This is a genomic window from Streptomyces sp. NPDC091376 (assembly GCF_044757085.1).
Classification (GTDB): Bacteria; Actinomycetota; Actinomycetes; order Streptomycetales; family Streptomycetaceae; genus Streptomyces; species Streptomyces pratisoli.
Genome location: NZ_JBIVUF010000002.1, coordinates 447243 through 675212 on the forward strand (window position 1 = coordinate 447243; position 227970 = coordinate 675212).

A 227970-nucleotide genomic window follows, 5' to 3' on the forward strand; every position below is an offset into this window, starting at 1 on the left:
AGAAGTGCAGTCCCACGAAGCGGCCGGGCAGGCGCAAGGCGCCCGCGATCGCGGTGACGGACAGCGAGGAGGTGTTGGTCGCCAGCAGGCAGTCGTCCGCGACGATCTCCTCGAGCGCGCCGAAGAGCTCCTGCTTGACCGAGAGTCGTTCGACGACGGCCTCGACGACGAGCGCGCTGTCGGCGAGCTCGGCGAGGTCGGTCGCGCGCTCCAGCCGGAGTGCCGCCGCGCCGCGCGTGCTCTCGTCCAGCCGGCCCTTCTCGACCAGCCGTTCCAGGCGGGTGAGGATCGTGGCCGCCCCGGCCTCCGCCGCGCCTGCGGCGACGTCGTAGAGGCATACGCGGTGGCCGGCGAGCAGCGCGACCTGCGCGATGCCCTGCCCCATGGTCCCGGCGCCGATGACGGCGACGGTACGGCTGGGCGCGAGGGCCTCGGTGCCGCTCGGGCCACTGGCGGCATCGGTGACGGTCATGGCTGTGATCCTCCCCTACGGGTTATCCACAGGTTCCGCGGACCCCCCTTGTCCCGACCGATCGTTCGGTTACTCTAACTCTGTCCGCGTTCCCCTGCCCAGCTCATCGAGGAGTTGGTCTTTCATGCAGCTGACCGAGACCCACCGGCCGACGCTCGACCGGGCCCTCGAAGCGATTCGCTCACGGGAGTACTGGTCGCCCCACTCCGAGCACCCGAAGGCCTATGGCGAGACCGGTGCGGCCGACGGCCTCGCGGCGTACCAGGCCCTGCTCGGCACCCGCTTCGAGCTCGACCAACCCGGCACCGACGGCTGGACCGGCGGCGAGGTCTCGCCGTACGGCCCGGAGCTGGGCATCGAGTATCCGCACCCGGACATCGAGGTCCTGTTGCCCGCGATGCGCGCGGGCATGGCGGCCTGGCGCGAGGCGGGTCCCGAGACGCGCGCCCTGGTCTGCCTGGAGATCCTGGCGCGGATCAGCGCCCGCACCCATGAGTTCGCCCATGCCGTCATGCACACGAGCGGCCAGGCCTTCATGATGGCGTTCCAGGCAGGCGGCCCGCACGCCCAGGACCGCGGCCTGGAGGCGGTGGCGTATGCCTACGAAGAGCAGACGCGCACGCCGCAGAGCGCCGACTGGTCCAAGCCCCAGGGCAAGCGTGACCCCCTGGAGCTGCGGAAGGTCTTCACGGCCGCGCCGCGCGGGATCGCGCTGCTGATCGGCTGCAACACCTTCCCGACGTGGAACGGGTATCCGGGTCTGTTCGCCTCGCTGGCCACCGGCAACCCCGTCCTGGTCAAGCCGCACCCGCGCGCCGTCCTCCCGCTGGCGCTGACGGTCCGGGTCGCCCGCGAGGTGCTGAGCGAGGCGGGCTTCGACCCGAATCTGGTGGCGCTGGCCGCCGAGAGCCCGGGCGAGGGCATCGCCAAGACGCTCGCCGTCCGCCCCGAGATCAGGATCATCGACTACACCGGGTCCACCGCCTTCGGTGACTGGCTGGAGGCGAATGCCCGCCAGGCCCAGGTCTACACGGAGAAGGCCGGCGTCAACACGGTGGTGATCGACTCCACCGGCGACTACAAGGGAATGCTGTCCAATCTGGCCTTCTCCCTGTCTCTGTACAGCGGCCAGATGTGCACCACCCCGCAGAACCTCCTGATCCCGCGGGACGGAATCACCACGGACGCCGGGCCGAAGTCGTACGACGAGGTGGTCGCCGACCTCGCCGCCTCCGTGAGTGGTCTCCTCGGCGACGACGCGCGGGCCAATGCGCTGCTGGGTGCCCTGGTCAACCCCGACGTGCGGGCCAGGCTGGACGCGGCGGCCGCTCTGGGCGAGGTTGCTCTGCCCTCGCGCGAGGTCGTCAATCCGGACTTCCCGGACGCCGTGGTGCGTACGCCGGTGATCGTGAAGCTGGACGGGGCCCGAAAGTACTGGGAGGGGGCCGACGAAGAGGCGTCCTTCATGTCCGAGTGCTTCGGCCCGGTCTCGTTCGCGGTCGCGGTCGACTCGACGACCGACGCGCTGGATCTGCTGCGCCGCACGGTGCGCGAGAAGGGCGCGATGACGGTCGGTGCGTACACGACCTCGACGGAGGCCGAGCGGGCCGTCGAGGAGGTCTGTCTGGAGGAGTCGGCCCAGCTCTCGCTGAATCTGACGGGCGGGGTCTATGTGAACCAGACGGCGGCCTTCTCCGACTTCCACGGCTCGGGTGGCAATCCGGCGGCGAACGCGGCGCTGTGTGACGGCGCCTTCGTCTCGAACCGCTTCCGCATGGTGGAGATCCGCCGCCAGGCCTGACACGCGACGGACGGCGGTCCGGCCCGCTCCCCAACCGGGGGCGGGCCGGGCACCCGCCCCCGGTGGCCTTACGGCGCCGGGGGGACGTCCGCGTACCGCTGGATCCAGGCATGCATGGCGATCGCGGCGGCGGCACCCGCGTTGATCGAGCGGGTGGAGCCGAACTGGGCGATCGAGCACACCATGGCCGTGTGCTCACGCGCCTCCTCGGTGAGCCCAGGCCCCTCCTGCCCGAAGAGCAGGACGCAGCGCCGCGGCAGCACGGTCCGCTCCAGCGGTACGGCGCCCGGCAGATTGTCGATCCCGATGATCGGCAGGTCCTCGGCCGCCGCCCAGGCGGTCAGCGACTCCGTGTCCGCGTGGTGGCGCACGTGCTGGTACCGGTCGGTGACCATCGCACCGCGCCGGTTCCAGCGGCGCCGCCCCACGATATGGATCTCCTTCGCCAGGAAGGCGTTGGCGGTGCGGACCACGGAGCCGATGTTGAAGTCGTGGCCCCAGTTCTCCACGGCCACGTGGAAGTCATGACGCCGGGTGTCCAGATCGGCGACGATCGCCTCCCGCGTCCAGTACCGGTACCGGTCGACGACATTGCGCCGGTCCCCGAGGGCGAGCAGCTCGGGGTCGTACGACGCCCCTTCCGGCCAGGGGCGCGGATGGGGCCCGACACCTATCTCGGGGCCGTAGCCGTCGTCGTACTGGACGGGTTCGTGGGTCTCGGTGCTCACCCGACGAGAGTACGGGGGGCCTGCTCCTCGGGCGTACCTCGCTGCTCGGGGATCGGTACCGGTCGGGCGAGGACACGCTCCCGCGCCCGCGTCGCCCAGCCGCCGAGCCGGCGCAGGAAGGACGTCGGCAGGAAGACCGCGTCCGCGGCGATCATCGCGAGCGAGAAGAAGGGCAGACCGAGCAGCAGGGCGATCCCGGCGTGCTCCAGCATCATCGCCACCAGCAGGACGTTCTTGACCTTGCGGTTGAACAGCGTGAACGGGAACGCCACCTGGACGATGACCGTGCCGTACGTCACCAGCATCACGATCACGCCGCTGCCCGCGAGAATGTCGGAGAGCGCGGGCCAGGGCGTGAAGTAGTCGAGTTTGAGCGGGTAGTACAGGGCGCTGCCGTCCTGCCAGCGCGAACCCTGGATCTTGTACCAGCCGGCGGTGGCGTAGATCAGACAGACCTCGGCCATGATCACGACGAGCGCGGCGTTGTGGCTGAGATTGGCGAGAACGTCGAGCAGTGTGCGCGGCTCGCTGTCCGGTGCGTAGCGATTCACCGCCCACCACACCCCGTGGAAGATCCACAGCGCCCAGAACAGGAGCGGAAGCCACCATTCCCCGCCGATCCGGCCCATGACCGTGCCGACGAGGAGCAGCACGCCCAGGACCGACCAGAGGGCGGGGCCGGACCAGTTCCGGGTCCGGCTCCCCGTACGGCCGGGCTCGGCGTCGCGCCGCGCCCGCCGGGCGTCGAGGGACCACACCTGACCACAGCGGGTGAACACCAGGTAGATCGCCATCAGGTGGATCACGTTGTCGCCGCCGTCGCCCATGAAGATGGAGCGGTTCTGCAGCGACAGCACGCCGATCATGAAAAGGACCGACATGGCGCGGGTGTGCTTGCCGAGCATGAGCAGCGCGCTGGAGAGCAGGGCCAGGCCATAGACGATCTCGAACCAGACGACGCTGTCGGACCACATCAGCGCGGTGAAGGCGTGGTTGTTGGCGATCAGCTGCTGGGCCATGTCCCAGCCCCACGGCCCTTCGGGTCCGTAGAGCTCATGCCGGTGCGGGAACTCGCGCAGCAGGAAGAGCAGCCAGGTGGCGGAGAAGCCGATGCGGACGACAGCGCTCTGGTACGGGCCGAGGGCGGTGGAGGTCACACGCTGGATGGCGGTCGCCAGCCTGCGGTCGAGGGTCTGGTTCATCGGCCCGCCTCCGTGCTGCTCTCATCGGCCGTTCCTGCGTTCCGCACGTCGAGGGGCAGATCGGCCGAGGTCACCGTCCACCAGGGGAGCACGCGGTGGAACGGCCGGGTGTCCGTCCGCTCCTTGCTCCACACCGGTGCCTTGACCGAGCGGGTGGCGGACCGGAGCTGGATGCGCTCGACGTGTCCACCGAGGTCACGGTCCTCCAGCCGCATCATCACGATGCGCCGGACGTACCGCTCGGAGAGCTGGCCGCGCAGCCCGTTGGACTTGTTGTCGTCGGTGTGCGAGTTGGCGTAGAAGTCCCAGCCCCGGCGCAGCTCGTTCTGGTCGACGTGGCTCGGGAGGGGATTGCCGCGGATCGCGTCACCGTCCTCGGCCGAGAGATCGATCCAGTCGGTGGTGCTGCGGACACCGTCCGGGCCGACGATCTCGGCCCGCACCTGGACCGCGATGTTCTGCTGCAGCGGGTTGGGGGCGAAGAGCTTCCAGTTCTGCTCGAACTCGGGATAGATCCATTCGTCGACCCCCTTGCCGTGCTGCTTGGTCACGGTGTTGGAGGGCGCCACGTGCAGAAACACCATGGCCAGATGGATGCAGGCGAAGAGACCGACGAGTGCGAGGGCGACCGCGGCCACGACCTGGTAGGGGAGGGAGAGGCTCGCTATCCCGCCGCCGGCGGGCCGGCCGGGCGGCTCGCTCGCGCCGGCCGCCTCGGTACGGGGCTCGGCCTCGGCCGACCCGTCCGACCCGCCCGCTTCGCGTATCCCGCCCGGCACGGCGGGCGGAGCCGCCTCGGCGCGCGCGGCGCCTTCGCCGTCGTAGGAGTCCATCCCGCCCCGATCCCCAGAGTCCCCTGCGGTTATCCACAGGGTTGACACCATACGGGCCGCCGACTCACCATTGAAGTCATTCAACCGAACGATCGGTCGGTAGGGGGCCCGATGACGGCAGTGACTGCAGAGACGACTGCGGCTACGACGCACCAGGCGCGATTCGACGCTGCCGTGGCCGCCGACGAGCGCATCGAGCCGCGCGACTGGATGCCCGACGACTACCGTGCGTCGCTGATCCGCCAGATGGCGCAGCACGCGCACAGCGAGATCATCGGCATGCAGCCCGAGGCGAACTGGATCACCCGCGCGCCTTCCTTGCGCCGCAAGGCCATCCTGATGGCCAAGGTGCAGGACGAGGCGGGCCACGGCCTGTATCTCTACAGCGCGACGGAAACACTGGGAGCCGGCCGGGACGAGCTGCTCGACAAGCTCCACTCGGGTCGCCAGAAGTACTCGTCGATCTTCAACTACCCGACGCTGACCTGGGCCGACGTCGGCGCGATCGGCTGGCTGGTGGACGGGGCCGCGATCACCAACCAGGTGCCGCTGTGCCGCTGCTCCTACGGTCCGTACGCCCGCGCGATGGTCCGGATCTGCAAGGAGGAGTCCTTCCACCAGCGTCAGGGGTACGAGCTGCTGCTGGCGCTCTCCCAGGGCACCCCGGCCCAGCACGAGATGGCGCAGGACGCGGTGGACCGCTGGTGGTGGCCGTCCCTGATGATGTTCGGCCCTCCGGACGACGCCTCGGCCCACTCGGCCCAGTCCATGGCCTGGAAGATCAAGCGCCATTCGAACGACGAGCTGCGCCAGCGCTTCGTCGACATCTGCGTCCCGCAGGCGGAAGCCCTCGGCCTCACTCTGCCGGACCCGGACCTCCGCTGGAACGAGGAGCGGGGACACCACGACTTCGGCGCGATCGACTGGGACGAGTTCCGGCAGGTCCTGAAGGGCAACGGGCCGTGCAACGAACAGCGGATCGGCCAGCGGCGCAAGGCCCACGAGGAAGGCGCCTGGGTGCGTGAGGCGGCCGCGGCCTACGCCGCCAGGACCGCGTCGAAGAAGTCGGCGGCGTCGGACGGGTCGGGCGAGAAGCGCGACGAGGCACAGGTGGAGGCGACGGCATGAGCAGCTCGACGGACTGGCCGCTGTGGGAGGTGTTCGTGCGCTCGCGCCGCGGGCTGTCCCACACCCACGCGGGTAGCCTGCACGCGCCGGACGCCGAGATGGCGCTGCGCAACGCCCGCGATCTGTACACCCGGCGCAATGAGGGCGTCTCCATCTGGGTGGTGCCGTCCACGGCGATCACCGCCTCGTCCCCGGACGAGAAGGACCCGTTCTTCGAGCCGTCCGCGGACAAGCCCTACCGGCACCCGACCTTCTACGAGATCCCGGAAGGGGTGAAGCACCTGTGACCGCCGCACTCGCGCTGGGCGACGACGCGCTGGTGCTCTCGCACCGGCTGGGGGAGTGGGCCGGGCACGCCCCGGTCCTGGAGGAGGAGGTCGCGCTGGCCAACATCGCGCTCGACCTGCTGGGACAGGCCAGGACGCTCCTCTCCCTCGTCGGCGACGAGGACGAGCTGGCGTATCTCCGCGAGGAGCGGGCTTTCCGGAACCTTCAGCTGGTGGAGCAGCCGAACGGCGACTTCGCGCACACCATCGCCCGCCAGCTCTACTTCTCCACGTTCCAGCGGCTGCTGTTCGGACAACTGGCGACGGACGGCGGCGAGTTCGCGGGACTGGCGGCGAAGGCGGTCAAGGAAGTCGCCTACCACCAGGACCACGCCGAGCAGTGGACCCTGCGGCTGGGCGACGGTACGGCAGAGAGCCATGAGCGGATGCAGCGCGCCTGTGACGCACTGTGGCGGTTCACCGGAGAGATGTTCCAGCCGGTCGAAGGCCTGGACGTGGACTGGGAGGCGCTTTCGTCGGGCTGGCTGGAGTCGGTGACGGCGGTGCTGGAGCGCGCCACCCTGACCGTGCCGGACACGGCGGACACCGGCGCCTGGTCGGCCGGTGCCGGGCGCCAGGGGCTGCACACGGAGTCGTTCGGGCGGATGCTGGCCGAGATGCAGCATCTGCACCGGAGCCACCCGGGGGCGTCATGGTGACCGACACGGTGCTGGAGGCCGAGCTGCGCCGGCTGGCGGGATCCGTGCCCGATCCGGAGCTGCCGGTGCTGACGCTGGAGGAGCTCGGAGTGCTCCGCGGCGTGCAGATCCTCGCCCCGGGCAAGGTCGAGGTCGAGCTGACCCCCACCTACACCGGCTGCCCCGCCATCGAGGCGATGACCTCGGACATCGAGCGGGTGCTGCACGAGCACGGCATACCGGAGGTCTCGGTGGTCAAGGTGCTCTCCCCGGCCTGGTCCACGGACGACATCAGCGCCGACGGCAGACGCAAGCTCGAGGAGTTCGGGATAGCGCCACCGCGGCCGGGCGCCATGGACGGGCCGGTGCCGCTCACGCTCACCGTCCGCTGCCCGCACTGCGGCTCCACGGACACGGAGCTGCTGAGCCGGTTCTCCTCCACCGCGTGCAAGGCGCTGCGCCGCTGTGCGACCTGCCGCGAACCGTTCGACCACTTCAAGGAGTTGTAGATGTTCCATCCGCTCCGGGTCAGCGAGGTCGAACGGCTCACGGACGACTCTGTGGCCGTCACCCTCACGGTCCCCGCAGAGCTGCGGGAGGCCTTCCGCCATACGCCGGGCCAGCACATCGCGCTGCGCCGCACGGGTGCGAACGGCGAGGAGATCCGGCGTACGTACTCGATCTGCTCCCCGGCCGCCCTCACCGGTGAGGATCCCGTGCTGCGCGTGGGCATCCGACTGGTCGACGGCGGCGAGTTCTCGACGTACGCCCTCAAGGAGCTCTCGGTCGGGGACACGGTCGAGGTCATGCAGCCGATGGGCCGGTTCGTCCTGGAGCCACGCGCCGGGCATTTCGCGGCGATCGTCGGCGGCAGTGGTATCACGCCGGTGCTGTCGATCGCGGCGACCCTGCTGGCTCGGCAGCCGGAGGCCCGGTTCTGTCTGATCCGCAGCGACCGCACGGCGGCCTCGACGATGTTCCTGGAAGAGGTGGCCGACCTCAAGGACCGCTATCCGGACCGCTTTCAGCTGGTCACCGTGCTGTCCCGGGAGGAGCAGCAGGCGGGGCTTCCGTCGGGACGGCTCGACCAGGAGCGGCTGACGGCGCTGCTGCCGGCGCTGCTCCCGGTGCCCGAGGTGGACGGCTGGTTCCTGTGCGGGCCGTTCGGGCTGGTCCAGGGTGCGGAGCGGACTCTGCGCGGGCTGGGCGTCGGCCGGAGCCGCATCCATGAGGAGATCTTCCATGTCGACGAGGCCCCTGCCCCGGCTCCGGTCGCGGCACCCGAGCACAGCAGGCTGACGGCGACATTGGACGGCCGCTCCGGCTCCTGGCCGGTGCAGGAGGGCGAGTCGCTGCTGGAGACGGTGCTGCGGGCCCGCTCCGACGCGCCGTACGCCTGCAAGGGCGGGGTCTGCGGCACGTGCCGGGCGTTCCTGGTCTCGGGCGAGGTCCGGATGGACCGCAACTTCGCCCTGGAGCAGGAGGAGACCGAAGCCGGCTATGTGCTGGCCTGCCAGTCCCGTCCCATGACGTCCGACGTGGAGCTCGACTTCGACCGCTGACGGCCCGTTCCTTTTCACCGGCTCCTGCTCTATCTTGACGGTCCGTCAGATATCTGGTGCCGGGCACCGGATGACGGACGACAGGACCGTGGACCGGAACCGGTGCGTGGGAGGACTGGGCTGTGGACTTCACCTTCACCGAGGAACAGCAGGCGGCCGTCGAGGCGGCGAAGGCGGTCTTCTCGGGCGTCGCGCCCGACGGGGTGCCGAGCCCCGCGCTCACCCCGGGTGCGGTGGCCGACGACATCGACCGGGCCCTGTGGGCCAGGCTCGCCGAGGCCGATCTGCTCAGCCTCGTGATCGGCCCCGAGCACGACGGGGCGGGGCTGGATCCCATCGCGCTCTGTCTCGTGCTGCGTGAATCGGCGAAGGTGCTGGCCCGGGTTCCGCTGCTGGAGACCAGCGCCGTCGCGATGACCTTGCAGCGTCATGGCGGCGCCGAGCTGGCCTCCCGGCTCCTCCCGCGGATCGGCCGCGGCGAGTTGGTGCTGACGGCCGCCGCCAACGGCCGCACCGGCCACGACCCGGCCGAACTCGCCGTCACCGCCATCCGTGAGCCCGGTGACGCCACCGCCTGGACCCTCGACGGGGTCCAGACCGGCGTGCCATGGGCGCAGATCGCGGACGTCATCGCCGTGCCCGCGCATGCCGAGGACGGCCGCGCCGTGCTCGCTCTGGTCGCCCGAGACCGGGACGGGGTCGCCCTGGCCGAGCAGGTGTCCACCAGTGGCGAGCTGTTCGCCGAGGTCCGGCTGGACGCCGTGCGGATCGACGACAGCGAGATGATCGACGCCGAGGGCGCCTGGGAATGGCTGCGGGAACTGCTCGCGACCGGTACGTGTGCGCTCGCCCTCGGCCTCGGCGAGCGCGTGCTGGCGATGACGAGTGAATACACCGGAAAGCGCGAGCAGTTCGGCTTTCCCGTCGCCACCTTCCAGGCCGTGGCCGTACAGGCCGCCGACCGCTTCATCGATCTGCGTGCCATGGAAGCCACCCTCTGGCAGGCCGCGTGGAGGCTCACCGCCTCCGAGAAGCGGGGCGGTGCGGCGAGTGGGGCGCTGCCGCTGTCCGGCGATGTGGCGGTCGCGAAGATCTGGGCGTCCGAAGGCGTCCGCCGGGTCGTCCAGACCGCACAGCATCTGCACGGCGGTTTCGGCGCGGACACCGACTACCCACTGCACCGGTATCACGCCTGGGCCAAGCAGCTCGAACTGTCCCTCGGCCCGGCCGCGGCCCATGAGGAGGCCCTGGGCGATCTGCTCGCCACCCACCCCCTCGGCTGAAGGACCAGGTGGATCGACCTAGAGGACGAAAGCCGGGGTCCCGTTGTCCGTGGTCATCGGGCGCCCGGCGGAGTCCCAGGCCTGCATCCCGCCGTCGATGTTCACGGCGTCGATGCCCTGCTGGACCAGGTACTGGGTGACCTGGGCGGACCGGCCACCGACCCGGCACATCACATAGGCACGGCGCCCTGCGGACACGGCTTCGGTGACCTCACCGAAGCGGGCCACGAAGTCGCTCATCGGAATGTGCAGTGCGCCCTCGACATGACCGGCCGCCCACTCGTCGTCCTCCCGGACATCGAGCACCAGACCGTCGGCAGGCACGGACGCGACGTCCACCGAGGGCAGCGGGGCGAAATTCATGACTCTGGCCTTCTCTCGTACCGGCGTCTCGTGGCCTCGTGCCCGCGCCGGCGACACGGAACGGACGAGGAACCTCCTGAAAACCTACTGCACCATGGCGGCCAGCTCGGCCTCGCGCTCCGAGACCTGCGCCAGCAACTGCTCGGCGATCTCCTCCAGCAGCCGGTCCGGGTCGTCCGGCGCCATCCGCAGCATCGCGCCGATCGCGCTCTCCTCCAGATCCTGGGCGACCACCGTCAGCAGTTCCTTGCGCCGCGCGAGCCAATCGAGGCGGGCGTAGAGCTCCTCGGCCTCGCCGAGCCGTGGCTCCTCAGGCACGGGACCGGCCTCCCACTCCCGCGTCAGCTCCCGCAGCATGGACTCGTCCCCGCGCCCGTACGCGACGTTCACCCGGGTGATGAACTCCTCGCGCCGCTCCCGCTCCTCGTCGTCCTGCGCAAGATCCGGGTGGGCCTTGCGGGCCAGCTCGCGGTAGAGCTTGCGCGCCTCGTCCGTGGGCCGAACCCGCTTAGGGGGCTGCACGGCCCGATCGGTCAGCATCGCCGCGGCCTCGGGCGAGAGGCCGTCGGAGTCGATCCAGCTGTGGAAGAGCTCCTCGACGCCGGGCATCGGCATCACCATGGCCCGGGCCTCCTGCGCCTTGCGCAGATCCTCCGGGTCACCGCTCCGGGCCGCGCGCGCCTCGGCGATCTGGGCGTCCAGCTCATCGAGACGGGAGTACATCGGACCGAGCTTCTGGTGATGCAGCCGGGAGAAGTTCTCCACCTCGACCCGGAAGGTCTCGACCGCGATCTCGAACTCGATCAGTGCCTGCTCGGCCGCGCGCACGGCCTTCTCCAGCCGGTCCTCGGGCCGCTCGGCATCCGCCGCGTCCTGCCCACTCCCGGCACCCGGAGCACCCTCGGGGGCCGGCTCGTCCTCGGTGGCCGGCCCGTCCTCGTTGCCCTGCACGTTCTGCTCGTCCACGCGGTGGTCGTCCTGCTCGTCGTCGTTCGGGGCGGCCGAGCCCCCGGGAGCGTCCTGGGTCACCCGCCCAGCGTATGGCAGAGCCCCGTCCGCCCCGACGGGCGGACGGGCCCGGGATCCCGTCACACCCCCAGCTCGGCGGCTATCCGTCCGTTCCGGACCGCCGCCACCAGCTCGGCATGGTCCGCCTCCGTACGGTCCGCGTACAGCACCGCGAAGCCGGCCACGGCCTCGTCCAGCTCCTCGTTCTTGCCGCAGTAGCCGGCGACCAGCCGGGGATCGACGCTGTGAGCGTGCGCCCTGGCCAGCAGCGCGCCGGTCATGCGCGCGTAGTCGTCCACCTGGTCGGCCGCGAGGGCCGCCGGGTCCACGCTGCCCTTGCGGTTCCTGAACTGCCGCACCTGGAAGGGCCTGCCCTCGACCGTCGTCCAGCCGAGCAGGAGGTCGCTGACCACCTGCATCCGCTTCTGTCCCTGCACGACGCGCTGTCCTTCGTGCGCCACCTCGGGCACGTCGAAGCCCGCGGCCGACAGATGGGGCAGCAGAGCGGACGCGCGCGCCTCCTTCACCTGGAGCACGAGCGGCTCGCCGCGATGGTCTATCAGCAGCACCACGTACGACCGTGTCCCCACGCTTCCGGTGCCGACCACCCGGAACGCCACATCGTGGATCGCGTACCGCGCGAGCAGCGGCAGCCGGTCCTCCGAGAGCGTCTCCAGATATCCGCCCAGCGAGCCGGCCACGGAGGCGGCCTCCGCGTCGGGCACCCGTCGCAGCACCGGAGGGGCGTCCACGAAGCGCCGGCCACCGTCCGGGCCGGCCTCGGTCGACTTGGCGGCGAACCGCGCGCTCGTGTTGCTCCTGGCCTTCTCCGAGACCCGCTCCAGCGTGCCGAGCAGGTCCCGGGCGTCGGTGTGCGAGACGAGTTCCTCGTCCGCGATCGCGTTCCACGCGTCGAGGACCGGGAGCTTGGCCAGCAGCCGCATGGTCCGCCGGTACGCCCCGGCCACGTCGAAGGCCGCCTTGCGGCAGGTGTCCTCGTCGGCGCCCGCCTCCCGCCCGGCGAGCACGATCGAGGCGGCCAGCCGCTTGAGGTCCCACTCCCACGGGCCGGTCACGGTCTCGTCGAAGTCGTTCAGATCGATCACGAGACGGCCTCGGGCGTCGCCGTACAGCCCGAAGTTCGCCGCATGCGCGTCGCCGCAGATCTGGGCCGTGATGCCGGTGACCGGCGTGCCCACCAGGTCGTGGGCCATCAGCCCGGCTGCTCCGCGCAGAAAGGCGAAGGGCGTGGCGGCCATCCTTCCCACCCGGATCGGCGCGAGCTCGGGGACCCGGCCATGGCTGGACTCCTCCACGGCCCGCAGCGCGTCCGGCCTTTCGGAGGCGACCACGATCGAGTCGTGCGACGAGCGCGGCACCTGGCCCCGCAGCGCCTTGCCCGCCTGCTTCGGGGAGTCCGGCACACCACCCGGCACGCGCCGGGCGAATCCGGAGACCTCCGGCACCCGCGCCTCTCCCGGGACCGTCCGCTGGACCGGCACCACCGCTTCGGCCTCACCCATGGCGGGACCGCCTCCCCCGTCGTCGCACAACATCAACTGCCCAAGACCGTACCGGCACGCCCGCCTGCCGTCTCCCCCTGTGGATAACCCTCGGAATCGACCGCTCCGCCGAGACGGGCAAGCGAGCTGCCGCGTCAAGGAAGCTGCCGCGTCAAGGTAGCCGCCGCATCAGGCGAGCTGCCGCGTCAAGGAAGCCGCCGCGTCAGGGGAGCCGCCGGTCCATCGGAACGGGCACGACGCCGACGCGCCGCCGGAACGGGCACAGAGCCGACGCGCCCAGGCCCAGCGCGCACGAACGTGTCTCGGACCGGATCAGCAGGCGCGGCCCCCGGGCACTCCGCCCGGCAAGTGTGTCTCCGCCCACTGCCCCAGTTCCTTGAGGGCGGGTTCCAGCGCCGCACCGGCCTCCGTGAGCCGGTAGGCCACACGCAGCGGCGGCCCTTCGTCGACCTCGCGTACGACGAGTCCGGCCGCGGCGAGTTCGGTCAGCCGGTCGGAGAGCATGCGCTCGCTGATGCCCGGGATCGCCCGTCGCAGTTCGGCGAAGTAGACGGGCCGCTGCATCAGCACGGACACGATGAGCCCGGTCCAGCGCTTCCCGAACAGCTCGAAGACGCGCGTGATACCTCCGTCGACCTGTCTGCACGCGTGCTCGTCGTGGTCCGCCATGGCTCCAGACTACTGCCCACACGTGAGGGGATGAAAAAAAGTAAGCACCTGTGTTATTTGTAGTTACGAACGGAACTATCGGCAGGCAGGGGTTTCCTCCCCGCCGCCCCACGCCACCCATTTCTGGAGAGCACCATGGCCACGCTGCTGCACATCGATTCCGCCGTCTTCCCGCAGGGCTCCGCCTCGCGCGAGGTCACCAGCACCTTTGTGAAGACCTGGCTGGAGGAGCACCCGGAGGGCAAGGTCGTCTACCGGGATCTGGCCGCGAACCCGCTGCCCCACCTGGACTTCGCCGCGGTCTCCGCCGGCGCGCAGAACACGCTCCGGGCCGAGCTGGCCGGCGAGCTGGCGGCGGCCGACGCCGTGCTGATCGGCGCCCCCATGTACAACTTCACGATCCCCTCCACGCTGAAGGCATGGCTGGACCAGGTGATCATCGTGGGCCACAACGCGGGCAGCCAGGACGGGCCGGTGGCGAGCATCCCCTTCACCGTGGTCGCCAGCCGTGGTGGCTCCTACGCTCCCGGCACCCCGCGTGCGGACTTCGAGTTCGTCCAGAACTACATGGAGAAGGTGCTCGGCGGGATGTTCGGCGCCAGCGTCGACTTCATCGTTCCCGAGCTGACGCTGGCGCCCAGCAAGCCCGAGATGGCGGAGCTCGTACCCCTTGCCGAGGCCTCCCGCTCCAAGGCGTTCGAGGACGCGGTGCGGAAGGCCAAGGATCTGGCGGCGCGGCTCGCCGCGTAACGGCCCCGGTGGGCGGCTCGGCCGAGGCGGCCGAGCCGTCGCCGACCTCCGAGCCGCCGCCGACCTCCGAGCCGCGCCGGTGCTCGGACCTACAGCCCCGCGTCCCGAGCCAGCAGCGCCGCCTGCACCCGGTTCTCGCAGTCCAGCTTGGACAGGATCCGGCTCACGTACGTCTTCACGGTGGCCTCGCTCATGTGCAGCCGGCGCCCCGCGTCCGCGTTCGACAGCCCCTCACCGAGCAGCGCCAGTACGTCACGCTCCCGGGTGCTCAACGCGGCGACCCTCGCCCTGGCCTCCTCGTCGCGCACCGCGGCCCTCCCCGAGACCAGCTGGTCCACGACATGACGCGTGGCGGCCGGCGAGAGATAGGCGTTCCCGGCGGCGGCCGCCCGCACGGCCCGGATCAGCTCCGCGGGAGCGGTGTCCTTCAGCAGGAATCCCGCGCCGCCGTGCTCCAGCGCCCGCAGTACGTTCTCGCGCTCGCCGAAGGTCGTGAGCACGATCACCCGTGCCGCCGGTACCGCCCGGCGCAGTTCGGGCAGGGCGGTGAGCCCGTCCATGACCGGCATCTGGATGTCGAGCAGCACCACGTCCGCACCGTGGGAGCGGGCGAGTTCGACGGCCTCGCGGCCGTTGGCGCCCTCCGCCACCACTTCGATCTCCTGGTCGGAAGTGAGGATCATCCGGATCCCGGCCCGGATCAACGGCTCGTCGTCGGCGATCACGACCCTGATCGGCGAACCGGTCACGGTGCCCCCTCTGCTTCCCCCAGCGCCTGGACTAGCGCTTGACCTCATAGGACTTCTTCTCGACCAGCTTGCCGTCCTCGAAGCAGAACCGGAACACCGGTTCCGTCTCCCAGCTCTCCCCCAGTTCGGAGGACAGCAGCACGAGGCATCGCGACCCCTTCGGTTGCTCCGGCCCCTTGTCGTGCAGCCCCGCGGTCGCGATCGTCTCGCCGCTCGGCAGCTGATCGCGTACTTCCTTCTCCGTCATGCCGACCTCGATCGCCTCGTACTCGGCGGGCTCGATCATGCCCTTGTCCATGGACCCGACCATGAAGAACATCCCGAAGAGAGCCGCCGCCCCCAGCAGTGCGACCGCGGCCACCGCGATGCCGCACCCCACGGCGACACCACCGGCCCCGCTGCCGCGGGCACCGGCGCCCATCGCCCACTCGCGCTCGCCCTCCCGGACGCTCCAGTCCATGACAGGAAGTCCGTTCCCGGCGGGGGCACCCGGCGACCGCCGCCGGACGTCGACCGCCACGTCACCGGAGGACCTGACCTCGGCGAAGGAGGACTCCGTGTACGGCACGGCCTCCACGACGCCGTACGGCAGGACGCCGGCGACCCGGAAGCCTCCCTCGGAAGCCGCGCCGGCATGCACCATGCCGCCGACGAGCCGGGCGCGCTCGTACAGACCCGTCAGGCCCTGCCCGCCGCTGACGACCTCACCTCCGGTGCCCACGGCCGCGCCGTTGACGATCTCGACGATGAGGGAATCGGGTTCGTACCGCAGTTCCACGGTGATCGGTGCCCCGGGCGCGTGCTTGAAGGCATTGGTCAGCGCCTCCTGGGCGATGCGGTACGCCGCGTGGTCGGCTGCCGCGGCGAGTGGTCTGGCCTCTCCCGAGTGCCGCAGCTCCACCATGCTGCCGGCGGCCTTGGCCGACTCGACCAGATCCGCGATGCCCGCCGTCCCTCGCGCGGCCCGCCCCGACTCGTCCACGGACTCGGGGGCCGGCGCCTCCACGCCGTCCCTGAGGATGCCGACGACCTCCCGCAACTCATGCATCGCGCTCACCGAGGCCTCCCGCAGCACCCCGACCGCCTCCCGCTGGCGCGTGGTGAGCTCGCGGTCGACCTCCAGCGCCCCCGTGTGCACCGAAATGAGGGCCAGTTGGTGCCCGAGGCTGTCATGCATGTCCTGGGCGATCCGCTGCCGCTCCCGCAGCCGGGCCTGCCCGGCCACCATGGCGCGTTCCCGCAGCAGTTGGCCGTTGCGTTCCTGGAGGGTGCGCAGCAGCGTCCGCCGCTGCGTCCAGTAGCGACTGGCCAGACCGGGCATGACCGTCATCGCCAGGTAGAGGAGGGTGGTGAACAGCACGAGGCTCACCGAGGGCTCCGACGACCAGACCTCGACGAGCGTGAAGGCGACGCAGAGCACATACGCGCCGATGAAGGCGCCCACGGCTCGTCTCGCTCCGGTGATCCGGTGCCCTGCCGACCATCCGACGACCAGCAGCAGCGGAAGGAACCCGTTGCCCACCGGCGCCAGTGCGGCGGTCACCGTCAGCACGGTCGCCGGCAGTCGCCGTCGCATCAGCGACAGGACGGCGATCGTGACCGCCTCGCCGAGCACCAACGGCCCGGGCGCCGCCAGCAACTGGCCGAGAGCTGCTCCCATGAGCCCCAGCACCAGCGCGACGACCATCTCGCCCGCCAGCCTTCGCCGGGACCACAACTCCGGCGCGGCCACCCACTGCCAGCCCGCCCGTACTCCGGTCCGTATCCCCCATGACGCGTCCACGACCGCACCTTAGGCAGCCGGCGCTCCCGCCACTGCCCACTTTCGTCGCACGACCGCACGACAAAGGTCGCGGCCGGACGCACTCGGTCACGGCACTCGGTCGAAGATCGACCAAAGATCGGAGCCCGCATCGTGACGCATGCCACGGTGTGGGTCCTTTCACATGAAACCGCCCGAATCAGCCCTCGCCCCGGACCGTCGCAGCGCCGCGCATCGACAGCCTCACAGCGACACCAGCACAACGAGAAACGGGCCTCCACCATGACTTTCGTCTCTGGTGGAGACCCGTTTCAACGGATTTCTCCTGGTGCGCGAGGGGGGAGTTGAACCCCCACGCCCTTTCGGGCACTGGAACCTGAATCCAGCGCGTCTGCCTATTCCGCCACCCGCGCATTGGGTGTTGCCGCTGTGTCCCTCACCTGTTCGGTGCGAGCGCCTGGCGACATGCAGAAGATTAGCACGCTGCCGAGGGTGGATTCACATCCGTTGTTCCGGCCCCCGTACGACGGCTGACCACCGGGGTTCCCATGGGTTCGGCGCCCTCCCGCGCGGTTGACCCGGCACGAGATGGACGAGGAGAAGACCAGGAGCAGACCGAGAGGAGGACCAGGAGACGGACCAGGAGACGGACCAGGAGACGGACGAGACCGAGGACGAGTCCGAAGAGGATGACGAAGAGACGAGGAACCGGAGCGGAACCGGGGAAGCAGGGGAAGCAACGGAACGCGGCCGCCGGCACTCCTCCCGAGCGCACCTCCCCCCTCTTCCCCGAGGTGCACCCCGGGTGCGGGACACTGTCAGGAGGCCGCCTCTACGATCCGTGTGAGAGGTGACACTCATCGACGGGGCAGACAAGGGGAACCAGCCGATTTCCCGACGCGTGGATACGATCAGTAAGCAGTACCAGGACGACAACGACGGAGGAGGTGCCCTGTGGGAGTCCTGAAGCGTTTCGAACAGCGACTCGAAGGTCTGGTCAACGGCACCTTCGCCAAGGTCTTCAAGTCCGAGGTCCAGCCGGTCGAGATCGCGGGCGCCCTCCAGCGCGAGTGCGACAACAACGCGACCATCTGGAACCGCGACCGGACCGTCGTACCCAACGACTTCATCGTGGAGCTGAGCACGCCCGACTTCGAGCGTCTCAGCCCCTACTCGGGCCAGCTGGGCGACGAGCTCTCCGGTCTGGTCCGGGACTACGCCAAGCAGCAGCGCTACACCTTCATGGGCCCCATCAAGGTCCATCTGGAGAAGGCCGACGACCTCGACACCGGTCTGTACCGGGTGCGCAGCCGTACGCTCGCGTCGAGTACGTCACAGTCGCCCGACCGTGCTGCCGCCGCCCCGGGAGCAGGTGCGGGAGGCGGCCCCGCGGCCGCCCCGCAGGGCGCCGCTCGCGGCGGCTACGGCTACCCTCCTGTCGGTGCGCCCCCCATGCCGTCCGCCCCGCCGCCAGGCTCGGGCCGTCCCGGCCAGGGAGCGTCCGCGAGCGGCCGCCCCGCGGCTCCCGGTGCCATGCCGGGTGCCCAGGTGCGCCGCTGGATCGAGATCAACGGCACACGCCACCAGATCTCCCGCCCGACGCTGGTGCTGGGCCGCAGCACCGACGCCGACGTGCGGATCGACGACCCCGGCGTTTCGCGCCGGCACTGCGAGATCCGGACCGGAACGCCCTCGACGATCCAGGATCTCGGGTCCACCAACGGCATCGTGGTGGACGGGCAGCACACCACCCGCGCTACGCTCCGCGACGGCTCGCGGATCGTCGTGGGCAGCACCACCATCGTTTACCGGCAAGCCGAAGGGTGAAGCGGGGGCAATGTCAGAGCTGACCCTGACGGTCATGCGGCTGGGTTTCCTGGCCGTTCTGTGGCTGTTCGTCATCGTGGCCGTCCAGGTCATCCGAAGCGACCTGTTCGGTACGCGCGTCACGCAGCGCGGCTCGCGCCGCAACGCCGACGCCAGACCGCAGCAGGCCGCCCGCCAGGCCGCCGCGCCTCCTCAGCAACGCCAGCAGGCCACGCGGCAGCGCCGCGGTGCGCCGACGAAGCTGGTCGTCTCCGAGGGCTCACTCACCGGCACGACCGTCGCGCTCCAGGGCCAGACGATCACGCTGGGCCGGGCGCACGATTCCACGATCGTGCTGGACGACGACTACGCGTCGAGCCGGCATGCCAGGATCTACCCGGACCGTGACGGCCAGTGGATCGTCGAGGACCTCGGGTCCACCAATGGCACCTATCTCGACCGGACCCGACTCACCACCCCGACACCGATTCCGCTGGGCGCGCCGATCCGCATCGGCAAGACCGTCATCGAGCTGCGGAAGTAGTACGACAATGAGCGAGCGGAGCGAGCGAGCCGCGGCGGTCCGCACGGAGGACCCCGCAGCGGTCCCGGCAACGGACCGGGGCAGGCTCCCGACCGGAGGGTGGGCAGTGTGGCTCGAGACCGGCTGTACCCCGAGCCGACGGGCGAGGTGCGCATGAGTCTGTCACTGCGCTTCGCCGCCGGATCGCACAAAGGCATGATCCGGGAGGGCAACGAGGACTCCGGCTACGCCGGCCCGCGCCTTCTCGCGATCGCCGACGGCATGGGCGGCCAGGCCGCCGGTGAGGTCGCCTCCTCCGAGGTCATCTCCACGCTCGTCCAGCTCGACGACGACGTGCCCGGCTCGGACATCCTCACCTCGCTCGGCACCGCCGTGCAGCGCGCCAACGAGCAGCTGCGCGTCATGGTCGAGGAGGACCCCCAGCTCGAGGGCATGGGGACCACGCTCACCGCACTGCTCTGGACCGGTCAGCGTCTCGGCCTCGTCCACGTCGGCGACTCCCGCGCGTATCTGCTCCGCGACGGTGTGCTGACGCAGATCACCCAGGACCACACCTGGGTGCAGCGGCTCGTCGACGAGGGCCGGATCACCGAGGAAGAGGCCACCACCCACCCGCAGCGCTCCCTGCTGATGCGCGCGCTGGGCAGCGGCGACCATGTCGAGCCCGACCTGTCCATCCGTGAGGTCCGGGCCGGCGACCGCTATCTGATCTGCTCCGACGGACTGTCCGGCGTCGTCTCCCACCAGACGATGGAGGACACCCTCGCCAGCTACCAGGGCCCGCAGGAGACGGTGCAGGAGCTGATCCAGCTCGCCCTGCGCGGCGGTGGCCCCGACAACATCACCTGCATCGTCGCCGACGTCCTCGACACCGACTCGGGCGACACCCTCGCCGGGCAGCTCAGCGACATCCCCGTCGTCGTGGGCGCGGTCGCGGAGAACCAGATCCAGCTGGGCGACGGCGGAGCCATGCAGACCCCCGCAGGCCGCGCGGCCGGCCTCGGCCGGCCCGTCCAGCCGCCTCACGGAGGCGGCTTCGGCCCGCCCGGAAGCGGCGACGACGCCGGCTACGGCGGGATGCCCCCGGAGGGCGGCTTCGGCGCGTACACGGACGACGACTTCGTCAAGCCGCGCCGCGGCCGGAAGTGGCTGAAGAGATCGTTCCTCATCGTGCTGGCGCTGGGTGTCGTGGGCGGCGGTCTGTACGGCGGCTACCGCTGGACGCAGACCCAGTACTACGTCGGCGCCAACGAGAACCACATCGCGCTGTACCGGGGCATCAGCCAGGACCTGGCGTGGGTCTCGCTCTCGGACGTCGAGAAGGACCACCCCGAGATCGAACTCAAGTACCTGCCGCCCTACCAGCAGAAGCAGGTCAAGGAGACCATCACCGAGGGCAGCCTCGGTGATGCACGCGACAAGATCCAGGAACTCGCGGCGCAGGCCTCCGTCTGCAAGAAGGACGAGCAGCGCCGCGCCGCCGCGGACCGCGCGGCCGGCACGCCGCCCGGAGAGGGCCAGGCCGGAGGTACCACCGGCACGAAGCCCTCGACCCAGTCCGCCCAGACCAAGCCGACCGCAGCGACTCCCTCTCCGGGCCCCACCCTCTCGGAGGAGGAGCAGAAGCTGGCCTCGAACTGCGGCAAGCAGTAAGCACCCGTAGGGGGGCCTTTCTCCACCATGAGCGTTGTCACCAACACGACCACCATCGGCGCGATCGAAGCACCGAGCCGCCGCAACACCGAGCTGGTGCTGCTCGCGTTCGCCGTCGTCATCCCGGTGTTCGCGTACCTCAACGTGGGCCTCGCGCTCGACGGCCAGGTGCCGACCGGCATGCTCGGCTACGGGCTCGGGCTCGGCCTGCTGGCGGGCGTCGCGCATCTCGTGGTGCGGAAGTTCGCGAAGTACGCCGATCCGCTGCTGCTGCCCCTGGCGACGCTGCTCAACGGGCTGGGGCTGGTGCTGATCTGGCGCCTCGACCAGTCGCCACGGCTGAGCGCGCGCAACGACTTCGCCCCGCAGGCGACGAACCAGCTGATGTACTCCGCGCTGGGTATCGCGCTGTTCGTCGGCGTACTGCTGCTCCTGAAGGACCACCGTGTCCTCCAGCGCTTCACCTACATCTCGATGGTGGCGTCGCTGGTCCTGCTGATCCTGCCGATCGTCCCGGGCCTGGGCGCCGACGTCTTCGGCGCCAGGATCTGGATCAGGGTCGGCCCGTTCTCCATCCAGCCCGGTGAGTTCGCGAAGATCGTGATCGCGGTCTTCTTCTCCGGCTACCTCATGGTGAAACGGGACGCGCTGGCGCTGGCCAGCCGCCGGTTCATGGGGCTGTACCTGCCGCGTGGACGCGACCTCGGCCCGATCCTGACCATCTGGGCCGTCAGCCTGCTCATCCTGGTCTTCGAGAACGACCTCGGTACGTCGCTGCTGTTCTTCGGCATGTTCGTGATCATGCTGTACGTCGCCACGGAGCGGACCAGCTGGATCGTCATCGGTCTGCTGATGTCCGTCGGCGGCGCCGTCGGTGTGGCCTCCTTCGCCGGCCACGTCCAGGCTCGTGTCGCCGCCTGGCAGGACCCCTTCGGGGCCTGCTACGAGCAGGAGTCGGCCGCCTGTCAGCAGATGGCGCAGGTGCTGATGTCCTTCGGCTCCGGCGGCACCCTCGGCACGGGACTCGGCCAGGGCGACTCGGACCTGATCGGCTTCGCCGCCAACTCCGACTTCATCTTCGCCACCGTGGGTGAGGAACTGGGCCTGGCAGGTGTCATGGCCTTCCTGCTCCTCTACGGCCTGATCATCGAGCGCGGCATCCGCACGGCCCTGGCCGCCCGGGACCCGTTCGGAAAGCTGTTCGCGGTCGGCCTGTCCGGCGCGTTCGCCCTCCAGGTCTTCGTCGTCGCCGGCGGTGTGATGGGCCTCATCCCGCTGACCGGTATGACCATGCCGTTCCTCGCGGCCGGTGGCTCGTCCGTCATCGCCAACTGGGCCCTGATCGGCATCCTCATCCGTATCAGCGACACGGCACGGCGGCCCGCGCCGTCCCCCGCCCCGTCCCCCGACGCCGAGATGACCCAGGTGGTCCGACCGTGAACAAGCCTCTGCGCCGCATCGCGATCTTCTGCGGCCTTCTGGTTCTCGCGCTGATGATCCGGGACAACTGGATCCAGTACGTGCGCGCCGACGAGCTCAACGCGCACAAGTACAACCGCCGGGTCCAGATCGAGCGCTACGCCTACGAGCGGGGCAACATCATCGTCGACGGCAAGCCGGTGACCGGCTCCGTCGCGACGACGGACAGCGACTTCAAGTACAAGCGCACCTACGTGGACGGCCCCATGTGGGCCCCCGTCACCGGTTTCGCCTCGCAGGCCTTCGACGCCAACCAGATCGAGAAGCTCGAGGACGGCATCCTCACCGGCAACGACGACCGGCTCTTCTTCGACCGCACGATGGCGATGTTCACCGGCGAGAAGAAGAAGGGCGGCGACGTCGTCACCACCCTGAACGGCAAGGCGCAGGAAGCCGCGTTCAAGGGCCTCGGCGACAACAAGGGCGCCGTCGCGGCGATCGACCCGCAGACCGGGAAGATCCTCGCGCTCGCCTCCACGCCGTCGTACGATCCGTCCGGCTTCGCCGGGAACTCGCTGAAGGACTCCGAGAACCGCCAGAAGCTGCTGAACGACAAAGACAAGCCAATGGTGAACCGTGCGCTGCGCGAGACCTACCCCCCCGGCTCCACGTTCAAGGTCCTCACCGCCGCCGCCGCTCTCGAGCACGGCGTGGTCACCGACATCAACGCCGCGACGGACACTCCCGAGCCGTACTTCATCCCGCTGTCGCGCAAGCCGATGGTCAACCAGCACGGCGGATGCGAGAAGGCGAGCCTGAACCGGGCCCTGGAGGTCTCCTGCAACTCCGTCTTCGCGAACCTCGGTGACAAGGTCGGCCGGGACAAGATGGTGGAGACGGCCGAGAAGTTCGGCTTCAACAACCCTGAGATCGACACTCCGGTCCGCGCCGCGTCCTCCGTCTACGACAAGAACATGGACAAGGGCGGCAACGCCCTCTCCTCCATCGGTCAGTTCAACACCGCGACCACCCCGCTGCAGATGGCCATGGTCACCGCGGCGATCGCCAACGACGGCAAGCTGATGAAGCCGTACATGATCGACCAGCTGCGCGCGCCCAATCTGGACATCGTCCAGACGTTCGAGCCGGAGGAGATGAGCCGACCGCTCTCGCAGGAGAACGCGCAGCTCCTCCAGCAGATGATGGAGAACGTCGTCGAGAAGGGCACCGGCACGAAGGCGCAGATCAGCGACGTGACGGTCGGTGGCAAGACCGGTACGGCTCAGCACGGCGTCGGGAACAAGAAGCGCCCGTACGCGTGGTTCGTCTCGTACGCCAAGACCGACAGCGGCTCCCCGGTCGCCGTCGCCGTCGTCGTCGAGGACAGCAACGCGTCCCGTGACGAGATCAGCGGCGGCGGTCTCGCCGCGCCGATCGCCAAGAAAGTGATGCAGGCGGTACTCGACAGCAAGGAGTGACGCATGTCACTGTCCTGGCCTCGCCCCGCCTCATAACCGCACAATGCGATACCGGTCGCATATCAGGTCCCGGCCATGGGCGGATGCGACGCCGCGTGCCCGGTAGCGTATGCGCGAACAGCACACCGCCGGAGCACACGCACGGGTGCGGTCGGGACTGACGGAGAGGGCTGGAACTGTTATGGAAGAGCCGCGTCGCCTCGGCGGCCGGTACGAGCTGGGCTCGGTGCTCGGCCGTGGTGGCATGGCCGAGGTCTACCTCGCTCACGACACCCGGCTCGGCCGCACCGTCGCCGTGAAGACGCTCCGGGCCGATCTCGCCCGCGACCCGTCCTTCCAGGCCCGGTTCCGCCGTGAGGCCCAGTCGGCCGCCTCGCTGAATCACCCTGCGATCGTCGCGGTGTACGACACCGGCGAGGACTACGTCGAGGGCGTCTCCATCCCGTACATCGTGATGGAGTACGTGGACGGGTCCACGCTCAGAGAGCTGCTGCACTCGGGGCGCAAGCTGCTGCCCGAGCGCACGCTCGAGATGACCATCGGCATTCTGCAGGCGCTCGAGTACTCGCACCGCAACGGCATCGTCCACCGCGACATCAAGCCGGCGAACGTCATGCTGACGCGCACCGGCCAGGTCAAGGTCATGGACTTCGGCATCGCCCGCGCCATGGGTGACTCGGGCATGACCATGACGCAGACCGCGGCCGTGATCGGTACCGCCCAGTACCTCTCCCCGGAGCAGGCCAAGGGCGAGCAGGTCGATGCCCGCTCCGACCTGTACTCCACCGGCTGTCTGCTCTACGAGCTGCTGACGGTCCGGCCGCCGTTCGTCGGGGACTCCCCGGTGGCGGTCGCCTATCAGCACGTACGGGAAGAGCCGCAGCCGCCCAGCAACTTCGACCCCGAGATCACGCCCGAGATGGACGCGATCGTGCTGAAGGCGCTCGTCAAGGATCCCGACTACCGCTACCAGTCCGCCGACGAGATGCGGGCCGACATCGAGGCCTGCCTCGACGGCCAGCCGGTCGCGGCGACGGCGGCGATGGGCGCGGTCGGCTACGGCGGCGGATACGGCCCCCAGCACGGCGACGACCGCCCGACGACGGCGCTGCGCCAGACCGACCCTGGCGGCCAGACGTCGATGCTGCCTCCCATGAACCCGGACGACGGCGGGTACGGCGGTTATGACGACCGTCCGGACCGCCGTCGGCAGAAGAAGTCGAACACCTCGACGATCCTGCTGGTGGTCGCGGGCATCCTCGTGCTCGTCGGCGCGATCCTCATCGGCAAGTCCGTCTTCGGCGGGGGCGGCGGCACCAGCAAGATCGACGTGCCGCAGCTCGTCGGCAAGCCCTTCGACGAAGCCGTGCAGCTCGGGGAGAACGCGAAGGTCAAGGTCGTCCAGTCCGGGACCGACCGCTGCGACCAGCCGAAGAAGAGCGTCTGCAGCCAGACACCGGAGAGCGGCAAGATGGAGCAGGGCGAGACGATCCAGGTCGTCGTCTCGCAGGGCGCGCCGCTGATCGAGGTGCCGGACGTCACGGAGAAGTCCGAGGAGAACGCCACCAAGCAGCTGGAGGCCAAGGGCTTCGAGGTCGAGACCAAGTCGGTCGACTCCGACCAGGAGGCCGGCACGGTCGTCAGCCAGGACCCCGCGGGCAACACCAAGGCCGAAAAGGGCACGAAGATCACCCTGCAGATCGCCAAGCAGGCCACGACGCGGGTTCCGGACGTGGTGGGCCAGCAGTTCGACAGCGCCAACCAGCAGCTGACGACCCTCGGATTCACGGTGCAGCGGCAGGACGTCGACTCGAACGAGCCGGCCAACCAGGTCATCGCGCAGTCGCCGACCACGGGGTCCAAGGAGCCCAAGGGAACCACGGTCACCCTGCAGGTCTCGAAGGGCCCCCAGACGCCGCAGAACCAGGTGCCGGAGGTACGCAACCGGACCCTGGGCGAGGCCAAGGCCATGCTGCAGCAGGCCGGCTACACCAACATCCAGGTGCAGGGCGACCAGAACGACAACGCCAGGGTGTTCCAGCAGAACCCGCAGCCGGGGACCCAGGCGGACCCCGCCGCCACTCCGATCACCCTGTTCACGATCGCCGCCGGTGGCAACCAGGGCGGTAACAACGGAGGCGGCTTCATCGGCGGTAACGACAGCGACTAGCCGGTCGTCCGCGCGGTACAGGCGCAAGCAGCGATGAGCCCCGGCACCCATCCAGGTGCCGGGGCTCTTCGCTGTCCATGGGTGCCGGGCGCTTCCCGCGGCGCCCTGCCGCCGCCTGCCGCCCTGCCGACGGCGGATTGCGGACTGCGGACTGCCGAATGCGGCCTCTACGGCTGAGCCAGCTCCGCCGGTGGCGTACGGTCCCTGTCGACCCTTTCCGTGCGCTCCAGCTCGCCCCACACGATGTACCGGTAGTCCGAGGTGTAGACGGGCGTGCAGGTCGTCAGGGTGATGTAGCGCCCCGGCTTGGTCTTGCCGGATTCCTTCGGGACCGGCTGGAGCACGTCCACGTTGTACTTGGACGTCTCCTTCAGGTCCTTGTAGACCTTGTAGACGTACCAGGTGTCCTTGGTCTCGAAGATGATCGAGTCGCCGGCCTTGACCTTGTGGATGTTGTGGAACTTCGCGCCGTGGCCGTCCCGGTGCGCCGCGAGGGTGAAGTTGCCCTGCTTGTCGGACGGGAGGGCCGACTTGATCGGGGTGGTGTAGTAGCCCGCGACACCGTGGTTCAGGGTCTTGCTGTCGGTGCCCTTCTTGACCAGGACCTCGCCGTTGCTCATGGCGGGCACGTGGAGGAAGCCGATGCCGTCCTTGGTGTCGAGCGCGCCCGGGCCTCCGGCCCAGCGGTCGCGGACGCGGTCGCCCTGCGCGGTGGCCTCACGGTCGGCGAGGACGTTCGTCCACCACAGCGAGTAGACGACGAAAAGTGCCAGCACCAGCCCTGCGGTGATCAGCAGCTCGCCGAAGACACTGATGACGCCGGCGATCCGGCTGCGCGCACGTGCCACTGCACCTGTCCCTGTCCCTGTTTTTCTGTCGTCCTGAAGTACGTTCATCGGTCAGCCGACGAGCGCGTCCGGCTTGCCCTTGCTGCGCGGGCGTTCCTCGACCATCTTGCCCCACACGATCATTCGATACGTACTCGTGAATTCGGGGGTGCACGTGGTCAGCGTGATGTACCGGCCGGGGCCGGTGAAGCCGGCGCCGACCGGTACCGGAGCGATCACGCCGACGTTGGAAGGCGGAGTCTGCGGCAGGATGGACGCCATCTCGTACGTGTAGTAACGGTCCTGCGTCTCGACGACGATCGGGTCGCCCGGTTCGAGCTGGTTGATGTAACGGAACGGCTCACCGTGGGTGTTGCGGTGGCCGGCGACCGCGAAGTTGCCCTGCTTGTCCTCGGGCATCGCCGTCTTGAGCCCGCCCTCGGCGTAGTGGCCGACCATGCCCCGGTCCAGGACCCGGTGCTTGTCGGTGCCCTCGGCGATCGGGACGACGACGTCGAGCTTGGGGATGTGCATGATGGCGAAGCCCCGGCCGGGCTCGAACGCGCCCGGAGCGCGGCCCTGCGCCCAGTCGTCCTGGATCTGGTCCGCCGCGGCGTTGGCCTGCTGACCGGCGAGGATGTTGGTCCACCACAGCTGGTAGGTGACGAAGAGCAGCATCAGCACGCCGATGGTGATGAACAGTTCACCGAAGGCGCGGCTGGCGACCACGGCCGGGCTGTCCTTGGCCGCGCGGGCCGCCCGGCGCGCTTCCACCCGGGAGAGCGGAGCGCCGCCCTCCGAAGGCTTCGGCGGCGTGGGGGCGGCGGCACGGCGCTTCCCACGCCCCTTGGCGGCCCTGCGGCGCTCGGCACGGCCTCCTGTGGGCTGCTCGGGCGTCGCGGCGCTGGTGTCGGACGTCCGGAGCCCAACCGTCTCGTCGTCGTCGGGCGCAGGCGCGGGCGCGGGCACGAACGGGGCCGCGTACGCCGACTCCTGCACGGACTCCGGCCGGTGCCGGTGCCGGGCCTGAAGCGGGGCCTGGGCCGGCGCCTGGTGCTGGGGATACGACTCAGGCTGGGAGTAGGGCTGCTGTTGAGGCTGGGTCCGGGGCGAGGGCTGCGGCTGTGTGTAAGCCTGCTGCCCGTACCAGTCCTGCTGATAGGCCGGGGAGTATTCGTCGTAGCCCTGCCACTCCTGCGGCTCAGGCTGGTCCTGCGGCTCGCGCTGCCCGGGCACGTCCCCGGGATGGAACCACGGCGATCCCCCCTCGCCGTTCACGCCAGGGCCTTGCCCACCACCGGCGCGAGCCCTGACGAACGGCCCACCGCGCCCGTGTCACCGCACCGCACCAGCCAGTTGGCCAGCATCAGATGGCCGTGCTCCGTGAGCACCGACTCCGGGTGGAACTGCACACCCTCGACAGCCTTCTCACGATGGCGCAGCCCCATGATGATGCCGTCCTCCGTGCGCGCGGTGACCTCCAGCGCATCCGGCACGGTCGCCGGCTCGGCGGCCAGTGAGTGATACCGCGTGGCCGTGAACGGCGAGGGCAGCCCCGCGAACACGCCCTGGCCCTCGTGGAGCACGAGCGAGGTCTTGCCGTGCAGCAGCTCCGGGGCGCGGTCGACGACTCCGCCGTACGCCACCGCCATCGACTGCATGCCGAGACAGACACCGAAGACGGGCACGTCGGTCGCCGCACAGTGACGCACCATCTCGATGCAGACCCCGGCCTGTTCGGGCGCTCCGGGCCCCGGCGAGAGGAGCACGCCGTCGAAACCGTCCTGCGCGTGCGCGGTGGACACCTCGTCGTTGCGCACGACTTCGCACTCCGCGCCCAGTTGGTACAGGTACTGGACGAGGTTGAAGACGAAGCTGTCGTAGTTGTCGACGACGAGGATGCGCGCGCTCACTGGCCGTCCACCGTCACGTCGTTGAACGGAAGCAGCGGCTCCGCCCAGGGGAACACGTACTGGAACAGTCCATAGACGACCGCGAGGACCAGCACGAGCGAGATGAAAGCCCGCACCCATGCGTTGCCCGGCAGATGCCGCCAGATCCAGCCGTACATGCCGTCCCTTTCCGTTCGGTACGGGACCAGACTAAAGGGCGCCGGGGGCGCGTGGGTCAGCTGTGGAAAGCTTCCGGCTTGCCGTCGGTCACAGGCTGCGTGGCATCCAGGTGCGCCCAGACGACCAGCCGGTGGCTGCTTCCCCACTCCGGATCGCAGGTGGTGAGCGTCAGATAGCGGCCCGGCCCGTCGAATCCGGCCGCCTTCTTCTCCAGCGGCGCGGGGACGGCGTCGATGACCCCGACATCACCCGGAACGGTGCGGTACGGCTCGTTCCGTATCCGGTACGTGAACCAGGTCGTCCCGTCGTTGACGATCACCGGGTCGCCCGGCCGCAGCCGCGGGAAGTCCTTGAACGGGTCCCCGTAGGTGCGCCGGTGGCCGGCCACTGAGAAGTTCCCGGTCGCGCCGAGCCGTGCGGTGGACGCGTAGTGCCCGAGCCCCTTCTTCAGGGTCCGGGCCGCCGTGCCCTCCAGCACGGGCCAGTCCCAGCCCTCGCCGAAGCGCGGGATGTACATGACGGCGAAGGGCCGGCCGGTCTCGTACGGCTTCGCCGAAGAGGCGGGAGCCGGCGACGAGGAGGCGGGAGCCGAGGAGGCGGGAGCCGAGGACGTGGGGGCGGGATCGGGGGACGGAGCGGCGGCGGGGCCCGAAGCCTGGGGCTCCACCGGCTGCCGGGCCCACTCCTCCTGGAGCCTGACGATCTCCCCGTCCGTCGCGCCCTGGGCCTTCACTCCGGTCCAGAACAGCACGTACACCACGAACAGCACGATCACCGTGCCAACGGTGATGCAGATCTCACTGAACGTTCTGACGATCAGTCGCACCGACACCGGCCGGCCTCCCCGGGGGCTATTGCACGGGCTTCGCGTGGTGGAGATCCACTGTGCCCGAGTAGCCGGGGAGAGTCACCGCCTCGCGCTCGTCGACTTTCCAGCCCAGTCCGTACGCCGTCACATACAGCTGGTAGTTCTGGATGGCCGGGGAGGCGGTCAGCGCCCGCTTGAGCCTGTCCGGGTCGCCGACGGCCGTGACCTTGTACGGCGGCGAGTAGACGCGGCCCTGGAGGATCAGCGTGTTGCCGACGCAGCGCACGGCGCTGGTGGAGATCAGCCGCTGGTCCATGACCTGGATGCCCTGAGCCCCGCCCTGCCAGAGGGCGTTGACCACGGCCTGCAGATCCTGCTGGTGGATGACCAGGTCGTTGGCCTGCGGTTCCGGGTAGCCGGGTGCTGCCTGGGCGTTCTGGGGAGCATCATTGAGGGTGACGGAAACGGCCTGACCGCTCAGCTTCGTGGTCCCCGCGGCGGCCTCCAGCGCCCGGAGCTTCTCGTCCTCGGCCTTGGTGGAGCCGTCGTCACGGCCGGCGAGAGCGTCGACGTCCTTGCGGACCGCCGCCGTGGACTCGTCGAGCTTCGCGTTCTTGTCGCTGCGCTGCTGGATGAGATCGGAGAGCTTCAGCAGCGAGTCGTCGGTCCGGAGGTTGGTGCCCTTGGCCGTGTTGAAACTGGTGACGAAGATCAGTCCGGCGAGTGCGAAAACGGCAGCCGTCAGCAGCCGGACCGGCCGCCACGAGAAGCGACGGACCGGCCCACCGGGGGAGTCGGCGGAATTGCTCAACGTACCCTTACCCTTCAGGCGCCGTGGAAGCACTACGCTAACGGACGCCCGGGGGAGGCCCAGGTCCCCCTCGCCCCCGCCCGGCGCCAGCCACAGTTTCCCCTGCGCGGTCACGCAGCGCATCGACAGGAGAGTCCCTCGTGCCGAAGTCACGTATCCGCAAGAAGGCCGACTTCACGCCCCCGCCGTCCTCGAAGCAGGCGACCAACATCAAGCTGTCGAGCCACAGCTGGGTCGCTCCTGTGATGCTGGCGCTGTTCCTGATCGGACTGGCGTGGATCGTCATCTTCTACGTCACCGACGGCCGGCTGCCCGTCCAGTCGCTCGGCAACTGGAACATCGTGGTCGGCTTCGGCTTCATCGCCGGCGGTTTCGCCGTCTCCACACAGTGGAAGTAGCGCCGAGCTAGTCGTTGTCAAGCTCTGCCCTGAAGTTATCCACAGCGTCGTCCACAGCCGTGGGAAAAGGTCTGACGATCTGTGGATAACTCAGGGAGGGTTGACGCCGATGTGACTGCTGAGGCCATTCCAGCGACATCGGATGCCTCATCCCGCCCCTTGTCCTTACTGGGAAAGCCCAGCTCAGCGACAAGGGGCACAGTTGTTCTCCACGGCATGCACAAGATCCACCACACGCTGTGGACAACCTTGGGGAAAGCTCACGCTCAGCTGAGCAGCGACTGGGTCCTCAGGACGATGGTCGCGAGCGAGACGAGCAGCACGACCGCACAGGTCCCGGCCTGCACCAGGGTCCGGTGCTCACGCGGTGCATGGACCATGGCCAAGGCGATCAGGGTGCCGGCGACCAGGCCGCCGACGTGCGCCTCCCAGGAGATCCCTGTCCAGGTGAAGGTGAAGAGCAGATTCAGCGCGAGAAGCGCGATCACCGGGCGCATGTCGTAGTTGAGCCGGCGCATCAGCACCGCGGTGGCGCCGAGCAGGCCCCAGATCGCGCCCGAGGCACCGAGCGCACCTCGGTTCGGCTCCTCCAGCAGATACACCAGGGCGCTTCCCGCGAACCCGGAGAGCAGATACAGGGTGAGATAGCGCGCCCGGCCGAGTGCCGCCTCGAGCGGGCCGCCGAGCCACCAGAGGCCCAGCATGTTGAAGGCGATGTGCCAGATCTCCTGGTGCAGGAACATCGAGGTCACCAGGCGGTACCACTCACCGTCCGCGACACCTACGACCTGCTGGATCTGTGGGTTGAACGCGAGCCCGATCAGATCGAGCCGGTCGGCGAGAGCATGGTCGGCGAGGACGGCGATGAACACCGCCACATTGATACCGAGCAGGATCTTGGTGACGAGGCGAGGGTCACCGGAGGAGACCGCGGCGCCCGCGATCGTCCGGGGCCGGCTCGCGCTCGCGGCGTGTCCCGTGCCGGATCCGGTGCGGACGCACTCCGGGCACTGGAAGCCGACCGAGGCGCTGACCATGCACTCCGGACAGATCGGCCGCTCGCAGCGGGTACAGCTGATGCCGGTCTCCCGGCCCGGGTGCCGGTAACAGCTCGGCAGCCCCTGCGCCGCCTGGGGCTGGTCCGGGCTTCCTGGCGCCTGATCCATGACGTCCCCTCGTCTTCAGCGTCCGGCGCGTCTTGCGCGCAATGCTTCGCCCCGCTCGTCTTACGGACGAGCGGGGCGGAAAGGTTCCCGGGCCGGGAAGGCCCGGACGGGCTCAGCCCTCGCGGGTCTCGACCACGACGGACTCGATCACCACGTCGTTCAGCGGGCGGTCGGTGCGCGGGTTGGTCTGCGCCGCGGCGATGGTGTCCACGATCTTCCGGCTGGCCTCGTCGGCGACCTCACCGAAGATGGTGTGCTTGCGCGTCAGCCAGGCGGTGGGGGCCACCGTGATGAAGAACTGCGAGCCGTTGGTGCCCGGGCCGGCGTTGGCCATGGCAAGCAGGTACGGCTTGTCGAAGGCCAGGTCCGGGTGGAACTCGTCGGCGAACTCGTAGCCCGGGCCGCCGGTGCCGTTGCCCAGCGGGTCGCCGCCCTGGATCATGAAGCCGCTGATCACCCGGTGGAAGACCGTGCCGTCGTACAGCTTGTCCGTGGACTTCTTGCCGGTCGCCGGGTTCGTCCACTCACGCTCACCCTTGGCGAGCTCGACGAAGTTCTTGACCGTCTTCGGCGCGTGGTTCGGCAGAAGCCGGATGTCGATGTCGCCGTGATTGGTCTTCAGGGTGGCGTAGAGCTGCTCGGCCACGATGTGCCTTCCGTAAGTCCTCTGTGACGTCACCCGATCCTCGCACGGAACGGCCGCCCAGGAAGAAAATGACCCGGATGCCCGTCCCGCATGCCGAGGCCGACCCCAGCAGGCATGATTTCGAAAAGGGTGGAAAGGCGCACTGTGCCTTGGCTGGGTCCACAACGCCCCAGACCCCCGCGAACGCCACCGATGAGGAGGATCCCGTGACCCGCATGGACAGCGTGCGCGCCGCGACCGACACGGCGAAGGAGAGCGTGCTGCACGCCGCGGAAGTGGTGGCGCCCTACGCCGGTACGGCCAAGGACCAAGCCGCGCAATACGCGCACGAGGCTCGGGTGCGCCTTGGGCCGAAGGTGACGCGAGCCGCGCATCAGGCTCGCCGTCAGGCCCGTGTTCAGTACGACTCCCATGTCGCACCGCATGTTCCGCCGGCGGTGGACGACGCGGCACAGCGGGCCGCCGTCATGACCCGGAATGCCGCACGTCAGGCGGCGGAATACACCACGCCGCGAATCGAGCAGGCCGTCGCCGTCGCTCAGCCTGTCGGGCAGGAGGCCGTCACCCGCTCCGCCGCCGCTCTGGCCGCATTGCGTGGTTCGGTCTCGGCGGAGGACATCAGGAAGCTTGCGAGGAGGAACGAGCGCCGTGCCAAGTGCGGTCGTGCCGTGAAGGGTGCGGTCGTGCTCGGCGTCGTCGCCGCCGGGCTGTTCGCCGCGTGGAAGTGGTGGGACAAGCAGGCCAACCCGGACTGGCTGGTCGAACCTCCCGCGCCGACCGAGGTGTCGGACCGTCCGCTGTCTTCGGTGGACGGCAACGACCGTTCGGTGCTCGACCCGGAGGTTCAGGCGAAGCAGTCGGAGAACGAGACCGGTTCGGACCGCGAGGACCGTCGCTGACCGACTTTCACCACACGTCGTTCGGGGCAGCGGGCGCCGGGAGAGCCGAAAGCTTCCCGGCGCCTCATGCTGCCGCCGCGACGGGCGCGGCGTCGTCGCTCATGAACGAGGAGTCCTGAGCCTCGGCGTCCAGGGCGGGCAGGTGCCGGACGGCGGGGGAGGATCCATGGGCCTCGGCACCGATGCGCTGCTTGATGGTCGGCGGCAGCGAGCGTTCGCGGGGAGTCCTCGCGCGGACCACCTGCTGCCAGAACCCGTGCAGCTCCGCGGCAGCGGTATGCGCCGTATCCGCTCTCCGGGGGTGCTCCTGCGCGCCGGCGTTCCGCGCGCCGGGGACGGTGGGCTCCTGCTCGGCGGGGCCCTCGGGCTGCCGAGGGGCAGGCTGCTGAGCAGCCTTGGCGGAGGTGGCGAATCCCAGGGAGGCGAGCAGGGTGACGAGCAGGGAGATGAAGGCGGTCCACAACGTGGTGACCTTGACGGCGGCCATGGCCCCTCACTTTCGGATTGGGCGTTTTACATACCTTCCTCATGATGTGGACGCATCTTGGGAATCGTGGGACCTGCGCCACGGGTCGGCGGATCTTCCGATGAACACCACCCGTCCGGCGCAACTGCGGATGCGGGCCACGGCGGAGTGGTTGTAGAGGGACTTCGCCGGCCCGTGGGCGGCACTCCAGGGCCCCGGCTTTCCGGACACCTGACGGTGGCGGATCCGCCACCCACCCTCGACAGGCCTGCCACCTGCGGCGATGTCCGCACGGGCCGGGACGCTGAGCGCCGCAGGGAGCTCGTTCCCCGAGGCGTCGGAGAGAAAGATCGCGGGCGCTTGCGCCGATCGAGGTGCTCGCCCTGGCCCGCGCGCGGGGCCGGGAGGAATCCCTGACACAGCGCGTCGTCGGTGAACAGTGCGGCGACGGCGGACGGTTGCCCCGCGTCGAACGCGTCTTCCGGCGCCCGGAGGGACAGTGGGGTCGACGCGGAGCGGGCCTGCTAGAGGTCGACCACCGGCCGCCGCGGGGACCGCGTCCCGGGCGTCTGCGAGACCGACGCGACCGCCGCGACCTCGTCCGCCTGACCGGTACGGACCGTGCGTTCCGCCTCGGAGCGGCCCGCGACCAGCGACGCCTCCTCGAGCAGTCCGCGTACGCCTTCGACCGCCCGGTAGTAGATACGCGTCCCCTCCCGCCGGGACGCCACGAGACCGGCGGCCCGCAGCTTCGCCAAATGCTGGGAGGTCGCGGCGACATGGGCCCCGAGCATCGCGGCGAGCCCGCTCACCGGAAGCTCCTGCCTGCTCAGCGCCCACAGCAGCCGATAGCGCGAGGGGTCGGCCACCGCCTTGAGCACCGTCACCGCGCGGTCCGCGGCGTCCGCGTCCCACGACTCTCCTTGCACGCTCATGCAAGTAGGTTAGCGGTGCGTAACGGGAAAAGCCCCTCTGATCTGCGTTCTCGCAGATCAGAGGGGCTTTCGGGTCGTGGAGCCTAGGGGAGTCGAACCCCTGACATCTGCCATGCAAAGACAGCGCTCTACCAACTGAGCTAAGGCCCCGGAACGGAGACCAGAGTACCGGGTCACCCCCGAGATCTCACAAAAGGATTGGGGCTCCCGGTATCCGACCACGCTCCGTAAGATGCTCGTCGGGTTCGCATCAGCGAAGCCACGCCAGGGGAAGCGATGGGGAGACGCACATGGATGCTGCACAGCAGGACGCGACCGCCAGAGCCAGAGAGCTCCAGCGCAGCTGGTACGGGGAGCCGCTGGGGGCGCTCTTCCGTCGGCTCATCGATGATCTGGGCCTGAACCAGGCCCGGCTTGCGGCGGTGCTCGGGCTGTCGGCTCCGATGCTCTCCCAGCTGATGAGCGGCCAGCGCGCCAAGATCGGCAACCCGGCGGTCGTCCAGCGCGTCCAGGCCCTGCAGGAGCTGGCCAGTCAGGTCGCGGACGGAAGCATCAGCGCGGCAGAGGCCACGGCCCGCATGGACGAGATCAAGAAGTCGCAGGGCGGATCCGTGCTGACCGGGACCGGGCAGACCACGACCAGCTCGGGCGCGCCGACGGTACGCCGCGTGGTGCGCGAGATCCAGTCGCTGCTGCGCTCCGTCGCGGCGGCCGGCGACATCATCGATGCGGCGGACTCCCTCGCCCCGACCCACCCGGAACTGGCAGAGTTCCTCCGGGTGTACGGCGCCGGGCGCACGGCGGAGGCGGTCGCCCACTACGAGTCGCACCAGAGCTGAACGAACCAGGACGCCGAAGCAGGCAACGGGGAGCGGGCGCAGCGCAATGGGTGAGGTCTTCGCTGGTCGGTACGAGCTGATCGACCCGATCGGACGCGGTGGAGTCGGCGCGGTCTGGCGTGCCTGGGACCACCGGCGGCGGCGCTATGTGGCTGCCAAGGTCCTGCAGCAGAGCGATGCGCACGCGCTGCTGCGCTTCGTCCGCGAGCAGGCGCTCCGCATCGACCACCCGCATGTCCTCGCCCCGGCCAGCTGGGCCGCGGACGACGACAAGGTGCTGTTCACCATGGATCTGGTGAGCGGCGGGTCGCTGGCGCATGTCATCGGCGACTACGGGCCGCTGCCGCCGCGCTTCGTCTGCACCCTTCTCGACCAGCTCCTGTCCGGTCTCGCCGCGGTGCATGCGGAGGGGGTCGTGCACCGCGACATCAAGCCGGCGAACATCCTGCTGGAGGCCACCGGGACCGGGCGGCCGCATCTGCGGCTGTCCGATTTCGGCATCTCCATGCGCAAGGGCGAGCCCCGGCTGACCGAGACCAACTATGTGGTGGGAACGCCCGGTTACTTCGCACCCGAGCAGATGATGGGCGCGGAGCCGGACTTCCCGGCCGATCTCTTCGCGGTCGGACTCGTCGCGCTCTATCTGCTGCAGGGCCAGAAGCCCGATTCGCGGGCCCTCGTCGAGCATTTCGCGGCGCACGGCACGCCGGGCGCCCCGCAGGGCATTCCCGAGCCGCTGTGGCAGGTCCTCGCGGGTCTGCTCCAGCCCGATCCGCAGACCCGGTTCCGTACGGCCACGGGTGCGCGGAAGGCGCTGACGTCCGCGGTCGAGATGCTGCCCGAGCCCGGCATCGACGACGAGCCGGTCGAGGTCTTCGACCAACTGGGCCCTCTGCCGGTCGGCTTCGGCCCGGACGGCCCCACCGCGCACGGCAAGGCCACCACGGATGCCGACAGCGGCCAACGTGGCCAGGACGCCCTTGATGCCCAGGACACACCAGCCGCGCAGGGCACACAGGGCACACCAGCCGCACAGGGCGCTCAGGGCGCCGCCCCCGCGCCGGCCCCCTCCGAGACCGGCTCCTTCCATCTCGCCCCGCCGCCCTACCAGCCCACGCCACCGCCGCAGCCGGTCCAGCCCTCCGTTCCCGCCCATGCGGCCTCCCCCCATCACCCCGCGGCGCAGGACTTCGCCCAGGCCCGGACGGCCGCGGTTCCGTACGAACAAGCTCTCACTCGTCAGTACACCGACCAGGGCCCTCAGGTTCCCTCTCAGGCGCACTTGGCGTCGCACGCGCTCTCGCACGCGCCGTCCCACGCCCCCCTGGTCACGCGGCAGAAGCGACCGGGACCGCCCCCGAAGGTCGCGGTCCCGGTGCTGCTCGTGGCACTGATCTGTTTCGCGGTCGGCATCTGGGCCCTCACCCAGGCCTGACTCCCCGCTCGGCCGAAGGGCTCACCAGGAGGCGGGCGGCCCGTACGGCGTCGGTGTCGTACCGTCCCCGGGTCCCGCCTGCCCCTGGCCCGCAGCAGCCGATCCGGGTCCCGGCACCGCACGCCGCCGCGCCAGCAGCGTCCATGCCCCGAGCCCGAGCACCAGCACCGTCCCCGTGCCCACCCCGGCCGCGCCGACGAGCTTCATCGTGTCGCTCTTCTCGGCCTTCTCGCCCTCGGAGACTCCGAGGTCACCGAGCGGCTCGGTGTACGGCGGCGCCGCCTTCGCGTCGCCCTCGACGTCGACTCTCAGCGTCACGCCGAACGGCTTCTTGCCGAACTTGTCGGCGAGTTCGGGATTCAGGCTGACGGCCAGGTAGTACTCGCCCCCGAGCCGCATGCCCTGGACATCGTCACCACTGCCGAACCGGTTCTCGTACGCGACCGGAGGCAGCGGTTTCAGCGCGGCCTGCTTCTGCTTGCCGTCGTAGGTCGTGTAGGCGTCCTCCACCAAGCCGCGCAGCGGGTTGTACAGCCGCATCGTCAGCCCCTGGCTGACGAAGGCGTAGCTCTTGGTGTTGGTGCTCCCCAGAGAGGCGGTACCGAAGAACTGCTGGCCCCAGTCGACCTTGACCCGGAAGAAGTAGGTGCGGCCTGCCTCCATCGAGCTGGTCCACTCGCCCTCGGAGATCTCGGCGGCGTCGTTGAAGCCCGTGCCGCCGCCGGCCTTCTTCGGTCCGCCACCGGGAAGGCCCGGGGAGGCGGAGGGCCACTGGCTCGGCGCCTCCGTGGGCCCGGCCTCCTTCAGCCCGGGCTCCGTCACATGACGGATCTCCAGGTCCCAGTCCCCGGGGGTGGAGGCCTCCGCGCTGCTCCGCTCGACCAGGACGTTGTAGGCGCCGGCCTCCTGGCAGCTCGAAGCGTCCTTCTCGATGGTGCGGTGGGCGTAGGCGGCGAGCGGCTGCGCGAAAGCGCCGGATCCGACGGTGGCGGTGGCGTCGCTGCACGTTCTTCCCTGGTTGTCCTGCAGGGTCACCTTGATGCCGTCGGAGTACTCGAGCTTCGTCCCCAGCTCGGGGACGGCGACGACCGAGACGTACGCGTTCTTCCTGGCGTCCAGGTCCACGCGGAAGTTGAGCTTTCCCTCGGGCCCGATGGACGAGCGGTACGTCCGGCCCTCGTTCAGCACTTCGGCGTTCGTGGTGCTCTCCGCGCCCTTGATCGCCTGCGCGTCGGCACCGAAGACGTACGGATTCGGCTGCCCGGCGGCCTGGGCCGGAACGGCGGGCAGCGCCGCCACCGCGCACACCGCCGCCGCCCCCGCCAGCGTCACCCGGCCCTTGCTGCGCTGCCTCATCTACGCGCTTCCCCCTGTCGTCTCCGTTGCCGCCCGGCGCCACGCCCGTACCCGCACCCGTACGAAAGCGAGCCCGGTGATCAGGGCGGCCGCGCCGCCTGCCGTCGCGGCGGTCGCAGTGCCGGTCCATCCTGCCCCGCCACTCCCACCGCTGTCTTCGCGTGCGGCCGAAACACCACCCTTGTCCGGCTTCTTCACCGGCACCGGGGTATCGCGCCGGGGCCCGGGGCTGAACTCGGTGCCGCCGTAGTGCCACCGGACAAAGCCCTGGCCCGAGCCATCAGCTTTGCCCACGCAAGCTATTCGTTTGCTCAAGTGAACTCAAGAGGTCTCGGCGTCCACGGTCCCGCAGCATCGCCACGCAGGCGCGAGCAGCACGCACGCACGGGCCGTGCACACGGGCCGTACGCGTGACAGCACGGCCCGCGAACAGCGCGGAGCCCCGGCCGCTCGGCGGCCGGGGCTCCGTCACTCGGACTGTCTGCGTCTCACACACCCGAACCTGCGGGCACGGAGTCGGTCGCCTCCGTCCACAGATCCTGCTCGGCGCGATCCGCCTGGATCTGGCGGTACACGAGGAGCCCGCCGATGGCGGCCAGTGCGACCAGGAGGAGCTTCTTCACCGCGCGACCTCGTCTTTCCTTGACGTAGGGGACTTCTGCCGCCCGACTATACACACCGACCGATACCGTTCGGTGACCTGCGTACGGCCCCGCCCCCGCCCCGGATCGGACCGGCGGGCATCCATCCCGGTGTACCGGACGACCCTCAACTCGCCCCCGCCGAGCGGTCGCCGGCGCCGGGCCGTCCCGGCCACGGCTACGTCGAGCGAGGCTGCACCGTCGGGATCCTCGAGGTGAAGAACATCGCCAGGACCGCGGCGAGCGCAAGAATGGCGAGTGCGGCGCGCAGGCCGTCGAGCCGGGCCTCGGCATTCGCCTCCAGCGCGGCCTGGGTCACCTGCTCGCTCGTCCCGGCCTTGTCGAGAGCGGTCTTGAGCTGGGCGTCCGACAGGAAGGTCACACCGCTCTGAAGCTCGACGGCCGCCTGGCTCTTGACCTCGGCGGGGACCGCCGGATTCTGCTCGACGCCGGCCAGGAACGACGACGCGAGCGTGGCGATCAGGATCGAGCCGGCGAGTGCCGTACCGATCGACGAGCCGAGGTTGGTGACGGCGTTCTGGATGCCACCGACCTCCGCGCTCTGCTCGTCCGGTACCGCGGACACGGTGACCGACCCGAGCTGGGACGCCAGCGCACCCATACCGAGCCCGATCAGCAGAAGCGGGATGCTCACGATCTCCGCTCCGGCGTCCGCGTCGAGCGCGGCCATCAGGACCACCGCTCCGGCGAGCAGCGCAAGGATCCCGAGCCGCACCACCCGCCGTGGCGACACGTCCGGGAAGAGGCGAGGGATCAGGATCGCGGCCGCCAGCAGTGTCAGTGAGAGCGGCAGGAGGCGTGCGCCGGTCTCGAGTGCGGACAGGCCCAGCGCGACCGACAGGTAGAGCGGGACGACGAAGAACACGCCCATCTGCACGAGGTACTGGAAGAAGAACATGGTCAGGCCGCCGGTGAGCTGTCTGTTCTGCAGCATCGCCGGATCGATGAGCGGCTCCCTGTGCTGCTCGACGAGGCGGGCCTCCCAGCGGAGGAAGAGCCAGATCAGGAGCAGACCGGCCAGCATCAGCCACACGACCGGCGAGACACCGAGCCACGAGGGCGCGTCGGGCTTCGGCCGGAACCAGCCCCACTCGGCGGAGCGCAGCACGCCGTAGACGAAGGTCCCGAGCCCGAGGGCGGACAGCACGGTGCCGATGAGATCGATGTGCGGGCGCTCACCGCCCGGGACGTCGGCGATGCGGCGGGCGAAGACCAGGATGCCTAGCACCACCAGGACCTCGCCGGCGAAGACCCATCGCCAGGAGAAGTACGTCGTGGCGAAGCCTCCGATGAGCGGCCCGAGCGCGATCGCCACGGCGCCGGCGGCCGCGACGAGTCCGTAGGCGGCGGGACGCCGTTCAGCGGCGAAGTTGCCGGCCACGAGCGCCACGATCGCGGGCAGGATGAGGGCCGCCCCGATGCCCTCCAGAAAGGACCAGCCGAGCAGCAGCACGGGCAGGTTCGGCGCGATCGCCGTGGTGAAGGAACCGCATCCGTAGACGCAACAGCCGATCATGAACGCGCGTCTGCGGCCGATCAGCGCCCCGACCTTGCCGCCGGGGATCATGAACATCGCCATCACGAGCGTGTAGGCGGTGATCGCGCCCTGGATCCCGGTCACCGTCGTGCCCACGTCGTCGGCCACCGTCGCGATCGAGACGTTCATGACGGAGCTGTCGAGCGCCATCAGGAACTGACCCGCCGCGAGGGTCCACAGGACGAGCCTCGCCCTTGCCGAACTCTCGGCAGTGCCTGTCCCGGGTGTCATGGGCGCATCGTTCCAGCTGCCCAGGAGACCGATCCGCGACCCGCCACGGGGATCAGCCGCTTGGCGGGCGTGGAACCGACGAAGCCGAACGCGGCTGATGTCGGCCGCATACGCAGAAGACCCCCAACCGTGATCGGTTGGGGGTCTTCGAGCTGGTGGGGCTAACAGGATTTGAACCTGTGGCCTCATCCTTATCAGGGATGCGCTCTAACCAACTGAGCTATAGCCCCGCCGCGCTGCGCGCTGACTCCTGAAGGTTAGCGCACGTGGGGGGCAGTCCCAAAATCGGTTCCTACCCCCCAGGACCTTCGCCTACTCGTCCTCGGCCAACGTCAGCTCGACTCCGCCCACGAACCCGGCGGAGAGGTTGTAGATGAAGGCGCCCAGCGTCGCCAGCGCCGTGGCCAGCACGACGTCGATGACCGCGATCACCGAGGTGAAGACGAGCACCCGCGGCAGCGAGAGGAACGACTGCAGATCGAAGCCGTTGCTCTCGTTCGAGCCTGTCGCCTCGCTGATCGTGCCGCCGACCGTCGAGAAGACCCCCATGGCGTCCATGACCATCCACAGGACCGCCGCCGCGACGATCGTGCAGATGCCCAGCGCGATGGAGAGCAGGAAGCTGACCTTCATCACCGACCACGGGTCGGCCTTGGCCACCCGCAGCCGTGCCTTGCGCGTCCGGGGCTGTGTGCTCGCCCCGGTGCGTGGCCGACGGACGGTCGCGCCCGCGGCCGTCTGCTGGGCAGGGCCCTGCTGGCCGCCCTGGGTCCCTCCCTGGGGGGAGGGATACGCCTGCGGCGGATGGTACGGCTGCGTTCCCTGCTGCACCGGCTGCTCCCCACCATAGGTTTCGTAGGGGGCTTGTTGCCCCCGGCTGTCGGTCACGGTCATTGCCCTGCCCTTGGCGGGGACGCCCCCGCCCTGGGAGTCCGTGGCGGAGCCACTGGCACCGTTCGATCCAGAAGCATCGCCGGCAGCGGCCGATCCGGCGCCGGTGGCTCCACTCACGCTTTACTCCTCGTGCTCCCCGGCCGAAGGCTCCGTGCCCTCGGCGGCCTCAGCAACCTCGGAGGTCCCGACCGCGACGCCTTCCTCGGCGACCTCGGTCCCGTCGACCTCTTCGGCCTCGCGACCGGCCTCGGCGTTGCGCGCGATGCCGACGACGGCATCCCGCTTGCCCAGGTTGATCAATTGGACGCCCATGGTGTCACGGCCGGTCTCCCTGACTTCGTTGACTCGCGTACGAATCACACCACCGGACAACGTGATGGCGAGGATCTCATCGCTCTCCTCGACCACCAGCGCGCCGACCAGAGAACCACGGTCCTCCACGATCTTGGCGGCCTTGATACCGAGGCCACCGCGACCCTGGACGCGGTACTCGTCGACGTCGGTCCGCTTCGCGTAACCGCCGTCCGTGGCAGTGAACACGAAAGTACCCGGCCGCACCACATTCATCGAGAGGAGTTCATCGCCCTCACGGAAACTCATGCCCTTGACGCCCGAAGTGGCACGGCCCATCGGGCGCAGCGCCTCGTCCGTCGCGGTGAACCGGATCGACTGCGCCTTCTTGCTGATCAGCAGCAGATCGTCGTCCGCCGACACCAGCTCCGCGCCGATCAGCTCGTCGTCACGGCCGTCCTCCGTCTCCCGGAGGTTGATCGCGATGACGCCGCCCGAACGCGGGGAGTCGTAGTCCTTCAGCGGGGTCTTCTTCACCAGGCCGCCCTTGGTGGCGAGGACCAGGTAGGGCACGGCCTCGTAGTCGCGGATCGCGAGGATCTCGGCGATCTGCTCGTCCGGCTGGAAGGCCAGCAGGTTGGCCACGTGCTGGCCGCGGGCGTCCCGGCCGGCGTCCGGCAGCTCGTACGCCTTGGCCCGGTAGACCCGGCCCTTGTTCGTGAAGAACAACAGCCAGTGGTGCGTGGTCGAGACGAAGAAGTGGTCGACGATGTCGTCCTGCTTCAGCTTCGTGCCGCGCACGCCCTTGCCGCCGCGCTTCTGCGAGCGGTAGTCCTCGGTCTTGGTCCGCTTGATGTAGCCGCCACGCGTGATGGTGACGACGATGTCCTCTTCGGCGATCAGGTCCTCGATGGACATGTCACCGTCGAAGGGGACCAGCTTGGAGCGCCGGTCGTCGCCGAACTTCTCGACGATGACGGCCAGCTCCTCGCTGACGATCTGACGCTGCTTCTCGGGCGAGGCGAGGATCGCGTTGTACTCGTTGATCTTCGCCTGCAGCTCGTCGTGCTCCTGCACGATCTTCTGGCGCTCCAGGGCGGCCAGCCGGCGCAGCTGCATCTCCAGGATCGCGTTCGCCTGGATCTCGTCGATCTGCAGCAGGCCCATCAGGCCCTCGCGCGCGACCTCGACCGTGTCACTGCGCCGGATCAGCGCGATGACCTCGTCGATCGCGTCGAGCGCCTTGAGCAGACCGCGCAGGATGTGGGCCCGCTCCTCGGCCTTGCGCAGCCGGAACTTCGTCCGACGGACGATGACCTCGATCTGATGCGTCACCCAGTGGCGGATGAACGCGTCGAGGGACAGCGTGCGCGGCACACCGTCGACGAGCGCCAGCATGTTGGCGCCGAAGTTCGTCTGCAGGTCGGTGTGCTTGTAGAGGTTGTTGAGGACGACCTTGGCGACGGCGTCGCGCTTGAGCACGATGACGAGGCGCTGGCCGGTCCGGGAGGAGGTCTCGTCGCGGACGTCGGCGATGCCGCCGACCTTGCCGTCCTTGACGAGGTCGGCGATCTTCTGCGCGAGGTTGTCCGGGTTGACCTGGTACGGGAGCTCCGTGACCACCAGGCACTGGCGGTTCTGGATCTCCTCGACCTCGACGACCGCGCGCATCGTGATGGAGCCGCGGCCGGTGCGGTACGCCTCCTCGATACCCTTGCGGCCCACGACCAGCGCGCCGGTCGGGAAGTCGGGCCCCTTGATCCGCTCGATCAGCGCGTCGAGAAGCTCCTCGTGAGTGGCCTCCGGGTGCTCCAGCGCCCACTGGGCACCGGACGCGACCTCGCGCAGATTGTGCGGCGGGATGTTGGTGGCCATACCGACGGCGATACCGGCGCTGCCGTTGACCAGCAGGTTCGGGAAGCGCGCCGGCAGGACCGTCGGCTCCTGGTTGCGCCCGTCGTAGTTGTCCTGGAAGTCGACGGTCTCCTCGTCGATGTCCCGAAGCATCTCCATGGACAGCGGCATCATCTTGCACTCGGTGTACCGCATGGCCGCGGCCGGGTCGTTGCCCGGGGAACCGAAGTTGCCGTTGGAGTCCACGAGCGGCATCCGCATCGACCACGGCTGCGCGAGGCGTACGAGCGCGTCGTAGATCGAGGAGTCGCCGTGCGGGTGGTACGTACCCATGACGTCGCCGACGACGCGGGCGCACTTGTAGAAGCCCTTCTCGGGCCGGTAGCCGCCGTCGTACATCGCGTACAGCACACGGCGGTGGACGGGCTTGAGGCCGTCCCGTACGTCGGGCAGCGCGCGGGACACGATGACGGACATCGCGTAGTCGAGGTAGGAGCGCTGCATCTCGGTCTCGAGCCCGACGGGCTCGATCCGGACCTGCTGGCCTTCCTCTTCGGGCTCGGTGGTCACAGGAGTGTTCTCGTCGGCCATTGCTGGTCTTCAGTCCTTTCGTGCGGTCAGCTGAGACCGACTCAGATGTCGAGGAAGCGGACGTCCTTGGCGTTGCGCTGGATGAACGAGCGCCGTGCCTCGACGTCCTCGCCCATCAGCACCGAGAACAGGTCGTCGGCCTGCGCGGCGTCGTCCAGGGTGACCTGGCCGAGAACGCGGTGCTCGATGTCCATGGTGGTGATGCGCAGCTCCTCGGCGTTCATCTCACCGAGACCCTTGAAGCGCTGGATCGAGTCTTCCTTGATGCGCTTGCCCTGCTGCTTGCCGAGCTCGACGAGCGCGTCGCGCTCACGGTCCGAGTACGCGTACTCGAAGTCGTCCCGGCCCCACTTGATCTTGTAGAGCGGCGGGCGGGAGAGGAAGACGTGCCCGGCCTCGACCAGCGGACGCATGAAGCGGAAGAGGAACGTCAGCAGCAGCGTGTTGATGTGCTGGCCGTCGACATCGGCGTCCGCCATCAGGATGATCTTGTGATAGCGGAGCTTGGTGATGTCGAAGTCCTCGTGGACTCCGGTGCCGAAGGCCGAGATGAGGGCCTGGACCTCGGTGTTCTGCAGGATCTTGTCGATCCGCGCCTTCTCGACGTTCAGGATCTTGCCTCGGATCGGCAGGATCGCCTGGTACATCGGGTTACGGCCGGACTTGGCCGAGCCGCCGGCGGAGTCACCCTCGACGATGAAGATCTCGCACTTGGTCGGGTCGTTCGACTGGCAGTCGGACAGCTTGCCCGGCAGCGAGGCGCTCTCCAGCAGGCCCTTGCGGCGGGTCAGGTCGCGTGCCTTGCGGGCGGCGACACGGGCGGTGGCCGCCTGGATCGACTTGCGGATGATGTCCGCGGCCTCGTTGGGGTTGCGGTCGAACCAGTCGGAGAGGTGCTCGTGCACGACCTTCTGCACGAAGGTCTTCGCCTCGGTGTTGCCCAGCTTGGTCTTCGTCTGGCCCTCGAACTGCGGCTCGCCCAGCTTGACCGAGATGATCGCGGTCAGACCCTCGCGGATGTCCTCACCGGTGAGGTTGTCGTCCTTCTCGCGCAGCAGCTTCTTGTCGCGCGCGTACCTGTTCACCAGGCCGGTGAGCGCCGCGCGGAAGCCCTCCTCGTGCGTACCGCCCTCGTGCGTGTGGATCGTGTTCGCGAAGGAGTACACACCCTCGGTGTACTGGGAGTTCCACTGCATCGCGATCTCGACCGAGAGCATGCGCTCCTTGTCCTCGGCCTCCACGTCGATCACGGTCGGGTGGATCAGCTCGCCCTTGCGGGAGTTGAGGTACTTCACGAAGTCGACGATGCCGCCCTCGTAGTGGTACTTCACCGTCCTCGCCGGCTGCTCCTCGGCCGCCTCGGCGTCGGGGTCGTCGGCGTTCATCGTCGCCTTGGCCGACTCGCGCTCGTCCGTGAGCGTCAGGGTCAGGCCCTTGTTGAGGAAGGCCATCTCCTGGAAGCGGCGCGCGAGCGTCTCGAAGGAGTAGTCGGTGGTCTCGAAGACGTCCGGGTCGGCCCAGAACGTCACGGTCGTGCCGGAGTCCGCGACCTGCTCGTGCTTGGCGAGGGGGGCGGTGGGCACACCGAGCTTGTAGTCCTGCGTCCAGCGGTAGCCGTCTCGCTTGATCTCCACGGAGACCTTGGTGGACAGCGCGTTGACGACGGAGACGCCCACACCGTGCAGACCGCCGGACACGGCGTAGCCGCCGCCGCCGAACTTGCCGCCCGCGTGCAGGACGGTGAGCACGACCTCGACGGCCGGCTTCTTCTCGACAGGGTGGATGTCCACCGGGATACCCCGGCCGTTGTCGACGACGCGCACGCCGCCGTCGGCCAGGATCGTGACGTCGATCGTGTCCGCGTGACCGGCAAGTGCCTCGTCGACGGAGTTGTCGACGACCTCTTGCACAAGGTGATGAAGCCCACGCTCACCGGTCGAGCCGATGTACATGCCGGGCCGCTTGCGGACCGCGTCCAAACCCTCGAGGACGGTGATCGCGCTGGCGTCGTACGACGACGAAGAGGTCGGTGCCTCGCCGTTCCCGTCGGCAGCAGTGGAAGGAATGTTCTCGTTGGGGTTGCCGGAATCGGCCACGAAGCGCCCTTTCTGGCACAGCACAAGCCGTTCTCCGGGCAAACGGGACCGGCTGCGTCGTTCGGCAGTAATCGACGTGTCCCGCACGTCGGCGGGATTGTCCACCAGTCTACCGGTACCGCCGACACGAATGGGGGTTTGCCGGTGCCTGAGTCCGCATGTGCCGCCCTCAACGGGCGCCGACCGACTCCCCATATTCGGGAAGGGGCTCCAAGAGGCTCACACCGGCATTGAGCGCTTCGGCCTGTCAACCTCCGGCTACGGTGAGGGACGCCCCATGGGTCACAGGCGTGCCGGCGCGTGCGGGACCCCGGAGCGAGCGCCCGCGGGACGGGCGGCGGACGCGGTGCGGAGGGCGGTGCGGAGGGGTGTGCGGACGTGGCCGGGGCGCGGTGCGGGCGCGGGTTTCGGGGTGCCGTGACGCGCGACGGAGGTGCGGTGGGCGGTGCCGGCGCGGGGATGCCTGCGCCGGACCTGTAAGCGCGGCAGCCCTGACCCTGGGCCCGGCCGCCGGAGGTCCGGCGCCCGGTGAGAGATCAGCCGTATGTGTCGCCCGGTCCCTTGCTGCCCGGGGCGCGGAGCGGGCCGTACCGGTGCGCGGGGCCACCGGGGCCGAGGACCTTGAGCAGGCGGACCGTGCCCTGGCCGAGATCCTCGTTCAGCCGGGCCACGAGTCGCGGCGCGAGCAGTCGCAGCTGTGTCGCCCACGCCGTCGAGTCGCACTGCACCGTCAGCACCCGCTCGTCGGGATCCTCGTCGTACCGCAGCGGTACGCAGTGCTTCGCCAGGTCCTCGCCCACGATCTGCGGCCAGCGGCCCATCACACCGCCCACCGCCGCGGGTGTCTCCCAGCCCCGCTCGGTGATCAGCCGGTTGATCGCCGCACCCAGCGGCAGCGGATCCCGGCCGTCCGACCGCGCTCCGGACCGCAGCCCGCCGCCCCGCCTGGCCTGCCGTTTCTCCTGCGCGGCCGCTCCTCGCGCCCGGGCCTGCTCCTTGGCCGCGCGCAGCGCGACCCGTGCCAGGTCGACGCCCGACGACTCGGCCGCGACCGGTCCCGCCGCAGTCGCCGGAAGCTCGTGCTCGCTCATACGCGCTCCACCGCCCCGTCCGCGACCGCGTACCGCGCTCCCGCCAGCACCCCCGGGACGTCGTCGTCGACCGCCGCCGTCACCAGCACCTGCTCGCCCGGAGCCACCAGCTCCGCCAGGCGCTCGCGCCGCCGCGTGTCCAGCTCCGCGAAGACGTCGTCGAGCACGAGCACCGGCTCGTTGCCCTCGGCCCGCAGCAAGTCGTACGAGGCCAGTCGCAGCGCCAGCGCGTACGACCAGGACTCTCCGTGGCTCGCGTATCCCTTCGCGGGCAGCTCGCCCAGCTTGAGCAGCAGCTCGTCACGGTGCGGCCCGACCAGCGTCACCCCGCGCTCGATCTCCTGCTTGCGCACGTCGGCGAGCGCGGCGATCAGCTGCTCGTACAGCTCGTCACGCGTCTGGGCCGAGCTCTCCGCGGCGCCGCCTGGCGTACCGACTGCCGTACCGCCCGCCGGGCCTTCCGCCGAGCCGCGGTACTCCAGGGCGATCGGCCCGCCCCCCGGCGCCAGCTGCTCGTAGGCCTTGTCGGTCAGCGGCTGCAGCGTTGCGATCAGATCCAGTCGCCGCGCGAGCAGCTCCGCCCCGGCCCGTGCCAGGTGCTGGTCCCAGACGTCGAGCGTCGACAGGTCCATCGAGCGCCCGCCGTGCCGGCGCGCCATCGCCGCCGACTTCAGCAGCGTGTTGCGCTGCTTGAGCACCCGCTCGTAGTCGGAGCGCACCCCCGCCATCCGCGGTGAGCGGGCGGTGATGAGTTCGTCCAGGAAGCGCCGCCGCTCTCCCGGGTCGCCCTTCACGAGGGCCAGATCCTCCGGCGCGAACATCACGGTCCGCACAATCCCCAGCACGTCCCGGGGCTTGACCTGCGAAGACCTATTGATCCGCGCCCGGTTCGCCCGGCCCGGATTGAGCTCCAGCTCGATGAGCTGGGACCGCTCGCCCTGGGTGACCGCGGCCCTGATGACCGCCCGGTCCGCCCCCATCCGTACCAGCGGCGCATCCGACGCGACCCGGTGGCTGCCGAGCGTCGCGAGATAGCCGACGGCCTCCACCAGATTGGTCTTGCCCTGCCCGTTCGCCCCCACGAAAGCGGTGACGCCCGGCTCGAGCGGGACCTCGACCCGGGCGTACGAGCGGAAGTCGACCAGCGACAGATGCGTGACATGCATGGTGGACGCCGACCTCCCCCGGCTTACCTCTTACCGCTCACAGGCTCTGCCAACAGCCTGTGGATTACTTCTTGCTCTCGACCGCGTGCCCGCCGAACTGGTTGCGCAGGGCGGCGATCATCTTCATCTGCGGGGAGTCGTCCTGCCGGGACGCGAACCGCGCGAACAGCGACGCGGTGATCGCCGGCAGCGGCACCGCGTTGTCGATCGCGGCCTCCACGGTCCACCGGCCCTCGCCGGAGTCCTGTGCATAACCGCGCAGCTGCTCCAGGTGCTCGTCCTCGTCCAGCGCGTTGACCGCGAGGTCGAGCAGCCAGGAACGGATGACCGTGCCCTCCTGCCACGAGCGGAAGACCTCGCGCACGTCCGTCACCGAGTCGACCTTCTCCAGCAGCTCCCAGCCCTCGGCGTAGGCCTGCATCATGGCGTACTCGATGCCGTTGTGGACCATCTTCGCGAAGTGCCCGGCACCGACCTTGCCCGCGTGCACCGAGCCGAAGTCGCCCTCGGGCTTCAGCGCGTCGAAGACGGGCTGCACCTTGGCGACATGCTCCTCGGAGCCGCCGTACATCAGCGCGTAGCCGTTCTCCAGGCCCCAGACACCGCCCGACACACCGCAGTCGACGAAGCCGATGCCCTTGATGCCCAGCTCGACGGCGTGCCTCTCGTCGTCGGTCCAGCGGGAGTTGCCGCCGTCCACGACGATGTCGCCGGGCGACAGCAGCGCGGCCAGCTCGTCGATGGTGGCCTGGGTCGCGGCACCCGCCGGGACCATCACCCACACCACACGCGGTCCCTTGAGCTTGTCCACAAGCTCCTGAAGGCTGTGGACATCGGCGAGGTCCGGGTTGCGGTCGTAACCGATGACGGTGTGGCCTGCGCGGCGAATGCGCTCGCGCATGTTGCCGCCCATCTTGCCGAGGCCGACGAGACCGAGCTCCATCAGACAGATTCCTTACGGTGTGGCGTTTCGTACCCGCGTCCGAGCCTACGCCGGGACACGGGCACACACCTGTGGGGTCGGCCGCTCAGAAGTGGGGCCGCGCAGGGGCTCAGCCGCTCAGCCGCACCGGCATGATCAGGTACTTGTACGCCTCGTCCGCTTCCGCGTCGACCGCCGGCGTACCGCTCAGCAGCGCGGGCTTCGTGGAGGTGGTGAAGGACAGCTGGGCCACCGGGGAGTCGATGGCGCTCAGCCCGTCGAGCAGGAACGTCGGGTTGAAGGCGATCGAGATGTCGTCGCCCTCCAGCTGCGCGTCCACCCGCTCCACAGCCTGTGCGTCGTCGCTGGAGCCGGCTTCCAGGATCAGCACACCCTGCTCGAAGCTGAGCCGGACCGGAGTGTTCCGCTCGGCGACCAGGGCGACTCGCTTGACGGCCTCGACGAACGGCGCGGTCTCGATCACCGCGACCGAGTTGAACTCGGTGGGGAAGAGCGTCCGGTACTTCGGCAGGTCACCCTCGAGAAGGCGGGTGGTCGTACGGCGACCGGCACCCTCGAAACCGATCAGTCCCTCGCCGGCGCCCGAACCGGAGAGCGCGAGCGTGACCGTGTCACCGCTGGTCAGCGCCTTGGCGGTGTCCAGGAGCGTCTTCGCGGGCACCAGGGCGACCGCGGAGGCGTCGGGGGACTCGGGCTTCCAGAGGAACTCGCGGACCGCGAAGCGGTAGCGGTCGGTGGAGGCCAGGGTGACGGTGTCGCCCTCGATCTCGATCCGTACGCCGGTGAGGACGGGCAGTGTGTCGTCCCGGCCCGCGGCGATGGCGACCTGGGCAGCGGCCGAGGCGAAGACCTCACCAGGGACCGTGCCGGTCGCGGTCGGCATCTGCGGCAGCGCCGGGTACTCCTCCACAGGGAGCGTGTGGAGGGTGAAGCGGGAGGAGCCGCAGACCACGGTGGCCCGTACACCGTCTGTGGAAATCTCCACCGGGCGGTTGGGGAGGGCACGGCAGATGTCGGCGAGAAGGCGGCCGGAGACGAGCACCGTCCCGTCCTCCTCGACCTCCGCCTCGACCGAGACCTTCGCCGAGACCTCGTAGTCGAAGCTGGAGAAGCTGAGGGCTCCGTCCTCGGCCTTCAGAAGAAGGCCCGCGAGAACGGGCGCCGGCGGACGTGCCGGGAGGCTCCGGGCCACCCACGCCACCGCCTCCGCGAGTACATCGCGCTCCACCCGGATCTTCACCGGAACCGCCTCCTGCTGTTGCTCGCTCGCCCTGCTGGCCTTCGTGTCGGCAGGGGCTCCCCGACGGATGGCGGGGCCCGATGCCGGAGACCAGTCTGACGCACCGCACCGACACTCGGTGCGGCTCGGGGTCAAGTCGAGACAAGAGGCAGCCGAGGCTCCGGTGGCGAGTTGTGCACAGGCCCCTCTTCGAAGCGGATTCCCAGGTAACTCAGAGTGGGAGTAGTAGTAGGGGCTGTGGAAACCGTGGATAACCCCGTCTGCGCAGGTCAGACCTGATTTTTTGTCCACGGGCCCTGTGGGCGGCGGCGGTGGACAACCGGGTCGATCTGTGGACGGCGGAAAGTTCTGCACACCCGATGCACAGGACGCAGGGACTTCTCCCCAGTGCCGTCCCCAGCTTTACCCACGTTCCCCACAGGCCAACCCAGCACCTTGGTGTGACGCCTTTCACTCGGTCCGGTGAGCCCGGGTGTTTCGTTGCCGAACAGTGGACAGGGGTGTGGAGAAGCTGTGGGCAACGGAGCCGCGCCTGTGGGCCGGGTGGGGACAACCCCGGATCACGCCTTGTGGACAAGCTGGGCGTCCACAGTCTGTGGAGCGGGGTTGGACACAATTCCACAACCGGCTGACCTGGAGTGATCATGTCTCGGCACCCACGCCTGTGGACACAATCTGGACAACTTCCCAGTCCCCAGGCTGTGGACGGAAGATCTTCCGGATCTCTGTGGAGAACGGGCCGTCGGCGACAGCTATTCGAACACCGCGATGACCCGCTGATGGCGGCGCAGTTGCGCGGGGGCGTCCCGGAAGCCGCGAAGGGCGCCCCGGAATCCGTCCCGGGGCGCCCTTCGGAGCCGAGTGCACAGCCTGTACGGAGCTCTGTGGAAGCTCGTGTCAGCCGTTCTTGATGCGGTTCGTGAGTTCGGTGACCTGGTTGTAGATGGACCGCCGCTCGGCCATCAGCGCGCGGATCTTCCGGTCCGCGTGCATCACCGTCGTATGGTCGCGGCCGCCGAACTGCGCACCGATCTTCGGCAGCGACAGATCGGTGAGCTCCCGGCACAGGTACATCGCGATCTGCCGGGCGGTGACCAGCACCCGGCTGCGCGAGGACCCGCAGAGGTCCTCCACGGTCAGCCCGAAGTAGTCGGCGGTCGCCGCCATGATGGCGCTCGCCGTGATCTCCGGAGCGGAGTCCTCGCCGCCCGGGATGAGGTCCTTGAGGACGATCTCGGTGAGCCCGAGATCGACCGGCTGCCGGTTGAGGCTCGCGAAGGCCGTGACCCGGATCAGCGCACCCTCCAGCTCACGGATGTTGCGTGAGATCCGGGAGGCGATGAACTCCAGTACTTCCGGCGGGGCGTTGAGCTGCTCCTGCACCGCCTTCTTGCGGAGGATCGCGATCCGCGTCTCCAGCTCGGGCGGCTGCACATCGGTGGTCAGACCCCACTCGAAGCGGTTCCGCAGCCGGTCCTCCAGCGTCATCAGCTGCTTGGGCGGCCGGTCGGAGGACAGCACGATCTGCTTGTTCGCGTTGTGGAGCGTGTTGAAGGTGTGGAAGAACTCCTCCTGCGTCGACTCCTTGCTCGCGAGGAACTGGATGTCGTCGACCAACAGGATGTCCACATCGCGGTAGCGCTTGCGGAACGTGTCGCCCTTGCCGTCGCGGATCGAGTTGATGAACTCGTTGGTGAACTCCTCGGAGCTCACGTACCGCACGCGGGTGCCCGGGTAGAGGCTCCGTGCGTAGTGCCCGATGGCATGCAGCAGATGCGTCTTGCCGAGGCCCGACTCCCCGTAGATGAAAAGGGGGTTGTACGCCTTCGCCGGCGCCTCCGCCACCGCGACGGCAGCGGCGTGGGCGAACCTGTTGGACGCGCCGATGACGAAGGTGTCGAAGAGGTACTTGGGGTTGAGCCGGGCGTGCGGCTCACCGGGGCCCGGAGCCGGTGCGGGCTGTGCGCCGAGAGGACCGGGGACGCCACCGCCGCCCGAGTGGCCGCCGTGACCACCGTGGCGCGGGCCCTGCGACTCCGGCATGTCGTGCCGGTCGGGGCGCTGGTCGTACTGCCCGCGGTCGGGCATCGGCGAGCGGTAGTCGTGCTGCGGCTGCTGGGGGCGGGCCGTCGCGTAGGGGTCACGCTCCTGGAAACCGCCGAGTCGCGGCTGCTGCCAGGACAGCTCTTCCTGGGTGCGCGGCCACGCTCCGGGCTCGGGGCGGTGCTGCTGGTACTCGGGATAGGCGGGGCGGACGGTCGGCAGCCCGTCGTCGTTCGCGGGGCGGTGACCGTATCCCTCGTAGGTGTCGTTCTGGCGCGGCTCGTCGTGCTGCGGTCCCTGGTAGCGGGAGGACTGCTGCGCGGAGGGCGCCGGCGGGGGCGCGGGCTCGCCGGCGGTGTCGTCGACGGTGATCGCGATCCGGATCGGCCGACCGCACTCGCGGCTGAGGGTTTCGCTGATCAGCGGGGCGAGCCGGCCTTCGAGGACACGCTTGCCCCACTCATTGGGGACGGCGAGGAGTGCGGTGTCGGCCACCAGCGCGAGGGGCTGGCACCGCTCGATCCACTGCTTGTCCTTGGGCTCGATGCCTTGCTGGCCTTCTCCGAGGAGCTGTTCCAGCACTCGTGGCCACACTGCGGCAAGATCGGCAGGTACGTCAGCCACAAGGCACGCTCTCTCACAGGTCCCACGAATGTGTGGTTCTCGGGACGGGTCGGTCAGGCCCGGCAGGCGGGTAGGAAAGGAATTCGAGTCCAGTCACGGTAGTCAGGGCGACCCGCGTGGTTCAAGTTGTTGTCCACAGCCTGTGCACAGACGGCGCCACGGTGACCCTGGTTTGACCGGATGGCGTAGCCGCGCGTACCGTAACCAGGTCGAGTTGTCGATGGCTGCTGCCGCCTGCCTCCGATGGGCAAAGATCACGATCAGTGATCGTGAAGCGGTGCACTCGGGCGTATTGCGAGCTACTCGTGGGCGCACGGTGACAGCCAGGCGATGCCCCGCCGCCACACGAATCATTACTGGAGCCCCCGAGTGAGCAAGCGCACCTTCCAGCCGAACAACCGTCGTCGCGCGAAGACCCACGGTTTCCGCCTGCGCATGCGTACCCGTGCCGGCCGCGCCATTCTGGCGAACCGCCGCAGCAAGGGTCGCGCCAACCTGTCCGCCTGACCGCAGTACAGGTCATGACGTGCTGCCTACCGAGAATCGGCTGAGGCGGCGCGAGGACTTCGCGATCGCGGTACGCCGAGGACGCCGGGCCGGACGCCCGCTTCTCGTCGTCCATCTACGCAGCGGTGCAACGGACCCGCACGCGCCTGGGGAGAGCGCTCCCCCGACGCGTGCGGGTTTCGTCGTGAGCAAGGCGGTGGGTGGCGCGGTCACACGGAACCAGGTGAAGCGGAGACTGCGCCACCTGATACGCGAACGACTGTCCGAGCTGCCCCCCGGTAGCCTGGTGGTCGTACGGGCGCTGCCCGGTGCGGGTGACGCCGATCATGCACACCTGGCCCGAGACCTGGACGCCGCTCTTCAGCGGCTGCTGGGAGGGGGCACGCGATGAAGTACCCGCTGCTGGCTCTGATCAAGCTGTACCAGTGGACGATCAGCCCGCTGCTGGGGCCCGTCTGCCGGTACTACCCGTCGTGTTCTCACTACGGGTACACCGCCATCGACCGGCATGGCGCGGTGAAGGGCACGGCGCTGACCGCCTGGCGCATTCTGCGGTGCAATCCGTGGTCGCCCGGCGGTGTGGACCACGTCCCTCCCCGTAAACGACCTCGTTGGCACGAGCTGCTGCGCGACTACCTGCGTGGCGGCAAGGGCGGGCAACCCCCTGAGACCAGCCCGGCCGCAGAGACCTCGCCCAATGCTCAAGGAGCCTGATTAGTGGACACGATTGCCAGTCTCTTCAGCTTTATCACCACACCCGTCTCCTGGATCATCGTCCAGTTCCACTCGTTGTACGGGGCGCTCTTCGGCCCCGACACGGGCTGGGCCTGGGGACTGTCCATCGTGTCCCTGGTGGTGTTGATCCGTATCTGTCTGATCCCGCTCTTTGTGAAGCAGATCAAGTCGATGCGGAACATGCAGGCGCTCCAGCCGAAGATGAAGGCGATCCAGGAGCGCTACAAGAACGACCGACAGCGTCAGTCCGAAGAGATGATGAAGCTGTACAAGGACACGGGCACCAACCCGCTGTCCTCGTGTCTGCCCATCCTCGCGCAGTCGCCGTTCTTCTTCGCGCTCTACCACGTGCTGAGCAACATCGCCAACGGCAAGACGATCGGCGTGCTCAACCAGACCCTGGTGGACAGCGCGCGTGAAGCCCAGATCTTCGGCGCTCCGATCGCCGCGAAGTTCACGGACACCTCGGAGAAGGTCGCAGCGCTCAACGCCTCCCTGACCGATGTCCGCGTCATCACCGCCATCATGATCGTCCTGATGTCGGCGTCGCAGTTCTACACGCAGCGCCAGCTGATGCAGAAGAACGTCGACCTGTCGGTCAAGACGCCGTACATGCAGCAGCAGAAGATGCTGATGTACATCTTCCCGATCATCTTCGCCGTCATGGGCATCAACTTCCCGGTCGGTGTCCTCGTCTACTGGCTGACCACCAACGTGTGGACCATGGGCCAGCAGATGTACGTGATCAACCAGAACCCGACGCCGGGTTCCAAGGCGCAGGACAGCTACCTGCAGCGTCTGCTGAAGGGTGTCTCGGCCCACGGTGAGGTGCGCGGCCGCCGCAGGCGCAATATCGTCCAGGCCATCGTTGCCAAGGGCTCGGACCGCAACGACAACGAGCGCAAGTTCATCGCCGGCCTGGCCAAGGCGGGCTACGCCGCTCAGGCGGACGGCACCGTGATCAAGAGCGACACCGTCACCGCCGACGCCGATGCCGGCGCCGCCGCGCGGCGGCAGCCCAAGCGCCAGAGCAAGTCTCAGCGCCAGTCCGGTGGTGTCCAGCAGACCGGTGAGGACAAGCTGTCGCTGCAGAAGCAGGACGAGCCGCAGGACACCACGCCGAAGCCTGCGGGCAAGACTGCCCCTGGTAACGCCCGCCAAGCCAAGTCTGGACAGCGCAAGGGCCAGCAGCGGCCCAAGCACCCGTCGTCCAAGAAGTAAGAAGGAGTCCATCCGTGACGGAAGGCACCACCTCCGCCGCCGAGGGTGGCGACACCCTGACCCGCCTGGAGCAGGAAGGGGAGATCGCCGCTGACTACCTCGAGGGCCTGCTCGACATCGCCGATCTCGACGGCGACATCGACATGGACGTCGAGGCGGACCGGGCCGCGGTCTCGATCATCAGCGAAGCGAGCAGCCGGGATCTCCAGAAGCTTGTGGGCCGCGACGGCGAGGTGCTGGAGGCGCTCCAGGAGCTGACGCGACTCGCGGTGCACCGGGAGACCGGCGATCGCAGCCGACTGATGCTCGACATCGCCGGCTACCGCGCTCAGAAGCGTGCCGAGCTCGCAGAGATCGGCGCCAAGGCCGCGGACGAGGTCAAGAACAGCGGTGAGCCCGTGAAGCTGAAGCCGATGACCCCGTTCGAGCGCAAGGTTGTGCACGACGCGGTCGCGGCCGCCGGTCTGCGCAGCGAGTCCGAGGGCGAGGAGCCGCAGCGCTTCGTCGTCGTGCTCCCGGCCTGACCTTCGTCGTTCTGTCGGCCCCGTCTGTTCGCAGGCGGGGCCGAATTTTGTCAGCCTGTTAATCAGCCACCACAGCGCGGTAGTGCGGTACGGAAGGACGGTTCCGGTGACGGAGGCAGCAGAGCTTCCCCAGGCGCCAGAAGAAGCTCGGACGGTGTTCGGTGAGTTCTTCCCCGAGGCTGTCAGGTACGCGGAGCTGCTCGCGGATGCGGGAGTCAAGCGTGGTCTGATCGGCCCTCGTGAAGTGCCGCGACTGTGGGAGCGGCACCTGCTGAACTGTGCGGTGCTCTCCGAGGTGGTTCCGGAAGGCGTCACGGTGTGCGATGTCGGCTCCGGTGCCGGCCTGCCCGGGATTCCACTGGCTCTCGTTCGCCCGGATCTCAAGATCACGCTGCTTGAGCCGTTGCTGCGACGGACGAACTTCCTCCAGGAGGTCGTCGAGCTGCTGGGGCTGGACCATGTCACGGTGGTACGCGGACGGGCCGAGGAAATGCTCGACAAGCTGCCGCCCGTACATGTCGTCACGGCACGTGCGGTGGCGCCGCTGGACCGGCTGGCAGGGTGGGGCGTTCCGCTGCTGCGCCCTTACGGGGAGATGCTGGCCCTCAAGGGCGACACCGCACAGGAAGAGCTCCATGGTGCCCGTGCGGCCCTGAGCAAGCTCGGGGTCGTGGAGACCTCCGTGGTCCAGGTCGGTCAGGGGATCGTCGATCCGTTGTCCACAGTGGTGCGGGTCGAGGTCGGGGAGAGCCCTGGTGGTGTGCGGTTCGCGGCCAAGCGGGCCAAGGCCGCGAGGGCGGGGCGCACTCGCCGCCGTCGTTGATCCCGGCGCATTCCCTTGCCTGCCGGCTGTCGGCCTGCGTCCCCGTACGTACGCATTTCGGAGTGTCGTAACGATGTGACCGTGCGGCGTGTGCATCGTGTTTCACGTGAAACGTCGCTCACTGCTGCAGGGAATCATCAGCCGCGGCCGTGCGGCCGCTACGCCGCGCGACCGCAAGCCCCTCTCAAGGGTCACGGAGTTGTCCACAGAGGTGGAATTCTCCACAGAACCACCGGCCTCGCTGGTTCACGACCCCGAAAGCATGGCAGGCTCTGTTCATCGCGAGCCTGAAGTCGAGGAGAGTGAATCCTTGCGGTCCGACGCCAACATCGCGGGACCGATGACCGATCCGGTCCCTGGTCCCCGTACCGAGTCCACGGGGGAGGATGTTTCACGTGAAACACCTCCGCCGATGGATGACACTCCCATTGGTCGTGCTGCCCAACTGGCGGTGGAGGCTCTGGGTCGTGCCGGTGAGGGCCTCCCCCGACCTGAGCAGACCCGCGTCATCGTCGTCGCCAACCAGAAGGGTGGAGTGGGCAAGACCACCACAACGGTCAATCTTGCCGCTTCGCTCGCGCTGCACGGCGCGCGCGTTCTGGTGATCGACCTCGATCCCCAGGGCAATGCCTCCACGGCCTTGGGGATCGACCACCACGCCGAAGTGCCATCCATCTACGACGTCCTCGTGGAGAGCAAGCCGCTCTCTGAAGTGGTCCAGCCGGTTCCTGACGTCGAAGGCCTCTTCTGTGCCCCAGCCACCATCGATCTCGCCGGTGCGGAGATCGAGCTGGTGTCCCTGGTGGCACGGGAGAGCCGGCTGCAGAGAGCGATCCAGGCGTATGAGCAGCCGCTGGACTACATCCTCATCGACTGTCCGCCGTCGCTGGGTCTGCTGACCGTCAATGCACTCGTCGCCGGTGCCGAGGTGCTGATCCCGATCCAGTGCGAGTACTACGCGCTGGAGGGTCTCGGCCAGCTCCTGCGGAACGTCGACCTGGTGCGCGGTCACCTCAACCCCACGCTGCATGTGTCGACGATCCTGCTCACCATGTATGACGGTCGCACCAGGCTCGCCTCACAGGTCGCCGACGAGGTGCGCAGCCACTTCGGGGATGAGGTCCTGCGGACCAGCATTCCGCGGTCCGTGCGTATCTCCGAGGCGCCGAGCTACGGGCAGACGGTGCTCACATACGACCCGGGCTCCAGTGGCTCGCTGTCGTATCTTGAGGCTGCCCGTGAGATCGCTCTGCGCGGTGTCGGGGTTCACTACGAGGCCCGGCCCGCGCATGTGGCCGGCCAGAACAGTCAGCAGAGTATGCCGAAGGGGATCCAGTGAGCGAGCGACGTAGAGGTCTGGGGCGTGGGCTCGGTGCACTGATCCCAGCCGCTCCGCAGGAGAGGCCGGGGCCTTCCGAAGGGGCAGGTTCGTCCTCCTCGGGTGCGGCTCCGGTTCTGACGACGGAACGAGGCGTGGCGGCGGCGAAGCTTGCCACGCTTCCCTCGGCGCCCATGGCTCCCGAGCAGCGTGCGGCCGAACCGGACACGGAAGACTTCACCGAGCCCGTGTCGCCTGCCGGTGCGCACTTCGCCGAGGTGCCGCTGGACTCGATCACCCCGAACCCTCGCCAGCCGCGTGAGGTGTTCGACGAGGACGCGCTCGCCGAGCTGGTCACCTCCATCAAGGAGGTCGGGCTCCTCCAGCCTGTCGTTGTACGGCAACTGGCGCCTGAGCGGTACGAGCTCATCATGGGCGAGCGTCGCTGGCGTGCTTGCCGTGAGGCGGGCCTGGAGCGCATCCCGGCGATTGTGCGTGCTACGGACGACGAGAAGCTTCTGCTGGACGCCCTTCTGGAGAACCTCCACCGGGCCCAGCTGAATCCACTGGAAGAGGCGGCCGCCTACGACCAGTTGCTCAAGGACTTCAAGTGCACACATGACCAGTTGGCCGACCGCATCGGACGCTCACGTCCGCAGGTCTCCAACACGCTGCGTCTGCTGCGCCTCTCGCCTCCAGTTCAGCGCCGGGTCGCCGCGGGCGTGCTGTCCGCGGGGCATGCCAGGGCGCTGCTCTCTGTGGAGGACTCGGAGGAGCAGGACCGGCTGGCACACCGGATCGTCGCCGAGGGACTCTCGGTGCGAGCCGTCGAAGAGATCGTGACTCTGATGGGTTCGCGGCCCACGAACGCGCCCAGGGCGAAGGGCCCACGGGCGGGCGCCCGGCTGTCGCCGGCACTCACCGATCTTGCGTCGCGGCTCTCCGACCGGTTCGAGACCCGGGTGAAGGTCGACCTGGGTCAGAAGAAGGGCAAGATCGTTGTCGAGTTCGCCTCGATAGAGGATCTCGACCGCATTCTCGGCAGTCTCGCTCCGGGTGAGGGGCGAGTCATGGAGAAGGCGCTCTCCGAAGAAGGCGCGGAGGACGACGAGGCCTGAGGTCTCGCGCACTCATCAGGGCGGATCGTGTCCGGCAGACGGCGGACACGCTCCGCCCTTTGCCGTCTCACGGTAGGCGTGTCCTCGCTGGGTGGATACGATGCGTTCTGGTATGGCGCATCCACCTTGACCCATCTCAGAGGAAGGCGAGCCATGCGACCGGTGAGCCGCGGCCACCTACTTACAGCCGGCCTGAGCATTGGCGCAGTCGGCGGATTCATCGGCAGCCTGCTTCGGGAACGGAGCGCGCTGTCCGCTGCTCTTGGCGCGGCAGTCGAAGGAAGCGAGGAACAGCCTTCATGGGCCGTCGGCTCGTACCGCTCACACTGGACAACCTTTCAGACCTCCCTAAGCGCTGCCGAGCCTGTGTCTTCTGGGAGCTTGATCCAGTCAGCGGAGAAGCAGCAGTAAAGGCGGGAAGACCCGAGCTGGAGAAGGAGGCCTGGATCTCCGCCGTCCTGCTCGAGTGGGGATCGTGTGGCCGCGTCGTCTATGTCGACGAAGTCCCGGTCGGATTCGTGCTCTACGCCCCGCCCGCGTATGTACCGCGCTCCACGGCCTTTCCGACGAGCCCTGTCTCACCGGATGCCGTGCAGCTGATGACTGCCTGGATCACACCGGGGTACCAGGGGCAGGGACTGGGACGCGTCATGGTGCAGACCGTCGCCAAGGACTTGCTTCGGCGCGGCTTCAAGGCGATCGAGGCGTTCGGAGACGCCCGCTGGTCCGAGCCGGCCTGCGTCCTTCCTGCAGACCATCTCCTGGCGGTCGGCTTCAAGACGGTCCGCCCGCATCCCACGCATCCCAGGCTGCGGCTGGAACTACGCACCACGCTCTCCTGGAAGGAAGACGTGGAGCTGGCGCTGGACCGGCTTCTGGGAGCCGTACAGAAGGAACCCGCGCTTCGGCCTCTCTGATCGATCCCAGTTAACGGCGTCCAGAGACACCGAATGGGCCGACCCCAAGGGGTCGGCCCATTCATGTTTCACGTGAAACGAGGTGCTTCAGGCCTTGGCGACCTCATCGCCGATGAAGGCGTCGAGCTCGCGGACGAGCATGGCCTTCGGCTTGGCGCCGACGATGGTCTGGGCGACCTCGCCGTCCTGGTAGACGTTCAGCGTCGGGATGGACATGACGCCGTACTTGGCAGCCGTGGCGGGGTTCTCGTCGATGTTGAGCTTGACGACCTCGAGCTTGTCGCCGTGCTCCGCAGCGATGGCCTCCAGCGACGGGGCGATCTGGCGGCACGGACCGCACCACTCGGCCCAGAAGTCCACGAGCACAGGCTTGTCGCTCTTCAGGACGTCCTCTTCGAAGGTCGCGTCGGTCACTGTCTTGAGGGCCACGGTGGCCTCCTTCACTTGTGGGGTGTGGGGTGATGGGTCTGGGTGAGTCAGACGGTCGCCGCCGCGGCCTTCTCCTCGTCGGCGAGAGCCGCCAGGAAGCGCTCGGCGTCCAGAGCGGCGGAGCAGCCGGTGCCGGCCGCGGTGATGGCCTGCCGGTAGGTGTGGTCGACCACGTCACCGGCGCCGAAAACGCCCGTGAGGTTCGTGCGCGTGGACGGAGCGTCCACTTGCAGGTAACCCTCCCCGTCGAGCTCCAGCTGTCCCTTGAAGAGCTCGGTGCGCGGGTCGTGGCCGACGGCGATGAACAGGCCGGTCGCGGGCAGCTCGGAGGTTGCACCGGTCTTCGTGTTGCGCAGAGTCAGCCCGGAGAGCTTCTGGTCGCCGTGGATCTCTGCGACCTCGCTGTCCCAGGCGAACTTGATCTTCGGGTCGGCGAAGGCGCGCTCCTGCATCGCCTTGGAGGCGCGGAGGCTGTCGCGGCGGTGGACGATCGTGACGGACTTGGCGAAGCGGGAGAGGAAAGTCGCCTCTTCCATCGCGGTGTCGCCGCCGCCGACAACGGCGATGTCCTGGTCCTTGAAGAAGAAGCCGTCACAGGTGGCGCACCAGGAAACTCCGCGCCCGGAGAGGGTGTCCTCGTTCGGAAGGCCGAGCTTCCGGTGCTGGGAGCCCGTCGTGACGATCACGGCCTTGGCGTGGTGCACGGTACCGGCGGTGTCCGTGACGGTCTTGATGTCACCGGTCAGATCCACGGCGATGACATCGTCCGGGACGAGCTCGGCGCCGAAGCGCTCGGCCTGCGCCCGCATGTTGTCCATCAGGTCCGGCCCCATGATGCCGTCACGGAAACCGGGGAAGTTCTCCACCTCGGTGGTGTTCATCAGTGCACCGCCGGCGGTGACGGCGCCTTCGAACACCAGCGGCTGCAGCGACGCACGCGCGGTGTACAGCGCAGCGGTGTAGCCGGCCGGCCCGGAGCCGATGATGATCACATTACGGACGTCGCTCACGGGTTTCTTCCTCGTCTCTGCGGACTGCCTACTGCCTACTGGGGCGTCAACGTCTCTCACCCCACCCAACGGATCCTACGGGGCATGCATTCCCGTGGTGTCCGAGCGGCACGGAGGCGGTTTCAGCGGCGAGAATAGGTCCGCGTGAGCAACAGCTCGCCCTTGCCTGCCGGTGCCGTGTCGACGCAGGTGGCAGCCACGACGTAGGCCTGGACCTGAGAGGCGTCGCGGGTGTGCGGCAACACGATGAGATAGGCCCGAGTGCCGTCGTATGTTCCTTGCTCGACAGCCAGCGCCGGGTCGACGCGGCCGGTGCCTGCCTGGACACACGCCGGCACTGCAGCGTCCGACGAGCGCAGGGGGGTGTTCGGAGTGGACTCGGTTCCGACGGAGGAGTCCTTCTCCAGACGAGGGGCGGGCTTCGTTCCGCCCGGCGAGGTGTCCTTCTCCGTCGCTCGGGTACCCAGGAGCGACTGCACCTGTGCCTGAAGCGTGTCCTGCGAGAAGTCGGAGGACGCATTTGCCGCGCTGACGTCACCGGCGGTCTTCTCAGCGCTGCTGCCTCCGGTGCCCATGGACTGGAACAGCAGAACGCTCAGTCCGACGGCCGCAGTGCCGAAGGCGGCAGTCAGCACAGTGACGCGGCGACGCCTACGGGCCGAATGGCTGCGCCCTGGGCCGGTGGTCGCACGGGGACGTCCTGCGGGGCGATCGGCGGGCACGGTCTCGGGGCGCTTCGGCGAAGACGCTGTTTCACGTGAAACATCCGCCGGAGTGTCATCCGGGACAGTGGCGTTCAGCAAGGCCTCGGCGGCCAGCGCCGCGTCGATGCGGCCGGCGATGTCGGCCGGCATCCGCTGAGGGCCGGGCAGGGTGCCGAGCAGACCCCGGATTTCCTCCAGCGAGGCACGGACATCGGCGCACAGCTCGCAGCCGTCGAGATGCCGCCTCACGGCCGCCTGTCGAGTGGGTGAGAGGAGTCCCTCGGTGAGATCAGCGATCTCGGAAACGTCCGGGTGCTGAGCCGTGCCGGTCGTGGAGGTCACGCGCGCCCACCTCCGCCCTTCACAGCAGCAGGATCACTCGGTCCTGCATCCTTTAGTCCCGTCGCCGGTGGGACGGATGTCCCTGGCGTCCGGTTCCTTCCCCTCGCGAGGCCTCCGTTATCCCTGGTGTCACCGCGCTTCCCGGTGTCTCCGCGCAGATGTGTGAGCAGCGGAAGCAATCGGGCCCGGCCACGTGCGCAGCGGCTCTTCACGGTTCCCGTGGGGATGTCGAGCACACGAGCAGCCTCGGCCACCGGATAGCCCTGCATATCGACCAGCACCAGGGCCGCCCGTTGATCGGCGGGCAATGTCGCCAGTGCGGCCAGAAGCTCTCGGTGGAGGTCCTGGCGCTCCGCGGGCGCCTCGGCGGATTCATGGGGCTCGAGGAGTTGCTCCAGCCGCTCGGTGTCGTCGACGGGTGAGGTCTTGCGGGAAGCCGCCTTGCGGGCACGGTCGAGACAGGCATTGACCGTGATGCGGTGGAGCCAGGTCGTCACGGCGGACTGGCCCCGGAAGGTGTGGGCGGCCCGGAAAGCAGAGACCAGTGCGTCCTGCACCGCGTCCGCGGCCTCCTCCCGGTCCCCCAGCGTGCGCAGCGCCACGGCCCAGAGCCGATCGCGGTGGCGCCGCACGAGCTCACCGAAGGCATCCGGGTCCCCGGCGACATGGCGATCCAGGAGTTCCTGGTCGCTCGCGTCGCCAAGTGTGGCGTTGTCCAACGGTGAGCCCCCTCCCCACTTCTCGCTGATGTCAGCCGGTGAACTTCACGTCCGTGATGCCCTGCTTGTAGCCCTCGGAGCTGAAGTCGTCCTGCGGTGCGTGCGGTACGGCGGTCATCCACAGCAGGACGTACCGGCTCTTCACCGGCTCCTTGGCCGTGAGCTTCAGTGCTGTGCCGCTGGTCTGACCAGTGGTGATCTTCTTCATGGAATCGACAGGACCGGACGGTGCCAGCGAATCCACCGCGTAGAGCGTGACGGTGGTGTGGTCGCCTCCATAGCGGAGCCCTATCGAAGCAGCGGTGACGTCCCGCTCGCCACCGAGGTCGTAGACGATTCCGACGCCCTGCTTGTACGGGGCGAGCTCGGGTCCCTCGAAGTACTTCTTGGTGCGCCAGTACGAGGAGCCGTCGTTGTCGTGGGTATTGCCGACGTTCTCCGGGCTCTGCGGCTTGCCGTCCGGGGCGTACTCCTGAGCCCCCTGGACGGTCAGAGGCAGCGGTGCCTTCGACTTGTCGTCCTGGTCCTCGTCCGTCGTCCGGCTGTTCCCGGGATCAACAGCGGGCGGGTCACGGTCGAGGAGCTTGTCGGCGATCTGCCAGCTGCCGAGCCCCAGCGCGGCGATGAGGAGAGCGGACACCGTCCATTTGAGGAGCCTCCCGGTGCGGCTCTCCAGCGGCGCCGGCGGGGACGCCACGGGCTGGGTGGCGGGCCCGCCGGGGTGAGCCGAGGGGCGGCCGTAGGTCCCCTGCTGGTACGTGGTGCGCTGATACTCCGGCGGAGCGGTGAAAGCCGGCTCCGGCGGTCGGATCCGGGGCATGGCCGCGACTGCCTTGGCCAGCTCGTCCGGGGTGGTGCAGGGAAGTTCCTGCCGGGATGCCGTGGCCCCGTCGTTGACCAGGGCGCGCATGGCGAGCTCGGACAGCCCGCGGTGGACTCCTGCCCGCACCTGGTCGGGGGCGATGAGTCCGACGCCCTTGGGGAGTCCGGAGAGGCCGTACGCGTCGTTCTCGTACGGCCAGCGGTGAGTCAGCGCGGCGTACAGCAGGGCGCCGATCGCCTCGGTGTCCGTGCGCTGTGGACGGTCGGCACTGATGCCCCGCAGTGCGGCGTTCACTGCGAGCCCGCGGATCCGGTACTGCCCGGTGGAGCTGCGGAGCACGGAGCTCGGCGTGAGCCGCAGATGGGCGAGGCCTTCCCGATGCGCCGCGGCCATGGCCTGGGAGATCTGGCTGACGAGCTGGTAGGCGTCGTGAGCCTCCATCGGCCCTGCGGCGAGCAGTGCCGTGAGTTCGGTGGCGTCCGGCAGCCACTCGTGGACGACGTAGACGAATTCGTCCTCCTCGACGGCGTCCAGGACCTGCACGAAGCGGGGGTCGCCGAGGAGAGCCGCGGATCGGGCCGCGGCGAGTACGGATCGTGCTCTGGGATGGTCGCCGGGCAGGATATGAACGCCGACCGCCCGGCGCAGTTTCTCGTCGACAGCACGCCAACTGCTGAACCCGTCCAAACGGGTGACGCACTCCTCGAGTCGGTAGCGTCTGGCGAGCTTGTGCCCGCTGTGCAGTTCGGGCGTGATGATGGTGGGCTGCTCACGGCTCTTCCGTTCGCCGCCCTTGTCCTGAGCGTTCTTCTCCGCCGTGTCGTCGTCGGCTTGCGCCACCCCGTCGGTCGCGGCCTTGTCCGCCTCGGCGGCCAGCGGGTCATCGCCGCTGTTGTCGGCCACGTCGACGGCAGCCGTGCTACGTTCCGCCACCGTCGTTCCCTGCCTCCCCATCCGTTGCGCCATATCCAACAGCCATGCCAATTGTGCCCACAGTCCGCTGCTATGCACGACACACGGTGGCGGACGATGGTTGTGCGGGGCCGGGCGTCTCTAGCGTCCGAGCCGGCCGCGCACCATGCCGACCAGGGCGTTGAGTTCCTCGATTCTCATCTTCCTCGCCGCGACGAAGAAGACTCCGAGCAGTACCACCCCGCCCGCCAGAAGCGCGACGAGTGAACCGAGTGCGCCCTCGCCGAGGGTCTTCAGCAAGAAGTAGCCCACCGCACCGCCCGCCACGGCCGCCGGGACGGACGCGAGGCACAGCCGGGCGTAGGTGCGGATCACATGGGAGCCGTCGAGATCCCCGCCCAGCCGGTTCCGCAGCCTGCGCCAGGCGACGCCGACGCCGACGGCGTAGGCGAGGCCGTACGAGGCGGCCATGCCGACCACTGCCCACTGGGCGGGCAGGAGGACGTAGCAGGCGGCTGAGGCGGCGGCATTCACGGCGGCCACGATGACCGTGTTGTAGAACGGCGTACGCGTGTCCTCGTAGGCGTAGAAGCCACGGAGGACGACGTACTGCACCGAGTAGGGGATCAGGCCGAGGCCGAACGCCATGAGGATGAAGCCCATGGACCGGGCGGCCTCGGTGCCGGCGGACGCGTACAGCAGGGTGCACATCGGCACGCCCAGCGCCAGGAAGGTGAAGGCGACCGGGACGATCGCGACCGCTGAGTTGCGAAGTCCCTGGGAGATGTCGTCGCGGACCGCTCCGGGGTCGTCGTCGTGTGCGGCACGGGAGATGCGCGGCAGCAGAGCGGCCATGACCGACACCGTGATGATGGCCTGCGGCATGCCCCAGATGAGCTGTGCGTTGGAGTACGCGAGGAAGCCGGCCCCGTCCTTGCCCGACGCCGCACCGGCGGCGGTCGAGAGCTGGGTGACCACGATCACGCCGGCCTGGTTGGCCAGTACGAACAGCACGGTCCACTTGGCGAGCCTGACGGTCTTGCCGAGCCCTTGGCCCTTCCAGTCGAAACGGGGGCGGAATCGGAAGCCCGTCTCACGGAGGTAGGGGATCATCGCCAGGGCCTGGACGACCAGGCCCAGCAACGTACCGATGGCCAGCAGCCGCACGCCCTCCGGCGGGATGGTCTGCACGGTCATCTGGGAGTCCGCGGAGGTGCCGTAGACCCAGATGAAGAGCCCGAAGGTGAAGATGATGACGATGTTGTTGAGGACCGGGGTCCACATCATCGCGCCGAACTTGCCGCGGGCGTTGAGGATCTGGCCCATGACCACATGCACGCCCATGAAGAAGATCGTGGGAAGGCAGTAGCGGGCGAAGGTGACGGCGACGTTGTTCGCCGACGGGTTGTCGGCGATCGTCGGTGACATCGCCTCGATCAGCAGGGGTGCCCCGAAGACGGCGAGGACGACGATCGCGCCGAGCGCGACCATGACGAGGGTCAGCAGCCGGTTGGCATAGGCCTCGCCGCCGTCCTCGTCGTTCTTCATGGCGCGGACGAGCTGCGGTACGAAGACCGAGTTCAGGCCGCCGCCCACCGTGAGGATGTAGATCATCGTCGGCAGGGTGAGGGCGATGGTGTAGGCGTCACCGAGCAGGGCGGCACCGAGCGCACCGGTGATCACCAGGCTGCGGACGAAGCCGGTGAGACGCGACACCAGCGTTCCGGCGGCCATTATGGCGCTGGACTTCAGCAGCCCCGAAGCCCGGCCGCCCGCCTTCTTGGGCGCACTCGCGGGCGCGGGTGCGGGCGACGGTGCGGGTACCCGTGCCGACGCCGGATCGGGCTCCGGCGCCGACCCCGTCACGGGCCGCCCCGGGGCCTGCTGGTCCCGGTAGAGGTGGGCGAACGCGTCCGGCTCCGGATTGTCGTCGCCTGCCCTGGTCATCAGATCGTCGACACCGGTGAACTGCACCGTCCCGGCGTCGTCCCCGTACGGCAGACGGCGCGAGGGACCGTCCGGCTCGGGAGGCGGGGTCTGGGCCCAGATCCGGGGGTCCGGGGCGTGCTGCTGGACGGGCGGCTGCTGATAGAGCGGCTGTGGCCGCTGGTAGCTGCCCGGCGGCGGCGGAGGATGCGCGGCACGGTCGTAGAGCGCCTCCGACACCGGATCCTGCGCAGAGAGGTCCTGCGACCGGTAGGGATCGTGGTCGAAGGCGTCCTGCATGTACGGGTCAGCGGCAGCCTCGGGCAGTGGAGCCCGCACCTGGCCGGCGGCCGGTGGCTCCGTCTGCTGTGGGCGGTGCGAGGGGTACGGAGCGCCCGGGGAGGGCGCGGTGTCGTCCGCGCCCTGCCCTCGGTCACCGTCGTACGGCGCGTTCATGGTTACCCCACCTCATCGTCCGGCCGGCCGGCCACGACATCGCTCAACGGTCCACTTTCTCACCAGCACCCGACGGCTCGGCGCTTTCCGGTCCGGTGTCCGGTGTCGGGTCACTCGGCTGCTCCGGAGCATCTTGCACCAGACTGTCGTCGCTCTCATCAGCCGCTTCATCGCCCGCGGCCGCCATGCGGGCCGCCGCGCGCTTGCGCTGGGTATACATCCTGATGCCTGCGAGGACGAGCAGCAGTACGCCCCCGGCAATGACAAGCATCACGGTCGGGGTGATCTCGGAAGCCTTGACCGTGAAGGTCATCGGGCCGCCGTAGAGCTTGCCGTCCTCCGTGTAGAGCTGCGCCGTCACCTGGACCGGACCGTTGGCATTGGCCGCGGCCGAGAACTTCACCGACTGGCTGTGCCCACCGGCGATCTTGATCGGCTGTTCCGCGATCACACTGCCGTCGTCCAGCTTGAGGCGAGTGGGGTTCGAGGACTTCAGCCGGAGGACGAGATTGTCGACCTCCTGGACCAGCTTGTTCTGCACCGTGACCGGGATCGTGGCACTGCGGCCCGACAGGGTCAGGGCCGACTTCTGGATCAGCCGAACTTCGGTGGTGAGGCCTTCCAGATAACTCTGCACACCGTCGCGGTACCGGGCGGCCGGAGCCGCCTTGCCGCGCCAGGACGTGGACATCTCCCGGTTGATCGCATTGCCGAACGGCGTCACGACCCGGTCCGGGGACGTGAGGATGACCTTGAAGTTGTCGAGGGACTCCTGAGTGGACTTGATGTCCTCGAAGGTCCCCACGGGCAGCTCGCGGGCCCTGAGCTTCTTCGGGTACTGGGCGGAAGACGGCACCCGGGTCGTGGCGTCGGGGTCGGGCTTGGCCGACGCGGCCGCGATCAGGTCCAGCGGCTGGGTCCAGCGCTGGCCGGAGAGCCCGTCCAGTGCCTTCGCCATCGACTGGGCCTGGCCCGCCGTCGGCATCCGCTGGGGAGCGACCACGATGCTGCGCTGCGCGTCCGGTGCCTGAAGCGTGAGGGCCAGCGACTGGGCCAGGAACTTCTGGACCGCGAGCGTCGAGGTGCCCGCCTTGCTCATGTCCCCGTAGAAGGCCGTGGAGAGCCGGTCGTCCGCGACGACAGCCGTCGTACCGCCGCCGATCGGGCGCGCGGCGGACGGCGTGTACGAGACGGCTCCGGTCTCCCGGAGACTGTCGCTACGAGCGATGATCTTGTGAGCGCCGGCGGAGGTGGCCACATCGACGATCGACGGGTCGATCGCGCCGTCCACGGGCCAGGCGAAGTCGACGGACGGCGTCACATGAAGGATGGTCTCTACCGTCGTCTCGGCCACCGCCGTAGCGGGCTGCAGATGGCTGAGGGAGCCGGAGACGTCCTTGCCGCGGTGTGCGAGCGAGGCCAGATCGGGGTCCGCGAACGGCAGGGCGACGACCTTACGGTCCTGGACGGCCTTCTCGAGAGTGCTCAGCCACTTCTTGGCCACGGCCTGGTTCCGGCCCGGTGTCGTGCCGCCCTGGTCGTTCCTGATCCGGTAGTTCCGGCTCATCGCGTCGACCGTGGCGAGCAGGTCCGGGTCGATGACCCAGGTCACGGGCAGCTGACTGCCGAGGGCGACGAGCTGCTCCAGCCGACCGCCCGGTGCGAGCTCCGCGGCGAGGGCGTCGTCCTCGAAGACCGGTGTCTGCTGCTCGTCCGAGCCGGTCTCCGCGGACAGATGCGTCGTGGAGATCAGCGGCCAGAGGAAGGTGAGCTGGGTCTTCTTGCCGGCCGCTTCCGGCTGCCACGGCAGGAACGTGCGCTCGATGCCCAGTACCCGGTCGTACGGCTTGCTCGCGGTCTCCCCGGAGAGGGACACCCCGAGCTGGTAGACGCCTGCCTTGTCGAGATCGAGCTTGTTGACCGGGACGGTCAGGGTGAAGTCCGTGCTGATGCCGGACGCCAGCCGGTCGATCTTGACGCTGTACGGGTCGCCGAGCTCCTCGGGGTCACTCCCCGGCGTATGGCCGGTGCGTTTGGCGGCCTCGTCGATCTCCGGGCGTCCCGACAGTCGCGGCCCGACCCGCAGATCGACCTCTGCGTCCGTGACGGCTTCCTTGCCCTTGTTCGTCACGGTGCCCGAGATGGTGAGCGTGTCGTCTTTCACAGGGGCGCTGGGCGACAGGCCGTTCAGCGACACGTCGACGGTGCGGGAGCCGTCGGCGGCCGCCGCGGCATGCGCGGGCTGCGCCGCCGGTACAAAGAGGAGACCGGCGAGCAATGGCGTTCCCGCAAGGAGGGCGGCTGTGCGCCGCAGCCACCGGCGGGCAGGAGAATGACCCATCCCCTGAAATTGTGCCGCCTCGGCCACGTGCTCGTCCGTCCCTCGTCGTCTGTTGCCGTTGGTGGGTGTCGCTAGGTGTGTCCCCGCATGGTAACGAGGCGCGCTGTGACGAAGTGCTGGGGACTGCTCCACATGATCGGAAGCACGGCGAGGATCCGGGGAAAACGGGGAAGCTCCGGTCCCTGCGGCCACGTACCCTTTTCTGTTGTGCCGAACGCCAACGAAGACAACCTCACCGAACTGAGCCAGGTGCAGCGCCGCGCCGTGAGCGAGCTGCTGCGCGTGTCCCCGGTCGCCGACGATCTCGCTCGCCGATTCCAGCAGGCCGGGTTCAGCCTCGCGCTGGTCGGGGGCTCGGTAAGGGACGCATTGCTCGGTCGGCTCGGTAATGATCTCGATTTCACCACCGATGCCCGCCCCGAGGACGTTCTGAAGATCGTCCGGCCGTGGGCTGATTCCGTATGGGACGTCGGGATCGCGTTCGGTACGGTCGGCTGCCAGAAGGACGGCCGCGTCGGAGACGCTGTTCAGCGCTTTGAGATCGAGATCACGACGTATCGGTCCGAGGCCTATGACCGGACTTCTCGCAAGCCCGAGGTGTCCTACGGCGACTCGATCGAGGAAGACCTCGTCCGCCGTGACTTCACCGTGAACGCGATGGCTGTCGCGCTGCCGGAGAAGGAGTTCATCGACCCGCACGGAGGCCTCGAGGACCTTGCGGCACGGGTGCTGCGTACTCCTGGCACTCCTGAGGACTCGTTCTCCGACGATCCGCTGCGCATGCTGCGGGCTGCGCGTTTCGCCGCTCAGCTCGACTTCGAGGTCGCTCCTGAGGTCATCGGCGCGATGAAGGACATGGCCGACCGGATCGAGATCGTGTCGGCGGAGCGGATCCGTGACGAGTTCAACAAGCTGATCCTCTCCCCGCATCCGCGGAAGGGGCTGGCCCTGCTCGTCGACACCGGTCTTGCCGCACATTTCGTCCCCGAACTGCCGGCGCTCCGTCTGGAGAGCGATGAGCATCACCGGCACAAGGATGTGTACGAGCACTCACTGACCGTGCTGGAGCAGGCCATGGATCTGGAGGAGAACGGGCCGGACCTCGTACTGCGTCTCGCTGCACTCCTCCATGACATCGGCAAGCCGAGGACGAGGCGTTTCGAGACGGATGGCCGTGTCTCGTTCCATCATCACGAGGTGGTGGGCGCCAAGATGACCAAGAAGCGGCTGACGGCGCTCAAGTACTCGAATGACATGGTCAAGGACATCGCGCGGCTCGTGGAACTGCATCTGCGCTTCCATGGCTACGGGACCGGCGAGTGGACCGATTCCGCCGTCCGGCGCTATGTGCGGGACGCGGGCCCTCTGTTGGAACGGCTGCACAAGCTGACTCGCTCGGACTGCACCACCCGCAACAAGCGGAAGGCGAGTGCCTTGTCGCGCGCCTACGACGGTCTCGAGGAACGCATCGCCCAGCTCAAGGAGCAGGAGGAGCTGGACTCGATCCGCCCGGACCTGGACGGAAACCAGATCATGGAGATCCTGGGGGTGGGTCCTGGTCCGGTGGTCGGCAAGGCGTACGGATTCCTGCTGGAGCTGCGCCTGGAGAACGGTCCGATGGGTCACGACGACGCAGCCTCTGCCCTCAAGGAGTGGTGGGCGGCTCAGGGCTGAATCGAGAAACGGGGTCATGTTTCACGTGAAACATGACCCCGTTCCCATGAGCGGTGACGATGAATGTGCGGCGATGTTTCACGTGAAACATCGCCGACGTCAGGGGCTGACTCCCCTGCGCCGCCAATGGAGAAGGGCCGAAGCGGCGAGCCCGTACAGCACGGCGATCATGAGGACCAGCGGAGCGGAGCGTCCGTCCGCGGGCAGCATCAGTGCGGTGACGCCTGCGGCGCCGACGAAGGCGACGTTGAAGAGCATGTCGTACAGGGAGAACACCCGGCCCCGGAACGCGTCGTCAATGGATGTCTGCACGACCGTGTCCGTGGTGATCTTGGCTCCCTGTGTGATGAAGCCCAGGATGAACGCGGCGATGAGGATCGGAACCGCGGCGAAGGACAGCCCCAGGACGGGTTCGAGAACGGCTGCCACTCCGGCGCAGGTGGCCATCCAGCCGTACTGGCCGAGCCTTCCGACCGCCCAGGGAGTGACGACGGCCGCGGCGAAGAACCCCGCCCCGGATACGCCCACCGCCAGACCGAGGAGCCTCAGGCCTTCCGCCTCCGTGTCCGACCAGGCGTACCGGCAGAGCATCAGGACCATCACCGTCAGCCCGCCGTAGCAGAAGCGCAGCATCGTCATCGCGCCAAGTGCCTGGATGGCGGTGCGCCGTTCTGTCAGATGGCGCAGTCCATCCACGAGCCCGTGAGCCGTCGAGGCCAGTGCCGCGATCAGCCGTGGCTGCACCAGCTCCGGATCGGGGCCGAGCAGCTCCCGCCCCATGCTGAGCGAGGACAGAGCGGCACACAGATAGAGCGTGGCACCCAGCAGGACCACCACTGCATCCGAATCCGGGCCGACCAGTCGTACGGCGAAGGCGAGTCCGCCTCCCGCCGTGGCGGCGAGCGTGCCCGCCGTCGGGGAGAGGGAGTTGGCCATGACGAGCCGCTCATCGTCGACGACGCGAGGAAGCGCGGCGGAGAGGCCCGCGAGGATGAAGCGATTGACGGCCATGACGCACAACGCGGAGGCGTAGAAGAGCCAGTCCGGTGCCGAGCCGAGGATCAGTACGGCGGTGCCACAGGCGAGAACGGCCCGCAGTAGATTCCCGTAGAGGAAGACCTGGCGGCGTCGCCAGCGGTCCAGGAGGACGCCGGCAAAAGGGCCGATGAGTGAGTAGGGCAGAAGCAGCACCGCCATCGCGGCGGCGATCGCGCCGGGGGAGGTCTGGTTCTCCGGGGAGAAGACGACGTACGTGGCAAGTGCGACCTGGTACACCCCGTCCGCCGACTGTGAGAGCAGCCGTACGGTGAGCAGGCGGCGGAAGTTCGTCAGGCGCAGGAGTACGCGCAGATCACGTACGACAGGCATGTGCGCAAGCGTCACACACGATGAGGGTCCCCGGGCAGATGCCACGGGGACCCTCATCAGTCAGGAGCGCGCGGAACGCGCTGCCCTGTGCCGAGTCAGCGCTCGACCTCGCCCTTGATGAACTTCTCGACGTTCTCGCGGGCCTCGTCGTCGAAGTACTGGACCGGCGGGGACTTCATGAAGTAGGAGGACGCGGAGAGGATCGGGCCGCCGATGCCGCGGTCCTTGGCGATCTTCGCGGCGCGCACCGCGTCGATGATGACACCCGCGGAGTTCGGGGAGTCCCAGACCTCGAGCTTGTACTCCAGGTTCAGCGGGACGTCACCGAAGGCGCGGCCCTCCAGGCGGACGTACGCCCACTTGCGGTCGTCCAGCCAAGCCACGTAGTCGGACGGGCCGATGTGGACGTTCTTCTCGCCGAGCTCCCGGTCGGGGATCTGGGAGGTGACGGCCTGCGTCTTGGAGATCTTCTTGGACTCCAGGCGCTCGCGCTCGAGCATGTTCTTGAAGTCCATGTTGCCGCCGACGTTCAGCTGCATCGTACGGTCCAGGATGACGCCCCGGTCCTCGAACAGCTTGGCCATCACACGGTGCGTGATGGTGGCGCCGACCTGCGACTTGATGTCGTCACCGACGATCGGGACACCGGCCTCCGTGAACTTGTCGGCCCACTCCTTGGTGCCGGCGATGAACACCGGAAGGGCGTTGACGAAGGCGACCTTGGCGTCGATGGCGCACTGCGCGTAGAACTTCGCGGCGGCCTCGGAGCCCACCGGCAGGTAGCAGACGAGGACGTCGACCTGCTTGTCCTTGAGGGTCTGGACGATGTCGACCGGAGCCTCGGCGGACTCCTCGATGGTCTCGCGGTAGTACTTACCGAGGCCGTCGAGGGTGTGGCCCCGCTGGACCTTCACGTCCGTGGACGGCACGTCGCAGATCTTGATGGTGTTGTTCTCGCTGGCACCGATGGCGTCCGCGAGGTCGAGGCCGACCTTCTTCGCGTCCACATCGAAGGCGGCGACGAACTCGACGTCACGGACGTGGTAGTCGCCGAACTGGACGTGCATCAGACCCGGCACCTTGGCGGCCGGGTCGGCGTCCTTGTAGTACTCGACGCCCTGCACCAGCGAGGCGGCGCAGTTGCCCACGCCGACGATGGCTACGCGAACCGAACCCATTCCGGTTGCTCCCTGTGTGTTCTCGAGACCCTGCATGGACGCGGAGCCTCAGTTGGTGGTGTCTTCGGACGGATCCGGCGGATTGGGGCGCCCGGAAGCGCTCCCCTCGGGGGGCACTGCGCCCCGGTGCCGGGGCAGGCCGCCCGTCTCTCCAGATGTGTTGTCCTGCCGAGCGGCTTCCCCGGGTGCGGAGGATCGTCGCTGATCCCGCCCCGCCCGCTCGCTCTCGATGAGCTCGTTCAGCCAGCGCACCTCGCGCTCCACGGACTCCATTCCGTGCCGCTGCAGCTCAAGCGTGTAGTCGTCGAGGCGCTCACGTGTCCGGGCGAGGGAGGCGCGCATTTTCTCCAGGCGCTCCTCCAGCCGGCTGCGCCGGCCTTCCAGCACCCGCATCCGCACCTCGCGCTCCGTCTGTCCGAAGAAGGCGAAGCGGGCCGCGAAGTGCTCGTCCTCCCAGGTGTCGGGGCCGGTGTGGGACAGGAGCTCCTCGAAGTGCTCCTTACCTTCCGCCGTCAACCGGTACACGATCTTGGCCCGGCGCCCCGCGAGCGAGGCGGCAAGAGCGTCCTCGGGAGCGCTGCCCGGCTCCTCGATCAACCAGCCGTTGGCGACCAGCGTCTTGAGGCAGGGGTAGAGGGTCCCGTAACTGAAGGCTCGGAAGATCCCCAACGAGGTATTGAGCCGCTTGCGCAGCTCGTAGCCGTGCATCGGGGCCTCACGGAGCAGGCCGAGAACGGCGAACTCGAGGATGCCGGAACGCCGGCTCATCGGTTGCCTCCTCTGCCTTCTCTGACTCTTATGCCGTGCTGATGTATCGACTCGATACATCCAGACGATAGAACGACACTTCTGCCGCGACAAGGGGAGTCATAGTGACCGGCGTCACATCGCCAATTCGCAGTAATCAAGTTGCCTGATTTGGGGTGAATTCTTCCCCTGGGTGGTTTTTGGCCGTGCGTAGTCTGTGCGGCATGCAGACCACCGGGAACCGTGTGACACCAGGGAGCGTCCTCGTCCTGGATGCATCACGGATGAGCCCTTCGCGGGGCTGGTCCGTATTCATTTCGGGGGGACCGGATCTCAGCTGCCGCTTCCAGGCGTTCGCGCCTGCCCGAGGAGTAGTCGTTCGATGAGCGAGCACCGTCGCAAACCGCCGCAGCCCCAGGGCGGCGGACGTGCCGCGGCCCGACGCGCCGCCCAGCAGCCTTCACCTGGCCGCCGTGGCGCCCGGGGCGCAAGCACCGGCTCTCCCTCCGCCGCGTACGGGGAGGAGCGAGAGTATGGAGGTCGGGCCGAGGCCCGGCGAGCCGCCCAGCGTGGCGGTGGTCGTAGAAGGGCCGCCGAAGGAGCCGGCGCGGGCCATGGCGGCCACGGCGGCCACGGTGGTGGCCGGCGCGGTGGCGGCGGACCTGGAGGTCCGGGCCGCGGCCGGGGTGGCAACCCCGGCAAGAAGCGCCTGATCGACTATCCCCGGCACGACAAGTACGGGTGGCGGCGCTGGGTGCCGTCCTGGAAACTCGCGACCGGGCTGTGTCTCGCCTTCCTCGGCAGTCTCATGACCGCAGGGACCATCGCGTACGCGATGGTGGGGATCCCGGAGCAGGACAAGGCGGCCGCGGCCCAGAACAACGTCTACTACTACGAGGACGGGTCCCAGCTGGCCGCCACCGGTGGTGAGGTCAACCGTCAGATCATCTCGATCGGCAGCATCCCCGCCGACATGCAGAACGCGGTGATCTCGGCCGAGAACAAGACCTTCCAGAACGACAAGGGCATCGACCCGATGGGCATCGGCCGGGCCCTCTTCAACATGGCCATGGGCGAGCAGACCCAGGGCGGCTCGACCATCACGCAGCAGTACGTGAAGAACGCCATGCTGGGCGACCAGTCCCAGACCTTGAGCCGTAAGTTCAAGGAACTGTTCATCTCCATGAAGGTCGGCACGGAGATGGAGAAGCCCGAGATCATGGAGGGCTACCTCAACACCTCCTACTACGGGCGGGGCGCCTACGGGATCCAGGCCGCGGCCCGTACGTACTACGGAGTGGACGCGAAGAAGCTCAGCGCCAGCCAGTGCGCGTTCCTCGCCTCGCTCCTCAAGGGTGCGACGTACTACGACCCGGCCGGTGCGGCGGACATCGACCCCAAGGCCAACGCCACGGCCAACACGGAGCGCGCCACCAAGCGCTGGAAGTGGATCCTCGGCGAGATGCTCAAGGACGGCCACCTCGACGCCGCGGAGCACGCGGAGGCCGTCAAGAACTTCCCGATGCCCCTCAAGCCGAAGAAGAACGCGCAGCTCGGCGGCCAGACGGGTTACCTGGTCGACCTCGCCAAGGCCTACTTCATCTCCAACAACGACGGGGGCGTCACCGCCGAGGAGCTTGCCAAGGGCGGCTACGAGATCCACACGACCTTCAACAAGGCCAAGATCAAGCAGCTCGAGGATGCGGTCAAGAAGGTCCGCAAGGAGAACATCGACCCGAAGAAGCGCCCGGAGGAGGACACCCACGTCCAGTTCGGCGGCGCCTCGGTGGAGCCGAAGACGGGGAAGATCGTCGCCATCTACGGCGGCGAGGACGCGACCAAGCACTTCACCAACAACGCGAACCAGACCGGTGCCCAGGTCGGATCGACCTTCAAGCCCTTCGTCCTGGCCGCCGCGATGGAGACCGGTGTCCGGGATCCGTCACTGGGACCGGACCAGGGGCCGGACAGCCGCACCCGCGTGGATCCCAACAAGAGCAAGTACAACGGCGCCAACAAGCTCAAGATCAAGGACTACGACGGAACCACCTGGCGGAACGAGAAGGGCGAGGAGTGGCTCCAGACCAATGACGGTGGGGTGTCGTACAAGGACATCACGCTGCGCGAGGCCATGGTGGAGTCGGCCAACTCGCCCTTCGCCCAGCTGGGCATGGACGTCGGCATCGCGAACGTGCGGACGGCGGCGATGAGGGCCGGCCTGTTGAAGGACAGTCTGGTCGAGGCCGACGTCCCGTCGTTCTCGCTCGGTATCTCCGACCCCAGCGCCATCCGCATGGCGGGGGCGTACGGGACGTTCGCCGCGGAAGGCAAGCAGAACGATCCCTACTCCGTCATCAAGGTCGAGAAGGGGGGGAAGGTCATCTATGAGCACGAAGCCGCCACGGAGCAGGCCTTCTCGTCCGCCATCGCGAGCAATGTGACGGACGTGCTGGTGGATGTCGTTGAGGACGGCACCGGCAAGAACGCCAGGCTGCCCGGCCGCAAGGTCGCGGGCAAGACCGGTACCACCGACGGCAACAAGTCCGCCTGGTTCGTGGGCTACACGCCGCAGCTGTCGACCGCCATCGACATGTACCGCCTGGACGACGACGAGGGGAACAAGGACCGCAAGTTCCTGGAGATGTTCGGGACGGGTGGTCAGGAAAAGATCCACGGTGCGTCGTTCCCGTCGGAGATCTTCAAGGCCTACATGACGGCGGCACTCGAGGGCGAGGAAGCGGTTCCGTTCCCCGAGCCCGAGCCCTTGGACGCCGGGACGGTCTTCGGAGGCGGTCTGGCCACCCCGGCCCCCACGCCCTCCGACACGCCCTCTCCGACGCCGTCCCAGACGCCGTCCCAGACGCCGTCGCCGACCCCGTCCCAGTCGCCCGATCCCAGCCAGTCCTGTGACCGGTTCGACTGGACCTGTGACCCGACGGCCGGCCAGGACGTCGGCGGCGCCAATGCCGGCACCGACGCGGGCACCACCGACGGAGGGGCCACGGACGGCGGCGCCACCAACAGTCCGTCACCATCCGCGGGAGCCAACGGCACCCAAGGCAACGGCAACGACGGCGGCGGCTGGCTGGGAGGCGCCGACAGCTGACGGCTCCCCTCCTGGCAGGCCGTGACGAGGGCCGCGGTACCGGAAGACGATTCCGGCGCCGCGGCCCTCGTCGTTGTCCACAGGCCGTTGTCCACAGGACGCACGCGTCCACAGCCGCGTACGGCAGGATGTGGTCCATGCCGAGCCCAGAGAAGACGATCGTGCAGCAGGACCAGCCGCTGGTGAGTCCCACTCAGCGGGACGAGGTCGCGGCGGCCGGCAGCGAGCTGATCGGCGGCCCCATGGGCCGCTGGGCGTGGGTCGGCAGCAGCTGGCTCACGCCGGTGCGGGTGATCTCCCTGGTGGCGATCGGGATGTTCGCGCTCGGCATGGTGCAGAAGATCCCCTGCTACGACTGGGCCTGGTTCCGTGGCACCAGTTCGCAGTACACCCACGCCTGCTATTCCGACATTCCGCATCTGTTCCTGGGACGGGGCTTCGCCGACGGTCTGGTGCCGTACTTCGACCGGCTGAGCGGCGACATGGAGTACCTCGAGTACCCCGTGCTGACCGGGCTGTTCATGCAGGTGGCGGCCTGGTTGACACCGGGTGACGGCTCGATCCAGCACCGTGAGCAGATCTACTGGATGGTCAACGCGGGCATGCTGATGATCTGCACCGCGATCATCGCCGTCTGTGTCGCGCGGACGCATCGCCGCAGGCCCTGGGACGCGCTGCTGGTGGCCCTCGCGCCCGCGTTCGCCCTCACCGCCACGATCAACTGGGATCTGCTGGCGATCGCCCTCACAGCGGCGGCCATGCTGATGTGGTCGCGTGGGCGCGCTCTCGCCTTCGGCATCCTCATCGGGCTTGCCACGGCCGCCAAGCTGTATCCGGTGCTGCTGCTCGGACCACTGCTGGTGCTGTGCTGGCGGGCGGGCAGGTACCGAGAGTACGGGGCGGCCTTCCTGGGTGCGGCGGCCTCCTGGCTGATCGTGAACCTGCCGGTGATGCTGCTGGCGCCCGAGGGATGGAAGAAGTTCTACACCTTCAGCCAGGAGCGGCAGGTCGACTTCGGTTCGTTCTGGCTGATCATCACGCAGCGCACGGGCGAGTCGATCGACGTCGACACGGTCAACACCTACGCGACGCTGCTGATGCTCCTCTCGTGCGCCGGCATCGCGGCGCTCGCCCTGACCGCGCCACGCCGGCCCCGGTTCGCACAGCTCGCCTTTCTGGTCGTGGCGGCGTTCATCCTCACCAACAAGGTCTACTCGCCGCAGTACGTGCTGTGGCTGATCCCCCTCGCCGCGCTCGCCAGGCCGCGCTGGCGGGACTTCCTGATCTGGCAGGCCTGCGAGGTCATGTACTTCCTGGGCATCTGGATGTACCTCGCATACACCACGAGCGGGGACAAGCACCAGGGTCTGCCGCCGGAGGGCTACCAGCTGGCGATCGCACTGCATCTGCTGGGGACGCTCTACCTGTGCGCGGTGGTCGTCCGGGACATCCTGATGCCGGAGCGGGACCCCGTACGACAGGACGGGTCGGACGACCCCTCCGGTGGGGTCCTGGACAGGGCGCAGGACGTCTTCGTATTCGGCCAGGCGGCCCGCCCACCGCGGCACGCGGCGCACGCGGTGGAAGGGCCGAGGGTGGAGTGGGGGATGACCGGCTCAGCAGGCCACTAGACAGGCCCGGGAGCGGCCCTGGCGCGGCTGTACGGGTTCCGGCGCGATATCCCGGGCCCTCCGGGGACGGACGGTCCTAGCGGTCGACCAGGCGGTCGAACTGCGTGGTCGTGTGGCGCAGGTGCGCCACCAGCTCGTCGCCGACCTTCGGCTCCTGCGAGTCCGAGGGAACGAAGAGGATCGAGACCTGCATGTGCGGCGGCTCGGCGAACCAGCGCTGCTTGCCGGCCCAGACGAACGGGGAAAGGTTGCGGTTGACGGTGGCCAGTCCCGCGCGAGCGACGCCCTTGGCGCGCGGCATGACGCCGTGCAGAGCCTTCGGCGCCTCCAGACCGACTCCGTGGGAGGTACCGCCGGCGACGACCACCAGCCAGCCGTCCGAGGCGGCCTTCTGCTGGCGGTAGCCGAAGCGGTCGCCCTTCGCGACGCGGGTGACATCGAGGACCGAGCCGCGGTACTCGGTCGCCTCGTGGTCGCCGAGCCACAGCCGCGTTCCGATCCGCGCGCGGAAGCGGGTCTGCGGGAACTGCTGCTGCAGGCGGGCGAGTTCCTCGGCCCGCAGATGGCTCACAAACATGGTGTGCAGCGGCAGCCGGGCGGCGCGCAGGCGGTCCATCCAGCCGATGACCTCCTCGACCGCGTCGGAGCCGTCCGTACGGTCCAGGGGCAGATGGAGGGCAAAGCCTTCGAGCCGCACGTCCTCGATCGCCGCGTGCAGTTGGCCCAGGTCCTGCTCGGAGATGCCGTGCCGCTTCATGGAGCTCATGCACTCGATCACGACCCGGGCGCCGACCAGGGCGTGCACCCCGTCGACCGACGAGACCGAGCGGATGACTCTGTCCGGCAGCGGAACCGGCTCCTCACCCCTGCGGAACGGGGTGAGGACAAGAAGGTCGCCGCTGAACCAGTCCTTGATCCGGGCGGCTTCGTAGGTCGTGCCGACCGCGAGCATGTCCGAGCCGAAACGGATCGTTTCCTCGGCGAGCCGCTCATGGCCGAAGCCGTAGCCATTGCCCTTGCAGACCGGAACCAGGCCCGGGAACTGGTCGAGCACGGACTTCTGATGCGCCCGCCAGCGTGCGGTGTCGACGTAGAGGGAGAGCGCCATGGCCGTGACCCGGAACCTTTCTGGTGGCAGCGGTGTATCAGAGATATGAGCGAGGTTACGGAAAGATCAGCGCCGCGACATGTAGATGTCGAGAGCCTTGTGCAGCAGCTTGTTGAGCGGGAAGTCCCACTCGCCGACGTACTCGACGGCTTCACCGCCGGTGCCCACCTTGAACTGGATCAGGCCGAAGAGGTGGTCGGTCTCGTCGAGCGAGTCGCTGATGCCGCGCAGGTCGTAGACCGTGGCGCCCATGGCGTAGGCGTCGCGCAGCATCCGCCACTGCATCGCGTTCGAGGGCCGGACTTCGCGTCCGATGTTGTCGGAGGCGCCGTACGAGTACCAGACGTGGCCACCGACGACGAGCATGGTCGCCGCCGACAGGTTCACCCCGTTGTGCCGCGCGAAGTACAGGCGCATGCGGTTCGGGTCCTCGCTGTTCAGCACCGTCCACATGCGCTGGAAGTACGAGAGCGGGCGGGGCCGGAAGCGGTCGCGTTCGGCCGTGATCTCGTACAGCCGCTGCCACTCGGCGAGGTCGTCGTAGCCGCCCTGGACGACCTCGACGCCGGCTTTCTCGGCCTTCTTGATGTTCCGCCGCCACAGCTGGTTGAAGCCCTTGAGGACATCGTCGAGCGATCGGTTGGCCAGGGGCACCTGGTAGACGTACCGGGGCTGCACGTCACCGAAGCCGGCGCCGCCGTCCTCACCCTGCTGCCAGCCCATCTTGCGCAGCCGGTCCGCCACCTCGAAGGCGCGCGGCTCGATGTGGGTGGCTTCAACGTCGCGCAGACGCTTCACGTCCGGGTCCTGGATACCGGCCTTGATCGCCGGGGCGTCCCAGCGGCGGATCACGACGGGCGGGCCCATCTTCACGGAGAAGGCACCCTGGTGCTTCAGGTGGGCCAGCATCGGCTGCAGCCAGTCGTCCAGGTTCGGGGCGTACCAGTTGATCACCGGGCCCTCGGGCAGATACGCCAGGTAACGCTTGATCTTGGGCAGCTGGCGGTAGAGGACGAGCCCGACTCCGACGAGTTCACCGCTCTTGTCGAACCAGCCGAGGCTCTCGGAGCGCCACTCGGTCTTGACGTCCGCCCATGCCGGGACCTGGCAGTGACTCGCCGCGGGCAGGGTCTGGATGTATGCCAGATGCTGCTCTCGGCTGATGGTCCTCAGGGTCAGGCTCATGCGGGGCGCTCCTCGGCTGGTGTGTCCCCATGGGTCAGGGGCTCCGGCTCTCGCGCCGAAGCCTACTGGGCCTGGGCACCACCTTCTGGAGGGATGCCCCAGACCTCAGGCCCCGCATGGCCGTCGAAGAGCGGGCTAGTAGCCGATCAGGCCACCGAAGAGTCCGCCGTGCGCCATTCCGAGGAAGAAACCGAAGGCCGAGGCGCCGAGTCCGATGATCAGAAGGAAGCGTTCGCGGGTCGTGGCCGAGATGAACTGGCCGTACGCGCCCGTGCCGATCCCGATCAGTCCGGACCAGGAGCTGAGCAGATGGAGGTTGTCGAACTGAGCGGTCACGAAGGCCACCGCACCCAGGACCAGAGTCACGACCATCAGAGTGTCCTGGAGCGGATGCGGCTTGCCGTCCGTGGCGAGGAGAGAGCCGGTGGGGTTCGGTTGCGTCTGTGCCATGAAGAGCCTCCCTGGCATTCCCGGAAGGCGGCGCACTGTGACGCCGCCCACACCCGATGTGTACAGGGTGAGGGCACCGGAGGCCGGATTTCAACCGGAAGCGGGTCTGCGGGTAGTCTGTACGGTCTGCACCGGTGTCTGCCCAGGCCAGCAGTCGGGTCCTCGCTCGTCGAGGCCGATTGTCAGTGGCGCCTGATTTACTCGTAGACATCGATGCTCACGCATCACGACCCTCCTGCCACGGAACGACCGTGGCCGCTGAGTCCAAAGGAGGTGGGTTCCACATGCGTCACTACGAGGTGATGGTCATCCTCGACCCCGATCTCGAGGAGCGCGCTGTCTCCCCGCTGATCGAGAACTTCCTCTCCGTCGTCCGTGAGGGCAACGGAAAGGTGGAGAAGGTCGACACCTGGGGCCGTCGTCGTCTCGCTTACGAGATCAAGAAGAAGCCCGAGGGCATCTACTCGGTCATCGACCTGCAGGCCGAGCCTGCGGTCGTCAAGGAGCTCGACCGCCAGATGAACCTGAACGAGTCGGTCCTCCGGACCAAGGTCCTCCGTCCCGAGACCCACTGAGCGCCTAGCTCAGAGGTCATCGGGTTCGAGTAGCAGCAAGCAGCCAGAAGCAATCCCCGCCGAGAGGTTCACCCATGGCAGGCGAGACCGTCATCACGGTCGTCGGCAATCTCGTCGACGACCCCGAGCTGCGCTTCACCCCGTCCGGTGCGGCGGTCGCGAAGTTCCGTGTCGCGTCCACCCCCCGCACCTTCGATCGTCAGACCAATGAGTGGAAGGACGGCGAGAGCCTCTTCCTCACCTGCTCGGTCTGGCGTCAGGCGGCGGAGAACGTCGCCGAGTCGCTCCAGCGAGGCATGCGCGTCGTCGTGCAGGGCCGGCTGAAGCAGCGGTCCTACGAGGACCGCGAGGGCGTCAAGCGCACGGTCTACGAGCTGGACGTCGAGGAAGTCGGCCCCAGCCTCAAGAACGCCACGGCCAAGGTCACCAAGACCACGGGTCGCGGTGGCCAGGGCGGCTATGGCGGCGGCCAGCAGGGCGGCGGCAACTGGGGCGGCGGTCCCGGTGGTGGCCAGCAGGGTGGCGGCGGTGCTCCCGCCGACGACCCCTGGGCCACCAGCGCGCCGGCCGGCGGTCAGCAGCAGCAGAGCGGCGGCAGCGGTGGCAGCTGGGGCGGAAGCTCCGGCGGCGGCTACTCGGACGAGCCCCCCTTCTAGGGACAGGTCCCACAGGGATCCGTTCTCAGGGGCAGCTCGTACCCCCACTTCTTGATCACACAGGAGATACACCATGGCGAAGCCGCCTGTGCGCAAGCCGAAGAAGAAGGTCTGCGCATTCTGCAAGGACAAGACCGTGTACGTGGACTACAAGGACACGAACATGCTGCGGAAGTTCATTTCCGACCGCGGCAAGATCCGTGCCCGTCGCGTGACCGGCAACTGCACGCAGCACCAGCGTGACGTCGCCACGGCCGTCAAGAACAGCCGTGAGATGGCGCTGCTGCCCTACACGTCCACCGCGCGCTAAGAGAGGGTGACCGAAACATGAAGATCATCCTCACTCACGAGGTGTCCGGCCTCGGCGCTGCCGGCGACGTCGTCGACGTCAAGGACGGCTACGCTCGCAACTACCTGGTCCCGCGCGGTTTCGCGATCCGCTGGACCAAGGGTGGCGAGAAGGACGTCGAGCAGATTCGTCGTGCCCGCAAGATCCACGAGATCGCGACCATCGAGCAGGCCAACGAGATCAAGGCCAAGCTCGAGGGCGTGAAGGTGCGTCTGGCTGTTCGCTCCGGCGACGCCGGCCGCCTCTTCGGCTCCGTCACCCCGGGCGACATCGCTTCGGCGATCAAGTCCGCCGGTGGTCCGGAGGTCGACAAGCGCCGCGTTGAGCTCGGTTCGCCGATCAAGACCCTGGGCTCGCACCAGGTGTCCGTGCGTCTGCACCCCGAGGTCGCCGCGAAGCTCGGCGTCGAGGTCATCGCCGCCTGAGCGAGCGTTCGCAGAGCAGTATGAGAGGGCCGCACCCCGCCGGGTGCGGCCCTCTCGCTGTTTCACGTGAAACGGGTAGGGAGGACCAAGCTGCTGTTTCACGTGAAACGGCGGCTTGTCAGCGGGTCGCTCCCGTGACGATCCAACGGCCGGAACGGGTACGAAGCCACAGGGTCGCCATGCGGACGCTCATCATCAGTGCCATCGCCCACCACAGGGCGGTGAGCCCGCCGCCGAGGATGGGCACGAGCAGTGCGACTGGAGCGAACACCGCGAGGGTCACCAGCATGGCGCCGGCCAGATAGGGCCCGTCGCCGGCGCCCATCAACACGCCGTCCAGAACAAAGACCACGCCGGCGACCGGCTGGGAGAGCGCCACGACCAGGAGGGCTGGAAGCAGCGTGTCCTTCACCGCTGGGTCAGCGGTGAAGAGAGGAATGAAGAGCGGACGGGCGACCACGATCAGAGCTCCGAGCACGATGCCCGAGACGATGCCCCACTGCACCATGCGGCGGCAGGCGTCCCTCGCCCCCTCGGCATCGTCCGCGCCCAGGTAGCGTCCGATGATCGCCTGACCGGCGATGGCGATCGCGTCCAGCGCGAAGGCCATCAAACTCCAGAGGGCGAGGATGATCTGGTGGGCGGCGATATCGGTGTCGCCCATGCGGGCAGCAACGGCGGTGGCGATCAACAGAACGGCGCGCAGGGAGAGCGTACGAACCAGGAGTGGGACGCCTGCCTGAGCACTGGTCCGTATGCCCACGGCGTCCGGGCGCAAGGAGGCGCCGTGGCGACGCGCTCCGCGGACGACCACCACGAGATAGGCGGCGGCCATACCGCACTGTGCGATGACGGTGCCCCAGGCGGAGCCTGCGATGCCGAGGCCGAGGCCATAGACGAGCCCGGCGTTGAGCGCAGCGTTGGCGGTGAAGCCTCCGATGGCGACGTACAGGGGAGTGCGGGTGTTCTGGAGACCGCGCAGTACGCCGGTGGCGGCCATGACGATGAGCATCGCGGGGATGCCGAGGCTGGAGATGCGCAGATAGGTCGTCGCGTACGGGGCTGCAGTATCGGAGGCTCCGAAGACGTCGACCAGCCACGGTGCTGTGGGCATGGTGACCGCCACGACCGCCACGCCGAGCAGCAGGGCGAGCCAGATGCCGTCCATGCCCTGGCGGATGGCGGCGCCCAGATCGCCGGCTCCCACGCGGCGGGCGACTGCGGCGGTGGTCGCATAGGCGAGAAAGACGAAGACGCTGACGGCCGTCATCAGCAGGGCGGCAGCGACCCCCAGTCCAGCGAGTTGGGGAGTGCCAAGATGGCCGACAATCGCGCTGTCGACCATCACGAAGAGTGGCTCGGCCACGAGGGCTCCGAAGGCGGGGACGGCGAGCGTGATGATCTCGCGATCGTGTCGTCGTCGGCTGGTCCTGGGTGCCGCGGGGGCCTGTGTCATGCGCTCAATCTAATCTTCCACAGGTAAGAGATGCAATGAGTCACTGATCCTTACCCGATGGTGGGGCGGGGCTTCTGGTGTGCGCCGTTTGTTCTGATCTTGATCCGGTCGGGAAAGTTTTTCTCCCCCACAGCCGGTGGATGGAAAAGGTGCAGGTCAGGATAGGTGCGGGAGGTCGTCTATGACTTTGTCCACAATGCTGTCCCCCGGTCCGTGCACAGGTTCCGCCGGGTTCTCCACAGCATCTGGTCCGTCGTCCACACGGCCTGTGGATAACCAGATTGGCTGAAGGTGCCGACGGGCCTACCGTGGACCGGCGCCCGATGTGCCGTGAAGCGGAGTCGGGCCTCTCGTTTTGTCAGTGCCGTGTCGTAAAAAGAGTGCCACGGAGAGGTCCGCGGAGCGGACGGGAGGAGGTGGCCGGTGAGCATCCCCGAGCCCCTGGACGATCCCTGGGCCGACATCGGTCCGGGCGACCGTCTGCCCGTCTCCCGCCCCCGCCGTGGAGAAGGCCGCGGCCGTGGCCGCGAGGAGCAGCACGAGCGCGGCAGGGAAAGCGGCCCCTGGGACGACTCCTCCCCCGGCTTCGAGCGGGTGCCCCCGCAGGACCTCGACGCCGAGCAGTCCGTCCTCGGCGGCATGCTGCTGTCCAAGGACGCCATCGCTGATGTCGTCGAGATCATCAAGGGTCATGACTTCTACCGGCCCGCGCACGAGACCGTCTTCCAGGCGATTCTCGATCTCTATGCCAAGGGCGAGCCCGCCGACCCCATCACGGTGGCCGCCGAGCTGACCAAGCGCGGCGAGATCACCCGCGTCGGCGGTGCCTCGTATCTGCACACGCTCGTCCAGTCGGTCCCCACGGCGGCGAACGCCTCCTACTACGCGGAGATCGTTCACGAGCGCGCCGTGCTGCGCCGCCTCGTGGAGGCCGGTACGCGCATCACGCAGATGGGATACGCGGCGGACGGCGACGTCGACGAGATCGTGAACTCCGCGCAGGCCGAGATCTATGCCGTCACCGAGCAGCGCACCAGCGAGGACTATCTGCCGCTCGGCGACATCATGGAGGGCGCGCTCGACGAGATCGAGGCGATCGGCTCACGCAGCGGAGAGATGACCGGTGTACCCACCGGGTTCACCGATTTCGACTCGCTCACCAACGGTCTGCATCCCGGCCAGATGATCGTCATCGCGGCCCGTCCCGCGATGGGTAAGTCGACGCTGGCGCTGGACTTCGCCCGCGCCGCCTCGATCAAGAACAACCTGCCGAGCGTCATCTTCTCCCTCGAAATGGGCCGCAACGAGATCGCGATGCGTCTGCTGTCCGCCGAGGCACGCGTGGCGCTGCACCACATGCGCTCCGGAACGATGACGGACGAGGACTGGACCCGGCTCGCCCGCCGGATGCCCGATGTCTCCCAGGCCCCGCTGTACATCGACGACTCCCCGAACCTGTCGATGATGGAGATCCGTGCGAAGTGCCGCCGGCTCAAGCAGCGGAATGATCTGAAGCTGGTCGTCATCGACTATCTGCAGCTGATGCAGTCCGGTGGCTCCAAGCGTGCCGAGAGCCGCCAGCAGGAGGTCTCGGACATGTCCCGTAACCTCAAGCTGCTCGCCAAGGAGCTTGAGCTCCCGGTGATCGCGCTCTCCCAGCTGAACCGTGGCCCCGAGCAGCGCACCGACAAGAAGCCGATGGTCTCCGACCTCCGTGAATCCGGCTCCATCGAGCAGGACGCCGACATGGTCATCCTGCTGCACCGCGAGGACGCGTACGAGAAGGAGTCACCGCGCGCGGGCGAGGCGGACCTGATCGTGGCCAAGCACCGTAACGGCCCGACGGCGACGATCACGGTCGCCTTCCAGGGCCACTACTCCCGCTTCGTGGACATGGCTCAGACCTGATCCCCGGTCGACCCGGGCCGGACCGGTCCGATAGATCTGGACCATGACCTCACCTTTCGAAGCGCTGCTGCCCAGTACGGAACGTGCCTTGCTGCACCGGGTGGCCACTGCACAGTCCGAGGGCCGCGCTCCCTCCGTTGTCGGCGCGGTGGCCAGGGACGGGCACCAGGTGTGGAGTGGCGCGCGCAGTTGCGTCGAGGGGCACGCGCCCGACGCCGAGACCCAGTACCGCATCGGCTCGCTCACCAAGACCTTCACCGCCGTGCTGGTCCTGCGGCTGCGAGACGCAGGGTTGCTGGATCTGGGTGATCCGCTGGAGAAGCACCTCCCCGATACCGGCGTGGGGGAGGCCACCATCGCCCAACTCCTGTCCCACAGCGCGGGCTTGGCTGCCGAGAGCCCCGCGCCCTGGTGGGAGCGCACGCCGGGGTCGCTGCGGCCCGAACTGGGCGATGTGCTCGGTGACGAACCCCTGCTGCACCCCATGGGCCGTCGTCACCACTACTCCAACACCGGCTACACGCTTCTTGGTTCGCTGATCGAGGCGGTACGCGGAGAGCCCTGGGAGGAGGTGCTGCGGCGCGAGATCCTGGAACCGCTGGGCATGAGCCGTACGAGCACCGGACCCCAGGCGCCCCACGCGGGCGGGTGGGCAGTGCATCCATGGGCCGATGTGATGATGCCCGAACCGGTCGAGGATCTGGGACTGATGGCCCCGGCCGGGCAGCTCTGGTCGACCGCATCCGACCTCTGCCGGTTCGCCGGCTTTCTCGCCGATGGCGACGACCGTGTGCTGAGTGCCGACTCCGTACAGGAGATGCGTACGCCTGCCGCGCCGACGGAGGCCGGGGAGTGGGACAGCACGTACGGTCTCGGTCTTCAGGTCGTACGGAGGCAAGGACGCACCCTCGTCGGCCACACGGGCTCATTGCCGGGGTTCCTCGCCTGTCTGTGGGTAGATGTGGACGAGGGCGTGGCCGCGGTGGTCCTGGCCAATGCCACCTCGGGACCGTCCACCGCTGTGGCCGCCGCTGAGCTCGCATGCATCGTCGCCGAGGCGGAGCCGCGGTTCCCCGAGCCCTGGCGCCCGATGCCGGAGGCGGACGAGGCGCTGCTGGAGCTGACCGGGTCCTGGTACTGGGGCACCTCCGCCTTCGGGCTGAAGCTGGTCGCGGACCGGGCCATGGAGCTGTACCCACTCTGGGGGAACGGCCGCGGATCGCGGTTCCGCGCGTGCCCCGACGGGACGTGGACGGGGCTCGACGGGTACTACACGGGCGAGTCCCTGCGCGTGGTGCGGCGGCCCGATGGTGCGGTGAGCCATCTCGACCTGGGCTCGTTCGTCTTCACGCGGAGGCCGTACGACCCGGCCGCCGCGGTGCCCGGTGGGGTGGACGAAGGCGGCTGGCGCGGTCTGTCCACCTGAGGCACGGCCCCTCAGCCGCGTTTCACGTGAAACACGGCTTCCGTCGGCTCAGGAGGTGAGTTCCCGCTCCAGCGGAGTACGAAAGCGCGGGGTGATCCGGGTCTCGCCGACCCACTCCGACAGTCGGGAGGCCTCCGTCTCGATCGCGGTCGAGGCCTCCCGCCCGGCGTTGGACAGCAGCCGCCAGACGATCTCACCGTCTCCGCGCTGTGCCCAGCCTCCGACGATCTCGCCGTTCCACCACACCGTGGGACCCACGTTCCCGGCGGAGTCGAAGAGGGCGGGCCGATGCTCGGCAGCGAGATGGAAGCTGCGGTCGGCCCAGCCCATGGCGCTCGGATCGAGTCCGGGAAGCAGCGCCGCCCAGGGCTCGGCTCGGTCACCGGCTCCGGCTCGGTGTCACCGGGCGCCACATGACCCACGATGCCGTCATCGAGCCGGACCTCCTCCGCGCCCACGGCCGCCAGCGCCTTGCGGACATGGCCGAGCGTCCAGCCGGTCCACCACTTGAGGTCCGCCTCGGTGGCCGGCCCGTACCGGAGCAGCCAGCGCCGGGCCAGTTCGGCCTGGGCCTCGGCGGCGGGAAGAGCGGGCCAGGGCTCGCTCGGGGTCCACGTGAACTGGCTGGAGATCCAGGAGCCGCGAGGACGGTCGCGGCGGATGTGTCCCTCAGCGGCGAGCAGCCGGATGACGCGGGTGGCGACCCCCTGCACGGTCTCCTGTTTCGTGCCACGGAAGACGGTGATCTTCGTGCGCAGCGCGGGGACGGTCGCGGACAGCCGGCTGCCGGTCGAGGAACCCAGTTCGCTAATGGCCCCGAGAACCGCTTCCTCGGCGTCGGCGAGCCACCGCTCGTCCAGTCCGTTTCCGTCCTCCAGCAGATGCTTGAGCAGCGTCCTGCGCTCCTTGAGAGCGATGACGTGCCCGGTCGAAGCGGCGACACAGGGGGCGAGTTCCTCGGAGACGGCGAAGAGCGTACGGCGCATGGAGAGCAGCCGGACCAGCGAGACATCCTCGTACAGCGAACGCTCCACCTCGGCCACATCGGGGTTGCTGAGACGTGCGCATGCCGAGAGGTACAGGGTGGCGGCGTCCGTCGCGTGGAGCGCGACCACCGCGTCCGCGGCCTCGACCGTGGTCGAGGCCCGGCCAGAGGGGGCGAGGAGATGGCGACGGCCGAGGCGGGTACGCCGTTCCGCCGTGCCGATCCGGCGTGGTGTGCTGCTCATGGCCGGATCGTAGGCAAGGAAGAGGAAGGAAGAGGTCAGTCCGAGGCCTGATTCGGGGCAGTGACGGGCCCTGGCCGTCAGAGGGTGCGCTTGAAGCCCACATGAGACGCCTCGAAGCCGAGACGCTCGTAGAAGCGATGGGCATCGGTGCGCGACACATCGGACGTCAGCTGGACCAACTGGCAGTCCCGGCGCCGGGATTCATCGACCGCCCACTCGATGAGCCGGCCGCCCAGGCCGCCGCCGCGCTCATCGGCGTGGATCCTCACACCCTCGATGACCGCGCGGGTGGCGCCACGTCGGGAGAGCCCGGGGATGACGGTGAGCTGCAGCGTGCCGACGATGCGGCCCTCGCGTTCAGCGACCATCAGATGCTGGTTCGGATCCTCCGCGAGTCGCTCGAACGCCGCGGTGTACGGGGTGAGATCGTCCGGCGACTCTCGTCTGGCGCCCAGCGGGTCGTCGGCGAGCATCGCCACGATCGCGGGGATGTCGGCGGGGGACGCGGGGCGTATCTGCAGATCGCTCATGATCCGCAGCCTAGGCCGATCCTTACGTGGGCACGCCCGCGGGCGTGGGGATCGAGGCCTCCGGCATCTTCAGTTCCTCGACCGCCTTGACCAGAGGAGCCAGCTCGGGGTTCTTCGCGGCCTCGTCGAGCGCCTCGCGCAGCGCACGGTCGTTGGTCGGCCGGGCCTCCGAGAGCAACTTCAGGCCGTCCTCGGTGACATCCGTGTAGATACCGCGGCGGTCGGTGTCACAGAGGTAGCGGCTGAGCAGCGCGCGGTCCTCGAGCCGGGTGACGAGCCGGGTCGTGGCGCTCTGGCTGAGCACGACGGCGTCGGCGACCTGCTTCATCTGGAGATGGCCCCCGGGGCCGTTGTGCTGGCGGCTGAGGACGTCGAGGAGCGAGTACTCGCGCACGCTCAGGTCGTGCTTGGCCTGAAGCGCCCGCTCGATGTGGGCCTCGATCCTGCTGTGCAGCAGGGAGAGGGCGCACCAGCTCTGAGCGAGCGCGGTGAGTGCCGGGTCCATCGCTGTCATCGATCTCTCCTCCGTCCAAGAGCGCCGTGCGGACGCGGTCGGGCATCCAGGCAGCGGCACCGGAGTGGCTGGCATCCAGAATAGCCGACCTATGCAATAGCCCGCGTTTGCAATTAACGGCTCCTGCAATTATTGTCGACGCTTGTTAGGCGCAGACGCAATCCGCTAGGAAGGTGCAATCCCCATGCAGCTCGCGCTCCTCGCCCTCGCCATCGGGGCATTCGGTATCGGAACCACCGAGTTCGTGATCATGGGCCTGCTGCCGGAGGTCGCCGGCGACTTCCAGGTCACCATCCCCACCGCCGGCTACCTGGTCACCGGGTACGCCCTCGGGGTCGTCATCGGCGCACCGCTGATGACCGTCCTCGGGACCAAGGTGTCCCGCAAGCGGATGCTGATGGTGCTGATGGGCCTGTTCATCGCCGGCAATGTGCTCTCCGCCGTCGCCCCGGTCTTCGGCGTGATGCTCATGGGCCGTGTGGTGGCCTCGCTCGCGCACGGCGCCTTCTTCGGCATCGGCTCGGTGGTCGCTGCCGACCTGGTCGCCCCGGCGAAGAAGGCCGGCGCGATCGCCATGATGTTCACCGGACTGACCGTCGCGAACGTCGTCGGTGTGCCGATGGGCACGTTCATCGGCCAGAGCATCGGCTGGCGCACCACGTTCCTCCTCGTGGCGGGGCTCGGTGTGCTGGGGCTCGCCGGAGTCGCGAAGCTGGTGCCGGAGCAGCCCAGGCCGGAAGGCGTACGGCTGCGCCATGAGCTCGCCGCGTTCCGCAATGTCCAGGTTCTGCTTGCCATGGCGATGACCGTGCTCGGCTTCGGCGGCGTCTTCGCCGCCATCACCTACATCACGCCGATGATGACCGAGGTCGCCGGTTTCGCCGACTCCTCCGTCACCTGGCTGCTCGTGCTCTTCGGCCTGGGCATGGTCGGCGGCAATCTGGCCGGCGGGAAGCTCGCGGACCGTTCCCTGATGCCGCTGCTGTACGTCTCGCTCGGCGCCCTCGCCCTGGTACTGGCGCTGTTCACGTTCACCGCCCACAACAAGGTCGCGGCAGCCGTCTCGATCGTGCTGGTCGGTGCGCTGGGCTTCGCCACCGTGCCGCCATTGCAGAAGCGGGTCCTCGACCAGGCTTCCGGTGCCCCGACGCTGGCATCGGCCGTCAATATCGGCGCCTTCAACCTCGGTAACGCGCTCGCCGCATGGCTCGGCGGCATCGTCATCGCGGCCGGCTTCGGACTCACGGCCCCGAACTGGGTCGGCGCGGTTCTCGCCGCCTCGGCGCTCGTGCTGGCGGTCCTGTCCAGCGCGCTGGAGCGCCGCGACAGCCGCCGCGACAGCCGGATCGTCGCCGCCTCGGCGGTGGCGGAGCCGGCCTCGGTCGCCGGGATCAGGCACTGACCCCTGCACGGCCAAGAACCCCTGCACGGCCAAGAACCCCTGCACGCCCAGGAAACGTACCAAGGAGATCACCATGACCATCACCGCCGCCGCTGCTGCCGGTACCGCCGTCGCCCCACTGACCATCCAGGACGCCGAGGCCCTCGTGTCGGCGGCCCGCCAGGCCGCCGAAGCCGCGGGCGTGACCGTCGCGGTCACCGTTCTCGATGCGGGCGGCCATCTGCTGGCCTTCCGCCGCGACGACCGGGCCGTGCTCATCGCGGGCGAGACCAGCACGCGGAAGGCCTATACCGCGCTTCAGCTGAACGCCCCCACGGCGGATCTCGTCGACGCGGTCCAGCCCGGCGGTCCCTTCCACACCCTTCCCACCGCCCTGGACCGCCCGCTCCTCTTCATCGCCGGGGGAGTCCCGGTCCACCGCGAGGGTCGACTGATCGGTGCGATCGGCGTCGGCGGGGGTGCGCCGGAACAGGACCACGGCTTTGCGGCGGCGGCGCTGGGGGCCCTGGACAACTGACCCTGCGGCAAGGCCTGCTCGGCTCAGGCCGCGGCGACCGTCAGGGGCGCGAAGCGGCGGGTCCAGTCACCGGGCAGAACGGGCGCGCCGTGCATCATCACGGCGTTGAAGGCGATCGGCTCCAAGCCGTTCGCCTTCAGCCATGCGAGCAGTTCCTCGTGGCGCACGTCGATGTCCGTACGCAGAGGGCGGTCCGTCTGCGCGGCGAGCGAGGCGATCAGCGACTTGGCCGTGTCCGTGTCGCGGGCGATCAAGGGGCCGACGACATGGGTCTCCATGTTCGGCCAGACGGCCGCAAACCCGGTGAGGGCACCGTCGGCCTCCGCGACCCTCAACTGGTCGGCGAAGGCCGGGAGCCGCGTGATGATGTGCGTACGGTCCAGGCCGAAGACCTCGGCGTCGAGGCGCAGGATCGCGGGCAGGTCCTCCGCGGTCGCCGGGCGGGTCGTGGCCCGGGGCGCTGGACCGGAGGGGCGGAAGCGGCCCCGGACCATCTCGGCGCGGCCGACATGGCTGAACCCCAGATCTTCGTAGAGCGGTTGTCCGTACGGCGTGGCATGCAGGGTGAGCGGAGTGCCACCGGCCTCGGTGAGTACGTGCTTCATCAGGCGCCGTCCGACCCCCTGCCGGGCGTACCGCTCGGCCACGAGCACCATGCCGATCGCGGAGAGCCCCGGACCGTACGAGGTCACCACGCACCCTGCGACCAGCCCCTTGCCGGCCGGATCGTCAATGCCGTATCCCCTTCCCGCCGCGAGCAGGAGGCCCCATTTATGCTCCTCGCGCGGCCAGCCGCGGTCCTCGGACAGATCGGCGCAGGAGCTCAGGTCTGCAGTGGTCAGACGCCGGACGGGGAGCTCGGTGAGCGGTGTTGACATGAGGTCAGGCTGTCGGACGCAGTGATCGTTCGTCCACCGTTTTCGACGAAGTGGCCAAGACCCGCAGTCGTCGACCGCGACGGGTCATGCCCCATGGCTTGAGGACCGAGATCGCGGTCATGAAGAGGTACGTGGACAGCGAGACGATCGGAGCGGCCAGCAGGCCGGACGTGTCCGCCACCGCGATCCCCGCGGCGGCCTGATCGGCGGCTGCGTTCACCCCGGGCCGGAGCGAGAACGCCGTGAGCCCGGTCGTGAGCAGCGTGAGCCAGAACTTGGTCCAGACCCAGCGGTAGCGGGCAAGGCCCCAGGGCGTGCCCAAGGACAGGACCAGACCGCTGGCGAGGGTGAGCAGAGCGACAGGGATCATCAGCCAGTTCGCGAAGACGGCCATCGAGCGGTACGAGGCCTCGGCGGCGGCCGGGGATCCGGAGGCGACCGCGGCGACACTCAGCCCGAGCAGACCGAGCGAGAGCCCCAGCCAACCCGCGGATGCGGAGACATGGACGACGAGGATGGCCCGCCGAGCGGGACGTTTGAGTGGTTTCACGTGAAACACGGTGCCGTGCAGCCGGCCTTCTTCGCGTCTGACGGCGGGAGTAACCACGTGTACTGGTCTCGGCGTACATGGCGGGCCCGATTTCTTCACCGAGAGTTCTCGGCATAGGGCCTGCGCGCCGTCCCCGGTTGATGTAGACCCAGATTCCGTTGCCGCGGCAGTGAAGATCACGAACCGGCTCTGTGTGGAGTTCGGGATGAGGGCCGGACATCGCATCCTCGACAGTGATGCGACGGCCGATGCGCAGATCTTCGTCGCGGTGACCGTTGCGGTGGCGGTGAATGCGGACCATCATCTGTCCGGGCTCGCCGCACACACCTGGACGGGGAGCGATCTGCCGGAGGCCTACAACTGGGGCGATTCCAACGTGAGTTTCGGGTACGGGGCATACCACCGGGACCCGAGTCCTGGCCGCGCATACGGACATGAGGGCAATGCAGCCTAACGGGAAAGCGGGTACGGATACCCGGACTTTCCGCTCTTTGTCCGCTGCCGAGGGGCAACCTGGCATGCTGCGACGAAGAGCGCTGCGGGCAACGTCACAATCCGGTCCCACTCGTCCCGAACCTCAAATCGCGCGAAGGCTAATGTGGGCGGGCAGGAGTCCTGAGGCAGAGCGGGGAATTGAGGCACGTTCCGGACCAGCGGAAGTGCGCAGACCGACCGAGAGATGTTCGAGGCGAGGCACACAATGGACGCTCCGACCACCACGTCGGCCGACAACGGCACCTCCGACGAGAACGGTGCGACCGGCGGGGGAGGCTGGTTCAGCCCCCGAAAGCGGACTACCGCAGGCCGGCCGGCGCCTGCGGCCGAGGGCACTGCCCCAGCGGGCACCGGCACGTCCGGCGAGGGACGAATAACCACTCCCAGCCGGCCCGTTGCCTCCATACGTCCCGTGGGCACCGGCGCGGAGCGGGCATCCGCCACGCCGCCCCGCGGAGCCACCGTTCCCCAGGCTCGTACGGCCCCTGAGGCCCCCGCGGCCCCCGCGGCACCGGCGGCGCCGTACGGGGCCACAGCGCCGCACGAAGCGCCGTCCCCGCAGGCGCACTCCCCACAGGCAGCGCACTCGCCGTACGGCGGGCATTCTCCGTACGGAGCCCCTGCCCCTTCCTCCTACGAGACCGCCGCCGCGCCCCAGCACGAGCACCCCACTGCCGCCGCCGAGACAGCAGGGGCCGCCGCCGGTCCGTTCGCCGGTGTCTCGGACGAGAACGCGTCACCCGACGCGATCCTCATCCGTCGGACGATGACCGAGATCGCCCCCGTCGCCGACAAGGTCACCTCGTACTTCTACGCGCTGCTCTTCGTCCGCCACCCCGATCTGCGGCCCCTCTTCCCCGCCGCCATGGACACCCAGCGCGACCGCCTGCTCAAGGCACTGCTCACCGCCGCCGAGCACATGGACAACACCGCCGTGCTCGTCGATTACCTCCAGCACCTGGGCCGCGGCCATCGCAAGTACGGCACCCAGCCCGCGCATTATCCGGCGGTGGGCGAGGCCCTCATCGGTGCGCTGACCCGGTACGCCACGACGACCTGGGACGAGGAGACCGAGGCCGCGTGGATCCGTACGTACACGACGATCTCCCAGATCATGATCGACTCCGCTGCGGAGAACGAGCGGCACGCGCCGGCCTGGTGGCACGCGGAGGTGGTCTCGCACGACCTCAGAACCCCGGACATCGCGGTCGTCACCGTCCGCCCGGACCAGCCCTACCCCTTCCTGGCCGGGCAGTACACGAGCCTGGAGACCCCCTGGTGGCCGCGGATCTGGCGGCACTACTCGTTCGCGGGCGCACCGCGCTCCGACGGGCTGCTGTCGTTCCACGTCAAGGCCGTCCCCGCGGGCTGGGTCTCCAACGCGCTGGTCCACCACGCCCGCCCCGGCGACGTGCTGAGGCTGGGTCCGCCCGCCGGATCGATGGTGGTCGACCACACCACCGACAACGGTCTGCTGTGCCTGGGCGGCGGGACCGGCATCGCCCCGATCAAGGCGCTGGTCGAGGATGTCGCCGAGCACGGTGAGCGTCGGCCGGTGGAGGTGTTCTACGGGGCACGCAGCAACCACGACCTCTATGACATCGACACGATGCTGCGGCTCCAGCAGAGCCATCCATGGCTCCAGGTGCGGCCCGTCGTGGACGGCAGGGCACAGTTGCCCGACGCGGTGCGGGAGTACGGGCCGTGGAACGAGTTCGACGCGTATCTCTCCGGGCCGGTCGGGATGATCCGCAGCGGAGTGGACGCGCTCAGAGGCGTCGGCATCCCGTTCGAGCGGATCCGCCACGACTCGCTCGAAGAGCTCGTGGCGGCCGCCGACTAGACGCGATCAGCCCAGATCGGGAGCGTGCATCGCCCGCACGCCCTCGATGTTGCCGTCCAGGTAGTGCCGCAGGGACAGCGGGACGAGATGGACGGCGGCGATCCCGACGCGGCTGAAGGGCACCCGGACGATCTCGTACTCGCCGCAGGGGTCCTCCACCTCCGGGCCGTGGCGCAGCGATGCGTCCATGGCCGCCAGGCGGCAGACGAAGAAGTGCTGCACCTTCACGCCCGAGACACCGCCGTCCACGATGTGTTCCACGGTGTCGACGAAACAGGGCACCACATCGACGATCTTGGCGCCCAGCTCCTCGTCGACCTCACGGTGGAGGGCTTCGACGACGGTCGCGTCGTCGGGCTCGACCCCACCGCCCGGAGTGACCCAGTACGGATCCACGCCCGGCTTCGTTCGCTTGATCAGGACGAGATCGTCGCCGTCGAGCAGGATGGCGCGTGCGGTGCGCTTGACCACTGGCCGTTCGGTCATGGTCAGAGAGTGGCCCACGACACCCGTTCTGAAACTCCCGTCCACCTTGCGGTCGCCTGTCGTCACCAGTCGGCCGCGGCGCGCAACAGTCCCTCGTGTGCCCGCGCGATGTGCGGGAGTGCGAGCGTGCCGGTACGGACGACGAGGAAGTAGGTGCGCAGCGGCGGTACGGGAGGGTCGAGCAGCGCCACGATCTCCCCGCTCTCCAGGGCGCTCCGGCACAGATAGCGCGGCAGCACGGCCAGTCCCGCGCCGGAGGCCGCGCACTCCAGCACCGCCCGCAGATCGGGGGCGATGACCGTGCCGGCGGCGGGCGGGCGACTGTCGAAGACCGCGGCCCAGTAACGGGAGACGAACGGCAGGGACTCGTGGACCTCGACCACCGGCAGCTGCTCCAGCACGACCGCGCCCTTGTGCAGCAGCACCCCGGAACCGAGCCGGGCCGCCCAGCGCGGTGAGGCCACCAGGACGTGCTCCTCGTCGCAGAGCGGGGTGGAGCCGAGCAGTCCGCCGCGCGGGCGGGCCGTGGCGATGGCCAGGTCATGGTGTCCGGCCGCCAGCCCCTCCAGGGCCTCCTGGGCGTTCCCCACGAACGACGCCCGCAGCGCCAGGCCCTGGGAGATCAACGGGGTCAGCGCGGGCAGCGCCCGTAAGGAAGTGAACTCGGGCGGTCCGGCGAGATGGAGCGTGCGGACGCCCGACTCCTCGTCCAGCCCCGCCTCCGCGATCTCGACGAGGGCGTCCAGGTGCGGGGCTGCCCGGTGGGCGAGTTCGTCGCCGAACGTCGTGGGGGTGACACCGCGCGCCTGACGCAGGAAGAGCGGCCGGTCCAGCTGCCGCTCCAGAGTCCGGATCTGGCTGGTCACCGCGGGCTGGGAGAGACCGAGCAGCGCCGCGGCGCGGGTGAAGGAACCAGCTCGGTGCACGGTGACGAATGTGCGCAACAGGGCCAGATCCATCGTCCAACTATAAATAAGTCGATAGGTCGGTGTCGCCTGTGTGATTGGACACTGACGCAGAGTCAACTAGCCTTGTGCGAGCGGTAATCCGCCGGGGGAACCGGGGCGGTCCGAGCCACGAGGGGGGAGGCTCGGACCGCCCCATTGCCATGCGGTCATCCGGTCATCCGGCCGCCGCGTCCAGCGCCCGGAGCACGTCCGCCACCAGATCGTCCGGGTCCTCCGCGCCCGCGGAGAAGCGGATGAAGCCCTCCGCCACGGCGTCGCCGCCCCATCGGCCCCGGCGCTCGGCGCTGGAGCGGACACTGCCGAAGCTGGTCGCGTCGTCGACGAGACGTACCTCGGCCAGGAACCGCTCGGCGTGCGCGCGGTCGGGCAACTCGAAGGACACCACCGCACCGAAGCGGCGCATCTGGGCCACGGCGAGCTTGTGCGAGGGGTCCTCGGGCAGACCCGGGTACCGCAGCCCGGTCACCTCTGCGCGTCCCGCCAGCTCCCGCGCGAGGGCGAGGGCGTTCGCGCACTGGCGGTCGGAACGCAACTGCAGCGTGGCCAGCGAGCGGTGCGCCAGCCAGGCCTCCATCGGGCCGGGGATCGCGCCCACGACCTTGCGCCACTTCCGTACCCGCTCGGCGAGCGCGGCGTCCCGGCACACCACATAGCCGAGCAGCAGATCGCCGTGTCCGGTCAGCCCCTTGGTGCCGCTGGCCACGGCGAAGTCCGCGCCCAGGTCCAGCGGGCGCTGGCCGAGCGGGGTCGCCAGGGTGTTGTCGACGGCGACCAGCGTGCCGCCGGCGTGCGCGGCGTCCGCGAGCCGTCGTACGTCGCACACGTCGAGCCCCGGATTGGACGGCGTCTCGATCCACAGCAGCTTCGCCCCGTCGAGCACGGCCAGCTGCGCATCGCCCCCCGTCGGCGCGGTCCGCACCTCGACTCCGTACTCCTCCAGCTGCTGCCGGACCAGCGGCAGGGCCTGATAGCCGTCGTCGGGGAGGACGACGACGTCGCCCGCCCGGACCTGGGACAGCAGGACGGCGGAGACGGCGGCCATCCCGGAGGCGAAGACGACGGTCTCCACCCCGTGGCCGCCCGGGGCCTCCAGTTCCCCGATGGCCTGCTCCAGCAGCGTCCAGGTCGGGTTGGAGTCACGTCCATAGGTGTACGGGCCGGTGGGCTCGCCGGGCAGGTGGTAGTGCGCCGCGAAGACCGGTCCCGGCAGCGTCGGTTCGTACTTCCGCGCCTCGGGCAGCCCGGCCCGTACGGCTCTCGTTCCTTCGCCCATGGTCATGCCGCTTGCTCCTCAACAACCTTGCGTACGGCGGCGAGCAGTCCCTCGCTCGCCGCCTCCACCATTTCCAGGCACTCCTCGAAACCGTCCATACCGCCGTAATACGGGTCCGGGACGTCGAGTTCGGCACCGGCGGCCGGGTCGTACGTACGCAGCAGCCGCACCTTCGCGGCGTCCGCGTCCGTCGGCGCCAGCCGCCGCAGCTCGCGCAGATGTCCCTGGTCGAGTGCTATCACCAGGTCCAGTCCGGCGAACCAGGACGAGCGGAACTGCCGTGCGACATGGCCGGACCCGTAGCCGCTCGCCCGCAGGACGGTGACCGTACGGGGGTCGGCGCCGTCGCCCTCGTGCCAGCCTCCCGTACCCGCGCTGTCCACCTCGACGAGGCCACCGAGCCCGGCTTCCTCGACCCGGGCCCGGAACACGGACTCGGCCATCGGCGAACGGCAGATGTTCCCGGTGCAGACGAAACAGACGGAGAAGGACATCCGGTGCTCAGTCCTTGCTGTCGGGGAGCACGATGTTCAGCGCCCACGACACGATCGAGACGATCAGACCACCGAGCACCGCCGTCCAGAAGCCGTCGACGTGGAAGTCCAGATCCAGTACGCCGGCGAGCCACGAGGTCAGCATCAGCATCAGGGCGTTGACCACCAGCGTGATCAGCCCGAGCGTGAGGACGAACAGTGGCAGCGTCAGCAGCTTCACGACCGGCTTCACCAGGAAGTTCACCAGGCCGAAGAGCAACGCCACGATGATCAGCGTCACGGTCTTCTTCCCGGTGTTGTCACCGGTGAGCGTGATGTCCTGGAGCAGCCAGATCGCCACGAGCAGTGCCGCGGCGTTGGCGATCGTCTTGACTACAAAATTCTTCATGTGTCTGATCGTGGCAGACATGATCGGACCAATGGCAGGGGCGGACGCACGATGAAAGCATTCCGACTGGACGATCTGGAGGCGGAGCGCGTCGTCAACGACGGCGCATATCTGCAGTTCCTGCGCGAGCGGAACATGTCGGTCGGGCTGTACGCACTGGACGCCGGCGCGCTCGACCCGCAGCAGCCGCACGGACAGGACGAGGTCTACTTCATCGTCAGCGGCCGGGCCTCGATCACCGTCGGCATGGAGACGACCCAGGTGGCGCGGGGCAGCGTGGTCTACGTCCCCGCCGGGGCGCCCCACAAGTTCCACCACATCACCGAGGACCTGCGGGTGTTGGTGATCTTCTCTCCGCCGGAGAGCTGACCCGTCGGCCCCGGTTTCCCTAGGGGACGGCTCAGGGGTCTTCAAGGGACGCCGACGCCCCGCAGACTGCACTCGCACCTCTAGCATCGAAACCAGGACAACTCACAGAATCGAGGTAGGACGATGGCGGTGCAGGAGATATTGCGGGGGATGCCCTGGTGGGTGAAGTGGGTCGCCATCCCCTTGATCGCCATTGTCGTCTTCGGCGGCATGATCGCGAGTTTCATCGGCATTCTGGTCTGGCTGCTCTTCAAGGTCCTGCTCTTCGTGGCGATCGTCGGTGGGCTGATCTACGTCGTACGGAAGTTCATGACCACGTCGTCGTCCTCGTCCGACAAGAGCGACTGGTAGGCACCCGTGCCGACAGGCATACGAGCCGCTGGAGATACGAAAGGTTCGTACGCCTGTTACCTCGCGCGGGGGAACGGCGCAGGTGATGCCCGCGGCCGGCCGGAGGCTGCCATTAGAGTGGCAAGCCTCTGCCGCCCCTGAGAGGCCCGGGTCGACGACCGCCGTTGAACAGCGGTCTGTACGACAGAGGTGAGTACGACTTCCTGGGAAGTTCCCGACGTTGATCTCAGGAGCACCCCGGACCATCAGGGAGCACGGCGGGCGCGCGGGGGCGGCCCCCGCGCGCGGGCGGACCGCCCGTCACCATGCCTGGGGGTGACCTTTGGCCACGGCCATGGCTACCAGTTCCGCGCCCACCTCGACCGCTCCACCCACTCTGATCGGCTCGGTACAACGGGCCTTGAGACTCCTGGAGGCCGTGGCCTCCCACACCGACGGAGCCCCCGCCAAGCAGCTCGCCCGTGAGGCAGGACTGCCTCTTCCCACCGCCTACCACCTGCTGCGGACCCTCGTGCACGAGGGCTATCTCCGGCGTGAGAGGGGCGTGTTCGTCTTCGGCGAGGCAGCGGTACGTCTCGCGATGAGCAAGGCGATGCAGAATCGTCGCACCAAGATCGAGGAATCCCTGGCGCACTGGCGGGACGCGATCGGCGTACCCGTCTATTTCGCCGTGTACCAGGAGGACGAGATCGAACTCGTCGCCGTCGCCGACACCCCGTACGCACCCGCTGTCGACGAATGGGCCGACTTCCGCGAGACGGGGCACGCGCACGCACTGGGTCAGTGCCTGCTGGGCCAGCTCGACGAACGGGCCAGAAAAGATCATCTCGACCGTCATCCCGTCGAGAGGATCACTCCCTATACGGTGCGCGACCGGGGGACTTTGCTGGAACGGATCGGCGGTACGGGCCGGATGCAACCGGTGATCGAGCGACAAGAATATGCCTTGGGAACGGTCTGTGCGGCTATTCCGATCACGGTCGGAAGCACAGCCGCCGCCATGGCGATTTCCCTCCCCCTCCAGCAGGAAGATCGATTGCTGCCCGCAGTCGAACAACTACGCAGTGGTATCGGACGTCTGCTCAGTCCGTTCGCTTTCTCTATCAGTATCTGAAAAATTACTCCTTGTGATCTCCTGGTGACGTACAGCACCATGTCGTCACGAGGGCCATGGGGGATCATTCCTGGCCGTTTTCACGAGTGCTTCATCCACTGCGGGGTAACACGATGCGCGAGTCGGTTCAGGCCGAGGTCCTGATGAGCTTCCTGGTCTCCGAGGAGCTCTCCTTCCGGATCCCTGTGGAGCTCACGTACGAGACGAGAGATCCCTATGCGGTGCGGATGACCTTTCACCTGCCCGGCGATGCGCCTGTGACCTGGGCGTTCGGCCGGGAGCTGCTGCTCGACGGGATCAACGGGCCCAGCGGCGACGGTGATGTGCACATCGCGCCGACGGAGCCCGAAGGGCTGTCCGACGTGCACATCCGGCTGCAGGTCGGCCTCGACCGGGCACTGTTCCGGGCCGGCGCCGCGCCCCTCGTGGCGTTCCTCGACCGGACCGACAAGCTGGTCCCGCTGGGGCAGGAGCGCACGCTCGGCGACTTCGAGGGCAACCTGGAGGCCGCCCTGGGGCGCATTCTGGCCGAGGAGGCCGCCGGCTGACGGCAGCCGAACGCCGCGCGGCACAGCGCCGGTTCGGAGAGGGCGCTACTTCGCGCGCCGACGGCGGCCCTTGCTCCGTACCGCGCCGGTCATCGCGCCCGTCACGGTGCCCCCCGGCCGGTCGGCGGAGACGACCAGCGCCGCCAGCGCCGTGGTCACCGGTACCGAGGCGACCAGGCCGATCGAACCGATCAGGGTCCGGACGATCTCCTCGGCCACCAGCTCGCTGGTCGCCACCGTGCCCACACTCGACTCCGCGATCGAGAACAGCAGGAGCAGGGGCAACGAAGCGCCCGCATAGGCGAGTACGAGCGTGTTGACGACCGAGGCGATGTGGTCCCGGCCGATCCGGATCCCCGCCTTGTACAGACCTCGTGGTCCCATTCCCGGATCCGCCTGGTGCAGCTCCCAGACCGCAGAGGTCTGGGTCACCGTCACATCGTCGAGCACACCGAGCGAGCCGATGATGACGCCCGCCAGGAGCAGACCGGACATGTCGATGTTCGGATAAAGGCCGTGAATCAGTCCCGTGTTGTCATCGGTGTTCCCGGACAGCGACGCCCAGCCGATGAAGAGCGAGCCGAGCAGCCCGATCAGCAGCAGCGAGATGAGCGTGCCGAGCACCGCGACCGAGGTACGGGCGGTCAGACCGTGGCACATGTACAACGCCATCAGCATGATCGCGCTCGCCCCGACCACGGCGACGACCAGCGGATTCGATCCCTGCAGAATCGCCGGCAGGATGAACAGGGTCAGGACGGCGAAGCTCAGCGCGAGCGCGATCAGCGCCATCACCCCACGCATCCGCCCCACGAGGACCACGACGAGCGCGAAGATCCCGGCGAGCAGCGCCATCGGGAACTCGCGGTTCACATCGCTCACGGAGTACTGCAGATCGCGCGGGGCGTCGGGCGCGTACGCGACGATCACTTCCTGGCCCTGCTTCAGCTGACGTGACGCGTCCGGCTGGACGACCTCGATGAACGTACGGCCCTTGTCCTTACCGGTCGTGACCTCGACGGTCGCCTTCTTGCACACCTCCTGCCGGGAGTTGACCGCTGCACGCCCTCCGGGTGTCGAGGTGTCGCCGGTCGGCGGGACCTGTCCCGCGTTCACGTCCTTGCAGTCGACCTGCTCGACCCTGACCACCCGGGCCTCCTCGGTCTGCCGGTCGAAGCCGACACCGGTGCGCTCGTGCGCCGGTGCGCCGCCGGGCCAGAGGGCGACCAGGCCGACCACCACCGCCGCGGCGAACGGAATCAGTACCGCGGCGATGACCCGCCGCAGATGCCGTGAGACGGGCGCGGCAGGCGTGTGCCCGTGACCGTGCGCGTGACCGTGACCGTGTGCGTGGACAGGGGGGTGGTCAGGGGCATGGCCGACCTCCGGACCGTCCGTTCGGCGACCGGGTTGGGGCGTCTGCTGGGAGGAAGTCACCGACAGATCATCGCAAGAACGGAAGGGGTCCACTGTTCAGCACGCCCGACGGGGCGCTAGCGTGGTGGCACCTTTGCACACGCGGGAGCTCGGAGCACCGGGCTGAGAGGGCGCTGACCACCGTACTTCGTACGGACCAGCTGCGCCGACCGCCGAACCTGTTACCGGGTAATGCCGGCGTAGGGAGTAGGTCTCATGACCACATCGGACACGCGCACGCCTGCCTCCGGCACGGAGAGCACGACGGAGGCCGGGAAGTCCATCGGCTGGCACAAGGGATACGTCGAGGGCTCACGCCCCGACATCCGGGTGCCCGTCCGGCAGGTGCACCTCACCAACGGCAAGGACGTGACCCTGTACGACACGTCCGGCCCTTACACCGATCCGAACGTCGAGACGGATGTGCGGCGGGGTCTGCCGCCGCTCCGGGAGAACTGGATCATCGGCCGCGGTGACACCGAGGAGTACGCGGGCCGTCCCGTCCGCCCCGAGGACGACGGGATCAAGCACACGTCTCCGCGCGGTGGACTCCGCAACCTGGACGCGGTCTTCCCCGGCCGCCCGCGCCAGCCCCGCCGTGGGCGCGACGGGCAGGCGGTGACGCAGCTCGCGTACGCCCGCCGCGGCGAGATCACGCCGGAGATGGAGTACGTGGCGATCCGGGAGAACGTGTCCCCGGACGTCGTGCGCGACGAGATCGCCGCGGGCCGCGCGGTGCTGCCGGCGAACGTCAACCACCCGGAGATCGAGCCGATGATCATCGGCAAGCGGTTCCTGGTGAAGGTCAACGCCAACATCGGCAACTCCGCGGTGACCTCCTCGATCGAGGAGGAGGTGGAGAAGATGACCTGGGCGACCCGCTGGGGCGCAGACACGGTCATGGACCTCTCCACCGGCCGCAACATCCACACCACCCGTGAATGGGTGCTGCGCAACTCCCCCGTGCCGATCGGCACCGTCCCGCTCTATCAGGCGCTGGAGAAGGTCGACGGGCGCGCCGAGGAGCTGACCTGGGACATCTACAAGGACACCGTCATCGAGCAGGCCGAACAGGGCGTCGACTACATGACGGTCCACGCGGGCGTGCTGCTGCGGTACGTGCCGCTGACCGCCCGCCGCAAGACCGGCATCGTCTCGCGCGGCGGCTCGATCATGGCCGCGTGGTGCCTCGCGCACCACAAGGAGTCGTTCCTGTACGAGAACTTCGAGGAGCTCTGCGAGATCCTCGCGGCGTACGACGTGACGTACTCGCTCGGCGACGGTCTGCGGCCCGGTTCGATCGCGGACGCCAACGACGACGCGCAGTTCGCCGAGTTGAGGACGCTCGGGGAACTCAACACGATCGCCAAGCGTCACAACGTACAGACGATGATCGAGGGCCCGGGACATGTCCCGATGCACAAGATCAAGGAGAACATCGACCTTCAGCAGGAGATCTGCGAAGAGGCGCCCTTCTACACCCTGGGGCCCCTGACGACCGATGTGGCGCCCGCGTACGACCACATCACGTCCGGCATCGGTGCCGCGATGATCGCCTGGTGGGGCACGGCGATGCTCTGCTACGTCACGCCCAAGGAGCACCTGGGCCTGCCGAACCGGGATGACGTCAAGACCGGCGTCATCACCTACAAGATCGCGGCTCATGCCGCCGATCTCGCCAAGGGACACCCGGGCGCGCAGGAGTGGGACGACGCCCTCTCCGACGCGCGCTTCGAGTTCCGCTGGGAGGACCAGTTCAATCTGGCCCTGGACCCGGACACGGCACGGGAGTTCCACGACGAGACGCTGCCCGCCGAGCCGGCGAAGACCGCGCACTTCTGCTCGATGTGCGGTCCGAAGTTCTGCTCGATGAAGATCTCCCAGGACATCCGCCGTGAGCACGGTGGTGATCTCAGGACGGACGAGATCGAGGCGGGTATGGCGGAGAAGTCCGCCGAGTTCGCCGCGGCGGGCAATCGCGTGTACCTGCCCCTTGCGGACTGACCTGCTCGGACATGGCCCGGTCGACGGCGCACGGCAGAGCGTCGTCGACCGGTCGCCTTCGCTAGGCCGACCGCGTCTGGTCGCCGGCTCCCAGGTAAAGCCTTCCCAGACGAGGCAGTCGCCGACGCATCTCGTCCGCGTCGTCGAAGTCGAAGTCCTCACCCATGTCCACTGACTCGCTGTCCTGCTCGTCAGCCGAGCTGTACTCGGCCCAGGCTTCGTAGAAGGCATCCGGGTTTCCGGTGAGGGATTCGAAGGCGCCGCTCGCGGCGTAGTTCACGTCCTCGTAGAACAATGCCTCGTCGCGATGGGCGCCGGCGGCTTCCATGACGCCGGGGTGGCCGGCGAGGCTGTCCGGATCGAGGGCCGTGCGCTCGTACCAGTCTCGCCCCAGCGCGATCACTCCCGCCCGGAAGTCCATGAAACTGTCGTCGGAGCAGCCGCCGCCGATGAGGTAGGCAGCCGCCCAGACGTCCCAGCGGTACAGAGCGTCGTGCACCTCGTCGAACCGCTCCGCGTACTCGAGGATCTCCTGCGGCGGGCAGCCGGTGAGGAGGTCCACCAGGGCTTCGTCGAAGAGCGTGCCGGAAGCAGCGGCGGAGGAACGTGCGGATTCGATGACGTGCCAGAACCGGTCGATGTTCATGACGGAGCACTGTGCCATCGCGGTATGACAACAAGCCGAGGTGCAGTAGCCCGCGGCTACTCGGGCTGGTGTTCCGGGGGGCCGAAGTCCGGGCTGGTGAAGTCCGGGCTGGTGAACGTCGGGCGGGAGCCGGTCGATGAGCCCTCGTTCGGGCTGGAGAACTCCGGGCCGCTGTATCCGATCTTGGGGATCCGGTTCACCCTGCGCGGTGGCGTCGGGGAGGCGGGATCGACGCTGGGGTCGGCCAGGGCGGCCCGGAGGAACGGGAGAATGCCGCGTTCCAGCAGCGCGTGCCGCCAGGCTTCCCTGGCGCGTGCCACCTCGTCGGGCAGTTCGCCGCCCGCGTCCTCGGCGGGAACCTGGGTCGCGCCGTTGCGCAGTGCCGTGATCAGCAGACCGATCGCGGCGGCGAGTATTCCGGCGGCCGTGAGCGCCCCGAAGAACCAGCCCGCCGTCAACAGGGTGTCCGCGAAGGCGGGCTCGGGGCTGACCAGCTTCAGGATGTAGCCGAAGAGCAGGAAGATCAGCGCGGCGGTGCCGGCCAGGACCGGCGCCAGGACGGTGAGCACAGCGCCGAAACCGGCACCCGCCTCGGATGCCTCGCCCATCGCGGGGCCGAGTACCGAGCGGCTGACGGACGAGGCCGCGGACGTGCGCGTCTCCTCGCGGACCTTGACGAAGTGCTCGTACTCCGCGGCGGCGGCACCGGTGATCAGCGCGGTGGCGTTGAGGGCCATCGTGCGCAGCTGTTCGGCGTTGAGCCGCTCACCGATGCCGTCGACACCCGGACGGTCGTGCGCGTTGCGCAGTGCGTCGTCGAGGATGCGCTCGTAATCGGCGCGATCCTCGGTCAGCAGGTGCGGAGCGCTGTTCATGTGCATCCCCCGATGCTCCGTAGGGCCGGATTGCCCCTGCTTTCAGGGCGGTTGGGCGGAAACGGAGGAGAGCCTGCTACGGATAAGCCGATGGTAGAGCGGTTACGGCACGGGGTGACAGGGGGTTTCCGGAAATCGCCTGTCCCGGATTGCCTCAGCCGGGCAGCGGGAGCCGGGCGACCAGCATCTTTCCGGCCATGGTCACTCCGCCGTCCATGGCGATGGCGAGACCGTCCGCGTACACGTGGGGGCCTTCGACCACCGGGCGCGAAGCTTCCTCCCCGTCTCCGGCGTCCTCGGTTCCGACCTCGCCCAGCAGGTACGGAATGGGGCTGTGACCATGGACGACACGCTCGCCGCCGTAGGTGGCGAGCAGTTTGCGCACGGCCTGCGGGCCGTCTTCGTCGCGGAACGCGAAGCGCTTGGTGAACTTGCGGAAGAGGTCCCAGCACTCGTCGGCATCGTTGCGGTTGAGGATCTCGTGGACGTTGTCGTTGACGTCCTCGAGCGTGGTGCCGTAATCGAGATAGGCCGTCGTGTCGGAGTGCATCAGCAGATGCCCGTCCTCCTCGACCACCGCGTCCAGCCGGGCCATCCACTGCAGATGGACGTCCTGGAGACGGTCCATGTCGCTCTTCTGGCCGCCGTTGAGCAGCCAGGCCGCCTGGAAGGTGGCGGTGCCCGCGCCCGAGTTGACGGGCTTGTCACCGAACCGCTTGGCGCCGATCAGCAGCAGCTCGTGATTGCCCATCAGGGCCTTGCAGTAGCCGCCGGCCGCCGCCGCCTCGGCCGAGAGCCGCATGACGAGATCGATGACGCCGATCCCGTCGGGGCCGCGGTCGGTGAAGTCGCCGAGGAACCACAGTCGGGTGTTGCCCGCCGACCAGTGGCCTTCCGGATCGATGAGGCCCTGCTCGGCGAGCGCGGCGACGAGCTCGTCCAGGTAGCCGTGGACATCTCCGACGACGAAGAGCGGACCGAGGCAGTCCTGGGCGGTGGCCGGTGCCTCGACGGGCGCCACGGTCACCTGCAGGGTGTCCCCGCGGTTGATGACCGGAAGATCGCGTTCGGTGGGGGTGTAGCCCTCGGGGGGCTCGTCGTCCGGGAGGACGTTGCCCGGGTGGGCCGGCGCGGCCGACATGGCGTGCGGGACCTCGTCTTCGGGGCGTGCGAGGTCCTCGGGGCGCACGGCGGCGTCGGGACGCGCGAGGTCCTCGGGATGTGTGAGTACGTACTCATGGGACAGCGACTGCGACTGCACCGGGACCTGCGCGTACGGGGGCACACGGAAGTCACGCAACGTCGCCGTCCGCACCACAGGTCCCTGACCGGCCCCCTGAGTCATCGACCCCTCCACCACCGTCGCGCCACCCTGCACCGTCGGACCGGCCTGGTCGGGGACGAACCGCGGTGTCGTGCGCCCATCATAGGAATGCGGATCGTGCTGTGTGATGCACCAGGGGTGCTGAATCCGGGTACACCCCCGGTTCATCGACTGTTTCGCCCCAATTGCGTTGGTCTAGTCCTGAGAAGAAGCCCGTGGGGCACTCACGGTCGTCCGTGGTGAACGCCGCTGTGACGACGTCCGGACGATGAGTTCGGTCGGTATCACCTGCTCGACCGGACGGTTGTCGCCGATTCCCTCGATCGCGTCGATCAGTAACTGGACGACGGCGGTGCCGATGCGCCGCGGCTTCAGCGAAAGGGTGGTGATCGGCGGTTCCGTGTTGGCGTACATCGTGGACTCGCTGCAGCAGACCAGCAGCAGATCCTCGGGGACGCGCAGTCCGTACCGCCGGGCGGCGGCGAGCAGATCGGTGCCGTTGGGGTCGAAGAGCCCGTAGACGGCGTCGGGCCGGTCGGGCCGGGCGAGGAGCCGGTCGGCGGCGACGGCCCCGGCGCACGGATCGTGCGCGGGGTACGCCTCGTAGACCGGATCCTGGCCGACCCGCTCGCACCAGCTCAGATACGCCGTGGTCGAGAGCCGGGTGTAGGTGTCCGTGGTGGTCCCGGTGAGCAGACCGATCCGGCGGGCCCCGCCGGCGGCGAGGTGGTCGAGCAGATCGAGGACGGCGGCCTCGTGGTCGTTGTCGACCCAGGCGGTGACCGGGAGCGTGCCGGCGGGGCGGCCGTCGGAGACGACGGGCAGACCCTGGCGGACCAGTTCGGTGACCACCGGATCGTGGTCGGACGGGTCGATGACGACGGTGCCGTCGAGCGCGACGTTCGACCAGACGTCGTGGCGCGAGGTGGCGGGGAGGATGACGAGGGCGTATCCGCGGGCGAGGGCGGCGGAGGTCGCGGCTCTCGCCATCTCCGCGAAGTACGCGAACTCGGTGAAGGTGAAAGGTTCATCCCCGTACGTGGTCACCGTCAGGCCGATGAGCCCGGACTTGCCGGTACGGAGTGTGCGGGCTGCGGCCGACGGGCGGTAGCCCAGCCGGTCTGCGACCTCGCGGACGTGTCGGCGGGTGGCGTCCGGGAGCCGGCCCTTTCCGTTCAGTGCGTCTGAGACAGTCGTGATGGAGACACCGGCTGCGGCGGCTACGTCCCGGATACCCGCCCGGCCTGGCCGGCTGCCCCGGCGTGATGTCTCCGTCCGGCTCACCTGGTGCTTCCCTGCTGCTGTCATGGCAGGCCGATAGTAGGGCGATGGCGGACGGTTGAGCCGCCAGCATATGCAGTCGTTGACAGGCACGTTTCTGCATGGCTTGATGCGGTCAATTACCTTTGAAACAAAGGGAGTTGGAAGGTCCAACGCTGGTCTCACGGTTGTCGACCGGCATGGGCCTGCCGAATGGTCGAGGTCTCGAAGAGGTCTCAACTCACTACTACGAGGGATGCGCGCCACGGCGTGAGCCACCGGCGCGCGGTTGATCGGAGAGCGCTCCCCCCGGCTCCGGCATTCCCGGCGTTCCGGGCTCACCCATTCGCAGCGGCCAGGAATCCTCATAGGGTGAGCAGTATTGGTGAGCATGTATGACGGTCGAGGAGGACCTGCGGTGAGCGAGACGAGCCCCAAGCTGCGCGCCGAGCTGGACGGCATCCCCACGTACAAGCCGGGCAAGCCCGCCGCTGCCGGCGGCCCGGTCGCGTTCAAGCTCTCCTCCAACGAGAACCCCTACCCCCCGCTGCCCGGCGTGATGGAGACCGCGATCGCGGCCGCGGGCACCTTCAACCGGTACCCGGACATGGCCTGCACCGGCCTGATGAACGAGCTCGCGGACCGCTTCGGGGTGCCCGTCTCGCATCTGGCGACCGGCACGGGATCGGTGGGTGTCGCCCAGCAGCTGCTGCAGGCCACCTCGGGCCCGGGCGACGAGGTGATCTTCGCCTGGCGGTCCTTCGAGGCGTACCCGATCATCACGCAGATCAGCGGTGCCACAGCGGTGCCGGTGCCGTTGACCTCGGGTGACGTGCACGATCTGGACGCGATGGCGGACGCCGTCACCGACCGTACCCGGCTGATCTTCGTCTGCAACCCGAACAACCCCACCGGCACGGTGGTGCACCGGGAGGAGCTGGAGCGGTTCCTCGACCGGGTCCCGTCCGACGTGCTGGTGGTCCTGGACGAGGCGTACCGCGAGTTCATCCGGGACGCCGCCGTTCCCGACGGCATCGAGATCTACCGCGAGCGGCCGAATGTCGCCGTGCTGCGCACCTTCTCCAAGGCGTACGGCCTGGCCGGGCTGCGGGTCGGTTTCGCGGTCGCCCATGAGCCGGTGGCGGCCGCGCTGCGGAAGACGGCGGTGCCCTTCGGCGTGAGCCAGCTCGCCCAGGACGCGGCGGTCGCCTCGCTGCAGGCGGAGGACGAGCTGCTGGGGCGGGTCGGCTCGCTGGTGGCGGAGCGGACGCGGGTGTACGACGGGCTGGTGGATCAGGGCTGGACCGTGCCGCCGACGCAGGCGAACTTCGTCTGGCTGCGGCTCGGGGAGCGCACGGTCGACTTCGCGGCGGCGTGCGAGCGTGCTGGCGTCGTGGTGCGGCCGTTCGCGGGCGAGGGTGTGCGGGTCACCATCGGCGAGTGCGAGGCGAACGACGTGTTCCTGCAGACGGCGGAGGCGTTCCGCAAGGAGATGTAGCCGCCGGTTGTGACCGGACGCCCGCACACCCGATCCCCGGGGTGCGGGCGTCGGTCTGTCGGGAGCCGGACGGCATCCCGACGGGTGGTGGCGTCGGGTTGATGGCGGTCAGGGGACCCCCCTTGACGGTGCGGATTTCGTATGGGTCATAATTGCTTGTGAATGTGAACGCGTTCACAAGCGCGCCCTGAACCTCACGGAATGAGGTGAATTACAGGGCAAGCTGTCGGGGCACACGCTGTGACCACGCGGTGACGACGCCGACGTAAGGAGAGACGACGTGGACCTAGCTCTGGCGCCAGAGACGCTGGCGCGCTGGCAGTTCGGCATTACCACCGTCTACCACTTCCTCTTCGTGCCGCTGACCATCTCGCTCGCCGCGCTGACGGCCGGCCTGCAGACGGCCTGGGTGCGGACCGAGAACGAGAAGTACCTGAGGGCGACCAAGTTCTGGGGCAAGCTCTTCCTGATCAACATCGCGATGGGCGTGGTCACCGGCATCGTGCAGGAGTTCCAGTTCGGCATGAACTGGTCCGACTACTCGCGCTTCGTCGGCGATGTCTTCGGAGCCCCGCTCGCGTTCGAGGCGCTGATCGCCTTCTTCTTCGAGTCCACCTTCATCGGGCTGTGGATCTTCGGCTGGGACAAGCTGCCGAAGAAGATCCATCTCGCCTGCATCTGGATGGTCTCCATCGGCACGATCCTCTCCGCGTACTTCATCCTGGCGGCCAACTCCTGGATGCAGCACCCGGTCGGCTACCGGATCAACAAGGAGAACGGACGGGCGGAGCTCACCGACTTCTGGCTGGTGCTGACCCAGAACACCACGCTCACCCAGGTCTTCCACACCCTGTCCGCGGCCTTCCTCGTGGGTGGCGCGTTCATGGTCGGCATCGCCGCCTTCCACCTGCTGCGCAAGAAGCACATCCCGGTGATGAAGAGCTCGCTGCGGCTCGGCCTGGTCACCATCGCCGTCTCGGGTCTGCTCACCGCCATCAGCGGCGACTTCCTGGGCAAGGTCATGTACGAGCAGCAACCGATGAAGATGGCCGCGGCAGAGGCCCTCTGGGAGGGCGAGCAGCCGGCACCGTTCTCCGTCTTCGCCTACGGGGACGTGGACAAGGGGCACAACAAGGTCGCCATAGAGATTCCGGGCCTGCTGTCCTTCCTGGCCCACAGCGACTTCACGTCGCACGTGCCCGGGATCAACGACACCAACAAGGCCTTGCAGGAGAAGTTCGGGCCGGGCGACTACCGGCCCAACATCGCCGTGGCGTACTGGGGCTTCCGCTGGATGATCGGCTTCGGCATGACGTCCTTCGCGATCGGGCTCGCCGGACTCTGGCTGACCCGGAAGAAGTTCATGCTGCCGCCGGCACTGCGGGTGGGCGAGGACGAGGTGCCGCATGTGGTGCTCTTCAAGAAGCCGCTCGGGCCGAAGCTCACCAAGCTGTACTGGCTGGCCGCGCTCTGGACGCTCGGCTTCCCGCTGATCGCCAGCTCCTGGGGCTGGATCTTCACCGAGATGGGGCGGCAGCCCTGGGTCGTGTACGGCGTGCTCCGCACCCGGGACGCGGTCTCCCCCGGTGTGTCCCAGGGTGAGGTGCTCACCTCCATGATCGTCTTCACGGCGCTCTACGCCGTGCTCGCCGTGATCGAGGTCAAGCTGCTGGTGAAGTACGTCAAGGCAGGACCTCCGGAGCTCAACGAATCCGACCTCAACCCGCCCACCAGGATCGGCGGCGACGACCGTGACGCCGACCGGCCTATGGCCTTCTCGTACTGAGACCGAAGGACTGGGAGCTGAGGCATGGAACTCCACGACGTCTGGTTCGTACTCATCGCCGTTCTCTGGACCGGCTACTTCTTCCTCGAAGGCTTTGACTTCGGGGTCGGCATTCTGACCAAGCTGCTCGCCCGGAACCGGGTCGAGAAGCGCGTCCTCATCAACACCATCGGTCCCGTCTGGGACGGAAACGAGGTGTGGCTGCTGACGGCGGGCGGTGCGACGTTCGCGGCCTTCCCGGAGTGGTACGCCACGCTCTTCTCCGGCTTCTATCTGCCGCTGCTGATCATCCTGGTCTGTCTGATCGTGCGCGGAGTCGCCTTCGAGTACCGGGCGAAGCGGCCGGAGGAGCGGTGGCAGCGCAACTGGGAGCAGGCGATCTTCTGGACCTCGCTGGTTCCGGCGGTGCTGTGGGGTGTGGCCTTCGGGAACATCGTGCGCGGCGTGAAGATCGACCAGGAGATGGAGTACGTCGGCACCTTCGGCGACCTGCTGAATCCGTACACCCTTCTCGGCGGACTGGTGACCCTGACCCTGTTCACCTTCCATGGCACGGTGTTCGTCGCGCTGAAGACCGTCGGGGACATCAGGGAGCGGGCCAGGAAGCTGGCGCGGAAGCTGGGTCTGATCACGGCCGTGCTGGCGTTGGGCTTTCTGGGCTGGACACAGGCCGACAAGGGCGACGGGATCAGCCTGGTCGCGATGATCATCGCCGTGGTCGCGCTGGTCGGGGCGGTCGGCGCGAATCAGGCAGGGCGCGAAGGATGGTCGTTCGCACTGTCGGGTCTCACGATCGTGGCCGCAGTGGCGATGCTGTTCCTGACGCTCTTCCCGAACGTCATGCCGTCGTCGCTCAACGAGGAGTGGAGCCTGACGGTGACCAACGCCTCGTCCAGCCCGTACACGCTGAAGATCATGACGTGGTGTGCGGGGATCGCGACGCCCGTGGTCCTGCTGTACCAGGGCTGGACCTACTGGGTGTTCCGGAAGCGGATCGGCACACAGCACATCGCGGATCCGCACTGAGTTCCGCGTTCCGCAGGGGCCGCCCGGCCCCCTGCCGGCCCCTGAGTGAGGGATGTTTCACGTGAAACCCATCGACCCGCGTCTGCTCCGGTACGCCCGGGCCACCCGCCTCTTCATGGCGGCCGTGGTGGCCCTCGGCCTTGCCGGGGCGGCGCTGGTCGTCGCCCAGGCGATGCTCATCGCCGAGGTGGTGGTCGGAGCCTTCCAGCAGGGGCTGGACGTCTCCGAACTGTGGAATCCGCTGGTGCTGCTTGCGGCGGTCGCGGCGGGGCGCGGACTGGTTGCCTGGCTGACGGAGCTGGCCGCCCACCGAGCGAGCGCGGCGGTCAAGTCCGAGCTGCGGATGCGGTTGCTGGAGCGGGCCGCAGCGCTGGGGCCGGGCTCTCTGAGTGGGCAGCGAAGCGGTTCGCTGGCGGCCCTCGCCACCCGAGGGGTGGACGCACTCGACGACTACTTCTCCCGCTATCTGCCGCAGTTGGGGCTCGCGGTGGTGGTCCCGGTCGCGGTGCTTGCCCGGATCGTCACCGAGGACTGGGTCTCTGCGGCGGTCATCGTGGTGACCCTGCCGCTGATTCCGATCTTCATGGTGCTCATCGGCTGGGCCACGGAAGCCCGGATGAACCGTCAGTGGAAGCTGCTGTCACGGCTGTCCGGGCACTTCCTGGATGTGGTCGCGGGGCTGCCGACGCTGAAGGTCTTCGGACGGGCCAAGGCGCAGGCCGAGTCGATCCGGACGATCACTTCCGAGTACCGGCGGGCGACGCTGAAGACGCTGCGGATCGCGTTTCTGTCGTCGTTCGCGCTGGAACTGCTGTCGACCCTGTCGGTGGCACTGGTGGCGGTCGGTATCGGGATGCGGCTCGTGCACGGCGACCTGGATCTCTACACCGGCCTTGTCGTGCTGATCCTCGCGCCCGAGGCGTATCTGCCGCTGCGGCAGGTCGGGGCGCAGTATCACGCGGCGGCGGAGGGGCTCTCGGCGGCGGAGGAGATCTTCGAGGTGCTGGAGACCCCGGTCCCGGCGGGTGGTACGGCTCCGGTGCCGGGTGCGAGGGGCGTACGGCTGGGGCTGGACTCCGTGACCGTACGGCACAAGGGGCGGTCCGCTCCTTCGCTGGACGCGGCGTCGCTGGTGGTGGAGGACGGCGAGATCGTCGCGCTGGTCGGACCGAGCGGGGTCGGGAAGTCGACTCTGCTGGACGTGGTGCTCGGGTTCGTGCAGCCGGACGAGGGGACGGTCCGGGTCGGCGGCGCGGGGGAGGCACCGGTCGATCTGGCGTCCGTGGACCGCGGGGCCTGGCACGGAAAGATCGCATGGGTGCCTCAGCGGCCCTATCTCTTCGCGGGAACGGTCGCGGAGAATGTGCGGCTGGCACGGCCCGGCGCGAACGACGCGGCGGTCATGGCCGCGCTGCGGGACGCGGGTGCGTACGACTTCGTGGCCGGGCTGCCGCAGGGGATGGAGACCGTCCTCGGCGAGGACGGCGCGGGCCTGTCGGCCGGTCAGCGCCAGCGCCTCGCTCTGGCCCGGGCCTTCCTGGCGGACCGGCCGCTGCTGCTGCTCGACGAGCCGACCGCGGCGCTGGACGGGGAGACCGAGGCGGGCGTCGTGGACGCGGTGCGGAGGCTGGCGCGGGGGCGGACGGTGCTGCTGGTCGTCCACCGGCCGGCGTTGCTGTCGCTGGCGGACCGGGTGGTCGAACTGCGCCCCGCCGAGACCTTCGTCGATGCGGGGTCCCAGGTGTCCCCCGCCCAGGCGGTCCTCGAAGGGGTGGACCAGGGATCCCCCGGCGCTTCCCGTGTTCCGCGGCCGTCGGGCTCGCCGGAGAGCACGGGCCGGGAGGACGGTCCCGCCCGCGTGCACGAGTCCGGCGGGGCCGGCGGCGGGACCTTGGCGCGGGTGCGGGGCTCGGCCGGGGAGTTGCGGGGGCGGCTCGTGGCCGGGCTGCTGATCGGCAGCCTGGCCCTCGGGTCGGCCGTCGGGCTCATGGCGGTGTCCGGGTGGCTCATTTCGCGTGCCTCGGAGCAGCCGCCCGTGCTGTACCTGATGGTGGCCGTCACGGCGACGCGGGCCTTCGGGATCGGGCGGGCCGTGTTCCGGTACACGGAGCGGCTCGTGTCGCACGACGCCGTGCTGAGGATGCTCGCGGATGTCCGGGTCAACGTGTACCGGCGGCTGGAGCGGATCGCGCCCGCCGGGCTGCGGCGTACCCGAAGCGGCGATCTGCTGTCCCGGCTCGTCGCAGATGTCGACGCGCTCCAGGACTACTGGCTGCGCTGGCTGCTGCCCGCGGGGGTGGCGGTCGTCGTCGGAACCGCCTCGGTCGGGTTCACGGCGTGGCTGCTGCCCGAGGCAGGTGCCGTCCTGGCCGTCGGGCTGCTGGTCGCCGGCGTGGCCGTGCCGATGGTCAGCGGGGCGTCGGCCCGGCGGGCCGAACGCCGGCTCGCTCCCGCTCGCGGGGTGCTGGCCTCCCGGGTCGTCGATCTGCTCAGGGGCACGGCCGAGCTGACGGTCACCGGAGCGCTCAAGCGCCGCATGAGCGCGGTGCGGGAGGCCGACCACGCGCTCACACGGATCGCCTCGCGCGCCGCGAGCGCCACCGCGCTCGGTGGCGGTCTGTCCGCGGTGGCCTGCGGCCTGACCGTCGCCTTCGCCGCGTACGCGGGTGTCGCCGCGGTGCACTCGGGCCGCATCGAAGGCGTCGAACTCGCCGTCGTCGTGCTGACCCCGCTCGCCGCGTTCGAGGCCGTCGCAGGGCTTCCGCTCGCCGTGCAATACCGGCAGCGGGTGAAGCGCAGCGCCGAGCGGGTCTTCGAGGTGCTCGACGCCCCGGCGCCGGTGCACGAACCCCTGGAGCCGGCCCCCGCGCCCGCGTCCGCGTTCCCGCTGGAGTTGCGTGGTCTCACCGCGCGCCACGCCGACCAGCAACAGGACGCGCTCAGCGGCCTCGATCTGACGCTCACGGCCGGACAGCGGATCGCCGTCGTCGGGGTCTCCGGCTCCGGCAAGACCACTCTCGCCCAGGTGCTGCTGCGCTTCCTGGACGGGCGGGCGGGTACGTACAGGATCGGCGGGACGGACGCGGCCGCGCTCGACGGGGACACCGTCCGCCGCTTCGTCGGACTCTGCGCCCAGGACGCCCATCTCTTCGACAGCTCCATCCGCGAGAACCTCCGGCTCGCCCGTACCGGCGCCTCCGAGGACGAACTGCGCGCGGCACTCGCCGCCGCGCGGCTGCTGGACTGGGCCGACGCTCTCCCCGACGGACTCGACACCCTCGTCGGCGAGCACGGTGCCCGGCTCTCGGGAGGCCAGCGCCAGCGCCTCGCGCTGGCACGTGCGCTGCTCGCGGACTTCCCCGTACTGCTTCTCGACGAGCCGGCCGAGCATCTGGACCTCGCCACGGCGGACGCCCTGACCGCGGATCTGCTGGCCGCGACCGAGGGACGGACGACGGTGCTGATCACCCATCGGCTCCGGGGCCTCGACGCTGTCGACGAAGTGCTGGTGCTGGACGAGGGCCGGACCGTACAGCGCGGACCGTACGCGGAGCTCGCCGACGCCGACGGCCCTCTGCGCCGCCTGCTGGAGCGCGAGCGCGCCGCTGATCTGCTCGGCGAGCGGTTCAGAGAGCCGACTTTCCACGTGAAATAGGACTAACTACTCTCGTGGGCATGGCAGCGCCCGACCCGAGAGATCCCGTGGGCCCGAGAGATCCCGTGGACCCGAGCGACCCCGTGGACCCGAGAGACCCTGTGGAGCCGAGAGATCCGGAGGATCCGAAGGATCACCTCGAGGCCGCCACCCAGGCGACCCGGAGCCTCCAGGGTCTTGTCCCCGAACTCACCGCACGCCTGCCGCAGCTGCTCGAAGCCATGCGCTCCGTCGGCACCGGCCTGGAGTTGCACTCCACCCTCGACCGGATCTGCGAGACCGCCGCAGAGCTCGCCGGCGCCCGCTACGCCGCCATCGGCGTCGTCGGCGAGGGGGGCGAGGGCTTGTCGGACTTCGTGACGTACGGCGTGAGCGACGCGGTGAGCCAGGAGATCGGGCACCGGCCCGACGGGCGCAAGGGCCTGCTCGGCGCGCTGATCCACGATCCCGCCTCGATGCGGCTCGCCGATCTGACGTCGGACCCGCGCTCCTGCGGGTTCCCGCCCGGCCATCCGCCGATGCGGACCTTCCTCGGTGTCCCGATCAGGGTCCAGGGCGAGATCTTCGGCAATCTGTATCTGACGGAGAAGCGCGGCGGGGCCGAGTTCAACGACCACGACCTGCACATGGTCCGCGTCCTCGCGACCGAGGCGGGCATCGCGATCGGCAACGCCCGGCTGTACGAAGCGGCGCGGCAGCGCGAACGCTGGATCGACGGCTCGGTCGCCGTCACCACCGCGCTGCTGTCCGGCGGTGACGCGGAGGACGCCCTCGTCGTCGTCGCGGAACAGGCCCGCCGCCTCGCCGACTCGGCCGCCGGGGTCGTGCTGCTGCCGGCCGACGACGGCGAGCTCGAGGTCGTCGCCGTCTCGTCCCCGGTGCCGGACGTACCGCTGGGGGTGATCGTTCCCGCCGAGAGCCTGGTCGTCGAATCGCTGCTTGCGGGTGAGGCGGTCTTCGTCTCCGACGCTTCCACCGATCCGCGCATGGTCACCACGCTGGCGAGCCGGTTCGGTCCGTGCATGCTGCTTCCTCTGCAGAGCGGTGGCCGGGTGCTCGGTGCGCTGGTGACACCACGGGCTCGTGGGGCACGGCAGTTCACCGAGGCCGAACGGACTCTTGCCACCCAGTTCGCCTCCCAGGCGGCGCTCGCGCTGATGATGGCCGAGGCCCAGCGGGACCGTGAGCGGCTCGCCGTGTACGAGGACCGGGACCGGATCGCCCGCGACCTCCACGATCTGGTGATTCAGCGGCTGTTCGCCACCGGGATGATGCTGGAGAGCGCTTCGCGCAGGTCGGTCGCGTCCGCGGTCCAAGAAGGGGTCGGCAAGGCGGTCGACGAACTGGACGTCACCATCCAGGAGATCCGCACCGCCATCTTCGCGCTCCAGCAGGGACCCGCTGAAGCTCCGTCAGGGCTGCGCACCCGGGTCCTGCGGGAGATCAACATGGCGGCCGTGCCGCTCGGCTTCAAGCCCTCGCACCGCTTTCTGGGACCGGTCGACTCGGTGGTCGGTGAACTCACCGGGAAGAACCTCATCGCCGCCCTGCGCGAGGCGCTCTCCAACGCCTTCCGGCACGCCGACGCCTCCCGTATCGAGGTCGTCGTGGATGCGACGCTACGGCTCGGCGGCAGGGATGACGAGGAGGGCGGGGCCGAGCGTGAGGCGGCGGACGGGGTGCGGCTGTCGGTCGCGGACGACGGTGTCGGCATCCCGGAGGGCGGACGGCGCAGTGGGCTCCGCAATCTCCAGCGACGCGCCGAATCGCTCGGCGGGTCGAGCTGGTGCGCACCGGGGATCGCCGAGGGCGGCGGCGGTACGACGGTGATCTGGCAGGCTCCGCTCCAGGCGCAGGCCGCACCCGCGGCGCCGCCCGCGCCGCCTGACGCCCCTTCCGCGGAGGAACGGCCGGAGGTCTGACGGCCCGGAGTCCCCGGCCCGGAGTCCGCGTACGGGAGGTCACCGGCGGGATTCCGAGCCGAGGTCCCGGTCGGCCTGTCCGGCGGGAGGTCCCCGGCGGTCGTCTCCGGTGGGACTGTCCGGTCGAGGCCGCCGGTCGGAGTCATCGCCGGGGACCGAGCGGGACTCGGGCCCGATGTCCGATGCCTCGTCAGGACCGGGCTCGACACTCCGTCAGGACCGGGCTCGACACCTCGTCAGGAACCGGTGCGGAGGCCGGTCGGGAGCTCCGCGCGGCTGGGCCGGTTGGCCGTACGAACCAGGCAAAATGTGGCAAACCCCCCGGATCCGATGTGACGATCCGAGCATGGGACACCAACAACGCGACTGGCGCCGAAGGCTTTTCACGCCATTGCTGTGTGCGCTGCTGTCCTCGATCGCCCTGCTCCCCGCGCCGCCCGCGTCCGCCAGCGACGGGCCGAGCGTCAGTGTCGAGGTGGCCCAGCTGCTCGATGAGGTGGGCAAGGCCAGTGCCTCGTACGAGCGGGGACTGAGCGCGTCCGTCGCCGAGCGCGCCCGCGTCGATCAGCTGCAGTGGCAGCTGGCCGACCGGCGGCGCGAGCTCAGGAAGCTGCACGACAAGCTCGGCGCCGTGGCCCGGGCCCAGTACCGCAGCGGCGGCGACCTGGCGCCCACGATGGAGCTGATGTTCGCCGACGACCCCGACGAGCTGCTGCGTGGCCAGCGGTTGTTCGAGAAGGCCCAGCTCACCATGGACCGGCTTCTCGACGGGGCCAAGGAGGCCGAGGAGCTCACCGCGGTGGCGGAGGAGAAGGCCCGTGAGGCCTGGTACCGCCTGGACGCGCGCACGGCGGAGCTGGCGAAGATCAAACGAGGCATCGAGAGCAAGCTGGAGTCGGCGCGCTGGTCACTGCAGGCGCAGGCGGACCGCAGCGCGGCCGCCGGTCAGTGCGCGGGCGCGGTCCGGCTGCCGCAGTCGGAGCTGCCGGAGGGGTCGGCGTGGGTGACGCCGGTCGAGCACTACTCGCTGTCGGCCGGATTCGACAGCGCGGGTCAACGCTGGGCGCACCGCCACACCGGGCAGGACTTCGCCGTCGGTATCGGCAGCGCGGTGCGGGCGATCGGCGCGGGCCGGGTGGTCTCCGTCTCCTGCGGCGGAGGTTTCGGCATGGAGGTGGTCGTCCAGCACAACGACGGCTGGTACACGCAGTACGCGCACCTCGCCGCGGTCACGGTCGACCAGGGTGACCGGGTCCGTACCGGGGAGTGGGTCGGTCAGGCCGGCACCACGGGCAACTCGACGGGGCCGCACCTGCACTTCGAAGTGCGGCTCACTCCCTACTTCGGATCCGCGGTGGACCCGGTGGCCTGGCTGCGGAAACGGGGAGTCTGGCTCTAGCCGTACGGCGGGCTCCGCCGCACGGCTTCTGCCGGTGGCTCGGCGGGCCGGCTGGGCGCGCGGCCTGGCCGGCCGTCGGCCGCCTAGGACTGCGGTCGGGCTAGCACCGCGGTCGCGGCTAGGACTGCGGCCGGGCTCCGCTCGCGGCCAGTATCCGTTCGATGACGACCGCCACGCCGTCCTCGTTGTTCGCGACGGTCCGGCCTGAGGCGGCGGCTATGACGTCGGGGTGGGCATTGCCCATCGCGAACGACGTGCCCGCCCAGGTCAGCATCTCGACATCGTTCGGCATGTCCCCGAACGCGACGACCTCGTCCGAGGAGATCCCGCGCTCCGCACAGCACAGCGCGAGTGTGGACGCCTTGGACACGCCGGGACCGCTCACCTCCAGCAGTGCGCTCGGGCTGGAGCGGGTGATGGTGGCGAGGTCCCCTGCGGCCGTACGGGCCAGGGTGAGGAAGCCGTCGGGCGTCAGCTCCCCGTGGCGTGCGAGCAGTTTGAGCACCGGAGCGGCGGAACCGGGCTCGTCCTCGTGGAGCAGCTTCTCGACGGGGGCGACCGTGGCGGCCGGGTCGAGGTGGAACGGGGGGTACTCCGGCTCGTAGTGGATACCCGTGGCCGTCTCGACCGCGAACGAGGTGCCGGGTGCGGAGTCGCGCAACCGCTGTACGACGTCGAGCGCGATGGCGCGGTCCAGCGGGCGGACCTCCAGCAGCTCCCCGCCGGCGTGGAGATCCACCACCGCCGCGCCGTTGGCGCAGATCGCCAGCCCATGACCGTGTACGTGGTCGCTGACGACATCCATCCAGCGCGCCGGACGACCGGTGACGAAGAAGACCTCGATCCCCGCATCCTCCGCGGCGGCGAGGGCGGCGATGGTGCGCTCGGAGACGGACTTGTCGTCGCGCAGCAGGGTGCCGTCGAGGTCGGTGGCGATCAGCCGGACGGTGGCGGGCAGCGGGAGAGGATCGGTAGCTGAGGTCACCCACGCATTCTCCCGTACCAGGCGCACTACCGTGCAGGGGGGCGCACATGTGAGTACACGCCCCCTGGCGGGGAGTAACCGTGCTGCTTCCCGGGGTCTCCCGGATCAGCACAGCTGTCCCAGGGCCTCCGTGGCGATTCGCTCGAAGACTGCCTGGTCAGCGGCGAAGACCGAGTCCGCGATGGGCCAGTGGACGACGATCTTGGTGAAGCCGAGTTCGGCGTGCCGGCCGGCGAAGTCCACGAACGCGTCCAGGGGAGTCCAGCGGACGGCCCCGCCGGGGCGCGGCGAGGGCCGGGTTGAAGTCGGGGGTGAAGCCGGTGAGCAGGATCTCGTCGAGTTCGGCTGCGTCCCGCCAAGTCTTGAAAGAACCGGAAATTCCAGACGAATGTCAAGAAGCGCGGCTGGACGATCGACTACGACATTCTCAAACAGAGCGCAGAAGGAGCACTTGTGGACATTGTTCTGGACCCGCCTCGCGGCGCCGGGCCCGTACGGCTGGGAATGTCCCTCGACGAAGCGGTCGCGGCGGTGTCCCCGTGGGGGCACCACGAGATCGAGCAGGACGAGGACGAGAAGACGATCTACACCTCCTGCGGCAACGTGCGCGTCAACGTCCTGCTGGAGGAGTCGGGCAAGGCAGTCACCGCAGTCGAGTTGTGGTGGCCGGGTGAGGGTCGGGAGGCGGACGTGCGGGTCCTTCTCGACGGCGACGACGTCTTCGCCACCCCCGCCGAGGACCTGTTCCGTCGGGCGGCCGAGCGCGGCTGGACCGTCGACACGTCCGAGGCCGAGTACCCCTTCGTTCCCGGTGTCTCCCTCGGCTTCACCCGGCAGACGACCCAGGAGGTGCCCCGCACAGCACAAGGGCTTCCGGTTTACGTCACCTCGGTCCTGGTCGGGGGCGAGCACTACTACGACTTCCGCCTGGTTGATCACTGACCTGAACGATGCGTGTACTGCGGGAGACGGGCCGGTTCGCGACAGGGTGGGTCCGGTTGTCACTCCGACCAAAGTCGTATCTCCCTGATCAGCGGAAACGGGATGCGGTGCACGGTGCGGCACCTCACCGTGTGGGCTTGCCGGCCTCGTGGGAAACACTGCTGGGTCCGACGTAGGCTCGGTGCAATGAGCCTGCGCCTGAGCACCGTGATCCTGCCTGTCGACCCCTGGCACGAGGGAGGCCGCGCCAAGTGGCAGCGAGCCGAAGAACTCGGCTTCCACGCCGCCTACACCTACGACCACCTGTCCTGGCGGACCTTCCGCGACGGCCCCTGGTTCGGCGCCCTGCCCACCCTCACCGCCGCCGCCACGGCCACCGAGCGGCTTCACCTGGGCACCCTCGTTACGTCACCCAATTTCAGGCACCCCGTGACGCTCGCCAAGGAGCTGATCACGCTGGACGACGTCTCGGGTGGCCGGGTCACGCTCGGCATCGGGGCGGGCGGCAACGGCTTCGACGCCACCGTGCTCGGCCAGGAGGCGTGGACGCCGAAGGAGCGGGCGGACCGGTTCGAGGAGTTCCTGCCGCTGCTCGACCGACTGCTCACAGAGGGTGCGGTGACGGAGCGGGGCACGTTCTACTCGGCCGACGAGGCCCGCAACATCCCCGGCTGCGTGCAGCGCCCGCGGCTGCCGTTCGCGGTGGCGGCGACCGGCCCGCGCGGACTGAAGCTCGCGGCCCGCCACGGGCAGGCGTGGGTGACGACCGGCGACCCGAAGCTGTACGAGGAGGGGACCCCGGAGCAGTCGCTGGAGGCGCTGCGCGGCCAAGTCGAGAAGCTCGGCAAGGCGTGCGTGGAGATCGGCCGAGACGTGGCGGAGCTGGAGAACGTCCTGCTGACCGGCTTCACCCCGGACCGCAACCGCCCCCTGGAGTCCGTGGACGCCTTCGTCGACTTCGCCGGCCGCCACCGCGAGCTCGGCTTCACCGAGATCGTGCTCCACTGGCCTATTGCGGACTCCGATTTCGCGGCTGACCAGGCTGTCTTCGAGAAGATTGCCACCGACGCCGTCGCCCAGCTCGGCTGAACCGACATCGGCGCGTAGCAGCCTCTGGACCTGCCCGCTCCGGCCATCTCTGAGGCTGTCCCCGGTTCGACGTTGGCGCTACCCGCCAACGGGTGACTGCGGGAAGCCGTCGTGGGCGGGCTATCGGCGTCTCGGGCCGGGGGCGCACCAGCAGATAACGCTAAGTCACAGGTCAGGCTGCGGTAGGTGAACGAAGCTTGACTGAGGTCAAGAGCGTGCCGAGGCGAAGTCTGTCGGTGGCCGCCGCGGCGGCGGTCAGCGTGGGCACGGCGCCGTACCAGGGTCCGTCGCGAAAGATTCGCCACGCCAGGTGGTCATAGGTGTACGCGGCGTGGAAACCGAGCTTCTCGGCGCGCTGCCACAGTGCCCGGCCCCTCCTCGTTCCAGCGGTGCACGGGAAGGATCACGGTGCTGAGGCGCAGAGGAGACGTCATGCGCTCCAATGCACGTCGGTCCTGTCGTGGCCCCGCTCTGCACAGGGCGGCGGCGGACAGGGGGTGAGGGTCAGCCCGGGAAGCGCAGGAACTCCGGCGGAACCGCGTCCGTGAGCCAGACGCCGTTGGCGCTGACATGGAAAGAGTGCCCGGCGCGGTGCATCGCGCCCGCGTCCACGGAGAGCACGACGGGCTTCCCCCGGCGGGCGCCGACCCGCGTGGCCGTCTCGCGGTCGGGGGACAGGTGGACATGGTGGCGCGCCATCGGGCGCAGCCCTTCGGCCCGGATCGCGTCCAGACTGCGTCCGACCGTGCCGTGGTAGAGGTACGCGGGCGGCTCGGCGACGGGCAGGTCCAGATCGACCTGCACCGTGTGGCCCTGATTGGCACGGATCCGGGCGCCCTCGATCATGAAGCGCCGTTTGTCGTTGGCCGCGACGACGTGGTCGAGCTCGTCCCGGGTGATGCGGAAGCCGTGCGCGGCGGCAGCCCGCAGCAGCTCGTCGATCTCGACCCAGCCGTTCGGATCCAGGGTGAGCCCGATCCGCTCCGGTTGATGCCGCAGATGCTTCGAGAGGTACTTCGACACCTTGATGGTGCGTTGTTCGTCCATGTCTTCAGAGTGCCGTCGGATGTCGACGCACCGCCACGCGATTTTCATCCGGACGATGGTGATCGAAATGTTTGTTCCACAGCCAAGTCAGGTTATCCACAAGGGAATTGACGACTCTGTGGACAACGAGCCTTTGGTTCACAGGGTTTGATCAACAGTGGTGTCTTTGTGGTGGTTTGCCGTAAGTGCGTCCAATGTCCGTGTGTGTACCTCCCGTTCAGCGGCAGCGGCGATGAACGCCGTCGCATTCCCCGGGCCAACCAGCCGATGAACGGCCCGAATCGTGTCCGCGGGCAGTATCACGGTCTGCTGTTCATCCTCCTGCGTCAACGGCGTCTCCGCCCCCAGATGATGCTGAAGGTGCCGGGTCGCGAACAGGCGCATCGCGCGGGCCAGTTCGGCATCGACGGTCTGCTGGGCGAGCGGCCGCAGCCGGCGAACCATCGACGCCGCCTCCGCCGCATCGGCATCCGTCGGCGGCCGGTGCCCGAGGTACCGGGCGAAGACATGCTCCGTGGTGAACTCCAGGAAACGGGAGGCGATGTGCTCCACCTGACCGCGAAGTTCCCGCAGATGTCCGGAGATTGCGGACAGCGGAACCCCCGCCGCGAACAACTCGGCGGCGACCGCCAGCTCTTGAGGGCTCGGCACCAGGAACTCGTCGTCCCGTCCGGGGACGCGCTCCAGCACGCCGAGCTCCACCGCCTCGGTGATCGCCTCCTCGTCCGGCTTCCCCCCGAAGGTCTCGTACAGCTCGGCGCGCGTGATCCGGTCCGCCTCCTCGTCCGTCCAGGGGCCGTGGACCTCCGCGACCAGTCCGAGCACCCCGCCCAGACCGCGCCCCGCGTCCCAGGCCTCCAGCAACTCCTTGATCGAGGCCAGGGTGTATCCCCGGTCGAGGAGATCGGCGATCTGCCGCAGCCGGACCAGATGCGAGTCCCCGTACACATTGGCCCGGCCCCGCCGCACCGGCTTGGGCAGCAGTCCGCGGTCCTGGTAGGCGCGGATCGTCCGGACCGTCGCACCGCTGTGATGCGCGAGGTCCTCGATCCGGTACTCCGCTGCATGCTCCCCGGACACGGCTACTCCTCACTGCCCCATGACACCCTGCTTCGCGACGGCTCCGCCCGGCGGGCAGAGCCTTCGCGGCGAGACCACATCATGGCCGCTCACAGCGGGGGCTCCAACCTGGCTATCGCCCGCAACGCCCCGGGGTGCAAACGGGACAGAAGACGGGCACCACGGGCCTCCGGGGTCACCGGCATCACCGCCCGGTTGTCCACCACCGCGCGCAGGACCGCCTCGGCGACCCTCTCCGGCGGATAGTTGCGCAGCCCGTACAGCCGGGAGGTCTTCCTCTGCCGGCGCTGCTGCTCCTCCTCCGAGACCCCCGCGAAGCGCGCGGTCGCGGTGATGTTCGTCTTCACGATGCCCGGGCAGATCGCCGAGACGCCGATGCCCTGTCCGGCCAGCTCCGCCCGCAGACACTCGCTGAGCATCAGCACCGCCGCCTTCGACGTCGCGTACGCGGGCAGGGCCTTGGAGGGCTGATAGGCCGCCGCCGAGGCCGTGTTCACGATGTGGCCGCCCTGGCCTCGCTCCGCCATCTGCCTGCCGAAGACGCGGCAGCCGTGGATCACGCCCCACAGGTTGACGTCGAGGACCTTGCGCCAGTCCTCGCTCGTCGTGTCGAAGAACGAACCGGAGAGACCGATCCCGGCATTGTTGACCAGCACATCCACGACGCCGTACTCGGCGGCGACCTTTCCGGCGAGCTTCTCCATCGCCGCCTCGTCGGCGACGTCCACCGTCTCCGGCCATGCCGCCGGCGCGCCGATCAGTCGGCACATCTCGGCGGTCCTGGCGGCGCCCTCGCCGTCCCGGTCGACGGCGACGACCCGCGCGCCCGCCTCGGCGAAGGCGAATGCCGTGGCCCGCCCGATGCCGCTGGCCGCGCCCGTCACGAGCACCAACTGGCCGCCGAACCGCTCCACATACCGACCGGACGCCGTGATCGCGGGAGCCTGCCAGGCCGGCCCGCCCTCCTCGTGGGCCGTCACGAACTCGGTGATCCACGAAGCCAGCTGGTCCGGCCGCGTGCGCGGAACCCAGTGCTTGGCAGGCAGCGTCCGGCGCACCAACTTCGGGGCCCACACGGCCAGATCGTCGTAGAGCCGCTCGGAAAGGAAAGCGTCACCGGTGGGTGTGATCAGCTGGACCGGGACGTGCGCGTACGCGTCGGTGCGGGGCCGCCGCAGCCGGGCCCGGACATTGTCCCGGTAGAGCCAGGCGCCGTGCGCCGCGTCGGACGGCAGCGACGCCGTCGGATAGTCGCCACCCGGTACCTTCTCGATGCGCTGCAGGATCTTCGGCCACTGCCTGCCGAGCGGCCCGCGCCACGCCAGCTCCGGCAGCACCGGCGTATGCAGCATGTACACGTACCAGGACTTGGCGCCCTGGCCGAGGAGCTGGCCCACCCGGCGCGGGGTGGGCCGGGTCATGCGCTGCTTGATCCAGTGCCCGAAGTGGTCCAGCGACGGCCCGGACATCGAGGTGAACGAGGCGATCCGCCCCTCCGTCCGCTTCACCGTCACGAACTCCCAGGACTGCACCGAGCCCCAGTCGTGCCCCACCAGATGCACCGGACGATCCGGGCTGACCGCGTCCGCGACCGCCAGGAAGTCGTCCGTCAGCTTCTCCAGCGTGAAACCGCCGCGCAGCGGCACCGGAGCCGTCGAGCGACCGTGCCCGCGAACGTCGTACAGCACCACATGGAAACGCTTCGCCAGTGTGGACGCGACCTCGGACCACACCTCCTTGCTGTCCGGATAGCCGTGCACCAGCAACACCGTCGGCTGGGTCTCGTCACCGAGCTCGGCGACGCACAGCTCGATCCCGCCCGTACGCACCCGACGCTCGCGCGCGCCCTCGATCCCCACGCTCACGATTCCCTCCTGCTGCTTGCTCCGCCCGCTCGGTGCGTCGCCGACGCGGCCTCCTCCTCGGCCCAGCGCCGCACGTGCGGCAGATCGTCGTCCAGCCAGAACGCGCTCTGCTCCGGGTCCCTCGAGTCCGTGACCACCAGGATCTCCTCGAACTTCGCGCCCGTCCCCCGGAAGCCGAGATGCGGCTCCACCGCCCAGAGCCCCGGCCGCGGCGGATGGTCGGAGAACCGGTACGGCGACCACAGCGGTGACCAGCCGTCCCGGTGGCCGTGCAGCGCGTCGCTCGCGAGACCCTTCAGCGACTGGGTGCCGAAACCGAACAGCGTCGGCGACCACCGGCGCTCCCCGACCCGGTCGACCTTGTGGGCGATGACCCCGAACGGATACGCCCGATGCCGATTGGCGTACCCCTGCCGGACCATCAGCCGGTCCACGTCCTCGTAGATCTCGCGAAGGGACCGGCGCTCGCGCACCTCGCGCAGGATCAGCTCGCGGTGCGCCCGGAGATCGGCGAGGAGCCTGTCGTGCAGGGGGTGCGGTCCAAGGCAGCCCGAATAGCCGACGTCTGCCGTGAAGCCCTTGAAGACCGGCGCCATGTCGAGGATGAAGGGCATGCCCGCCTCCAGCCTCCGGCTGGTGGGGAAGAACTGCAGCGGTATCCGGAAGCCGGCGAACGCCGTACGGTCGCCGAACCAGGCGAAGGGCAGATGGAACCAGTCCCGCACACCCCGCTCGCGAAGCCACTCACGCTGCATCCGGGCCGCCTCGCGCTCGGTCACCCCGGGCTTGAGCTGCGCCGCGACCGCCTCCGCGCACTCATAGGCCAGGCGCTGCACTTCCCGGAACCCGCGCAGCTCCGCGGTTCGTTCCCTCGTCACTGCTGAGGTCATGCCACCCGTCCCGTCCCGTTTTCGTGTGCGGTACGTGCTCGTAACTTGACACTGATGAATGTGACAATGCCCGGCGGCTGCGTCAAGAGCCCTCGCACCGACCTGTGGACAACCCCGACGCCGGGCCCGTGGCAGGGCTTCGCACGTCCTCCTCCGGAGTTGCCCCCTACGGGTCCGTACGCCTGGAGTCGGATGCGGAACCAGCCGCCAGGGTTGACGCCCCCTGTGGTGTGCGCCACTACCTTCGAAGCGTGACTGTGATCGTGACCGAAAGCCTGAGCAAGCGGTTCCCCCGGGTGACCGCGCTTGACCGGCTCTCCCTGGACATCGGGCCCGGTGTGACCGGACTCGTGGGCGCCAACGGAGCCGGCAAGTCCACACTGATCAAGATCCTGCTGGGTCTGTCCCCCGCCACGGAAGGCCGTGCCGAAGTGCTCGGCCTCGACGTCACCACCTCCGGTGCCGTCATCCGTGAGCGCGTCGGATACATGCCCGAGCACGACTGCCTGCCGCCCGACGTCTCGGCCACCGAGTTCGTCGTCCACATGGCGCGCATGTCCGGACTGCCGCCGACCGCGGCGCGCGAGCGCACCGCCGACACCCTGCGCCACGTCGGCCTCTACGAGGAGCGGTACCGCCCCATCGGCGGCTACTCGACCGGCATGAAGCAGCGCGTCAAACTCGCGCAGGCCCTCGTCCACGACCCCCAGCTGGTCCTCCTCGACGAACCGACCAACGGTCTCGACCCGGTCGGCCGCGACGAGATGCTCGGCCTGATCCGCCGCGTGTACACGGACTTCGGCATCTCGGTCCTGGTCACGTCCCATCTGCTCGGCGAGCTGGAACGCACCTGCGACCACGTCGTGGTCGTCGACGGCGGCCGGCTGCTGCGCTCCAGCTCCACCAGCGACTTCACCCAGATCACGACCACCCTCGCGGTCGAGGTCACCGACTCCGACACCCACCCCGACGGGACCGCCGCGCTCCGCGAGGCCCTGACGGCCGCGGGCGTCACCCTGCACGCCGGGGTCGAGGAAGGTCTGCCCGGAGCGGGTCACATCCTGCTGCTGGAGGCGACCGGCGAGGAGACGTACGACACCGTCCGCGACACCGTCGCCGCCCTCGGCCTCGGACTCGTACGGATGGAACAGCGCCGCCACCACATCGCGGAGGTCTTCCGCCCGGAGGCAGCGGCCCAGCCCATGGAGGTGCCGGTCCGATGACCACCGAGACGACCCGTATCCACAACATCGGATACCGCAACTACGAGGGCGCCCGGCTCGGCCGTGCCTACGCGCGGCGCTCGCTCTACACGCAGTCGCTGCGCGGCGCCTACGGACTCGGCCGCTCCGCCAGGTCCAAGGTGCTGCCGATGATCCTCTTCGCGGTGATGTGCGTGCCGGCGGCGATCGTCGTCGCCGTCGCGGTGGCCACGAAGATGAAGGAACTGCCGCTCGACTACACGCGCTACGCGATCGTCACTCAGGCGGTCATCGGCCTGTTCCTCGCCGCCCAGGCCCCCCAGTCCGTGTCCCGGGACCTGCGCTTCAAGACCGTGCCCCTGTACTTCTCGCGGCCCATCGAACGCGTCGACTACGTCCTCGCCAAGCTCGGCGCGATGGCCTCGGCGCTGTTCGTCCTCACCGCCTCCCCGCTGGTGATCCTCTACATCGGCTCGCTGCTGGCGAAGATGGACTTCGCCGAGCAGAGCAAGGGATTCGCACAGGGACTGGTCTCCGTGGCACTTCTCTCGCTCTTCTTCGGCGGCCTCGGCCTCGTCATGGCCGCGCTCACGCCACGAAGGGGCTTCGGCGTCGCCGCCGTCATCGCCACCCTGACCATCACCTACGGCGCGGTCTCCACGCTCCAGGCCATCGCCTACGAGACCGGGTCCGAGGGTGTCGTGGAGTGGCTGGGCCTCTTCTCACCCATCACCCTCATCGACGGAGTGCAGACCGCCTTCCTCGGCGCGACCACCTCCTACCCGGGCGGGCAGGGGCCGGGCACGGGGGCCGGCGTGGTCTATCTGCTGGTCGTCCTCGCGCTCATCGCCGGCTCCTACGGCGTCCTGATGCGCCGCTACCGAAAGGTCGGGCTGTGACAACGATCAACATCGACCACGCGTCGCGCTGGTTCGGCAACGTGGTCGCCGTCAACGACGTGACCATGACCATCGGACCGGGCGTCACCGGGCTCCTCGGACCCAACGGAGCCGGGAAGTCCACGCTCATCAACATGATGGGTGGCTTCCTCGCCCCCTCCACAGGCACGGTCACTCTCGACGGGCAGACGATCTGGCGCAACGAGACGGTGTACCGGCAGATCGGCGTCGTGCCCGAGCGCGAGGCGATGTACGACTTCCTGACGGGGCGGGAATTCGTCGTCGCCAACGCCGAACTGCACGGACTGGGCGCGAAGGAAGCCCAGCACGCGCTGGCCACGGTGGAGATGGAGCCCGCGCAGGACCGCAAGATCGCGACGTACAGCAAGGGCATGCGCCAGCGCGTGAAGATGGCGTCCGCGCTGGTGCACGACCCGAGCGTGCTGCTCCTCGACGAGCCCTTCAACGGCATGGACCCGCGCCAGCGCATGCAGCTCATGGACCTGCTCCGGCGGATGGGTGCCGAGGGCCGCACGGTCCTGTTCTCGTCCCACATCCTGGAGGAGGTCGAGCAGCTCGCCTCGCACATCGAGGTGATCGTCGCGGGACGGCACGCGGCGAGCGGCGACTTCCGCAAGATCCGCCGGCTGATGACCGACCGGCCGCACCGTTATCTGGTCCGCTCCAGCGACGACCGCGCACTCGCCGCCGCGCTGATCGCCGACCCGTCGACGGCCGGCATCGAAGTGGATCTCCAGGAGGGCGCGTTGCGGATCCAGGCGGTCGACTTCGGGCGGTTCACGGAACTGCTGCCGAAGGTCGCCCGTGAGCACTCCATCCGGCTGCTGACGGTCTCGCCCTCGGACGAGTCCCTCGAGTCGGTCTTCTCCTACCTCGTTGCCGCCTAGGCCTGAAAGGAGCCTTCGACATGTACAACCCGACAGTCGCCCGGCTCACCTACCGGGCCCTTCTCGGCCGTCGCCGTGCTGCGGTCCTCTTCATCCTCCCGGGACTGCTGCTGCTCATCGCCGCCGCGGTCCGGGCCTTCAACGGGGTGGACGACCAGATCGCCGCCGACGTGCTGGGCGGATTCGCCATCGCCACGATGGTGCCGCTGATCGGTGTGATCGCCGGCACGGGAGCGATCGGCCCCGAGATCGATGACGGCTCGATCGTCTATCTGCTGGCCAAGCCGGTGAAGCGGCCGACGATCATCATCACCAAGCTGATCGTGGCGATCGCCGTGACGATGGCGTTCTCCGCGATCCCCACCTTCATCGCCGGATACATCCTCAACGGCAACGGACAGCAGATCGCGGTGGCCTACACCGTCGCGGCGCTGGTCGCGTCGATCGCGTACGCCGCGTTGTTCCTGCTGCTCGGCACGATCAGCCGGCACGCGGTCGTCATCGGTCTGGTCTACGCGCTGGTGTGGGAGACCCTCTTCGGCAGCCTGGTCCCGGGTGCGCGGACACTCAGCGTCCAGCAGTGGTCGCTGGCCCTCGCCGAGAAGATCGGCGGCGAAGGGATGATCACCTCCGATGTGGGGCTGCCGCTCGCGGTGGCGCTGCTCGTGGGCGTCACGCTGCTGGCCACGGGATACGCCGGGCAGAAGCTGCGGACGCTGACGCTGGCGGGCGAGGAGTAGGAACAGCAGGCGGGGGCGGCCCCCGGGAAGGTCCCGAGGGGCCTTCCCGGGGGCGTTCTCGTTCTCACACGCGTTTGACGCGTGCGTGAGGACACTGGGGGAGAGGAGGAATCGCCATGTCCGACGAGCCGAAGCCGGGACAGGGAGAGGGACCGGACCCGGGACAGGAGCCGGGACACGGGCCGGGCCCGGATCCGGAGTCCGGGGGCGATGCCCGGGACGACGCCCGGGACGACGCCTGGGACAAGGCCGTCCTCGACGAGGACTTCGTACGGGGCGCGGAGACCGCCGAGCCGTCCGCCCGGGCCCGGATGCTCGCCGCGCGGTGGCGGGGCTCGGCACCCGAGCCGCAGCCGTGGCGGTCCGACGAGCCACCGGCGGGCTGGTTCTTCAGCCGGGCGCGCAGACGGCGCCGAGGGCTGTGGCGGCGGCGCAAGGACAAGGACTGAGGCCGGATATTGGGTGGCACGGAACTGCCGTGGCGGGGCACAGTGGTTCTGGCACTCGCGCACATGTGCGACGAGGCCGTTTCGAGACCGGGGAGGGGCGCGGCGATGACCGAGAGTACGAGTCCGTCGAGCTCCCAGCAGGGCAGCGCACGGCAGGCTTCGGAGTAATCATCGGACTCCGTAGAGCCGCCGACCGCATGCTGCCCGGGCGGCCGCTTCGAGCGCGCATCCGCGCGGGCCGCCCTCCCGGAGGATTGGCCGAGTGGTAAGGCAGCGGCTTGCTAAGCCGTCGTCGGGGTCAACCCCGCGCGCGTTCGATCCGCGCATCCTCCGCGTATCGCCTCCGGCAGGAGGCCGGAACCTCATGGGTTTCGCGGTCGGGCCCGCACCACGGGCGCGCCGGCCTCAGGGCCGGCCGATCCCAGGGCCCGCCGCGCTCCCGACGGGCCTGACCCTGAAGTCATCCCCGAGTGCCGTGTCCACGGTGCGGAGCGCCGCGATCCCGGTGGAACGGCCGCTCACGACCGGCGCATGAGCTCTTCCAGGACCACGGCGATGCCGTCGTGCTCGTTCGACGCCGTGATCTCGTGGGCCACGGCCTTGAGTTCGTCGTGGGCGTTGGCCATGGCCACGCCGTGCGCCGCCCAGCCGAACATGGGTATGTCGTTGGGCATGTCGCCGAACGCGATGGTCTGCGTGGACTTCACGCCCAGGCGGCGCGCCGCCAGGGAGAGCCCGGTGGCCTTGCTGAGACCGAGCGGGAGGATCTCGACGATCCCGGCGCCCGCCATCACCACGTCCACCAGGCCGCCGACCGTCTGCCGGGCGACGCGGGTCAACGTGTCGTCGTCGAGGCCCGGGTGCTGGATGTAGAGCTTGTTCAGCGGCGCGGACCACAGCTCGGCCGGGTCGTCGAACGGGACGACCGGCAGCGGGCCTTCCTGGAGCCGATAGCCGGGGCTGACGATCACGTTCCCGTCGAGGCCGTCGCGGCTGGCCGCGACGGCCAGCGGGCCGACCTCCGCCTCCAGCTTCGAGAGCGCGAGCCCCGCGAGCTGCCGGTCCAGGGTCACCGAGGTCAGCAGCTTGTGCTCGCCCGCGTGGTACACCTGCGCGCCCTGACCACAGACCGCGAGGCCTTGATAGCCCAGGTCGTCCAGGATGTGCCGGGTCCACGGGACGGCCCGCCCCGTGACGACGATGTGCGCGGCGCCCGCCGCCGTGGCGGCGGCGAGCGCGTCGCGCGTGCGCTCCGAGATCGTTTCGTCGGAGCGCAGCAGCGTCCCGTCGAGATCCGTGGCGATCAGGCGGTACGGAAAGCTCACTTGGTGATCGGCTCCAGGACCTCACGGCCACCGAGGTACGGCCGGAGCACCTCGGGCACCCGCACCGAGCCGTCCGCCAGCTGGTGGTTCTCCAGGATCGCCACGATCGTGCGCGGCACGGCGCACAGCGTGCCGTTCAGCGTCGCGAGCGGCTTGACCTTCTTCCCGTCACGCATCCGCACCGACAGCCGACGTGCCTGGAACCCGTCGCAGTTGGAGGCCGACGTCAGCTCGCGGTACTTGCCCTGGGTCGGGATCCACGCCTCGCAGTCGAACTTCCGCGACGCCGACGCACCCAGATCGCCCGACGCGACGTCGATCACCTGGAACGGCAGCTCCAGGGCGGTCAGCCACTGCTTCTCCCAGTCCAGCAGCCGCTTGTGCTCGTTCTCGGCGTCGTCCGGGTCGATGTACGAGAACATCTCGACCTTGTCGAACTGGTGGACGCGGAAGATTCCGCGCGTGTCCTTGCCGTACGTACCGGCCTCGCGGCGGTAGCACGGCGAGAAGCCCGCGTACCGCAGCGGCAGCTTGTCGGCGTCGAGGATCTCGTCCATGTGGTACGCCGCGAGCGGGACCTCGGAGGTGCCGACCAGGTAGTAGTCGTCCTTCTCCAGGTGGTAGACGTTCTCCGCGGCCTGGCCCAGGAAGCCGGTGCCCTCCATGGCGCGCGGCCGGACCAGTGCCGGGGTCAGCATCGGGATGAAGCCGGCCTCCGTCGCCTGCGCGATCGCCGCGTTGACGAGGGCGAGCTCCAGGAGCGCGCCGACACCCGTCAGGTAGTAGAAGCGCGAGCCCGACACCTTCGCCCCGCGCTCGACGTCGATGGCGCCGAGCGCCTCGCCGAGCTCCAGGTGGTCCTTGGGCTCGAAGCCCTCGGCGCCGAAGTCGCGGATCGTGCCGTGCGTCTCCAGGACGACGAAGTCCTCCTCGCCGCCGACGGGGACGTCCGGGTGGATCAGATTGCCCAGCCGGAGCAGCAGCCGTCGGGTCTCCTCGTCGGCCTCGTTCTGCTCGGCCTCGGCGGCCTTGACGTCGGTCTTGAGCTGTTCGGCCTTCTTCAGCAGCTCGGTGCGCTCGTCCGGAGATGCCTTGGGGATGAGCTTGCCGAGCGACTTCTGCTCGGAGCGGAGTTCGTCGAAGCGGACGCCGGACGACCTGCGCCGCTCATCGGCGGAGAGCAGGGCGTCGACGAGCTCGACGTCCTCTCCACGGGCGCGCTGGGAGGCGCGAACACGGTCGGGGTCCTCACGGAGCAGGCGAAGGTCAATCACCCCACCAGGCTACCGGTGCGGACTCCCGCCACCCCAGTTGATATTGATCGTGTGGCGCTTTGCCCGAATTGCCGGAATTGAGGAAAGGTGCGGTGAATCCGGGCCGACATCCGTCAATGAACGGGATACCGGTCGCCGAAATGGGGCAAGTCCCGCCCCTCATTGACCCATGGGTGCCCTGGAGTGCGGAACCCGAGGGCTGTTGTCCACAGGGGAGGGCGCCTCCGGCAAGTTATCCACAGGGTGTGGGGGCGGCCTGTGGACTACGGAATTGATCATTCCGAATGCATCGAGGAGATCGGGTGGATTCCCTCGCCAAACATGGCCCACGCACTCGTTCGAGTGGGAATTCCTCGCACTTCCTCGCTCCAAAGAGTTGATCAAAGGAATTGGGCTGACAGGGGCTGACCGGCCGTGCTGTGGACGGATGTGTGGCGACTGGAGCGATTTGTCGACTGTGCCTGGTTACGTTGTCGACTTGTCCCCAGATAGAGAAGCCGCCCTGTGGATAACTCTGTGGGTAACGAAAAGTAGGAAGAGAATCCGGACAGCGCCGGACGAAGCAAACGCAGGGTTACGCGCGGCCGTCCTGGCAGCGCGCCAGCCAGTCGGCCGCGGCCACGAACTCCGCGTCCGACGTCCCGGGCCGCGGCGTGCGCCCCGTGCTCCCGGACGCGGACACACCCGCCTGCGGATACGACCCCAGGAACCGCACCTGGGGACAGATGCGCTTCAGCCCCATCAGCGCCTCGCCGACACGGCGGTCCGAGACATGGCCCTCGGCGTCGATCGCGAAGCAGTAGTTCCCGATGCCCGCGCCCGTGGGGCGTGACTGGAGCAGCATCAGGTTGACCCCGCGCACCGCGAACTCCTGGAGCAGCTCAAGCAGTGCGCCCGGGTGGTCGTCGCGCTGCCAGATGACCACCGACGTCTTGTCCGCGCCGGTCGGGGCCGCGGGCCGGGCCGGACGGCCCACCAGCACGAAGCGCGTCTCCGCGTTCTGCGCGTCGTGGATCTCGGTGACCAGGGCCTCGAGCCCGTACGTCGCCGCCGCGAACTCACCCGCGAAGGCCGCGTCGAACCGGCCCTCCTGGACCAGCCGGGCACCGTCCGCGTTCGACGCCGCCGACTCCCACAGCGCGTCGGGCAGATGGGCGCGCAGCCAGTTGCGCACCTGAGGCTGGGCGACGGGGTGACCGGTCACCGTCTTCACGTCCGACAGCTTCGTGCCCGGCCGTACGAGCAGGGCGAAGGTGATCGGCAGCAGCACCTCGCGGTAGATCATCAGCGGTTCGCCCGAGGCCAGTTCGTCGAGGGTCGCGGTGACGCCGCCCTCCACCGAGTTCTCGATCGGCACGAGCGCGGCCGCGGCCTCACCGTTGCGCACCGCGTCGAGGGCGGCCGGTACGGACACCATCGGGACGAGTTCCCGGGTCGCGGCTTCCGGGAGGGTGCGCAGGGCGGCCTCCGTGAAGGTGCCCTCGGGGCCGAGATAGGTGTAGCGCGTGGCGGACATACTCGTCACCCTAGTGCGCTCCGCCCTTGGGCCGCTCGCGTCACGATTCCAGCAGCCGCTGGCCGACGTACTCGCCGCTGCCCGGCCCACCGGGCACGGCGAAGAGGCCGCTCGCCTCGTGGCGGATGAACGGGGACAGGGCGTCACCACGGTCGAGCTTGCGCTGGACCGGAACGAAGCCCCTGAGCGGGTCCGCCTGCCAGCAGACGAAGAGCAGCCCGGCGTCGGGTGTGCCGTCCGCCGCGATGCCGTCGTGGTACGAGTACGGCCTGCGCAGCATGGCCGCGCCGGCGTTCTGCTCCGGTGCGGAGATCCGGGCGTGGGCGTTGGCCGGGATGACCAGGGTGCCGTCGGGACCGGTCCTGTCGAGATCGAGCTCGGTCGTCTCGCTTCCGCCGGTCAGGGGCGCGCCGTCCGACTTGCGGCGGCCGATCACCTGCTCCTGTTCCTTCAGGGCCAGCTTCTCCCAGTCGTCGAGCAGCATGCGGATGCGGCGTACGACGGCGTACGAGCCGCCCGCCATCCATGCGTACGGCCCCTGGGCGCCGGCGGACGGGACGAAGATCCGGCGGTCGAAGTCCGCCTCGGACGGCTTCGGATTGCGGGTGCCGTCGACCTGGCCCATCAGATTGCGTGCGGTCATCGGTTCCGCGGTCGCGCCGGGCGACCGGTTGAAGCCGTTCATCTGCCAGCGCACCCGCGCCGCCTCGCCCGCGTCCTTCTGCACGGCGCGCAGTGCGTGGAAGGCGACGAGCGCGTCGTCGGCGCCGATCTGCACCCACAGATCGCCGTCGGAGCGGCGCGGATCGAGCTGGTCGCTGGAGAACGCGGGCAGCGGATCGAGTGCGACGGGGCGCCGTGCGCTCAGCCCGGTGCGGTCGAAGAAGGTCCGGCCGAAGCCGAAGGTGAGGGTGAGCGAGGAGGGTCCGGCGTCGAGCGCGACACCGGTGTCGCCGGCGTCGGCCGGTTCGCCCGCCATCAGCCGGGCCGCGGTGGCCGACCACCGGCGCATCAGGGCGACCGCTTCCCCCCGGCCCGCACCCGGCGCCAGGTCGAAGGCGATCAGATGGCCGCGGGACTGCAGGGGGGTGGTGATGCCCGCCTGGTGCTCGCCGTGGAAGGCCTCGCTGGCGGAACCGACCGTCGCCAGAGCGGTCGCCGGGTCGCCTGCGGCCGCCACGTATCCGGCGGCGCCGCTGACGGCGCCCAGGGCGATGCCGGTCGCGCCTGCGGCGCCCACGGTGCCGAGGAGCCTGCGTCGCGAGATCTCGATGTCGCTCATGCCGTTCCCACTGCTCATGCCGTTTCCACTGCTCGCGCTGTTCCCGCTGCTCGTGCTGCTTCCGCTGGTCACGTCAGCCGATCTTCACGTTCTTCTCGACGGTCGACTGGTCGATGTCCGACGTCCGCACGGTGATCTGGACCCGCCACTCGCCCGGCAGCGGGATCTGGAGATTGCTCGCACTCCAGTGGCCGGTCGCGACGCGGTCGGGGACGACCGGCAGCGGGCCGATCTTCTCGGCGGTCAGGGTGAAGGCGACCTTGACCTCGGGCGCGTCCAGGGGACGGCCGTTGGGGCGGTTGACCCAGAGATGCAGCTCGTTGGCGCCCGAGCGGCCCGGGGAGAGGGTCAGCCGGGCGGTGCCCTTGCCGTCCGTGCCGCCGGTGTCGAAGGGCAGGGTGATGTCGACGGGCCGGTCCGGTACGGCGGTGGAGGCCTGTGAGCCGCCCGCCCGGGCGGCCTGTTCCTCCGTACGGCCGGGCTCGGTCGACGTCAGGACGGTCGTCACGGCGAGGAGCACGACGGCGACACCGGCTTCGGTCAGTACGGAGCGGCGCAGTCCGGCACGCTCCGGGTCGGCGTCCTTGACCCGCTTGCGCTTCGCCGTCGCCACCGCGGCCTGCTGACGGGCCAGTTGGGCGGCGCGTACGGGATCGTCGGACGCCTGTGCGGAATCGGTCGTCGCGGCGTCGGCATCCGCGTCCCCGACGGCTTCCGTGTCCGCCGTCGCTTCCGTGTCCGCGATCGCTTCCGCTTCGGTATCGGTGTCGGCATGGGCGTCCGTGCCCGTCTCCGACAGCCGTGCCGTCCAGCGCCGCGAGATCCATGCGACGCCTATCAGGACGCCGACCAGCCCGATCTTGAGCAGCAGCAGCCGTCCGTACGACGTGCCGGTGAGTGCCGACCAGGAGCCGACCTGCCGCCAGGACTGGTACAGCCCGGTGGCGGCGAGGACCACGACGGACCAGAACGCCACCCGGGAGAAGCGCAGTACGGCCGAGCGATCGAGGGCGGGAGTGCGGTGGAGCGCGACGAGCAGGGCGACCAGTCCGCCGAGCCAGGCGGCGACGGCCAGCAGGTGCAGCACGTCCACCGGCATCGCGACGCCCGGCTGGATGCCGGTCGAGGCGTGCTCGGAGAGAGCCCAGGTGGCGGCGATGCCGGTCGCGACGACCGTTCCGCCGATGGCCAGCCCGAAGCTGAGGTCCTTCTGCTCCTTGGCCCGCTCCTGCGCGTCTGCGCCCGTGCCCGTGGTCGCGCCCGTGGTCGTCCCCGCGTCCGATTCGGCGTCGTCGTCCGCGTCCGTGATCCGCTTCGCGTACGCCCCGAACAGCACCGCGATGAACAGCGCCGCCGCACCGAGCAGCAGCAGCCGTGACACCAGCGCGGCCCCGGTCTTGGTCGCGAGTACGGCCTGCAGTCCGGCGAGGTCGAAGGCGTCGCCCACTTCGCCGGAGCCGGTGTAGGGATTGCGCAGCAGCAGCATGGCGAGCGTGGCCGCGGTGAGCGTCACCCAGCCCTGCACGACCAGTCGCTGCACCGGCCGTGCGTTCGCACCGCGCGGCCAGCAGGCCAGGACGAACGCCGCGCAGCCGACGAGGACGACGAACCCCGCGTACGCGGCGTACCGCGCGATCCCGTAGAGCGCTCCGACGAGCCCGCCGCCCGCCTCCTGCTTCGGGAGCTCCACGGCCGTCTTCGAGGGCGCGCCGATGGAGAAGGTGAACGCGCCGGCGATGGGGTGACTGTCGGCGGAGACGGCCTGCCAGGCGACGGTGTACGTGCCGTCCGGCAGGCCGGCGTGCAGCGTGACGCCGTACTTGATGATGTCCCCGCTGCACAGGTTGTTCAGCTCGCCGGTGTCGACCCGCTTGCTCTTCGGGTCGAGGACGCGGATCGAGTCGTTCCCCAGGGCGACCTGCTCGGAGAAGGTGAGCGTGACGTCCTTGGGGGCGGTGGCCAGCACCGCCCCGTCCTTCGGGTTGCTCCCGGTCAGCGCGGCGTGCGCGCTCGCCGTGCCGGTGAGCACGGTGCCGAGCAGCGCCGCGGTGATCAGTAGCAGCCGCAGAAGTGGTGCGGTTCCGAAGCGCGGGGCGGTGATGGTCATGGTGTGTCGTCAGTCCCTCGAGTGGCTGAGTGCTTCGTCAGATGGCTCAGTGCTTCGTCGGGTTGTGGGTCTGCGCCTCGACGGGCAGCTGGACCTTGATCGGGTCCGCCTTCTCGAAGTGCAGCTCGATGTCGACCTTCTCCCCCTGCTTCGGCTGCTTCTTGATGCCCATGAACATGATGTGGCTGCCGCCGCGTTCGAGGTCGAGCTCCCCGCCCGCGGGGATGTCGAAGGACTTCACCTGCTGCATCTTCTGGTTCTTCGTCTCATGGATCTGGACGTCGTCGGAGAGGCTGCTGGTGACGGAGGTGAGCTTGTCCGCCGTGTCGCCGCTGTTCGTAACGGTGAGGAAGCCGCCCGCCATGTCGCTCACCGGCTGCGGCATGAACGCCCCGCTGACCTTGAGCTCGGGCCCGGAACCGGAGGAGCAGCCCGCGAGGGCCAGGCCCAGGCCCATGGCTATGGCGGAGGCCAGGGTGGAGGTCGTGCGGCGGTTCACGGGTTCTCCCCCTTGATGATCTTCGGCAGGTCCTTGGCGTAGTCGTCGGGCGTGGTGTCCTCCCCGTACAGGACATAGCCCTGGTCGGTCTTGGGGGAGAACGCGACGACCTGCGCTCCGTGCATGGAGACGACCTTGCCGTTCTTGTCCTTCGTGGCGGGATCGATGCCGATGCCGAGCTGACGTGCGCCCGCCTGGATGGTCGGGAAGTCGCCGGTGAGGCCGACGAAGGACGGATCGCCCGCGGAGGGAAGCCACTTGGCGAGCTCTGCCGACGTGTCCCGTTCGGGGTCGGTGGTGACGAAGACGACCTGGAGCTTGTCCTGGTCCGCCTCGGGGAGCTGCTTCCTGGCGACGGCGATGTTGCTCATGGTGAGCGGGCAGACGTCGGGGCAGTGGGTGTAGCCGAAGTAGATCAGCGTCGGCTTCCCTTTGGTCTGCTCGCGGAAGTCGTACTTCTTGCCCTTGGAGTCCGTCAGGACCAGGTCGGGCTTCTCGAAGGGCCGGTCGAGGACGGTCGCGGCCTTGCCCTTGGGCTGGGCGGAGACGTCGGCGACGGGGCCGTCCGCCGCGTCGGCCCCGCCGTCGGGGCCGCAGGCGGAGAGGGTCAGTACGGCCGCCACCGCCAGGGCGGCGGCCGTCACGGTCTTGTAGCGCATGAGGAAATGTCCCGGAAGTGAAGTGCGTGGGGGGAGGTCAGGCAGCGCGACGGCGGCCGGCCAGCACGCCGAAGGCGACACCGGCGGCACCGACGAGGATGCCGACGACGGCGAGTACCCGGGCCGTGGTGTCGCTGGCGGAGGCGGCCGTGGTCTTCTCGTCCGCCGCGTGGTGCTTCTTGTCCTGGGCGGCGGCGTTCTTGTCGTCGCTCGCGGCGCCGCCGCCGTGGTGGTCACCGGTCGCGGCGGACAGCGCGAGCACAGGGGCGGGGTGCTCGGGTTCCGCCGCACCCTCCTTCGGCTCCTCGATCCAGCGCACGACCTCCTTGTTGTCGTACGTCTGGAGAGCCTTGAAGACGAGCTGGTCGGCGTCCTCGGGCAGGCGCCCCAGCGACACGGGGAACTGCTGGAACTGGCCCGGCTCGATCTTGCCGCCGGCCGCGATCCAGGTGACCTTCGAGACGGCCTCGGTGATCTGCTTGCCGTGCACCGTCAGCGGCTTGGCGAGCTTGGTCTTGGTGACCTCGGCCTTCCAGCCCGGGACCGGCTGCGGCATCACGGACGACAGCGGGTGCTCGGCGGGGACGGTGACCTCCACCTTCACGGTCGAGGCGTTGTCGCGCTCGTTCGGCACCTTGAAGTTGACGGTGGCGTAGCCGCCCTTGGCGGCCTCTCCCTGGGGCTGCACGCTGACGTGCGCGAAGGCGGTGCCGGAGAGCAGCAGCACCGAGGAAGCGGCGACACCGGAGGCGACGGCGAGACGAGAGATCTTGTTCATGGCAGAGAACACTCCACGTGAGCAGGAAGGTGATCGGTCCGCGCGCGGGTGCGCGGGGACGCCGCGGCACCACCGCGCTCAGGACTCCCTCCGGGACTCCCGTCGAGTGGGCCGCGTCAGGCTGCGAGGACGCAGGACGCGAGGGCGCGGTGCGCGGGCGGGCCCCGCCTGATCACGGTGTGCTGGAGTGCCCCCGCCACCGGTGGCGCGGGGTGGTCGCGGCCGGTGCGGACGGGGCGCGGACGGGCACCGGGCGCCCCGGGCAGTCCGGCGAGCAGTTCCCGTACGAGAACGAGCGCGGCGCGCAGGGCACGAACGAGCGCCGCTTCGGCCACCGCCTCACCCGCGTCGTGCGCACCCTGTGCGGACAGCTCGGCCAGCCGCGACAGCGCGAGGTCGCCGTGCCGCAGCAGCCAGCCCGCGGCCAGTGCGGCCAGCAGATGGCCGAGCACCATGGGAACGCCGGGCAGCAGCCCGGCGGACTCGAGGGCCGTGGCGGGCGCGGCGGCGTGTCCGGCGTGCCCCGCGTGCGTGGCCTGCACGGCGGTCGCCGGGTCGATGCCGGCGCCGGCGACGATCCGGTGGGCGTCGGCGGGGCTCAGCGCGTTGCCGCCGGCGCCGCAGACGAGCTTGGCGGCCATCCTGATCAGCGCGTCGTCGGCGCTCGGTGACACGGCCAGCGGGCGCTGGCCGAGGCCGAAAAGGGTGTGCAGGACGAGCTGTCCGCCGGCCAGCGCGGCGACGACGGCGGTCAGCGAGCGCGATCGTCCGGCGAGCGGCGCCGCCACGGCGAGGACGATCAGGAACCCGGCGAGCAGCGTCCACCACGGGACGGTCGCGCAGGCGGCCAGCACATGCCCCAGTGCGGACAGCACGACGCAGACCGCGGCGAACACCGCGGCCCTCAGCAGCCGGCAACCGGCTCCGGCGGGTGCGTCGTCGGTTGCGACCGACGGTTGGGCAGACATGGCCGGGACATCATCGCACCGAGCCCATCGCGTTCGTGCGGCAGGTCCGGAAGGTCACGTTTGGGAACGCTCCGGCGATGTGGCGTGGGCATACACCGGCATGGGCGATTCACGCATCCGCCGAATGAGGGCAATCACGTCAACTCCACGCTTACGAACGTGCCCACCCGGCAATACGTAACGGTATGTCGAGCCGCAGCCAGGAGGCTGGAGCATGAGCATCTGGTGGTCTCTCCATTTGCGGCGCGAGGCTGCGAGCGTTCCGCTCGCTCGACGTCTTCTGCTCGGTGCCATGGACACCGCGGGTGTCGATCCCGACATCTCCTACGATCTCTCGGTCGCACTGAGCGAGGCGTGTGCCAACGCCGTCGAACACGGCGGGAGTGCCGCGGCCGGTTCGTCTTCCGACGCGTACCGGGTGACGGCGTATCTGGACGGCGAGAAGTGCCGTATCGAAGTCGTCGACGGCGGGCCGGGTTTCCCGGACTGTTCGCACGTCGCGGTCCCCGGCCTCTCGGCGGAGGGCGGCCGCGGGCTCTGTCTCATCGAGCAGCTCGCCGATCACGTCTATCTGCGGAACCGGCCGGGCCGGGGCGCGGTGGTGAGCTTCGACAAGGTGCTGAAATGGCGGGAGGACGCCCTGCTCAGAGTGGTCTGAGCGGAGCGCCCTCCTCCTGCTTCGTGCGGCCGGGGATCAGCCCTTGAGGCCGGCCATCCAGGCCTCGACCTCGTCGGACCTGCGCGGCAGCGCGGCCGACAGGTTCCGGTTGCCGTCCTCGGTGACGAGGATGTCGTCCTCGATCCGGACGCCGATGCCGCGGTACTCCTCGGGCACGGTCAGATCGTCGGCCTGGAAGTACAGACCCGGCTCGACCGTGAGGCACATGCCGGGCTCCAGCGTGGCCCCCACATACGTCTCACGGCGCGCGGCCGCGCAGTCGTGGACGTCCATGCCGAGCATGTGGCCCGTGCCGTGCAGGGTCCAGCGGCGCTGCAGACCCAGCTCCAGGACCTTCTCCACGTCGAGGTCGCCGAGCAGGCCCCACTCCACGAGCCGGGCGGCGAGCACGCGCTGCGCCGCGTCGTGGAAGTCGCGGTAGGCCGCGCCGGGGCGCACCGCGGCGATACCGGCCTCCTGGGCCTCGTACACCGCGTCGTAGATCTTGCGCTGCAGCTCGTTGAAGCGGCCGTTGATCGGCAGCGTGCGCGTCACATCGGCGGTGTAGAGCTCGGTGGTCTCCACACCGGCGTCGAGCAGCAGCAGCTCGCCGGAGCGTACGGCTCCGTCGTTGCGCACCCAGTGCAGGGTGGTCGCGTGCGGGCCGGCCGCGCAGATCGAGCCGTAGCCGATGTCGTTGCCCTCGACGCGGGCGCGCAGGAAGAACGTTCCCTCGATGTAGCGCTCGCTGGTGGCCTCGGCCTTGTCCAGGACCTTGACGACGTCCTCGAAGCCGCGGGCCGTGGCGTCGCACGCCTTCTGAAGCTCCGCGATCTCGAACTCGTCCTTCACGAGGCGGGCCTCGGAGAGGAAGACGCGCAGCTCCTCGTCGCGCTCCGCGGTGACCTTGTCGGTCAGGGCGGCCTCGATGCCGGCGTCGTGGCCGCGGACGGTACGAACCTGGCCGGTCGCCTCGCGCAGCTGCTGCGGCAGTTCGCGCACGTCCTTGGCCGGGATGCCGAGCAGCTGTCCCGCCTCGGCCAGCGAGTGGCGACGGCCGACCCACAGCTCGCCCTGGGCGTCGAGCCAGAACTCGCCGTTCTCCCGGTCGGAGCGCGGCAGCAGGTAGACGGTGGCCTCGTGTCCGTCGCCCACGGGCTCCAGCACCAGGACGCCGTCGTGGCTCTGGTCACCGGTGAGGTAGGCGTACTCGGTCGAGGCGCGGAAGGCGTACTCGGTGTCGTTCGAGCGGGTCCTCAGATTGCCCGCCGGGACCACGAGACGCTCGCCCGGGAAGCGGGCGGAGAGGGCGGCACGGCGGCGTGCGGTGTGCGCGGCCTGCGCGATCGGCTCCAGACCGTGCAGCTCGGTGTCGGCCCAGCCGGACTTCATGCTCTCCGCGAGCTCGTCGGAGACCTCCGGGTACAGGCCGTTCTTGCGCTGCTTGATCGGCTCTTCACTCGACTCGTCCGGGGTCTCCGGGGTGAGCTCCTCTGCCACGGGTCTGCCTCCTTGTTGGTACGACGCTGAACCCCCACCCATCGTACGGTCGTGCGTCAGCGGCCCGGGGCCGTGCGCCCCATGGCCTGCGTCACCGGGGCATCACCGGAGCATCACTCGAACCAGGCGGCCAGTATCACCACGTCCTCACCGTCGTCCCCGGCACCGAGACCGTCGGGCAGCACCGTGCGCAGGACGTGGTCGGCGATCGCTCCCGGATCGTCTCGGGCCGCCTTCGGCACGCTCGCCGCGGCCGCGTGCAGCCGTGCGAACGCCCGGTCCATGGGATCGCCGGTGCGCCGCAGCAGCCCGTCGGTGTAGAGGAGCACCGTTTCTCCGTGGGCGGGGGAGAACTCCACGCTCGGCGCCTCCCAGCAGGCCAGCATCCCCAGCGGCGCCGACAGCGAGGTCTCCACGAACTCGGTGCGGTGCTGTCCCACGATCAGCGGCGGGGTGTGTCCGGCGCCGGCGAGCACGATCCTGCTCTCGTGGCCTTCGGGGTGCGGGGCGGCGGCCGGTTCGCAGTACGCGAACAGCGCGGTCGCCGAGCGGGCCGGTTCCGTCAGCCTCAGCAGCAGCTCCAGGTCGGACAGTACGGCGACGGGGTCCTCGCCCTCCATCACCGCGTACGCCCGCAGGCTCGCCCGGAGCCTGCCCATCGCGGCCAGCGCGCTCGGTCCGGAACCGGAGACGGAGCCGACGGCGAGCCCCAGCGCGCCCTCCGGCAGCGGCAGTGCGTCGTACCACTCGCCGCCGCCGCGCGGTCCGCTGAGATGACGGGCCGCGAGCCGCACCCCGGGCACCCGGGGCAGCCGGCTGGGCAGCAGCTCGTCGGCGATGGTGGCCATCTGCCGGCGGGCCCGGTCCAGCTCCAGCAGCCGGGCGAGATGCTCGGTGGCGTACCGCCCGTAGAGACCGACGAGATGACGCTGGCGGTCCACCGGCTCGGCGGGCTCGTCGTAGAACCAGACGGCGACGCCCAGTCTTCCCGCGTCGTCGGTGGCGAGCGGCAGGGCGTAGCTGGCGGCATAGCCGAGGCGGGCGGCGACCTCGCGGTGGCGCGGGTCGAGCGACTCGTCGTGGAAGAGGTCGGCCTGGGCGACGGGTCCGGGGATCCCGGTCGTCCGGGCGTCGAGGATCCGGCCGTACGCGGTGGCGCTGCGCGGGACGGTCTCGATGTGGCCGAGGTCGGCGTGGGCGAGACCGAGGCCGACCGTGCTGGAGGGGCCTCGGCCGTCGGCCGGTTCGAGGACGACCATGCCACGGCGGGCGCCGACCAGGGCGGCGCCCGCGCGCAGGAGTTCATGGAGTGCTTCGTCCAGCGTTCCGGTTCTGGCGAGGCGTTCGGTGAGTTCGTGCAGGGTGGTGAGGTCCGAGACCCAGCCGGCCAGCCGGTCCTGGATCATCGCGCCGGGCGCGGTGGCAGCGGCGGCGGAGGACGTCAGGGACGCGGCAGTGTGCGGAGGGGCCGGAACCGCTGAGTCGATTCCAGCCACTTTCGGCAGGTGCGGGGCGCTCATGATCGCCGGCCTTCCGGCTGGTGCGTTTTGCCCAATAGCATCGCAAACCCCCATGTCAATCTGCGCCGCTATCACTGCATCCACATCTACACGCAGACAAAGGGGGATGTCCAGCATCGTCCTCCTGGGATTACTGGTGTCCGAGGGGGCGTGAACTTGGCCAAAAAATGCCCCCCGTGGTCGCTATTTGCGGTCGACTAGGGCCGTTCGACATGGGGATCCCACCCAGGGTGAAGTCCGAGGCGAAGCCCCAGGGGGGAGTCATCCCGAGCGTGATGGGTACGTAAACGGTGATGGCCAGGGGCAGTTGGGACAGTCCCGGAACCTGGCGGGGAGCCCGGGCGTCTTAATCGCCGTGGGCCGCCGCCCCATCCCGTGCGGCGGGACGAGTACAGCGGGACAGCAAGCGCCAGGCGCGCGCCACCCCTCGCCATGCGTTTAATGGACACAGCCCATGGGATCGCCCGTGCCTACGGCAAGGGCGGCGAGACGCCGCCTGTACGCGCAGTGACGTTATGCACACATGGAGTGATATGGACCTCGGCGTTCAACGGAAAGGAACGAGCGCTCATGCGCGAGATCCTCGGAAGGCGACGCAGGCTCCGGTTCCGGCGCAAGGGGAGGCCTGCTCCTCAGCTCGACGCGGCGCTCACCTGCGCCACCGCATGGGAATGGCCCGTGCTTCCCGGTGTGGGACTCAAGGCGGCCGGCGGTCGGACCGACCGCGGGCGCGGCTGTGCCTGCCCCGACCCCGAGTGCGTGGTACCCGGCGCGCACCCCTTCGACCCCGGGATCCTGGCGGCGACCACCGATGAGCGCATGGTGCGCTGGTGGTGGACGCAGCGACCCACGGCTCCGATCGTGCTCGCCACGGGGGGCCGTGCGCCCTGTGCCGTGAGCCTGCCGGCGGTCGCCGGAGCACGGGCTCTCTCCGTGCTCGACCACATGGGCATGCGGCTCGGCCCTGTCGTCGCCACGCCGACGCGGTGGTCGCTGCTCGTGGCCCCGTACTCGATGGAGCAGCTCGGCGAGCTGCTCCACGCCAAGGACTGGGTGCCGAGTTCGCTCCGCTTCCACGGCGAGGGCGGCTATCTGATGCTTCCGCCCTCCGAAACCGGCACGGGACAGGTCCGCTGGGAGCGCGCGCCGCTGCCCGGTTCGGCCGCGCCCTGGCTGCCGGACGTCGAAGCGGTCGTCGACGCTCTCGTGGAGGCGAGCGTCAGCGCGCCCTCGGGCGGGGTGACACCTCCGGAGACCGGGGAGGGATCCCGGCTCACGTACTGACGGCCGGCTTCCTCCGCTCGCGCAACGGCCGGGGGTGCTTGCGTACCGACCGCGGTGACGGCTCGCGTAGCGGCCGGCCGGCGGTGACGGCGCACGTACCGACCGGCCGGAGGACCGGCGACTCGCGCGGTGATGTGCCGCGTGAGGGCTCGCGTACGGACCGTGCGGGCCCGGTGACTCACTCGTACGGGTAGGAGCCGGGCCCTCTTGTACGGGAATTGGGCGCGCGACGCCGCGGGCGCCCGTCGACCGTCGGTATCTTCGGCCCACCATGAATCAGCGCCTGACCGGGCTCACGCTCGCCGCCGTCTGTGCCGCACTGCTCCCACTCGCCGCCTCCGCCGGACCGGCGGACCCGCCCGAGCCGGGAACGCCGGATGGCAAGAGGGCGGGCACGCCGGCAATTCTGGCCGGAATGCATGTGCCCGACGACCCGGAAAAGGCTCCCGACGCGGCCGTGGAAGCGATCCTCGGACGACGCACAAGCGAACACTGCGGCCCGGAAGTCACCTCACCGGCGGGCGTCGAGGCCCAGACCTGCGTGCTGACGGAGGGCCCGGACGTGTGGGCGCGAACGTACTTCCGCAACGGGACCGGCGATGAGCTGATGTCCGTACTGAGCCTCATGGGTCCCGGCGACAGGACCGTACGGACACATTGTGCGATCGAGGCGGGAGATGAGCCCGCGGCCTGTGAAACACCGCGTGAGAAGGCTCTTGGTGAAGCGGATGCGTATTCCGCGGTCGCGGAGTTCGCTCGTTCCGTAGGCGATGCCGACAGTCCGCTGCTGCTGCGCTCCGGGAGCAACTCTCCTGATGCCGGGGGAAGTTGACGCCCGGCTGAGCGGCGAGGGGATTGCGGGAAATAGCAACGCCCGGTCGCTGGCGACGGGGGATGCACCAGCGACCGGGCTTCTAGAACGGTAACAAGAGATCTGCTGTTCGCAAATTCGATCTCGGGTATTCGGACAGCGAATTACCTGCCCGTACGGGCAGTTGTGACAGGGATCACCCGCCGCGCGACAGAAATCGTCACGGCGTGCGCGGGCGACGACCGAAGCCGTCGTCCCGGCACCCTTCGCAGCCCGTGCGCCGCCGCCCGCCCGGCGTCGCCGTGCGGCCCGTCAGCTGCTCAGCTGAGGGTCACCTGGCGGTTGGTGAGCCCGCCGCGCGCACGGCGCTCGTCGCCCGTCAGCGGCGTGTCCGCCGCGAGCGCCGCGGTCAGCCGCTCCGCGAACTCCGCCGCCGGCTTCTCGCACTCCTCGGCGCCCATGCCGCTCGGCAGGTCCCACACCGGGACCATCAGACCGTGCGCCCGGAACGAGCCGACGAGGCGGGTGCCCTCGCCGAGGCTCGACGTGCCCGCGGCCTGCAGCCGGGCGAGAGCGTCCAGCAGCTCTTCCTCGGCGTGCGGCATGACCCAGCGCAGGTGGTTCTTCTCCGGCGTCTCGCACCAGTACGCGGCGTCCACCCCGGCCAGCTTCACGGTCGGGATCGCGGCGGCGTTGGCACGCTCCAGAGAAGCGGTCACCTCCGCGCTCGTGGTCTCGACCGACTCCGGGATCCAGAACTCGAAGCCGCTGTGGACGACGGGCTCGAACGGCGCGTCCGCGTCGATCAGGTCCTGCAGCCGGGGGCCGTCCGCCGGCGCCCGCCGCGGAGGCACCGCGTTGCCGGGCTTCGTCGTCAGCGCGCGCTGCAGCGTGTCGGCGAGATCGCGGCTGAGGTCGCCGGAGGACGTGTCGTTCTGCAGGGCGAGGAGTACGGAGCCGTCCTCGCGACGCAGCGCGGGCCAGGCCATGGGAAGGACGGTCGCGAGCATGAGCGACGGAACGTCCTCGGGCAGACCGTCCTTCAGGGTCAGTTCGGCGGTCGCGGCGGGCACCAGCTCGCGGAGGGCGACCCAGTCGCACTCGGCGGGCAGCCCCTCGAAGGGGCGCTGGACCAGCTCGGTCACGGCGTGCGCGGCGGCCCGGCCGTGGCAGGCCTTGTAGCGACGGCCCGAGCCGCAGGGGCAGGGCTCGCGGGCGCCGACCACAGGAATCTCGCCGTTGGCGATCTGTGGCTTGGCGGCGGCCTTCGTCTGGGGGCGCTTCTTGGCCATGATGTGGCTTTCTCCCGATGACGGCGTGCTTGTCTCGGGCGCGAGCCTAGCCGCTGTGACCGTGGCAACGGTCACAGCGGCGCTCCACGGCGCGGGCGCCGCCGCGGAGGCCGCCTCGATCGAGGCTCAGTCCATGTCGTCGTAGGCGTCCGCGAAATCGAACCCGGGGGCAGTGACGCGCGTAGCGAAATCGTCGCGACGATGCCCTTCGGTGACGAGAACCCACACCGTGACCTCGCCGGACGCGCTGTCCCGTACGCCCCAGTCCTGGGCGAGCGAGCTGATGATGTTGAGCCCGCGGCCGCCGTGCGCCGTTACCGAGGGCGTGGACGGAATCGGGCGGGTCGGGCCGCCTCCGTCCGTCACCTCGACCGTCAGGCCGCCCGCCTGGTCGACGCGCCACGCGGCGCGGATGTCGCCGTCCCCGATCTCCGCGTGCCCGAGCGGTCTGCCGTGCCGGCAGGCATTGCTCAGCAGTTCGGAAAGGATCAGAACAGCATCGTCGACGACCGATTCGGACAGTCCGTTGCGTCGCAGCTGCTCACGCATCCGGTGCCTTGCCTCACCCACGCCCGCAGGGCCATGGGGTACGGCCATGCTCGACGACGTGGGCACCTCCTGTGCCACCACCAACGCCACCCCCGAGACCTCCTTCGCCCCACGCCACGGTGTGGATGCCCCACTGAACTGGACCGGAAACCGGCCAATCCGTGTCTGGTGACGCACTCGTAACGATCGAATACGGATCGAACGCGCCGGTGCACTCCCTGTAGCGGGCACGTCGCGGACAGGAAGGGCACCGCGAGCGCCTGCGAGGGCCCGCAAAGGGCCTGCGTCAGTGGCGGCCGAGCTGGGCCAGCACCTGCTTCGGACGGTTGGTGATGATCGCCTCGACGCCGAGGCCGACGCAGAGGTCGACGTCCTCCGGCTCGTTCACGGTCCAGACGTGCACCTGATGGCCCGCCGCGTGCAGCCGTTCCACATAGGAGGGGTGATTGCGTACGAGCCGGATGCCGGGCCCGGCGATCCGGGCACCCGCGGGCAGCCGCGCCTCACGCGAGCGCAGCGGGAGGAACTGCATCAGATACACGGTCGGGATCACCGGCGCCGCGGCCTCGATCCGGTGCAGCGAGCGCGCCGAGAAGCTCATGATGCGTACGGGCGACTCGGCGGGCGCCGCCGGGGCGTCCAGGCCGAAGCGCTTCAGCAGCTGGAGCAGCCGTTCCTCGACCTGGCCCGCCCAGCGGGTGGGGTGCTTGGTCTCGATGGCCAGCTCGATGCGCCGACCGGCGTCGGCGGTCAGTTCGAGCAGCCGCTCCAGCGTCAGCACGGACGTGAACTCGTGGTCCTTCCAGTCCGGGCTCTCCTCGCTGTCCTTCCAGGAGCCGAAGTCGAGCGCGGCGAGTTCCGCGAGTTCCAGGGCGGAGACGGCGCCGCGGCCGTTGGAGGTGCGGTTCACCCGGCGGTCGTGGACACAGACGAGATGGCCGTCCGCCGTCAGGCGTACGTCACACTCGAGGGCGTCCGCCCCGTCCTCTATGGCCTTCACATAGGCGGCCAGGGTGTGTTCGGGAGCGTCCTCCGAGGCGCCTCGATGGGCGACGACCTGGATCCGGTGTTGGGTCACCGCGTCATGGTGTCATCGTCTGAAAGCGGACGCTGCGGCCGCGTCCGTAATGTCCGGGATAAGGGATGGCGCACATACGCACAGGTCCTGCTTACAGTGGCCTGACAGGCTGTGGGAAAAGCTGACCGCAGCACATCGGTGCGGAGTCGCGGAGCTACGGAGCCGCGGCAGCGGACCGTGGAACGGCAGAACCGTGGGACCTCAGGGTCCTGACTGAGGGGCCCAGGGGTCCTGAAGGAACCGAGTGGACCCCGTGGAACCCCGTGGGAATCGTGGATCGTGGATCTGAGGAGAGGAAGCTGTGAGCACTGAGAACGAGGGCACCCCGGCTCACGCCGGCCCGTCCGTACCTCCTGTGCCGGCGGCCGCTCCCGAAAGCGCTGCCGCGCACGATCATGAGCATCAGGCCGCCGGCGAGGACGCGCCGACGCAGCCGAACCGGCCGGTGCCGCCGGCGCCGCCCACCGCCCCGGTGCCTCCCCCCGGCACCCAGGCCCCCTCCCCCGCCGACACGGCGGCCTTCCCCGCGACTGCCCAGTACCCGCAGGGAGCGTGGCCGCCCCCGCCCCCGCCGCCCGTCTCGCCCTGGGGCGCGGCCGCGCACGCGCCGGGCCCGCAGTCCCCGCGTAAGCGATCGGGCGGACTGATCGCGTCCGTACTCGCCGCCGCGCTCGTCGCGGGCGGCGTCGGCGGCGGAATCGGCTACTGGGCCGCCGAAAGCAACGACGACGCCAACATCTCGACGACCGTCGCCTCCGGCGACGCCCCCGTCGACCTCAAGCGCGAGCCGGGCACGGTCGCCGCCGTGGCGGGCAAGGCACTGCCGAGCGTCGTCACGATCGAGGCGCAGTCCGGAGGCAGCGCCGAGGGCGAGGCCGAGGGCGGCACGGGCACCGGCTTCGTGTACGACAAGGAAGGCCACATCCTCACCAACAACCACGTGGTGGCCTCCGCGGCCGACGGCGGCACGCTCTCCGCGATCTTCTCCGACGGCAAGAAGTACGACGCCGAGGTCGTCGGCCGCGCGCAGGGCTACGACGTCGCCGTGCTGAAGCTGAAGAACGCTCCCTCCGGGCTGACCCCGCTGCCGCTGGGCGACTCCGAGCGGGTCGCGGTCGGCGACTCGACGATCGCGATCGGCGCGCCCTTCGGCCTCTCCAACACGGTCACGACGGGCATCATCAGCGCGAAGAACCGCCCGGTGGCCTCGGGCGACGGCACGAGCAACAAGAACTCGTACATGAGCGCGCTGCAGACCGACGCGTCGATCAACCCGGGCAACTCCGGCGGCCCGCTCCTCGACGCGCGCGGCGCGGTGATCGGCATCAACTCGGCCATCCAGTCCGCCGGCGGCAACGGCTTCGGCCAGCAGTCCCAGGCGGGTTCCATCGGTCTCGGCTTCGCCATCCCGATCAACCAGGCCAAGAACGTGGCGGAGCAGCTCATCAAGACGGGCCGGCCCGTCTACCCCGTCATCGGCGCGACGGTGAGCATGGCGGAGAAGGGCGCCGGCGCCACGATCGCCGATCAGGGCTCGGGCGGCACGCCCGCGATCACCCCGAACGGACCGGCGGCCAAGGCGGGGCTCAAGCCCGGCGACGTCATCACCAAGTTCAACGGCAAGCCGATCGACAGCGGCCCGACGCTGATCAGCGAGATCTGGAACCACAAGCCGGGCGACAAGGTCAAGCTCACCTTCGAACGTGACGGCCGCGAGGTCACGGCGACGGTCACCCTGGGCGAGCGCAAGGGCGACGGCTGACGGCCGGTGCCGCGATGACGGCGCCGAAGAGGCGCCGAAGAGGCGCCGGGAGCGTGAGAGCCGAGGGCGTGGGAAGGGGCTGCCGAACGATTCGGCAGCCCCTTCGTGCTCTTCGTGTCCTTCGTGTTCCTCTTCGTGCTCTTCGTGTTCCTCTGGAGATTTCCGCGCTCGTGACTGCTACGGATGCAGCACGACCTTGGTGTAGCCCTCGATCCGCTTGTCGAACTTGTCGTACGCCGACGGCGCCTGGTCCAGGGGCAGTTCGTGCGAGACGACGAAGCTTGGCGTCGCCCGCCCCTCGATGATCATGTCGCGCAGGTACCGGTTGTAGCGCTTCACGTTGCACTGCCCCGTACCCATCTTCAGGCCCTTCTCGAAGAGCTTGCCGATGGAGACGAGGAGCATGCCGCGCTTCGACTGCTCGTCGGGGCCGCCGGGGTCGGCCGGTACGTACAGGCCGGGTACGCCGAGCATGCCGGTGGCCCGGACCGTGCCGACGAGCGAGTTCAGTACGGTCGCCGGCTCCTCGCGGTCGGTGCCGTGTCCCATCGCCTGGTAACCGACGGCGTCCACACCCTTGTCGGTGCCGACTCCCTCGGTCTGCTCCTTGATCTGCTCCACCGGGTCGCCCTCGGCGAAGTTGATCGGCACCGCGCCGATCTCCCGTGCCTTCTCCAGCCGCTCGGGAACCCGGTCCACGACGAAGACCTTCTTCGCTCCGCGCAGCAGGGCCGAGTACGCGGCCATGAGCCCGACGGGCCCTCCGCCGTACACCGCGACGCTCTCGCCCGGGCGGACCTGGGCGAGTTCACAGCCGTGATAGCCGGTGGGGAAGATGTCGGCGAGCAGCATGAAGTCGGTCTCGTGCTCCTTGCCCGGCGGCAGCTTCAGACAGTTGAAGTCGGCATAGGGAACGCGCAGATACTCCGCCTGCCCGCCCGGCCAGGGCCCCATGGCGACGTAGCCGTAGGCGCCACCGGCGAAACCGGGATTGACGGTCTGGCAGAACCCGGTGAATCCCTCTACACAGTTGGTGCAGAACCCGCAGGCGACATTGAAGGGCATGACCACGCGGTCGCCCTCCTTGAGCGAGGTGACGCCCTGGCCGAGTTCCTCGATGATCCCCATGTTCTCGTGGCCGAAGACGATGCCGGGCTCCGCGGCCGTACGGCCTTCGTACATGTGCAGGTCGGACCCGCATATCGCGGTGGAGGTCACTCGTACGATCACATCGTTCGGATGCTGGATCGTGGGCTTGTCGACGTCCTCGATCGCCACGCTGAACGGTTCCTTGTACACGACGGCTTTCATGCTGCGACCTCCGCTCGCGATGCACATCTGGTTGCCGCCCCCGTCCCGCCCCCGCCCCGCCCCTCCTTTCCATATGACCCATCTCTCATGATTCTCCGCCCCACAGGATCGGACAACCCGGTAATCTCGGGAGGAATCTTCCCGGTGTGCCGCTGACGCCGCACCGACCGATGAATCAAGAAGGAGGGCGAGAAGTGGCAGCACATCGGCTTGGGACCCTGCTCGTCCCCGTGCCCGGCCTGTCCGGCGCCACCTACCCGGCAGGTACGACGGTGACCGTCCGCGGTCGCGGCGCCACGGTCGATGCCTTCGTCGACGGCGACTGGCTCCCCCTGTCATGGTGGGAGTTCTCCGACGGCCTCCGCGAGGACATCGCCGACCGCTGACCCGGGCGGCCACTCTGGCCGTACTCCCACCATCCCGCATCGCGCGAGATCCGCAGCCGGTAGGCTGTAGCCCGCTCCGCAGCAGGTGAGGCGGGGCACTGGTGGGTTGCCCGAGCGGCCTAAGGGAACGGTCTTGAAAACCGTCGTGGCGGCGACGTCACCGTGGGTTCAAATCCCACACCCACCGCAGCAGGTCAGAGACTTGCAGATCAGAAGGGGTGCCACTCTCCGGAGCGGCACCCCTTCTGCATGCACCCTGACTCGCCGGTTTCCCGCCTGCCTCCACGTCGACCGCTGCCGGACGGGGCGTGTCCCGCCGCGTTTCACCCCACCGAGTGACGCGTCACGGCATGCGCAAGAAATCGAACACGTGCTCTAATCAGGTCATGGCGAGAAACGGCTTCCCCGAGGATCTGGTGCAGGCCCAGCGCGACTGGCTACGCACGTACGAGGCACTGGCTCGCTGTTCCCCCGGGGTCGGCACGACTGCGCTACGACGACGCCTGATCGTGGAGTCGTGCCGGATTGCCAGACACCCGTTCTGGACCGAGGCGGGCCGCTCGCCGGCCATGTGGGGGGAGCTGCGGCACGTTGCCCGTGCGGATGACTGGAGGGATGCCGCATGAACGAGATCAGCGAGAGACAGCGCCGGATTCTGCGCTGCATCCGCGAGTGGATCGCCGAACACGGTGAGGCGCCGACGGTCTCGGAGATCAGCCGGCAGGTTGGTCTTGCCACTTGCTGTCGGCGAGCCAGCGCAGGGCGCTGAGGCTCGGGAGGAAGAAGTACTCGCCGCCGCGAGTGGTGACGAAGCGCTCGACGCCGTGCAGGCGTCGTCGTACGGGGTGGTGCGGGATCGTGAAGATGCCACCGCCGTCGTTGTCGCCCGTCAGCAGATCCTTCTCCTCGTCGAGGCCGGTGAAGTTGCCGTCGTTGAACCACTGCGACTTCACGAACTCGAACTGACGGTTGAGATGTGCGTTGAGGGCGATGAACACGATGCCCCGGTCGGCGCCGTCGTCGTCCAGGACGCCGGCCGGCAGCGGCGGCCCGTAGCTGGTGCTCCGCCGAATCAGCCGGTGGAGGTCGACGTCGCCGATGATCTCCGAGTCACGCGGATTGGCGCGCCTGGCGTGTGCGCCGTGGGGGCAGACCAAGCCCCGCGGATCGGACGCGTAGACAAAGTCGTTGTTGCGCTGCTCGTCCGCCCCCAGGTCCGGATCGTCGTGCTCGGGCGCCAGGATCAAGGGGGCACCGCTCGGCCAGCGGCCCACGATCTTCGCGGCGAGCAGCGACTCCTCCTCCGGACTGGTGGCGTTGTCGCGCAGATAGCGCCGGAAGGCGGCGACGTGCGTGTGCAGCTTCCGCCAGACCACGAACGTGCCGTTTCGGCCAAGCACGTCCGGCGCCGGCATCGGCGGCAGGTTTCCCGTCTCGTCGGGATAGCCCAGCACGAACTCGCCCGCCTTGAGGGCGGGACCGCCACCCGGCGGGTACGCCGCGCCGCTTCCCTCCACGATGGGGTTGCTGATGCCGTCCTTGTAGCCGAAGCTGGTCCGCCCCGAGGCCAGTTGGTACAACTCCTGCCGATGCACCACCTGGAGACCGGGAAGCTGCGCGCGCGCCTGACGTGCCCGTTCGAGGACGACGGCCAGTGACTCCTGATCGGCGGCGACGAGGGACAGCACGACGTGCACCTGGCCGGTACCGAACGGCGGCTCCCAGCTCGCGGGCGCACTGTCCCCGGTGTCACCGATGAAGTCGGCCCGTGCCGCCATGCCCTGCCGGAACTCCTCGGGGAAGGTGTTCAGGGATGCCGGTGGGACCTGGAGCGCTTCGAGGCCCCGGAACGTCAGGCCGACGTTGAGGAGCGCCGGCAGGGGCGGCTGCCACCAGTTGGCCGCGGAGTCGACCAGTTCAGCCAAGCGTCCCATCAGCTCACGCCCGGCGCCGGGATCGTCCACCCGCAGCAGGATGTACGTGCCGACGTACGGCGACGGCCGGGTGCGCAGCACGATGCCCTGAATCTCGTCCAGCTCGAGCGGTAGGGCTTCCGTCGCTGTCATGGCGTCCTTCCCGTCCGATATCAGTCGATTCGTATCAATTGCCATTACGGTCGGCACTGTCCGACACGGCACATCGCGCGATTGACGAGTGAGTAGGCGCGTGGAGTCGCTCGAAGGGCGAGGTTCTGCCGCGCGAGCCGAAGCGCTCGCTGAGGATCGCCGCCGACGGTCAGCCAGAACTCCGCCGCATGATCGGCGTACGCCTCGGGATGGCGCGCCATCAACTCCTCGTAGCGCGCGCCGGCGTGGGCACGCCAGAACCGGGCCTCCGCCGACACCGCAGACGTGCCCAGGAGGTGGGCGAGCCGGGTCGCGTAGTCGGGATCGTCGCTGACGTGGGCCAGCCGGCGCAGGCGCTCGATCGCCACTGCCGTCCTGCCTTCGATGGCGTCGGTCTCAGCGAGGCGGCCTTGAGCCGGCACGTAGGAGGGCAGTCGGGAAGCGGCCGACTCCAGCCAGCTGCGCGCGTTCACCGGGCCGCCCTGGGCCAGCCACATCTGCCCGCACTGGAACTCGAGAACCGCCAGGGGAAATGGACTGACCCCGCGGTAGGCGCGTCTGGCCGCCAGAAACCACGTCTCGGCCTCGTCCGTCTCGCCGTTCTCGGCATGACAGCGGGCCATGGCGCCGAGGGTCCTGAAATCCTGGCGCCTCGAGAACCCCTGGCGAAGCAGCGCAAGGGCCTCGTCGTATCGCCCGACCGCCTGGCAGACGGCTGCTCGCTCCTCGTCCGCGCTTCGCCGATCGAGCCCCAGCGCGGCCGCCGTGTCCAGATCGTCCAGCGCCGCCGCGAACCGGTGGAAGAGGCCCGCCAGCCTGGCGCGTGCCAAATGGGACCGAGGATCGCTCGGTGCCTGGTCGACGAACGTCTCGGCCAGCGATGCCGCACGCTCGGCCTCGTCGATGCGGCCCCGTACATGCCCGCGCAGGGCGGTCAGCTCCACCAGCTCGCCCCAGCCGTCAGTGGTGAGTCGTCCCCGTGCCGCCTGCGACGTCAGACCTTCGATGCGCGCGTCGAGGTTGCCCATGGCGATGACGCCGGCGGTCGTGGGCGGCCCGCCCGTAAGGTCGGGCCCTTTCCCGCTGCCGGTATGAGTGGCGGCCGTGGAACCGCTCATCAGCTCGCGGCAGCCGTCGGGATGGCGGCCACCCGCTCGGGCGGGTCGGGGTTGGGCGGTGCCAGGTACGGGAATTCGCGCGAAGCCGGCACCGTCCCGTCGACGCCGTCGCTCACGCGCGGGCCATGGCCCGCGTTGACGATGAGCGTGTAGAGCGTGTCGATGACATCGTCGTTCAGCGACCGGCCGCCAGAGGTCACATGCTTCCGTCCCTCCAGCAGGGCCCGCTCGATCTCGAAGTAGCTGTCCTCGGCGTACGGCTTGGCAACGTCCGTGATCAGGAAGTCCGCGAGCAGCAGCTCCGTCAGCGGATGCGTCCCGTCCGGCTGCGTCGTCCAGTCCGCCTTGCCGTCGAGGCCGTCGAAGAAGACCAGATTGGCGTTGAGCCGTGCGCGATAGGCGTCCATGTAGCTCGGACCCAGCCGGAACGGGTCTTCCTCGTTGTAGAGATCACGCAGGTCCACGACCTTGTTGGCGGTGTCGACGCCGTTGTCCGACATGAGGATGTTCTTGACCTCGGGGCGGCCGAGGCGTTCGAGGCGCACGGGATACGGCCCGGCCGTGACGGTTTCCGCCGCGACAGCGAAGACGCCGCCCGAGGCCGCCCCGAACACCCTGGCGACGTCAAGCTCCGCCACGATGGTCAGGACGTCGGTGCCCTCCAGGAAGTTGGTGCCCTTCGGCACGAAGGCGAGCCGCCGACTCGCCCGCGTCTCCACCTCCTTGACCACGTCCATGAAGAAGGGATCCAGCCGCAGGCCGGCGTAGAGGCGCACGCCGTGGCCCTCGCCACCCTCGTCGTTCACGAGCAACGAAACGGATTCCCCGTTCGGCAGCACGCACGTTCCCCGCTGCGCCAACTCCCCTTTTCCATCCGGTCCGACCGGAGTCGAGAAGGTGCAAGTAAGCGCGAATTCGTCGGTGCCGACATCGAAGAGCGCGCCGGGTTCTCCCATGGGCACGGATGCCGGACGGACGCGGAAGCGATAGCTGGCAGCATTGGAGAACAGGGCTCCCGGCCGCGCATTGGGAAAGACGTTCATGATGAGGACGAGCCGACCTGCCTGGGTGGGGCTGGGAAAGGCATAGAGGTCGGTCAGGTCTATGGCCGGATCGGCCAGGGCACGGGTGCCGGAAAGGTGGTCGGACATGATGCTGCGACCTCCGCTGTGGGGCCCGGTCCGACGACCGCGCGCCGCTGCCGGGCCGCTTGGTGGTGCCCAGGCGCCATGGCCACGGCCACAGCACCTGGACGCGAGACAAGTGCTAGGCGGATGCAGTATCGAGCAACGCGTTGAACGCCTCCGTGACCTTTTGCGCCTTGGCAGTGTCCTGGACCGTCATGGTGGGATTGGAGGCGTACCACATGTCGGCCTCCACGATCTTCGGCGCCAGCCAGTCGAAGACGCCGGGATCGCTTGCGCCGGGATAGCCCTCGATGACACCGTCGAACATCTCGTCGAACCACGGTCCCGCTTTGCTGAAGATGTCAGCTATGTATGTCTTGAAGTCCCCGTCATACGTGACCGCGCCTATGACCTGAGTGTCATTGTTGATGAAGGCGACGCGGAAGTCGTGGACAGTGCCGACGATCTTTTCGTAGTACCAGGCTTCGTTCTGGATCTTGGCGGCGTTCTGGCGGAACCTCTCTGCCCCGCCGGGCTTGACATCGAAGAGAACGGTGATTTCCGCTACGTCCCCGACCCGCATGCCGAGACCGTCGGGCTGCCTGGCCACGGTCGGAGTCGCGTCCCCCGGACTGGCCGACCGCGCGGAGCTCTGTGTCGTCATGACGCCCTCTCCCTTTGATCGTTTATGGGCTGATCTGCGGGCTCTCCTCCGTTCTGGGCGCGTTCCGGACTGCCCACACAGCCAGCTTTGTCGTACTCCAGGGCGTCGGCAAGACGATCACGGCCCATAGGTCGAAGGCGACGGCGTTCAGCGCGACTTCAAGGGTTACTTGGTCTTGGTGGCGACGGACGGGGCGAGCCCGGCCCGTAGCGGCCACATGATCCGCCGGACAGGCCCGAGTCCCGGCGCGGTCCTGTGGCCATCCTCCGGCCAGGCGGGTAACCGCGGTGGCCCGGAGTGAGGAGCAGGCCACAGGGGGTAGACGGTTCGCATACTCGCCGGTCCCGTCAGGTGGGGGACGCCGGGGGCGCGAAGACCTTAAGGGTGTGGCTGACAATGATCAGGTTGGGCGGCTCTTCTCTGTGTACGCGGACGGCCTGACGGCAGGATCATGCGTCAGTCGGCCACGCTCGACCCGGACCGGCTACGAGCCCGAGGAGCAGCCGTGACCGACTTCAGGACCGCCGGCACCGCCGCCGTGCACGCGACCCTGACCGTCGTCCGCGACTGGCAATGGGCCTGGTCAGCCGACGAGATCCCCGCGCTCATGGCGCACCTCGGCTGGACCGCCGTCGACTCGGTCCCGGACGGTCCGATCATCGCCAGGGCGACGTGGGACCTCGGAAAGCCGCTGCAGACGATCAACATCTCCCGCGGGCAGGTCCGCAACCTCGACATCCGGTTCTCGGGGATCAGCCACTGGCCGGCCGTCGACGAGGACGCCGCCCCGATCAACGACAGCTTCGTCGAGGTGCTTACCGCAGCCGAGGCGGTGTTCGGCCCCGCAGAGGAGTCGCACCCGGGCAAGACGCCCTCGCAGGTATGGCGCCTGCCCGACTGCGTCGTGCGGATCACCCGCACCACCGCGGGGGTCGTCGCCCACTGGGCCGAGCGCAAGTACTTCGAAGAGCGGCACGACCTGGACATGAGCGCCCTGTGAACGACTGGAACGACTTCTCCGGCCGACTGCGCCGCGACCTGGCGGACCTCGCCGACGAAGACATCGTGATCCTGCTGTGCGGCGACCGCGGAGTGCAGTTCGCGCAGACCCCACGGATGCTGCTGACCGAGGCGATCACCGGCCCAGGACCGATCCCCGCGCAGCCGTTGCCGGAACAGGAGCACGCGGCGCTGGTCGCGCTCGGCTGGATCCCGCCTGACGTGCCCCACTTCACGAACTGGCACCTCGAACTGCCCTGGCCCGCCACCGCGGCGCAGTACGACGCCGCGACGTCCAGGTTGGTGCAGACGCTGCGCGACGTGCTGGGCGTGCCGAGCCCGTCGGACCTGACGATCAAAGCGTGGAGCGACAAGACCCGCGAGCCGTTGGGCCTTTTCATCACAGCTTGAGCGGTTCTCGGTGACGGGCGTCAGCGCTGAGTGGCGCTCCGTCGCCCGTGAGCGCGGGCATACCCGGCAGGGTGCCGTTGCATCGAGCGATCGACTCGCCGGCCAACCGAGGGACTTGGCTTGGCGCCGCTACGGCGACGTAACGCGCTTCCTGAGCCGGGAGAACCGTCGCCAGGCCACCAACAAGTTGGTCAAGAACAGAGCTGATCCCGCGATGGGCCAGCCTACGGATCCACCGTCGCGGTAGGTCTCGATACCTACGGACAGCATCAGTGCACCGACGATGGGGCCGACCACCAGGTCGAAGAAGATGTCCAACTGCCGCGCGATCCTTGGGAGGAGGATGTCCATCCGCGCCGCGATTCTTGTGAGGAGGACGTCCGTCCGCCTCGCGATCCTTGCAAGGGTGACCACGGCTTGATCGTGACAGGTGGCCGCCCTCGCTGCCAGGGGCTAGATCGTCGCCACGACCTGGCTTTGGACACGCGATCGGCGGAACGACACTGCTGCTCGATCGAGAGCGGCGGATCGGTGCTCAGTCGACAGAACCGGCTCAGGCACCGGATCGCCCAGCCGAGGTCCACGGTGTCTTCCTCAGGCGGATCCCGGTCCGGGATGCCGTCTGACGACTTCGCGGCAGCTGCACGGCACCGAGCCACGTACTGAGGTGTCACCCGTGCAAGTTGCTGTGTCAGTGTGCGGAGAGCTCGATGACGACGTGAAGGCGCCACCCTCCCCGAGCATGAGGTGAGGGTGGCGCCGTCGCATGTATGGCTGCCGAAGCAGCGGTGCTCCCGCGCGGTCTTTGTCAGCTGACGAGGCCGGCGGATGCCATGCCGCCGCCGACGGCCACCGCCCAGGCGATGCCCTGCTGCCAGCGGGCGACCGAGCCGGGACGGCCTCGTGTGGCCAGCACCATGACGGAGTTGGCGGCGAAGGCCGGAAGGAGAATGCCGAACAAGGCGAACGTGCCGACGGCCGACAGCGTCAGCTCGACGCGAGTCGTCACCGCGCCAATCGCTACGGCCACGGCAGCGAGCGCATACAACACCACAGGGACGTGCGTGATGTCGTCCTTCTTCAGCGGGGCGGGGCCGCCACGCTTGTGGTGGATCCAGTGACGCCGCTCGGTGCCGAAGCGTGCCAGCACCATGATCGTCACCTCCACCACCAGGGCGACCACAGCCACATGCTCAATCGTCATGACGTCTTCCTTACCGGCTGCATGCTGCGGCGATGGCGGAAATGCCGATGAACGCCTTCACGGCCTCGCGCTCCGCCGAGCCGACCCTCTTGCCGTTCACGAAACGCCAGATGATGTTCGCCGTCTTCTTCGCGCCGTAGCGCTTGAACAGCGCGACGGCCCGCACCACCTTGATGCTGGAACCGGCCGGTGCGAAGGAGATCAGCACAGCGGCGATGGCGGCGCTGCACTTGACGATGAACTTCGTCTCGTCCCACCAGTCGGCGGCGGCCATCTTGTGGTTCTTCTTCCCGCCGGCGATCTGCGCCAGGAGGGTGTGGCGCACCTCTTCGTTGGCGAACAGAGGCGACAGCGCGGACTGTGCTGCGCTGTCGTTCGGGTACGCCGCCTCCACGATCTGCTGCGCGGTCGGCTCGGCAGGCAGGGCAGCCAGACGGGACTGCATGGCTCCGGAGTCGGGAGTCGGCCGGGAAAGGACGACCTCAAGGGCGGATGCGAACTGGTCCTCGCTCACGCCGAGTTCGGCTATGCCCTTCGCGATCACCGCACCCTGAGCCTGCTCTGCGGGCGTGAACCCCGATTCGTCCGCCGCCGCTGCGACGCTGACGTTGCTCTGGTGCGCGGAGGACTCTGCCGCGTTGGCGCCGGCAACGGTTGCGAAGAGGGCGCCGGCGGTCACGGCGGCGACGAACATCGTGCTGGTGCCGCGGAACGCTCGACGCGGCTGCTTGGTGGAGATGGCACTGGTCATGTGCGGAATGCTCCGTATCTAGTTGTTCGGGCACGGATTTCCCCCGCCCCAGGTCGACTGCCCAGGGGGTCTGCGCCCGCTTGGTCCTTGCCAATCCGATCATGAGGCAATCGCGACCAATGTGAGGGAGGCCATGATTCCGCCTCAGAAGTTGCTCAAGGTTTCGGCCTACGGCCTCACCCCGACCGGCGAGACCCCGGTCGCCGGCAAGCCGGAGGGCCCGGCTCCTGTCCGGAGCCGTGCCCTCTGTGGTCGTCAGATGTCTCACCCGACGACCTACGACGCCAGGATCTGTCCCGCCGCGAGTGCCGAAGCCACCACGCCTCCGGCCACGACCGCCGAGGCGGCGAGGAGGGGGATCCTCGGGGTCCAGGTGTGCAGGAGCGAGGAACGCGATACGCGGTCGAGCAGCGCGTCGCGGCCGCGTAGCACGATCAGGCCGACGCCCGTCAGGGTGAGGGCCATGCCGGCGCCGAAGGCGGCAACCATCGCGAGGGCGTTGCCGACCTTGCCCGTCAGCAGCCCGGTGAGCAGGACCAGGAACGCGGACGGAGAGGGCAACAGGCCGCCGGATGCGCCCAGGAGGACCAGACCTCGCCAGGTGAGGAGCGAGTGGGCGTCCGGGATGTGGTGGGTGTGGCCGTGCCCGTGCCCGTGGTCGTGGTCGCGACCATGCTCGTGGCCGTGACGATGTTCGTGCCCGTGCCCGTGCCCGCGGTGCCGCAGATGCCGTCGCACCAGACTTACGCCCACCCCCGCCACCACCAGCGCGGCGGCCAGTTGCAGCCATCCCGTCAGTGCCTTCATGTCCGGTGCGTTCTTCGCCGCCAGCCACCAGGCGACCGCGAGGGCGGCGACAGAGAGCGTGTGCATGACGGCGACGATGCCCCCGAGCCATACCGCGTCCCGCGGTCTGCCCCGGCCGCCCACCAGGTACCCGGCGGCCAGCGACTTGCCGTGACCGGGAGCGCAGGCGTGCAGCGCGCCCACGGCCGCCGCCACGAGCAGCGCTGTCGGAAGGGCCGCCCCGCGGTCGAGGAGTGAGGTCAGATCGCCGGTCCAACTCCCCTCCTGGGACGACGAGTCGCCCGGCGACGCGGCGGACCTCAGCGCGAGTGCGCGCGTCGGTTCCTTCGCCGTATGCAGCCCTCCGTCGCCCAGGTCGGTCACCGACAGCGTCCGGTATGCGGGGTTGATGTCCGTGAGCGCGGTGACCGTCAGCGTGATCCGGTCCACCGGGCGTGGGCAGACGAAGTGGAGCGTCATGCCGTCGGCCCGGTCGGCCCGGCAGGGGCCGCCGTCCTGGCGTACGACGATGTGCGCGCGCAGATAGCCCGTCACATCGCCGCGGGAACGCTTCTGCAGGATGGCGACGTCGTCCTGCTGCGCGGACCAGGTCGTGTCCACGGCGGAGGAGCCCGCCGCCTTGACCGACACGACGGGAGGTGTGCCGAAGGGGTGCGCCTGCGCCGTCCCCGCGCTGCCGAACAGCAGCGCGGGGACGGCGGCCAGGAAGAGCAGCACCCCGGTGCGGAGTGATCGCACGGTGGTGCTTCCCCTCAGTCCCGGCGCGCGGCCAGCGCGTGGACCGTGCCGTCGTCCGTGAGGGCGAAGAGCCAGTCACCGCTGACGGAGAGGGCGGAGGCGACGCCCGCGCCGAGGTTGTACGCGGCGAGCTGCCGGCCGTCGGCTCGGTCCAGGACGAGGAGTCGCCCGTCCCACGTTCCCACGTACACGTACTTCTCGGTCACCAGGGGATGCGTCGTCGGCGAGCCGTCGCCTTCCGAACACCCCATGGCGACACGCCATTTGTCGTCCCGCGGGCTCTCCCCGGCCAGATAGCCGGACTTCGCCTCCCACACCGGCGTCGAGGGGTCGGCCGCGCTCGTGTCGTAGGCGCGTACGACGCCGTCGCGTCCCGCGACATAGGCGATGTCCCCCCGGGTGGCCGGGCTGGTGAGCGGGGCCCGCCCCGGCTCGCAGGTGCTGCCGCCGCCCAGCTTCGACTCCCAGGTCACCGCGCCCGTCGTCGCGTCGTGTCCGCGGACTCCGTAGGCGGTGAAGGTGACGAGCTTCGCCGGGCCCGACGCGGGGTCGGTGAGCACGGGCGACGAGTGGCTGTCGATGTCACCCGCGGTGTCCTTCGACCACAGCTGCTTGCAGCTCGTCAGGTCCATGGCGATGACCGTGTTGCTCGACGAGGAGTGCAGATAGGCGGTGTCGGAGCCGGGCTCGCGCACCACGGTGCTGTGGGACTGGCCCCAGGAGGCGGCGGCGCCGAAGCCGCCGGGCAGCAGGGCGCCGGTGCTCGCGTCACGGCAGCGGACGGTGTTCCAGTCCTGGTAGACGGCCACCGTGCGGTCCTGTCCGTCGAGTGCGAAGACACTGACCGGTCCGCCCGCCCGGCCGTAGCGGCGCACCGTGTCGCCGTGCTGCTCCTCACGGTCGATCGACTCCCAGGCGACATGGCCGTCCCGGACGTCCAGTGCGTAGATCCGTCCGACGCCGGTCGTCAGGTAGACGCGTCCGTCGTGGAGCGTCGGCGCCGATTCGGCGTCGCCGTCCAGGTAGGTGCGCCAGATCTCGCGCCCGGACCTGATGTCGTAGGCGAGCATCATGCTGTACGGCGAGTCGAAGGCGCGGGACGAGACGATGACCTTGCCGTCCGCGACGACCGAGCCGTTCAGGTTGAACTGCTCGCCGCTGTGCCGGGCCCATCGCAGGTCGAGCCGAGAGCCCGGCTCGTCGGCGCTCGAGGACCGCCCGGCCTCGTCGCCGCCCTGCCGCAGCCAGTTCTGCCCGGTCCTCGGCCGGGAAAGTTCGGTCTCCCGTACGACGTCGAAGGTGCTCTCCAGCGCGGGAAGCCCGGGGAACGCCCTGCCCCGTGTGTCGTACACGGTCGTCCTGGCGGTGTACGTGCCGGGCCGCAGCCCGTGCAGCATGCCGCTCGCCCGGGTCCAGGCCCCGCGTGCGTCGGGGCATGGTTCGGGCCTGCCGCCCGGCGGGGTGTAGCAGTTCTCGATGCCGGGCCGCCCGGTTTCCCGGCCGAAGCCCAGGCTGGTCCGCTTCACCACGTGCCCGCGGTCGTCCCGTACGGTCAGCGAGGCTCTGGCGGGGGTGCGGCCGTCGTCCTCGGCGTACACCTCGACGGGGACTCCGCCGGCCGAGCCGTGCACGCTGCGCCGCGCGGGGCTGACCAGCGCGCTGTCGTCGTCGATGTCGAACTGGCGGTGGATGCCGGTCACATGGCCGGTGTCCTCGTTGCGCCGGGTGCGCGGATCGTCCGTGATGCCGCTGAAGTCGAGGACCTTGTAGTCGGGGCGGGCGCCGTCGATTCCGTAGGTGCCCTGGTTGTTGATCTCCACGGACCGCTTGAAGGCACCGCGGCGGAACTCGGCCTGCTGGTTGTGGCCCGCGGCGACCATCCGGACGTCGTACTTGGCCAGCTCGTCGATCGTCGGCTGCATGCCGGCGCCGGGGCCCCACTGGGTGAACAGCGAGCGATGCGCGAAGACGAGAACCTGCTTGCCGACCGCGTGCCGGGCCAGGTCCCTGCGCAGCCACTCCAGCTGCGGCTTCAGCCCGCTCGCGTCGTAGTTGTCCTCGAGCACGACGATGTGGCGGCCGTTGCGGTCGAAGCTGTACCACTCGGGGCCGAGGTTGCGGCGGTAGTACTCCATGCTGCCGGCGTAGCCCTGGGAGACCGCCGTGCCGCCGAAGTCGTGGTTGCCCATGACCGGGTAGAAGGGATGGCCGAGCCGCCCCTGCTCCAGGCCCTTGCTGAAGAGGTCGTACCCGCCCTGCCTGCGGGGCTCCTGCGCGTAGTCCGTGACCGTCAGGTCGCCGGTCGCGATCTGCATCGTGGCACCGTCGACCTCGGACATCGCCTGGACCTGGCCCGTCCACTGGGGCAGCACTTTGCCCGCCTCGGCCTCGGTCCGGTTGCCGACCTCGGGGTCGGAGTTCATGACCCAGGTCTCGGTCGGGTCCGAGGCGTTGCGGTCCGGTACGAGCGCGAAGTCGACGCCGCCGCCGCCGGTCTCCGGGACCTTGTGGAAGAACCAGGGAACGTAGTCCTTGCGCAGAGCGGGTGTGTAGCCGTCGGGCGAGACGATGCTGACGATGTCGGTCTCGCGTCGGGCCGGATCGATGGCGAGGGAGTACGAGCCGTCCGCGCCGGTCGTGGTCCACACGGCGCCGTCGGTGACGTCGATGCCGGGCATGGCCCGCTCACCCTTGTCCCGCTCGCCGTTGCCGTTGCCGTCCTTGAAGACGGTGCCCTCGACGGTGGCGGTGGCCGGTGCCGTGTCGTCGGCGAGGGCCGTCTGGGGAGCGAGGAAGGACAGGGCGACGGCACCCGCGGTGGCGAGCCGGAACCGACGGCCCGTCCGCAATGACCGCGGCAGGGCGGGCAGTCGCAGTGCGGCGAGTACGAGCAGGGTGACCGCGGCCGCCGCGAGCGCGACGATGGGCCACGGGAAGCCGGGCAGGGCGTGCGCGCCCTTGGCGTCGACGAGCGGTGCGGCGGCGGACGCGTCGACCGCCGTGCCGTCGAACTCGACGACGACCTGCGTCAGCCCGCCCTTCCGGAGCAGCGGGCTCAGGTCGAGCGCGTCGACGTGGCAGCTCCACGCCAGCTCGATCACGACCCCGCCGGGGACCCCTCCGTCGTCGCCGGGAACGCCGGAGCCGGTGGCCGGGCAGCCGGCCGGCAGCAGCCCGGTCGCCCATGCCCCGGCGTGCTCCGGCGACACGAGGTCGCGGTGGACGATGAGACGTCCGCTGGTGACGTTGTCCGCGGTGGAGACGACGAGTTCAGCGTGCTGGCGCGAAACATGCGCGAGCGCGGGCTGGGCGCCGATGCCCAGCACGAGGAACAGCAGCGTGAGACCGAGCCCCGCTGCTGTGCGTATATGTTTCATGCGAGCGGACGCTAGTCATTATCTGCTCGTTTTCGGCCAGTATCGAGCAGCTTTCATCAAGCCGTCCACGAGAGTTAAGTTGTGAAGCGTGGCCGTCCAGAAGCAGGCCGACGCCTCGCGGGACCGCGCGCGAGGCGTCGGGCCGCGGGTCTCAGGTGCCGGGCTTGCGGCCGTAGACGAAGACGTCGTCGCCGTTGCGGAGCAGGCTCCAGTACTTGGCGGCGTCGGTCTTGGTCATGTTGACGCAGCCGTGGGAGCCGGGCGGGGCCCAGACGCTGATGCCGACGGAGTGGAAGGCCTGGCCGCCGTCGAAGAACTGGCTGTACGGCATCGGCACGTTGTACAGACTGGACACGTGGTCGATGTGGCGCCAGGAGATCTTCTTCAGACCGGTGCGGGTCTCGTTCCCGTCGCGCCCGGTGCGTACCGCGACCGGTCCGTGGACCAGCTTGCTGCCGTCCTGGATCCAGCTGAGCTGGAGCGTCAGGTCGACGCAGGCGATCCGGCCCTTGTTCGTCGGGCACTTGCCGGCCTTGTTCGGGTTCTTCCCGACCGCCTTCTGCTTGTTCATGAGATCCATGACGCCCCAGGTGATCGGACCCGCCAGCCCGGCGTTCGGGCTGATCGAGTGCTTCGTCTGGAATGCCTGGATCGCCTTGCAGTCGGCTGCCGACTGCTTTCCGTCCACCGGGCGGCCGAGGAACTTCTCGACCTGCTTCTGGTACGCCCCGGTCTGCGTCGTGCACGAAGCGGCCTGGGCGGGCGTGGTCCCGATGGCCAGAGTGAGCGGGGCCACCAGGGCGGTGGTCCCGAGTGCGACGACTATTCGTCGGCGAATGTCCCCCACGGCTGTCGACTCCTTCTGCGCGAGGTGCGAGTTCCGCCTGGTAGACGGCGCAGGGGAGGAGGGAGTTGCACGCGGGGAGACGACGGTTCCGTAACGGCGGCCGTTTCCCGTCGGCCCTGCCCGGCGGATCGGGCGACGGCGGAGCGCATGCCGTCCCTTTTCCGGTCAGGACGTTCGCGAACGGCTGCCGAGGGGTTAGTGATGGCTGTGGAAGCGGTGAAGCCCGTCGGAACAGCCCGAGGAGAGGGTCATGACCACACCAGGTGAAACCCCGGAAGCGGTGCCGGTGGTCCGGCGCGGACCGGATCCGGCCGACAGCGTCGTCTGGGAGCCCACTGACCGCTGGGTGCGAGGGACGAAGGGCGACGTCACCGTCGTCGACAGCCACCGCGCCGTTCTGCTGTGGGAGCCGGGACGTCCCGTGCCGCTGTACGCCTTCCCGGCCGAGGACGTACGGATGGACCTGCTGCGGAGGTTCGAACGCCCCGCCTCGCGGCGTCACGGAGGAGCGACGGTCTACTACGACCTCGTGATCGGCGACGAGATCGTCCGGACGGCCGCCTGGGAATGTCCCGGCGAGGAGCTGGCCGGATACGTGTGCTTCGCCTGGTTCGGACACGAGGTGCTCGACCACTGGTACGAGGAGGACGAGGAGGTCTTCGTGCATCCTCGTGATCCCCACAAGCGCGTGGACGCGCTGCCCAGCTCCCGCCACGTCCAGGTCGAGATCGAGGGCACGGTCGTCGCGGACACGCGGACGCCGGTGCTGCTGTTCGAGACGGGCCTTCCGGTCCGCTACTACTTTCCGCGCGAGGACGTACGCCTCGATCTCTTCACCCCGACCGATACGCGCACCCGCTGCCCGTACAAGGGTGTGGCCACCGAGTACTGGTCATGGGCGGGCGGCGGCGATGTTCGGCCCGGCATCGCCTGGAGCTACCCGGATCCGCTGCCGGCCGTCGGCGTCATCAAGGACCTGGTGGCCTTCTATGACGAGTTCGTCGACGTCATCGTCGACGGGGAACGGCAGACGCGGCCCGTCACCGTCTTCGGCCACCAGTAGGCGCCCGTCGCCGTCTTCGGCCACCCGCAGGCGACATCTGTCCGGTGCGTCCGTCCGGTGAAGGCCGGGATCGTTCGACGGTCGACGGGCCGCCGCGCCGCAGGACGGGAGAAGGGGGCCCCCCCCCCCCGGGGCGGCCCCCCCCCCCCCCCGCGGGGGGGGGGGGGGGGGGGGGCGGCGCCCCGGGGGCCCCCACACCCAGCCCCCGCCCCCGCGGGGCGGGGGCCGCGGCGGGGGAGGGAGATGCGCCGTCTTGGTTGGGGGGTGGGGGGGGGGGGGGGGGGCCCCCGGCCCGGGGGGGGGGGGGCCCCCCCCCCGGGGGGGGGGCCCCCCCCTTCCCCACGCCGATGGCGTGTGCGTAGGTCAGGAAGCGGATCCCGGGGTACCCACAGAGCCTGCCGAAGCCACGGCGGGCGTCTGCCGGCGGCGTACGAGGAAGACCGCGCCGGCGCCGAGAGCCACTGCCGCGCCTGCCGCTCCGGCCAGCTGAGGCAGGGCCGAGGAGGAGCCGGTGCTGGCGAGGGTGCCGGTCGTGGTGCTCAGCGGCTGGGTGGAGGCGGTCTGCGTCTGCGTTCCCGTGCCGCCCGCCGTGCCCGTGCCGGACGGGGCGGGGCTGCTGCCGGCGGCGGCGACCTCGAAGTCGTACGCGTCCACGTCGGGGGAACCGCCGCAGGAGCCGTCGTTGTTGAGGTAGTCGGCCGCGATGAAGGCCACGCCGGCGGCGGCGGGCGCCTCGGCGTCGACCTTCAGGCGCAGCTTGATCTCCGCGTGGTCACCGGCCTTCAGGGAGGTGACGACACCGGCGGTGTAGTCCTCGCCCGCGTCCGTCCAGTCCTGTACGGCAGAGGACCACTGCAGGTGCATGTAGTCGTCGATGGGCTCGTAGCCGCCCTTTTCGACTCCGTGGAAGTAGACGTACGGCCAGACCTCGTCCAGGGTCCGGTCGGTGCCGTTGGTCACGCGAAGCTTGAGGTCGACGGTCGAACCGGCGACGACCTCGGCGGGCAGGCCGGTGAGGGTCGTGGTGAGCCTGTTCTCGGCGTCGCAGGGGACGGGCTCCACCTCCAGGGCGTCGGCGAGCGCCTTGTCCGCCGCCTCCTTCGCCTTCTTCGCGTCCTTCAGCGCCTGGTTGGCCTTGGACCACTCCTGCACCGAGGAGAGGCGGGCGTCGTTCAGGGCCGTTACGGCCTTCGCCGCCTTCTCGTCCGCGGCGATCTTGGCGGCGGCGGCGGCCTCGGCGGCGGTCTCGGCGTCCGCCACCGCCTTCTCCGCGGCGGCCCGCTCCTCGGCGGTGGCGGTCTCGGGCAGCGCGGCTAGTGCGGCCTCGGCGTCCGCGAGGGTCTTGTCGGCGTTCGTCCTGGCGATGGCGGCGTCGGCCGCCTCCTTCGCGGCGGTCCTCTCCGCGACGGCGAGGGGCGAGTCCTTCGAGAGGGCGGCTTCCATGGCCTCGCGCGCGGCGTTCTCGTCGGCCACGGCGGCGTCGTACGCCTTCTGCGCCTGTGCGGCGGCCTTCTCCAGCTCCTCGATGGAGGGCGTGCCGGCCCGCTGCTCGCCGGCGTCCCGGCCCGAACGCACCTTGTCCGCCCGTGTGTCTGCCCGCAGCTTGTCGGCGTGCGGCCGCCCGGCCTCGGCGGTGGCCGAGGAGGCCGAGGTGGCGGGCTTGGCGTCGGCGAGCGCGGGGGTGGCGCAGAGCAGGACGGCAGGCGTGGTCACGGCAGCGGCGACGGCCGTTGCCAGAATGCGGCGGATAGTCACGAGCACCTTTTCCGGGGTCCGAGGCCTGAGTTCGAGGACTCGATTCCGAGGTCTCGATTTCGAGGTTCGAGGGTTCGACGGGTTCGAGTTCTGAGGCCTGAAAGCACAGGACAGCCGCCGCGGTTCCCTCACGCAGCGCGACTGGTGGAGGTGATCGTATGACCGCTCCCTGCGGGAAGGAAGCAAGGTGTCCGGTGCGCGGGGCGGGTGACGTCGGCTCACAGGGTGGGTGAAAGTGCCCAAGCCGGGCAGTTGCCCTCGATTCCTGTGATTCTTCTGTGAGGCATGTCACCGGGGTGCCAGGGCTGGAGAGAAGGCTGGAGAGGGGGCGGGAGAGAGCTCACCACCTCGTACAACCGCTCGATGCGTACCTGGCGTCTACAGGGCATGGGAAAGATCTACGAGGGGGTACGCCAGCTCGTCCGCTTCGGGTTGCTGCAGGCACGATGCTGCGCCTTCGCGGTCGCGCTGGTCGGCGGGATCGCGGTGTCGGGCCTGCTGCCGGAGCTGCCCATCGCGCGCTACGACCTGGTGCTGCTGTACGGGGTCGGGCTGGCCGTCGTCGCGCGGTGGGTGGGCTGGGACAGTGCGCGGGACACCGTGGTGATCGCGGGGTGCCATCTCGTCGGTCTGCTCTTCGAGCTGGTCAAGGTGCGGCTCGGGTCGTGGAGTTACCCGGAGGACGCCGTGACGAAGGTCGCGGGCGTCCCGTTGTACGGCGGGTTTCTCTACGCGGCGGTGGGGAGTTACGTCTGTCGTTCCTGGGAACTGCTCGATCTGCGGCTGAGCGGCTACCGGCCGTCCGTGATGGCCTGGCTCGCCGGTGCGGTCTACGTCAACTTCTTCAGCCATCACTGGCTGCCGGACGCCCGGTGGGTGCTCGCGGTGGCGATGCTGGGCGCGACCGCCGGGACGTGGGTCCGCTACACCGTCGGCGAGCGCCGTTACCGCATGCCGCTCGCGCTCGCCTTCGTCCTGATCGGGTTCTTCCTCTGGGTCGCCGAGAACGCGGCGACGTACGCCGGCGCGTGGAGCTATCCGGACCAGCTGGACGGCTGGCAGCCGGTGTCGGTCGCGAAGTTCGGGGCCTGGGCGCTGCTGATCAGCGTGACGTTCGTGATGGCCGAGCGCGTGAGGGGGCGGGGAGCGCGGGGCCTCGGGCGAGGGCTGGGACTGGGGCGGCGGGGTGCGGTCGGCCCGTGAAGGCCCTCACCGTCCCGTGAAGACCCTCATCGTCCCGTGAGCCGCGCCGCTGACGCGATCGTTGCGCGTGCCTCGCGTTCGGTCAGGCCGGTGCGTACGGCGGCGTCCGTCAGGGCGTCGGCGAGGGCTTCGCCGATGCCGTTCTCGTAGGCCCGGCAGGCCGCCCAGAACAACCGTGTGTTGCGCTGCCCTTCATGGGCGGCGAGCACGAACTGGACCAGGCCCTGGCCGCGCGGGGCTCTGGTGGGTGTGGGGTGGTGGGGGCGTGCGGGGGGCGCGATCAGTCGCAGCAGGGCGCTGGGACACGGCGCGGGTGCGAGTTCCGCCGAGCCGGGTGCGAGCCGGTACGCGCCTTGTGCCGAGACCGACCCCGGTCCGACGAGGTAACCGCCCGCTCCCCGGACGTCGATCCCGGGGGCCAGACGGCTGGCCGAGTTCGGTACGACGACGTCCGGCGGGCCGGCCAGCCACAGGTGGCGGCCGCCGCTCGGCGTGATCACGGTGACCGTCTCGGGGACCGTGAACAGATGCTGGAGTGCCAGCTGCCGCAGGGCCGCGACCGAGTCCGTGCCGCCCGTCGCGGCGGTCTTGGTGTCGAGATCGATGCCGATCAGATGGTGGGGTGGCCGGCCGCAGGCGATGCCGTACCCGGTGGCCCAGGGCGCGGCGGCGAAGAGCGCGCGTACGGCGACGGGGTCGGATGCGGCGTCGTACACGCCGTGCCCGAGGAGCCCGCACTCGCCGCGGCAGTGGGCCGGCTCCGGGTCGTGGCGGTGGGGTGAGGGCAGGGCGGGGAGCTTCGTGGGGGACAGGGGGATCACGGGGAGCCCGCGCTCGGCGGCGGAGAGAGCGTGGGCGAGGGCCAGGGTGGCGCTGTGCCGGTCGGTGGTGGCCATGGCTCTATGTTCGTACGTTTGTTCGAGTAAGGGAAGAGGGAGGGATTGGCCGAAAATGTGCCGGAACGCTTTTCCTCTTGGGGGGCGGGGGTTTCGCGGTCGTACGGCGGCTGAGCTGCGGAGCTGAGGGTGGGAAGGGGGTTTATCGACATGTCCTCACGCTTGAGAGGGAATCGACATCTCCGGGGTGGTTCGCCAGGGATTCGGTGGGCAACTCTGGACTCGCGACGTCGTGAGGAGCGATCGAGGTGGTCGGCCAACCGCCCCGATTTCAGCCGTAGTTCCGAACTTCCCGGTGCGCCTTTGTCCGGTGCACCTCCGGTGTACTCGCCATTCCTGGAGGAATTGACATGGCAAGCATCCGTACCGCCCGCACTCTGGCCGCCGTTGCCGCGCTGCCCCTCGCCGCCGCCCTCTTCACCGGTGTGGCGCACGCCGACAACGGAGCCTTCGCGGGCGACGGATCGAACGCGTCCGTGGCCACGATCAGCGGCAGCGGCGTGGGCGGCCACAACCTCGGCAACTCGACGACCACCCAGCAGGTGGCCACCGGCGCCGGGGCGTCCAACCAGAACAACACCGCCAATGTGAACGGATCGGCGTTCACGGCGATCGACCAGTCGAACGAGAACATCGCGATCACCTTCCTTCCGCTCTGGTGAGGGCGCGGGCCCTTCGGGGGTCCTGGGTGACGTGAGGGGCGAACAACGGCCTGCGTGGAGGTGCTCCGGCACCGGTCGCGCAGGCCGTTCCCGTTTCCCCGCCGCCCCGGTTGCGCCTTCCCCGGGCCGGTTCCGCCTCTCCTGGGTCGGTTCCGCCTTTCCCGGTGCGCGGGTGCGCTCATGACCTTGACAGGGGTGTCGTATCTGACGGACAGTCAGAAATCCTCACCCCTGTGCCGTTCCGGGAGGCCGCCGCCGTGCACCTCGCCCCGACGGCGCGCCAGCAGCGACTGCGCGCCGAACTCCGTTCGTACTTCCGTGACCTGATGCCTTACGGACCACCGGCCGCCGAGGACGCCGCGGGGCAGCGCACCCTGCTGCGGCGCATCGGCGCCGACGGGATGCTCGGCCTCGGCTGGCCCGTCGAGTACGGAGGCCAGGGGCGCGGCGCGGACGAGCAGTTCGTCTTCTTCGACGAGGCGTACCGCGCCGGCGCGCCCGTTTCCATGGTCACGCTGAACACGGTCGGCCCGACCCTGATGAGGTACGGGACCGATGACCAGAAGTCCTTCTTCCTGCCGCGGATACTGAGCGGCGAGGCCGTCTTCGCGATCGGGTACAGCGAGCCCGAGGCCGGTACCGATCTCGCCTCGCTCCGTACGAAGGCGGTGCGGGACGGCGCCGACTGGCTCGTCGACGGGCAGAAGGTCTTCACCTCCAACGCCCAGAACGCCGACTGGATATGGCTCGCCTGCCGTACGGATCCGCAGGCGCCCAAGCACCAGGGCATCTCGATCATCCTCGTGCCGAGCGACGCGCCCGGCTTCTCGTGGACGCCGATCGAGACGGTCGGCGGGCTGACGACGACCGCGACCTACTACGACGGGATACGGGTCCCCGGGTCGCATCTGGTCGGCGAGGAGAACGGTGGCTGGGGGCTGATCACCAGCCAGCTCAACCATGAGCGGGTCGCGCTCGCCGCGATCGGCATGCAGGCCGAGGACTTCGCGGCGGCGGCGCTGGAGCGGGCTCGCACCCCCGATCCGGTGACGGGTGCGCGTCCGGTTGACGAGCCGTGGGTGCGATCGAGGATCGCCGAAGTGCATGCCAGGCTCGCGGCAACGCGCCTGCTCAACTGGCGTTTGGTGGGCGATGTGGGGGCCGGCCGGCTGGCCCCGGGCGACGCGAGCGGCGTGAAGTTCATGGGAACCGAATCGGCCGTCGAGGTGTATCGAATGTGCCAGGAAATCACGGGAGAGGCAGGGCTGGTGAGGGCCGGTTCGCCGGGTGCCGTGGGGGACGGCGAGCTGGAGCGGATGAACCGTGCGGCACAGATCAACACCTTCGGGGGCGGTGTGAGCGAGGTGCAGCGGGAGATCGTCGCGACGATGCGACTCGGCATGAGGAGGGGGAAGCGGTGAGCGCGGAGGCGTCGGGTGCCGGAGCGGCGAGCGCGGACGAGCTGTATGAGCTGCTCAGGGCGTATGAAGGGGTGCGGGTGGCGGACATCGCCGGCACCGGCAAGGACCTCGTCAACGAGCCGATGATCAGGCACTGGTGCGAGGCGATGGGGGATGCGAACCCGGCATACCGGGGGCCGGACGTCATCGCCCCGCCGACGATGCTCCAGGCGTGGACGATGGGCGGCCTCTCGGGGCACTCCGATCGCTCGGGAGCGTACGACGAACTGTCCGCCCTGCTCGACGGCGCCGGGTTCACCTCGGTGGTGGCGACCGACTGTGAGCAGGAGTATCTGCGTCCGCTGCGCCCGGGCGACCGGATCACCTACGACTCGGTGATCGAATCGGTGTCGCCGCGCAAGACGACCAAGCTGGGCACGGGGCACTTCGTCACGACGAGGATGGACATCCTGGCGGACGGCGAGCTCGCGGGCACCCATCGCTTCCGCATCCTCAAGTACGCACCGGCTGCTGCGCGGAAGCCGCGGCCGCGGCGGCCCCGTCCGGTGATCAACCGCGACAACGCGGGATTCTGGGACGGGGTCGCCGAGCACAGGCTGCTGATCCAGCGCTGTGCGGGCTGTGGAGAGCTGCGGCTGCCCTGGCTGCCGGGGTGCGTGGCGTGCGGTTCGCCGGAGTGGGACACGGTCGAGGCGGGTGGCGAGGGAAGCGTCTACTCGTATGTGGTGATGCATCACCCGTCCTTCCCCGCCTTCGCCTCGTCCGATGGGCCCGCTGATGCCGCCGGGCCCTACGCGGTGGGGCTGATCGAGCTCGCCGAGGGTGTGCGGATGGTCAGCAATGTCGTCGGGGTTCCGTACGACAAGGTGCGGATCGGGATGCCCGTCCGGCTGGAGTTCCTGCGGGTCGACGAGGAGCTGGAGCTGCCGGTGTTCCGGGCCGTGGAGGAGCCGGTGTTCCGGGCGGCGGAAGAGGCCGAGGAAGAGGGCGTGGGCTGACATGGACTTCACGCCCACGGAAGGACAGGCGGCGGCCCGTGACCTCGCCGCGCGGATCTTCGGTGATCTGTCCACGCATGAGCGCCTGGCCGCCGCGGGGACCGGGACGGACGCCGAGTTGTGGAAGGCGCTGTGCGCGGCGGGGCTGACCGGAGCGCTGGAGGAGATCGGGCTCCTCGGTCTGGTGCTGCTGCTGGAGGAGCAGGGCCGTACGACCGCGCAGGTGCCGCTCGCGGTGAGCTGTGTGTACGGGCTGCTGGCGGTGGACCGGCACGGCACGAAGGAGCAGCGGGCCCGGCTGCTGCCGGCCCTGCGGGACGGTACGGCCGTGGTGACCGGCGCGTTCCCGGGTCATGGGTCGATACGTGCCGACGGCGCCGGCCGGCTGAGCGGAACGGCCGGGTGGGTGCCCTGGCTGCGGGACGCCACCCACGTCCTGGTGCCGGACGCCGAGCGGAATCTCTGGCTGGTGAGGGCGGCGCAGGCGCAGGCCGTCCCCGTGGAGACCACGGCCCCGTGGGCGGCGGGCCGGCTCGTCCTGGACGGCACGCGGGGGGAGCGGCTCGGCGACAGGGGCGCCACGGACGGGCGGAGTGCGGCCGGGTCCGTCGACGGCACGGCAGCTACTGAGTCCACTTCTGAGAGGGCCACTACCGCGAGCGCGGCTGCTGACAGGGCCGTTGCGGGCGGAGCTTATGAGGATGTGCTCGTGGCCGCCCGCATCGCCTTCGCCGGATTGCAGGCCGGGGTGTGCGCGGGGGCGCTCGCCAGGGCCGTCGCCCACACATCGGTGCGGGAGCAGTTCGGACGGCCCCTCTCCACCCGGCAGGCCGTCCAACTGCGCGCGGCCGACGCCCATATGGACACCGAGGCGATCCGGGTCACCGTGTACGAGGCAGCATGGCGCTTCGACGAAGGGCTGCCATGCGCGACGCATGCGCTGACCGCCGGGTGGTGGGCGTCCGAGGCGGGCAGAAGGGTCGTCCACACCGGCCAGCATCTGCACGGCGGCATCGGCGCCGACCTGGAGCACCCGGTCCACCGGCACTTCCTGTGGGGCCGCCAGCTCGACGCGTATCTGGGCAGCGGCGCCCAACTGCTCGACGAACTCGGATCCTTGCTCGCTGAGGAGGCGGCATGAAGGCAGGCGACGAGCTGCGCCCGCTCACCATCCCCATCACCCGCACCCTGATCGTCGCCGGGGCCATCGCCTCACGGGACTACCAGGACGTGCACCACGATGCCGAGCTCGCGAAGGAGAAGGGCTCCCCGGACATCTTCATGAACATCCTCACGACGAACGGTCTGGTCGGGCGGTTCATCACCGACCACTTCGGCCCGACGGCCGTGCTCCGCAAGGTCGCGATACGGCTGGGTGCCCCCAACCACCCGGGCGACACCATGACGTTGACGGGCACGATCACCGAGGTCGAGGGCAACACCGCCCTGGTCCGCGTCATCGGGGCCAACGGCCTGGGGAACCACGTGACCGGCACGGTGACGGTGAGCCTGCCCCAGGAGGCGGGATCATGAGTGTGCGCAGGGCGGACGCGCTGGGTGGCCGGGCCGCGGTCGTCGGCATCGGGGCCACCGAGTTCTCCAAGGACTCCGGGCGCAGCGAGCTGAAGCTGGCCGTGGAAGCGGTCCGGGCCGCCCTCGACGACGCGGGTCTCTCCCCCGCCGACGTGGACGGCATGGTCACCTTCACCATGGACACCAGTCCCGAGATCACCGTCGCCCAGGCGGCCGGCATGGGCGAGCTGTCGTTCTTCTCCCGTATCCACTACGGCGGCGGCGCGGCCTGTGCCACGGTGCAGCAGGCCGCTCTCGCGGTGGCCACCGGAGTCGCCGAAGTCGTCGTCTGCTATCGCGCGTTCAACGAACGGTCGGGGCGCAGATTCGGCTCGGGCGTTCAGCAGCGGGAGCCGTCGGCGGAGGGTGCGGCGCTCGGCTGGAACCTTCCCTTCGGGCTGCTGACCCCCGCCTCCTGGGTGGCCATGGCGGCCCAGCGCTATCTCCACACCTACGGGCTCACCCCCGAGGCGTTCGGACATGTCGCCGTGACGGACCGGCGCCATGCCGCCCGTAACCCCGCGGCGTACTTCCACGGGAAGCCGATCACCCTCGCCGATCACGCCGCCTCGCGGTGGATCGTCGAGCCGCTGCGCCTGCTCGACTGCTGCCAGGAGACCGATGGTGGCCAGGCCCTCGTCGTGACCTCCGTCGAGCGGGCCCGGGACCTGCCGCGACCACCCGCCGTGATCGTCGCCGCGGCCCAGGGCGCGGGCCGGGCGCAGGAGCAGATGACCAGCTACTACCGGGACGACCTCACCGGACTGCCCGAGATGGGCGTGGTCGCGCGGCAGCTCTGGCGGACCTCCGGACTGACTCCCGGCGACATCGACGTGGGCATCCTCTATGACCACTTCACACCTTTTGTGCTGATGCAGCTGGAGGAGTTCGGCTTCTGCGGGCCGGGCGAGGCGGCGGACTTCGTGGCCGCGGACGCGCTCCCCCTCAACACCCATGGAGGCCAGCTGGGAGAGGCGTATCTGCACGGGATGAACGGCATCGCGGAAGCGGTCAGACAGGTGCGCGGCACCTCCGTGAACCAGATATCCGGCGCCGCCCGGACCCTGGTCACAGCCGGCACGGGCGTTCCGACCTCGGCCCTGATCCTCGGCGCGGACGGCTGAGGAGCCGGCGCGGACGGTCGGGGAGCGCGGCGCGGACGGTCGAGGCGTAGCGGCGCGGACGACGTTGCACACGGGCGTGAGGGCGGTCGCCGACCCTGAGGCGGAGCTGATGCGTCCTCCACCCAAAGGAGGTCGGGCCTGCTTCACCCCTACAACCTGAGGCGGATCCGCTTTCGGGACCTGGGGCCGATCCCCGTGGCGGGCCCCGCTCCTAGCGTGGAGCCATGACCACGCCAGTCTGCACGACCGCCTCCACGGCCGCCGTGCCGCCGACCTCCTACCCGTCGTTCTCGTCGTATGTACGGGCGCGGGGGCCCGTGCTGCTGCGCACCGCCCGCTCCCTCACCGCCAACCCGAACGACGCCGAGGACCTGCTGCAGACCGCGCTCACCAAGACCTATGTCGCCTGGGAGCGCATCGAGGACCACCGTGCCCTCGACGGTTACGTCCGCCGCGCGCTGCTCAACACCCGTACGTCGCAGTGGCGCAAACGCAAGGTGGACGAGTTCGCGTGCGAGGACCTGCCCGAGCCCTCCGGGGTTCCCCAGCCCGACCCGGCCGAGCAGCAGGTGCTGCACGATGCGATGTGGCGTGCCGTGATGAAACTCCCGGACCGGCAGCGGGCGATGGTCGTCCTGAGGTACTACGAGGACCTCAGCGAGGCCCAGACCGCCGAGGTGCTTGGGGTCTCCGTCGGCACGGTCAAGAGCGCGGTGTCCCGGGCGCTCGGCAAGCTCCGGGAGGACCCGGAACTCTCACCGGTGCGCTGAGCTTTCTTACCCGGGGGTAGTGACATACCGCGCGGTACGTGCGCAGAATCGGCACACCCTTAAGAGCTGCGCGCCCACCGGGAGGACGCCGTGCTGAGCACCATGCAGGACGTACCACTGACCGTGACCCGCATCCTGAAGCACGGGATGACGATCCACGGGAGTTCACAGGTCACCACATGGACCGGCGAAAGCGAGCCTCAGCGCCGCAGCTACCGGGAGATCGGCGAGCGCACGGCCCAGTTGGCGCACGCCCTGCGCGACGACCTCGGAGTCACCGGGGACGAGCGGGTCGCCACCCTGATGTGGAACAACGCCGAGCACGTCGAGGCGTACTTCGCGATCCCCTGTATGGGCGCGGTCCTGCACACGCTCAATCTGCGACTGCCCGTCGAGCAGCTGGTGTTCATCGTCAACCACGCCGCCGACCGCGTCGTGATCGTCAACGGCTCGCTGCTTCCGCTGCTCGCGCCGCTGCTCCCGCATCTGCCGACGGTCGAGCACGTCGTGGTCTCGGGCCCCGGCGACCGGTCGGTGCTTCAGGGCGCGCGGGCCCAGGTCCACGAGTACGAGGAACTGCTCGCCGGGAAGCCGGCCACGTACGACTGGCCGGAGCTGGACGAGCGTACGGCCGCCTCCATGTGCTACACCTCCGGGACCACCGGCGACCCCAAGGGCGTCGTCTACTCGCACCGCTCGATCTATCTGCACTCCATGCAGGTCAACATGGCGCAGTCGATGGGTCTGACGGACGCCGACACCAGCCTCGTCGTCGTCCCGCAGTTCCATGTGAACGCCTGGGGCCTGCCCCACGCGGTGCTCATGAGCGGTGTGAACATGCTGATGCCGGACCGTTTCCTCCAGCCGGCCCCGCTCGCCAAGATGATCGAGAGCGAGCGGCCGACGCATGCGGCGGCCGTCCCCACCATCTGGCAGGGCCTCCTTGCCGAGCTGATGACCAAGCCGCGCGATGTGAGTTCGCTCACGCAGGTCACCATCGGTGGCTCGGCCTGCCCACCGTCGCTCATGGAGGCGTTCGACTCGCTGGGCATGCGCGTCTGCCACGCCTGGGGCATGACCGAGACCTCGCCGCTGGGCACGGTGGCCCGGCCGCCGGCCCATGCGGTGGGCACGGAGGCGGAGTTCGCGTACCGGCTCACCCAGGGCCGATTCCCGGCCGGTGTCGAGGCCAGGCTGCGCGGACCCGGTGGAGAGTTCCTGCCGTGGGACGGCGAGTCCGCCGGCGAGCTGGAGGTGCGTGGCCCGTGGATCGCCGGCGCGTACTACGGCGGCGCGGTGGGCGAGCCCCTCAAGCCGGAGGACAAGTTCAGCGAGGACGGCTGGCTGAAGACGGGTGACGTCGGCGTCATCGGATCCGACGGTTTCCTCACGCTCACCGACCGGGCCAAGGACGTGATCAAGTCCGGCGGCGAGTGGATCTCCTCCGTCGAGCTGGAGAACGCGCTGATGGCGCACCCGGAGGTGGCCGAGGCCGCCGTCGTCGCCGTACCGGACGACAAGTGGGGCGAGCGACCGCTGGCGACGGTGGTGCTGAGGGACGGCTCGACCGCGGACTACGCGTCGCTGAAGGACTTCCTCGCCGGGAAGATCGCGAAGTGGCAGCTGCCGGAGCGCTGGGCGATCATCCCGTCGGTGCCGAAGACGAGCGTCGGGAAGTTCGACAAGAAGGTGATCCGCCGGCAGTACGCGGACGGTGAGCTGGAGGTCACCGAAGTCCGCTAGCGGCGGGCGGCGTTACGGACCCACGGTGTTCCGATCCGGCGGTGTTCTGAACCGGCTGTGTTCGGGCGGCGGTGTTCCGGGCCCGGTGCGCGTGACGCGTACCGGGCCGTTCCGTGCCGCCCGTCGAGCCCGGTTAGTTCGTGCCGATCTTCGCGAGCAGATCCACGATCCGGTCCTGCACCTCGGCGTTCGTGGAGCGCTCCGCCAGGAAGAGGACGGTCTCGCCCGACGACAGCTTGGGCAGTTCCGCCTGGTCGAGGCCGGCCGATGTGTAGACGACGAGCGGGGTGCGGTTCAACTGCCCGTTCGCCCGCAGCCAGTCGATGATCCCGGCACGCCGGCGGCGTACCTGCATCAGGTCCATCACCACCAGGTTCGGCCGCATCTGCTGGGCGAGGGTCACGGCTTCCGCGTCGGCCGCGGCCCGTGCGACCTGCATCCCGCGCCGCTCCAGCGTCGCCCGCAGCGCGGCCGCGATGTCGTCGTGCTCCTCGATCAGCAGCACCCGGGACGGGTGCTGCTCGCTGTCGCGCGGCGCCAGGGCCTTCAGCAGGACGGCGGGGTCGGCACCGTACGCCGCCTCGCGCGTCGCCTGCCCCAGACCGGCGGCGAGCAGCACCGGGACCTCGGCCGCCACCGCGGCCTGACGGAGCGACTGCAGCGCGGTACGGGTGATGGGCCCGGTCAGCGGGTCGACGAAGAGCGCGGCCGGGAACGCGGCGATCTGCGCGTCCACCTCCTCGCGCGAGTGCACGATCACCGGCCGGTAGCCGCGGTCGCTCAGCGCCTGCTGCGTGGCGACGTCCGGCGCGGGCCAGACGAGCAGCCGGCGCGGATTGTCCAGCGGCTCCGGGGGCAGTTCGTCGTCCATGGGCAGATGCGCGGGCCGGTTCGCCACCTCCACGGCGCCACCGGGGCCGTCGAGCGGCTCGGGCCCCTCCGCGCCCTCGTCCGGGGCGCCGATCGCGTACGAACGACCCTCGGTGGGAGCGGCGAGCCGCTGGTGCGGCTGCGCGGGGGCAGGGGCGGGCGCGGGCTGCGGATGCGGCCGTGCTGCCGTTTCCGGCACCTGAAGCTCGCCGCGCTCGCTCGCCGGGGGAGTTCCCAGCTTGCGGCGGCGGCCGGAGCCGAGGGTCTGGTTCTGTGCCGCCGGCTGACGGTTCTGCTGCTGCGCGATCTGCTGCGCGAACGGCACGCCCTGGCCGAGCGTGCGCACGCTGAACGCCTTGCCCTGTGACGCGTCGGGGTCGACGGCGTCCGGTGCCGGTGCGGGGGGCGCTGCCGGTGCCTCGGCCGGAAGGGGTTGCGCGGGCGGAAGCGGCTGCGCGGCCCGGCGGGGTTCGGCCTGCGCCGCCGCGGGGACGGCGGGCGGCAGCGGCACGGACCCGGTGTCGCCGGCCTCGGGCGCGACCGGTGCGACCGGGGCCGGGGCCGGGGCAGGAGTCGCGGGGGCCATCGTGCCGAGAGCCTGCCCGGAGGTCTCGCCCGCGGCCGGGCGGGCACGCCGGCGCCCGGTCGCCACGGGATGGGGCTGCGGCGGGGTGTGGTCGGCGTCCGGTTCGGCGTGAACGGCGTCGTGGCGGCCGTCGTCACCCTCGATCGCGGCCGGGACCGGAGCGGGGGCGGCCGGAGCAGGGGCAGCGGCCGGAGCCGGAACCGGGGCGGGCGCCGGGACGCGGTCGGCCTCGGCGGGCGGCAGCGCGAAGGCGCTCCGCGCCTCCTCGGCGGGCCTGAGCCGTTCCTGGGTGGTCGAGAGCGCGCGCCGCGCCCGCCGCCCACTCTGCTGCGCACCGGTACCGGCGGGCTCCAGCGCCGCGGCGCCCACATCACCGCCCTGCCCGGTGCGCCGGCCGGCGGAGCCGGATCCGTTCCCGGACGCGTCGGTCACCGCAGCGGCAGGAGCGGTCGGGGTGGCCGTCGGTGCCGGGGCGGCCGGAGGCAGCGCGGGAAGCGCCGCCTGACCGCGGCGGGCGCGGCGGCCGGTGCCCGGCTGATCGTCCGCTTCCGGGCCGACTCCCTGCGGCGGGACCGTGTCGCCCAGCGCCGGACGGCCCGCCCCGGCCTCCGCGGCGGTGACGACCGAACCACCCTGCGCAGGCAGAGCGGGCATCTCCGCCTCCGCGGGGCTCGGACGGCCACGACGACGGCCCGTGCCACCGCTGCCGGCGCCGGTGCCGGCGCTGGTGCCCCCGTCGGTGCCGCTGCCCGTGTTCGCGGGAGCCTGTGCGTCCGTGTCCGTGTCCGCATTCGTACGGGCGCGGCGCCGGCCGGAGGGCTCGCCGGACGGCTGCTCCGGTTCGACGGGGCTCTCCAGGAACGCGTCCGTGGAGGCCCGCCGCGCCCGCCGCCGTCCGCCGCCGGACGTGGCCTGCGCGGGGGCGGTCTCCGGCTCCGCCGGGATCGCCGGAGGCGTCACCGTTCCCGCCCCGTCGCCGAGCGGCACCTCCAGCACGTACGCGCTGCCGCTCATCCCCGGCACCTCGTGCGTCTGCAGCACGCCGCCGTGGGCGGTCACGATCCCGCGGACGATCGGCTCGTGCACCGGGTCGCCCCCGGCGTACGGCCCGCGTACCTCGATCCGCACGACGTCGCCGCGCTGTGCCGCCGCGACCACGATCGTCGAGTCGACGTATCCGGCGCCCGGCACGACCCGGGCCTTGCCCGTCGAGTCGACGCCCGCGACGTCCGCGATCAGATGGGCCAGGGCCGTCGCCAGCCGGCCACCGTCGACCTCCGCCTCTATCGGCGGGGCGTGCACCGCGAACTGGGCCCGGCCGGGACCGATCAGCTCGACCGCGCCCTCGACACCGGCCGCCACGACCGAGTCGAGCAGGACGACGCCCTTGCGCAGCTCCTCCGCGCCGGAGTCCAGCCGCTGGAAGCCGAGGACGTTGTCGACCAGTGTGGTCATCCGGGCATAGCCCGCGGCCAGGTGGTGCAGGATCTGGTTGGCCTCCGGCCACAGCTGACCGGCCGGGTCGGCGGCCAGCTTGCCCAGCTCACCACGCAGCTCGTCCAGCGGTCCGCGCAGCGAGTCGCCGAGCACGGCGGCCAGCTGGGTGTGCCGGGCCGCCAGGGCGGACTCCCGCTCGTCCCGCTCCTCGATCTCCGCCGCGTGGCGCTCCGTCCTGTCCGCGATCTCCACGGCGTGCCGCTCGTCGCGTTCCGCCAGGTCGGTGGCGTACTTCTCGTCCCGCGCGGCCATGTCCGTCGCGTACTTCTCGTCACGCTCGGCGATGTCGGTGGCGTACTTCTCGTCCCGCTCGGAGATCTCCGCGGCGTGCCGCTCCGCCATGTCCTCGTACGGCCGCCGGTCGGTGAAGGTCATCACCGCTCCGACCAGCTGTTCCCCGTCCCGCACCGGCGCGGTCGTCAGATCGACCGGCACTTCCTTGCCGTTCTTCGCCCACAGCACCTGCCCGCGGACCCGGTGCTTGCGCCCGGACCTGAGCGTGTCGGCGAGCGGCGACTCGTCGTACGGGAACGGCTCGCCGTCCGCACGCGAGTGCAGGATCAGCGGGTGCAGCTCCTTGCCGCCGAGGTCGCTGGCGCGGAACCCGAGGATCTGCGCGGCGGCCGGGTTGACGAGGACGACGCGCCCGTCGGTGTCCGTACCGACGACACCTTCGGCGGCGGCGCGCAGGATCATCTCGGTCTGCCGCTGGGAGCGGGCGAGTTCGGCCTCGGTGTCCACCGTGCCGGACAGATCGCGCACGACGAGCATGAGCAGTTCGTCGCCGGTGTAGCTGCTTCCGGCGCCGCTGCCGCCGCTGTACGAGTCGTACGCCTCGCGGCCGTCCTCCAGGCTGGCGCTGGTCACCTCGACGGGGAACTCGCTGCCGTCGGTGCGCCGCGCGACCATCCGGGTCGGCTTGGTACGGCCCTGCTCGTCGGCGGCGTCGGGCCGCCGCATCGAGCCGGGGATGAGTTTCGAGTCGAAGGACGGCAGCAGATCGAGCAGCCCGCGCCCGACGAGTGCCGTGCCGGGGGTCTCGAACATCTCGAGGGAGATGGTGTTGGCGTTGACGACCGTGCCGTTGCAGTTGACAAGGACGAGCCCGTCAGGCAGCGCGTCGAGTATGGCTGCGAGGCGAGCAGCGCCTCGGGATGGCCTGCTGCTCACGACGACGCTTCCTCCCTGACCTACAGCATCTTTCGGACGGCCGGCCCCATCTTGCCCCTCGGGCCGCAGCCTGTCACTGGAGGGAGTCTAAAGGCAGGGGACGGGCCGGCGGCGGCGGATGAGGGGGAGCTCTCACCAAGGTTCTGTGTACACGGAGCAGCTCCGTGTCCCCTGAAACACCCGCTGACCTGGGTGCGGTCCGGAATCCGGTCCCGGCCGCGGCCCGTGCGGCCCGGTCCGGCCGGGCCGCAGAGTCACTTTCAGGCCGTGTCCGGATCCTCATTGCGGGCGGTCGGCAGGACCGGTTCCAGCGTCTCCCAGCGCTTGATCTCGCAGCCGTTGGTGCGGTCGAAGGTGGCGTCGATGCTCCGCCCCTGCCAGGTGCCCGTCACCCGGGCCGTGGCCGGGCCGCCGTGCTGCATCGTGCACATGCGGTCCTGGTCGACGGGCGTGAACGGGTCCTCCTCCGCGGAGGCGAACTCCGCCAGCTTGTCGCAGGCGGCCTGCGCCTCGGGGTGCGTACCGCCGGCCGGCCCGCACTTCAGCTCGTAGGTCCCGTTGGCCTCCGGGTTCCCGGTGTCCGAGGTGATCACGGTGAGCTGGTCCCCGGGTTCGGACTCCAGCAGCGGCAGCGGGATCGGAGCGGAGATCGGTGCGGAGGGGGCCGCCCCCGCGGTGGGAACGGCGACGGTCAGCGCGGCGACGGAGGCCGTGGCGGTCGCGGCGACGATGAGGACGAAGCGGCGCAGCATGCGTACTCCTGGAGAGCGAAGGATCTTGGGGCGGCGCCCCGGCATCTCTAACGCTCCGCGCGCCCGTCCGTTGCGCAACCGGGGTGGGCCGACCGGGGCGAACGAGGGACGGGAGGCTCTTTGCCCAGGAGCCCGGGCGCCTAGTACCGTGGGGAGCGATTGGTGACAGCCCACCTGGCTGTGTCATCATCTGCACGCACCACTCGCGCCCGCGCGGGTGTGCTGGAGGCGTCGCCTAGTCCGGTCTATGGCGCCGCACTGCTAATGCGGTTTGGGTCTTAAAGCCCATCGAGGGTTCAAATCCCTCCGCCTCCGCGCGATCACCGAAGCCCCGGCCCGACGGCCGGGGCTTCGGTCGTTCCCACCCCACGCCTGCCGCCCCAGCGCCGCCGCTCCTTGGCACTTCGCCAGCGCCGGGCGCTCATACGGCCGTACGGGCATTTGCGCAGGTCGGAAGGGGTGCGGGTAATGGATTTCGCCTGGCGGCGCGGGTCATGTAATGTTGTTCCCGCAACGCCGACCGGGCAGAAAAGCCCGGAACGCCAAGCACTCGTAGCTTAACGGATAGAGCATCTGACTACGGATCAGAAGGTTGCAGGTTCGAATCCTGCCGAGTGCACACAGCTGAGAGGCCCCCGGAGATGATCCGGGGGCCTCTTGCGTTGGACGCGCTTGAGGAGTACGCGGCATGAGCGGCGACCGGTGGCAGTGCCGGGGGATGAGGTGGGTCCAGGGGGCTCCCGTGCTCCGGTGGGCGCGGGGGGCGGAGCTGCGGGAGAGCCGGCTCGGGTACGGGCAGGAGATCGGGTTCCGGGCCGTCGGGGAGCGGCGGTGCGGTGGGGCGCGGGGAAACGTGTGTCCGGTCGGCGCCGTGGTGTCCGGGCGCAGCACCGGTGGGCTGTGTGCCGAGTGCGCGCGGCTGGACCGGGCGCACTCGGTGGCCGCCGACACCGTGGCCGACGATCCGCGGACGTACCGCGTGTATCTCGCCTGGTTCGGGCCCGGGATGGTGAAGGTCGGGATCACCGCCGAGGAACGGGGCACGGCGCGGCTCCTGGAGCAGGGGGCGGTGGTGTTCGGCTGGCTGGGGCGCGGGCCGCTGATGGCGGCGCGGCGTACGGAGGAGTTGCTGCGGGCCGCGCTGGGGGTGCCGGACCGCATCCCGTACGCGCGCAAGCGGGCGGTACGTGCCGTGCTGGCGGATCGTGCGGACGAGCGGGCGGCGGAGGTCACGGAACTGTACGCGCGGGCCGTGGCGCTCACGGGGTGGCCGGAGGCGCTGGAGCGGATCGCGTTCGAGGCGGTCGACCACGCAGGAGTGTTCGGGCTGGACCGGCCGGCGGTGCTGCCGGCCGCCTCGCGTGTGGTGCGGGAGCTGGTGGACGGCGGGACCGTCGCCGGGCGGCTGGTCGCCGCGGCCGGGCCCGATCTGCATCTGCGCACCGGTGACGGGCGGGTGACGGTGGTGGACACCCGACTGCTTTCCGGCTGGGAGCTCGTCGCCGCGGATCCGCGCTCCCCGCTGACCGTCCCGGCCGAAGAACTCCCGGCGGGGGTCCAGGACGGGCTCTTCTGAGTCCGGGTTCAGGACGGGCTCTTCCCGGCCCGGGTTCAGGACGGGCTCTTCCGAGTCCGGGTTGCCGCCCCTCGGGGCCTGGACAGCTGATCGGTGCACGTCGGAGGCTGTCCGGCATGAGCGATCACCCCGTGGCGGAACCGAACCGCCCCGCCGCCCCCTCGCGTTCGGCCTCCGCGTACGGCACCGAGGCCCGGGAGGTGCGGGCGTTCTGGGAGCGGCTCGGGCTCCCGGGACTCGTCGACGTCCATACGCACTTCATGCCGGAGCGGGTCCTCGACAAGGTGTGGGCGTACTTCGACGCCGTCGGGCCGCTGACCGGCACGAAGTGGCCGATCACCTACCGCGAGGAGGAGGACCGGCGGGTCGCGCTGCTCCGGGAGTTCGGGGTACGGAACTTCACCTCGATGCTGTACCCGCACAAGGCGGGCATGGCCGAGTGGCTCAACGGCTGGTCCGCGGACTTCGCCGCTCGTACGCCCGACTGTCTGCACACGGCGACGCTCTTCCCCGAGGAGGGTGTGGAGCACTATGTCCGCCGGGCCGTCGAGAGCGGCGCGCGCGTCGTCAAGTCGCACGTGCAGGTCGGGGCGTACGACCCCAACGACACGCTGCTCGATCCGGTGTGGGGGCTGCTCGCCGAGGCGGGCGTCCCGGTGGTGATGCACTGCGGCTCGGGACCGGCGCCCGGCAAGTACACCGGGCCGGACCCGGTCGGCCGGCTCCTCGCGCGCCATCCGCGGCTGCGGCTGGTCGTGGCGCACATGGGGATGCCGGAGTACACGGACTTCCTGGACCTCGCGGAACGGTACGAGGAGGTGCGGCTGGACACGACGATGGCGTTCACGGACTTCAGCGAGCGGCTCAGCCCGTTCCCGGTGGAGGAACGAGCGCGGCTGGCCGGGCTCGGGGACCGGGTGCTGTTCGGGACGGACTTCCCGAACATTCCGTATCCGTATCTGCACCAGCTGCGGGCGCTGGAGCGACTGGAGCTGGGGGACGACTGGCTGCGCGCGGTCTGTCACGGGAACGCGGCCCGGCTCTTCTCGCTGACCTCCTGAGACGGTTCTCAGGGAATTCACAGGTAAGGGAAAGGTGGCTCTCACCGCACGGTCCCAGGGTGGGCACCATGACGACGATCTCAGCCCAGGGACGTACCGAGCTCCGGCGCCCGGACGGCGGCCCCGTCCGGGTACTCGTCGTGGACGACGAGACCTCCCTGACCGAGCTGCTCTCGATGGCGCTGCGCTATGAAGGGTGGGAGGTGCGCAGCGCGGGCGACGGCGCGGGCGCCGTGCGCGCGGCGCGCGCCTTCCGGCCCGACGCCGTGATCCTCGATGTGATGCTGCCCGACATGGACGGGCTGGCGGTGCTCGGCAGGCTGCGCCGTGAACTGCCCGACGTACCCGTGCTGTTCCTGACGGCGAAGGACGCCGTGGAGGACCGGATCGCCGGGCTGACGGCGGGCGGCGACGACTACGTCACCAAGCCGTTCAGCCTGGAGGAGGTCGTGGCGCGGCTGCGCGGCCTGATCCGCCGGTCCGGTACGGCGGCCGCCGCACGCGGCGAATCGGTGCTCGCCGTCGGCGATCTGACCCTGGACGAGGACAGCCACGAGGTGACCCGGGGCGGTGCGTCGATCCACCTCACGGCCACCGAGTTCGAGCTGCTGCGCTATCTGATGCGCAATCCGCGGCGGGTGCTGAGCAAGGCGCAGATCCTCGACCGGGTCTGGTCGTACGACTTCGGCGGGCAAGCCAATGTCGTCGAGCTCTACATCTCCTATCTGCGGCGGAAGATCGACGCGGGCCGCTCGCCGATGATCCACACCAGGCGCGGCGCGGGATACCTGATCAAGCCCGGTGAATGAGCGGCATGGGCCTGCCGAGAAGGCGGAGAAGGTGGTCGCTGCGGACCCGGCTGGTCGTCTCCGCGGTCGCGCTGATCGCGGTGGTCGCGGCGGTGATCGGCACGGTGACCACACTGGCGCTGCGCACCTATCTGTACGGGCAGAAGGACGATCAGCTGCACGGCATCGCGCTGCGGGCGGCGGGTCCGCCACCGGGCGCCCCGCGCGATGCGCGGTCGCAGGTGGAGCCGCTGCGGTTCGTCACCGGCGGCGGCGCACCGCTCGGCACGGTCGGGGTGGAGGTGGCGGCCGACGGCTCCCTGGGGGACGGGCTCGTCTCCGCCCAGCAGGAAACGACGGACGAGGGGCCGCGGGTCACCGACCGGGCCCTGTCGGAGGCGGAGAAGGCGGCGCTCGACGCCGTGCCGCGCGACGACCGGGCGCACAGTGTGGAGCTGCCCGGGCTCGGTGACTACCGCGTCGAGTACACGGCAGGCGGCAACGGTGCGTTCCTCGTCGGCGTACCGCTCGCCGAGGTGCACAGCACCATCGGCACCCTCGTGGTCGTCGAGATCTGTGTGACCGCCGCCGGGCTGATCGCCGCCGCACTGGCGGGCGGGACGCTCGTCGGGGTCGCCCTGCGGCCGCTGCGGCGCGTCGCCGCGACGGCCACCCGGGTCTCCGAACTCCCCCTGCACAGCGGTGAGGTGGCGCTGCACGAGCGGGTACCGGACGCCGAGGCGGATCCGCGCAACGAGGTCGGGCAGGTCGGCGCGGCGCTCAACCGGATGCTCGACCACGTCCATTCCGCTCTGGACGCGCGTCAGGAGAGCGAGACGCGGGTACGGCGGTTCGTCGCGGACGCCAGCCACGAACTGCGTACGCCACTGGCCTCCATCCGCGGCTACGCCGAGCTGACGCGCCGGGGCCGGGAGCGGACCGGCCCCGACACCCGGCACGCACTCGGCCGGATCGAGGCGGAGGCGACCCGGATGACGGGGCTGGTGGAGGACCTGCTGCTGCTGGCCCGGCTCGACGCCGGCCGGCCGCTGTCGTACGAGAGCACCGATCTGTCCCCCCTGGTCGTGGACGCCGTGAGCGACGCCCGGGCCGCGGGACCCGACCACGCCTGGCGCCTGGAACTGCCGGACGAGCCCGCGACGGTACGGGCCGACCCGGCGCGGCTCCAGCAGGTCCTGGTCAACCTGCTGGCCAACGCCCGTACGCACACGCCGCCCGGAACCACGGTGACCGCGTGCGTCCGGCCGCTCGACCGGCGCGGTGCCGTCACGATCGAGATCCGCGACGACGGGCCCGGCATCCCGGCCGCGCTGCTCCCGCGTGTCTTCGAACGCTTCGCGCGAGGCGACGCCTCACGCTCACGGCACGCCGGAAGCACCGGACTCGGGCTCGCGATCGTGCAGGCGGTCGTCGCCGCGCACGGCGGGACGGTGGGTGTCGAGAGCGCCCCGGGACGCACGGTCTTCTCCGTACGGCTGCCTCTGGCCCACCCGGCGCAGGACTCACAGCCGGCGCAGGACTCACAGCCGGCGCGCGACCCACGGCCGGCGCGCGACCCACAGCGGGCGCACGACCCACTGCCGGCAGTCGATTCGGACCCGGCACACGACTCACAGCCGTCGCACAGGCTCACCACAATGCCGTGACAGCGGCCCTGGCGAGAGTCAGGGCCATGCGAACCGACATTGCACCGGGCACCTTGCCGGCGCGGGAGCATCTGCCCGTGCGGCCGGGAGGCACGCCCGTACTCGACGTGGTCATTCCCGTCTACAACGAGGAGAAGGACCTGGAGCCGTGCGTCATGCGGCTCCACAGCCACCTTGCACGCACCTTCCCGTACGGCTTCCGGATCACCATCGCGGACAACGCGAGCACCGACCGTACGCCCCAGGTGGCGGCCGGGCTGGAGGCGTCGGTCCCCGGGGTACGGGCGTACCGGCTGGAGCAGAAGGGGCGCGGCCGGGCGCTGCGGGCCGTGTGGGCGGCGTCCGACGCGCCCGTCCTCGCCTACATGGACGTCGACCTGTCCACCGACCTCAACGCGCTGCTGCCGCTGGTCGCCCCGTTGATCTCCGGGCACTCGGACCTCGCGATCGGCTCGCGGCTCGCGCGGTCGTCGCGAGTGGTGCGGGGCGCGAAGCGGGAGTTCGTCTCGCGTACGTACAACCTGATCCTGCGGGGCTCGCTCGCGGCGCGGTTCTCCGACGCCCAGTGCGGGTTCAAGGCGATACGGCGTGATGTGGCCGAGCGGCTGCTGCCGATGGTCGAGGACACCGGCTGGTTCTTCGACACCGAGCTGCTGGTGCTGGCCGAGCGGGCCGGGCTGCGGATCCACGAGGTCCCGGTGGACTGGGTCGACGACGCCGACTCCACCGTCCACCTCGTGCGGACGGCCGTCGACGACCTGAAGGGCGTCTGGCGGGTGGGGCGTGCGCTGGCGGTCGGCGCGCTGCCGCTGGACCGGCTCGCCCGGCCGTTCGGCGACGACCCGAGGGACCGGGGCCTCAGCGGTGTGCCGGGCGGGCTGACCAGGCAGTTGGTCGGCTTCTGCGTCGTCGGCGTGCTGTCGACGCTCTGCTATCTGCTGCTGTACTCCCTCTTCCGCACCGGGGCCGGTCCGCAGTCGGCGAACGCGGCCGCGCTGCTGGTCTCGGCCGTCGCCAACACGGCGGCGAACCGGCGGCTCACCTTCGGCGTACGCGGCCGTGAGCGCGCGATGCGCCACCAGGCCCAGGGGCTGGTGGTCTTCGCGATCGGCCTCGCCCTGACGAGCGGTTCGCTGGCCGCGCTCGACGCGGCGGCCGGCAGTCCGTCCCACGGCACGGAGCTGGCGGTCCTGATCGTCGCCAACCTCGCCGCGACGGTGCTCCGCTTCCTGCTCTTCCGTGCGTGGGTCTTCCCGGACCGCCGCGGCGACACCTTCACGGCACCGCACGGCCCGGCCGCTTCAGCCGCCGGCCCTGCGTACGGCGACGGCACCAGCACTTCGACCACGGGGACCCGACGATGACGACGACACCGCACGACCAGTACGACGGCGAGCTGCGCAACGACGGAAAGCTGCGGAACGACCGAGGGCCGCGGAACGGCAGGGAGCTGCCCGCTTCCGGGGCGGTGCCCGCCGGGGCGGCACCCGCCACCACCGGTGTCCCGCCGCGCGGGGCGGTCACCCGTCTGTGGCGGGGCCGGGCCGAGGACCCCGCGTGGGCGCGTCCCGCCCTGCTCGCGCTGCTCCTGCTCACCGCGGTGCTGTACCTGTACAACCTCAGCTCCTCCGGCTACGCCAACTCCTTCTACTCCGCCGCCGTTCAAGCCGGCAGCGAGAGCTGGAAGGCCTTCTTCTTCGGCTCGTCCGACGCCGCGAACTCCATCACCGTCGACAAGCCGCCCGCCGCGCTCTGGCCCATGGCGCTGTCAGTGCGGCTGTTCGGACTCGGCTCGTGGCAGATCCTGCTGCCCGAGGTCCTGATGGGCGTGGCGGCGGTCGGCGTCGTGTACGCGGCGGTGCGCAGGCGATTCAGCGCGGCCGCCGGGCTGATCGCGGGTGCGGTGCTGGCACTCACTCCGGTCGCCGCGCTGATGTTCCGGTTCAACAATCCGGACGCACTGCTCGCGCTGCTGATGACCGTCACGGTCCACTGTGTCCTCCGCGCCCTCGAAGACGCGCGTACGAAGTGGCTCGTGTGGGCCGGTGTCGCGGTCGGGTTCGCGTTCCTCACCAAGACCCTGCAGGCGTTTCTGATCCTGCCGCCGCTCGCGCTCGTGTACGCGGTGTGCGCCCCCACGACCCTGCGGCGCCGGCTCGGACAACTCGCCCTCGCGGGATCGGCGTTGATCGTGTCCGGCGGCTGGTGGGTCGCGATCGTCGAGCTGTGGCCCGCGTCCTCGCGCCCGTACATCGGCGGCTCGCAGAACAACAGCTTCCTCGAGCTCACCTTCGGCTACAACGGTCTCGGCCGCATCAACGGCAACGAGACCGGGAGCGTGGGAGGCGGCGGCGGCGGTGGTGGCCGCGGCGGCGGCTGGGGCGAGACCGGCATCGGGCGGATGTTCAACGACGGCATCGGCGGGCAGATCTCGTGGCTGCTGCCGGCCGCGCTGATCCTGCTGGTCGCGGGCCTCGTCGTGACCTGGCGCAGCGGGAGGAGCGACACCGCGAGGGCCGCGTTCCTCGTCTGGGGCGGTTCGCTGCTGACGACCCTCGCGGTCTTCAGCTTCATGGCCGGCATCTTCCACGAGTACTACACGGTCGCGCTGGCCCCGTACATCGCGGCACTCGTCGGGATGGGCACCACCGTGCTGTGGGAGGAGCGCGCGCAGTTCGCGGCGCGCGCCGCACTGGCGGGTACGGCGGCGGTGACGGTGGTCTGGGCGTACGAACTGATCGGCCGCACCGAGGACTTCGTGCCGTGGTTGCGTACGGCGGTGCTCGTCGGCGGGCTGGTGGCCGCGGTGGCGATGCTGTTCGCGGGGTGGTTCGGGCGGCGGCTGTCGCTGGCGGCGGCGGGTCTCGGTCTCGCGGCGTCGCTCGCCGGTCCGACGGCGTACACGCTGTCCACGCTGGACACCGGCCATCAGGGCTCGATCGTGACGGCGGGGCCCGCCTCGATGCGCGGCGGTCCCGGTGGCGGCGGCCCGGGCGGTTCCGGTGGCCGGGGTGGTGACGGTGGCGGGACACGGATGACACCGCCCGGAACGACCGTCGGCCAGGGCCAGGGCCAGGGCCAGGGGCAAGGCCAGGGCCAGGGGCGAGGACAGGGCCAGGGCCAGGGGCAAGGACAGGGCCAGGGCCAGGGCCAGGCTCAGGGCCGGATCCCTGGTCAGGGCCAGGGCGGGCAGCCACCCGCCATGGGCCAGGCTCAGGGCCGGCCGGCCCAGGGTGAACGGCCCGGAGGTGCCGGCATGGGCGGCCTCCTCAACGGCGCGGACGTCAGCTCCGCCATCAAGGCCAAGCTGAGGCAGAACGCCTCCGACCACACCTGGGCCGCCGCGGCCGTCGGCTCCCAGAACGCGGCCGGTTACCAGCTCGCCACCGAGCTGCCGGTCATGGCGATCGGCGGCTTCAACGGCAGCGACCCGTCCCCGACCCTCGATCGGTTCAAGCAGTACGTCGCCACCGGGAAGATCCACTACCTCATCGCGAGCGGTGGCCAGGGCGGTGGCCCCGGCGGTGGCACCAGCAGCGAGATCTCCACATGGGTCGAGGAGAACTTCACGAAGGTCACCGTGGACGGCACCACGCTCTACGACCTCACCGCGGCGAAATAGCCGTACCGCGTACGAGGCGACGGTGGCCATCCGCGGAGCCGGCTCGGCGGCATAGCATCTGAACCGGGCGGACCGCCCTGAAACGGGCGGGCCGCCCGGCAGAACGAGGAGGGTACGCCATGGTGTCGGCAGCCGACCGCGCGGAGCGACGGGCGGTGGCGAGCGTCTGGCTGGAGGGCAGGGCCGCCCGCGGTCGCAAGGCCGAGCAGCCCTCGGGGCTCGACCGGGACAGGATCGTCGCGGTGACGGTACGGCTGCTCGACGCGGAGGGTCTGGCGAAGTTCTCGATGCGCCGCCTCGCCGCGGAGATGGGTGTCACGGCGATGTCCGTCTACTGGTACGTCGACACCAAGGACGACCTGCTGGAGCTGGCCCTCGACTCCGTCTACGGCGAGATCCGGCTGCCCGACCCGGCGCGGGAGGGCGCGGACTGGCGCGAGCAGATCCGCGAACTCGCCGCCTCCTACCGGAAGTTGCTGGTCACCCACCCCTGGGTCTCCGCGCTCATCGGCACGTATCTGAACATCGGCCCGAACTCGCTGGCCTTCGTGCGGACCGTGCAGCGGCTCATCGTCGGGACGGGACTGCCGCTGAACCGGCAGGCGGCCGGGATGGCCGCGGTCTTCCAGTTCGTGTACGGCCTCGCCACCGTCGAGGGCCACTTCAAGAGGCGCTGCGCCGAGGCCGGGATGACGCTGGACGAGTTCTACGCGGAAGCCATGGGCGTGACAGCGAGCATGCCGAAGCTCTCGGACATGCTCGAGGACGCGGAGAAGGTCATCGAGGCGCGTGGCGGGGACACGGTCGAGGAGAGGCTCGACCGGGACTTCGAGTACGCGCTGGAGCTGGTGATCGCGGGCATCGAAACGATGGTGTCGAGGGCGTAGGGGCGTTCAGGGGAAAGGCCGGGAGGTCCCACGCTTCCGGAGTCTCCCGCTTCCGGAATCCCACGCGTCGGGAGGTCCCCCGCTTCCGGAGTCCCACGCGTCGGGAGGTCCCCCGCTTCCGGAGTCCCACGCGTCGGGATGCCCCACGCCCAAGGACGTCTCACGCTTCGGGAGCCGACCGTGCCGGGAAGCCGCCCGTCGCCACCGGCCCCCACCGCACCGGGGTGACGCGGATGATGGACTTGCCCTGCTTGATCATCGCCTGGCGGTACTCGTCCCAGTCCGGATGCTCACCCGCGATGTTGCGGTAGTACTCCACGAGCGGCTCCACCGACTCCGGTGCGTCGATGACCTCCGCCGTGCCGTCGATCTGCACCCACGGCCCGTTCCATTCGTCGCTCAGCACGATGAGGGCGACCCGTTCGTCCCGCTTGGCGTTCCGCGTCTTCGCGCGCTCGGGGTAGGTCGAGACGACGATCCGGCCCGAGTCGTCGACGCCGCAGGTCAGGGGGGAGCCCTGCGGCGTCCCGTCGGCGCGGCGGGTCAGCAGGACGGCGCGGTGACGGGGGCGTACGAACTCCAGCAACTGGTCCAGGTCCACACGGGTGTTGCTCGCGATGTCGGCAGCCATACCCGCACCCTAGGGCAGGGTCTCGCTCCTGACCGCCTGGATGTCGAGCTCCACCTTCAGTGTCGTCCCGATGGCCGAGATCCCCGCCTGTACCACCTGGTTGTACGTCATCGCGAAGTCCTCGCGGCGCAGCTCGGCGGTGGCGTGGAAGGCCGCACGGAGTCCGCCCCATGGGTCCGGGCCGGTGCCGAGGTACGACAGCGACAGGTCCACCTCGCGCTCGACGCCGTGCAGCGACAGCAGCCCGTGCACGGTCCAGCGGTCCTGGCCGGGGGCCGCCGACAGCCCGTGGCTGCGATAGGTGATCTCCGGGAAGCGTTCCACGTCGAGGAAGTCCGGGGACCTGAGGTGTTTGTCCCGCGTCCCGTTGCCCGTGTCGATCGACGCCGCGCCGATCACCGCGTCCACCCGGGAGCGGGAGACGTCCTCGGCGATCGTGATCCGGCCGCCGAACTCCGTGAACCGCCCGTGCACGCTGGAGATCCCCAGATGCCGGGCGACGGCGCCCACCGAGGAGTGCGCGGGGTCCAGCGACCAGTCGCCCGGCGAGGGAAGGTCGGTCCCGCCCTGCCGGGTCAGCGTCACCGTGCCGACCTCGGCCCGGCCGCTCGCCGTGACCAGCGCGGTCGAAGCCTGCGGGGCGTAGCCGAGCGCCGTGACGATCACCGTGTGCGGGCCGGGCGCCAGCGTCGTGTCGGCGCGTACGGCCCCGTCGGCGTCGGCCTCGGTCCGCAGCACCTGCGTACCGGCCATGTCCGTCACGGTCACCACCGCGTGCCGGACCGCCCAGCCGTCCCGTGTCCGTACCTGTGCGTGCAGTCCCATCCCGTTTCACGTCTCCTTGCCGGAAGGTCGCCGGGGCGGCAGGCCGTCCCCTGCCTGCCGCCCCGGCCCCGGGCGGCGCCTCCGCTCGAGAACGCCGCCCGGGGGTCGAAATCACTCGCCCGCGTGGGCGAGTTCGATGTCGTGGCCGTCCACTCCGCGACCGGCCACCGAGAGCGTGCCGGCCACCGGCGGATAGCCGGTCGCGATGACCGTGTAGTCGCCCGCGTTCAGATCGGCGAAGGCGTACGCGCCGTCCTCGCCGGTCGTCGCGGTGGCGACCACGTTGCCCGCCGCGTCGATCAGGGTCACCCGCGCGTCGATCAGTGGCCGTCGTGCGGCACCGGCACGCACGGTGCCCTGGACCACGGCCCCGGCCTGCAGGGCCGCCTCGATCCGGGTCGCACCCTGGCCGCCGATCTCCACGGGAAGGGCCAGCGGGCGGAATCCGGTCGCGTTCACCGCGACGGTCACGGCGCCCGGCACCAGCTCGGTGAAGGCGAAGCCGCCGTCGGGCCCGGACTTCCCGGCCGCCAGCACGTCGCCGCGGACGTCGGTGACGATGACCATCGCGCCGTCGACGGGGGCGCCGCCGTCGGCCGCGACCACGGAGCCGGTCAGCCCGCTCGTCCCGGCGAGGAGGATGTCGTACGTCACCGGCTCGTCGCCGACGACGACCGTGCACGCCTGCGGCTGGAAGCCGTCGGCGGAGGCGATCAGTACGTACGAACCCGCGCCCGGCGCGTCCAGTGTGTACGAGCCGTCCGGCTGGGCCACGGCACGGCCCAGCTGGCGCCCGGCCGGCGAGATCAGCGTGACGGCGGCCCGTCCGACAGGCGCGCCCTCGGAGCTGTGGACCACACCGCGTACGGCGATGCCGGTGGTGTCACCGGCTTCCCCGGCCCCGGATTCCTCCGCTCGGGACTCCTCCGACCCGGCGTCCACGGACCTGGCGTCGACAGACCGGGCTTCGGACTCGCGGCCCTCGGCGGAGGCGGCATCCGGAGCCGCCGACGAAGCGCTCTTCAGCGCCACCTCCTTGATGAACAGCGTCACCAGGAAGGCCAGCAGCGCGAACGGCGCGGAGTAGAGGAACACATCGGCGACGCCGTGTCCGTACGCGCTCTCGATGACCGTGCGGACCGGCGCGGGCAGCGCGTCCAGGTCGGGGATGCCGCCACCGCCCGTACCGCCGTGGCCCATCGCCGCGCCCCGCGGTCCGAGTTCGGCGAGCCCGTCCTCGACGTAGTGGGTGACGCGCTTGCCGAGTACGGCGCCGAGCGCCGAGACGCCGATCGCACCGCCCAGCGACCGGAAGAAGGTCACGATCGACGAGGCGGAGCCCAGGTCCCGCGGGGCCACCTGGTTCTGCGTGCACAGCACGAGGTTCTGCATCATCATGCCGAGGCCGAGACCCAGGACGGCCATGAAGACGGCGATGCGCCAGTACTCGGTGTCGTAGCGGATCATGCCCAGCAGACCGAGGCCGCCGGTGACCAGGACGCCACCGCTGACCAGCCAGGCCTTCCACTTGCCGGTCTTGGTGATGACCATGCCGCTGACCGTCGAGGAGACGAAGAGGCCACCGATCATCGGGATGGTCATGACGCCGGACATCGTCGGCGACTCGCCCCTGGCCAGCTGGAAGTACTGGCTGAAGAAGACCGTGCCGGCGAACATCGCGACGCCCACGAAGAGCGAGGCAAGCGAGGCGAGGGTGATGGTGCGGTTGCGGAACAGCCGCAGCGGGATGATCGGCTCGCTCGCCTTGGCCTCGATGATCAGGAAGATCACGCCCAGGGCGAGGGCGCCACCCGTCATGGCGTACGTCTGCCAGGACACCCAGGCGTACTTGTCGCCGGCGAAGGTCACCCAGAGCAGCAGCAGCGAGACGGCGGCGCTGATGAAGAGGGCGCCCGCCCAGTCGATCCTGACCTGCCGCTTCACGACCGGGAGCTTCAGCGTCTTCTGCAGCACGAGCAGCGCGATGAGGGCGAACGGCACGCCGACGTAGAAGCACCAGCGCCAGCCGAGCCATTCGGTGTCGGTGATGACACCGCCGAGCAGGGGACCGCCGACCGTTGCGACGGCGAACGTCGCGCCGAGATAGCCGCTGTACCGGCCGCGCTCCCGCGGCGCGATCATCGCGGCCATGATGACCTGCGCGAGGGCGGTGAGACCGCCGACGCCGATGCCCTGAACGACTCGGCAGGCGATGAGCATGCCGGTGTTCTGGGCCAGTCCGGCGACCACGGAGCCCGCCACGTAGATGACCAGGGCTATCTGGACGAGCAGCTTCTTGCTGAAGAGGTCGGCGAGCTTGCCCCACAGCGGGGTGGTCGCGGTCATCGACAGCAGGGCGGCCGTGACCACCCAGGTGTAGGCGGACTGGCCGCCGCCGAGGTCGGAGATGATCTCCGGCAGGGCGTTGGAGACGATCGTCGAGGACAGGATGGCGACGAACATGCCGAGCAGCAGCCCGGACAGCGCCTCCATGATCTGCCGGTGCGTCATCGGCGCGCCGCTTTCGGAGGCTGTGGTCCCCCCATGCTTGGCGTGGCCGCCCCGCACACCGGTCGGTGTGGTCGTAGCCATGTACTTCCTTGTCTTTTACGGGTAGGTGCGGGCGGTCCGGCAGTCTCCGACGGAGTCGCGGAGGCGGGCCAGCAGCGCGTTCAGCTGTCCGACGTCGTCGTCGGTCCAGTCCTTCAGGTAGTGGGCGAACATGTCGGTGACGCGCAGGCCGAGCTCGTCGACCTGCGCCTCACCCGTGGGGGTGAGGCGCAGGATGCGGGAGCGCCGGTCGTCCGGGTCGGGTGACCGTTCGATCCAGCCGCGGTCGGCGACGTGCGCCACATGCCGGCTGGTGACGGACATGTCGACGGCGAGGAGCTCGGCGAGCCTGCTCATCCGCATGTCTCCGTACCTGTGGAGGAGTGAGAGCACGGCCGCCGATCCGGACGGGCACTCGGCGGGGAGCAGGCGTGAGACGCCCCGTTTGACGACGCCCATCGCGCTGATCTGCCGGGCCAGCTCCTCGTACTGGCTTCGCTCGGCCATGGACGTACCCCCATCTTGTTGCTTAGGGCAACCATAGAAGCGGTTGGTTGCTGCAGGCAAACTAAAACGGGGCCATGGGGGTAAAGGAAGGCAAAAGGATTTGCATATGCGAGGTCATGGTGCGGATATGTTGCGGGCATGTCGCGATCGCATCGGACCAGGGGTTGGGCGGGTCACCCGGGTTCGCTAGGGTCCTGCTCCATGGCACACAACCCCCAAGCCCCCCAAGGTCCCGAGGGCAGCTACGACCCCGCGGGCAGCACCCAGATGTTCCGCGCCTTCGTCGACGAGGGTGGTCCGCAGCAAGGAAGCCGCGTTGCTGCGGCGCCCGCGCAGTCCGGGCCGCGGGTCGGACTGATCGTCGGAATCGTGGCGGCCCTCGCGATCGTCGGCGCGGTCGTCTGGCTCGCGCTCGGCTGAGGCCGGACCCTCAGGACGTGCCGTAGGACGAATCCCTAGGACGGATGCTCCGCGCGGACGTCCTGGGTCTCGATGCGCATGCCCAGGGGCACGCGCCAGGAGTCCACGCACACCGTGTACGTCGTCGTCCTCGCCGCTCCGGCGGCGATGGGCACGGGCAGCGGCTGGGCGGAGTCGATCGTCGCCCAGTCGATCCCGAGTGCGCCGATGATGTGCGTGCCGAAGGCGACGGTTCCGGAACGCACCGATGAGCCACCGGTGTTGCGGAACTCCACCGTGACGTTCTCGCACCACCGCTTGTCCGCGGGCGCGCGCCGCACTTCCGCGACCACCAGCACGGCCGGTCCTGGCGGCGGCGTGGCCGTCGGCGGGGCCGGGGCCGGGGGTGCGGGCTCGCTCCCACCCGGCGTCGGCGGTACGGGATCGTGAGTACCCGGTGTCCCCGGTGGCGCCGGGGAAGCACCCGGCGCGGCCGGTGCGGCCGGCGTCCCCGCACCCGAGCCCGTGCTTGTGTCCGTACCCGCGCCGCCACCCGTGTTCGCGCCCGCGTCCGTGCTTGCGCTCGGCCCCGTCGTCGCGCCGGTGCCGGTGCCGGTTGCCGCCTCGTCGAGCGGTACGAGCACGACCTTCCCGGACGGCGGCACGACCCCTTCAGGCCGGCCCTCACCGCCCGCCGCACCGACCGCGGCGTAACCGTCACCCTGGCCGTCGCCACCGCCGGCGGCGAGCACCCCGCCGAGGCAGAGCGCGACCCCCGCAAGCCCGTACCCGACCCGTCGACGTCGCATCGCGCCAGTGTCCCTGACACTCCGTCAATGAGGAACCCCCCCCCGCCGACGACGTGTCAGGCACCCCGTCGGTGGGGGAGTGAGGGCGTCGGCCCTCACCGGAAGTCGCGGTCGCTCAGTCCGCGATGAGGCCCTCGCGCAGCTGCGCCAGCGTGCGCGTCAGCAGGCGGGAGACGTGCATCTGGGAGATGCCGACCTCCTCGCCGATCTGCGACTGCGTCATGTTCGCGAAGAACCGCAGCATGATGATCTGGCGCTCGCGCGGCGGGAGCTTGGCCAGGAGCGGCTTGAGGGACTCGCGGTACTCGACGCCCTCCAGCGCGCTGTCCTCGTATCCGAGGCGGTCCGCGAGCGAACCCTCGCCGCCGTCGTCCTCGGGGGAGGGCGAGTCCAGCGAGGACGCGGTGTACGCGTTGCCGACGGCGAGGCCGTCGACCACGTCCTCCTCCGACACGCCCAGGACCGCCGCGAGTTCGGGCACCGTCGGCGAGCGGTCCAGCTTCTGGGCCAGCTCGTCGCTCGCCTTCGTCAGCGCGAGGCGCAGCTCCTGCAGCCGGCGCGGCACCCGCACCGACCAGCTCGTGTCACGGAAGAAGCGCTTGATCTCGCCGACGACGGTCGGCATGGCGAACGTCGGGAACTCCACGCCGCGTTCGCAGTCGAAGCGGTCGATCGCCTTGATGAGGCCGATCGTGCCGACCTGGACGATGTCCTCCATCGGCTCGTTGCGGCTGCGGAAGCGGGCCGCCGCGTACCGCACCAGCGGCAGGTTGAGCTCGATCAGGGTGTCGCGTACATACGTACGCTCCGGGCTGTCCTCGTCGAGGGCGGCCAGTCGCAGGAAGAGCGAGCGCGAGAGCGTGCGGGTGTCGATGGCTCCCGGCGCGTCCACCGGCATGGGTGCGTCCATGGCCACGGGTGCGTCCATGGCGGCGGGCGCCGGCTCCGGCGCGGACATCGGCTCGGGCGCCGGGGGCGCGTCGGGCGAGGGAGCGCTCTGCGTGAGCGTGAGCACCTTCGAGCTGCCCTGTTCTGCGGACATGCCACCCCCTGGAGGTCGCGGACGGTCGCGTGGGCCGCGACCATCGGTGGAACGCAGCCTCCACCTGAATACCGGAGGCAGGCCCGCGGCAAACGCGGTTCCCGCAGAATGTCACATGTCGGCAACACGCTGTAGTGACAAGTCGACAACGGAGCGTCAGATCGCCGCAGGAAAAAGGGGGTTTGCGGCTTTCGTGTGCCTCGAAATGGGCCGAAAGGGGTCTACCCGTTTCGGTTACGCCTCGATCCTGTTTGCGGATCTCAATCGTGCGAAGCTACGGGCGAGGAGCCTTGACACATGCATCTGTGACACCCCGAGCTCCGCGCTGATCTGGGACTGCGTCAGATTGCTGTAGTAGCGCAGCAGAAGGATCCGCTGCTCGCGTTCGGGCAGCTGTACGAGGAGATGGCGTACGAGGTCGCGGTGCTCGACTCCGGCCAGCGCCGGGTCCTCGTAGCCGAGCCGGTCGAGCAGGCCGGGCAGCCCGTCACCCTCCTGTGCGGCCTCCAGTGAGGTCGCGTGGTACGACCGCCCCGCCTCGATGCAGGCGAGGACCTCCTCCTCGGAGATCTTCAGCCGTTCCGCGATCTCCGCGGTGGTGGGGGACCGGCCGTGCGCCGTGGTCAGGTCCTCGGTCGCGCCGTTGACCTGCACCCACAGCTCGTGCAGTCGGCGGGGTACGTGCACGGTCCGTACGTTGTCCCGGAAGTAACGTTTGATCTCGCCGACCACGGTCGGCATGGCGAACGTCGGGAACTGCACCCCGCGCTCCGGGTCGAAGCGGTCGATCGCATTGATCAGGCCGATCGTGCCGACCTGGACCACGTCCTCCATCGGCTCGTTGCGGCTGCGGAAGCGCGCCGCCGCGTACCGCACCAGCGGCAGGTTGGCCTCGATCAGCGCGGCCCGCACCCGGGTGTGCTCGGGGGTGCCCGGCTCCAGGTCCTTGAGCTGGGCGAACAGCACCTGGGTCAGCGCCCTGGTGTCCGCGCCCCGGCTCTGGGGTTTGGCCCTGCCCTCGCTCTCGTTCTGGGGCGGCACTTGAGGCGCAGTACTGGCCGGCACGGTCACGCCACCCCTTCGCGGTCGAACAGCGGTCAACGTCGGCGGTCGAACGTCAGTGGTCAACGTCAGTGGTCAACGTCAGTGGTCAACGACGGGTCAACTCATCCATCAAAAAGCGGTCATAGCATCACAAGACATGTCCGCTGTGTTCAAGCACCCCATAACGCCGTGTTGAGGGCAAGTTGGTGCAGAAGTAACAAAAGGCCCCACACCTTTACGGTGGGAGCCCGGGAAGCCGGGGGTGAGCCGGCGGTTCGGTTGTCGTAGTCGGTGGTCGTCCGGCCGGCGATCTCACGCCACTGCCCGGCGGCCGTCCGAGGGTCGCGGGGTGTCGCGGCCGGCCCGGAGGGGTGGCGGTCTAGTTGATGAGCTCGGTCATGAACTCGCCGACACCCTGCGCGGCGCTCGATATGCCCTCGAAGCCCACCTGGACGAGGTCGGCTGCCCGGGCCGGGGACGTGATGATCGTGTACAGCACGAAGACGACGACCACATAGAGAGCGATCTTCTTCGTTTGCACCATCAGTCCTGCCTCCCGTGCGACCCCTGTGCGGACGCGTGAGTCTAGCTGAGCGTTTAAGGACCAAGGACCCTGAGATCGGGGTCCTTCGCCTGGCCGTACCAGCCTTCCCCACCAGCAGTATTGAGGGTGAACCCGGAGGATCTGGCAGGAATCCGATGGGTGAGGAACCGTGCCCCACTGCGGGGTTCCGCGCCGTGTGCTTCCCTCCCCGGAACGGCGCTGGACTTGTGGGCCGGCCTCATCGGGGGAAGCGGCGAGTCCCCCCGAATGCCGCTTCCCCCGACCAGAGCGGAAGCCCCGGCCCGATCCCCCGAACGGCCGGGGCCTCCTCATGCGTGCGCCACACCCGCGGCCGGATGCGACCGCGTCCGGACGCGCCCGCGCGCGGGGGCGCACGCGTACATGATGAAGGACCCCGGGCTTGAGTCAGCGCCGGGGCCCTTCATGAGAGCGGTAGCGGAGGGATTTGAACCCTCGGTGACTTGCGCCACACTCGCTTTCGAGGCGAGCTCCTTCGGCCGCTCGGACACGCTACCGGGAGAGAGCTTAGCCCAAGGTGGGCCGTGCTCTGAAATCGGTATCGATCAGCGGTCCGCGAGGCCGTCCCGCGGGTCGTCCACGGCACCGTCACGGGGGCCGCGGAAGAACGCGGTCAGCTGCTCCGCGCACTCCGCCTCCAGCACCCCGTGGATCACTTCCGGCCGGTGGTTGAGCCGCCGGTCGCGCACGACGTCCCAGAGCGAGCCGGCGGCACCCGCCTTCTCGTCCCGCGCGCCGTAGACCACCCGGTCCACCCGGGACAGCACCAGCGCGCCCGCGCACATCGTGCACGGCTCCAGCGTGACGACGAGCGTGCAGCCGGTCAGCCGCCAGCTGCCACGCTCGGCGGCCGCCCGGCGCAGTGCGAGCACCTCCGCGTGCGCGGTCGGGTCACCCGTCAGCTCGCGTTCGTTGTGACCGGTCGCCAGGACCGTGCCGTCCCCGGCCAGCACGACGGCGCCGACCGGGACGTCCCCGGCCAGCGGCGCACGCGCGGCCTCGTCGAGCGCGAGCCGCATGGACGCCTCCCACGGCGCCCGCACCGGGTCCTGTGGGTCGTGCGGGTCCTTCGGGTCCGTCACTAGCGGACGGCCTCCAGGATCTCGGAGGCGCCGAGCGTGTCGGCGATCTCGGTCAGCGCGTCCGTACTGAGCGCGCTCAGCTGCCTCGCGGACATCCCGAGGTCCGCGAGCAGATCGGTGTCTCCGAGCGGCCCCGCCGGGACCGCGTCCGACTCCTCGGCCGAGTCGTCCTCGGACTCGGGCTCGCCGTCCTCCGTGCCGTCGAGGTTGAGTGAGTCCAGTTCGTCGTCCTCCTCCTCGTCCTTGCCGATCAGCTCATCCGTGAGCATCGCTCCGTAGGAGGAGCGGGCTGCCGAGGCGGCGTCCGAGACCCAGATGCGAGGATCTTCCTCGCCGTCCACCCGGACGATGCCGAACCATGCGTCTTCCTGCTCGATGAAGGCGAGCACCGTGTCCTCGCTCACCGAGGCCTCGCGGGCCAAGTCGGTCAGATCCGACAGGGTCTCCACATCGTCGAGCTCTGTGTCGCTCGCTTCCCACCCGTCTTCGGTGCGCGCGAGCAGTGCGGCGAAGTACACCGTGACTCTCCCACTGATCAGAGTTGTGACGACCGGCGGTGCGCTGCTCGTGCCCCGCCCACTCGGAATCGTGGCAGAAACAGCGGCGTCGCGAGAGGTCTTCCGGCGTTGCGTCGTGCACGCGTTCAGTGAGAGGGCTCACCGAATGCGCCGTGCGGGTCCATCGGGGGCACACCGAGGCTCACCAGCGAAAGGAACGCATACGCATCACCTGGCGCATCCGTGCCGCACGGGCCCGGCGGGGCTGGACGCGGTCACGCAGGGCCTTCGCCTCGTGCAGTTCGCGGAGGAACTGGGCGCGCCGGCGCCTGCGCTCCGCGTCGCTCACCGGATCCTCCTCCGGTTCCCGCCGCTGCTCCTGGTCCTGCTGTTCCCGCTCGGGCATCGGCACACCACCTATGCGCTGGAAGGCTATGTCCCACCTTCCCTCCCCGGGGCGTTCCGATGCCGGCCCCGGCTACTGTTGGGTCCATGCGGATCCACGTCGTCGACCACCCTCTGGTGGCGCACAAGCTCACCACCCTGCGCGACCAGCGCACCGATTCCCCCACCTTCCGGCGTCTCGCCGACGAACTGGTGACGCTGCTCGCGTACGAGGCCACGCGCGACGTGCGCACCGAGCAGATCGACATCCAGACGCCGGTGGCGCGGACCACGGGCGTCAAGCTCTCCCGGCCGCGCCCCCTCGTCGTGCCGATCCTGCGGGCCGGGCTCGGCATGCTCGACGGCATGGTGCGGCTGCTGCCGACCGCCGAGGTGGGCTTCCTCGGCATGATCCGCAACGAGGAGACCCTGGAGGCGTCGACGTACGCGACGCGCATGCCGGAGGACCTCTCGGGCCGCCAGGTGTACGTCCTCGACCCGATGCTCGCCACGGGCGGCACGCTGGTCGCGGCGATCCAGGAGCTGATCAAGCGCGGCGCGGACGACGTGACCGCGGTGGTGCTGCTGGCGGCGCCGGAGGGTGTCGAGCTGATGGAGCGCGAGCTCGCGGGCACGCCGGTGACGGTCGTGACGGCCTCGGTCGACGAGCGGCTCAACGAGCAGGGCTACATCGTCCCGGGCCTGGGAGACGCGGGCGACCGGATGTACGGCTCGGCGGAGTAGCCGCGCTCGGCAGGCGCGCTCGGTGGGTGCCTGCCGGGCCGCACCGGCTCAGCACTTCCCCGGGACCGTCGCGGGCTTCGTCAGGGCGACCAGTGCCTTGTCGGCGACCGGCTTGGTGTTGAGGGTCTTGAAGGCGGTGCCGATGATCAGGTCGACGTCCGTGGTCGTCCGGGCGTCGGCCTTCGGCTGAGCCCCGGCCAGCTGCGTACCGAGCACCCGGAAGGGCCCGTCGTACGCGGTCGGCGCTCCCAGCAGCAGTGCGGCGCCGGGGACCTTCTTGTCGTAGGCCGCCGGGGCGTTGCCCACCTTGCCGATGGTGAAGCCGCGTTTCTGCAGCTCGTCGGCGGTGGCCTTGGCGAGGCCGCTGCGGGGGGTGGCGTTGTAGACGTTCACCGTGATCTGGCCGGGCTTCGGCGGCGCCGGCGCGGCGGACGGTGCGGGCTGTGGCCGGCAGGCGGCCGTGGCGCGGCTCTTCGCCGTGGTCTTCGTGCCGTCGCCCGAGAAGACGTCGATGAGCTGCAGCGTTCCCCAGCCACCGACGCCGAGGACGGCCACGGCGGCGACGACTGCGAGCACGATCCTGCGGCGGCGACGAGGGCGGCGCATGCGCGGATAGGCATTGCCCGTAATGCGGTACTTTCCGCCCATGCCGGGGGGAGTGAGCATGCTCATGGGCGCAGCGTAATGCGGTCCCGGGGCTATGCCTACTTAACGATCATCTCGCTGCGTCCGTATGGACCGGAAGCTCCGCCGTACGGGTCGTGAAACGGCACCCCACGGCGGCAGGCTCGATCCTCAGTCCATTTCGAGCACCCGCGCGTGCAGCACCTGGCGCTGCTGGAGCGCGGCGCGCACGGCGCGGTGCAGTCCGTCCTCGAGATACAGATCGCCCTGCCACTTCACGACATGCGCGAAGAGGTCGCCGTAGAACGTGGAGTCCTCGGCGAGCAGGGTCTCGAGATCCAGCTGGCCCTTGGTGGTCACGAGCTGATCGAGGCGGACCGGGCGCGGCGCGACATCCGCCCACTGCCGGGTGCTTTCCCGGCCGTGGTCGGGATACGGCCGCCCGTTACCGATGCGCTTGAAGATCACACGGAAAGCCTACCGGGCAAGCGGCGGTCGGCGCAGCCAGGCGGCGCCGGTGCGATGCTGGTCAAAACCCCGCGAAAGCCGAGCAAACCGGGAAGTAGGGGCCGTGTCATGACTGAGCCCGACCAGCCGCCGCCGTCCGCCGGCCAGTCCGGGGCCGGAGCACTGTCCCCCGAGGCCGGGGAGATCGCCGCCGGCTACGCCTTCCCCGGACCCGCCCTCGACCTGGGCGCCCTGCTCTGGGACGGACAGTGCCTCCCGCAGGCGCAGATCAGGATCCCGCTCGGCATGCTCAACCGCCACGGTCTGGTCGCCGGAGCGACCGGCACCGGCAAGACCAAGACGCTCCAGCTGATCGCGGAGCAGCTGTCGGCGAACGGCGTTCCCGTCTTCCTCGCCGACATCAAGGGCGATGTCTCGGGCATCTCCGCGCCCGGCCAGGGCGGGGAGAAGACCACCGCGCGGGCCGGGCAGGTGGGCCAGCGGTGGCAGGCGGCGGGCTTTCCCTGCGAGTTCTACGCGCTGGGCGGCATCGGGCACGGCATCCCGGTCCGGGCCACCGTCACCGACTTCGGCCCCGTGCTGCTGTCCAAGGTGCTGGAGCTCAACCAGACGCAGGAGCAGTCGCTGGGCCTGATCTTCCACTACGCCGACGCCAAGGGCCTGGAGCTGGTGGATCTGAAGGACCTGCGGGCCGTGGTCGCGTTCCTCGTCTCCGACACCGGGAAGCCGGAGCTGAAGGGCATCGGCGGGTTGTCGACGGCGACGGCCGGAGTGATCCTGCGGGCGATCACGGCGTTCGAACAGCAGGGCGCGGGGGACTTCTTCGGGGAGCCCGAGTACGACACCGGGGAGCTGTTGCGGACGGCGCCGGACGGGCGAGGGCTCGTGTCGGTGCTGGAACTCCCGGCCGTGCAGGACAAGCCGCAGCTCTTCTCCACCTTCCTGATGTGGCTGCTCGCGGATCTGTACGGCGGGCTGCCGGAGGTCGGCGACCTCGACAGGCCCAAGCTGGTGTTCTTCTTCGACGAGGCGCATCTGCTGTTCAGCGGGGCGTCGAAGGCGTTCCTGGAGTCGATCACCCAGACGGTGCGGCTGATTCGCTCGAAGGGGGTGGGGGTCTTCTTCGTGACGCAGACGCCGAAGGACGTGCCGGGCGATGTGCTGGCGCAGCTCGGCAACCGGGTGCAGCACGCGCTGCGGGCGTTCACACCGGACGACGAGAAGGCGCTGAAGGCGACGGTGCGGACGTTCCCGAAGTCGGCGTACGACCTGGAGGAGGTCCTCACCTCGCTGGGCACCGGAGAGGCGGTCGTCACCGTGCTGAGCGAGACGGGCGTGCCGACGCCGGTCGCGGCGACGCGGCTGCGGGCTCCGGAGTCGCTGATGGGTCCGGTCGACGCGGCCGCGCTGGACACGGCGGTGAAGTCCTCGGTGCTGTACGCGCGCTACGCACAGGCTGTGGACCGGGAGTCGGCGTACGAGAAGCTGACGGCGGAGCAGCAGGCGGCGGAGGCGGCGGCGCTGAGGGCCGCGCAGGAGGCCGAGGCGGCGAAGGAGACGGCCCGTGAGGCACGCGCCCCCCGCGCCGCGCGGGACGAGTCGCTCGTCGGCCAGGTGATGGGCAGTGGTCTCTTCAAGTCGCTCGCCCGCTCGGTCGGCACCCAACTGGGCCGCGAGATCTCGCGCTCGCTCTTCGGGACGGCGTCACGCCGGCGGCGGTGAGGGCCGGGACGGACCGGTGATGGCCGGGACGGCCGGTGAGTGCCGTCCGGGAAGCGGAGTGCCCTAACGGAAAGCGCCGGTGGGGCTTCGGGGGAAGCCCCACCGGCGTTCGTGGTGAGGGTTCCCCGTGCCCGGAGGCGCGGGGAACGGTCCGGGGCGGAGCCCCGGTCACTCGGTCACCCGGTTACTCGGTGACCTCGTGGTCGTGGCCGTCGTGGAGACCGCCACCGCTGCCCGCGTCACCGTCCGTCGGGACGGTGGTCACCGGCTTGCGCAGCGAGCTCAGGTCCTGCGAGTAGGTGCCGACCGCGTTGGCGATGACGTCCACGTTGGCGTCGAACGCCTTCATGTTGATGTTCTTGATGTCGTCGCACTTGGCGTGGTAGCACGCGTCGTACGCGACACCGGCCGTGCCGCCGAACTTCGCGGCCTGCGCGGCGGTCTTGATGCCCTCCGCGCCGGTGAAGGTGCCGCCGGACGGGATGCCGGCCTCGACGAACGGGCCGTAGTCGGAGCGGCCGGTGAAGTCCGTGCCCTCGTGCGGCATGCCCTGCTTGTCCATGAACTCGTTGATGTCGCGCTCCAGCTGGGCGGAGCCTGCCGGTCCGGCGGGCGCGCCGACGCCGTCCGAGTCGTCGCCGTCGTACACGAACAGGCCGTAGTTCGGCGACGCGATCATGTCGAAGTTCAGGTAGAGCTTGATTTCCTTCTTGCCCAGGGCGCTGAGGTTCGCGACGTAGTGCTCCGAGCCGAGGAGACCGTTCTCCTCCGCGCCCCACCAGGCGAACCGCACCTTGTTGGCGGGCCGCTTGTGGGACTCGGCGAGCTCCAGGGCGACTTCGAGCAGACCGGCCGAGCCGGAGCCGTTGTCGTTGATGCCGGGGCCGGCCGTCACGGAGTCGAGGTGGGCGCCGAGCATCACCGTGTTGGCGGCGTTCCCGTGCCGGGTCTCCGCGATGACGTTGCGGGTGGTGCGCTTCTCCTGGAGCTGGCGCACCTCGAAGGCGATGTTCACCGGGCCCTTGGCCAGGTCTGCGGCGAGCTTGACGCCCTCGGCCTGGGTGATGCCGCCGGTGGGTATCTTTCCGGCCGCCGGGTCGCCGAGCGTCCCGGACAGCGCGCCCTCGGTGTTGTTGTAGATGATCGCGCCGACCGCGCCCGCGGCCGCCGCGTTCTCCTGCTTGATGGCGAACGTGCAGCCACCGCGCTGGACCAGCGCGACCTTGCCGGTGAAGGTCCCGGACGCGAAGTCACCGGGCTCACAGCCCGTGGTGCCGTCGGCGTCGACGGGCACGGCGGCCAGATCGGCCTTGATGCCGCCCACGGGCGTCGACTTGGTGTACGTCATCGCCGATATCGCGATGTCGCGGGGCGCGGGCGAGACCACCGACAGCTTCTCTGCCTGGGTCTCGGTGTAGATGAACTCGAAGTTCTGGTACGAGACGTCGTACCCGGCCTTCTTCAGCTGCTGGTAGACGTACGCGGCAGAGGCGTCGTGGCCCAGCGATCCGGCGGCGCGGTGGCCACCGGTGCTGTCGGCTATCTGCTGCAGCTTCTGCAGGTGCTTGAAAGCGTCCTTGGCGGACGACTCGCGGACCAGCTTCTTGGAGAGCTTGGCCGCTTCCTTCGCCGCTTCCTTGGCAGGGTCGTGCCGGTGAGCGGTGGCGGGCGAGGCTGATGCCAGCAGGAGCGGGGTCGCGAGTGCGGCTGCGGCCACGGTGGCCACTGCTCTGCGATGGGTTGCCTTCACAGAGGTCCTTCCCGGTGCGAACGAGGTTGATGGGAAGTTAGCGATCTCTGAGTGTTCTGTGAACAGATGTGCCGCAACTCACGTGATATTCAGCAGCATCGTCATCAACTGGTACGTCTTCGGGCGTACTTGTGAGTCATTTGGCTGACTTCGCCGCCCGCTTCACCTCCTGCTTGTGCGCACGGACCTTGGCCAGTGACTCCGGACCGGTGATGTCGGCCGCCGAACGGTACGAGCCGGCCTCGCCGTACGCCCCTGCCGCCTCCCTCCAGCCCTGCGGGGTGACACCGAACTGCTTGCCCAGCAGGGCCAGGAAGATCTGGGACTTCTGCTTGCCGAACCCGGGCAGCGCGTTCAGACGCGCGAGCAGCTCCTTGCCGGTCGCCACGTCCTTCCACAGCGCGGTCGGGTCGCCGCCGTACTCGTCCACCAGGTACTGGCACAGCTGCTGGATCCGCTTGGCCATGGACCCCGGATAGCGGTGCACGGCCGGCTTCTCGGACAGCAGCGCGACGAAGGCCTCCGGGTCCCGGGCGGCGATGTCGTGCGCGTCGAGGTCCTCGGTGCCCATGCGCTGGGCGATCGTGTACGGGCCCGCGAAGGCCCACTCCATCGGGACCTGCTGGTCCAGCAGCATGCCGACGAGCGCGGCGAGCGGACTGCGTCCGAGCAGCTCGTCGGCGTCGGCCTGCTGGGCGAGATGAATGGTGGGGTTCATTCCCTGATGATCCCTCCCGCGCGGGCGCGACGCACGTCCGGCGTCAGGCGCGTTCGCGGGCCGGTTCGCGGGCCGGTTCGCCGGCCGGTTTACGGGCCTCGATCAGGAAGCGGGTGGTTCGGGCGACGAACGGGCCCTCCGCCTCGATCCGGTCGTGCAGCTCCCCGAGCTGGTCGCGGTGGTGGGCCACGGTGAAGCCCGGCACCATCCACACCACCTTCCGCAGGAAGTAGATCACCGCGCCGATGTCGAAGAACTCGGTGCGCAGCGACTCGGACCGCAGGTCGGTGATCTCCAGCCCCGCGGCCTCGGCGGCGGTGCGCGCGTCGTCGGGATGACGGGCGCGGCGCGCCTCCTCCGGCTGGGGCCCGAGGAAGTACTCGACCAGTTCGAAGACGCTGGCGGGTCCGACCTGCTGGGAGAGATACGTCCCGCCGGGCCGCAGTACGCGCGCGATCTCGTCCCACCAGACGGTCACCGGGTGCCGGCTGACGACCAGGTCGAAGGCCTCGTCGCCGAACGGCAGCGGCGGCTCGTCCGGGTCCACGACGACGACGGCGCCCAGCGGGTGGAGCAGCCGGGTGGCCTTCTCCACGTTCGGCGGCCAGGCCTCGGTGGCGACCGTCAGCGGCGGCAGCTTCGGGGCTCCGGCGAGGACCTCGCCGCCGCCGGTCTGGATGTCGAGGGCGGCGGAGGCCTGCGCCAGCCGCTCGCTCATGAGCCGCTGGTAGCCCCAGGAGGGGCGCTGCTCGGTGGCGCGCCCGTCCAGCCAGGAGAAGTCCCATCCGGCCACCGACACGGACTCGGCCTCGGCGACCAGATGGTCAAACGTGCGTGTCATGCTCCGATCGTGCCGCCGGGACGAAGGGACCGCCAGCCCCGGGGCCGAGGCCGGGCGGAGGGGCGGTCTGCCCTCGTGATGCGGTCGGGCGGAGGGAACGCCGGCATCCGGGGATGCCGGCGCTCCGGAGAGGCGGCCTGCCCCAGGGATGCTGTCGGGCCGGAGGGAAAGCCGTCCCCGGGGTGACGCCGGTGAGCGGCGCCACCCCGCCGTCGGACGGTATATGCCGGTGGTCGTGCCGTGCGTGCTGCTACCGCGCGGCCGAGGGGCTCGTCCAGTCGGCCGGCACATGGCCGAGCCGTACCCGCTGCGGATGGTCCCCGACCGGCACGGACGCCACTTTCCGGCCGGTCGCGAAGTCGATCGCGGTGACCGAGTCGGCGCCGCTCTCGGAGACGACGCAGGACTTCCCGTCCCCGCTCACCGTGGCCCAGTAGGGCTTCGAGGCCGGGACCAGCGGCCCTTCCTGGAGGGTGGCCCGGTCGACGACCGTCGCGTAGTCGTCCATCGTCCCGGCGATGCAGATCTTGTCGCCCGCCGGGCTCATCGACATGCCGTGGTGGCGCGAGTCGTTGACCCAGGTCGTGCGGTCCTCGCTGGTGGCAGGGTTCCTCGGGAGCGTCTTCTGCCGGGTGATCCGGTCGGTCGCCACGTCGTACTCCAGGAAGCCGTTGAAGAACGACACCTGGAAGTACAGCTTCGACTCGTCGGGCGAGAAGGCCACCGGCCGTACCGCGTCGGACAGATCGCCGCGGCCGAAGGCGTCCAGCCGCTGCCGCATGTCGATGACCTTGACGGTTTCGTAGGTGTTCGCGTCGACGACCGTGATCTTCCGGTCGCCCTTCGTCCAGTCCCAGAACGGGTCGTCGAGCGCGGTGTTGACCTCGCCGATGGCCATGTTCCAGATGCGCTTGCCGTCCTTGCTGAAGACGTTCTCGTGCGGCTTGTCGCCGGTTCTGAACGAGCCGGTCTGGCGGCCGGTGCCGATGTCGAGTACATGGACGGTGTTGGACGTCGAGGCGGACACGGCGACGCGCGTGCCGTCCGGGGAGACGGCCATGTGGTCGGCGCGGTAACCGGACACGGGGAAGCGCCAGTTGACCCTGCCCGTGGCGACATCGATCGACACGACGTCGGCGAAGCTGGGGCGGGAGACCACGACGGCGGACCCGTCGGGGGTCGAGTACATGTCGTCCACGAACTGGTCGTGGCCCTCGCCCACCGTCGTCCGTATCCCCAGGAAGTAGGCCAGTTTCACAGGGTTGAGGTAGATCTCCAGCAGCCGCTCGTCCTTGTCGGGGACGACGTTGATCCGGCCGACTTTCGTCAGCGCTCCGGACGATTCCAGTACGTCGGCGGTGCCTTCCCAGTTGTTCCCGACGAACAGCACCTCGCGGAGTCCGGCGGCCTCGGCCGTGGACGTGACCGGTGAGGTCGCGGAGGCCGGGGCGGCGGATGCCGCGGTGAGGGCCAGTGCTGCGGCGAGGGCGGCGACGGCAGGGGGCAGTGCTGTCTTCACGGCGCACTCCTGAAGGGCGTGGGGCAGGAGAAGGACAGAGAGTTACCGGCGGTAAGCTACTGGCGGGTCGGGTGAATGGCCAGAGTCCGGTCAGGACTTCCTTCCCGCCTCACTCCCCGCCGCGGTCCTGCCGCAGCCGGGCGGCACGCATCTGGAGATAGCGGGTCTCGGGCGCGCTGAGCGTCCGCTCGGCAGCTCGCTGGTAGGCCGCGTGGGCGCCCTCCCGGTCCCCGGCCCTCTCCAGCAGATGGGCGCGTACGGCGTCCAGCCGGTGATGGCCCGCCAACCGGTCCTCCAGCGCGGCCACTTCGGCCAGTCCCGCCTCGGGCCCCTCCACCATGGCGAGCGCCACCGCCCTGCCCAGTCGGGCCATCGGCTCGGGCGCACGGCGCACGAGCACGTCGTACAGGGCGAGGATCTGCGGCCAGTCGGTGTCCTCCGCCCGCGCCGCCTCGTCGTGCAGGGCGGCGATCGCCGCCTGCAGCTGGTATGCGCCGGCCGGGCCCTCCGAGAGGGCTTCCTCCACCAGCGCCGTGCCCTCGGCGATCGCGTCGCGGTTCCACCGCGTGCGGTCCTGTTCGTCGAGCGGGATCAGCTCGCCGTGCGGCCCGGTGCGCGCCGCGCTGCGGGCGTCGGTGAGCAGCATGAGGGCCAGCAGCCCGGTGACCTGACCCTGCCTGGGCAGCAGCCGGCGCACGGCCCGGGTCAGCCGGATCGCCTCCTGGGCGAGGTCCGCGCGGTGCAGAGTGGCCCCGGACGTGGCCGTATAGCCCTCGTTGAAGATCAGATACAGCACCTGGAGGACGGCGGCCAGCCGCTCGTCGCGGTCCTCGGGACCCGGCCGGCGGAACGGCACGCCCTTGATCTTCGCCTTGGCCCGGCTGATCCGCTGCGCCGTCGTCGCCTCGGGGACGAGGAGCGCGCGGGCGATCTCGGCCGTCGTCAGACCACCGACCGCGCGCAGTGTCAGCGCGATCTGCGCGGCGGGTGTGAGCACCGGGTGGCAGCACAGGAACAGCAGCGTGAGCGTGTCGTCCTCGGACGGGGCCCGGCCCTCACCGGGCGGCGGCGCCGTGAACGCGTCGCGCGGCGTGAGCTGCGCCGCCGTCTCCTCCCGCCGCCGCCGTGCCTCGTCGCTGCGCAGCTGATCGGTCAGCCGGCGCGAGGCGACCCTGATCAGCCAGCCACGCGGATTGTCCGGCACGCCGGTCTCCGGCCACTGCTGCGCTGCGGCGAGCAGCGCCTCCTGTACGGCGTCCTCGGCGGGCCCGAAGTGTCCGTAACGGCGTACGAGCGCGCCGAGGACCTGCGGAGCGTGCAGCCGCAGCAGGTCCTCGACCTCGGTCGTACGTCTCACGCGCGCCTCACGGAGGGCCTCGGGCCGGACCCGCCGGGACCCGGTCGCGTCAGCACAGATCGCCCGCGGCGTCCTGGATGGGCCGGATCACCACCGGGTATTCGGGCGCGCCCTCGGGGACCGGGCAGCGGGCGACCCGGGCGGCGATCTCCGTGACCCGCTCCAGGCTCGCGCAGTCCAGCACCCAGTATCCGGCGAGCAGCTCCTTCGTCTCCCCGTACGGACCGTCCGAGATCACCGGGCGCCCCTCGCCGTCCACGCTCACGAATCGGGTCTTCGCGGGCTCGACCAGGCCCTGCGCGTCCACCAGCTCACCGGACTCGGCCAGGTCGTTGTTGATCCCCTCCATGAAGGAGAACATCGCCTGCAGATCCTTCTCGCTCCAGAGCGGGCTGTGCTGCGACGGCCGTCCGCGCATCGCCTCGTAGTCGGCCTGCGTGCCCTGGACCATCACCAGATACTTCATGACTTCGCTCCCTCGGATGCGCCGTCACCCGTCGTGGGCAACTCTCACAGGGGACGTCGGAGCCGGTGCGCGCTTCTCGACACCTCGCGGAAGATTCTTCCGAATCACTCCAGGAATCACTCCCGTGCGGGGTGGGCGACGCCACGGCGAAGGGCCCCGACCGTCGCGGTCGGGGCCCTTCGCCGTTCGTACGTCGCCAGGTGACGGCGGGGCGGCTATCGTGCCGTGCCGAAGTCCTGGGTCCAGTAGTTGTCGGGCTGCGCGAGGGCGACGCCGATCTCCTTGAACTCGCAGTTCAGGATGTTGCGCTTGTGGCCCGGGCTGGACATCCAGCCCGCCATGACCTGCTCGGGGGTGTCGTAGCCGTAGGCGACGTTCTCGCCGTACGTGCTCCAGCTGTAGCCGGCGCGCGTGATCCGGTCGCCCGGGTTCGAGCCGTCGGAGCCGTCGTGGGACATGTTGCGGTGAGCCGCCATGTCCTTGCTGTGGTCCTGGGCGGCCTTGGTCAGCTTGGCGTTCACCGTCACCGGGCTGCACCCGGCCTTGCTGCGCTCGCTGTTGACGAGTTGCACGACGCGGGCGACGGCACCGGAGGCGGGAGCGGCGGCCGCGGGCTTGCTCGGGGACGCGGCGGGCTTCGGGGCGCTCGGGGAAGCGGGAGCCTGGGGAGCCGACGTGGTCGGTGCGCTCGGTGCGGTGGGCGCGCTCGGTGCGGTGGGCTGAGCACCGGCCTCTTCCGAGCCACCCTGCTCGCCGCCGGACTTCTTCTTCCAGTCCCAGCCGCCGTGCTGCCACCGCTGTCCGTGCTGTCCCTGCTGTCCCTGCTTGTCGGCTGAGGCGTTCTGCCAGTCGCCCCAGGACTTGCCGCCCCGGCTCTGCTGGCTTCCCTGGGTCTCCTGGCTTCCGGGAGTTTCCTGCGGATCCATACAGGCCATGGCTACGGAAGGCACGGCCACAGCGCTCAAGGCGACGGCGGCGATGGTTATCTTCCGGTAATGCGTCTTCCTGCGGTGCTTCCTCATGCCTGACCTCACTCGGTATTCGCGGAGCGCCCCCGGAACGGTTCGGCTCAGCACTGGTCCTGCGCTGAGCTGCGGAGACGCCTTTGCGGCCGCCATTGTTAAGAGCGCCGCGCGCACAGGGCAATGAGCCTCGGTACTACTTCGGCTCGTAGGGCCTGACGCCTCTTGAAATGAGCGCACAGGCATGCTGGACCGGCTTCCGGAATGATCGGCTCCATCTGTCGGGTCGTCAGAATCCTCTGAGAGTTCGACAAACGGGCGGATCCGGCGAGCGGGTCGAATGCCCCCACATCCCCTGCGGGACATGTCTCTTTCAAGACGGACAAGTCTCATATGTCCATATGGAGGCTCTCTACTATTCGGCAGACCTAGTGCCGAATTCGGCGTGACGGATGTCACGAAATAGCCCAGGTGATCCTGGAACCGCGCCGGATCTTCGGTGCCCGCGCGACGCGGCTCTCCGCGGGGCCGCGACCGGTCCATGGGTGTCGCCGGCGCCTGTCAAGCCCCGAAAACCAGCGGCATGACGCCGCCTGTGCGGCCGGGGCCTACTGAGGTGCGGGCGCATTTCGAGAGCGCCCTCCGCGCCCTCATGATCCACATCTCTCGGGTGCGGCGACCATAATGGCCAGAAGGAGGGCAAATGAGGGTAAACATCATTTTCCCGATGTCTCTGTTCTCGGGGAGAGAGCCGTGAGTTCCGCGCCTCCTCCCTCCGAGCGCCCCACCGACCCCAAGTCCGGATCGCCGTCCGGCCCCCCGTCCGGTCCCCTGTCCGGCCGGCCGACGGACGAGCTGCGCCCGCCCCCTCCTCCTGGGCCTCCTGAGCCTCCGCCCCCTCCGGGACCTCCCGGCCCACCGACCGTCGGTGACCACCCAGGCCAACCCGACGAGCCCGGCCGCGGCCGGGGCCGAGGAGGACCCGCGTCGTGGTGGCGGACACGGCTCACCCTGGTGAGCGCCGGCACCGCTGTCGTCGTGGCGATGGCGGTGATCCTCGCGCTCACGCTCATGGGCGGGACCAAGGCCGGCGGAGAGATCTTCCTCCAGACCGCCTCGGCCGCCGGCCGCGATCCGTTCACCCCGTCGGCAGCGACCGACTCCACGGGCACCGAAGTCCCGTCCGGCTCGGGCACATCAAGAATCGGCGCACGCGCCGTCGCGGTCAGCGGCGCGCACCCGGGGCTTTACGGGGGCACGCAGAACGTCGCGAGCTGCGACGTGGAGAAGCAGATCACGTTCCTCGTCCAGGACGACACCAAAGGGAAGGCCTTCGCCGGTGCTCTGGGCATCCAGCAGCCTGAAATCCCCACGTATCTGCGGTCGCTGACACCTGCGCGGCTGAGCTGGGACACCCGGGTCACCAACCACGGCTACAGGAACGGCGCGGCCACGAGCTATCAAGCGATCCTGCAGTCCGGCACGGCCGTCCTCGTCGACAACCGCGGCGTACCGCGCGTTCGCTGCGCCTGCGGCAACCCCCTGGCCCCGGCCGTCGCCGTCAAGGGCGATCAACAGCTCACGGGCGAGAAGTGGTCGTCGTTCCAGCCCGCCAACATCGTCGCGGTCGTTCCCGCGGCCAAGCCGATGAAGACGGTGACGATGTTCGACCAGGACACCAAGGGATGGTTCGAGCGCCCGAGCGGAGACACGCAGGGCAAGAGCGACCACCGCGTTCCTCCCCCGAAGGGCCAACCCCCAGGTACGTCGGTCCCGGTCCTGCCGGAGCCGGCCACCGAGACTCCGGAGGAGTCCTCGGGCGAGGACGAGGACGAGAAGAAGAGCGAGGACGAGAAGAAGGACGAGGACGAGAAGAAGAGCGAGGACGAGAAGAAGGACGAGGACGAGAAGAAGAGCGAGGACGAGAAGAAGGACGAGGACGAGAAGAAGGACGAGGACGAGAAGAAGGACGAGGACGAGAAGAAGGACGAGGACGAGAAGAAGGACGAGGACAAGGAGAAGGGCAAGGACGAGAAGAAGAGCGAGGACGAGAAGAAGGGCAAGGACGAGAAGAAGGACGAGGGGCCCTCGAAGCAGCCGGAGAAGCCGGTTGAGCCCGAGAAGCCGGTTGAGCCGGACAAGCCGCAACAGCCCGAGCAGCCCGTCGAGCCCGAGAAGCCAGTGCAGCCCGAGCAGCCCGTCGAGCCGGAGCAGCCTCAGCAGCCGGTCGAGCCGGAAGAGCCGCAACAGCCGGAGGAACCAAAGCAATCGGAGCAGCAGCTCCCGGAGCGCCCGGCGCAGCCGGAGGAGCCGCAGCAACCCCCGGAGGAGCCCCAGCAGCCTGAGCAGCCGGTTGAGCCCGAGCAGCCGCAACAGCAGGAGGAGCCGCAATAGCAGCCGCAGCAGGACGAGAAGCCGAGCACCATGCCGGAACGATCCGCCTCAACGGCAGAGACAGTCGAAGTCCACGCCTTCGCCCTCGTCTCCGTGGTCGAACTCAGCCGTCCCCACGAACGCGGCCGCTGTCGTGCTGCGCATCGGTCCCTCGCGCCACATAGTGGTGGTAGGGCATGCTGGACGACATGCCGAACCGGTACGAGCGTTCCCTCGAGCCGCAGTCGGTCAACCGCTCGCAGGTCCCGTCGTCGGACCCTGTCCGCGGCGCCGGGCCCGGCCTGTCGCACGCGGCCGTCGTGCCCCGGTCCCGCACGGGGCGCCGGGTCGGCCTTCGGGCGACGTACGGCCATCCAAGCCTTCGACGTGGAGCCCCGTCATGACCACACCGTGGGACCTGTTGATCGTCACCATGGACGTCGCGTCCGACCGTCCTGTCGAGCAGGGCGAGCTGTCGCTCGCCCTCGCAGGAGCCGAACTGCTCGACCTCATCGACAGCCAGGCCGTCACGGTGGACGGCGAGCGCATCGTGCCCGGCCTTCAGCCGCAGATCGAAGATCGTCTGTTGCAGGAGGCGGCGTCGTCGCTCGCCCGAGAGACGCCGTACGAGTCCGTCGACGACTGGCTGTGGCGTCGGGGCCGCGGTCTTTCCTCGGCCTATCTCGCCGCCCTGGAGGCCGAAGGACAGGTCACCCGGCAGCGCCACCGCTGGATCCCGCTCCGGTCCGACCGAATCACCCTGGTCGACTCACCGGCCCGCCGTCGCGCGGACGACCGCTGGACGTCGGGCGAGCCCGTCCTCGCCGTCCTCGGGGCCGCCGCCGGACTCCGCGACGAGCCGGCCGAAGACCTCGACCACCTCGCCGACGACGCGACCGTGACCGTTCTGGCCGCCGTCAACGACGCGGTCAGGGAACTGGAAGCGGTCCGTCAGCGCCGCGGCATCGAGGACGCCGCCTTCGACAACGTCTGGCGCGGCGAGTGACGAGGCGTGAACCGCTGGTGTCGCGCAGCGCCGCGGATCTGCTGCGTAACAACGGGAAGGGTGCGGGCCGTTCGGCTCCACGGTGAAGACCAGTACGTGCCGGCAGGGCTGCGAGGGCCTCTTCTGACGCCGAGGACCTCTGACGGCCATGACGGCCATGACGGCCATGACGGCACGGCTGCGGCCCCGACCATGATCGGTCGGGGCCTTCGCCGTGGGCTGCTCATGCGGCCTCGCCGGCTGCGGGAGAAAGCCGGCAGGACCGGTCAGGAATCGAGAAGCGCCGGCCCCCGGGCCGCGCCTAGCGTGGCTGCCATGAGCGTCAGCATTCACGCGAGCTTTCTCCCGCACACCGACCCGGACGCCTCCCTGGCCTTCTACCGCGACACTCTCGGCTTCGAGGTCCGCAACGACGTCGGGTACGACGGGATGCGCTGGATCACGGTCGGCCCCGCCGACCAGCCCGGCACGTCCCTGGTCCTGGAGCCGCCGGTCGCCGACCCCGGCGTCACCGACCACGAGCGCCGCACCGTCGTCGAGATGATGGCCAAGGGCACCTACGCCCGCGTCCTCCTGGCCACCGCCGATCTCGACGGCGCCTTCGCGCGGCTGCAGGCCGACGACGCCGAGATCATCCAGGAACCGACCGAGCAGCCGTACGGTGTCCGCGACTGCGCCGTCCGCGATCCCGCCGGCAACCTGATCCGCATCCAGGAGCTGCGCTGAACGGTGCGCCGATCGCAGCGACCGGTGACGACGTACGACAACCAGACATACTGCTCGAGGCTGGTCGGATCGAGCCAGGCGACGCCGACGGAGACCGCGAGAAGCGGCCCCGCCCGACAGATGGAGAAACGATAAGCATGGCCAAGAGGACGGACACGCAGTCGCCTGCGCTGCATGCTGCCGACAGCCACGATCTGATCCGCGTGCACGGCGCGCGCGAGAACAACCTCAAGGACGTCAGTATCGAGATCCCGAAGCGCCGGCTGACGGTGTTCACCGGCGTCTCCGGCTCGGGCAAGAGCTCGCTGGTGTTCGACACGATCGCCGCGGAGTCGCAGCGGCTGATCAACGAGACGTACAGCGCCTTCGTCCAGGGCTTCATGCCGACGCTCGCGCGACCCGAGGTCGACGTCCTCGACGGACTGACCACCGCGATCTCCGTCGACCAGCAGCGCATGGGCGCCGACCCGCGCTCCACGGTCGGCACCGCCACCGATGCCAACGCCATGCTGCGCATCCTCTTCAGCCGGCTCGGCAAGCCGCACATCGGCCCGCCCAGCGCGTACTCCTTCAACACCGCGTCGGTCCGGGCGAGCGGCGCGATCACCGTGCAGCGCGGCGCCAAGACCAAGGCAGAGAAGGCGACCTTCGAGCGCACCGGCGGCATGTGCACCCGCTGCGAGGGCCGCGGCACGGTCTCCGACATCGACCTGACCCAGCTCTACGACGACTCCAAGTCGATCGCCGAGGGCGCGTTCACCATCCCCGGCTGGAAGTCGGACAACGTGTGGACCGTGGGGATCTACGCCGAGTCGGGCTTCCTCGACCCGAACAAGCCGATCCGCAGGTTCACCAAGAAGGAGATGCACGACTTCCTCTACCGTGAGCCGACCAAGGTGAAGGTCAACGGCGTCAACCTCACCTACGAGGGGCTGATCCCCAAGATCCAGAAGTCGTTCCTGTCCAAGGACAAGGAGGCGATGCAGCCGCACATCCGGGCGTTCGTGGAGCGGGCGGTCACCTTCACCGTCTGTCCCGAGTGCGACGGCACCCGGCTCAGCGAAGGCGCCAGGTCGTCGAAGATCGACAAGATCAGCATCGCCGACGCCTGCGCGATGGAGATCAGGGACCTCGCCGAGTGGGTCCGCGGATTGAAGGAACCGTCGGTGGCGCCGCTGCTCACCGCGCTGCAGCAGACCCTCGACTCTTTCGTGGAGATCGGGCTCGGCTACCTCTCGCTCAACCGGCCGGCGGGCTCGTTGTCCGGCGGCGAGGCGCAGCGCGTCAAGATGATCCGTCACCTCGGCTCCTCCATCACCGATGTCACGTACGTCTTCGACGAGCCCACCATCGGCCTGCACCCGCACGACATCAAGCGGATGAACGACCTGCTGCTGCGGCTGCGGGACAAGGGCAACACGGTGCTCGTCGTGGAGCACAAGCCGGAGGTGATCGCGATCGCCGACCACGTCGTCGACCTCGGCCCCGGCGCCGGTACGGAGGGCGGCACCGTCTGCTTCGAGGGCACCGTCGAGGGGCTGCGGGCCGGCGGCACCGTCACCGGCCGCCATCTCGACGACCGGGCCGCCGTCAAGGAGACGGTGCGCAAGCCCACCGGCGCGCTGGAGATCCGCGGCGCGACGGCGAACAACTTGCAGGGCGTCGACGTCGACGTCCCGCTCGGCGTGCTCGCCGTCGTCACCGGCGTAGCCGGCTCCGGCAAGAGCTCGCTCGTGCACGGCTCGATCCCCGCCGGCGAGGGTGTGGTCTCGGTCGACCAGAGCCCGATCAAGGGTTCGCGGCGGAGCAACCCGGCGACGTACACGGGACTGCTCGAGCCGATCCGCAAGGCGTTCGCGAAGGTCAACGGCGTGAAGCCGGCGCTGTTCAGCGCCAACTCCGAAGGCGCCTGCCCCACCTGCAACGGCGCCGGCGTCATCTACACCGACCTGGCGATGATGGCCGGCGTCTCCACCCCCTGCGAGGACTGCGAGGGGAAGCGGTTCCAGGCGTCGGTGCTGGAGTACCACCTCGGCGGCCGCGACATCAGCGAGGTGCTGGCGATGTCGGTGACCGAGGCCGAGGAGTTCTTCGGCGCGGGCGAGGCACACACGCCGGCAGCGCACCGCATCCTGGTCCGGCTCGCCGACGTCGGGCTCGGTTACCTCAGCCTCGGCCAGCCGCTGACCACACTGTCGGGCGGCGAGCGGCAGCGGCTCAAGCTGGCGACCCACATGGCGGAGAAGGGCGGCGTCTACGTGCTCGACGAGCCGACCGCCGGCCTCCACCTCGCCGACGTCGAGCAGCTCCTCGGCCTGCTGGACCGGCTCGTCGACTCCGGCAAGTCGGTGATCGTCGTGGAGCACCACCAGGCGGTCATGGCGCATGCCGACTGGATCATCGACCTCGGCCCCGGAGCCGGCCACGACGGGGGCCGGATCGTCTTCGAGGGCACGCCGGCCGATCTGGTCGCCGCTCGCTCCACCCTCACCGGCGAGCATCTCGCGGAGTACGTCGGCGCCTGACCGACGCTGTCACGGACACCGTCGCCGGAACGGAGGCGGAGTCGCGTGACGACGGATCCCGACCGGCGCCGCGCGGGCCGGCTGCGACCGAGCGTTGCAGCCGGCCGGTGCGCGGTGCGAGCGCGTCAGCCGGCGGGCTCCGGTCCGAGCGCGTCAGCCGGCGCGCGGTCCGAGCGTGTGAGCCGGCCGGTTCTGTCCGGTTCTATCCGGCGTGCTGACGGCGCACCATCTCGGCGATCCAGGCGGGAGCGAACGGGGACGTGCAGTTCGGGGGAGTCGGGTAGTCCTTGAGCACTTCCAGGCGCTCGCCGATGTCGATCGCGCGGGCGCGGTACTCGGCGTGCTCGATGCCGATCTGGGCCAGGCAGTGGTTCATCGCCCACTGCAGACGGTCCGGGGCGTCCTTCATCTCCGCCTCGATGACATCGAGCAGTCCCGCGAGGTCGAGGCCTCCGGGCTTCTTCGCCACCCGCTCGGTGGTCAGGGCCCAGCCGGCACTCGCGACCACCGGATCCGGATCCGCGGACCAGGCGAGGCGCAGCTCTTCGGAGTGCGGGTTCTTCTTCACCACGTAGTTCACGAGCCAGTCGTGGACCTTGGGGGCGCGCGAGTCCCGCAACATGGTGTCCAGCTCGTCCCGTTCGAATGCCTTCGGACGACAGATCAGGATCGACAGGAGCCTCGCCGCGGTGTCATCCGTCTTCCAGAGTTCGCGCGCGAGATCCTGCTGCGTCTTGAGCTGCTTCGCGAGCGC

203 protein-coding genes, 8 tRNA genes, 5 pseudogenes and 1 riboswitch (2 of these 217 running past the window's edge) are annotated in these 227970 nt (G+C 69.7%); of the genes and pseudogenes, 95 read left to right on the plus strand and 121 right to left on the minus strand.

Annotation, left to right across the window (positions count from 1 at the left end; all coding sequences use genetic code 11):
- Positions 1–472, minus strand: the beginning of a protein-coding gene (locus ACIQMR_RS06345; RefSeq protein ID WP_401383546.1) for a 3-hydroxyacyl-CoA dehydrogenase. Its footprint begins 1073 nt before the window's first position; only the first 472 of its 1545 coding nucleotides appear in the window; its start codon is at positions 470–472; its stop codon lies off the left edge, out of view.
- Between the two features lie 124 nt (positions 473–596).
- On the opposite strand from ACIQMR_RS06345, the gene paaN reads away from it, so the two are divergent.
- Positions 597–2273, plus strand: coding sequence for a phenylacetic acid degradation protein PaaN (gene paaN / locus ACIQMR_RS06350; RefSeq protein ID WP_401383549.1), 1677 nt, complete (start codon positions 597–599; stop codon positions 2271–2273).
- Positions 2274–2341: 68 nt separating this feature from the next.
- On the opposite strand, the gene ACIQMR_RS06355 is transcribed toward paaN, so the two are convergent.
- The 3 genes from ACIQMR_RS06355 to ACIQMR_RS06365 are packed head-to-tail and all read right to left on the minus strand — an operon-like array spanning position 2342 to position 5036.
- Entirely contained in the window at positions 2342–3001 is a 660-nt protein-coding gene (locus ACIQMR_RS06355; protein ID WP_401383552.1) for a TrmH family RNA methyltransferase, read from the minus strand.
- Positions 2998–4203, minus strand: a complete 1206-nt coding sequence (locus ACIQMR_RS06360; protein WP_401383555.1) for an HTTM domain-containing protein — start codon at positions 4201–4203, stop codon at positions 2998–3000. The genes ACIQMR_RS06355 and ACIQMR_RS06360 overlap by 4 nt, the downstream gene beginning before the upstream one ends.
- Positions 4200–5036 (minus strand): DUF5819 family protein, encoded by an 837-nt coding sequence (locus tag ACIQMR_RS06365; protein WP_401383558.1) that lies wholly within the window; start codon positions 5034–5036, stop codon positions 4200–4202. The genes ACIQMR_RS06360 and ACIQMR_RS06365 overlap by 4 nt, the downstream gene beginning before the upstream one ends.
- A 111-nt stretch (positions 5037–5147) precedes the next feature.
- Between ACIQMR_RS06365 and paaA the strand changes: the two genes are divergently transcribed.
- From paaA to ACIQMR_RS06395, 6 genes are all read left to right on the plus strand, one after another.
- On the plus strand, positions 5148–6164 hold the full coding sequence (paaA, locus tag ACIQMR_RS06370; protein ID WP_401383561.1) for a 1,2-phenylacetyl-CoA epoxidase subunit PaaA: 1017 nt from the start codon (positions 5148–5150) through the stop codon (positions 6162–6164).
- Positions 6161–6451, plus strand: a complete 291-nt coding sequence (gene paaB / locus ACIQMR_RS06375) for a 1,2-phenylacetyl-CoA epoxidase subunit PaaB (RefSeq protein ID WP_266380441.1) — start codon at positions 6161–6163, stop codon at positions 6449–6451. The genes paaA and paaB overlap by 4 nt, the downstream gene beginning before the upstream one ends.
- Complete coding sequence (paaC, locus tag ACIQMR_RS06380) at positions 6448–7149, plus strand: 1,2-phenylacetyl-CoA epoxidase subunit PaaC (RefSeq protein ID WP_401383564.1); 702 nt, start codon at positions 6448–6450, stop codon at positions 7147–7149. Before paaB ends, paaC begins: the two co-directional genes overlap by 4 nt.
- Positions 7143–7637, plus strand: a complete 495-nt coding sequence (paaD, locus tag ACIQMR_RS06385; RefSeq protein ID WP_401383567.1) for a 1,2-phenylacetyl-CoA epoxidase subunit PaaD — start codon at positions 7143–7145, stop codon at positions 7635–7637. Before paaC ends, paaD begins: the two co-directional genes overlap by 7 nt.
- Positions 7638–8690 (plus strand): 2Fe-2S iron-sulfur cluster-binding protein, encoded by a 1053-nt coding sequence (locus ACIQMR_RS06390; protein WP_401383569.1) that lies wholly within the window; start codon positions 7638–7640, stop codon positions 8688–8690. It begins immediately after the preceding gene.
- 122 nt (positions 8691–8812) lie between these two features.
- Positions 8813–9973 carry an acyl-CoA dehydrogenase family protein gene (locus tag ACIQMR_RS06395; RefSeq protein ID WP_401383571.1) on the plus strand — a complete coding sequence of 387 codons (1161 nt, stop codon included), beginning with the start codon at positions 8813–8815 and terminating at the stop codon, positions 9971–9973.
- Positions 9974–9991: 18 nt separating this feature from the next.
- Here the strand turns inward: ACIQMR_RS06395 and ACIQMR_RS06400 are convergent, their stop codons facing one another.
- From ACIQMR_RS06400 to ACIQMR_RS06415, 4 genes are all read right to left on the minus strand, one after another.
- Entirely contained in the window at positions 9992–10336 is a 345-nt protein-coding gene (locus tag ACIQMR_RS06400; RefSeq protein ID WP_401383574.1) for a rhodanese-like domain-containing protein, read from the minus strand.
- A gap of 84 nt (positions 10337–10420) precedes the next feature.
- Positions 10421–11365 (minus strand): hypothetical protein, encoded by a 945-nt coding sequence (locus ACIQMR_RS06405; RefSeq protein WP_401383577.1) that lies wholly within the window; start codon positions 11363–11365, stop codon positions 10421–10423.
- A gap of 59 nt (positions 11366–11424) precedes the next feature.
- Positions 11425–12867, minus strand: coding sequence for a DUF2252 domain-containing protein (locus ACIQMR_RS06410; RefSeq protein WP_401383579.1), 1443 nt, complete (start codon positions 12865–12867; stop codon positions 11425–11427).
- Between the two features lie 312 nt (positions 12868–13179).
- The gene (locus ACIQMR_RS06415) at positions 13180–13536 is read right to left on the minus strand and encodes a helix-turn-helix domain-containing protein (protein WP_266380410.1); all 357 of its coding nucleotides are present in this window, start codon (positions 13534–13536) and stop codon (positions 13180–13182) included.
- A gap of 135 nt (positions 13537–13671) precedes the next feature.
- Here ACIQMR_RS06415 and ACIQMR_RS06420 point away from each other — a divergent pair, with 135 nt between their 5' ends.
- Positions 13672–14286, plus strand: a complete 615-nt coding sequence (locus ACIQMR_RS06420) for an FMN-dependent NADH-azoreductase (RefSeq protein ID WP_401383583.1) — start codon at positions 13672–13674, stop codon at positions 14284–14286.
- An 89-nt stretch (positions 14287–14375) separates the two neighbouring features.
- Here the strand turns inward: ACIQMR_RS06420 and ACIQMR_RS06425 are convergent, their stop codons facing one another.
- From ACIQMR_RS06425 to ACIQMR_RS06435, 3 genes are all read right to left on the minus strand, one after another.
- A complete protein-coding gene (locus tag ACIQMR_RS06425) occupies positions 14376–15035 on the minus strand; it encodes a response regulator (RefSeq protein ID WP_401383586.1) in 660 nt (219 codons plus the stop codon).
- A 31-nt stretch (positions 15036–15066) separates the two neighbouring features.
- The gene (locus tag ACIQMR_RS06430; protein ID WP_401383589.1) at positions 15067–16818 is read right to left on the minus strand and encodes a histidine kinase; all 1752 of its coding nucleotides are present in this window, start codon (positions 16816–16818) and stop codon (positions 15067–15069) included.
- Between the two features lie 305 nt (positions 16819–17123).
- Positions 17124–17210, minus strand: a tRNA-Leu gene (locus tag ACIQMR_RS06435).
- 541 nt (positions 17211–17751) lie between these two features.
- Here ACIQMR_RS06435 and ACIQMR_RS06440 point away from each other — a divergent pair.
- The 6 genes from ACIQMR_RS06440 (at position 17752) to pknB (ending at position 25867) form a co-directional block, all read left to right on the plus strand.
- Entirely contained in the window at positions 17752–18624 is an 873-nt protein-coding gene (locus ACIQMR_RS06440) for an FhaA domain-containing protein (protein WP_401383591.1), read from the plus strand.
- 10 nt (positions 18625–18634) lie between these two features.
- Positions 18635–19147: an FHA domain-containing protein gene (locus ACIQMR_RS06445; protein ID WP_266380397.1), complete on the plus strand. Its 513-nt coding sequence runs from the start codon at positions 18635–18637 to the stop codon at positions 19145–19147.
- A 153-nt stretch (positions 19148–19300) separates the two neighbouring features.
- A complete protein-coding gene (locus ACIQMR_RS06450) occupies positions 19301–20800 on the plus strand; it encodes a Stp1/IreP family PP2C-type Ser/Thr phosphatase (RefSeq protein ID WP_401383595.1) in 1500 nt (499 codons plus the stop codon).
- 27 nt (positions 20801–20827) lie between these two features.
- Entirely contained in the window at positions 20828–22240 is a 1413-nt protein-coding gene (locus ACIQMR_RS06455) for an FtsW/RodA/SpoVE family cell cycle protein (protein ID WP_401383598.1), read from the plus strand.
- Positions 22237–23697 carry a peptidoglycan D,D-transpeptidase FtsI family protein gene (locus ACIQMR_RS06460; protein WP_401383601.1) on the plus strand — a complete coding sequence of 487 codons (1461 nt, stop codon included), beginning with the start codon at positions 22237–22239 and terminating at the stop codon, positions 23695–23697. The genes ACIQMR_RS06455 and ACIQMR_RS06460 overlap by 4 nt, the downstream gene beginning before the upstream one ends.
- Positions 23698–23878: 181 nt before the next feature.
- Positions 23879–25867, plus strand: coding sequence for a Stk1 family PASTA domain-containing Ser/Thr kinase (gene pknB / locus ACIQMR_RS06465; protein WP_401383604.1), 1989 nt, complete (start codon positions 23879–23881; stop codon positions 25865–25867).
- A gap of 167 nt (positions 25868–26034) precedes the next feature.
- On the opposite strand, the gene ACIQMR_RS06470 is transcribed toward pknB, so the two are convergent.
- The 6 genes from ACIQMR_RS06470 to ACIQMR_RS06495 are packed head-to-tail and all read right to left on the minus strand — an operon-like array spanning position 26035 to position 30385.
- Positions 26035–26715, minus strand: coding sequence for a class E sortase (locus tag ACIQMR_RS06470; RefSeq protein WP_401383606.1), 681 nt, complete (start codon positions 26713–26715; stop codon positions 26035–26037).
- A gap of 51 nt (positions 26716–26766) precedes the next feature.
- Positions 26767–27972 carry a class E sortase gene (locus ACIQMR_RS06475; RefSeq protein ID WP_401383608.1) on the minus strand — a complete coding sequence of 402 codons (1206 nt, stop codon included), beginning with the start codon at positions 27970–27972 and terminating at the stop codon, positions 26767–26769.
- A complete protein-coding gene (locus ACIQMR_RS06480; protein WP_401383610.1) occupies positions 27969–28607 on the minus strand; it encodes an aminodeoxychorismate/anthranilate synthase component II in 639 nt (212 codons plus the stop codon). Before ACIQMR_RS06480 ends, ACIQMR_RS06475 begins: the two co-directional genes overlap by 4 nt.
- Positions 28604–28765, minus strand: coding sequence for a hypothetical protein (locus ACIQMR_RS06485; protein WP_401383611.1), 162 nt, complete (start codon positions 28763–28765; stop codon positions 28604–28606). Before ACIQMR_RS06485 ends, ACIQMR_RS06480 begins: the two co-directional genes overlap by 4 nt.
- Positions 28766–28821: 56 nt before the next feature.
- A complete protein-coding gene (locus tag ACIQMR_RS06490) occupies positions 28822–29598 on the minus strand; it encodes a class E sortase (protein WP_401383614.1) in 777 nt (258 codons plus the stop codon).
- Positions 29599–29617: 19 nt separating this feature from the next.
- A complete protein-coding gene (locus tag ACIQMR_RS06495; RefSeq protein WP_401383617.1) occupies positions 29618–30385 on the minus strand; it encodes a DUF881 domain-containing protein in 768 nt (255 codons plus the stop codon).
- A 140-nt stretch (positions 30386–30525) separates the two neighbouring features.
- On the opposite strand from ACIQMR_RS06495, the gene crgA reads away from it, so the two are divergent.
- On the plus strand, positions 30526–30783 hold the full coding sequence (crgA, locus tag ACIQMR_RS06500) for a cell division protein CrgA (RefSeq protein WP_401383619.1): 258 nt from the start codon (positions 30526–30528) through the stop codon (positions 30781–30783).
- A gap of 266 nt (positions 30784–31049) precedes the next feature.
- Here the strand turns inward: crgA and ACIQMR_RS06505 are convergent, their stop codons facing one another.
- The gene (locus ACIQMR_RS06505; protein WP_401383622.1) at positions 31050–31949 is read right to left on the minus strand and encodes a rhomboid family intramembrane serine protease; all 900 of its coding nucleotides are present in this window, start codon (positions 31947–31949) and stop codon (positions 31050–31052) included.
- A 112-nt stretch (positions 31950–32061) separates the two neighbouring features.
- The gene (locus ACIQMR_RS06510; protein WP_401383625.1) at positions 32062–32595 is read right to left on the minus strand and encodes a peptidylprolyl isomerase; all 534 of its coding nucleotides are present in this window, start codon (positions 32593–32595) and stop codon (positions 32062–32064) included.
- 206 nt (positions 32596–32801) lie between these two features.
- Between ACIQMR_RS06510 and ACIQMR_RS06515 the strand changes: the two genes are divergently transcribed.
- Entirely contained in the window at positions 32802–33494 is a 693-nt protein-coding gene (locus tag ACIQMR_RS06515; protein WP_401384099.1) for a DUF5324 family protein, read from the plus strand.
- Between the two features lie 64 nt (positions 33495–33558).
- On the opposite strand, the gene ACIQMR_RS06520 is transcribed toward ACIQMR_RS06515, so the two are convergent.
- The 3 genes from ACIQMR_RS06520 to ACIQMR_RS06530 all read right to left on the minus strand — a co-directional run bounded on the left by ACIQMR_RS06520 (position 33559) and on the right by ACIQMR_RS06530 (position 35045).
- The gene (locus tag ACIQMR_RS06520; protein ID WP_401383628.1) at positions 33559–33981 is read right to left on the minus strand and encodes a DUF6344 domain-containing protein; all 423 of its coding nucleotides are present in this window, start codon (positions 33979–33981) and stop codon (positions 33559–33561) included.
- 503 nt (positions 33982–34484) lie between these two features.
- Positions 34485–34895 (minus strand): ArsR/SmtB family transcription factor, encoded by a 411-nt coding sequence (locus tag ACIQMR_RS06525; protein ID WP_401383630.1) that lies wholly within the window; start codon positions 34893–34895, stop codon positions 34485–34487.
- Positions 34896–34972: 77 nt separating this feature from the next.
- A tRNA-Ala gene (locus ACIQMR_RS06530) sits at positions 34973–35045 on the minus strand.
- Between the two features lie 140 nt (positions 35046–35185).
- Between ACIQMR_RS06530 and ACIQMR_RS06535 the strand changes: the two genes are divergently transcribed.
- Positions 35186–35734: a helix-turn-helix domain-containing protein gene (locus tag ACIQMR_RS06535; protein ID WP_401383633.1), complete on the plus strand. Its 549-nt coding sequence runs from the start codon at positions 35186–35188 to the stop codon at positions 35732–35734.
- Positions 35735–35780: 46 nt separating this feature from the next.
- Positions 35781–37169, plus strand: a complete 1389-nt coding sequence (locus ACIQMR_RS06540; RefSeq protein WP_401383636.1) for a serine/threonine-protein kinase — start codon at positions 35781–35783, stop codon at positions 37167–37169.
- Between the two features lie 21 nt (positions 37170–37190).
- Here the strand turns inward: ACIQMR_RS06540 and ACIQMR_RS06545 are convergent, their stop codons facing one another.
- From ACIQMR_RS06545 to dnaA, 12 genes are all read right to left on the minus strand, one after another.
- Positions 37191–38525, minus strand: a complete 1335-nt coding sequence (locus ACIQMR_RS06545) for a hypothetical protein (protein ID WP_401383638.1) — start codon at positions 38523–38525, stop codon at positions 37191–37193.
- Between the two features lie 488 nt (positions 38526–39013).
- Positions 39014–39148 carry a DLW-39 family protein gene (locus tag ACIQMR_RS06550; RefSeq protein WP_003958712.1) on the minus strand — a complete coding sequence of 45 codons (135 nt, stop codon included), beginning with the start codon at positions 39146–39148 and terminating at the stop codon, positions 39014–39016.
- A gap of 196 nt (positions 39149–39344) precedes the next feature.
- Positions 39345–40955: an MFS transporter gene (locus ACIQMR_RS06555; RefSeq protein WP_401383641.1), complete on the minus strand. Its 1611-nt coding sequence runs from the start codon at positions 40953–40955 to the stop codon at positions 39345–39347.
- A gap of 153 nt (positions 40956–41108) precedes the next feature.
- Positions 41109–41185, minus strand: a tRNA-Ile gene (locus ACIQMR_RS06560).
- An 82-nt stretch (positions 41186–41267) separates the two neighbouring features.
- Positions 41268–41843, minus strand: a complete 576-nt coding sequence (locus ACIQMR_RS06565; RefSeq protein WP_401384101.1) for a DUF3566 domain-containing protein — start codon at positions 41841–41843, stop codon at positions 41268–41270.
- 126 nt (positions 41844–41969) lie between these two features.
- The gene (gyrA, locus tag ACIQMR_RS06570) at positions 41970–44585 is read right to left on the minus strand and encodes a DNA gyrase subunit A (protein WP_401383644.1); all 2616 of its coding nucleotides are present in this window, start codon (positions 44583–44585) and stop codon (positions 41970–41972) included.
- Between the two features lie 41 nt (positions 44586–44626).
- Positions 44627–46705, minus strand: coding sequence for a DNA topoisomerase (ATP-hydrolyzing) subunit B (gene gyrB, locus ACIQMR_RS06575; RefSeq protein ID WP_323137292.1), 2079 nt, complete (start codon positions 46703–46705; stop codon positions 44627–44629).
- Between the two features lie 512 nt (positions 46706–47217).
- Positions 47218–47772, minus strand: coding sequence for a DUF721 domain-containing protein (locus ACIQMR_RS06580; RefSeq protein ID WP_401383647.1), 555 nt, complete (start codon positions 47770–47772; stop codon positions 47218–47220).
- Positions 47769–48938 carry a DNA replication/repair protein RecF gene (gene recF, locus ACIQMR_RS06585; protein ID WP_401383649.1) on the minus strand — a complete coding sequence of 390 codons (1170 nt, stop codon included), beginning with the start codon at positions 48936–48938 and terminating at the stop codon, positions 47769–47771. Before recF ends, ACIQMR_RS06580 begins: the two co-directional genes overlap by 4 nt.
- A 64-nt stretch (positions 48939–49002) precedes the next feature.
- Complete coding sequence (gnd, locus tag ACIQMR_RS06590) at positions 49003–49881, minus strand: phosphogluconate dehydrogenase (NAD(+)-dependent, decarboxylating) (RefSeq protein ID WP_266380328.1); 879 nt, start codon at positions 49879–49881, stop codon at positions 49003–49005.
- Between the two features lie 109 nt (positions 49882–49990).
- Positions 49991–51121 carry a DNA polymerase III subunit beta gene (dnaN, locus tag ACIQMR_RS06595; RefSeq protein ID WP_401383652.1) on the minus strand — a complete coding sequence of 377 codons (1131 nt, stop codon included), beginning with the start codon at positions 51119–51121 and terminating at the stop codon, positions 49991–49993.
- An 897-nt stretch (positions 51122–52018) separates the two neighbouring features.
- Positions 52019–53788 carry a chromosomal replication initiator protein DnaA gene (dnaA, locus tag ACIQMR_RS06600; protein WP_401383655.1) on the minus strand — a complete coding sequence of 590 codons (1770 nt, stop codon included), beginning with the start codon at positions 53786–53788 and terminating at the stop codon, positions 52019–52021.
- Between the two features lie 369 nt (positions 53789–54157).
- Between dnaA and rpmH the strand changes: the two genes are divergently transcribed.
- From rpmH to ACIQMR_RS06645, 9 genes are all read left to right on the plus strand, one after another.
- Entirely contained in the window at positions 54158–54295 is a 138-nt protein-coding gene (rpmH, locus tag ACIQMR_RS06605) for a 50S ribosomal protein L34 (RefSeq protein WP_018846094.1), read from the plus strand.
- A 19-nt stretch (positions 54296–54314) separates the two neighbouring features.
- A complete protein-coding gene (gene rnpA, locus ACIQMR_RS06610; RefSeq protein ID WP_401383658.1) occupies positions 54315–54686 on the plus strand; it encodes a ribonuclease P protein component in 372 nt (123 codons plus the stop codon).
- Complete coding sequence (yidD, locus tag ACIQMR_RS06615; RefSeq protein WP_266380318.1) at positions 54683–55009, plus strand: membrane protein insertion efficiency factor YidD; 327 nt, start codon at positions 54683–54685, stop codon at positions 55007–55009. The genes rnpA and yidD overlap by 4 nt, the downstream gene beginning before the upstream one ends.
- Positions 55010–55012: 3 nt before the next feature.
- The gene (gene yidC / locus ACIQMR_RS06620) at positions 55013–56251 is read left to right on the plus strand and encodes a membrane protein insertase YidC (protein WP_401383661.1); all 1239 of its coding nucleotides are present in this window, start codon (positions 55013–55015) and stop codon (positions 56249–56251) included.
- Positions 56252–56265: 14 nt separating this feature from the next.
- Positions 56266–56775 carry a protein jag gene (locus tag ACIQMR_RS06625; RefSeq protein ID WP_401383663.1) on the plus strand — a complete coding sequence of 170 codons (510 nt, stop codon included), beginning with the start codon at positions 56266–56268 and terminating at the stop codon, positions 56773–56775.
- A 106-nt stretch (positions 56776–56881) separates the two neighbouring features.
- Entirely contained in the window at positions 56882–57598 is a 717-nt protein-coding gene (gene rsmG / locus ACIQMR_RS06630; protein WP_401383666.1) for a 16S rRNA (guanine(527)-N(7))-methyltransferase RsmG, read from the plus strand.
- A 262-nt stretch (positions 57599–57860) separates the two neighbouring features.
- Entirely contained in the window at positions 57861–58937 is a 1077-nt protein-coding gene (locus tag ACIQMR_RS06635) for a ParA family protein (RefSeq protein ID WP_401384103.1), read from the plus strand.
- The gene (locus ACIQMR_RS06640; protein ID WP_401383668.1) at positions 58934–60034 is read left to right on the plus strand and encodes a ParB/RepB/Spo0J family partition protein; all 1101 of its coding nucleotides are present in this window, start codon (positions 58934–58936) and stop codon (positions 60032–60034) included. The genes ACIQMR_RS06635 and ACIQMR_RS06640 overlap by 4 nt, the downstream gene beginning before the upstream one ends.
- 299 nt (positions 60035–60333) lie before the next feature.
- Entirely contained in the window at positions 60334–60951 is a 618-nt protein-coding gene (locus ACIQMR_RS06645; protein WP_401383669.1) for a GNAT family N-acetyltransferase, read from the plus strand.
- An 87-nt stretch (positions 60952–61038) separates the two neighbouring features.
- Here ACIQMR_RS06645 and trxA read toward each other — a convergent pair whose 3' ends face one another.
- The 7 genes from trxA to ACIQMR_RS06680 form a co-directional block, all read right to left on the minus strand.
- Positions 61039–61380: a thioredoxin gene (gene trxA / locus ACIQMR_RS06650; protein WP_266380297.1), complete on the minus strand. Its 342-nt coding sequence runs from the start codon at positions 61378–61380 to the stop codon at positions 61039–61041.
- A 47-nt stretch (positions 61381–61427) separates the two neighbouring features.
- Complete coding sequence (trxB, locus tag ACIQMR_RS06655) at positions 61428–62390, minus strand: thioredoxin-disulfide reductase (RefSeq protein ID WP_401383672.1); 963 nt, start codon at positions 62388–62390, stop codon at positions 61428–61430.
- 122 nt (positions 62391–62512) lie between these two features.
- Entirely contained in the window at positions 62513–63244 is a 732-nt protein-coding gene (locus tag ACIQMR_RS06660) for a hypothetical protein (protein WP_401383675.1), read from the minus strand.
- 188 nt (positions 63245–63432) lie between these two features.
- Positions 63433–64155 (minus strand): RNA polymerase sigma factor SigM, encoded by a 723-nt coding sequence (gene sigM / locus ACIQMR_RS06665; RefSeq protein WP_401383678.1) that lies wholly within the window; start codon positions 64153–64155, stop codon positions 63433–63435.
- Between the two features lie 31 nt (positions 64156–64186).
- Positions 64187–65911 carry a protein kinase family protein gene (locus ACIQMR_RS06670; protein WP_401383680.1) on the minus strand — a complete coding sequence of 575 codons (1725 nt, stop codon included), beginning with the start codon at positions 65909–65911 and terminating at the stop codon, positions 64187–64189.
- 120 nt (positions 65912–66031) lie between these two features.
- Complete coding sequence (gene murJ / locus ACIQMR_RS06675) at positions 66032–68272, minus strand: murein biosynthesis integral membrane protein MurJ (RefSeq protein ID WP_401383682.1); 2241 nt, start codon at positions 68270–68272, stop codon at positions 66032–66034.
- A 43-nt stretch (positions 68273–68315) separates the two neighbouring features.
- Positions 68316–70640, minus strand: coding sequence for a DUF6049 family protein (locus tag ACIQMR_RS06680; RefSeq protein WP_401383683.1), 2325 nt, complete (start codon positions 70638–70640; stop codon positions 68316–68318).
- 180 nt (positions 70641–70820) lie between these two features.
- On the opposite strand from ACIQMR_RS06680, the gene ACIQMR_RS06685 reads away from it, so the two are divergent.
- The gene (locus ACIQMR_RS06685; RefSeq protein WP_401383685.1) at positions 70821–72287 is read left to right on the plus strand and encodes a CCA tRNA nucleotidyltransferase; all 1467 of its coding nucleotides are present in this window, start codon (positions 70821–70823) and stop codon (positions 72285–72287) included.
- A gap of 99 nt (positions 72288–72386) precedes the next feature.
- Here the strand turns inward: ACIQMR_RS06685 and ACIQMR_RS06690 are convergent, their stop codons facing one another.
- The 3 genes from ACIQMR_RS06690 to ACIQMR_RS06700 form a co-directional block, all read right to left on the minus strand.
- Positions 72387–73655 (minus strand): MFS transporter, encoded by a 1269-nt coding sequence (locus tag ACIQMR_RS06690; protein ID WP_401383686.1) that lies wholly within the window; start codon positions 73653–73655, stop codon positions 72387–72389.
- A gap of 95 nt (positions 73656–73750) precedes the next feature.
- Positions 73751–74833, minus strand: coding sequence for an inositol-3-phosphate synthase (locus ACIQMR_RS06695; RefSeq protein ID WP_401383689.1), 1083 nt, complete (start codon positions 74831–74833; stop codon positions 73751–73753).
- A gap of 48 nt (positions 74834–74881) precedes the next feature.
- Positions 74882–75601, minus strand: a complete 720-nt coding sequence (locus ACIQMR_RS06700; RefSeq protein ID WP_401383691.1) for a helix-turn-helix transcriptional regulator — start codon at positions 75599–75601, stop codon at positions 74882–74884.
- A 512-nt stretch (positions 75602–76113) separates the two neighbouring features.
- On the opposite strand from ACIQMR_RS06700, the gene ACIQMR_RS06705 reads away from it, so the two are divergent.
- The 3 genes from ACIQMR_RS06705 to ACIQMR_RS06715 all read left to right on the plus strand — a co-directional run bounded on the left by ACIQMR_RS06705 (position 76114) and on the right by ACIQMR_RS06715 (position 80317).
- Entirely contained in the window at positions 76114–76293 is a 180-nt protein-coding gene (locus tag ACIQMR_RS06705; protein ID WP_401384130.1) for a hypothetical protein, read from the plus strand.
- Entirely contained in the window at positions 76290–78686 is a 2397-nt protein-coding gene (locus ACIQMR_RS06710) for a transglycosylase domain-containing protein (protein ID WP_401384104.1), read from the plus strand. The genes ACIQMR_RS06705 and ACIQMR_RS06710 overlap by 4 nt, the downstream gene beginning before the upstream one ends.
- 137 nt (positions 78687–78823) lie before the next feature.
- Positions 78824–80317: a glycosyltransferase family 87 protein gene (locus tag ACIQMR_RS06715; protein WP_401383693.1), complete on the plus strand. Its 1494-nt coding sequence runs from the start codon at positions 78824–78826 to the stop codon at positions 80315–80317.
- Positions 80318–80393: 76 nt separating this feature from the next.
- On the opposite strand, the gene ACIQMR_RS06720 is transcribed toward ACIQMR_RS06715, so the two are convergent.
- The 3 genes from ACIQMR_RS06720 to ACIQMR_RS06730 all read right to left on the minus strand — a co-directional run bounded on the left by ACIQMR_RS06720 (position 80394) and on the right by ACIQMR_RS06730 (position 83060).
- Complete coding sequence (locus tag ACIQMR_RS06720; protein ID WP_266380258.1) at positions 80394–81425, minus strand: alanine racemase; 1032 nt, start codon at positions 81423–81425, stop codon at positions 80394–80396.
- A 66-nt stretch (positions 81426–81491) separates the two neighbouring features.
- A complete protein-coding gene (locus ACIQMR_RS06725; protein ID WP_358665168.1) occupies positions 81492–82610 on the minus strand; it encodes a peptidoglycan bridge formation glycyltransferase FemA/FemB family protein in 1119 nt (372 codons plus the stop codon).
- A gap of 135 nt (positions 82611–82745) precedes the next feature.
- On the minus strand, positions 82746–83060 hold the full coding sequence (locus tag ACIQMR_RS06730; RefSeq protein ID WP_358665170.1) for a hypothetical protein: 315 nt from the start codon (positions 83058–83060) through the stop codon (positions 82746–82748).
- 284 nt (positions 83061–83344) lie between these two features.
- Here ACIQMR_RS06730 and rpsF point away from each other — a divergent pair, with 284 nt between their 5' ends.
- The 4 genes from rpsF (at position 83345) to rplI (ending at position 85065) form a co-directional block, all read left to right on the plus strand.
- Positions 83345–83635 carry a 30S ribosomal protein S6 gene (gene rpsF, locus ACIQMR_RS06735; RefSeq protein ID WP_004950685.1) on the plus strand — a complete coding sequence of 97 codons (291 nt, stop codon included), beginning with the start codon at positions 83345–83347 and terminating at the stop codon, positions 83633–83635.
- A 74-nt stretch (positions 83636–83709) separates the two neighbouring features.
- The gene (locus ACIQMR_RS06740; RefSeq protein WP_401383698.1) at positions 83710–84291 is read left to right on the plus strand and encodes a single-stranded DNA-binding protein; all 582 of its coding nucleotides are present in this window, start codon (positions 83710–83712) and stop codon (positions 84289–84291) included.
- Between the two features lie 73 nt (positions 84292–84364).
- Entirely contained in the window at positions 84365–84601 is a 237-nt protein-coding gene (rpsR, locus tag ACIQMR_RS06745) for a 30S ribosomal protein S18 (RefSeq protein ID WP_003956534.1), read from the plus strand.
- A 17-nt stretch (positions 84602–84618) separates the two neighbouring features.
- Positions 84619–85065 (plus strand): 50S ribosomal protein L9, encoded by a 447-nt coding sequence (rplI, locus tag ACIQMR_RS06750; RefSeq protein ID WP_266380249.1) that lies wholly within the window; start codon positions 84619–84621, stop codon positions 85063–85065.
- A 118-nt stretch (positions 85066–85183) separates the two neighbouring features.
- Here rplI and ACIQMR_RS06755 read toward each other — a convergent pair whose 3' ends face one another.
- On the minus strand, positions 85184–86521 hold the full coding sequence (locus tag ACIQMR_RS06755; RefSeq protein ID WP_401383702.1) for an MATE family efflux transporter: 1338 nt from the start codon (positions 86519–86521) through the stop codon (positions 85184–85186).
- A gap of 423 nt (positions 86522–86944) precedes the next feature.
- Between ACIQMR_RS06755 and dnaB the strand changes: the two genes are divergently transcribed.
- Both dnaB and ACIQMR_RS06765 read left to right on the plus strand, forming a co-directional pair.
- Complete coding sequence (gene dnaB / locus ACIQMR_RS06760; protein ID WP_266380245.1) at positions 86945–88429, plus strand: replicative DNA helicase; 1485 nt, start codon at positions 86945–86947, stop codon at positions 88427–88429.
- A 43-nt stretch (positions 88430–88472) separates the two neighbouring features.
- On the plus strand, positions 88473–89855 hold the full coding sequence (locus ACIQMR_RS06765) for a serine hydrolase domain-containing protein (RefSeq protein WP_401383704.1): 1383 nt from the start codon (positions 88473–88475) through the stop codon (positions 89853–89855).
- Positions 89856–89903: 48 nt separating this feature from the next.
- Here ACIQMR_RS06765 and ACIQMR_RS06770 read toward each other — a convergent pair.
- The 3 genes and pseudogenes from ACIQMR_RS06770 to ACIQMR_RS06780 form a co-directional block, all read right to left on the minus strand.
- Positions 89904–91084, minus strand: a pseudogene (locus ACIQMR_RS06770) (winged helix DNA-binding domain-containing protein).
- A gap of 77 nt (positions 91085–91161) precedes the next feature.
- Positions 91162–91614: a GNAT family N-acetyltransferase gene (locus tag ACIQMR_RS06775; protein WP_401383707.1), complete on the minus strand. Its 453-nt coding sequence runs from the start codon at positions 91612–91614 to the stop codon at positions 91162–91164.
- A 22-nt stretch (positions 91615–91636) separates the two neighbouring features.
- Positions 91637–92128, minus strand: a complete 492-nt coding sequence (locus ACIQMR_RS06780) for a MarR family winged helix-turn-helix transcriptional regulator (protein WP_401383709.1) — start codon at positions 92126–92128, stop codon at positions 91637–91639.
- A 184-nt stretch (positions 92129–92312) separates the two neighbouring features.
- On the opposite strand from ACIQMR_RS06780, the gene ACIQMR_RS06785 reads away from it, so the two are divergent.
- On the plus strand, positions 92313–93530 hold the full coding sequence (locus ACIQMR_RS06785; protein ID WP_401383710.1) for an MFS transporter: 1218 nt from the start codon (positions 92313–92315) through the stop codon (positions 93528–93530).
- Between the two features lie 73 nt (positions 93531–93603).
- Positions 93604–94047, plus strand: a complete 444-nt coding sequence (locus tag ACIQMR_RS06790; protein ID WP_401383713.1) for a heme-binding protein — start codon at positions 93604–93606, stop codon at positions 94045–94047.
- A 23-nt stretch (positions 94048–94070) separates the two neighbouring features.
- On the opposite strand, the gene ACIQMR_RS06795 is transcribed toward ACIQMR_RS06790, so the two are convergent.
- Both ACIQMR_RS06795 and ACIQMR_RS06800 read right to left on the minus strand, forming a co-directional pair.
- Positions 94071–94925 carry a GNAT family N-acetyltransferase gene (locus ACIQMR_RS06795; RefSeq protein ID WP_401383716.1) on the minus strand — a complete coding sequence of 285 codons (855 nt, stop codon included), beginning with the start codon at positions 94923–94925 and terminating at the stop codon, positions 94071–94073.
- 4 nt (positions 94926–94929) lie between these two features.
- Positions 94930–95475 carry a DUF2269 domain-containing protein gene (locus ACIQMR_RS06800; RefSeq protein ID WP_401383718.1) on the minus strand — a complete coding sequence of 182 codons (546 nt, stop codon included), beginning with the start codon at positions 95473–95475 and terminating at the stop codon, positions 94930–94932.
- A gap of 169 nt (positions 95476–95644) precedes the next feature.
- On the opposite strand from ACIQMR_RS06800, the gene ACIQMR_RS06805 reads away from it, so the two are divergent.
- Positions 95645–95929, plus strand: a complete 285-nt coding sequence (locus ACIQMR_RS06805) for a hypothetical protein (protein ID WP_401383721.1) — start codon at positions 95645–95647, stop codon at positions 95927–95929.
- Positions 95930–96175: 246 nt separating this feature from the next.
- Complete coding sequence (locus tag ACIQMR_RS06810) at positions 96176–97813, plus strand: globin domain-containing protein (RefSeq protein ID WP_401383723.1); 1638 nt, start codon at positions 96176–96178, stop codon at positions 97811–97813.
- A 6-nt stretch (positions 97814–97819) separates the two neighbouring features.
- Here the strand turns inward: ACIQMR_RS06810 and ACIQMR_RS06815 are convergent, their stop codons facing one another.
- The 5 genes from ACIQMR_RS06815 to ACIQMR_RS06835 all read right to left on the minus strand — a co-directional run bounded on the left by ACIQMR_RS06815 (position 97820) and on the right by ACIQMR_RS06835 (position 101422).
- Entirely contained in the window at positions 97820–98299 is a 480-nt protein-coding gene (locus ACIQMR_RS06815; protein WP_266380219.1) for an NUDIX domain-containing protein, read from the minus strand.
- A gap of 62 nt (positions 98300–98361) precedes the next feature.
- A complete protein-coding gene (locus ACIQMR_RS06820; RefSeq protein WP_401383726.1) occupies positions 98362–99258 on the minus strand; it encodes a LysR family transcriptional regulator in 897 nt (298 codons plus the stop codon).
- 163 nt (positions 99259–99421) lie between these two features.
- The gene (locus ACIQMR_RS06825; protein WP_401383729.1) at positions 99422–100546 is read right to left on the minus strand and encodes a cystathionine gamma-lyase; all 1125 of its coding nucleotides are present in this window, start codon (positions 100544–100546) and stop codon (positions 99422–99424) included.
- Positions 100543–101034, minus strand: a complete 492-nt coding sequence (locus tag ACIQMR_RS06830; RefSeq protein ID WP_401383732.1) for a low molecular weight protein-tyrosine-phosphatase — start codon at positions 101032–101034, stop codon at positions 100543–100545. The genes ACIQMR_RS06825 and ACIQMR_RS06830 overlap by 4 nt, the downstream gene beginning before the upstream one ends.
- Before the next feature lie 7 nt (positions 101035–101041).
- Entirely contained in the window at positions 101042–101422 is a 381-nt protein-coding gene (locus ACIQMR_RS06835; RefSeq protein WP_401383735.1) for a phage holin family protein, read from the minus strand.
- A 51-nt stretch (positions 101423–101473) separates the two neighbouring features.
- On the opposite strand from ACIQMR_RS06835, the gene ACIQMR_RS06840 reads away from it, so the two are divergent.
- From ACIQMR_RS06840 to ACIQMR_RS06855, 4 genes are all read left to right on the plus strand, one after another.
- Positions 101474–101791 (plus strand): cupin domain-containing protein, encoded by a 318-nt coding sequence (locus ACIQMR_RS06840; protein WP_266380207.1) that lies wholly within the window; start codon positions 101474–101476, stop codon positions 101789–101791.
- Positions 101792–101920: 129 nt separating this feature from the next.
- A complete protein-coding gene (locus ACIQMR_RS06845; RefSeq protein ID WP_328727489.1) occupies positions 101921–102142 on the plus strand; it encodes a DUF5326 family protein in 222 nt (73 codons plus the stop codon).
- 334 nt (positions 102143–102476) lie between these two features.
- The gene (locus tag ACIQMR_RS06850) at positions 102477–103256 is read left to right on the plus strand and encodes an IclR family transcriptional regulator (RefSeq protein WP_401383737.1); all 780 of its coding nucleotides are present in this window, start codon (positions 102477–102479) and stop codon (positions 103254–103256) included.
- A gap of 113 nt (positions 103257–103369) precedes the next feature.
- Positions 103370–103804, plus strand: coding sequence for an SsgA family sporulation/cell division regulator (locus ACIQMR_RS06855; RefSeq protein WP_401383740.1), 435 nt, complete (start codon positions 103370–103372; stop codon positions 103802–103804).
- Positions 103805–103849: 45 nt separating this feature from the next.
- Here the strand turns inward: ACIQMR_RS06855 and ACIQMR_RS06860 are convergent, their stop codons facing one another.
- A complete protein-coding gene (locus ACIQMR_RS06860; RefSeq protein WP_401383741.1) occupies positions 103850–105241 on the minus strand; it encodes a YibE/F family protein in 1392 nt (463 codons plus the stop codon).
- 71 nt (positions 105242–105312) lie between these two features.
- A riboswitch (TPP riboswitch) is annotated at positions 105313–105444 on the plus strand.
- On the opposite strand from ACIQMR_RS06860, the gene thiC reads away from it, so the two are divergent.
- A complete protein-coding gene (gene thiC, locus ACIQMR_RS06865) occupies positions 105437–107224 on the plus strand; it encodes a phosphomethylpyrimidine synthase ThiC (protein WP_401383744.1) in 1788 nt (595 codons plus the stop codon). (Overlaps the previous riboswitch by 8 nt.)
- 61 nt (positions 107225–107285) lie before the next feature.
- On the opposite strand, the gene ACIQMR_RS06870 is transcribed toward thiC, so the two are convergent.
- The 4 genes from ACIQMR_RS06870 to ACIQMR_RS06885 form a co-directional block, all read right to left on the minus strand.
- A complete protein-coding gene (locus tag ACIQMR_RS06870; protein WP_401383746.1) occupies positions 107286–107870 on the minus strand; it encodes a DUF4240 domain-containing protein in 585 nt (194 codons plus the stop codon).
- Between the two features lie 56 nt (positions 107871–107926).
- Positions 107927–108751, minus strand: a complete 825-nt coding sequence (locus tag ACIQMR_RS06875) for a hypothetical protein (RefSeq protein WP_401383747.1) — start codon at positions 108749–108751, stop codon at positions 107927–107929.
- A gap of 148 nt (positions 108752–108899) precedes the next feature.
- Positions 108900–110090, minus strand: a complete 1191-nt coding sequence (locus ACIQMR_RS06880) for a metallophosphoesterase (protein ID WP_401383749.1) — start codon at positions 110088–110090, stop codon at positions 108900–108902.
- A gap of 174 nt (positions 110091–110264) precedes the next feature.
- Positions 110265–111377, minus strand: coding sequence for a LacI family DNA-binding transcriptional regulator (locus ACIQMR_RS06885; RefSeq protein WP_358665213.1), 1113 nt, complete (start codon positions 111375–111377; stop codon positions 110265–110267).
- Between the two features lie 370 nt (positions 111378–111747).
- Here ACIQMR_RS06885 and hisC point away from each other — a divergent pair, with 370 nt between their 5' ends.
- The 6 genes and pseudogenes from hisC (at position 111748) to ACIQMR_RS06915 (ending at position 122615) form a co-directional block, all read left to right on the plus strand.
- Positions 111748–112827, plus strand: coding sequence for a histidinol-phosphate transaminase (hisC, locus tag ACIQMR_RS06890; RefSeq protein WP_401383753.1), 1080 nt, complete (start codon positions 111748–111750; stop codon positions 112825–112827).
- Positions 112828–113107: 280 nt separating this feature from the next.
- Complete coding sequence (locus ACIQMR_RS06895; protein WP_401383756.1) at positions 113108–114613, plus strand: cytochrome ubiquinol oxidase subunit I; 1506 nt, start codon at positions 113108–113110, stop codon at positions 114611–114613.
- A gap of 24 nt (positions 114614–114637) precedes the next feature.
- Positions 114638–115639: a cytochrome d ubiquinol oxidase subunit II gene (gene cydB / locus ACIQMR_RS06900; RefSeq protein ID WP_401383759.1), complete on the plus strand. Its 1002-nt coding sequence runs from the start codon at positions 114638–114640 to the stop codon at positions 115637–115639.
- A 61-nt stretch (positions 115640–115700) separates the two neighbouring features.
- On the plus strand, positions 115701–119294 hold the full coding sequence (gene cydD / locus ACIQMR_RS06905) for a thiol reductant ABC exporter subunit CydD (RefSeq protein ID WP_401383760.1): 3594 nt from the start codon (positions 115701–115703) through the stop codon (positions 119292–119294).
- Positions 119295–119314: 20 nt separating this feature from the next.
- A pseudogene (locus ACIQMR_RS06910) lies at positions 119315–121141 on the plus strand (GAF domain-containing protein); the annotation flags it as partial.
- A 421-nt stretch (positions 121142–121562) separates the two neighbouring features.
- On the plus strand, positions 121563–122615 hold the full coding sequence (locus tag ACIQMR_RS06915; RefSeq protein WP_401383762.1) for a M23 family metallopeptidase: 1053 nt from the start codon (positions 121563–121565) through the stop codon (positions 122613–122615).
- 118 nt (positions 122616–122733) lie between these two features.
- On the opposite strand, the gene ACIQMR_RS06920 is transcribed toward ACIQMR_RS06915, so the two are convergent.
- Both ACIQMR_RS06920 and ACIQMR_RS06925 read right to left on the minus strand, forming a co-directional pair.
- The gene (locus ACIQMR_RS06920) at positions 122734–123600 is read right to left on the minus strand and encodes an HAD family hydrolase (protein ID WP_401383764.1); all 867 of its coding nucleotides are present in this window, start codon (positions 123598–123600) and stop codon (positions 122734–122736) included.
- A 105-nt stretch (positions 123601–123705) separates the two neighbouring features.
- Positions 123706–123955: pseudogene (locus tag ACIQMR_RS06925) on the minus strand (LLM class flavin-dependent oxidoreductase); the annotation flags it as partial.
- Between the two features lie 98 nt (positions 123956–124053).
- Between ACIQMR_RS06925 and ACIQMR_RS06930 the strand changes: the two are divergent.
- Positions 124054–124542 carry a hypothetical protein gene (locus ACIQMR_RS06930; protein WP_401383767.1) on the plus strand — a complete coding sequence of 163 codons (489 nt, stop codon included), beginning with the start codon at positions 124054–124056 and terminating at the stop codon, positions 124540–124542.
- A gap of 186 nt (positions 124543–124728) precedes the next feature.
- Positions 124729–125631 carry an LLM class flavin-dependent oxidoreductase gene (locus tag ACIQMR_RS06935; RefSeq protein WP_401383770.1) on the plus strand — a complete coding sequence of 301 codons (903 nt, stop codon included), beginning with the start codon at positions 124729–124731 and terminating at the stop codon, positions 125629–125631.
- Between the two features lie 184 nt (positions 125632–125815).
- Here the strand turns inward: ACIQMR_RS06935 and ACIQMR_RS06940 are convergent.
- The 5 genes and pseudogenes from ACIQMR_RS06940 to ACIQMR_RS06960 all read right to left on the minus strand — a co-directional run.
- A pseudogene (locus tag ACIQMR_RS06940) lies at positions 125816–126065 on the minus strand (LLM class flavin-dependent oxidoreductase); the annotation flags it as partial.
- Positions 126066–126135: 70 nt separating this feature from the next.
- On the minus strand, positions 126136–126678 hold the full coding sequence (locus ACIQMR_RS06945; RefSeq protein ID WP_401383772.1) for an RNA 2'-phosphotransferase: 543 nt from the start codon (positions 126676–126678) through the stop codon (positions 126136–126138).
- Between the two features lie 138 nt (positions 126679–126816).
- Positions 126817–127758: a MerR family transcriptional regulator gene (locus ACIQMR_RS06950; RefSeq protein WP_401383774.1), complete on the minus strand. Its 942-nt coding sequence runs from the start codon at positions 127756–127758 to the stop codon at positions 126817–126819.
- An 89-nt stretch (positions 127759–127847) separates the two neighbouring features.
- Positions 127848–129617 (minus strand): SDR family oxidoreductase, encoded by a 1770-nt coding sequence (locus ACIQMR_RS06955; RefSeq protein ID WP_401384106.1) that lies wholly within the window; start codon positions 129615–129617, stop codon positions 127848–127850.
- A 2-nt stretch (positions 129618–129619) separates the two neighbouring features.
- Positions 129620–130513, minus strand: coding sequence for a M24 family metallopeptidase (locus ACIQMR_RS06960; protein WP_401383776.1), 894 nt, complete (start codon positions 130511–130513; stop codon positions 129620–129622).
- Positions 130514–130770: 257 nt separating this feature from the next.
- On the opposite strand from ACIQMR_RS06960, the gene ACIQMR_RS06965 reads away from it, so the two are divergent.
- The 6 genes and pseudogenes from ACIQMR_RS06965 to ACIQMR_RS06990 all read left to right on the plus strand — a co-directional run bounded on the left by ACIQMR_RS06965 (position 130771) and on the right by ACIQMR_RS06990 (position 135044).
- The gene (locus tag ACIQMR_RS06965; RefSeq protein ID WP_266384216.1) at positions 130771–131736 is read left to right on the plus strand and encodes an ABC transporter ATP-binding protein; all 966 of its coding nucleotides are present in this window, start codon (positions 130771–130773) and stop codon (positions 131734–131736) included.
- Entirely contained in the window at positions 131733–132614 is an 882-nt protein-coding gene (locus tag ACIQMR_RS06970; RefSeq protein WP_401383779.1) for an ABC transporter permease, read from the plus strand. The genes ACIQMR_RS06965 and ACIQMR_RS06970 overlap by 4 nt, the downstream gene beginning before the upstream one ends.
- Positions 132611–133522, plus strand: coding sequence for an ABC transporter ATP-binding protein (locus ACIQMR_RS06975; RefSeq protein WP_266380144.1), 912 nt, complete (start codon positions 132611–132613; stop codon positions 133520–133522). Before ACIQMR_RS06970 ends, ACIQMR_RS06975 begins: the two co-directional genes overlap by 4 nt.
- 20 nt (positions 133523–133542) lie before the next feature.
- Positions 133543–134262 (plus strand): ABC transporter permease subunit, encoded by a 720-nt coding sequence (locus ACIQMR_RS06980; RefSeq protein ID WP_358665232.1) that lies wholly within the window; start codon positions 133543–133545, stop codon positions 134260–134262.
- A gap of 230 nt (positions 134263–134492) precedes the next feature.
- Positions 134493–134711 (plus strand): annotated as a pseudogene (locus ACIQMR_RS06985) (hypothetical protein); the annotation flags it as partial.
- Positions 134712–134959: 248 nt separating this feature from the next.
- Positions 134960–135044, plus strand: a tRNA-Ser gene (locus ACIQMR_RS06990).
- A 185-nt stretch (positions 135045–135229) separates the two neighbouring features.
- On the opposite strand, the gene ACIQMR_RS06995 is transcribed toward ACIQMR_RS06990, so the two are convergent.
- From ACIQMR_RS06995 to ACIQMR_RS07035, 9 genes are all read right to left on the minus strand, one after another.
- The gene (locus tag ACIQMR_RS06995; protein WP_401383783.1) at positions 135230–136036 is read right to left on the minus strand and encodes an HAD family hydrolase; all 807 of its coding nucleotides are present in this window, start codon (positions 136034–136036) and stop codon (positions 135230–135232) included.
- On the minus strand, positions 136033–137310 hold the full coding sequence (serS, locus tag ACIQMR_RS07000; RefSeq protein WP_401383786.1) for a serine--tRNA ligase: 1278 nt from the start codon (positions 137308–137310) through the stop codon (positions 136033–136035). The genes ACIQMR_RS06995 and serS overlap by 4 nt, the downstream gene beginning before the upstream one ends.
- A 574-nt stretch (positions 137311–137884) precedes the next feature.
- Entirely contained in the window at positions 137885–138826 is a 942-nt protein-coding gene (pheA, locus tag ACIQMR_RS07005; protein ID WP_266380129.1) for a prephenate dehydratase, read from the minus strand.
- Between the two features lie 40 nt (positions 138827–138866).
- Positions 138867–140126 carry an iron uptake transporter deferrochelatase/peroxidase subunit gene (gene efeB / locus ACIQMR_RS07010; protein ID WP_401383788.1) on the minus strand — a complete coding sequence of 420 codons (1260 nt, stop codon included), beginning with the start codon at positions 140124–140126 and terminating at the stop codon, positions 138867–138869.
- 55 nt (positions 140127–140181) lie between these two features.
- Positions 140182–142215 carry a copper resistance CopC/CopD family protein gene (locus tag ACIQMR_RS07015; protein WP_401383790.1) on the minus strand — a complete coding sequence of 678 codons (2034 nt, stop codon included), beginning with the start codon at positions 142213–142215 and terminating at the stop codon, positions 140182–140184.
- Positions 142216–142261: 46 nt separating this feature from the next.
- Positions 142262–142714: a copper chaperone PCu(A)C gene (locus ACIQMR_RS07020; RefSeq protein WP_401383793.1), complete on the minus strand. Its 453-nt coding sequence runs from the start codon at positions 142712–142714 to the stop codon at positions 142262–142264.
- The gene (locus ACIQMR_RS07025) at positions 142711–143373 is read right to left on the minus strand and encodes an SCO family protein (RefSeq protein ID WP_401383794.1); all 663 of its coding nucleotides are present in this window, start codon (positions 143371–143373) and stop codon (positions 142711–142713) included. Before ACIQMR_RS07025 ends, ACIQMR_RS07020 begins: the two co-directional genes overlap by 4 nt.
- A gap of 37 nt (positions 143374–143410) precedes the next feature.
- The gene (locus ACIQMR_RS07030; protein WP_401383796.1) at positions 143411–144151 is read right to left on the minus strand and encodes a YcnI family protein; all 741 of its coding nucleotides are present in this window, start codon (positions 144149–144151) and stop codon (positions 143411–143413) included.
- A 116-nt stretch (positions 144152–144267) separates the two neighbouring features.
- Entirely contained in the window at positions 144268–145119 is an 852-nt protein-coding gene (locus tag ACIQMR_RS07035; protein ID WP_401383798.1) for a hypothetical protein, read from the minus strand.
- A gap of 214 nt (positions 145120–145333) precedes the next feature.
- On the opposite strand from ACIQMR_RS07035, the gene ACIQMR_RS07040 reads away from it, so the two are divergent.
- A complete protein-coding gene (locus ACIQMR_RS07040; RefSeq protein WP_266380108.1) occupies positions 145334–145777 on the plus strand; it encodes an ATP-binding protein in 444 nt (147 codons plus the stop codon).
- Positions 145778–145813: 36 nt separating this feature from the next.
- Here ACIQMR_RS07040 and ACIQMR_RS07045 read toward each other — a convergent pair whose 3' ends face one another.
- Together ACIQMR_RS07045 and ACIQMR_RS07050 are read right to left on the minus strand one after the other, a co-directional pair.
- Positions 145814–147277, minus strand: coding sequence for an aminopeptidase P family protein (locus ACIQMR_RS07045; RefSeq protein ID WP_401383800.1), 1464 nt, complete (start codon positions 147275–147277; stop codon positions 145814–145816).
- 113 nt (positions 147278–147390) lie between these two features.
- Positions 147391–148914, minus strand: a complete 1524-nt coding sequence (locus ACIQMR_RS07050; RefSeq protein WP_401383803.1) for a PP2C family protein-serine/threonine phosphatase — start codon at positions 148912–148914, stop codon at positions 147391–147393.
- A gap of 453 nt (positions 148915–149367) precedes the next feature.
- Between ACIQMR_RS07050 and ACIQMR_RS07055 the strand changes: the two genes are divergently transcribed.
- Positions 149368–150081: a bifunctional DNA primase/polymerase gene (locus tag ACIQMR_RS07055; RefSeq protein WP_266380099.1), complete on the plus strand. Its 714-nt coding sequence runs from the start codon at positions 149368–149370 to the stop codon at positions 150079–150081.
- Between the two features lie 415 nt (positions 150082–150496).
- A complete protein-coding gene (locus ACIQMR_RS07060; RefSeq protein WP_401383805.1) occupies positions 150497–150913 on the plus strand; it encodes a hypothetical protein in 417 nt (138 codons plus the stop codon).
- 299 nt (positions 150914–151212) lie between these two features.
- On the opposite strand, the gene ACIQMR_RS07065 is transcribed toward ACIQMR_RS07060, so the two are convergent.
- The 3 genes from ACIQMR_RS07065 to ACIQMR_RS07075 all read right to left on the minus strand — a co-directional run bounded on the left by ACIQMR_RS07065 (position 151213) and on the right by ACIQMR_RS07075 (position 153811).
- Complete coding sequence (locus tag ACIQMR_RS07065; RefSeq protein WP_401383807.1) at positions 151213–152184, minus strand: DUF5926 family protein; 972 nt, start codon at positions 152182–152184, stop codon at positions 151213–151215.
- A gap of 126 nt (positions 152185–152310) precedes the next feature.
- Entirely contained in the window at positions 152311–152910 is a 600-nt protein-coding gene (locus ACIQMR_RS07070) for an ATP-binding protein (protein ID WP_266380090.1), read from the minus strand.
- Positions 152911–153019: 109 nt separating this feature from the next.
- Complete coding sequence (locus ACIQMR_RS07075) at positions 153020–153811, minus strand: glycerophosphodiester phosphodiesterase (protein ID WP_401383810.1); 792 nt, start codon at positions 153809–153811, stop codon at positions 153020–153022.
- Between the two features lie 301 nt (positions 153812–154112).
- Between ACIQMR_RS07075 and ACIQMR_RS07080 the strand changes: the two genes are divergently transcribed.
- Positions 154113–155573 carry a S1C family serine protease gene (locus ACIQMR_RS07080; RefSeq protein ID WP_401383812.1) on the plus strand — a complete coding sequence of 487 codons (1461 nt, stop codon included), beginning with the start codon at positions 154113–154115 and terminating at the stop codon, positions 155571–155573.
- A 177-nt stretch (positions 155574–155750) separates the two neighbouring features.
- Here the strand turns inward: ACIQMR_RS07080 and ACIQMR_RS07085 are convergent, their stop codons facing one another.
- Positions 155751–156884 carry a glutathione-independent formaldehyde dehydrogenase gene (locus tag ACIQMR_RS07085; RefSeq protein WP_401383814.1) on the minus strand — a complete coding sequence of 378 codons (1134 nt, stop codon included), beginning with the start codon at positions 156882–156884 and terminating at the stop codon, positions 155751–155753.
- Between the two features lie 194 nt (positions 156885–157078).
- Here ACIQMR_RS07085 and ACIQMR_RS07090 point away from each other — a divergent pair, with 194 nt between their 5' ends.
- The 3 genes from ACIQMR_RS07090 to ACIQMR_RS07100 all read left to right on the plus strand — a co-directional run bounded on the left by ACIQMR_RS07090 (position 157079) and on the right by ACIQMR_RS07100 (position 158039).
- Complete coding sequence (locus ACIQMR_RS07090; RefSeq protein ID WP_266380080.1) at positions 157079–157270, plus strand: hypothetical protein; 192 nt, start codon at positions 157079–157081, stop codon at positions 157268–157270.
- A 100-nt stretch (positions 157271–157370) separates the two neighbouring features.
- Positions 157371–157457: transfer RNA gene (locus ACIQMR_RS07095), tRNA-Ser, on the plus strand.
- Between the two features lie 435 nt (positions 157458–157892).
- A complete protein-coding gene (locus ACIQMR_RS07100) occupies positions 157893–158039 on the plus strand; it encodes a LexA family protein (RefSeq protein ID WP_401383816.1) in 147 nt (48 codons plus the stop codon).
- Here the strand turns inward: ACIQMR_RS07100 and ACIQMR_RS07105 are convergent.
- The 4 genes from ACIQMR_RS07105 to ACIQMR_RS07120 all read right to left on the minus strand — a co-directional run bounded on the left by ACIQMR_RS07105 (position 157984) and on the right by ACIQMR_RS07120 (position 162245).
- Entirely contained in the window at positions 157984–159336 is a 1353-nt protein-coding gene (locus ACIQMR_RS07105) for a Dyp-type peroxidase (RefSeq protein ID WP_401383819.1), read from the minus strand. The genes ACIQMR_RS07100 and ACIQMR_RS07105 overlap by 56 nt on opposite strands.
- A gap of 44 nt (positions 159337–159380) precedes the next feature.
- Positions 159381–160364 (minus strand): tetratricopeptide repeat protein, encoded by a 984-nt coding sequence (locus ACIQMR_RS07110; RefSeq protein ID WP_401383821.1) that lies wholly within the window; start codon positions 160362–160364, stop codon positions 159381–159383.
- Between the two features lie 89 nt (positions 160365–160453).
- Positions 160454–161605, minus strand: a complete 1152-nt coding sequence (locus ACIQMR_RS07115) for a DUF4331 family protein (RefSeq protein WP_401383823.1) — start codon at positions 161603–161605, stop codon at positions 160454–160456.
- 115 nt (positions 161606–161720) lie between these two features.
- Complete coding sequence (locus tag ACIQMR_RS07120) at positions 161721–162245, minus strand: hypothetical protein (RefSeq protein ID WP_401383826.1); 525 nt, start codon at positions 162243–162245, stop codon at positions 161721–161723.
- Between the two features lie 505 nt (positions 162246–162750).
- On the opposite strand from ACIQMR_RS07120, the gene ACIQMR_RS07125 reads away from it, so the two are divergent.
- The gene (locus tag ACIQMR_RS07125; RefSeq protein ID WP_401383828.1) at positions 162751–163245 is read left to right on the plus strand and encodes a DUF6301 family protein; all 495 of its coding nucleotides are present in this window, start codon (positions 162751–162753) and stop codon (positions 163243–163245) included.
- Positions 163242–163655 carry a TY-Chap domain-containing protein gene (locus ACIQMR_RS07130; RefSeq protein WP_401383831.1) on the plus strand — a complete coding sequence of 138 codons (414 nt, stop codon included), beginning with the start codon at positions 163242–163244 and terminating at the stop codon, positions 163653–163655. Before ACIQMR_RS07125 ends, ACIQMR_RS07130 begins: the two co-directional genes overlap by 4 nt.
- Positions 163656–163784: 129 nt before the next feature.
- Here ACIQMR_RS07130 and ACIQMR_RS07135 read toward each other — a convergent pair whose 3' ends face one another.
- From ACIQMR_RS07135 to ACIQMR_RS07160, 6 genes are all read right to left on the minus strand, one after another.
- Positions 163785–164069 carry a hypothetical protein gene (locus ACIQMR_RS07135; protein ID WP_401383834.1) on the minus strand — a complete coding sequence of 95 codons (285 nt, stop codon included), beginning with the start codon at positions 164067–164069 and terminating at the stop codon, positions 163785–163787.
- Positions 164070–164463: 394 nt separating this feature from the next.
- Positions 164464–164859, minus strand: coding sequence for a hypothetical protein (locus ACIQMR_RS07140; RefSeq protein ID WP_401383836.1), 396 nt, complete (start codon positions 164857–164859; stop codon positions 164464–164466).
- Between the two features lie 10 nt (positions 164860–164869).
- Entirely contained in the window at positions 164870–165553 is a 684-nt protein-coding gene (locus ACIQMR_RS07145; protein ID WP_401383837.1) for a hypothetical protein, read from the minus strand.
- Positions 165554–165886: 333 nt separating this feature from the next.
- Entirely contained in the window at positions 165887–167155 is a 1269-nt protein-coding gene (locus tag ACIQMR_RS07150) for a hypothetical protein (protein WP_401383840.1), read from the minus strand.
- A gap of 14 nt (positions 167156–167169) precedes the next feature.
- On the minus strand, positions 167170–170532 hold the full coding sequence (locus ACIQMR_RS07155; RefSeq protein ID WP_401383842.1) for a PQQ-binding-like beta-propeller repeat protein: 3363 nt from the start codon (positions 170530–170532) through the stop codon (positions 167170–167172).
- A 151-nt stretch (positions 170533–170683) separates the two neighbouring features.
- A complete protein-coding gene (locus ACIQMR_RS07160) occupies positions 170684–171379 on the minus strand; it encodes a L,D-transpeptidase (protein ID WP_401383845.1) in 696 nt (231 codons plus the stop codon).
- 250 nt (positions 171380–171629) lie between these two features.
- Between ACIQMR_RS07160 and ACIQMR_RS07165 the strand changes: the two genes are divergently transcribed.
- Complete coding sequence (locus tag ACIQMR_RS07165) at positions 171630–172442, plus strand: DUF427 domain-containing protein (RefSeq protein WP_401383847.1); 813 nt, start codon at positions 171630–171632, stop codon at positions 172440–172442.
- 363 nt (positions 172443–172805) lie between these two features.
- On the opposite strand, the gene ACIQMR_RS07170 is transcribed toward ACIQMR_RS07165, so the two are convergent.
- Positions 172806–174197 carry an LAETG motif-containing sortase-dependent surface protein gene (locus tag ACIQMR_RS07170; protein WP_401383849.1) on the minus strand — a complete coding sequence of 464 codons (1392 nt, stop codon included), beginning with the start codon at positions 174195–174197 and terminating at the stop codon, positions 172806–172808.
- A gap of 363 nt (positions 174198–174560) precedes the next feature.
- Here ACIQMR_RS07170 and ACIQMR_RS07175 point away from each other — a divergent pair, with 363 nt between their 5' ends.
- Positions 174561–175400, plus strand: a complete 840-nt coding sequence (locus ACIQMR_RS07175) for a DUF817 domain-containing protein (protein ID WP_401383852.1) — start codon at positions 174561–174563, stop codon at positions 175398–175400.
- Between the two features lie 26 nt (positions 175401–175426).
- Here ACIQMR_RS07175 and ACIQMR_RS07180 read toward each other — a convergent pair whose 3' ends face one another.
- On the minus strand, positions 175427–176296 hold the full coding sequence (locus tag ACIQMR_RS07180) for a bifunctional DNA primase/polymerase (RefSeq protein ID WP_401383854.1): 870 nt from the start codon (positions 176294–176296) through the stop codon (positions 175427–175429).
- A 350-nt stretch (positions 176297–176646) separates the two neighbouring features.
- Here ACIQMR_RS07180 and ACIQMR_RS07185 point away from each other — a divergent pair, with 350 nt between their 5' ends.
- The 8 genes from ACIQMR_RS07185 (at position 176647) to ACIQMR_RS07220 (ending at position 184586) form a co-directional block, all read left to right on the plus strand.
- Positions 176647–176958, plus strand: a complete 312-nt coding sequence (locus ACIQMR_RS07185; protein WP_358668442.1) for a hypothetical protein — start codon at positions 176647–176649, stop codon at positions 176956–176958.
- Positions 176959–177215: 257 nt separating this feature from the next.
- Entirely contained in the window at positions 177216–178379 is a 1164-nt protein-coding gene (locus ACIQMR_RS07190) for an acyl-CoA dehydrogenase family protein (protein WP_401384109.1), read from the plus strand.
- The gene (locus ACIQMR_RS07195) at positions 178376–179377 is read left to right on the plus strand and encodes a bifunctional MaoC family dehydratase N-terminal/OB-fold nucleic acid binding domain-containing protein (protein WP_401383856.1); all 1002 of its coding nucleotides are present in this window, start codon (positions 178376–178378) and stop codon (positions 179375–179377) included. Before ACIQMR_RS07190 ends, ACIQMR_RS07195 begins: the two co-directional genes overlap by 4 nt.
- A gap of 1 nt (position 179378) precedes the next feature.
- On the plus strand, positions 179379–180518 hold the full coding sequence (locus ACIQMR_RS07200) for an acyl-CoA dehydrogenase family protein (RefSeq protein ID WP_401383858.1): 1140 nt from the start codon (positions 179379–179381) through the stop codon (positions 180516–180518).
- Entirely contained in the window at positions 180515–180910 is a 396-nt protein-coding gene (locus ACIQMR_RS07205) for a MaoC family dehydratase (protein ID WP_401383860.1), read from the plus strand. The genes ACIQMR_RS07200 and ACIQMR_RS07205 overlap by 4 nt, the downstream gene beginning before the upstream one ends.
- Entirely contained in the window at positions 180907–182073 is a 1167-nt protein-coding gene (locus ACIQMR_RS07210) for a lipid-transfer protein (RefSeq protein WP_401383862.1), read from the plus strand. The genes ACIQMR_RS07205 and ACIQMR_RS07210 overlap by 4 nt, the downstream gene beginning before the upstream one ends.
- 224 nt (positions 182074–182297) lie before the next feature.
- A complete protein-coding gene (locus ACIQMR_RS07215) occupies positions 182298–182843 on the plus strand; it encodes a SigE family RNA polymerase sigma factor (protein WP_266380028.1) in 546 nt (181 codons plus the stop codon).
- Positions 182844–182933: 90 nt separating this feature from the next.
- A complete protein-coding gene (locus ACIQMR_RS07220) occupies positions 182934–184586 on the plus strand; it encodes a long-chain fatty acid--CoA ligase (RefSeq protein ID WP_401383864.1) in 1653 nt (550 codons plus the stop codon).
- A 133-nt stretch (positions 184587–184719) separates the two neighbouring features.
- On the opposite strand, the gene ACIQMR_RS07225 is transcribed toward ACIQMR_RS07220, so the two are convergent.
- Both ACIQMR_RS07225 and ACIQMR_RS07230 read right to left on the minus strand, forming a co-directional pair.
- Positions 184720–188709 (minus strand): PAS domain-containing protein, encoded by a 3990-nt coding sequence (locus tag ACIQMR_RS07225; protein ID WP_401383866.1) that lies wholly within the window; start codon positions 188707–188709, stop codon positions 184720–184722.
- A 260-nt stretch (positions 188710–188969) separates the two neighbouring features.
- Positions 188970–189461 (minus strand): SSI family serine proteinase inhibitor, encoded by a 492-nt coding sequence (locus ACIQMR_RS07230; protein WP_401383869.1) that lies wholly within the window; start codon positions 189459–189461, stop codon positions 188970–188972.
- Between the two features lie 224 nt (positions 189462–189685).
- Here ACIQMR_RS07230 and ACIQMR_RS07235 point away from each other — a divergent pair.
- The 9 genes from ACIQMR_RS07235 (at position 189686) to ACIQMR_RS07275 (ending at position 199062) form a co-directional block, all read left to right on the plus strand.
- Positions 189686–189776: transfer RNA gene (locus ACIQMR_RS07235), tRNA-Ser, on the plus strand.
- A 231-nt stretch (positions 189777–190007) separates the two neighbouring features.
- A tRNA-Arg gene (locus ACIQMR_RS07240) sits at positions 190008–190080 on the plus strand.
- 69 nt (positions 190081–190149) lie between these two features.
- Entirely contained in the window at positions 190150–191037 is an 888-nt protein-coding gene (locus ACIQMR_RS07245; RefSeq protein WP_401383871.1) for a DUF2797 domain-containing protein, read from the plus strand.
- A gap of 116 nt (positions 191038–191153) precedes the next feature.
- Entirely contained in the window at positions 191154–192098 is a 945-nt protein-coding gene (locus ACIQMR_RS07250; protein ID WP_401383873.1) for an amidohydrolase family protein, read from the plus strand.
- A gap of 68 nt (positions 192099–192166) precedes the next feature.
- Positions 192167–192907: a response regulator transcription factor gene (locus ACIQMR_RS07255; RefSeq protein WP_401383876.1), complete on the plus strand. Its 741-nt coding sequence runs from the start codon at positions 192167–192169 to the stop codon at positions 192905–192907.
- Positions 192904–194553, plus strand: a complete 1650-nt coding sequence (locus ACIQMR_RS07260) for a sensor histidine kinase (RefSeq protein ID WP_401383878.1) — start codon at positions 192904–192906, stop codon at positions 194551–194553. The genes ACIQMR_RS07255 and ACIQMR_RS07260 overlap by 4 nt, the downstream gene beginning before the upstream one ends.
- Positions 194554–194579: 26 nt before the next feature.
- Positions 194580–195917 carry a glycosyltransferase gene (locus ACIQMR_RS07265; RefSeq protein ID WP_401383880.1) on the plus strand — a complete coding sequence of 446 codons (1338 nt, stop codon included), beginning with the start codon at positions 194580–194582 and terminating at the stop codon, positions 195915–195917.
- Entirely contained in the window at positions 195914–198175 is a 2262-nt protein-coding gene (locus ACIQMR_RS07270; protein WP_401383883.1) for an ArnT family glycosyltransferase, read from the plus strand. Before ACIQMR_RS07265 ends, ACIQMR_RS07270 begins: the two co-directional genes overlap by 4 nt.
- Positions 198176–198294: 119 nt before the next feature.
- Positions 198295–199062 (plus strand): TetR/AcrR family transcriptional regulator, encoded by a 768-nt coding sequence (locus tag ACIQMR_RS07275; RefSeq protein ID WP_401383885.1) that lies wholly within the window; start codon positions 198295–198297, stop codon positions 199060–199062.
- Between the two features lie 160 nt (positions 199063–199222).
- Here the strand turns inward: ACIQMR_RS07275 and ACIQMR_RS07280 are convergent, their stop codons facing one another.
- The 4 genes from ACIQMR_RS07280 to ACIQMR_RS07295 form a co-directional block, all read right to left on the minus strand.
- Complete coding sequence (locus tag ACIQMR_RS07280) at positions 199223–199693, minus strand: PPOX class F420-dependent oxidoreductase (protein ID WP_401383887.1); 471 nt, start codon at positions 199691–199693, stop codon at positions 199223–199225.
- A 9-nt stretch (positions 199694–199702) separates the two neighbouring features.
- Entirely contained in the window at positions 199703–200518 is an 816-nt protein-coding gene (locus ACIQMR_RS07285; RefSeq protein ID WP_401383888.1) for a YceI family protein, read from the minus strand.
- Positions 200519–200629: 111 nt separating this feature from the next.
- Entirely contained in the window at positions 200630–203110 is a 2481-nt protein-coding gene (locus ACIQMR_RS07290; RefSeq protein ID WP_401383890.1) for an MFS transporter, read from the minus strand.
- A 15-nt stretch (positions 203111–203125) separates the two neighbouring features.
- Positions 203126–203575 carry a MarR family winged helix-turn-helix transcriptional regulator gene (locus tag ACIQMR_RS07295; RefSeq protein WP_401383893.1) on the minus strand — a complete coding sequence of 150 codons (450 nt, stop codon included), beginning with the start codon at positions 203573–203575 and terminating at the stop codon, positions 203126–203128.
- 201 nt (positions 203576–203776) lie between these two features.
- On the opposite strand from ACIQMR_RS07295, the gene ACIQMR_RS07300 reads away from it, so the two are divergent.
- The gene (locus ACIQMR_RS07300; RefSeq protein ID WP_401383895.1) at positions 203777–203995 is read left to right on the plus strand and encodes a hypothetical protein; all 219 of its coding nucleotides are present in this window, start codon (positions 203777–203779) and stop codon (positions 203993–203995) included.
- A gap of 35 nt (positions 203996–204030) precedes the next feature.
- Here the strand turns inward: ACIQMR_RS07300 and ACIQMR_RS07305 are convergent, their stop codons facing one another.
- The 8 genes from ACIQMR_RS07305 to ACIQMR_RS07340 form a co-directional block, all read right to left on the minus strand.
- The gene (locus ACIQMR_RS07305; protein WP_401383898.1) at positions 204031–204783 is read right to left on the minus strand and encodes a hypothetical protein; all 753 of its coding nucleotides are present in this window, start codon (positions 204781–204783) and stop codon (positions 204031–204033) included.
- Between the two features lie 115 nt (positions 204784–204898).
- Positions 204899–205825 (minus strand): RNA polymerase sigma factor SigF, encoded by a 927-nt coding sequence (locus ACIQMR_RS07310; protein WP_266379983.1) that lies wholly within the window; start codon positions 205823–205825, stop codon positions 204899–204901.
- A gap of 234 nt (positions 205826–206059) precedes the next feature.
- Positions 206060–206866: an RNA polymerase sigma factor SigF gene (locus ACIQMR_RS07315; RefSeq protein WP_401383901.1), complete on the minus strand. Its 807-nt coding sequence runs from the start codon at positions 206864–206866 to the stop codon at positions 206060–206062.
- Positions 206867–207248: 382 nt separating this feature from the next.
- Positions 207249–207413 carry a hypothetical protein gene (locus tag ACIQMR_RS07320; RefSeq protein ID WP_266379977.1) on the minus strand — a complete coding sequence of 55 codons (165 nt, stop codon included), beginning with the start codon at positions 207411–207413 and terminating at the stop codon, positions 207249–207251.
- A gap of 451 nt (positions 207414–207864) precedes the next feature.
- Positions 207865–207949 (minus strand) — tRNA-Ser (locus tag ACIQMR_RS07325).
- 48 nt (positions 207950–207997) lie between these two features.
- On the minus strand, positions 207998–208471 hold the full coding sequence (tadA, locus tag ACIQMR_RS07330; protein ID WP_401384111.1) for a tRNA adenosine(34) deaminase TadA: 474 nt from the start codon (positions 208469–208471) through the stop codon (positions 207998–208000).
- Between the two features lie 62 nt (positions 208472–208533).
- Positions 208534–209052 (minus strand): hypothetical protein, encoded by a 519-nt coding sequence (locus tag ACIQMR_RS07335; protein ID WP_401383903.1) that lies wholly within the window; start codon positions 209050–209052, stop codon positions 208534–208536.
- A 181-nt stretch (positions 209053–209233) separates the two neighbouring features.
- Entirely contained in the window at positions 209234–209437 is a 204-nt protein-coding gene (locus ACIQMR_RS07340) for a hypothetical protein (protein ID WP_266379971.1), read from the minus strand.
- Between the two features lie 86 nt (positions 209438–209523).
- On the opposite strand from ACIQMR_RS07340, the gene upp reads away from it, so the two are divergent.
- Positions 209524–210159 carry a uracil phosphoribosyltransferase gene (upp, locus tag ACIQMR_RS07345; RefSeq protein ID WP_401383905.1) on the plus strand — a complete coding sequence of 212 codons (636 nt, stop codon included), beginning with the start codon at positions 209524–209526 and terminating at the stop codon, positions 210157–210159.
- A gap of 48 nt (positions 210160–210207) precedes the next feature.
- On the opposite strand, the gene ACIQMR_RS07350 is transcribed toward upp, so the two are convergent.
- Both ACIQMR_RS07350 and ACIQMR_RS07355 read right to left on the minus strand, forming a co-directional pair.
- Entirely contained in the window at positions 210208–210831 is a 624-nt protein-coding gene (locus tag ACIQMR_RS07350; protein WP_266379965.1) for a LytR C-terminal domain-containing protein, read from the minus strand.
- 123 nt (positions 210832–210954) lie between these two features.
- Positions 210955–211251: a type II toxin-antitoxin system VapB family antitoxin gene (locus ACIQMR_RS07355; protein WP_006377352.1), complete on the minus strand. Its 297-nt coding sequence runs from the start codon at positions 211249–211251 to the stop codon at positions 210955–210957.
- 108 nt (positions 211252–211359) lie between these two features.
- On the opposite strand from ACIQMR_RS07355, the gene ACIQMR_RS07360 reads away from it, so the two are divergent.
- Entirely contained in the window at positions 211360–212973 is a 1614-nt protein-coding gene (locus ACIQMR_RS07360) for a helicase HerA-like domain-containing protein (RefSeq protein WP_401383908.1), read from the plus strand.
- 184 nt (positions 212974–213157) lie between these two features.
- On the opposite strand, the gene ACIQMR_RS07365 is transcribed toward ACIQMR_RS07360, so the two are convergent.
- From ACIQMR_RS07365 to ACIQMR_RS07395, 7 genes are all read right to left on the minus strand, one after another.
- A complete protein-coding gene (locus ACIQMR_RS07365) occupies positions 213158–214699 on the minus strand; it encodes a M28 family metallopeptidase (RefSeq protein WP_401384114.1) in 1542 nt (513 codons plus the stop codon).
- 160 nt (positions 214700–214859) lie between these two features.
- On the minus strand, positions 214860–215441 hold the full coding sequence (locus tag ACIQMR_RS07370; RefSeq protein WP_401383911.1) for an HhH-GPD-type base excision DNA repair protein: 582 nt from the start codon (positions 215439–215441) through the stop codon (positions 214860–214862).
- A gap of 43 nt (positions 215442–215484) precedes the next feature.
- Entirely contained in the window at positions 215485–216282 is a 798-nt protein-coding gene (locus ACIQMR_RS07375) for a class I SAM-dependent methyltransferase (protein WP_401383913.1), read from the minus strand.
- Between the two features lie 250 nt (positions 216283–216532).
- Positions 216533–217801 carry a YncE family protein gene (locus ACIQMR_RS07380; protein WP_401383914.1) on the minus strand — a complete coding sequence of 423 codons (1269 nt, stop codon included), beginning with the start codon at positions 217799–217801 and terminating at the stop codon, positions 216533–216535.
- A 109-nt stretch (positions 217802–217910) separates the two neighbouring features.
- Entirely contained in the window at positions 217911–219158 is a 1248-nt protein-coding gene (locus ACIQMR_RS07385) for an RNA polymerase sigma factor (protein ID WP_401383917.1), read from the minus strand.
- A gap of 49 nt (positions 219159–219207) precedes the next feature.
- On the minus strand, positions 219208–219624 hold the full coding sequence (locus tag ACIQMR_RS07390; protein ID WP_401383918.1) for a YciI family protein: 417 nt from the start codon (positions 219622–219624) through the stop codon (positions 219208–219210).
- Positions 219625–219839: 215 nt separating this feature from the next.
- Entirely contained in the window at positions 219840–220646 is an 807-nt protein-coding gene (locus ACIQMR_RS07395) for a CAP domain-containing protein (RefSeq protein WP_401383919.1), read from the minus strand.
- A gap of 954 nt (positions 220647–221600) precedes the next feature.
- On the opposite strand from ACIQMR_RS07395, the gene ACIQMR_RS07400 reads away from it, so the two are divergent.
- The 4 genes from ACIQMR_RS07400 (at position 221601) to ACIQMR_RS07415 (ending at position 227216) form a co-directional block, all read left to right on the plus strand.
- On the plus strand, positions 221601–222980 hold the full coding sequence (locus ACIQMR_RS07400; RefSeq protein ID WP_401383921.1) for a DUF6777 domain-containing protein: 1380 nt from the start codon (positions 221601–221603) through the stop codon (positions 222978–222980).
- Between the two features lie 379 nt (positions 222981–223359).
- Positions 223360–223965: a GPP34 family phosphoprotein gene (locus ACIQMR_RS07405; RefSeq protein ID WP_401383923.1), complete on the plus strand. Its 606-nt coding sequence runs from the start codon at positions 223360–223362 to the stop codon at positions 223963–223965.
- Positions 223966–224280: 315 nt separating this feature from the next.
- A complete protein-coding gene (locus ACIQMR_RS07410) occupies positions 224281–224691 on the plus strand; it encodes a VOC family protein (protein WP_401383925.1) in 411 nt (136 codons plus the stop codon).
- A 131-nt stretch (positions 224692–224822) separates the two neighbouring features.
- A complete protein-coding gene (locus ACIQMR_RS07415) occupies positions 224823–227216 on the plus strand; it encodes an ATP-binding cassette domain-containing protein (protein WP_401384117.1) in 2394 nt (797 codons plus the stop codon).
- Between the two features lie 202 nt (positions 227217–227418).
- On the opposite strand, the gene ACIQMR_RS07420 is transcribed toward ACIQMR_RS07415, so the two are convergent.
- A protein-coding gene (locus tag ACIQMR_RS07420) for a DNA alkylation repair protein (protein ID WP_401383927.1) crosses the window boundary here: on the minus strand, positions 227419–227970 show its 3' portion. The gene runs 144 nt beyond the window's last position; 552 of the gene's 696 nt are visible here — the last part of the coding sequence; the start codon falls outside the window, past its right edge; the stop codon is at positions 227419–227421.

What these genes read in the sequence shown, in the direction of transcription:
- paaN (WP_401383549.1), top strand. Translation starts at nt 597, where the DNA reads ATGCAGCTGACCGAGACCCACCGGCCGACGCTCGACCGGGCCCTCGAA.
- ACIQMR_RS06360 (WP_401383555.1), bottom strand. Translation starts at nt 4,203, where the DNA reads ATGAACCAGACCCTCGACCGCAGGCTGGCGACCGCCATCCAGCGTGTG.
- ACIQMR_RS06365 (WP_401383558.1), bottom strand. Translation starts at nt 5,036, where the DNA reads ATGGACTCCTACGACGGCGAAGGCGCCGCGCGCGCCGAGGCGGCTCCG.
- paaA (WP_401383561.1), top strand. Translation starts at nt 5,148, where the DNA reads ATGACGGCAGTGACTGCAGAGACGACTGCGGCTACGACGCACCAGGCG.
- paaB (WP_266380441.1), top strand. Translation starts at nt 6,161, where the DNA reads ATGAGCAGCTCGACGGACTGGCCGCTGTGGGAGGTGTTCGTGCGCTCG.
- paaD (WP_401383567.1), top strand. Translation starts at nt 7,143, where the DNA reads ATGGTGACCGACACGGTGCTGGAGGCCGAGCTGCGCCGGCTGGCGGGA.
- ACIQMR_RS06390 (WP_401383569.1), top strand. Translation starts at nt 7,638, where the DNA reads ATGTTCCATCCGCTCCGGGTCAGCGAGGTCGAACGGCTCACGGACGAC.
- ACIQMR_RS06400 (WP_401383574.1), bottom strand. Translation starts at nt 10,336, where the DNA reads ATGAATTTCGCCCCGCTGCCCTCGGTGGACGTCGCGTCCGTGCCTGCC.
- ACIQMR_RS06410 (WP_401383579.1), bottom strand. Translation starts at nt 12,867, where the DNA reads ATGGGTGAGGCCGAAGCGGTGGTGCCGGTCCAGCGGACGGTCCCGGGA.
- ACIQMR_RS06415 (WP_266380410.1), bottom strand. Translation starts at nt 13,536, where the DNA reads ATGGCGGACCACGACGAGCACGCGTGCAGACAGGTCGACGGAGGTATC.
- ACIQMR_RS06420 (WP_401383583.1), top strand. Translation starts at nt 13,672, where the DNA reads ATGGCCACGCTGCTGCACATCGATTCCGCCGTCTTCCCGCAGGGCTCC.
- ACIQMR_RS06445 (WP_266380397.1), top strand. Translation starts at nt 18,635, where the DNA reads ATGTCAGAGCTGACCCTGACGGTCATGCGGCTGGGTTTCCTGGCCGTT.
- ACIQMR_RS06450 (WP_401383595.1), top strand. Translation starts at nt 19,301, where the DNA reads ATGAGTCTGTCACTGCGCTTCGCCGCCGGATCGCACAAAGGCATGATC.
- ACIQMR_RS06455 (WP_401383598.1), top strand. Translation starts at nt 20,828, where the DNA reads ATGAGCGTTGTCACCAACACGACCACCATCGGCGCGATCGAAGCACCG.
- pknB (WP_401383604.1), top strand. Translation starts at nt 23,879, where the DNA reads ATGGAAGAGCCGCGTCGCCTCGGCGGCCGGTACGAGCTGGGCTCGGTG.
- ACIQMR_RS06485 (WP_401383611.1), bottom strand. Translation starts at nt 28,765, where the DNA reads ATGTACGGCTGGATCTGGCGGCATCTGCCGGGCAACGCATGGGTGCGG.
- ACIQMR_RS06505 (WP_401383622.1), bottom strand. Translation starts at nt 31,949, where the DNA reads ATGGATCAGGCGCCAGGAAGCCCGGACCAGCCCCAGGCGGCGCAGGGG.
- ACIQMR_RS06520 (WP_401383628.1), bottom strand. Translation starts at nt 33,981, where the DNA reads ATGGCCGCCGTCAAGGTCACCACGTTGTGGACCGCCTTCATCTCCCTG.
- ACIQMR_RS06525 (WP_401383630.1), bottom strand. Translation starts at nt 34,895, where the DNA reads ATGAGCGTGCAAGGAGAGTCGTGGGACGCGGACGCCGCGGACCGCGCG.
- ACIQMR_RS06535 (WP_401383633.1), top strand. Translation starts at nt 35,186, where the DNA reads ATGGATGCTGCACAGCAGGACGCGACCGCCAGAGCCAGAGAGCTCCAG.
- ACIQMR_RS06540 (WP_401383636.1), top strand. Translation starts at nt 35,781, where the DNA reads ATGGGTGAGGTCTTCGCTGGTCGGTACGAGCTGATCGACCCGATCGGA.
- ACIQMR_RS06545 (WP_401383638.1), bottom strand. Translation starts at nt 38,525, where the DNA reads ATGAGGCAGCGCAGCAAGGGCCGGGTGACGCTGGCGGGGGCGGCGGCG.
- ACIQMR_RS06555 (WP_401383641.1), bottom strand. Translation starts at nt 40,955, where the DNA reads ATGACACCCGGGACAGGCACTGCCGAGAGTTCGGCAAGGGCGAGGCTC.
- gyrA (WP_401383644.1), bottom strand. Translation starts at nt 44,585, where the DNA reads ATGGCCGACGAGAACACTCCTGTGACCACCGAGCCCGAAGAGGAAGGC.
- ACIQMR_RS06580 (WP_401383647.1), bottom strand. Translation starts at nt 47,772, where the DNA reads ATGAGCGAGCACGAGCTTCCGGCGACTGCGGCGGGACCGGTCGCGGCC.
- recF (WP_401383649.1), bottom strand. Translation starts at nt 48,938, where the DNA reads ATGCATGTCACGCATCTGTCGCTGGTCGACTTCCGCTCGTACGCCCGG.
- gnd (WP_266380328.1), bottom strand. Translation starts at nt 49,881, where the DNA reads ATGGAGCTCGGTCTCGTCGGCCTCGGCAAGATGGGCGGCAACATGCGC.
- yidD (WP_266380318.1), top strand. Translation starts at nt 54,683, where the DNA reads ATGAAGTACCCGCTGCTGGCTCTGATCAAGCTGTACCAGTGGACGATC.
- ACIQMR_RS06635 (WP_401384103.1), top strand. Translation starts at nt 57,861, where the DNA reads ATGGCAGGCTCTGTTCATCGCGAGCCTGAAGTCGAGGAGAGTGAATCC.
- ACIQMR_RS06645 (WP_401383669.1), top strand. Translation starts at nt 60,334, where the DNA reads ATGGGCCGTCGGCTCGTACCGCTCACACTGGACAACCTTTCAGACCTC.
- ACIQMR_RS06660 (WP_401383675.1), bottom strand. Translation starts at nt 63,244, where the DNA reads ATGCCGGCCGACATCGCCGGCCGCATCGACGCGGCGCTGGCCGCCGAG.
- murJ (WP_401383682.1), bottom strand. Translation starts at nt 68,272, where the DNA reads ATGAACGCGCCGTACGACGGTGACCGAGGGCAGGGCGCGGACGACACC.
- ACIQMR_RS06690 (WP_401383686.1), bottom strand. Translation starts at nt 73,655, where the DNA reads ATGCCTGTCGTACGTGATCTGCGCGTACTCCTGCGCCTGACGAACTTC.
- ACIQMR_RS06695 (WP_401383689.1), bottom strand. Translation starts at nt 74,833, where the DNA reads ATGGGTTCGGTTCGCGTAGCCATCGTCGGCGTGGGCAACTGCGCCGCC.
- ACIQMR_RS06700 (WP_401383691.1), bottom strand. Translation starts at nt 75,601, where the DNA reads ATGAGCCGGCGTTCCGGCATCCTCGAGTTCGCCGTTCTCGGCCTGCTC.
- ACIQMR_RS06705 (WP_401384130.1), top strand. Translation starts at nt 76,114, where the DNA reads ATGGAGGTCGGGCCGAGGCCCGGCGAGCCGCCCAGCGTGGCGGTGGTC.
- ACIQMR_RS06715 (WP_401383693.1), top strand. Translation starts at nt 78,824, where the DNA reads ATGCCGAGCCCAGAGAAGACGATCGTGCAGCAGGACCAGCCGCTGGTG.
- ACIQMR_RS06720 (WP_266380258.1), bottom strand. Translation starts at nt 81,425, where the DNA reads ATGGCGCTCTCCCTCTACGTCGACACCGCACGCTGGCGGGCGCATCAG.
- ACIQMR_RS06725 (WP_358665168.1), bottom strand. Translation starts at nt 82,610, where the DNA reads ATGAGCCTGACCCTGAGGACCATCAGCCGAGAGCAGCATCTGGCATAC.
- ACIQMR_RS06730 (WP_358665170.1), bottom strand. Translation starts at nt 83,060, where the DNA reads ATGGCACAGACGCAACCGAACCCCACCGGCTCTCTCCTCGCCACGGAC.
- rpsF (WP_004950685.1), top strand. Translation starts at nt 83,345, where the DNA reads ATGCGTCACTACGAGGTGATGGTCATCCTCGACCCCGATCTCGAGGAG.
- ACIQMR_RS06740 (WP_401383698.1), top strand. Translation starts at nt 83,710, where the DNA reads ATGGCAGGCGAGACCGTCATCACGGTCGTCGGCAATCTCGTCGACGAC.
- rpsR (WP_003956534.1), top strand. Translation starts at nt 84,365, where the DNA reads ATGGCGAAGCCGCCTGTGCGCAAGCCGAAGAAGAAGGTCTGCGCATTC.
- rplI (WP_266380249.1), top strand. Translation starts at nt 84,619, where the DNA reads ATGAAGATCATCCTCACTCACGAGGTGTCCGGCCTCGGCGCTGCCGGC.
- ACIQMR_RS06755 (WP_401383702.1), bottom strand. Translation starts at nt 86,521, where the DNA reads ATGACACAGGCCCCCGCGGCACCCAGGACCAGCCGACGACGACACGAT.
- ACIQMR_RS06765 (WP_401383704.1), top strand. Translation starts at nt 88,473, where the DNA reads ATGACCTCACCTTTCGAAGCGCTGCTGCCCAGTACGGAACGTGCCTTG.
- ACIQMR_RS06775 (WP_401383707.1), bottom strand. Translation starts at nt 91,614, where the DNA reads ATGAGCGATCTGCAGATACGCCCCGCGTCCCCCGCCGACATCCCCGCG.
- ACIQMR_RS06780 (WP_401383709.1), bottom strand. Translation starts at nt 92,128, where the DNA reads ATGACAGCGATGGACCCGGCACTCACCGCGCTCGCTCAGAGCTGGTGC.
- ACIQMR_RS06785 (WP_401383710.1), top strand. Translation starts at nt 92,313, where the DNA reads ATGCAGCTCGCGCTCCTCGCCCTCGCCATCGGGGCATTCGGTATCGGA.
- ACIQMR_RS06790 (WP_401383713.1), top strand. Translation starts at nt 93,604, where the DNA reads ATGACCATCACCGCCGCCGCTGCTGCCGGTACCGCCGTCGCCCCACTG.
- ACIQMR_RS06795 (WP_401383716.1), bottom strand. Translation starts at nt 94,925, where the DNA reads ATGTCAACACCGCTCACCGAGCTCCCCGTCCGGCGTCTGACCACTGCA.
- ACIQMR_RS06810 (WP_401383723.1), top strand. Translation starts at nt 96,176, where the DNA reads ATGGACGCTCCGACCACCACGTCGGCCGACAACGGCACCTCCGACGAG.
- ACIQMR_RS06815 (WP_266380219.1), bottom strand. Translation starts at nt 98,299, where the DNA reads ATGACCGAACGGCCAGTGGTCAAGCGCACCGCACGCGCCATCCTGCTC.
- ACIQMR_RS06820 (WP_401383726.1), bottom strand. Translation starts at nt 99,258, where the DNA reads ATGGATCTGGCCCTGTTGCGCACATTCGTCACCGTGCACCGAGCTGGT.
- ACIQMR_RS06825 (WP_401383729.1), bottom strand. Translation starts at nt 100,546, where the DNA reads ATGACCATGGGCGAAGGAACGAGAGCCGTACGGGCCGGGCTGCCCGAG.
- ACIQMR_RS06830 (WP_401383732.1), bottom strand. Translation starts at nt 101,034, where the DNA reads ATGTCCTTCTCCGTCTGTTTCGTCTGCACCGGGAACATCTGCCGTTCG.
- ACIQMR_RS06835 (WP_401383735.1), bottom strand. Translation starts at nt 101,422, where the DNA reads ATGAAGAATTTTGTAGTCAAGACGATCGCCAACGCCGCGGCACTGCTC.
- ACIQMR_RS06840 (WP_266380207.1), top strand. Translation starts at nt 101,474, where the DNA reads ATGAAAGCATTCCGACTGGACGATCTGGAGGCGGAGCGCGTCGTCAAC.
- ACIQMR_RS06850 (WP_401383737.1), top strand. Translation starts at nt 102,477, where the DNA reads ATGGCTACCAGTTCCGCGCCCACCTCGACCGCTCCACCCACTCTGATC.
- ACIQMR_RS06855 (WP_401383740.1), top strand. Translation starts at nt 103,370, where the DNA reads ATGCGCGAGTCGGTTCAGGCCGAGGTCCTGATGAGCTTCCTGGTCTCC.
- thiC (WP_401383744.1), top strand. Translation starts at nt 105,437, where the DNA reads ATGACCACATCGGACACGCGCACGCCTGCCTCCGGCACGGAGAGCACG.
- ACIQMR_RS06870 (WP_401383746.1), bottom strand. Translation starts at nt 107,870, where the DNA reads ATGAACATCGACCGGTTCTGGCACGTCATCGAATCCGCACGTTCCTCC.
- ACIQMR_RS06875 (WP_401383747.1), bottom strand. Translation starts at nt 108,751, where the DNA reads ATGCACATGAACAGCGCTCCGCACCTGCTGACCGAGGATCGCGCCGAT.
- ACIQMR_RS06880 (WP_401383749.1), bottom strand. Translation starts at nt 110,090, where the DNA reads ATGACTCAGGGGGCCGGTCAGGGACCTGTGGTGCGGACGGCGACGTTG.
- ACIQMR_RS06885 (WP_358665213.1), bottom strand. Translation starts at nt 111,377, where the DNA reads ATGACAGCAGCAGGGAAGCACCAGGTGAGCCGGACGGAGACATCACGC.
- cydB (WP_401383759.1), top strand. Translation starts at nt 114,638, where the DNA reads ATGGAACTCCACGACGTCTGGTTCGTACTCATCGCCGTTCTCTGGACC.
- ACIQMR_RS06915 (WP_401383762.1), top strand. Translation starts at nt 121,563, where the DNA reads ATGGGACACCAACAACGCGACTGGCGCCGAAGGCTTTTCACGCCATTG.
- ACIQMR_RS06935 (WP_401383770.1), top strand. Translation starts at nt 124,729, where the DNA reads ATGAGCCTGCGCCTGAGCACCGTGATCCTGCCTGTCGACCCCTGGCAC.
- ACIQMR_RS06945 (WP_401383772.1), bottom strand. Translation starts at nt 126,678, where the DNA reads ATGGACGAACAACGCACCATCAAGGTGTCGAAGTACCTCTCGAAGCAT.
- ACIQMR_RS06960 (WP_401383776.1), bottom strand. Translation starts at nt 130,513, where the DNA reads ATGACCTCAGCAGTGACGAGGGAACGAACCGCGGAGCTGCGCGGGTTC.
- ACIQMR_RS06970 (WP_401383779.1), top strand. Translation starts at nt 131,733, where the DNA reads ATGACCACCGAGACGACCCGTATCCACAACATCGGATACCGCAACTAC.
- ACIQMR_RS06980 (WP_358665232.1), top strand. Translation starts at nt 133,543, where the DNA reads ATGTACAACCCGACAGTCGCCCGGCTCACCTACCGGGCCCTTCTCGGC.
- pheA (WP_266380129.1), bottom strand. Translation starts at nt 138,826, where the DNA reads ATGTCCGCCACGCGCTACACCTATCTCGGCCCCGAGGGCACCTTCACG.
- efeB (WP_401383788.1), bottom strand. Translation starts at nt 140,126, where the DNA reads ATGAGCAGTGGGAACGGCATGAGCGACATCGAGATCTCGCGACGCAGG.
- ACIQMR_RS07015 (WP_401383790.1), bottom strand. Translation starts at nt 142,215, where the DNA reads ATGACCATCACCGCCCCGCGCTTCGGAACCGCACCACTTCTGCGGCTG.
- ACIQMR_RS07025 (WP_401383794.1), bottom strand. Translation starts at nt 143,373, where the DNA reads ATGCGCTACAAGACCGTGACGGCCGCCGCCCTGGCGGTGGCGGCCGTA.
- ACIQMR_RS07030 (WP_401383796.1), bottom strand. Translation starts at nt 144,151, where the DNA reads ATGAACAAGATCTCTCGTCTCGCCGTCGCCTCCGGTGTCGCCGCTTCC.
- ACIQMR_RS07035 (WP_401383798.1), bottom strand. Translation starts at nt 145,119, where the DNA reads ATGTCTGCCCAACCGTCGGTCGCAACCGACGACGCACCCGCCGGAGCC.
- ACIQMR_RS07040 (WP_266380108.1), top strand. Translation starts at nt 145,334, where the DNA reads ATGAGCATCTGGTGGTCTCTCCATTTGCGGCGCGAGGCTGCGAGCGTT.
- ACIQMR_RS07050 (WP_401383803.1), bottom strand. Translation starts at nt 148,914, where the DNA reads ATGCTGGACATCCCCCTTTGTCTGCGTGTAGATGTGGATGCAGTGATA.
- ACIQMR_RS07055 (WP_266380099.1), top strand. Translation starts at nt 149,368, where the DNA reads ATGCGCGAGATCCTCGGAAGGCGACGCAGGCTCCGGTTCCGGCGCAAG.
- ACIQMR_RS07060 (WP_401383805.1), top strand. Translation starts at nt 150,497, where the DNA reads ATGCATGTGCCCGACGACCCGGAAAAGGCTCCCGACGCGGCCGTGGAA.
- ACIQMR_RS07065 (WP_401383807.1), bottom strand. Translation starts at nt 152,184, where the DNA reads ATGGCCAAGAAGCGCCCCCAGACGAAGGCCGCCGCCAAGCCACAGATC.
- ACIQMR_RS07085 (WP_401383814.1), bottom strand. Translation starts at nt 156,884, where the DNA reads ATGAAAGCCGTCGTGTACAAGGAACCGTTCAGCGTGGCGATCGAGGAC.
- ACIQMR_RS07100 (WP_401383816.1), top strand. Translation starts at nt 157,893, where the DNA reads ATGAACGAGATCAGCGAGAGACAGCGCCGGATTCTGCGCTGCATCCGC.
- ACIQMR_RS07105 (WP_401383819.1), bottom strand. Translation starts at nt 159,336, where the DNA reads ATGACAGCGACGGAAGCCCTACCGCTCGAGCTGGACGAGATTCAGGGC.
- ACIQMR_RS07110 (WP_401383821.1), bottom strand. Translation starts at nt 160,364, where the DNA reads ATGGGCAACCTCGACGCGCGCATCGAAGGTCTGACGTCGCAGGCGGCA.
- ACIQMR_RS07115 (WP_401383823.1), bottom strand. Translation starts at nt 161,605, where the DNA reads ATGTCCGACCACCTTTCCGGCACCCGTGCCCTGGCCGATCCGGCCATA.
- ACIQMR_RS07120 (WP_401383826.1), bottom strand. Translation starts at nt 162,245, where the DNA reads ATGACGACACAGAGCTCCGCGCGGTCGGCCAGTCCGGGGGACGCGACT.
- ACIQMR_RS07140 (WP_401383836.1), bottom strand. Translation starts at nt 164,859, where the DNA reads ATGACGATTGAGCATGTGGCTGTGGTCGCCCTGGTGGTGGAGGTGACG.
- ACIQMR_RS07145 (WP_401383837.1), bottom strand. Translation starts at nt 165,553, where the DNA reads ATGTTCGTCGCCGCCGTGACCGCCGGCGCCCTCTTCGCAACCGTTGCC.
- ACIQMR_RS07155 (WP_401383842.1), bottom strand. Translation starts at nt 170,532, where the DNA reads ATGAAACATATACGCACAGCAGCGGGGCTCGGTCTCACGCTGCTGTTC.
- ACIQMR_RS07165 (WP_401383847.1), top strand. Translation starts at nt 171,630, where the DNA reads ATGACCACACCAGGTGAAACCCCGGAAGCGGTGCCGGTGGTCCGGCGC.
- ACIQMR_RS07175 (WP_401383852.1), top strand. Translation starts at nt 174,561, where the DNA reads ATGCGTACCTGGCGTCTACAGGGCATGGGAAAGATCTACGAGGGGGTA.
- ACIQMR_RS07180 (WP_401383854.1), bottom strand. Translation starts at nt 176,296, where the DNA reads ATGGCCACCACCGACCGGCACAGCGCCACCCTGGCCCTCGCCCACGCT.
- ACIQMR_RS07185 (WP_358668442.1), top strand. Translation starts at nt 176,647, where the DNA reads ATGGCAAGCATCCGTACCGCCCGCACTCTGGCCGCCGTTGCCGCGCTG.
- ACIQMR_RS07200 (WP_401383858.1), top strand. Translation starts at nt 179,379, where the DNA reads ATGGACTTCACGCCCACGGAAGGACAGGCGGCGGCCCGTGACCTCGCC.
- ACIQMR_RS07205 (WP_401383860.1), top strand. Translation starts at nt 180,515, where the DNA reads ATGAAGGCAGGCGACGAGCTGCGCCCGCTCACCATCCCCATCACCCGC.
- ACIQMR_RS07210 (WP_401383862.1), top strand. Translation starts at nt 180,907, where the DNA reads ATGAGTGTGCGCAGGGCGGACGCGCTGGGTGGCCGGGCCGCGGTCGTC.
- ACIQMR_RS07215 (WP_266380028.1), top strand. Translation starts at nt 182,298, where the DNA reads ATGACCACGCCAGTCTGCACGACCGCCTCCACGGCCGCCGTGCCGCCG.
- ACIQMR_RS07230 (WP_401383869.1), bottom strand. Translation starts at nt 189,461, where the DNA reads ATGCTGCGCCGCTTCGTCCTCATCGTCGCCGCGACCGCCACGGCCTCC.
- ACIQMR_RS07245 (WP_401383871.1), top strand. Translation starts at nt 190,150, where the DNA reads ATGAGCGGCGACCGGTGGCAGTGCCGGGGGATGAGGTGGGTCCAGGGG.
- ACIQMR_RS07250 (WP_401383873.1), top strand. Translation starts at nt 191,154, where the DNA reads ATGAGCGATCACCCCGTGGCGGAACCGAACCGCCCCGCCGCCCCCTCG.
- ACIQMR_RS07255 (WP_401383876.1), top strand. Translation starts at nt 192,167, where the DNA reads ATGACGACGATCTCAGCCCAGGGACGTACCGAGCTCCGGCGCCCGGAC.
- ACIQMR_RS07260 (WP_401383878.1), top strand. Translation starts at nt 192,904, where the DNA reads ATGAGCGGCATGGGCCTGCCGAGAAGGCGGAGAAGGTGGTCGCTGCGG.
- ACIQMR_RS07265 (WP_401383880.1), top strand. Translation starts at nt 194,580, where the DNA reads ATGCGAACCGACATTGCACCGGGCACCTTGCCGGCGCGGGAGCATCTG.
- ACIQMR_RS07270 (WP_401383883.1), top strand. Translation starts at nt 195,914, where the DNA reads ATGACGACGACACCGCACGACCAGTACGACGGCGAGCTGCGCAACGAC.
- ACIQMR_RS07275 (WP_401383885.1), top strand. Translation starts at nt 198,295, where the DNA reads ATGGTGTCGGCAGCCGACCGCGCGGAGCGACGGGCGGTGGCGAGCGTC.
- ACIQMR_RS07280 (WP_401383887.1), bottom strand. Translation starts at nt 199,693, where the DNA reads ATGGCTGCCGACATCGCGAGCAACACCCGTGTGGACCTGGACCAGTTG.
- ACIQMR_RS07285 (WP_401383888.1), bottom strand. Translation starts at nt 200,518, where the DNA reads ATGGGACTGCACGCACAGGTACGGACACGGGACGGCTGGGCGGTCCGG.
- ACIQMR_RS07290 (WP_401383890.1), bottom strand. Translation starts at nt 203,110, where the DNA reads ATGGCTACGACCACACCGACCGGTGTGCGGGGCGGCCACGCCAAGCAT.
- ACIQMR_RS07295 (WP_401383893.1), bottom strand. Translation starts at nt 203,575, where the DNA reads ATGGCCGAGCGAAGCCAGTACGAGGAGCTGGCCCGGCAGATCAGCGCG.
- ACIQMR_RS07300 (WP_401383895.1), top strand. Translation starts at nt 203,777, where the DNA reads ATGGCACACAACCCCCAAGCCCCCCAAGGTCCCGAGGGCAGCTACGAC.
- ACIQMR_RS07305 (WP_401383898.1), bottom strand. Translation starts at nt 204,783, where the DNA reads ATGCGACGTCGACGGGTCGGGTACGGGCTTGCGGGGGTCGCGCTCTGC.
- ACIQMR_RS07310 (WP_266379983.1), bottom strand. Translation starts at nt 205,825, where the DNA reads ATGTCCGCAGAACAGGGCAGCTCGAAGGTGCTCACGCTCACGCAGAGC.
- ACIQMR_RS07320 (WP_266379977.1), bottom strand. Translation starts at nt 207,413, where the DNA reads ATGGTGCAAACGAAGAAGATCGCTCTCTATGTGGTCGTCGTCTTCGTG.
- tadA (WP_401384111.1), bottom strand. Translation starts at nt 208,471, where the DNA reads ATGCGGCTCGCGCTCGACGAGGCCGCGCGTGCGCCGCTGGCCGGGGAC.
- ACIQMR_RS07340 (WP_266379971.1), bottom strand. Translation starts at nt 209,437, where the DNA reads ATGCCCGAGCGGGAACAGCAGGACCAGGAGCAGCGGCGGGAACCGGAG.
- upp (WP_401383905.1), top strand. Translation starts at nt 209,524, where the DNA reads ATGCGGATCCACGTCGTCGACCACCCTCTGGTGGCGCACAAGCTCACC.
- ACIQMR_RS07350 (WP_266379965.1), bottom strand. Translation starts at nt 210,831, where the DNA reads ATGAGCATGCTCACTCCCCCCGGCATGGGCGGAAAGTACCGCATTACG.
- ACIQMR_RS07360 (WP_401383908.1), top strand. Translation starts at nt 211,360, where the DNA reads ATGACTGAGCCCGACCAGCCGCCGCCGTCCGCCGGCCAGTCCGGGGCC.
- ACIQMR_RS07370 (WP_401383911.1), bottom strand. Translation starts at nt 215,441, where the DNA reads ATGAACCCCACCATTCATCTCGCCCAGCAGGCCGACGCCGACGAGCTG.
- ACIQMR_RS07375 (WP_401383913.1), bottom strand. Translation starts at nt 216,282, where the DNA reads ATGACACGCACGTTTGACCATCTGGTCGCCGAGGCCGAGTCCGTGTCG.
- ACIQMR_RS07390 (WP_401383918.1), bottom strand. Translation starts at nt 219,624, where the DNA reads ATGAAGTATCTGGTGATGGTCCAGGGCACGCAGGCCGACTACGAGGCG.
- ACIQMR_RS07395 (WP_401383919.1), bottom strand. Translation starts at nt 220,646, where the DNA reads ATGAGGAAGCACCGCAGGAAGACGCATTACCGGAAGATAACCATCGCC.
- ACIQMR_RS07405 (WP_401383923.1), top strand. Translation starts at nt 223,360, where the DNA reads ATGACCACACCGTGGGACCTGTTGATCGTCACCATGGACGTCGCGTCC.
- ACIQMR_RS07410 (WP_401383925.1), top strand. Translation starts at nt 224,281, where the DNA reads ATGAGCGTCAGCATTCACGCGAGCTTTCTCCCGCACACCGACCCGGAC.